This is a genomic window from Amycolatopsis sp. FDAARGOS 1241 (assembly GCF_016889705.1).
In the GTDB taxonomy this organism is placed as follows: domain Bacteria; phylum Actinomycetota; class Actinomycetes; order Mycobacteriales; family Pseudonocardiaceae; genus Amycolatopsis.
The window spans coordinates 7,069,063-7,297,890 of record NZ_CP069526.1; the positions used below are offsets into that span (position 1 = coordinate 7,069,063).

Genomic DNA, 228,828 nt, shown 5'->3' on the forward strand with positions numbered 1-228,828 from the left:
AGGTCGGCTTCGATCTCGATCACGCGGCCTTCGATGCCAAGCAGTGCCACGGACCAGGCTTTGGCGATCGGCATCAGAACACCTCCGCAAGGCGCCCAAAGCAGAAGGCACCCGACTGCGCGCGGACGTGGAAGCCGGGCGCCGCGGTGAGCCGCTTCGCGCCACGCCTCACCACACCTCCGCAATGCTCTGAAGCGTGCGATAGCAGCAGGCAGACGACCGCGCGCGGACTTCGAGGTCGAACGCTGCGGTCAACCACTTCGCGACGGACCTCAGAGCAACCCCGCGTGGTGCCGAAACGTGCGGCGGCAGCAGGCAGCCACCGCATGCGGGCGTCGACATCCGACACGAACCATTTCGGGCCGGGCATCAGAACCCCTCCGCAAGTCGCCCGAAGCACAAGGCACCCGAGTGGGCGCGGACGTGGAAGCCGGGCGCCGCGGTGAGCCGCTTCGTGAGAGCCATCAGAACGCTCCCGCGATGTGGTGGACCTCGGGGTGCGCGCCGGCCGGGGCGAGGACCGTGACGACGTCATAGCGGGTGCGGCACCAGCCGACGCGGTGGGCCTGCAGCCAGCGCTGCGCGGCGCGCCGGATGCGGTCGATCTTCTCGTCCGTGACGGATTCCTTGGGCGTGCCGAAGCCGGTGCCCGTGCGGGTTTTGACCTCACAGAAGACGACCTTGTCGCCGTCCGACAGGACGAGGTCGAGTTCACCCTCGCGGCACAGCCAGTTGCGGCTGAGCACCACGAGGCCGGCGCTCTGCAGGTGCCGGGCCGCCAGGTCCTCGCCCCAGCGGCCGACCGCGCGGCGCCACAGCGCGCCCGGGTTCGGGCCGTCGTTCATCGCTCCCCCTCGGCCGCACCGCCGCCGGCCCGTCGCCGGCTGTCACGGTGCGTGTGCGAACAACCTTCGCAGAGTGACGGAGGTCGTGACCAGGGGCGAAGTGGCGGGCTGTGGACAAGTGGGGTGCTGTGGATCGTTGACGCGGAGAGCGAAGGGAACGCAGCGGAAATGTCGGTGGTGGGTGCTACCGCGCCCGGCACCAACCCCGGATAGCCCGAACGCCACCCCGGCAGGACCGAGGTGGCGTTCGACGAGAACGGGAGAAGCGTCAGCCGCTGAAGGGACCGTCTTCCGGGAGGCGCAGGTCGGGCTTGTCGAGTTCCTCGACGTTGACGTCCTTGAACGTGATGACCCGCACGTGCTTCACGAACCGGGCCGGGCGGTACATGTCCCAGACCCAGGCGTCGGACATGCGCACTTCGAAGTACACCTCACCGCCGCCGTCCCGCACTTGCACGTCGACGGCGTTGGCGAGGTAGAACCGCCGCTCGGTCTCCACCACGTACGAGAACTGGCCGACGATGTCGCGGTACTCGCGGTACAGCGAGAGCTCCATCTCGGTCTCGTACTTCTCGAGATCCTCAGCGCTCATGAAATCCGCGCCCCTCCTCGCGATCGTCCGGCTGCTCCGGCGGCGGAGCGTTCATTCTTACCCACCGAGCGGGCCAGGGCACGGACCGGCACGCTCGGGTTCTCTTCGGAAACACCCTCGAGAACGTCCTCGACCGCACCTTCGGCCAAGGCGTTCTCCAGAGCAGCGTAGGTGAGCACGACCGGATGCGGTGGAGTGAGTCCGTGCGCGAGGGCCGCGGTGGCCACGTTCGTGTAAGACCACCGGTGCACCGCGCTCGGCCCGTGCTCGGCGAGGGCCGCCAGGTGGTCACTGGTGCTGTAGCCCTTGTGCACGTCGAAGCCGTAGTCCGGCAGCTCCTCGTGCAGGCCGGCCATGATCCGGTCACGCGTCACCTTCGCGAGCACCGACGCCGCGGCGATGCTGGCGACGCTGCGGTCACCCTTGATGACCGCGACGTTCGGCGCCGGGATGCCGGGCACTCGGAAGCCGTCGGTGAGCACGTACCCCGGGTGTTCGCGCAGCGCCGCGACCGCGCGCCGCATCCCCTCGAGGTTCATCACCCGGATGCCGAGCAAGTCGACTTGTTCGGACGGGATCACGATCACCGCGTAGTCGAGTGCGCGCTTCAGCACCAGGTCGTAGACGCGATCGCGGGCTTTGGCCGTGAGCATCTTCGAGTCCGTGAGCTCCGGCAGCCGCGCGCCGTCGCCGGGGCGCAGCACGCACGAAGCGACCACGAGCGGGCCCGCGCACGCACCGGCGCCGGCCTCGTCGACGCCCGCGACGGGCCCCAGGCCACGACGTTCGAGGGCACCCTGCAAGCCCCAGAAGAGCTCGCCGCGCACGACGGCGCGCGGCGGCCGCAGGGGTTCGGCCGGGATTCGGGGAACGGGAACGGTCACAGCTGCACTCAACCTTTTCGCAGAGCGTGCCGTCTGACGGAGCTTCTCAGGCGAGGCACCCTAACGTCTCCGGCCGGCCGCCTTGCGCAGCCGTGCCTTGAAACGCCGGCCGAGGAACAGCGTGGGCACGGCCGAGGCGAACCCGAGACCGAGGGGGATGCTCTCCTGCCACGCCGGGGCCCCGAGGGCCACCGGCTGGGCGTCGGCCTGCGGGTTGTGGTCCGACACGCCACCCCACCGGCTCGGCGGGAAGACGATGATGCGGGCCTTGCCGATCACATCGCTCACGGGCACGGCGCCGTTGGCACCGCCCTGGCCCTGGTAGCGGGAGTCGGCGGAGTTGTTGCGGTTGTCGCCCATCACCCACAGGGTGCCCTGCGGCACCTTGACCGGCGCGAACGAGTCCTGCACCGCGTGGTCGGGGTTTTCCCAGTGGATGTACGGCTCGTCGAGCGCCTTGCCGTCGACGATCACGCGGTTCTGCGGATCGCAGCACGACACGGTCTGGCCGCCGACGGCGATCACCCGCTTGACGAAGTCGCGCTCGTCCGGCGGCGCGAAGCCCACCAGGGAACCCAAGCCGCGCAGGCCGCGGACGACGATGTTGCTGGACTCCTGCGGGGCGATCTCGTTCTCGGTCCAGGCCGGCGGGCCCTTGAACACGACGACGTCGCCCGGCGAAGGGTCGGTGAAGTCGTACGTGACGCGGTCGACCAGAATCCGGTCGCCTGTGCAGCCGGGGCAGCCGTGAAGCGTGGCCTCCATCGACCCCGAGGGGATCATGAAGACCTTCGCCAGAAAGGCCTGGATCAGGATCGTGAGCACCAGGGCGATCGCGATCAGGATCGGCAGTTCCTTCCAGAACGACCGCTTCTTCTGAGGCTTGCCCCGCCGGTGGGAGCCCCGACGCTGCTCGGAACGAGTCTCTTCCGAGCCGTCGGGGTCATCCTCAGCGGCGTTCTGGGGCACGGGTTCGACCACGTCGCCAGGCTACCGGGAACCGCCCTGCCACTCAGGAGGCAGAGGTGGTCTCGCGGCTGTCGCGGCGCTCCTTGATCTTCGCCTTCTTGCCGCGCAGGTCGCGCAGGTAGTACAGCTTGGCGCGCCGCACGTCACCGCGCTTGAAGACCTCGATCTGGGCGACGTTCGGCGAGTGCACCGGGAAGGTGCGCTCGACGCCCACGCCGAACGAGACCTTGCGGACGGTGAAGGTCTCCCGCACGCCACCGCCCTGCCGGCGGATGACGACGCCCTGGAAGACCTGGTTGCGCTCGCGGTTGCCCTCGATGACGCGGACGTGGACCTTGAGCGTGTCGCCCGGGCGGAAATCCGGGATGTCGGAACGCAGTGACTGCGCGTCCAGCGCGTCCAGGGTGTTCATCGTGGTCCGTCCTCGTCGATTCGTATTGCTTGCGTACTTCTCCCCAGGGCGCACAGGCGCGCAGCAGTGCTGCTTGCGACCACACCAGGGGCTGATGGCGGGCTCGTGAACGAGGCGGTCCACTCACGCCAACCTGTCGATTATGGCAGAGGCGCACGTGCTCGCTTCGCACGGGGTCTAGCCGGGGTTCTCGCCGAGCCGGTCGAGGACCTCGTGATCTCGTCGGTCGAGACTACCTTCCGGCAACTTGGCCAGGAGATCCGGGCGGCGCCGGGCGGTGCGCTCCAGCGCCTGGTCGCGCCGCCAGCGGTCGACGAGCGCGTGGTTGCCGGAGCGCAGCACGTCCGGCACCGCCAGGTCGCGCCACACCTCCGGACGGGTGTAGCTGGGGCCTTCGAGCAGCCCATCGGAGAACGAGTCCTCGGCCGCCGAGCGCGCGTTGCCGAGCACCCCCGGCAGCAGCCGGACGACGGCCTCGACGATCACCAGCACCGCTGCTTCACCGCCGACGAGCACGTAGTCGCCGATCGACACCTCGTCGACGGGCATCCGCCGCGCGGCGTCGTCGACCACGCGCTGGTCGATGCCCTCGTAGCGGCCGCACGCGAAGACCAGGTGCTGTTCCTCGGCGTACGCGTGGGCCATGGCCTGCGTGAACGGGCGGCCGGCGGGCGTCGGGACCACGAGCCGGGTCTCCGGGCGGCACACCTCGTCGAGGGCCGGGCCCCAGATCTGGGGCTTCATGACCATGCCGGGACCACCGCCGTAGGGTGCGTCGTCGACGGCGCGGTGGACGTCGTGGGTCCAGTCGCGCAGGTCGTGGACACCGACCTCGATGAGGCCGCGGTCGATGGCCCGGCCCAGCAGCGCGGCGCGCAGCGGATCGAGGTACTCGGGGAAGATCGTGACGACGTCGATGCGCATCTAGGCGTCCAGCAGACCTTCGGGCGGGTCCAGCACGACGCGGCCGCCCGCCACGTCGACGGTGGGCACGATCGCCTTGACGAATGGAACGAGCACGTCGCGACCGTCGACGTCCAGTTCGAGCAGCTCGCCCGCCGGAGAGTGGACGACCTCGGCCACCTTGCCGACCACGGTGCCGTCGGCGAGCTCGGCGCGCAGGCCCGCCAGCTCGTGGTCGTAGAACTCGTCCGGGTCGGCCGTGGGCGGCAGCGAACCGGTGTCGATGAGCAGGAGCGCGCCGCGCAGGGTCTCGGCGACGTCGCGGGTCAGCACCTGCTCGAAACGCACCAGCAGCCGCCCGCTGTGTTCGCGGGCGGCTGCCACGGTGAGATCCCTCTTGCTGCCGTCGCGCAGCTTCGTCGTGACGACCGCACCGACGGCGAACCGCTCTTCCGGCGAGTCCGTGCGCACGTCCACGGCGAGTTCGCCGCGGATGCCGTGCGCCTTCGCGATGCGGCCGACTACGACGTCCATCCTGACCGTCCGGGTTTCCGGTGCGGGTCAGCGATCGGTGTCGACGACGTCCACGCGGACGCCGCGGCCACCGATGCCACCCATCACGGTGCGCAGGGCGGTCGCCGTGCGGCCGCCCCGGCCGATCACCTTGCCGAGGTCGTCGGGGTGCACGTGCACCTCGAGCGTGCGGCCACGGCGCGTGGTCAGCAGCTCGACCCGGACCTCGTCCGGGTTGTCGACGATCCCGCGCACCAGGTGCTCGAGGGAGTCAGCGAGAAAACTCACTCGGACTTCTCGCCCTCAGCGGCTTCGGCCTTGTCGGCCTCGGCCTTCTTCGGGGCGGACTTCTTCTTCGGCGTGGTCGCCTCGGCGACCGGCTCCTCGCCGGCCGCGGCCAGCGCCGCGTTGAACAGGTCCTGCTTGGACGGCTTCGGCTCGGCCACCTTCAGGGTGCCCTCGGCGCCGGGCAGGCCCTTGAACTTCTGCCAGTCGCCGGTGATCTCGAGCAGGCGCTGGACCGGCTCGGTCGGCTGGGCGCCGACGGACAGCCAGTGCTGGGCGCGCTCGGAGTCGACCTGGATCAGGCTCGGCTCTTCCTTCGGGTGGTACTTGCCGATCGTCTCGATGGCCTTGCCGTCCCGGCGGGTGCGCGCGTCGGCGACGATGATGCGGTAGTACGGCGCACGGATCTTGCCGAGGCGCTGCAGCTTGATCTTGACGGCCACGGGTGTGGGTACTCCTCGTTGCTCTCTGGTGCAGGTGGGCGCACGTCGGCCGCGTGGGGACACGGTCTCGGGCACCCGAAGGTCAGGAGCTCCCGAACGGTGAGAGGGTCCGGACGGAAGCGGGCAAGCGAACATTCTGCCAGACGGGCCCGAAGTCCCTGAACAGGGCCTCAGAAGGAAGCGATTCCGAGTGCACCGAGCAGGATCGCGGCCGACGGCAGGAAGTTGTTCATCGAGTGTGCCACGACGCTGCCGGCGAGCCGCCCCGTCGCGAAGCGGGCCAAGCCGATGGGCACGGCGATGACCAGCAGCAGCGTCGTGCGCAGGGGTTCGAGGTGGCTCGCGGCGAACACGGCCGTGGACAGCAGGAACGCCGCCACCCGGCCCCAGCGCTCGGTGCGCCACTGCAGCCGCTCCACGGCGCCCCAGAGCAGGCCGCGGTAGATGATCTCCTCGCAGATCGGCCCGACGAGCCAGAGGTAGACGAACGTCACGACCGCCGCCGGCACCGACATCTTCCGGTCGTCCACGAGCGCGCTGATCGTCGACGTCGCGTTGGCCGAGCCCACGACCTCGGTCCACACGTACGCGCTCAGTGACGTGAGGACCAGCCCGAGCAGCCCGAACTTCAAGCCCACCTTGACGTCGGCCCAGCGCCACTGCAGCCGCAGATCGAGCTTGGGACCGTTGCCTCGCACGACCGTGGCCAGCAGCGCCACCCCCGCGGCGATCATCGCGGGCAGCATCGTGCCGAGCAGCACCGTGCGGATCGGCAGCGGCTGCCCCGGCGGCGGATCGCCCAGCACGGCGCTCACGAACGCCGCGGACGCGATGAGGACGGCCTCCACGAGCAGGAAGGCGCCGAACCCCCAGCGGTGCGGCGGGAACTGCGGCGGGGCGCTCACCAAGTCCTCCGGACTGATCGGCGTGGCACCCGGGAGGTTCTCCCGGGGCTGCGAAGTGGTCACGCCGCCCCTCCGGTGATCGCTCGGCTCACCGACCGAGCCTAACCGTCGAGAGGACTTCGCACAGTACTCGATCGATCACCGATGATGCTGCGCTGTTGATGACCAATCCGCCCCGGTCACGGCGGACACGCCCCGCCAAACACCGCACGTGTCCGCCTACTTGGGTCGGATCGGTAATGGTTCAGGCGAAGACGACACCGCCCAGGACGATGTGCTCCGGATGGCGCAGCACAGCCAGGTCCTCCCGCGGATCGGCCGCGTAGACGATCAAGTCGGCCGGTGCGCCGTTCTCGATGCCGGGGTGGCCGAGCCACTCGCGGGCCGCCCACGACGCGCTCGCGAGCGCCTGCTCGCGCGACATTCCGGCGCGGTGGAGCGCTTCGACCTCGTCCGCGATGAGGCCGTGGGCGACCATGCCGCCGGCGTCCGTGCCCGCGAAGACCCGCACGCCCGCTTCGACGGCCGCGGACACCATGTCACCGACACCGGCGTGCAACGCCCGCATGTGCGCCGCGTACGTCGGGTACTTGCCGGCTTTGTCGGCGATGCCCGGGAAGTTCTCGATGTTGATCAGCGTGGGCACGAGCGCCACCTCGCGCCGGGCGAGCTGGGCGAGCTGGTCCGGGTCGAGCGCGGTGCCGTGTTCGAGACAGTCGATGCCGGCGTCGATGAGCCCCGGCAGCGCGGCCTCGCCGAAGACGTGGGCGGTGACGCGGGCGCCGAGGTCGTGCGCCACGCGAATGGCCTCGGTGAGCACGTCCTGCGGCCACAGCGGGGCGAGGTCGCCGGCGCCGCGGTCGATCCAGTCGCCGACGAGCTTCACCCAGCCGTCGCCGTCGCGGGCCTGCTCGGCGACGGCCTCGGGCAGCAGCTCGGGGTCGTCCAGCTCGATGGCCAGGCCCGGGACGTACCGCTTGGGCAGGGCGAGGTGCCGGCCGCAGCGGATGATCGTCGGCAGGTCGGCGCGCTCCTGCAGCGGCCGGACGTCGATCGGCAGGCCGCAGTCACGGATCAGCAGCGTGCCCGCGGCGCGGTCGGTCTCGGCCTGCTCGATCGCCACGTCGACCGGCACGGGGCCCTCGGGCGCGATGCCGGGGTGGCAATGGGCGTCGACGAGGCCGGGCACGAGGAACCCGCCCGTGGAGAGCGTTTCGGCGCCCGGCACCGGCTCGACCGAGATGCGGCCGTCGACGAGCCACAGATCGCGCGGCTCACCGTCCGGCAGCACTGTGCCGGAGACGTGCAGCGCGCTCAATTGCTGCCCGGGTTCTTCGGGAGCTTGAACTTCGACGGGTCGAAGCCCGGCACGTCGTTCATCCCGCCGAGCTGCGAGAGGTCGGGCATCCCGCCTCCGCCCGGCATGCCACCCGGTGGCAGCATCGGCATGCCGCCGGGGAAGCCGCCGCGCACCTTGGGCTGCGTGGGGCCGCGTCCCTTGCCCTTCTTCCCCTTCTTGCCCTTGCGCGTCTTGCTCCCGCCCGCGCCGCCGAAGCCGAAGCGCCCGGCCATCTGCGACATCATCTTGCGCGCTTCGAAGAAGCGGTTGACCAGGTCGTTGACCTCGCGGACGGTGACACCCGAGCCGTTCGCGATACGCAGCCGGCGTGAGCCGTTGATCAGCTTCGGGTCGGCGCGCTCGGCCGGCGTCATGCCGCGGATGATCGCCTGCAGCCGGTCGAGGTGCTTGTCGTCGACCTGCGCGAGCTGGTCCTTCATCTGGCCCGCACCGGGCAGCATGCCGAGCAGGTTGCCGATCGGGCCCATCTTGCGGACGGCGAGCATCTGTTCGAGGAAGTCTTCCAGCGTCAGCTGGCCGCTGGTCAGCTTCTGCGCGGCCTTCTCGGCCTGCTCCTGGTCGAAGTGCTGCTCAGCCTGCTCGATGAGCGTGAGCACGTCGCCCATCCCGAGGATGCGCGAGGCCATCCGGTCGGGGTGGAAGGTGTCGAAGTCCTCGAGCTTCTCGCCGTTGGACGCGAAGAGGATCGGCTGGCCGGTGACCTCGCGGACCGACAGGGCCGCACCACCGCGGGCGTCGCCGTCGAGCTTGGTGAGCACGACGCCGGTAAAGCCGACGCCGTCGCGGAACGCTTCGGCCGTGGTCACGGCGTCCTGACCGATCATCGCGTCGACGACGAACAGGACCTCGTCGGGCTGCACGGCGTCGCGGATGTCCGCGGCTTGCTTCATCAGCTCTTCGTCGACACCGAGACGACCCGCGGTGTCGACCACGACCACGTCGTGCTGCGCGTGCTTGGCCTCGTCGATGGCGCGGCGGGCGACATCGACCGGGTCGCCGACGCCGTTTCCGGGCTCCGGCGCGAACGTGACCACCCCGGCGCGCTCGCCGACGACCTGCAGCTGCGTGACCGCGTTCGGGCGCTGGAGGTCACACGCGACCAGCATCGGCGCGTGGCCCTGCTTCTTCAGCCACATCGCGAGCTTGCCGGCGAGCGTCGTCTTACCGGCACCCTGCAGACCGGCGAGCATGATCACCGTCGGCGGGTTCTTGGCGAGGTTCAGCCGGCGCGTCTCGCCGCCGAGGATCGCGACGAGCTCCTCGTTGACGATCTTGATGACCTGCTGCGCGGGGTTCAGGGCCTGCGAGACCTCGGCGCCCTTCGCCCGTTCCTTGATCCGGGCGATGAACTCCTTGACCACCGGCAGCGCGACGTCGGCCTCCAGCAACGCGATGCGGATCTCGCGCGCGGTGGCGTCGATGTCGGCGTCGGACAGCCTGCCCTTGCGCGACAGCGTCTGCAGGGCGGCGGTGAGCCGATCGGAGAGGGTGTCGAACACGGGTGTGCACGCTCCAGCTGGGTCGTCGTTCGAGTACCGGGCACCGCTCGGCGACCCCGGCAACCTCCCAGGGTAGCGGTCCGTGCCGGTCCGCCTCGCGGGTGCGCGAACCTTCGACACTAGGTTAGTACGCACATGCGTAATAACTTGATCACGACAATCCTGTGCAAGCAAGAAAAACTCTCGACGACGGACCCGAAATCGGTAAACATCTGCGTATGACTTCAGCGACGAGACCTCGTCCGACGCTGGCCGAGCCGACGGCCGACACCGACGAGAAAGTGCCGTTCAGGCGCATCGCGGCCCTGTTCCGGCCCCACCGCGGGGCGATGGCGGCGCTGTGCGCGCTGCTCGTGCTGCAGGCCGCGCTCGGCGTCACCTCGCCCTTCCTGCTGCGGGCGATCCTCGACGACGCGCTCCCCCACCGCGACGCGCTGCTGGTGAGCGTGCTGGCGATGGGAATGATCGGCGCGGCGCTGGGCTCGGGCGCGCTGGGCGTGGCGACGACCGGGCTGTCGAACACGATCGGGCAGCGCGTGATGAACGAGCTGCGCGTGTCGGTCTACGGCCACCTGCAGCGCATGTCGCTCGGCTTCTTCACCCGCACCAAGACCGGCGAGATCCTTTCGCGGGTCTTCAACGACATCGGCGGCGTCGACAACGTGGTCACGACCACCGCCGCATCGATCGTGCAGAACGGCACCACGGCGCTGGCGATCACCGTCGCGATCCTGATCATGGACTGGCAGCTGGCGCTGCTCACGCTCGTGGTGGTGCCGCTGTTCCTGCTGTTCACGCTGCGGCTGGGCGGCAAGCAGCGCAAGCTCGCCCGCGGCCGGACCCGCCGGATGGCGCGGCTGACGACGATCGTCGAGGAGTCCCTGTCGGTCACGGGCGTGCTGCTGAGCAAGACCATGGGCAACGAGCGCGCGATGCGGGAGCGCTTCGCCGAGGAGTCGCGTGAGGTCGCCGCGCTCGAGCGCAGCACGGCGCTGGCCGGCCGCTGGCAGCGGGCCTCGCGGACGATGAGCCTGACGATCATCCCCGCGCTCGTGTACTGGGTGGCCGGGCTCGAGCTGGCGGGCGGCGCGGCGCCGGTCTCGCTGGGCACGGTCGTGGCGTTCACCAGCATGCTCAACCGCCTGCTCGCGCCGGCGACGGCCATGCAGACCGTGAGCCAGAGCGTGGCGTCGGCGAAGGCGCTGTTCGGGCGGATCTTCGAGGTTCTCGACCTGCCGGTGGAAATCGGCGACCGGCCCGGTGCCCGCGAGCTGGCCGTGCGCGAGGGTGCGGTCGCGATGCGGGGCGTCTCGTTCCGCTACGACGACGACGGGCCGTGGACCCTGCACGACATCGACCTCGACGTGCCACCGGGGACGACGACCGCGCTGGTGGGGTCGACGGGCTCGGGCAAGACGACGCTCGCGTACCTCGTGGCCCGCCTGTACGAGGTGACCGACGGGCGCGTCTGCATCGACGAGACCGACGTCCGCGACGTCACGCTCGCGTCGCTGGCCGCCGGGGTCGGGCTGGTTTCGCAGGAGACGTACCTGTTCCACGCGACGGTGCGGGAGAACCTGCGGTTCGCGAAGCCGGACGCTACGGACGCGGAGATCGAGGAAGCCGCGAAGGCCGCGCACATCCACGACACGCTGGCGAAGCTGCCCGAGGGCTACGACACCGTCGTGGGCCAGCGCGGCTACCGGTTCTCGGGCGGCGAGAAGCAGCGGATGGCGATCGCGCGGATCCTGCTGCGCAACCCGCCCGTGCTGATCCTCGACGAAGCCACGAGCGCGCTCGACACCCGCACCGAACGTTCCGTGCAGGCGGAGCTCGACCGGCTCGCCGCGGGCCGCACGACGCTCACCATCGCGCACCGGTTGTCCACTGTGGAGAACGCGGACCAGATCGTGGTGCTCGACGAGGGCCGGATCGTCGAGCGGGGCACGCACGCGGAACTGCTGGCCCTCGACGGCCGGTACGCGCGGCTGGTGCGCGGGGAAACCGCCTAATGTGGCGGTATGCAGACCGAAGCCGACACCCGCCGCGCCGACGAGCTGGCCGAGCTGGCCCGCCACGTCCGGGAAGGTGTCGGCCGGCTCAACTGGCGCTTGCGCTCGGAGGCGGACTCTCCGTCGCCGGGGCCGACAGTGCTGGCCGTGCTGTCGCGTCTCTACCGCGCCGGGACGCACACGCCGGGCGAGCTGGCCGAGACCGAGCGGATCCACCCGCAGTCGCTGACGCGCGTGCTGTCTTCGCTGACTTCGCGCGGGCTGATCACGCGCACGGCGGACCCGTCGGACGGGCGGCGGTCGCTGATCGACATCACGCACGCCGGGCGGATCGTGCTGCGGGACTACTCGATCTCGCGCGAACAGTGGCTCGCGGCGGCGGTGGAGCGCGCGTTGAGCCCGACCGAGCAACAGCTGCTGCGCCTGGCGGCGGATCTGCTGCTGCGGATCGCGGATTCCTGACGGGGCGGGAAACCGGCGCCCTCCCCGACGCCGGCCCACCCCAGGAGTTCTCCCGCCCGCCCAGGGGTTCCGGGACGCGGCCGCTCCCCACAGCCGGCCCCGGAACCTTGGCGGAAGGACTCACCTCCCCGGGAGCCTTCCGCCGCGTGCACGCCAGGCGGGTGCCCCGTCGCCCGCTCGCCAGACCCCCGGTACCGGGCGGCCGGTTTCCGCCTTGCGTTGGGGAGAAGTCTGCCGGGTGACGGGCGGGGCGGGGCAGTGTGAAGACCCCCAACCGGGGCTGCGTAGAACTACTCAAGCCGCGGTGGTTCGCCGGCTGCCGGTGATCACCAGGGTGCTCCGGTGGAGGCGGTTTCGGCAACTCCCCGGGATTTCTGTGGCAGTGCCGCTACAAACGCGTGTCGGGTCCGGCGGATTCACTCACGCACTGGAACGACGGCTGCGCCTCGGCCAGCGCTTCGGCTGAACAGCCCACCGCGCACGCCGCCGCTTGGAGCACTTCGGTGACCACCTCGACGTCCACCGACGGAGCGGCCGCGAGGGCCCCGTTGCGGACGTCCACGCGGTGCGCGAGGCCCGCCAGCGCGTGCGCCAACGCGTGCTGTCCCGCGACGAGCTGCGTGACGACTTCGCTGAGTTCGCCGAGCGTGGCGGCTTGTCCGTCGCCGCGCAGGGCTCCCGCCAGCTCCTCAGCGCATGCCCTCAGGTGCGACGCGACCACGGTCGGCGGCAGGGAAACCCTCGGCAGGTTCTGCTCGTGATCCAGCATCGCTCCGCCCGTCCTTCCGCACCCCACAGCCGCCGGACCAGCGCCATATTGCCACCGGGGCACGCCACCGCTAGTCCGACACCCCGATCGTGTGATGCGACAAATCGGTAACCGGGCAGGTCAGGCCGGTACGGCGGTCTGGGGTGATCGAACGGGGTGGTTGGGGCCGGGGACAGTTCACGACGTCGTGGTCACCCTCCCGAACCAGCCGGCGAGGCTGGTGAAGTCGGCCGGCGCCAAGCCCACGCGGGGGTCGACGCGGTGGAGCAGGGCGGGGCCGGGGTGGTGGGCGGCCACCCACGCGCGGTCGGCAGAGGAGATTTCGTCGTCGAGCCAGGCGAACGGGCGGCCGGCGGCCCACATCACCAGGGGCCGGGTTTTCCAGTGCCCTTCGTCGGGATCAGGCGCGTCGGGCCAGTCGACGACGGGCAGCGGCGGCAAGCCGAGGCGGGGACACAGGACGGCGTTGGCATCGGCTCCCCACGTGGTCGCCCACACGAGGTCGCACGGGAGGGCGGCAGGACGAGTGCCGTGCGCGGGGTCCAGGCGAGCCAGGAGCGGGTGGCCGGCCGGGCCGGGATCGGGCGGGAACCGCGGGTGGTCCGAGCCGCCGAACGGGATAAGGGGACCGTCGACGTCGAGGAAGAGGAACGGGCGGGCCACGGTGGAACCGTAGCCCGCCCGTGAGGTCACGAGGCGGCGGTGAGCACGGCCTCCTCCACCTTCGCCCGCCAGGCCGCGTCGACACGGCCCGTGCGGGGGGAGACGGCGAAGGAGTCCACCACGGCGCCGCCCAGGGTGGTCGCTTTGGCCCAGTGGACGGAGGCTTCCGAGCGGCTCAGGGCGCGCGCCACGCGGAAGAGCAGGCCGATGCGGTCGGCGGCGCGCAGTTCGAGCACAACGGTGTTCGAGCCGCTCGTTTCGTCGTCGAACCACAGGACCTTGGGCGCGACGGTGAACGCGGACGCGCTCGCGTAGTCGCGTTCCTTGGCGGCCAGGCGCTGGGTCAGGGGCAACGTCCCGGCCACGGCGCGGGAGAACTGTTCGCGCAGCAGCGTCGGCTCGGGCAGGGAGCCGAACTTCGGGGAGGCGGTGAACACGCCGACACGGTCGCGCAGGACAGCGGCGTGGACTTCCAGCGAGTTGAGCGCCAGGACACCCGCGGCGGGCGCCAGCAGTTCCACGCGCGCCGGGGCGGCCAGCACGACCGTGACGACCTTGCCGTGGGCGGTGATGCGGACCTCGCCGATGCCGGAGCGGACGGCGTCGGACAGGAGTTCGCGCTGGGTGGCGTCCAGAGGTTCCGGCGCGGTGAAACCCTTGCCGTGCAAGGCTTCTTCGCACGAGCTCACCAGGTCGGCCAGCAGCCGGGCCTTCCAGTCCGTCCAGACGCCCGGGCCGGTGGCCAGCGAATCGGCCCGGGTCAGCGCGTGCAGCAGGTCGATCAGCACGACGTCGCCATCGAGCGTTTTGACCACGCGGGACACCGTGGCCGGGTCGGCGATGTCGCGGCGGGTCGCGGTGTGGGGCAGGAGCAGGTGGTGGCGGACCATCGCCGAGACGGTGGCGACGTCGGCCCGCGGCAGGCCGACGCGCGCGGCGACCTGGGCGGCGATGTCGGCGCCCAGCTCGGAGTGGTCGGCGTCGCGGCCCTTGCCGATGTCGTGCAGGAGCGCCCCGAGGAGCAGGAGGTCCGGGCGGGCGACCGTGGTCGTCAGCCTGGCCGCCTCGACGCACGCCTGCACGAGGTGCCGGTCGACGGTCCACTGGTGCACGGGCGAACGGGGCGGCAGGTCTCGCACCGCGCCCCACTCCGGGAACAGCCGCGCCCACAACCCCGTGCGGTCCAGCGCCTCGACGGCGTCGACGAGCCCCTCCCCCGCGCCGAGCAGCTCGACCAGCGCGTTGCGAGCGTCGTCCGGCCACGGGGCGCGCAGTTCGGGCGCGGAGTCAGCCAGCGTGCGCAAGGTGCCGTGCGCGATCGGTTTCCCGGTGCGCGCCGAGGCAGCCGCGACGCGCAGCAGCAGCGCTGGGTCCTTGGCCGGCACGGCGTCGCGCGCCAGCGACACCTCGTCGCCGTGGAGCACAACACCCTCGGCGAGCGGCGTGCGCGAGGGGCGCCGGCCGAAGCGGGAGCGCGGCGGCTCCACAGTGGACCGGAGAGCGACGTCCACGGCGTACGCGATCGTCCGGCCGGCGCCGGAAAGCTTGCGGGCCAGCGCGAACCGATCGGCAAGGCCCAGCTCCGTTGCCACCGCTTCGGCTTCGGGCGCGCTCAGCACATCGCGTTCCCGGCGCAGTTCACGCCGCAACTCCGTGCGCACGTCGAGCAGCAACGCCTTGGCCGCCACCAGCTCCTCAACCGGCCGGGCCGTGAGCTGGGCCAGCGCCAGCGCCTCCAGCACGGCGAAATCACGCAACCCGCCGCGCCCGTGTTTCAAGTCGGGCTCGGCCGACTGCGCGATCTCCCCGCTGCGCCGCCAGCGCGTGCGCACGGCGTCGGCCAGCTCGCCCAGCCGCTTGCGAGCCGTGCGCCGCCACTGCTCGCGGGCGGCGGCCGCCAGGCGCTCGGTCAGCTCGGCGTCGCCCGCGAGGTGGCGTGCGTCGAGCAACCCGAGTTGCGTACGCAGGTCTTCCGTGGCCACCTTGAGCGCTTCCCCCGGCGTCCGCACGGAGTGGTCGAGCCCGAGTTTGGCGTCCCACAGCGGGTACCACAACGCGTCGGCGATCTCGCCGACGCTCGGGTTGCCGTTGTGCACCAGCACCAGGTCGAGGTCCGAGAACGGCACCAGCTCGCGCCGCCCGAGGCCGCCGACGGCGACCAGCGCGACACCGGGATCGGCGGTGTCCACGCCGGCCGCCGAAGCGCCCTTCGCGAGCCAGAACTCGAAGAGATCGACCAGTGCCGCCCGCAGCGCGGACGGTCCGTGCCGGCCCTCGAGCAGGCGCTCGAGGGCCCGGACCAGTTCACCCCCGTCGGTCATCACCTAGAGCGCATCCGCTCCGCGCTCGCCGGTGCGCACCCGGATCACGGTCTCGACCGGCGTCACCCACACCTTGCCGTCACCGATCTTGCCGGTGTGCGCGGCTGAGGTGATGGCGTCGAGGACCTTCTCGACGTTCGCGTCGTCGGTCACGACCTCGAGCTTCAGCTTGGCCACGAAATCCACGGAGTACTCGGCACCGCGGTAGACCTCGGTGTGGCCCTTCTGGCGGCCGTAGCCCTGGACCTCGCTGACGGTCATGCCGAGCACACCCAGCTGCTCCAGCCCGGAACGGATGTCGTCGAGCGTGAACGGCTTGACGATCGCGGTGATGAGCTTCATGCCTTGGTCTCCTCGAGCTTCGTGGGGGCGGTGGCGGACTTGACCGGGATGGTGGTGGGCTGGCCGAGACCGCCGCCCATGCCGGTGAAGTCGTATGCGCTCTCCGCGTGCTGGGCCTCGTCGATCCCGCTGACCTCTTGCTCGGTGCTGACGCGGAAACCGCCCAGCTTCTTGATCACGAACCCGATGATGAAGGACAGGATGAACGAGTACCCGAGCACCGCGCCAGCCGCGGCCGCCTGGCGGCCCAGCTGGGTGAAACCGCCGCCGTAGAAGAGACCGTCGGCGCCCAGGGAGTTGACGCTCGTGGTGGCGAAGAACCCGATGAGCAGCGTACCGACGAGGCCGCCGACCAGGTGCACACCCACGACGTCGAGCGAGTCGTCGAACCCGAAGCGGTACTTGAGCGACACGGCCAGCGCGCACAGGATCCCGGCGATGACGCCGATCGCGATCGATCCGAGCGGGTTCACGAAACCACAGGCCGGCGTGATCGCGACCAGACCCGCGACGGCACCCGAGGCGGCACCCAGCGTGGTCGGCTTGCCGAACTTGAGCTGCTCCACCAGCAGCCAGCCGAGCACGGCGGCCGCGGTGGCGACGGTCGTGTTGGTGAACGCGACGGCCGCGAGGTCATTGGCGGCCAGCGCCGAACCGGCGTTGAAGCCGTACCAGCCGAACCACAGCAGCGAAGCGCCCAGCAGCACGAACGGCACGTTGTGCGGGCGGCCCGTGTCCTTCGGCCAGCCCTTGCGCTTGCCCAGTACGACCGCGAGCGCGAGACCCGCCGCGCCGGCGTTGATGTGGACCGCGGTGCCACCGGCGAAGTCGAGCGCCTTCAGGTTATTGGCGATCCAGCCGCCGACGGAGTTCTCACCGAGGAAACCGTTGAACGAGAACACCCAGTGGGCCACCGGGAAGTACACGATGGACACCCAGATCACCACGAACAGCGTCCAGCCCCAGAACTTCGCGCGGTCCGCGATCGCACCCGAGATCAGTGCCGGGGTGATGATCGCGAACATCAGCTGGAACATGCAGAACGCCAGCAACGGCAAGGCGTCCGGGCCCGGCCACGGCACCGCCGGCGCCGAATCCGTGGCGGCCGCGGCGAACCCGACGAGCTTGCCGACCGCGTCGGTGAGCCCCGCCAGGTCGAAGTTGCCGACCAGGCCGCCGAACGCGTCGTTGCCGAAGGACATGGAGAAGCCGAAGGCGACCCACAGCACCCCCACCACGGCCAGCGCGATGAAGTTCATCATCAGCATGTTCAGAACGCTCTTCGCGCGGACCATGCCGCCGTAGAAGAACGCCAGTCCCGGTGTCATGAGCATGACCAGCGCGGCGCCGGCCAGCACCCACGCGGTGTCTCCTGCGTTCAGCACAATCGTCCTCCCGTGCCATGGGTATCTGACTCGGAAGTCTTGGTTCCCGGTGTTTCACGGGACGGCCCCGCACGTTTCACGGGCGTGAACTGTCGGGGCGGGCTTGTTACGGGGAAGTTTCCCGCCACGCGGGGTGGAGTGTCCGGTTGCGTTACGTCGTGGTCGAATAGCCCCATGACCTCGGCCGGAACCGGAAATGACCCACTGCCACGGCGGGTCGTCGACGCGCTGCGGTGTTCGGTGTGCGGTAGCCCGGTCGAGTTGTCGGGACGCACGCTGCGTTGCGCAAACCGCCACTCGTTCGACTTGGCGCGCCAGGGTTACGTCAACCTTCTGCACGCACGCGTCTCAGCCGGCACGGCGGACACGGCGCCGATGGTGGCGGCGCGGTCGGCGTTCCTCGAATCGGGTGCTTACCAGCCCTTGGCGGACGAGGTGGCGCGGGCGGCTTCCGGCGCGACCGGTCTGGTGATCGACGCCGGGGCGGGCCCCGGGTATTACCTGGCGCGGGTACTGGACGTCTGCCCGTCCGCCGCCGGCCTGGCGCTCGACGTGTCCGCTGTGGCGCTGCGCCGGGCCGCCCGCGCGCACGCTCGGCTCGGCGCGGTCGTGTGGAACCTGTGGGAGCCGTGGCCGGTGGCGGACGGCGTGGCTTCGGTGGTGCTGGACGTGTTCTCGCCGCGCAACGCCGCCGAGTTCCACCGGGTCCTGGCGCCGGGCGGAGCGCTCGTGGTCGCGGCGCCGCTACCCGGGCACCTGGCCGAACTGGGCGATCTCGTGCTGTCCGTGGCCGACCGCAAGGAAGAACGCCTGGAGACGACGCTCGGCGGCCGGTTCGCGCGCCTCTCGCGGACGGACGTCGTCCACACGGCCCCCTTCACGGCCCGGCAGGTGCACGATGTCGTCGCCATGGGCCCGGCCGGTTTCCACCTCGACCGCGAGGACCGCCGGTCGCGGCTCGAAACGGCGGAGGGTCGCGATGTCACGCTCGCCGTCGGGGTCAGTGTGTGGCAGAAGCTCGGATGACGATCACTCGCCGACGCTGTTCCACCAGGCGCACCGGAACGTCGCCTTCGCGTCGACCGGACCTGTCTCGCCGGGGGCCAGTGCTGGACGCGGGCACCGTCGGCGTACTTCGGCCAGGTGGGCAGGCCAGGGCCGTTCGGGTCGCCGGTGCGGGCGAAGCGGGTCCAAGCCGATCACCGTGCGGGAAAGTTCCCGCTGTGCCCTTCGCCTCCCAGCAGGAGGCCAGTTCGAGGCCGTGCGCCGTGCCGAGCGGGAAACCCGGCGGGACGAGGCAACCCGGGATCGGGCGCGCGCCTCGGCGGCGACGAGGTACGTGAACACCGGCCGCCCGGCCGAGGCGAGGGCCCGCGCGTCCGCGGCGGTCGCGCAGCCCCTGCCCTCGTCGGTCGTCGCGGCGGCCCGGGCGAGACCCGGCCCGAAGGGGCCGGTGCCCTGCAAGGGATACGCGGCGGCGATCCGCTGAGCCGCAGCACCGTAGGTGTCCGCGAGCAGGTGCCGGTACGTCGGCTCGTCGTACTTCGCGCCCGTGGCCAGGGCGGCGGCGACGTACAGGCACAGCTCGTCGCGGTTGGTGCCGAACAGCACGGGCACCGCGGCGATCCGGCCTTCTCGCATGGCGGTTTCCGGTGCCGCGGGCAGCACCGGCGTGCCGCACGGCGTGGCCGTGAAGACCTCGGTGTAATCGCCGTCCAGCCAAGCCTTCGCGGGCACGCGGCGCAGGCACGCGAGGACATCGGCGCCGGCGGTGCACCCGAACTTCGCGGCGGCGGCCGTCCCCGCGGCCCGCGCCTGCGCGAGCGGGGTGAAGAGGATGTGCCGGCCCAGCCCCGGGGCCATGGTGTTCTTCGGGAAGTGCGCCGAGCACGAACTGCTCTCCATGATCGCTCGCTGGACCACCCCGACACCGCCGGGCGAAGACAACAGCGCGCACGTCGCGAAGGAGCCCGACGATTCGCTGGTCCGGGGTGCCGAAGTCGGCCGGTGTGCCGAGCTGCGGTAGCGCGGAGTTGCCGAACGCGCCGATGAGGTAGTTCACGGTCACGACGTCGACGTCGCCCGGCTCGACCATCCGCGTGGGGTCGTAGTCGGCTCCGGCTCCGGTGCCGTCGCCACCGTGCAGCCACACCATCACCAGCCGCGCCGCCCCGGCCTTCGCCGATGTCGTGACGTTGAGGTACAAGCCGTCCTCGTTCCTGCTCGGCTGCCCGCCCGGCGAGCCGGCAGCCTGCGGACAGCGATTGCCCGGACTGTCCGCGGCCCGCACGTCCGGCCGCGGCGGCCGGGGCGCGGTCCAGCGCAGCTCCCCCACCGGCGGCCGCGCTTCGGCACGCCCGGGAAGCGGCGCACCGCCCCGTCCTCGGTCCCCGAACGGCCCCGGCGGACTCGTGCACCTCCAGCGCGCTGCTCGCGTCGTCTCCGGAGGACACCGAACACCCTGTGCTGACCAGCCCCACCGCGGCCCAGGCAGCCGGCGTCTTCCGCATGTCCCGGCTCCCGTGAAGATCACCACGAACGGTAGGCGCCCCCTCGCCGTCCGGCATCACCACCAGGGACGATCCCGTGGTCCTCCGAGGGCCCGATGACCACCTCCCCGGGAGGAATGGCCCGCGACCGCGGCCGTGAGTAGCGTGGCGGGCGATGAACGAACGCACCTGGGGCTTCCGCACTCGTGCCCTGCACGCCGGCGGCACGCCCGATCCCGCGACCGGCGCCCGGGCGGTGCCGATCTACCAGACGACCAGCTTCGTGTTCGAGGACGCCGCCGATGCGGCCAACCTGTTCGCCCTGCAGAAGTACGGCAACATCTACAGCCGGATCGGGAACCCGACCGTGGCGGCGTTCGAAGAGCGCATCGCGAGCCTCGAGGGCGCCATCGGCGGCGTGGCGACGGCGAGCGGCCAGTCGGCGGAGTTCCTCACGTTCTCGGCGCTGGCCGAGGCCGGCGAGCACATCGTGTCCGCGAGCGGCCTGTACGGCGGCACGGTCACGCAGCTAACCGGCACGTTGAAGCGCTTCGGCGTCGAGACGACGTTCGTGAACGGCGGCGTCGAGGACTACGCCAAGGCCGTCACCGACCAGACACGGCTGATCTACACCGAGGTGATCGGCAACCCGTCGGGCGCGATCGCCGACCTCGCCGGGCTCGCGGACCTCGCGCACTCACACGACATCCCGCTCGTGGTCGACGCGACGCTCGCCACGCCCTACCTGTGCCGGCCCATCGAGCACGGCGCGGACATCGTCCTGCACTCTGCCACGAAGTTCCTCGGCGGGCACGGCACGACGCTCGGCGGCGTCGTCGTGGAGTCGGGCCGGTTCGACTGGGGCAACGGCAAGTTCCCGCGCATGACCGAGACCGTCGAGAGCTACGGCGGCCTCAGGTACTGGGAGAACTTCGGCGAGTACGCGTTCTGCACGCGCCTGCGCGCCGAGCAGCTGCGCGACATCGGCGCGGTGCTCTCGCCGCATTCGGCCTTCCTGCTGCTGCAGGGTGTCGAGACGCTGCCGCAGCGGATGGACGCGCACGTGGCCAACGCGAAGGCGGTCGCGGAGTACCTGAACGCCGACCCGCGCGTCGCGTGGGTGTCCTATGCCGGGCTGCCGGACCACAGCGACCACGAGCTGGCGCGTAAGTACCTGCCCGCCGGGCCGGGCGCGGTGTTCTCGTTCGGGGTCAAGGGCGGCCGGGCCGCGGGCGAGAAGTTCGTGGAGTCGGTGGAGCTGCTGTCGCACCTGGCGAACGTCGGCGACGCGCGCACGCTCGTGATCCACCCGGCGTCGACCACCCACGCGCAGCTGTCCGACGACCAGCTCGCGGCCGCCGGCGTCGGCCCGGACCTGATCCGGCTGTCGGTGGGACTCGAAGACGTCGAGGACCTGCTGTGGGACCTCGACCAGGCGCTGGACAAGGCGGTGGCTTCGGAGTGACGGCAGCGGTGAGTTATGACGTTTCGGCGGTCGAGCGGCGCCGGATCCTGGGCCGCACGCGGTCGGTTACGGTGGTCGGCGCGTCGGCCAATCCGGCGCGGCCGAGCTTCTTCGTCGCGACCTACCTGCTGTCGTCCACGCGGTACGCGGTCAACTTCGTCAACCCGCGCCTCGACACGCTGCTGGGCAAGCCCGTGTACCCGTCGCTGGCCGACGTGCCCGGCGAGATCGACCTGGTGAGCGTGTTCCGCAAGCACGACGACCTGCCCGGCGTGGCGGAGGAGGTCATCGCCGCGGGAGCCCGGACGCTGTGGCTGCAGCTGGGCCTGTGGCACGAGCACGTCGCCGACCGCGGGCGCGAGGCCGGCCTCGACGTCGTGATGAACCGCTGCGTGAAGATCGAGCACGCCCGCTTCGCCGGTGGCCTGCACCTCGCCGGCTTCAACACGGGCGTGATCAGCTCGCGTCGCCAGAGCGCTCCTTAACGGACCACGAACGGCACTGCGATCACGACGGCGAGCAGGAGTGCGAAAGCGCCGAGCGCCACGGGGTTGCCGAAGTTCAGCGTCCAGCCGATGCCGAACCGCTTGGGCACGAACACCGCGCGGTCGGCTCGGTTGACGTAGAGCAGGCCGCCCTTCCAGAAGCGGTCGTCGTCGCGCTCGACGGCGTCGCGGCGGGGTTCGTCCTCGGTGCCCGGCGTGGCGAGGCGGTTGCCGCCCTGGCCGGCGCGCACGGCGAACACGAGGAGCCCGGCCGCGCCCAGCACCACCGGCCCGACGATGGCCACGAGGGACACCGCCGACGCGCCCGACCACACCTGCAGCGACGCCACCAGCATCGAGACGTTCACGCACGCCGCGAACATCAGCAGCACCCGCGTCATGCTGCTCGCGAACCGCCGGTGCTGCTCGGCGCTGCTGCGGGGCCGCGCGGGGTTGAGATCGGGCCGGAACCGCGGGGTCACGGCGGCAATGCCGAGGAACAGCGCCGTGATGCCGGCCTGCACGAACACCAAGGTGAACGCGCTGCCGACCGACTTGGCGGCCGTGCGGTCGGGCACGCCGGCGGCGTCGTAGTGCAGCGCCAGCGTCGCGGGAAGGTCCGGGTAGCGGACGACGCCGAGGACAACCGTGGCGACGAGCACCGTGAGCGCGGGCAACGCCCACAGCCAGGGAAACGGCGGCCCGACGGCTCTCGACGTGTCCGCGCTGACCGTCTGGCGCAGCCCCCGGTACCAGTCCTCGCGCTGCTTGGCCGAGCGGATCACGGCGCGGGCGCGCACGTACCCCGGCGCGACGACCCCCAGCAGCGCCACGACGACGAGCGCCGGCACCAGCACCTGCTGCACCAGCACGGACACCACGAGCCCGGCCAGCACCACCGCGGCCCCCGCCGCACCCACCCACCAGCGGTAGATCCGCCGTTGCTCGACGATGAGCGGGTCGTGCACGCGGGCCTCCGGCACCCGCACCCCGAACGGCACGGTCGGCTTCACCACCGAAGGCATCACCCAAGCCGCGGCGAGCAGCAGCGCGGGCGCGAGCACGTCCCGGAGGACAACCGCGACGATCACGCCCGCACCTCCTCGAACGCCCGCACCGTCTCTTCGCAGTGCGCCAGTACTTCGCGTTCGTCGAGGCCGTGCGCGACCGCCTCCGCGAGCAGCGTCTTCAGCCGGCCCCGCCAGCCGGCCGCGAAATCCGCGGTCGAGACCCGTTGCACCACGGCGCCGCTTTTTCGCGTGATCAGCAGCAGCCCCTCGCGCCGCAGCTGGTCGTAGGCCTTGTTCACGGTGTGGAAGTTGATGCCGAGGTCCACGGCCAGCTGCCGGGTCGAGGGCAGCGGGTCGCCGTCGGCCAGGTCGCCGGCCGCGATGCCCTCCACGACGCGGTCGCGGATCTGCTGGTAGATCGGCACTTCGCTGGTGAGGTCGACGTCGAGGATCATCGGTGCTCCAGGAACTGCTGGAGGGCGGTGCCGACGCTGGGATCGAGCACCTGGTCGTTGACCGGCGTGCCAGGTGCGTGCTGGAAGTGGTCCACGGGCAGGGGTTTCGGGCTGGTCCGCAGCGTCGCGGCCAACGGCGGTGTGGTGCGGCACGGGACCTGCGTGTCCGCGGTGCCACAGGTCAGCAGCACACGGGTGCCCGGCCGGGCGGCCGACGGCGGGTACACCGCGTCGTCGCTGCGCACGAACTTCAGGTTGACGGGGCTGAAGATGGCCTGCTGCAGGAACGTCGCGAGCTGGGGGCTCATGCCGGTGTAGTCGAGCGGGCGGCACGCGCGGAAGTCGGTGATCACGCGCGCCAGCGCCGTCTGGTCGGCCGGGGTGATCTGAGCGTCGAGCTGGAGCCGGAGCAGGTCGAGCAGCCGGAGGTCCTGGGGCGCGAGCAGCACGAGGCTCGCCACGTGAACGCGGCGCGAGACCAGCAGCGCCTGCAACCCGCCTTCGCTGTGCCCGACGATCGAGACGGCGCGCGGGTCGACCTCTGGCTGGGCCCGGAGCGTGGTGAACGCGGCCGTCGCCTGACGCGTGAACGTCGCCAGGTCCAGCGTCGCCGGATCGATGCCACCCAGCCCGGTGCGGCCGGTGCCGTACTTGTCGAACCGCAACGTCGCGACGCCGTCCCGGTCGAGTGCGCCGGCCAGCAGCCGCAGCGTCGCCGGTGTGACGGCCGGCGGCTCGTTGCCATCGCGATCCGTCGGCCCGCTGCCGGGGATGAGGAGCGCGGCCGGGAGCCGCCGGCCCGCGCGGTGGGCGGGGACGTGCAGCGTGCCGTACGCCGTGACGCCGTCCGAGACGAACTGCACGTCCCGGTCGGTGGGCGGCACCGTCGCCGGCGCGGCGGCGACCCCGCCGGCGGCCAGCACGGCAGCGGTGAGGAACGCGGTCAAGCTCATGGGCCTGTTCTACAACTAATAGAGCAGCTGTGCAACCGGCTGCCCGACAAGCCGCGCAGGACCACGCAGCCGGCTGCTCGCGCCCCGCCCAGCGGCCCGCCGGCGGCGCCGCCGAACGTGCCCACGCGCGGACCGAAGCGCGGCTTCCCGTGGCCGGTCACCGCCGTGCCGGACGAAAGGTTCCGCGTCCGACGGACCACGGTCCGCGAGGCCTTCCGAGCCACGGCCGGTCCTGCGTCGAGCGCTGATCAGCGGCGTGAGAGGCTGGCCGCATGGCCAAGCCGACCCCGCTGCAAGTCCGGAACGCCCTCGCCGCCGTGCTCATGCTGGCGGGGTTCGTGTGGAACCTCGTGATCGGCGGGCCGTGGTGGCTGGGGGCGATCTTCGCGGTCGGCACCCTGCTGTCGTGCGCCTCGATCTACCTCAACCGGCCGGGCGCCAACTCCTAGTACTCCAGCCGCACTTCGTGATCTTGCTCTGATAGGTTCTCGGTCTTGTGTGGGTGGATGAAGACGTCTCGGCGTGGGCGGCGGGCCTGGAGGGGTTGTTCGGGCGGGTGGCAGGCCGGTTCTTCCGGCCCGAGCCTCGCCGACGTGCCCGCGCTTACGTGCGAGGCTTGTTAGCGCCGTTGGCGGACAAGAACGGCTGGACCCTGGCCGAGATCGCGGGAGACACAACCCCGGATGGCATGCAGCGGCTGCTCAACGCCGCCGCCTGGGATGCCGACGGTGTCCGCGACGACGTGCGGGCCTATGCCGTGGAACACCTCGGCGACCCGGACGGTGTCCTGGTCGTGGACGAGACCGGATTCCTCAAGAAGGGCACCAAATCCGCCGGGGTGCAGCGGCAGTACTCCGGGACCGCGGGCCGGATCGAGAACTGCCAACTCGGCGTGTTCCTCGCCTACACCACAACGAAAGGACGCACTCTCGTCGATCGCGAGCTATATCTGCCGAAATCCTGGATCGCCGACCGCGAGCGTTGTCGCGACGCGGCGGTGCCGGACGAGGTCGAGTTCGCGACGAAGACCACGCTGGCCAAAGCGATGCTCGCCCGCGCGTTCGCGGCCGGTGTCCCCGCACGATGGGTGACCGCTGACGAGGCGTACGGCCAGGACAACAAGTTCCGATCCTGGCTGGAACAGCGAAACATCGGCTACGTGGTCGCCGTCCCCCGCAGTCAGCCCTTGCCCGCCGGCGGCTTCGCCACCGCACGAGCGGATCACCTCGTCGCCCAGGCACCACCCGAGATCTGGAAACGCCGCTCGGCGGGTGACGGTGCCAAAGGACCACGACTCTACGACTGGGCCACCGCCACGATCCCCACGATCGGCGAGCACACCCCCGACGGGTGGACTCGACGCCTGCTCGTCCGTCGCCAGATCACCCGCACCGGAGTGGAACCCGAACTCGCCTACTACCTGTGCTGCGCCCCCGCGACCACGCCGGACGAGGAGCTGATCCGGGTCGCGGGGGCCCGCTGGGCCATCGAGGAATGCTTCCAGACCGCCAAGAACGAAGTCGGCCTTGACCACTACCAAGTCCGGCGTTACGACGCCTGGTATCGCCACATCACCCTGGCCATGCTTGCGCACACCTACCTCGCGGTCACGGCAGCGGTGTCCCCAAAAGTCCTGGCCGCGGCCTCATCCCGCTCACCCTCGGCGAAGTCCGCCGTCTGCTGGCACATCTGATCCACACCGCACCACACTGGCGTCCGATCCTGACCTGGTCACACTGGCGACGACGTCACCAACACCGCGCGAAGACCAGCCACCACCAGCGAAGACAGCACAAATATCACGAAGTGCGGCTAGAGTACTAGGCACTCCTACGCGGTCGTCTCCGCGAACCGCGTGGTCACGGCCTCGCGGCCGCGTTTCGTCAGCTCGCCGTAGAGGCGCAGCCGGGCCATCCCGCCGTCGGGGTAGATGTCGAGCCGGGCTTCGGTGATCTGCGGGCCCTCCTCCACCGCGAAGCGGTGCCGGGTGTCCGGCTGCAAACGGGTGCGCGGCAGCAGCGGCTGCCAGTCACCGTCGTCGAGGCGGCCGGACAGCGCCGCCCAGCCGGGCGAGTTGCCCTTGAGGTTGCTCGTGTCGAGCTCGGCGAAGCGGACGATCCCGGCGCCGGCCAGGCGCACGGTCACCCAATCGTTGCCGTCGTCGCGGCGGCGCGCGGTTTCCCAGCCCTCGGCCTGGTGCGCGGCGAGACCGGGCGAGAACAGGTTGTTCGGCGACGAGTAGAACATGTTGCTGCAGCCCGTGACGACGCTTCCGTTGACCAGTGCGGCCAGGTCGAGCGAACGCGGGTCGAGCAACCCGGGATCCGGGACGGGCGAGCCGTGCACGCGCAGGCGGGCCACCCCGCCGTCGGGGTGCTGGGTGAGCCGCACGTGGGTGAACCGGTGCGGGGACGAGACCGCGAAGAAGTTCTCGGCGTCGCCGACCGCCGGCTCGTGGTCCACGAGCACCTCCCAGTCCATTTCGGACAGTTCGGTCGCGCTCGGGTAGCCGGGCGCCGACACGGCTTCCACGGAGACGAACGGTGGGTAGTTGCCCTTGAAGAACGCCGTGTCCACCACGACCCCCGACACCACGCCGGCGGCGCCGAGGCGCACCACGGCCTGGTCGTCACCTGGCTCACGGTGCCGGCGCGTCTCCCACCCGTCGTAGACCTGCCCCTTCGGCCCGAACGTCTCCGCGCGGTGCGCCGGCCGCCACGGGTTGACGAGGTTCTCCTTCTCGGCGAACAGCTCGTCGGTCGCCCACATCACGGTTCCGCCGAACACGCGGGAGGCGAGGTCCGGCTGGGCTGTCCACTCGGGACGGGCGTGCGACACGTGCTCCTCCATCTCTAGCAGGTCCCCCTCGTCAACAGCTCTCCGCGCGGTTGGGCACCAGTCACCGGTTCTCCGCGCAACCACGTGCCGCGCACGACTCCGGCGAGCGGACGCTGGTCGTAGGCGCTCACCGGGTTGCGGTGCTTCAGCGTTGCGACGTCGACCACGAAGGCCTCGTCGGGGGCGAACACGGCGAAGTCCGCGTCGCAGCCCACCGCGAGCCGGCCCTTCCGGGCCATCCCGACCTGCGCGGCCGGCCGTTCGGCCATCCACCGCACGACGTCGGCGAGTGTGAAGCCGCGCCGGCGCGCCTGCGTCCACACGGCGGGCAGGCCCAGCTGGAGGCTCGCGATGCCGCCCCACGCGAGGCCGAAGTCGCCGGTGTCGAAGCGCTTGAGCTCCGGCGTGCACGGCGAGTGGTCGCTCACGATCGTGTCGATCACGCCGTCGGCGAGGCCCTGCCACAGCAGTTCGCGGTTCGCGGCCTCGCGGATGGGCGGGCAGCACTTGAACTGCGTGGCGCCGTCGGGGATCTCCTCCGCGACGAAGCTCAGGTAGTGCGGGCACGTTTCCACCGACAGCGCCACGCCTTCGCGGCGCGCGCTCGCGATGAGCGGCAGTGCGTCCGAAGAGGACAGGTGCAGCACGTGCGCGCGAACCCCGGTGCGCCGGGCGGATTCGATGACGTGCGTGATGGCGAGGTTCTCGGCGCCGCGCGGTCGGGAGCCGAGGAAGTCGGCGTACTTCTCGCCGTGCGGGCCGGGTGCGGCGGCGATGGCCTCGGAGTCCTCGGCGTGCACGATCAGCTGCGCGTCGAACGTCGCCAGCTCGCGCATCGCGGTCTCGAGCCCTTCCGCGTCGAGCGGCGGGAATTCGTCGACGCCCGAGTGCAGCAGGAAGCACTTGAACCCGAACACCCCGGCTTCGTGCAGCGGCCGCAGTTCGGCGAGGTTGCCCGGGATCGCGCCACCCCAGAAGCCGACGTCCACATGGGTGCGTCCCGTCGCCGCCTTGCGTTTCACCTCGAGCGCGGCGACGTCGACCGTCGGCGGCAGGCTGTTGAGCGGCATGTCCACAATGGTCGTGACGCCACCGGCCGCGGCCGCGCGCGTGGCGGTCTCGAAACCCTCCCACTCGGCGCGGCCGGGGTCGTTCACGTGCACGTGGGTGTCCACGAGTCCCGGCAGCAGCACCTCGTCGGCGGCGAGCTCGACGACGCGGCCGGCCGGCAGGTCGACGAGCCCCGGTTCCACGGCGACGATCCGGCCGCCGTCGACAGCTACCGTCGCCGGGCCGACGCCGGCCGCCGTCACCGCCCGGGCGGCGCGCACCACGAGATCCATCTGCGGGCACAATCCTCTCCCCACGGAGCCAGCGCAGCACTGGCCGCAGGTTGTTTCACAGTACGGAAAGTTCGTTTCGAAAACCGAGATTAACCACGCGGCTCTCACCTCGTCAACGGCTCACCCTCCACGTTACGGTCACCGGGTGGAGCTAGAAGCCGAGTTCACGAGCGAACCGTTCCAGGGCGAAGGCGCCCCGCCGGAGCACGCCGTCCGTGCGCGCGACGCGGCTCGCAAAGCCGGGCTCGACACCGATTTCGGCCCGCTCGGCACGCTCGCCCGCGGTTCGGCCGACGACCTCGTGGCCGCGCTCCCCGCCATCGCGCGAGCGGCGCTCGAAGGCGGCGCCACGCGCGTCACGCTCCAGCTCCGGCGCACCGACGAACCCGCGCCGACCCCGCCCGTCGAGCTGAACAGCGCGCTGGCGCGGCTCATCGCCGACGTCGAACGCGAGCTGGGCGCGAAACTCGGCGACCTCGACCGCCCCGGCAAGCAGCGGGCGGTGCGGCTCTTGCGCGAACGCGGGGCGTTCAGCCTGCGGAAATCGGTGTCCGCGGTGGCCGAAGCACTGGGGGTCACGCGCTTCACGGTCTACAACTACCTCAACCGGGAAACCGACTGACCAGGTCTTTCAACAAAATGTTGACGGCCGGGCGAGGGCACCGTACCGTCGGCAGGCACCAGCTCCCCCGCCGCGAGGAGATCCCGTGCCACTCGCACTCGCCGAGTTCAACTCCGCCGACGCCGCGGAGGTCCGGCCCGCGCTGACGGCCTGCCTGGCCGTACCGCGCTGGGTCGACGCGCTGCTCGCCGGCCGCCCCTACGCCGACGTCGACGCCCTCGTCGCCGCGTCGGACGCGGCCACTCCCCTGCGGCGCGACGAGGTGCTCGCCGCCATCGCCGCCCACCCGCGGATCGGGGAAAAGCCGAAGGGCACGGACGTCGACGCGAGCTGGTCGAAGTCCGAACAGTCCGGTGTGGACAACGCGGCCGAGTTCGCCACGGCCAACGCCGAGTACGAGCGGCGGTTCGGCCACGTGTTCCTCGTGTGCGCCGGTGGCCGCAAGGGCGCGGAGCTGCTGGCGAACCTGCGGTCGCGGCTGGCCAACGACCCGGACACCGAACTCGACGTGGCGGGCGCGGAGCTGGCGAAGATCGCCGGGCTGCGCCTGCGGAAAGCGGTGAGCCCATGAGCGAACCATCGATCACCACCGCGGCCGCGGCTCGGCACGCGGCGCCGAGCGCCGGCGAGGTGCGCGCATGAGCTTGGTGACCACCCACGTCCTCGACACCGCCGCCGGCAAACCGGCCGCCGGGATCGCCGTGCGGTTCGAACGCGCGGACGGCACGCCGGTGGCCGAGGGCGTCACCGACGACGACGGCCGAGTGCGGGACCTCGGCCCCGACACGCTCGATCCCGGCGTCTACCGGCTGGTCTTCGACACCGGCGCCTACCTCGGACCGGAAGCGTTCTTCCCCGACGTCACCATCGCGTTCCGCATCACCGACGGCGCCTCGCACCACCACGTGCCGGTGCTGCTGAGCCCGTTCGCCTACTCGACCTACCGGGGGAGCTGACCGTGGGAATCTCGCTGGGCCCGAACCAGTACGGCAAGGCGGAGGTCCGCCTGGTCACCGTCCGCCGCGACGGGCCGGTGCACCACCTGCGCGACCTCACCGTGTCGACCGCGCTGCGCGGCGACCTCGAGGCCACGCACCTGACCGGCGACAACCACGCCGTGCTGGCCACCGACACGCAGAAGAACACCGTGTACGCGTTCGCCAAACAGCAGGACGTCGGTGAGATCGAGGACTTCGCGCTGCGGCTGGGCCGCCACTTCGTGGCCACGCAGGAGAAGATCCACACCGCGCGCGTCACGCTCGCCGAGCACGCGTGGGACCGCATCGCCGTGGCCGGCTCGCCGCACGACCACGCGTTCAGCCGCTCCGGCGACGAAACCCGCACCACGACTGTGACGGTGCGAGAAGATCTCGTCCGCGTGGTGTCCGGTGTGGACGGTCTCGTGGTGCTGAAGTCCGGCGGCTCGGAGTTCCACGGCTTCCCGCGCGAGGAGTACACGACCCTCGCCGAGACCGACGACCGGATCCTCGCCACCGCCGTCACGGCGCGCTGGCGCTACCAGGGCACCGGCATCGACTGGGCCAAGAGCCACCGGGAGATCAAGCGGACGATGCTCGAAACGTTCGCGACGAAACACAGCCTTTCGCTGCAGCAGACCCTGTACGCGATGGGTGAGGCCGTGCTGCTCGCACGGCCGGAGGTCGCCGAGGTCCGGCTTTCCCTGCCGAACAAACACCACTTCCTCGTGGACCTCAGCCCGTTCGGCCTCGAAAACCACAACGAGGTGTTCTACGCGGCGGACCGCCCCTACGGCCTCATCGAAGGCACCGTGGTCCGCGACGACGCCGAAGAGCCCGGCCCGGCCTGGACCGACGCCGTGCTGTGACTCTGCCGTTGCCCATCCGGCCACCGCCACGGCGGAAACCGTTGCTACCCGTCGTGAAGTCCAGTTGGTGTCCACCTTCTTTTGGCCGGATTGGCGAGCCCCTCATCCCCTATCGGGAGCCGCGCACGTCAGGCACGAGTGCCACCGAAGATCCTCGGCACCCCGTCGGTGCGCGGCCGCCCTGGCCGCAGCTGGTGCTCGGCGGCATCCAGCACGTGGCCGCGATGTACGCCGGGGTGGTCGCCCCACCGCTCGTGACCGGCGCCGCCGTCGGCCTCTCGCCCCGGCAGCTGAGCCTGCTGATCAGCGCTTCGCTGTTCACCGCGGGGCTCGCCACGCTCCTGCAGACCCTGGGCGTGTGGCGCTTCGGCGCCCGGCTGCCCCTGGTCAACGGCGTCACCTTCGCGGCCGTGGCCCCGATCCTGTCCATCGCCCAGCAGCACGTCGGCAACGCGCTGGGTGTCATGTACGGCGCGACGCTCGCCGGCGGGGTGTTCGTGGTGCTGTTCGCGCCGTTCTTCTCGAAGCTCACGCGCTTCTTCCCGCCCGTGGTGACGGGCACGGTGATCACGCTGATCGGGGTGTCCCTGCTGCCGGTGGCCGTGCAGTGGGTGTCTTCGCAGAGGCCGGCGGCGCGCCCGTCGGGCCTGCTGCTGGCGGGCGTCACGCTCGTCGCGGTGCTCGTGTTCACGCGGTTCCTCTCCGGGTTCTGGAGCCGGATCGCGCTGCTGCTGGGCCTCGTCACCGGCACGCTGCTCGCGTGGCCGCTGGGCGAAGTCGACACGTCGACACTGAAGCAGGCGCCGGTGTTCGGCATTGTCACGCCGTTCCACTTCGGGGCGACGGTGTTCGACGTCGCGGCGATCGTGTCGATGCTCATCGTGATGCTCGTGGTGATGTCCGAGAGCACGGCGGACCTGCTGGCGCTGGGCGAGATCGCCGGGCGCCCGACCACGAGCCGGACGCCGGCCGACGGCCTGCGCGCCGACGGGCTCGCGACCGCGGTCAGCACGATCTTCGGCGGGTTCGCGTGCACGGCGTTCGCGCAGAACATCGGGCTCGTGTCGCTCACGCGGATGGTCAGCCGGTACGTCGTCGCGGCCGGCGGTGTGGTGCTGGTGGTGCTCGGCGCGTTTCCGGTGACGGGCGGCATCGTCGCACTCGTGCCGCAGCCCGTGCTCGGCGGCGCCGGGTTGGTGCTGTTCGGCAGCGTCGCGGTGAGCGGCGTGCGGACACTGGCGACAGCGTCGTTCGACCACCCGGGCAACGTCGCGATCGTCGCCGCGCCGCTCGGCGTCGGGCTGATCCCGATCGCGGTGCCGGGTTTCTACTCGGATTTCCCGGCGGCGCTGCAGGTGGTGCTGAACTCGGGCATCAGCGCGGGCTGCGTCACGGCCGTGGTGCTGAACCTGGTGTTCGGCGAGCGATTGATAGAACGCTCTACCGTGACGGAGCTAGGCTCGGTGCCGTGACTGGCACGAAGGACCGCATCCTGGCCGCGGGCGCGGAGCTCTTCCGCCGCGGTGGTTACACCGGTACGGGCGTGAAGCAGATCGTCGAGAAGGCCGGCGCGCCCTTCGGCTCCCTGTACCACTTCTTCCCCGGCGGCAAGGAGCAGCTCGGTGAAGAGGTCATCCGCAGCTCGGGGATGGAGTACAGCCAGCTGTTCGACCTCTTCATCGCGCCCGCACCCGACGTCGTCAGCGGGATCGAGGCGTTCTTCGCCGCCGGCGTGACCACCCTGCTGGACACGGACTACGTCGAGGGCTGCCCGATCGCCACGGTGGCCCTCGAGGTGGCGACGACGAACGAGCCGCTGCGCAAGGCGACTTCGGACGTGTTCACCGCTTGGATCGACGCGGGGACGGAGAAGTTCGGCGCGTTCGACCTGCCACCGGAGCAGGCACGGGTGCTGACGATCGCGCTCATCACGAGCCTGGAGGGTGCGTTCGTGCTGGCGCGGTCGATGCGCTCGCCGGAGCCGATGGCCGTGGCGGGCGCCGCGGTGGTCGACGTCGCCCGCCGGATCCTGACCGACCTCGGGCAGGACGGGAAGAAGCGCTAGCGGTACTCCGGCGTCCAGCGGGCTTTCGGGACCGTCTCGGACAGGTCGTCGTTCGCCGAAGCCAGCCCCTCTTTCACGGCTTGTTCAGCACCAGCCGTGGCGATCCGCGTGGCGACCTCCGGCACGTCCTCCCAAGCCGGCAGGAGCGGTTCGGCCGGATCGGCCAGCGCGGGTGACGCATCGCCGAGCGTCTTGGCGGCGACGCGCATCATCGCGTCGGTCACGCGCGTGGCGCGCGCGGCGGTGACGGCCAGGCCGATCGCCGGGAAGATGTAGACGTTGTTGCACTGCGCGACGCGCCGCAGCCTCCCGTCGCGTTCGATGGGCGCGAACGGCGAGCCGGTGGCGAGGAGGGCCCGGCCGTCGGTCCACTCGTCCAGCTCGTGCGCCTCCGCGCGGCTGGTGGGATTGGACAGCGGGAAGATGATCGGCCGCTCGGTCTTCGCCGCGAGCTCCCGCACGATGTCCTCGGTGAACGCGCCGGCCGCCGTCGAAAGGCCCAGGAGCACACCGACGTCGACGTGGTGGACGACGTCGCCCAGCTGGGTGCCGCTCCAGCCCTGGGCACGAGCCGCCGGCTGCGCGAAGCGGCGCTGGCTCTCGGACAGGTCGGTGCGGTCGCCGGTGAGCAAGCCGTGGATGTCGACGACCCAGATGCGTTCGGCGGCTTCGGAGTCGGACAGGCCCTGCTCGACCATCTCCTGGCGGATCATCTCCAGCACGCCGATGCCCGCCGAGCCGGCACCGAGCATCACCACGTTCGTCTGCGAGCCCGGCCACCCGGCCACCTTCGCCGCCCCGTGCAACACCCCGAAGGCGACGGCGGCGGTCCCCGACCGCGAGCACCTGCGTGAGGTCCTGCGGAACCGGCCGAGGCGCGACGTGGACATCATCGTGGTCACCGACGGCCAGCGGATCCTCGGACTGGGTGACCAGGGCATCGGCGGCATGGGCGTCCCGATCGGGAAGCTGTCGCTGTACACGCTGATCGGCGGGATCGACCCGGCGCGCACGCTGCCGATCGTGCTGGACGTGGGCACCGACAACGTCGAGCGGCTGGAGGATCCGCTGTACTTGGGGTGGCGGCACCGGCGCATCGGCGACGACGAGTACTACGCGTTCGTCGACGACTTCGTCGCGGCTGTGCACGCGGAGCTGCCCGACGTGCTCCTGCAGTGGGAGGACTTCGCCGCCGCGCACGCCGAGCCGATCCTCACGCGCTACCGCGACCGCCTGCTGACCTTCAACGACGACATCCAGGGCATGAACTTCTGGCACGCCTCGCCGACCGTGGGCGTGCAGGCGATGGGGAGCAGTTCCTCGATGTGCTCGCTCAGCAGCCGGTGGAAGAGCGTTTCGTTGCGGTCTTGGAGCCCGCGGAGGAACACGTGTTTCTCCAAGTCTTCGCGGTGGCGCGACATCTCCCCGTAGGTGTGCGCGACCTGCTCACGTCCCCGTCAGGTGTTCCGGCCGGACCGGCACCCGGGTGAGGGCCAGGCCCGTGGCGGCGCGGATCGCGGCGACGATGGCGGGGGTGGACGAGATGGCCGGGGGTTCGCCGACGCCGCGGAGGCCGTAGGGGGCGTGGGGGTCGGGGCGTTCGAGGACGTCGATGGACATCGGCGGCATGTCGAGGACCGTCGGGATGAGGTAGTCGGTGAACGAGGGGTTGCGGACCTTTCCGCCCAGCACCTGGATCTCCTCCATCACGGCGAGGCCGAGGCCCTGCGCGGACCCGCCCTGGATCTGGCCGAGGACGGCCTGCGGGTTCAGGGCGCGGCCGACGTCCTGGACGCAGTCGAGCGCCACGACCTTCACCAAGCCGAGCTCGACGTCGACGTCGACCACGGCGCGGTGGGCGGCGAGGCCGTACTGCACGTGGGCGCTGCCCTGGCCCGAGTCGTCGAGGGGATGTGTGGGGCGGTGGCGCCATTCGACCGTTTCGTCGAACGTCGCCGAAGCCAGGACCGACACCAAGTCCGCCACCACGACGCCGTCGGCCGCCACGAGTTTGCCGCCCACCACGCGGCTCGAGGGCGGCAGGCCGGCGTGCGAGACGAGTCGCGCGCGGACGGCGGCGCACGCGGCTTGTACCGCGCCACCGGTCACGTAGCTCTGGCGTGAGGCCGAGGTGGAACCGCCGTTGCCGATGGAGGTGTCCATGGGCAGCACGGTCACCCGCTCCACGCCCAGTTCGGTACGCACGATCTGCTGCATGATCGTCACGAGCCCCTGTCCGACCTCGCACGCCGCGGTGTGCACGGTGGCCGCGGGCTCGCCGCCGACGAGCTGCAGGCGCACGCGGGCCGTCGAGTAGTCGTCGAAGCCTTCGGAGAAGCAGATGTTCTTGATCCCCACGGCGTAGCCGACGCCGCGCACCACGCCTTCACCGTGGGTGGTGTTGGACACGCCGCCCGGCAGGTGCCGCAGGTCGAACTCGCGGGACGCGGGCAGCGGCTTGGCGCGCAAGCGCTCCAGCAGCTCCGCGACGGGGGCCGGCGAGTCCACGACCTGCCCGGTCGGCATCACCGCGCCCTCGCTCATCGCGTTGCGGATCCGGAGCTCGACCGGGTCGAGCCCGCACGCCGCGGCCAGTTTGTCCATCTGCGATTCGTACGCGAACGCCGCCTGCACCGCACCGAAACCGCGCATCGCGCCGCACGGCGGGTTGTTCGTGTAGGCACCCCAGCAATCGATCGCCACGTTGTCCACTGTGTACGGACCGACGCCGAGCGTCGCCGCGTTGGCCACCACCGCGCCGGTCGACGACGCGTACGCGCCACCGTCGAGGAAGAGCCGCGCTCGGACGTACACGAGGCGGCCATCGGAAGTCGCGCCGTGCTCGTAGTACATCTTCGCCGGGTGGCGGTGCACGTGGCCGTGGAAGGACTCTTCGCGGTTGTAGACCATCTTCACCGGCTTGCCGGTGTGCAGCGCGAGCAGGCACGCGTGCACCTGCATCGAGAGGTCCTCCCGCCCGCCGAACGCGCCGCCGACGCCCCCGAGCGTCAGCCGCACCTTCTCGACCGGCAGGCCCAGCGCCGCGACGATCTGCTGCTGGTCCACGTGCAGCCACTGCGTCGCGACGTACAGGTCCACGCCGCCCTCGGTGTCGGGCACCGCGAGCCCCGATTCGGGGCCGAGGAAGGCCTGGTCCTGCATGCCGACCTCGTAGACCCCGGTCACCACGACGTCGGCCGGCACCTCCGCGGCGCCACGCCGGATCCGCACGTGCCGCACCACGTTGCCCTCCGGGTGCAGCGCCGGGCCCTCGCCTCGCACCGCTGCCTCGGAGCTGGTGACCGGCTCCAGCTCCTCGTAGGTGACCTTGATGCGCTTCATCGCGCGCCGCGCCGTCTCCGGGTGGTCCGCGGCGACTAACGCGACCGGCTCGCCCTGGTAGCGCACGAGGTCGCCGGCGAGCACCGGCTGGTCGGCGTGCTCCAGCCCGTAGCGGTTGACGCCGGGTACGTCCTCGTGGGTCAGCACCGCATAGACCCCTTGCACCGCAAGGGCTTCGGCGATGTCGATGCCCGTGATCCGCGCGTACGGGTGTGGGCTGCGCAGCGTCGCGCCCCACAGCATGTCCTCGTGCCACAGGTCCGACGCGTACGCGAACTCGCCGCGGACCTTCACCGTGCCGTCCGGGCGCGGGGCGTCGCTACCGACGCCGTTCGCGGTGCCGGTGACTTGCGACGTGGTGGTGGTCATCGGTCCTCCCGCAGCCGGGCGCTCGCGGCGGCCAGGTCACGGGCGATGACGGACTCGTCCTCTTCGCGCAGCACGCCGTTCTCGACGACCGTGCGGCCGCCGACGAGCAGCCGGGCCAACGGCGGCGGTGCGCTCAGCACCAGCGCGGCGATCGGGTCGGCGATACCCGCGTGCGCGAGGCCCGTGAGGTCCCACACGGCGAGGTCACCGAGCTTGCCGGCCTCCAGCGAGCCGAGTTCGCCGGCGCGGCCGAGGCACAACGCACCGCCCATCGTGGCGAGCCACAGGGCTTCCCGGGTGGTCAGCGAGGTCGGCCCGCCGCGCTGGCGCGCCTGCAGCAACGCCTGGTGCAGCTCCTCACCCAGCCCGCCGGACTCGCTCGACGCGGCCCCGTCGACGCCCAGGCCCACGGGCGCGCCGGCGTCGAGCAGGTCGCGCACCGGTGCGATGCCCGTGCCGAGGCGGCCGTTGGACGTCGGGCAGTGCGCCGAGCCCGTGCGGGTGGCGCCGAAGCGGCGGATCGCCTCGGGCGCGAGGTGGATCGTGTGCGCGAGCCAGACGTCGTCGGCGAGCCAGCCGAGCTTGTCCGCGTACTCGGCCGGCGTGCAGCCGACCTCGGCGAGGCACTGGCGTTCCTCGTCGAGTGTCTCGGCCAGGTGCGTGTGCAGGCGGACGCCCTTGCGCCGGGCCAGCTCGGCCGCACCGGTCATCAGCCGTTCCGAGACGGAGAACGGCGAGCACGGGCCCACGGCGATCTGCAGGTGCGCGTCGGGCGCCGAGTCGTGGAACCGGTCGATGGCGGCCTCGGTGCCCAGGAGGGCCTCTTCGGTGGTCTCGACGAGGTGATCCGGCGGCAGCCCGCCGTCGGACTCGCCGCGGTCCATCGAGCCGCGCACGAGGTGCAGCCGCACCCCGATCCGCCGGCGCGCGGCGACGAGGGCCTCCACCTGGTCGCCGCCGTCGCGGGGGAAGACGTAGTGGTGGTCGGCCGCGGTCGTGCAGCCGGTGAGCGCGAGCCGCGCCAGCCCGGCGGTGCCGGCGGCGTGCGTGAGCTCCGCGTCGAGCCGGCCCCACACGGGGTAGAGGGCGACGAGCCACTGGAACAGTGTGTGGTCGGCGGACATCCCGCGCGTGGCCCACTGGTAGAGGTGGTGGTGGGTGTTGACGAGCCCAGGTGTGACGAGGCAGCCCGACGCGTCGACGTGCTCCTCGGCGTCGCCGGTGAACTCGCCCTCACCGACGTCGGTGATGCGGCCGTTGTCCACGAGCACGTAGCCGGAGGCATACTCGGGCCCGGTCACGGTGGCGATGGCGCCGCGCTCGACGACCGTCCTCACGCGACACCGCCCTTCGCCACGGCGGCCGCGCGGACGGCGTCGAGGATCTTCTCGTACCCCGTGCAGCGGCACAGGTTCCCGGCGAGCGCCTCGCGGATCTCTTCGTCGCTGGGCTGCGCCACTCGGTTGAGCAGGTCGTGCGCCGCGACGACGAGCCCCGGCGTGCAGAAGCCGCACTGCACGGCGCCGTTGTCCACGAAGGACTGCTGCACCGGGTCGAGGGTGCTCCCCTCGGCGAGGCCTTCGACGGTGCGCACCTCGCGGCCCTCGACCTGTCCGGCCGCGACGAGGCACGAACACACCGGCACGTCCTCGAGGTAAACGGTGCAGGAGCCGCATTCCCCCTGTTCGCAGGCGTTCTTCGAGCCCGGCAGCCCGAGTCGTTCCCGCAGCACGTAGAGCAGGCTCTCACCCTCCCAGACGTCGTCGGCCTGGCGCGGTTCGCCGTTGACGGTCACGTTCACGCGCACGTGCGCTCACTCCCCCGGTGTTCGTCCCAGGCCCAGGTCAGCGTGCGCCGGGCGAGCACGGCCAGGGCGTGTCTGCGGTAGTCCGCGCTGCCGCGGACGTCGTCGATCGGTGCCGCGGCCGCCGCGACGAGCTCACCGAAGCGCTGCTTCAGCGAGTCGGCCAGCGGCGCGGGTTCGGCCCACGGCAGCTCGGCGGTGAGGAACTCCTCGGCTTCACGGGCCCGGCGTGGCGTCGGCGCGGCCGAGCCGATGGCGGCGCCCGCCGCCCTCCGGTGCGAGTGCAGCGTCAGGGCGACGGAGCAGACTGCGATCACCATCGCGTTGCGCGTGCCGACCTTCGCGAACTGCTGCGGCCCGGCGTTCGCCGGCAGGTGGACGGCGGTGATCAGCTCGTCGGGCTCCAGCGCGTGGCGCTTCACGCCGAGGTAGAACTCCTCCGCCGGCACCAGCCGGATCCCCCGGACGGACGCGATTTCCACGCACGCGCCGAGCGACAGCAGCACCGGGTGCGTGTCGCCGGCGGGTGACGCGGCGCCGAGGTTGCCGCCGACCGTTCCGCGGTTGCGGATTTGCGGCGAGCCGACGGTGCGCGACGCCATCGCCAGCCCCGGCAGGGTTTCACCCAGCTCGGTGATCACCCGGGAATAAGACACGGTGGCGCCCAGCCGGACGGTGCCGTCCGAAGTGGACCAGCGCGCCAGCTCGGGGACCCCGGTGAGGTCGAGCAGCGCGGCCGGGCGCCGGTGGTCGAAGTTGAGCTCCACCATCACATCGGTGCCACCGGCGATCGGGACCGCGCCGGGGCGTTCGGCCTTCACGGCCAGTGCCTCGGCGAGGCTCGCGGGTCGCAGGAAATCCACGCTCGGGCTCCTCTTCTCGGGCGGATGCCCCAGTACACGCCGACTGCGCCCCCGCGGGCAACGGTCCCTCGCCATGAAAGCCACGCCAGCGGAAGACCACCCGTTTGTGCTTTCCTACAAGCCTGATGACGACCGTGAAAACTCTGCTGGGCCTGCCCGGCCTACGCCCGCACCCGAGCACGCGCGAGGAGCTGCTCGAGCGTCCGGTCACGCGGATCTACGTGACCGAGCTGCCCGATCCGGGCCGCTACCTGACGGCGGGCGAGCTCGTGCTGTCCGGGCTGCTGTGGTGGCGCGCGCCGGGCGACGCGGAGCCGTTCGTGGCGGCACTGGCCACGGGCGGGGCGGCCGCGCTCGCCGCTTCGGGCGCCGACGCCGGCGGGATCCCCGAGGACCTGGTCGACGCCTGCGCCCGGCACGGGGTCGCGTTGCTGGAGGTGCCGCCCGACCTGTCGTTCGCCGTGGTCACGGAGCGGGTGGTCCTCGCTCTGGCCGCGGCGGCGGACGGGGCGCGCAAACGCTTGCTGACGGCCGCTGCGGAGGACGCCCCGCTGGCCGACCTCCTGGCGCGCGCGGTCGACGAACTCGGCGCCGCGTGCTGGGTGGTCTCGGGAGTGCCGCGCGTCGTGGCCGGGACAGCTCCGCTGCCGGTGGCGGCCGCGGAGCCCGTGCGGCAGTTCGCCGCCGCGCGGTCCCGGCCGACCGCGGCGGGGGGGCTGACGGTGCTGCCGGTCGAGGGCCGCCACTCGGTGCCGTGGCTGCTCGCCGTGGACGGTCCGCTCAGCGCCGCGCAGACGGAGCTGGCCGAAGAGCTGGCCGGGCTGGTGGGCCTGGCGCGCGCCCGGGCCCGGCCGGTGCCGGCGCCGCTCGGCGGAGCCGTCCGCGCGGTCGCTCTGCGCACTCCCGACACCGACGAGGCCGAGGACGTGCTGACCGAATTCCTCGCCACCACGGGCAAACCGGTCACGCCGACGGCGAACCGGGACCCGTCGGTGGCGCTGGCCCTGGTCGCCGACGACGGTTCGTGGCCGGATGGGTGGGCGGACCAGGCCGTGGCAGCGTTGTCCACAGTGGAGCCGTTGCTGCGGGCGACGCGGATCCTCGCCGGGGTCAGCGATGCCGTGCCCGCGGCGGAATCGCGGGGAGCGTTCGAAGTGGCCCGGCACGCGTTGTCGCTCGCCGCGGACCGGGACGGCGGTGTGGTGGTCGTGCCGGCCGCCGAGGTCGGCGTGCACCAATTGCTGCTCGCCGGGACGTCCACCGACCTGCGGGCCGCGTTGCGCGGCCGGCTGCTCGGTCCGCTGCTCGACTACGACGCCGAGCAGCACTCGGATCTCGTGCACACCGTCCGCGTGTTCCTGGAGTGCTCCGGCTCGCCCACGCGCGCGGCGAAAGCGTTGCACATCCACGTGAACACGCTGCGCTACCGCATCGGGCGGGCCGCCGAGCTGCTGGGAGTGGACCTGGCGGACTTCGAGGCGCAGGTGGACGTGTACCTGGCGCTGGTCTCCGATCCGTGACGCGCCGGGCGGGCCGCCCGGCGCGTCACACAGCTCAGAGCGCCTTCGCGGCCCGGTCGGCGACCAGCTTGAGGAACCGGCCCGGATCGGTCAGCTCGCCGCCCTCGGCCAGCAGGGCCATGCCGTGCAGCAGCTCCGCGGTTTCGGCGAGCGAGGTGTCCGCCGGATTCTCGGCGAACGCCTTGCGCAGGCCCTCGACGAGCGGGTGCTGCGGGTTGAGCTCCAGCACGCGCTTGATCTGCGGCAGCTCCTGGCCCATGGCCCGGTACATCTTCTCGAGCGTCGGCGTCATGTCACCCGAGTCGCCGACGATGCACGAGGGCGAGGTCGTCAGGCGCGAGGAGAGGCGGACCTCCTTGACGGTGTCCTCCAGCGTCGCGGACATCCACGTGAGCAGGTCGGCGTACTCGGACTTCTGCTCGTCGGTGGTCTCGTCGCCGAGGTCGACCTCGCCCTTGGCCACGGACTGGAAGGTCTTGCCGTCGAACCCGCTCACCGCGTCGACCCACATCTCGTCGACCGGATCGGTGAGGATCAGAACCTCGTAACCCTTGGCGCGGAACGCTTCCAGGTGCGGCGAGTGCTCGATCGTCGTGCGCGATTCGCCGGTGAGGTAGTAGATGTGCTCCTGGCCGTCCTTCATGCGGCCGACGTAGTCGCGCAGGGACGTCGGCTTCTCGGCGTGGTTCGTGGACGCGAACGACGAGATCTCGAGGATCTGCTCGCGGTTCTCCGGGTCGTCGAGCAGGCCCTCCTTGACGGCGCGGCCGAACTCGCGCCAGAACGTGGCGTACTTGTCGGCGTCCATCGCTTTGATCGTGGCCAGGACCTTCTTCTCCAGGCGGCGCCGGATGGCCCGGATCTGGCGGTCCTGCTGCAGGATCTCCCGCGACACGTTGAGCGAGAGGTCCTGCGCGTCGACGACGCCCTTGATGAACCGCAGGTAGTTCGGCATCAGCGCTTCGCAGTCGTCCATGATGAAGACGCGCTTGACGTACAGCTGCACGCCACGCTTCGCATCGCGCATGAACAGGTCCATCGGCGCGTGCGACGGGATGAACAGGAGCGCCTGGTACTCGAACGTGCCCTCCGCCTGCATGCGGACGGTTTCGAGCGCGTCGTTCCAGTCGTGGCTGAGGTGCTTGTAGAACTCCTGGTACTCCTCGTCGGAGACCTCAGAGGTGGGGCGGGCCCACAGCGCTTTCTGCGAGTTGACGGTCTCCTGCTCGCCGTCGGCGCCGGCCATGCGGACGGGCCAGGTGATGAAGTCGGAGTACTTCTTGACGATCTCGCGGACCTTCCACTCCGACGCGTAGTCGAAGAGGTTGTCCTCGTCGTCGGCCGGCTTGAGGTGCAGCGTGACGGCCGTGCCCTGCGGCGCGTCGGCGACCGGCTCGATCGTGTAGGTGCCCTCGCCCTCGGACTCCCAGCGCACGCCCTCTTCGGTACCGGCCTTGCGGGTGATCAACGTGACCTTGTCGGCGACCATGAAGCTCGAGTAGAAGCCCACGCCGAACTGCCCGATGAGGTCCTGGCCCTCCTGGGATTCCTTCATCTTGCGCAGGAACTCGGCGGTCCCGGACTTCGCGATGGTGCCGATGAGGTTCACCACGTCGTCCCGGCTCATCCCGATGCCGTTGTCGGTGACCGTGATCGTGCGCGCGTCCTTGTCGATCGCGATCTCGACGTGGAGGTCGGAGGTATCGGCCTCCAGATCCTTGTCCCGGTAGGTCTCCAGGCGCAGTTTGTCGAGCGCGTCGGAGGCGTTGGAGACCAGCTCGCGCAGGAAGATGTCCTTGTTCGAGTAGATCGAGTGGATCATCAGCTGCAGCAGCTGGCGCGCCTCGGACTGGAACTCCAGCGTTTCGACCGGTGCCGTTTCTTGAGCCATGGTGTCGCGTTTCCTTCCCACCCCACACCAGAAAAGACGGCGGCGAGTTTACCTGGGTCGGATTGGGAGGGTGTGGGGCGTGGTCGGGGGTGGTCGGGCTGGGGTGGGGGTGTGGTGGGGATGCGGGTCCCGGGGCGTGTTGCGAGGCGTTGTGGGGTGATGCGGGCCCTCGCGGGGCGTGTTGCGGTGCGTATGCACCCCGAAGCGCGAGTGTGACTACGGCCGCTGACCCCGTGTCAAGACGGGAAAGCGTGCCTTGACACGGGGTCGGCGGCCGTGTGGAAGCTTCGGATCGAGGTGCCGGGCAGGGGCTGGGCGCAGGACGCGTTGGGTTGTCGGCCGGCGGTGGCGTAGGTGGGGTGCGTCGCCGCTCGAGGTGCTGGGCAGGGACTGGGTGCACCGTCGGTGCGTAGATCTGTTGCGCTGCGCGGGTGGGAGTCCGTCGCCTATCGAGGTGGCGGGCAGGGCCGGGCACATTCTCCGTGGGTGGTTGGCGGCGGCTTCGTATGCGTGGTGCGTCGCCTTCGGTGGGTGGTGGGTCAGGCCGTGCGGCGGGCGTAGCGCTCCAGCGTCGCTGCGGCGAAGGGGAGTTCGGAGGTTTCCAGGGCGCCGCAGTGGTAGCCGCCGAGGAGGTAGCGGGCGAGGGCCTCGGCGGTGGCCGGTTCGTCGAGGACGCCGGAGGACGTCTGGGACCCATAGTCGCGCAGGCGGGCGGCGGCCGTGGGGAAGCCTTCGCGGTAGAAGGCGTACGTGGCGGCGAAGCGGGTGGGCAGCTGGTGCGGGTGCAGGTCCCAGCCTTGGTAGAAGCCGTTCTCCAGCGAGCGCCGCACGAGGCGCAGGTGTTCGGCCCAGGCGCCGGGCAGGTCGTCGCCCACGGGGAGGCGGTTGGTGGAGCCGTCGGAGAGGCGGACGCCCGTGCCGGCGGCTGCGGCCTGCATGAGGTGCTTGGCGAAGTCGGCGGCGGGGTGGTCCATGCTCTGGTACGGGGCGCTGATGCCGAGGCCCGCGCTGTAGTCGTACGTGCCGTAGTGCAAGCCCGAACAACGGCCCTGCGCGGCCTGGATGATGCGGGCGACCGCGATGGTGCCGTCGGCGGCCAGGATGGACTGCGCCGTTTCGATCTGGACCTCGAAGCGCAGCACGCCCTCGGCGAGTCCGTAGGCGACCTCGAGCTGGGCCAGCACATCGGCCGCCACCGAGACCTGGTCGACGGCGGTCACCTTCGGCAGGGTCACCACGAAACCCTCCGGCAGCGGGCCGTTCTCCAGCAGACCCGAGAGGAACAGGTCCAGCGTCCGGATTCCCCGACGGCGCGTGGCGGCTTCGAAGCTCTTGAACCGGATCCCCACGAACGGGGTCCCGCCTGTGGTCGCCAGCACGCGCCCGGCGTCGAGCGCCGCCGCGTCCTCCTCCGCGTCGCCCGGATCGCCGTAGCCGTCTTCGAAGTCGATGCGCAGGTCTTCGATGGGCTCGGTCAGCAGTTTCGCGTGCACGCGCTCGGCGACATCCGGGGAAAGACCGAGCAGGTCGCCGCGTTCGACGAACACACGCATGGCCTGCTTGCCCCAGTCGGCGACGAGGCGCGTGCGGTACTGGGACGCCGGCACGTACACGGTGTGCACGGGCCGGCGGCCCGGCGGCTCACCGGGGTAGGTCGCCGCGACGCGCGCGTCGGTCTCGGCGAGGCGCGCGTCGGCGGCGGTGTAGACGTCCTCGGTGAGCCGGCCGTCTCCCATTACTTGATGTGCTCGTAGGCCGGGAGCGTGAGGAAGTCCGGGAAGTCGTCGGCCAGCGCGACCTGCTCGAACAGCTCGGCGGCCAGCGCCAGCTGCTCCTCGGAGACCTCGGCGGACAGCTCGGTGCGGACGTCGGCCAGCACGCCGCGCACGAGTTCCGCGGTCACGGTCTCACCGTTGTCCAGCACCGTGCCGTTCTTGACCCACTGCCACACCTGCGACCGGGAGATCTCGGCCGTGGCCGCGTCCTCCATGAGGTTGTGGATCGCCGCCGCGCCGTTGCCGCCCAGCCACGACGCGAGGTAGCGCACGCCGACGTCGACCGCGGCGCGCAGACCGGCCGCGGTGGCGCTGCCGGGGGTCGCCGCGACGTCGAGCAGCTGGTCGGCGGTCACGCTGACCTCGTCCCGGGTGCGCTCGAGCTGGTTCGGCTTGTCGCCGAGGACCTTGTCGAACTCCTCCTTGCACAGCTCGACCATGCCGGGGTGCGCCACCCAGGAGCCGTCGAAGCCGTCGCCGGCCTCGCGCGCCTTGTCGGCGTGCACCTTCTCGAAGGCGCCCTCGTTGACCTTCGGGTCCTTGCTCGGGATGAACGCCGCCATGCCGCCGATCGCGAACGCCCCGCGCTTGTGACACGTACGCACGAGCAGCTCGGTGTACGCGCGCATGAACGGCGCCGTCATCGTCACCGAGTTGCGGTCCGGCAGCACGAACTTCTCGCCGGCGTCGCGGAAGTACTTGATCACGCTGAACAGGTAGTCCCAGCGGCCCGCGTTGAGCCCCGACGCGTGCTCGCGCAGCTCGTAGAGGATCTCCTCCATCTCGAACGCGGCCGGGATCGTCTCGATCAGCACGGTCGCGCGGACGGTGCCGTGCTCGATGCCCAGCTCCTTCTCGGCGTGGGTGAACACGTCGTTCCACAGCCGCGCCTCGAGGTGGCTCTCCATCTTGGGCAGGTAGAAGTACGGGCCCGTGTCGCCGGCCAGCAGCGCGCGGACGTTGTGGAAGAAGTACAGGCCGAAATCGACCAGCGCGCCGACGCCCTTGCGCCCGCCGAACGTGAGGTTGCGCTCGTCGAGGTGCCAGCCGCGCGGGCGGACCACGATGGTGGCGTGCTCGACGTCGTCCCTCAGCGCGTAGCTCTTGCCACCGCTCTCCAGCGTGATGTCGCCGCGCACGGCGTCGCGCAGGTTGACCTGGCCGCCGACGACGTTGGCCCAGTGGGGCGTGTTGGCGTCCTCGAAATCGGCGAGCCAAACCTTGGCGCCGGAGTTGAGGGCATTGATGGTCATCTTGCGGTCGGTGGGGCCGGTGATCTCCACGCGGCGGTCACGCAGGGCGGGAGGCGCCACGGCGACCTGCCACTCTCCCTCGCGGATCTCCTTGGTCTCCGGCAGGAAGTCGAGCCGGCCGGTCGTGCGGGCCTCTTCGCGGCGCTTGCCGCGGGCCACGAGCAGCTCGTCCCGGCGCGCCGCGAAGGCGTCGTGGAGGCCCGCCAGGAAGGCGAGGGCTTCCGGCGTCAGGATCTCGTCGCCGCGGTCTACCGAGCCGCCGAGCACCTGGACTTCAGACATGCGAAACACCCCGAGTCGTTCTTTGGATAACGTCCCTACGGTTTTTACCTGACGGACTATAGTTTCTGCATGGCGGAAGCTCAAACGCCTGCGTCAAGAGGACCCGTGAGGAGGACCACCGGTGGCGGCTGAGAAGAGCGGACGGGACGGCGGCGTCCAGTCCTTGCAGCGAGCGTTCGAGCTGCTGGAGCACCTCGCGGACACCGGCGGGGAGGCCAGCCTGTCGGAGCTCGCGGCCTTGTCCGGCCTCCCGATGCCGACGATTCACCGGCTGATCCGCACGCTCGTGGACCTGGGGTACGTGCGGCAGAACACCAACCGCCGCTACGCGCTCGGCGCGCGGCTGATCCGGCTCGGCGAGAACGCGAGCATGCAGTTCGGCGCGTGGGCGCGCCCGCTGCTCGTCGAGCTCGTCGAGGAGGTCGGTGAGACGGCCAACCTCGCCGTGCTGGAGCGCGACGAAGTCGTGTACGTGGCACAGGTGCCCTCGAAGCATTCGATGCGCATGTTCACCGAGGTCGGCCGGCGGTTGCTGCCCCACGGCACCGGCGTCGGCAAGGCGATGCTCGCGCAGCTGCCGCCCGACGAGGTCGCCGGGCTGCTCGGGCGCACCGGCATGCCCGCCTACACCGAGCACACCTTCACCGACCCGGCTGCGCTCGCGAGTGAGCTCGTGCGCATCTCGGAGCAGGGGTACGCGCTGGACGAGGCCGAGCAGGAGCTGGGCGTGCGTTGCATCGCCGTCGCGGTGCCCGGCATGCCGGTGCCCGCGGCGGTGTCGGTGTCCGGCCCGTCGGGGCGGCTGACCGCGGACGCGGTGGCGACCATCGCGCCCGTCGTGCAGAAGATCGCCGACCGGCTTTCGCACCAGCTGCCCGTCACGTGAGCTCGGCTTCCAGCAGGTCCATCAGCAGGCCGTCGTGGAACGTGCCGTCGGGGCCGCGCTCGTACTGGCGCAGCACGCCGACGGGCCGGAAACCGAGCTTGGTGTACACGTGCACGGCACGTTCGTTGGCGGCGGCCGGGTCGATGGTGAGCCGGTGGTGGCCCCGGGCGAACAGGTGCCGCGCGAGCATGCGGATCGCCTCCGGGCCGATGCCCCGTCCGTGGTGCGCCGGGTCGATCGCGATGTCGATGCCGGCGTGCCGGTACTGCGAGTCGAGTTCCTCGCAGCTCTGGATGAGCCCGACGGTCTCCCCGGCGATTTCGACGGCGTAGGCGGAAAACCCGGGCTCCGCGTCGAACAGCGACTCGGCTTCGTGGTCCGGCTCGCCCCACCAGCGGGCGACTTCGGGCGTGGACAGGATTTCGTGCACGCGCTGTGCGTCGGCCCTCGTGAGGGGGCGCAGCGTCACGCGCGGGCCTGGGATGGTCATGGCTGGGTCCTCTCGTCGTGTCCGGTCGGGTTTCGACGAGAGCCGGGGTGGAGCGCGCGAACGTCAAGCCATGGCAGGAGTGTGCGCTCGCGCGGGCCCGGGTGTCACCTCATTTGCCGCTGACGTGGTCGTCGACCTGCACGGAGTAGCGGACGTCGCTGCCGTTGCCGGTGTTGATGGTCGCCGTGAGGCCCGCCTTCGTGCTGCCGGCGGTCAGCTCGCAGCGCATCGACTGACCGACATTGGCGTCGATGGGCCCAGGGCGGGTCACCGTGTCGGGCCGCTGCCCCACCGACTTCTGCAACGCGTCGCCGATCCCCTTTTCCAGATCGGCCTTCGCCACGCGCCGGTCCACCTCGACGTGCGCGGAACGCCCCGACAGCACCTGGGCGATCCTGAATTCGACGAGCGCTACGACGTGCGCACTGGCGACGACCGCTCCGCGCGAGCGGTGCTCGTGCCGCCGGTCACCCACTTCCTGAAAACCGATCCGCGCCCGTTCCGCGGGTTCACGGTGATCGGCGCCAATCTGGACTTCTTCGACGGCGTCACCGATCACCGGGGCCCCGGCAAACTCGTCGCCGCGCTGGATCTGCAGTGCGATCTGCTCGAACTGATCTCGCGGTCGGCGTGGAGCTGAGACCCGCAGGTCGCCCCGCCAGATCGCATCGTTGACGCGACTCGCGAACCGCACGGCCGGGCTCACCTGCAGTGCCGGGCCCAAGCCCGGGGTCCGCACCCACACCGCCAGCTGTTCGCCACTGGGCCCGGAGTGCCGCACTCGAACACCGCCGCGAGGAACGGGTGGCCCCGCTGCACACCACTCACGACCTCGTGCGCCTGCACCGCTTCGGGCGGCAGGTCGAACGGATCGGTCGGCGAGAACAGCTCGTCCGCGATCGACCGCCGGATGCGCAGGTCGCCTTCGTTGTAGAAGCCGCAGTGTAGAAGCCGCAGCAGGAGTCGTTGCGCTCCTCGTACCGCCAGCCACGCCGCTGCGCCCCCTGCTGCAGGCGCGCCACCACCCCGGGCTTCGGCGCGCTCGACGCCGCGCCTGTTCCACACCAGGAACCAGATCACCGCGGCCGCGATCAGCACCGTGCCGCCGATGACGATCACGAGGACCAGGGCGACGCTCAGCGGGTCGGCTCGTCGTCGAACACGGTGAAGTCGTCGAAGTCCCGCACGCGATCCAGCAACTCGGTATCACCCCAGCCGTTTCCGGTTTCAGCCACAACCGTGGCAGAGATCAACCGGCGTCATCGGCGAATTGCCCGGTGATCACCCTTCCGAGTCAGCCGAGCAGGGCGTCGACGAAGGCTCCCGGTTCGAAGGGGGCCAGGTCGTCCGGGCCTTCGCCCAGGCCGACGAGCTTGACGGGCACCCCGAGTTCCTTCTGGACCTGGAAGACGATGCCGCCCTTGGCGGTGCCGTCGAGTTTGGTCAGGGCGATGCCGGTGACGTCGATGACTTCGGCGAAGACGCGGGCCTGGGCGAGGCCGTTCTGGCCCGTGGTGGCGTCCAGGACCAGCAGCACCTCGTCGACCTTGGCCTGCTTTTCGACGACCCGCTTGACCTTGCCGAGCTCGTCCATGAGGCCCGTCTTGGTGTGCAGGCGGCCGGCGGTGTCCACGAGCACCGCGTCGGCGCCTTCGTCGATGCCGCGCTTGACCGCGTCGAACGCGACGGCCGCGGGGTCGGCGCCCTCCTTGCCGCGGACGACGGAGGCGCCGACGCGTTCGGCCCAGGTCTGAAGCTGGTCGGCGGCCGCGGCGCGGAAGGTGTCGGCCGCGCCCAGCACGACAGTGGAGCCCTGGGAGACGAGCACCCGCGCGAGCTTGCCGGTGGTCGTGGTCTTGCCGGTGCCGTTGACGCCCGCGACGAGGACCACCGCGGGCTGCTTCTGGCCGTCCACCGAGTGCGGCAGGGCGCGCACGGCGCGCATCCCGTCCGTGGACAACGCGGCGGTCAGCACCTCGCGCAGCACGTCACGCGCATCCGCGGACGTGCGGACGGCGCGGCGCGACAGCTCGTCACGCAGGCGGTCGACGATCTGGGTCGTGGTGGCGGCGCCGAGGTCGGCCACGAGCAGCGTGTCTTCGACGTCCTGCCAGGAATCCTCGTCGAGGTCGCCGGCGCCGAGCAGGCCGAGCAGGCTCTGGCCGAACATCGACCGGGACTTGGACAGCCGGCCACGCAGCCGCTCGAGCCGGCCGCTCGCGGGCTCGATCTCCTCGACGGGCACAACCGGTTCGATCGGCTCCACCGTGCCCTCGACCGGCGCCGCCGCGGGGCCCTCGGACTCCACGACCTCGGGCTCGGGCAGCTTGACGTCGCGCATCGTCCGCTGGTCGGAGTCGCGCGGCACCGCGGCGTCGTCACCGACCGCGGGCTGGCCGTCGACCTCCGGGCGGTCCTCGACGGGGTGCTCCACCACTTCGCCGACCGCAGGCGCCTCCTCGGGAGCCGCCTCGGCGGAGCCCCCGGGCGCGAAGGTGATGCCGCCGGCCGCGGTGTACCCGCCGCCCTTCGGCTTCTCCTCGACCTTCCGGGTCTCCTGCAGGCTGATCCGGCGCCGACGTGCGATGAGCAGCCCGGACACCAGCACGGCGACCAGGACGACGACGGCGACGACAACGATCCAGAACCAGGTGCTCGACACGCCTCCATCCTGTCATCCGCTCCGCGGCTCCCCCGGACGCCCCACCACGCTGCGGCCTTCAGGGCAACGTCTCACGAGCCGAGTTCCGATTCGGCCAAGACTTCACCGCGTGGCTTGCGTCACCGCTTCACCACCGCTAAACCACTCCGGATGACCACCCACGCCTTCCGCGTTCTCGGCCTGCTGTCCGGGACTTCGGTCGACGGCATCGATGTCGCCGTCGCCGAATTGCACGCCGATGACGGCACCGTGGTGCTCACCCCGCTGGGCGAACTCGACGTGCCCTTCGCCGGCGACGTGCGCGCCGCCGTCCTCGATGCGCTGCCGCCGAACGCGAGCAGCGCCGAGCAGCTGACGGTCATCGACACCCGCGTCGGCCAAGCCTTTGCCGAAGCTGCGGCGCAGGGCATCGACGCGTACGGGCCCGTCGACGTCATCGCGTCGCTCGGCCAGACCGTCTTCCACTGGGTCGATGACGGTGTCGTGCGCGGCACACTGCAGCTCGGCCAGCCCGCGTGGATCGCCGAACGCACCGGCACCCCCGTCGTCGCCGACCTCCGCATCCGCGACGTCACCGCGGGCGGCCAGGGCGCACCGCTCGCCAGCACGCTCGACGCGCTGTGGCTGCGCGGCCTCGCCGAGGAGACCGGCAAGCCTGTCGCCGCGCTGAACCTGGGCGGTATCGCGAACATCACCGTCGTCGGCGAAGGTGAGCTCCTCGCCTACGACACCGGTCCCGCCAACGCCCTGCTCGACCTCGCCGCCGCCCGGGCGACGGGTGGCGAACAGCACGCCGACGTCGACGGGCAGCTCGCCCTCGCGGGCACCGTCCGCCGGGATCTGCTCGACCGCCTGCTCGCCGACCCGTACTTCGCCGCCGCACCACCGAAGTCCACGGGCAAGGAGCATTTCCACCGGGCGTACCTCGACGACGCGCTCGCCGGCCTGCCGCCGCTGTCCCCCGAAGACCTCCTGGCCACCCTGACCGAACTGACCGCCACTACAGTCGCGGCGGAATGCCGTCGCCACGGCGTTGCCACCGTCGTGGGTTCGGGCGGCGGCATGCGCAACCCCGCCGTCGTGGCGGCACTGCGCGAGGACCTGCCCGGCGTGGCGCTGCGCACGAGTGACGACCTCGGCCTGCCCAGCGCGGGCAAGGAGGCCTACCTCACGGCGTTGCTCGGCTGGCTGAGCTGGTGCGGCGTCCCGGCTACCCTGCCGTCCGCGACGGGTGCGCGCGGTCCACGGCTGCTCGGTGCCCTGACGCCGGGCGCCGGCCCCCTGAACCTTCCGGCCCCGCTGGGGGGCACAGTGACCCGCTTGCGGGTCACGGAAGTAGGTGCGAACAAGTAGGAGATCCCATGAACCCAGTCGATCTGGTGATCGTCATCGTGTACCTGGTGGCGATGCCGGTCATCGGTGTGCTGGTCGGCCGCAGACAGAAGTCCGCGAACGACTACTTCGTCGGCGAACGCAGCATGCCGTGGTGGGCCGTCACGCTCTCGGTCGTGGCGACCGAGACCTCCACGCTCACCGTGATCTCGACGCCGGGGCTGGTCTTCGGCAGCGCGTTCCTGTTCCTCGAAGTGGCGTTCGGGTACATCATCGGGCGCATCATCGCGGCGTTCGTGCTGCTGCCCCGCTACTTCCGCGGCAACTACGTGAGCGCGTACGAGTTCCTCGGCCGCCGCTTCGGGCGCGGGCTGCAGGGCACGGCGTCGGTGACGTTCGTGGTCACGCGCCTGCTCGCCGAGGGCCTGCGCCTGTTCGCGGGCGCGATCCCGATCAAGGTGATCCTCGACCACTACGGCATCCACACCGCCTACTGGCACATCGTCGTGCTGCTCACCGCGCTCACGGTGATCTACGCGTTCGTCGGGGGCATCAAGTCCGTGATCTGGGTCGACGTGGTGCAGTGGTCGCTCTACGTCCTCGGCGCGATCGGCGCGGTCATCTTCCTGTCGACGAAGCTGCCCGACGGCTGGACGTCGATCGCCGCGAGCCAGGGCCGCTTCAAGCTCACCGACTTCGCGTCGAACATCATCACCAGCCCGTACGCGTTCATCGGCGCCGTGGTCGGCGGCGCGTTCCTGTCGATGGCCTCGCACGGCGCGGACCAGCTGATCGTCGGGCGGCTGCTGTCCACGAAGAGCCTGCGCGACGGCCAGCGCGCGCTCATCGGCTCGTCGATCGTGGTGTTCGTGCAGTTCGCGCTGTTCCTGGTGGTCGGCGCGATGCTGTGGGTGTTCACCGGCGGCAAGACGGGCGCGACCGCCACCGCCGTCGCGGCCGGGAAGATGTCGCCGGACGACGTGTTCTCCAACTTCATCGTCAACGACCTGCCCGTCGGCCTCGCGGGCCTGCTCATCGCCGGCATCCTCGCGTCCACGATGGGCGCGCTGGCTTCGGCGCTCAACGCACTGTCCACGTCGACCATCGCGGACCTCTACCAGCGCTTCACGCACCGGTCCGTCGCGGACTCGAAGCTGCTGCGCCACGGTCGCATGTGGACGCTGATCTGGGCGGTCGTGTTCGCGATCTTCGCTTCGCTGTTCACCAACTCGAAGGATCCCGTGATCCAGCAGGGTCTCGGGATCGTCGGCTACACCTACGGCGCGCTGCTCGGATCGTTCTTCCTCGGGCTGGTCGTGAAGAAGGCCCGCCAGTCCGACGCGATCGTTGCGTTCGCGTGCTCGGTGGTGGGTATGGCGTTCCTGATCCTGTTCGTCAAGTTCGACAAGGCGACCACGGCGGTGCACATCCAGTTCGGCGCCGCGACGAAGACGCTCGTGCCGCTCGCCACGTACTGGTACACCTTCGTCGGCGTGGTGATCTCGCTGGTCGTCGGTGGTCTGCTGGCGCTGCGCCACAGCACGGCGGACCCGCACGCCGCCGAGGTCGAGCTGCCGAAGGAACCGAAGGAAGCGGTCTCCGCCTGAGGGGCCGAACAATTTCCCCGATCGGGTGAACCGCTTCGGGGCGGGCGTTCGTGCACCAGACGAGCGCCCGCCCCGAGGTGGCGGGCCCGGGACCAGGTGGGGACGATGAAGCGGATTTCTCTGGCGCTGGCGGCGGGTTCGATGATCCTGCTGGGGGGTGCCACGGCGTGCTCCTCGGCCGCCGCGGGTTCGGCCACACCGGACACGGCGGCGAAGCCGGCGGTCGGCGCCCCGGCTGGAGCCCAGTCGGGAACACAGCAGGGCACGCAGGACGGCGCACCCGAGGTCATCGCCGCGGCGGCGCAGGTCCAGGTGCCGCCGGGCGCCAAGCGCGTGGCCACCTTCCACGGCGAGGGCGTGCAGATCTACGGCTGCACCAACGGCGCGTGGACGCTCATCCAGCCCGCCGCCATCATGTCCGAGGGCGACAAGGCCGTGGCCCTGCACAGCAAGGGGCCCGTGTGGACGTCCACTGTGGACGGAAGCACCGTCGCCGCCACGGCGGTGCCGGGCAAGGCCGTGCAGCACCCCGACGCGATCCCGGAGCTGCTGCTCAAGGCCGACCAGACCACCGGCAAGGGTGTCTTCGGCGACGTCACCTACGTGCAGCGGCTGGCCACCAAGGGCGGCCTCGCGCCCAAGGGCTCGTGCACCGCGGGCCAGCAGACCGCCACGCCGTACTCGGCCGAGTACGCGTTCTGGGCCGGCGGTAACTGAGTCACAGCACCGGACGAGGGGCTCCCCGGGAATCCGGGAAGCCCCTCTTCGCAGGTCTTGGCTCAGCTCGCCGGCACCGGCTCCTCTTCGGTGGCCCGCAGGCGCTGCGAGATCACCTTGGTGATGCCGTCGCCCTGCATGCTCACGCCGTAGAGCGCGTCGGCGATCTCCATGGTCGGCTTCTGGTGGGTGATGATGATCAGCTGCGAGGAGTCGCGCAGCTGCTCCAGCAGCCCGATCAGCCGGCGCATGTTGGTGTCGTCCAGCGCCGCCTCCACCTCGTCCATCACGTAGAAGGGTGAGGGACGAGCGCGGAAGATGGCGACCAGCATGCCCACCGCCACCAGCGACTTCTCGCCACCGGAGAGCAGCGAGAGCCGCTTGACCTTCTTGCCCGGCGGACGGGCTTCGACGTCGACGCCGGTGGCGAGCAGGTCGTCGGGCTCGGTGAGGACCATCCGGCCCTCACCGCCCGGGAAGAGCACGCCGAACACGGTCTCGAACTCGCGGGCCACGTCGGCGTAGGCCGAGGCGAACACCTCGAGGATCTTCTCGTCGACCTGCCTGATCACGGCCTCGAGGTCCTTGCGCGTGTCCTTGAGGTCTTCGAGCTGGGTCGAGAGGAACTTGTAGCGCTCCTCCAGCGCCGCGAACTCCTCCAGCGCCAGCGGGTTCACCTTGCCCAGCAGCGACAGGTCCTTCTCGGCGCGCCGGGCGCGGCGAGCCTGCGTGTCGCGGTCGTACGGCATCGGCGGCGGCGCCGTGACGTCCTCGCCGCGCTCCTTCGCCGCTTCGTACTCGGCCATCTCGCCGGCGCTCGGCGGCACCGGCACGGCCGGGCCGTATTCGCGGACGAGGTCCTCGAGGCCGATGCCGAAGTCCTCGGCGATCTTGCCCTCGAGGGTCTCCAGCCGCAGCCGCTGCTCGGCGCGCAGGACTTCGTCGCGGTGCACGGCGTCGGTGAGCTTCTCGAGCTCTCCGGACAGCTCGCGCACCTTGCCGCGCACCGCGGTGAGCGCGGTTTCGCGGGTCTGGCGCTGGGCCTGGGCCTCGTCGCGCTCGGCGGCCGCGCGCTGCACCGAGTGCTCGATGCGCTCCAGCGCGAACTCACCGGCGTTCACGACGGCGTTGGCGATCTGGGCACCACGCTCCCGCGCCGCCCGGGCCTTGGCCGCGCGTTCGCGGGCCTCCTGCTCCGCGCGCGCCGCCCGCCGCAGCGAATCGGCGCGCCCGGCGATGCTGCGCGCCCGCTCCTCGGCGGTGCGCTGCGCGAGCCGCGCATCGACCTCTTCCTGGCGGACGCCGGTCAGCAGCTCCACGGCCTCGTCGCGCTCGGCCGTGTCGGGGTCGTCCTCCACCGGCTGCTCGGCGACGGCCGCGAGCCGCTCCTCCATCTCGGCCAGCTGCGCGAGCGCCTGCTCACGGCTCTGCTCGACCTTCGCGCGCTGCGCGGTGAGCCGGTCGACCTCGGCCTGCGCGGAGCGCGCGGCCTGCTGCAGCCGGTTCAGCCGCTCCGACGAACGCGCTTTGCGGACCTTCGCCTCGCCGAGCGCGTCCTTGGCCTGGCCGACCTCCTCGCGGCGCGCCTGCTGTTCGGCGCGGGCGCCTTCCAGCTCGGCGGAGAAGCGCTCCAAGGCCCGCTCGGCCGTCCGCAGCCGTTCGGCCGCCTCTTCGACCGCGGCTTGGACCTCGATCACGCTCTCGCGCGCCGCGGACCCGCCGGCGACCCAGCGGGCGCCGAACACGTCACCCTCGGCCGTCACCGCACGCACGTCCGGGTGGCTCGCCACGAGTTCGCGCGCCACGCCGAGGTCCGGCACCAGCGCGAGCCTGTCGAGCGCGTGCTCCACGGCCGGACGCAGCTGTTCCGGCGCGGTCACGACCTCACGCGCCCAGCGGGCGCCGTAGGGCAGCGCCGGCCACGAACTGGTGTCCACAGTGGAACCATAACCACCGAGCACGAGCCCGGCGCGGCCGGAATCGGTGTCCTTCAAGTACTTCAGCGCACTCAGCGCCTGCTCACCGCCGGCCACCGCCACGGCGTCGGCCACCGGGCCGAGCGCGGCGGCCAGCGCCACCTCGTGCCCGGGCTCCACGGTGAGCAGCGCGGCGACCGAGCCCAGCAGCCCCGGCAGCTCGTGCGACGCACCGAGCAGCGCGCCGGCGCCGTCCTTGCGCTTGAGGCCCATGGACAGCGCCTCGACCCGCGCCCGCTCCGACGCGATCTCCCGCTCGGCGGCGCGCTCGGCCTTGACGAGCTCCTCGACGCGCGCCTTGGCCGCGGTGTTGGCCTCGACCGCGCGGTCGTGGCGCTGCAACAGCTCCGCGTCGTCGGACTCCTCGACGCCGCCCTCGGCCTTGGCCTCTTCGAGCTCCTCCAGCGCGATCTCCGCGCGCTCGGCCGATTCCTGCAGCGACACGGAGATGCGGTCGATCTCCTCGGCGGTGGCGCCGGTCTTGCTGCGCAGCGCCTCGACCTGGCCGGTCAGCTTCGCCATGCCTTCGCGGCGGTCGGCGATGGCCCGCACCGCGGCCCAGTGCGCGCGTTCGGCGGCCTGCACCCGCTGCTCGAGTTCCTCGCGCCGAAGCACGGTCTCGGCCAGCAGTTCGCGGGCCGCCATGACGGCTTCGTTGAGCTCCTCCTCGCGGTCGGCGACCTGGTCGGCCTCGGCCAGCAGCTCCTCCGGGTCACGACCGCCCGTCGGGGCCGACACGTCGGCGGACAGGTGCCGCTGGCGCTCCACTGCCAGCCGCACGGTGCCGCGCAAGCGCTCGGCCAGCGCCGAGAGCTTGTACCAGGTCTCCTGCGCGGTCTGCAGCTTCGGCGCGTCCTCGGCCAGCGACGCCTCGAGCTCGGTCTCCTCCGCCGCCACGACCTCCAGCGCCTGCTCCACCTCGGCGCGGCGCTGGCGGGCGGTACGCTCGTCGGCCTCCTCCTTGGCGATGGCCTCGCGCTGGGTGACCAGGTCGTCGGCCAGCAGGCGCAGGCGTGCGTCGCGCAGCTCGGACTGCACCGACTGCGCCTTGCGCGCGATCTCGGCCTGCTTACCCAGCGGCTTGAGCTGGCGGCGCAGCTCGGTGGTGAGGTCGCCGAGCCGGTCGAGGTTGCCCTGCATGTTGTTGAGCTTGCGCAAGGTCTGTTCCTTGCGCTTGCGGTGCTTGAGGACGCCCGCCGCCTCCTCGATGAAGGCGCGGCGCTCCTCGGGTTTCGACTCGAGGATCGCCGAGAGCTGCCCCTGCCCGACGATGACGTGCATCTCGCGGCCGATGCCGGAGTCCGACAGCAGTTCCTGCACGTCCATCAAGCGGCAGCGGTCGCCGTTGATCTCGTACTCGCTGGCCCCGTCGCGGAACATCCGGCGCGTGATGGAGACCTCGGTGTACTCGATGGGCAGCGCGCCGTCGGAGTTGTCGATGGTGAGCGTGACCTCGGCGCGGCCCAGCGCGGCGCGCCCCGCGGTGCCGGCGAAGATGACGTCCTCCATCTTGCCGCCGCGCAGGTCCTTAGCGCCCTGCGTGCCCATGACCCAGCGCAGGGCGTCGAGCACGTTGGACTTGCCCGAGCCGTTCGGGCCGACCACGCACGTGATCCCGGGTTCGAACCGCAGCGTGGTGGCCGAGGCGAAGGACTTGAAACCCTTCAGCGTCAAGCTTTTCAGGTGCACTTGGTGCTGACCCCTCCGGCCGCGGGTACTGGCTCTTCAATCGGCCCAGGCTACCTGGGCACCGGCCGTGACCGTGGGAGGCCGCCACCACCCGGCGCGCCTAGCACAGACCCGTCGGCACCGGCAACCCCTCGTGTCCCAGTCGTCACAGGAGCCACTCCGGTGGACCAACACCGGCCCGGCATCGACCCCGCGCCGCTCAGCGCTCCAGGAAGCCCGTCAAGCCGCCCTTCGCCGAGCTCCAGCGCTCGACGACGTGATCCACGCTTCCGGGTGATTCTCCCGACCGCAGAGCGGCCAACAACCGCTCACAGTGGTCTCGGCCACCCTCCGCTACCACCTCGACACGCCCGTCGGGCAAGTTGCGCGCGAAGCCGACCAGTCCGAGCTCCAGCGCGCGGCTCCGGGTCCACCAGCGGAAACCGACCCCCTGCACGCGCCCGTGCACCCACGCCGCCAACCGGATGTGTGTTTCTTCCTCACTCACGCGACCATCCTGCCCCACGCCACTCGCTGCGGACAGTGACGGCGCAGGTCCCGTACCTGCGCGAATGGGTCACTGGCGGTGATAACCTCCCCGCCGAGGTCCGCGTCCGGCGCCTCGATCCCCGCGCAACACCCGGGGAGCCGGACCGAACCGCGACACGACTTCCGGGAACCGACAGCCCGCTGCGTCTCCCGGTACCCGCGAAACCGCGTCCACGACCAGCGCCGATCGTTCACCACTCGATCGAGTCGAATTGCATGTGAGGAGCCTGCATGTCCCGTCCCGACGGGCCGGATCCGAGCGCACGCGTCTCCGTCGCTCCACCCAAGGCCGCGAGCGGCATCATGAACCGGGCCGGCTACGCCATCCTCGGCGTGAGCGGCCTGGTCGTGGCCACGGCGTTCGCCGCGATCGCCGAACTGGCGGGCCCGAGCACGGCCGCCGACTCCACCTCCGTCCCCGGCAGCGGCCAGGGCACCCTGCCGGGCAGCTCGCAGGTCGTGCCGGGCAACGCCGTGCCGGGCGCCCCGATGACCCTCTCCGGCCAGCCGACGCCCGGTGACCCGACCTCGGTGCCCGCCACCCCCACGACCGTGGTCTCCACGGGCGCGGACGGGGTGCCGACGACGTCCGTGGTCGTGCCGCCGCCGAACAACCCCGTCGGTCAGCCGGGTCAGCCGGGCAACCCGCCGCCTGGCGGTGGCGGTCCGGTGAACCCCACAACGCCGCGAAGCGACACGTCGACAACGAAGGCACCGCCGCCGGACTCCTCGACAGAGGTTCCGCCGCCGGACTCCTCGTCTTCGGCACCACCGGATTCGCCCCCTCCGCCGGACCCCACCAGCGGTGGTGGCGGTTCGAGCAGCAGCGGTGAGCCGCCGAGCACGACGCCGGGTCCGTCCTCTTCGGACGTTCGCACGACCGACCCCACCGGTCCCACGACCTGACAACAGAAACGAGGGCCGCCCCGCGGGGCGGCCCTCGTCGCGTCTAGACCTCGAAGCGGTACCCCATACCGGGTTCGGTCAGCAGGTGCCGCGGACGTGACGGCTCGGGTTCCAGCTTCCGCCGCAGCTGCGCGAGGTACACGCGCAGGTAGTGCGACTCCGTCTCGTACGACGGGCCCCACACCTCGTGCAGCAGCTGCTTCTGCGCGACCAGCCGTCCGCGGTTGCGCACCAGCAGCTCCAGCACACCCCACTCGGTCTTGGTCAGGTGCACCTCTTTGCCGTCGCGGCGGACCTTCTTCGCGGCCAGGTCGATCGTGAAGGAACCGGTGTCCACCACCGCTTCCGCGCCGTCGGAGCCGGCGACGGCCGAGCGCCGCACCGCGGCCCGCAGCCGGGCCAGCAGCTCGTCCATGCCGAAGGGCTTGGTCACGTAGTCGTCGGCGCCCGCGTCGAGAGCCTGGACCTTGTCGGCCGAATCGCCGCGCGCGGACAGCACGATGATGGGCACCGTCGTCCAGCCGCGCAGGCCGGCGATGACCTCCGTGCCGTCGAGGTCGGGGAGGCCGAGGTCGAGCACGACCACGTCGGGCTTGGTTTCGGCGACGGCCTTCAGCGCGGCGGTGCCGTCGTGCGCCGTGATCACCTTGTACCCGCGGGCGTTCAGGTTGATCCGCAGCGCGCGCACGATCTGCGGCTCGTCGTCGACCACCAGCACGGTGGCCGCCTTGTCGGGACTCACGTTCCCACTCCCTCCTCGATGGCCCCGTCGATGGCCTCGTCGATCTTGAGGAGGTCCTTGTCCGGGTGCTGCCCGGTGTAGGCAGGCAGCGAGATCACGACGGTGAGGCCGCCACCCGGCGTGTCCTCGGCCCGGATGGTGCCCCCCATCGCTTCGATGAAGCCCTTCGCGACCGACAGCCCCAGCCCGACGCCGGGCGTGGAGTCGCGGTCGCCACCGAGCCGCTGGAACGGCGCGAACGCCGAGTCGGCGGTGCCCTTCTTCAGGCCCCGCCCGTGGTCCACGATACGCAGTTCCACGTGCTCGGAGTGCGCGCTCGCCCGCGCCGACACCTGGCCGCCGCCGTGGCGCAGCGCGTTGTCGAGCACGTTGGCGATCACGCGTTCCAGCAGGCCCGGGTCGGCCTGCACCGACGGCAGGCGCGCGTCCACAGCCACCTTGACGTCGTGCGAGTTGTCCACGTTGGACAGCGCGTGGGCAACCACCTCGTCGTAGCCCACGGGCCGCAGGTGCGGCGTCACCGCGCCGGTGGCCAGGCGCGAGGAGTCGAGCAGGTTGTCGATGAGCCCCGCGAGCCGGTCGGCCGAGAGCTCGATGGCCTCCAGCAGCTCCGCGGTGTCCTCCTCGGACAACGACAAGTCGGGCGCGCGCAGGCTGCCGATCGCGGCCTTGATGGACGTGAGCGGCGTCCGCAGGTCGTGGCCGACGGCCGAGAGCAGCGTGGTCCGCAGCTCCGTCGCCTCGGCCTTGCGCTCGGCGGCGGCCGCGGCGGCCGCCATCCGCTGCTGGCGCAGGGCGAGCAGCGCCTGTCCGGCCACGGCTTCGAGCACGCGCCGGTCTGCCGCCGGCAGCGTGCGCCCGCGCAGGGTGAGGTGGACGTCGGCGGTCACCGCGATGTCCACATCGGCCTCGTCCGGGTCGGCGCACGGGAACTGGCCGGCGAGCGCGACCTTCTGCCACTCGCCGTTCTTCTTCTCCAGCAAGGTGACCGACGTCAGGCCGAAGTTCTCCCGCACCTTCTCCAGCAGCCGCTCGATCGGTTTCGGGTTCGTCAGCACCGTGCGCGCGTACGACGCCAGCAGCGCCGCTTCGGTCCGGGCCCGCGCGGCCTGGGTGGCCCGCCGCGCCGCCGCGGCAACCACCAGGGCCACCAGCACGGCGACCACGATCATCGCGACGAGCGTGACCACGTTCTGCGGGCTGTGCACGTTGAGCGTGTACAGCGGCGGGGTGAAGAAGAAGTTGAGCAGGCCGGCTCCGAACACGGCCGCGATCACCGCCGGGCCGAGCCCGCCCACGAGCGCGACGATCACCGTCGCGAGCACGTAGAGGATCACGTCGGTGGAGAACTCGACGGTGTCGCGCAGCAGCACGCCGAGCCCCGTCGCGAGGATCGGCAGCAGCAGGCTCAGCACCCAGCCGACCACCAGCCGCGACGGCGCCAGCGGGCTCGCGCCCAGCCGCGCGCGCAGCCGCCCGCCGGCGTAGGAGTGCGTGACCATGTGCACGTCGATCGACCCGGACTGCTGGACCACGGCCGCGCCGATGCCTTCGTCGAACAGCCGCGCGACGCGCGAGCGCCGCGACGTGCCGATCACGAGCTGCGTCGCGTTCACCCCGCGGGCGAAGTCCAGCAGCGCTGTCGGCACGTCGTCGCCGACGACCGCGTGGAACGTCGCGCCGACCTCTTCGGCGAGCGTGCGGCTGCGTGCCATCGCGGTCGGGCTCAGGCCGGACAGGCCGTCGCCGCGCAGGATGTGCACGACCTGCAGCTCCGCGCCCGCGCGCGTCGCGATGCGGCTCGCGCGCCGGATCAGCGTCTCGCTCTCCGGCCCGCCGGTGATGGCGGCGACGACGCGTTCGCGCGCCTCCCACGTGTCGGTGATCTTCTGCTCCGCGCGGTAGCGCTGCAGCGCCACGTCGACCTGGTCGGCAACCCACAGCAGGGCCAGCTCGCGCAGCGCGGTGAGGTTGCCGGGCCGGAAGTAGTTGCCGAGCGCGGCGTCGATGCGCTCGGCCGGGTAGACGTTGCCGTGCGCGAGCCGGCGCCGCAGCGCCTCCGGCGTGATGTCGACGAGCTCCAGCTGCTCGGCCCGCCGCACCACCTCGTCCGGCACGGTTTCCTGCTGCGTGACGCCCGTGATGCGCTCGACGACGTCGTTGAGGCTCTGCAGGTGCTGCACGTTGACCGTGGACAGCACGTCGATGCCGGCGTCGAGCAGCTCGTCGACGTCCTGCCAGCGCTTGTCGTGGCGCGCGCCGGGCACATTGGTGTGCGCCAGCTCGTCGACCACGACCACCTCGGGCGCGCGCTTCAGGACGGCTTCGAGATCCATCTCGGCGAACTCGTGCCCGCGGTGGGTGACCGTGCGCCGTGGCACGATCTCGAGGCCGTCGAGCAGATCGGCGGTCTTCTGCCTGCCGTGGGTCTCCACGAGGCCCACCACCACGTCGGTCCCGCGCTCCAGCCGGCGACGGGCCTCGCCCAGCATCGCGAAGGTCTTGCCGACCCCCGGAGCCGCGCCGAGGTAGATCCGCAGTTCACCTCGACGCGGCTTCGGGGTCGTGCTCGGTGTGCTCACGCTGTCAGTGTGCTCCCTGTGCTCCTGGAGCGGCCGAATGCACGGCCAAGTTGAGCAGCAGCACGTTTACCCCGGGGACGCCGATCCCGGCGCCCGTGGTGTTCGCCTCGACCAGCTGGCGCACCTTGTCCTCGGACAGCCCCGTGTTGCGCGCGACCCGGGCGATCTGCAGGTCGGCGTACGCGACGCTGATCGAGGGGTCGAGCCCCGAGCCGGAAGCGGTCACGGCGTCGGCCGGCACCTGGTCCGGCGCCACGCCCTCCCGCTTGGCGATGAGGTCCTTGCGCTCGGTGATGGTCTTCACGAGGTCCTCGTTGAACGGGCCCTTGTTCGACGCACCCGAGGTCGACGGGTCGCCGGGGCCGAGCGAGTCCTTCGACCCGGCCGAGGGCCGGTTGTGGAACCACGGGTCGTGCGCTGGATCGGCCGGCACCGGGTCGATGCCGATCAGGGATGAGCCGACGGCCTGCCCGTTCTGCGTGACGACCGAGCCCTCGGCGTTGGACTGCAGGCCGGGGATCCGGGCGATCGTCCAGACGGCCAGCGGGTACCCGATGCCGAGGATGATCGTCAGGGCGATCAGGACGCGCAGGCCCGCCCAGGTCTGCTTCACGAGTGTGTTCATCAGATTCACCCGATTCCAGGGATGTGCCGCACGATCAGGTCGATGATCCAGATCCCGAGGAACGGGCTCACGATGCCGCCGAGGCCGTAGATGAGCAGGTTCCGGCGCAGCAGCGCGGAAGCCGACGAGGGCTTGTAGCGCACGCCGCGCAGGGCGAGCGGGATCAGGAACACGATGATCAGCGCGTTGAAGATGACGGCCGAGAGGATGGCCGACTGCGGGGTCGCCAGGTGCATGATGTTCAGCGCGCCCAGCTGGGCGAAGATGCTCGTGAACATCGCGGGCAGGATGGCGAAGTACTTCGCGAGGTCGTTGGCGACGCTGAACGTGGTGAGCGCACCGCGCGTGATGAGCAGCTGCTTGCCGATCTCCACGATCTCGATGAGCTTCGTCGGGTCCGAGTCGAGGTCGACCATGTTGCCGGCCTCCTTGGCGGCCGACGTGCCCGTGTTCATCGCGACACCGACGTCCGACTGCGCCAGCGCGGGGGCGTCGTTCGTGCCGTCGCCCGTCATCGCGACCAGCCGCCCGCCCTCCTGCTCCTTCTTGATGAGCGCCATCTTGTCCTCGGGCTTGGCCTCGGCGAGGTAGTCGTCGACGCCCGCGTCCTCGGCGATGGCCTTGGCGGTGAGCGGGTTGTCACCCGTGATCATCACCGTCTTGATGCCCATCGAACGCAGTTCCTTGAAGCGCTCCTTCATGCCCGGCTTCACGACGTCGGAGAGCCGGATGACACCGCGCACGAACGCACGCCCGCCCGCCGATTCCGCGACCACCAGCGGCGTGCCACCCTGCTGGCTGATCTCGTCGACGATCCGCTCGGTCTCGTCGGGCATGTCGCCGCCGCGGGCACGGACCCATTCGCGCACGGCCGAGGTGGCGCCCTTGCGGACCTCGCGCTCGCCGAGGTCCACACCGCTCATCCGGGTCTGCGCCGTGAAGGGCACGAACTCGGCGAGCTTCTCGTTGTCAGCGGCCTTGTCGGGCAACCCGTGGTCGGCGGTGATGAGCTCGATGATGCTGCGGCCTTCGGGCGTGCCGTCGGCGAGGCTGGAGAGCCGCGCCGCGCGGGCCAGGTCATCCACTGTGGACCCGCCGACGGGGATCAGCTCGGTCGCCTTGCGGTTGCCGAAGGTGATCGTGCCCGTCTTGTCGAGCAGCAGCGTCGAGACGTCGCCCGCAGCTTCCACCGCGCGCCCGGACGTGGCAAGTACGTTGCGCTGCACCAGCCGGTCCATGCCCGCGATGCCGATGGCGCTCAGCAACGCGCCGATCGTGGTCGGGATGAGGCAGACCAGCAGGGCGGTCAGCACGATCACCGACTGCTCCGTGCCCGAGTACCCGGCCATCGGCTGCAGGGCCACCACGGCGAGCAAGAAGATGATCGTGAGCGTCGCGAGCAGGATCGTCAGCGCGATCTCGTTCGGCGTCTTCTGCCGCGAAGCGCCTTCCACCAACGCGATCATCCGGTCCACGAAGGACTCACCGGGTTTGGTGGTGATCTTCACGACGATCCGGTCCGACAGCACCGTGGTGCCCCCGGTCACGGCCGAGCGGTCGCCGCCCGACTCGCGGATGACCGGCGCCGACTCACCGGTGATGGCCGATTCGTCGACCGTCGCGATGCCTTCGACGACGTCGCCGTCGCCCGGGATGACCTGGCCGGCCTCGACGACCACCAGGTCACCGACGCGCAGGTCGACGCCGGGCACGCTCTCCTCTGAGCCGTCCTCGGTCAGGCGCCGCGCGACCGTTTCCTTCTTGGACCTGCGCAGCGATTCGGCCTGCGCCTTGCCGCGCCCTTCGGCGACGGCTTCGGCCAGGTTCGCGAACAGCACCGTGAGCCACAGCCAGATCGCGACGAGGATCGAGAACATGCTCGGGTCGACGATCGCGAACACCGTGGTGAGGGCCGAACCGACCCACACCACGAACATCACGGGGTTCTTCAGCTGGTGCTTGGGTTTGAGCTTGTTCAGCGCCTCGGGCATCGAGGTCCACAGCTGGCGGGCGTTGAACGCGCCCGCGCCGACGCGGCCCGCGTTCTCCGCGCGGTGCTGCTGGTCCTCCAGTGGACTGCGTGGGGTTTCGGTGACTGTCATGCCAACGCCTCCGCGATGGGCCCGAGCGCGAGCGCCGGGACGAAAGTGAGGGCCGCGACGAGGACGATGGTGCCGGTGAGCATCGTGCCGAAGAGCGGTCCGGTGGTGGGCAGGGTGCCCGCGGTTTCGGGGACCTTCCTCTGCGAAGCGAGTGAGCCGGCCAGGCAGAGCACGGCGAGGATGGGGATGAACCGGCCGAGCAACATCGCCACACCGAGCGAGGATTGGAACCAGTTGCTCGTCACGGTCAGGCCGCCGAACGCGCTGCCGTTGTTGTTGCCGGTCGAGGCGTAGGCGTAGAGGACCTCTGACAGGCCGTGCGCTGCCGGGTTGCCCAGTGCGCTCTGGGTGTCGGGCATCGCCAGCGCGATCCCGGCGCCGATGAGCACGACGGTCGGCATCGCGAGCATCGAGATCGCCGCGGTTGTGACCTCGCGCTTGCCGAGCTTCTTCCCCAGGTACTCCGGCGTGCGCCCGACCATGAGGCCGGCGAGGAACATCGCGATGATGGCCATCACGAGGATGCCGTAGAGGCCGGTGCCCACGCCGCCGGGCGAGATCTCGCCGAACAGCATGTTGAGCAGCGGCCCACCGCCACCGAGTCCGGACAGGCTGTCGTGGGCACCGTTGACCGCGCCCGTGGACGTGCCCGTGGTGGTGTCCGCGAAGATCGAGGTCAGGCTCAGGCCGAACCGCTGTTCCTTGCCCTCCATGTCCGCACCTGCCGCCAGTGCGGCCGGGCTGTTGGTGAGTGCTTCGGAGCTCCAGATGAGCGCCAGCATCGCCCCCCACAGAGCACCCATCACCGACAGCAGGACGTAGCCCTGCTTCTTGTTGCCGACCAGCTGGCCGAACGTGCGGGTGAGGCTCACCGGGATCATGAGGATCAGGAAGATCTCGATGAGGTTGGTCCACGCGTTCGGGTTCTCGAACGGGTGCGCGGAGTTCGCGTTGAGGATGCCGCCACCGTTGGTCCCGAGTTCCTTGATCGCCTCCTGGCTCGCCGCCGGGGCCAGCGCGACGGTGCTCTGGCTGCCGTCCGGGTTCGTCACCGCGACACCCGAGTGCAGGCTCTGCACCACGCCGAGCCCCACGAGCACGATCGCGAAGACGAACGCGATCGGCAGCAGGATGCGGATCGAGCCGCGGATCAGGTCGACCCAGAAGTTGCCGAGCCGGTCGGTCTTCGAGCGGATGAACCCGCGCGTCACCGCGATCGCGACGGCCAGGCCCACGCCCGCCGACACGAAGTTCTGCACGGTGAGGCCGGCCATCTGCACGAAGTGGCCCATGGTCGTCTCGGGGACGTAGGACTGCCAGTTCGTGTTGGTCACGAAGCTCACGGCCGTGTTGAACGCGACGGACGGCGACACCGCGCCGCGGCCGAAGTTCCACGGCAGCACCGACTGCAGGCGCTGCAGCAGGTACAGCAGGATGACGGACATGAACGAGAACCCGAGCACGCCGGACGCGTACGTCTTCCAGTGCTGCTCGGCGTCCGGGTTGACGCGGACGATCTTGTAGAGGCCCTTCTCGATCCTCCAGTGCTTCTCGCTCGAGAAGACCCGGGCCATGTAGTCGCCGAGCGGTTTGCAGACCACCGCCAGGGCGAGCAGGAGCAGGCCGACCTGCACGAGGCCGGCGCCGACGTCACTCATCAGAACTTCTCCGGCCTCACCAGTGCGATGAACAGGTAGATGATCAGGCCCAGCGCCAGCAGACCGCCGACGACGTTGGCCACGGTGCCCGCGCCGCTCACAGCTTCTCCATCCCGCGGAGGGTCAGAGCGAGGACCACGAACACGCCCAGGATCAGCAAGGCGTACAACAAGTCGGCCACAAGGCACCTCTCAAGACGGGTCACCCGGGGCGGGTGACCGCTGGACGACCGCAACTGTGCGGTTGTCGCGCAGCGTGATCGAGGTCGTCTGACGTCTCCTTGACGCGCCCCCCCTAGGCCATTTACACGGTTTTGACGCGGGGTGACACCCGCCACCGCCGTTCGCCTGGTACCCCGCGACGTTCGGTTGATCTTCGATGATCACTGGAAGTAGTTGGTTAGTGACTCACAACACAATACGTAGTGGATCTATGACGGAGCGTGCAATTCGGGCAGACATCGTGTGCCCGCTGTGTTACACCGGTGTTGCCGATAGTTGTATTACCTAAGCAAAAATGATGGAGGCGGACGGATGTGCGGAATCGCCGGCTGGGTGTCCTACGAAACTGACCTGTCGCAACGGCAGGAGATCGTCGACGCGATGACGGAGACGATGGCCTGTCGCGGCCCGGACGACCGGGGCACCTGGGTGCGCCGGAACGTCGCGCTGGGACACCGCAGGCTCGCGATCATCGACCTGCCGGGCGGCCGGCAGCCGATGAGCGTCCACACGCCCAACGGCGACGTGGCCATGGTCTACAGCGGTGAGGCCTACAACTTCACCGAACTTCGTGAAGAACTCACGAAACTCGGGCACACGTGGGAGACCGACAGCGACACCGAGGTCGTGCTCCACGGGTACCTGCAGTGGGGCACCGAGGTGGTCGACCACCTCAACGGCATGTACGCCTTCGCGATCTGGGACGAGCGCGACCAGAAGCTCGTGATGATCCGCGACCGCATGGGGATCAAGCCGTTCTACTACTACCCGACGCGCGACGGCGTGCTGTTCGGCTCGGAGCCCAAGGCGATCCTGGCCAACCCGTCGGTGCCCCGGATCGTCGACACCGACGGCCTGCGCGAGCTGATGGGCTTCACCAAGCGGCCCGGGTGGTCGCTGTGGAAGGGCATGAGCGAGGTCGAGCCGGGCACCGTCGTCACGGTGTCGAAGGACGGGATCAGCACCCGCACGTACTGGCAGCTCGACGCGAAGCAGCACACCGACGACCAGGAGACCACCGTCGCCCGCGTGCGGGAGCTGATGACGGACATCGTCAACCGGCAACTGGTCGCCGACGTGCCGCGCTGCGTGCTGCTCTCGGGCGGGCTCGACTCGAGCGCCGTCACCGGGCTCGCGGCCACGCGGCTGGCCGAGCAGGGTGAGCAGCTGCGCACGTTCTCGGTCGACTTCCTGGGCCAGGAGGAGAATTTCAAGCCCGACGAGATGCGCGACACCCCGGACTCGCCCTACATCCGTGACGTCGCGAAGCTCGTCGGCTCGGCGCACCAGGACGTGGTGCTCAACCCGGCCGAGCTCACGGACCCGGCCGTGCGCCGCGCCGTGCTGCGGGCGCGCGACATCCCGGCCGGTCTCGGCGACATGGACACCTCGCTGTACCTGCTGTTCAAGGCGATCCGCGGCGAGTCCACCGTGGCGCTCTCGGGCGAATCGGCCGACGAGGTGTTCGGCGGCTACCGCTGGTTCCACGACCAGTCGGTGCACGCCGACACGTTCCCGTGGCTGGCCTTCCGCAACAGCCTGATGTCGCAGCGGGAAGCGCTGCTGCGCCCCGAGATCGGCGCGAAGCTGAACCTCGAGGAGTACGTGGCCGACCAGTACCGCACGGCGATCGCGAAGGTCGAGCACCTCGACGGCGAGTCGGAGCAGGAAGCACGCATGCGCACGATCTCGCACCTGCACCTGAGCCGGTTCGTGCGAATGCTGCTCGACCGCAAGGACCGCGCGTCGATGGCCGTGGGCCTGGAGGTGCGCGTCCCGTTTTGCGACCACCGGCTCGTGGAATACGTCTACAACGCACCGTGGTCGCTGAAGACCTTCGACGGCCGTGAGAAGAGCCTCCTGCGCCACGCCACGAAACACGTGCTGCCGGACTCGGTGCGCGACCGCGTGAAGAGCCCGTATCCGTCCACTCAGGACCCCGGCTACCCGGCCGCGCTCCAGCGGCAGGCCAAGGAGATCCTGACCGAGCGCGACAACCCGGTGTTCCAGCTCGTGGACCGCGAGTGGCTCACCAAGGCATCCGAAGTGGACCCGGCGACCATCGAACCGACGCTGCGCACGGGTTTGGACCGCGCGTTGGACCTGTACCACTGGTTCGACCTGTACTCGCCCGAACTGCAGCTGGACTGAGTTCCCGGCTCGCCCTGACCACCGTGGCTCACCTCCCCGCGTCCGGCAGGCGGGCCACGGTGGCGGGAGCTCAGAGTTCGAGGCTGGCGTCCACGTCCTCCCCGCGCACGTCGAGGTCGGCGCCCGCGCCGCTGAGCAGGCGGCGGCCCGCGGTGTCGGCCACCGTCGTGGAGGCGATGAACCGGGCCGCGCCGCCGTCGCGGGCGGCTTCGAGCGGGACTTCGGTGACGCGCTTGCCGATGCCGCGCCCGCGTACCGAGCGGCACAGCCACACGCCGGCCTCCACTGCGACCGACGATGTGCTGTGCACTGGCCGCAGGCGCGCCGCACCGGCCGCGCGGCCGCCGACCTCGACGACCCACGTGGTTTCGATGGCAGTGTCCGGGTCGAGCGAACGCCGCCGGTGGAGGGCGAGGAACGCCTCGCGGCGCGCGCGCGTCCACCCCGGCGGGCCGTCCACCGGAGGCATCACCTCGCGCGGGTCGGCGTCGGCGACCGCGGCCTCGAGCAACCGGTGCAGGGCCGGCTCGTCGAGGGGGGTCAGCACGATCTCGGATTCGTGAGCTCCGGTCACGCCCGAAGCTTGACACGAGGATCTTGGGTGCGCGACCCGGTAATACGGCTTACCACCACGCTGCCGGCGGCGTGCAGCAACCGGACGTACGGGGACCACCGGGCGGGCTCGGCGATTGCGCCGGTCAGGGCCAGTTCGGCGCGGTCGAGGAGTTGCTCGAGCACCGCGTCGTGCAACGGCCGCCAGAACAGCGGCCACGTGACGCGGGCCGCGCCGTGCAGGTGGGCGGCGAGCACGTGCTCCAGCACGCAGCCGGTCGCGGTCCCGCGGACGAGGAACTCGTGGAAGCCCTCGATCCCTTGCGGCGCCGTGAATCGGCAACGGAGTGACCGTCCAGCGTGGAACCTCTCCACGACGTAGCGCACCAGCCCGTGCCCGCCCTCGGCGCCTGGCGCGAGAGGGCCGGCGAACTCCATGGGCGGCCAGTCTTCGGCGGGCCAGAGCCGTTCCGTGAGGTCGTCGAGCAGCCGCCCCGCTTCGGCGACCGGGACGGGGAACTCGCGAGCGTGCACGTTGAGCACGGACATCGGTTTGCTCCTTCCGGTGACTGGTTCTGGAGACTTTCCTCCAGAACGTATTAGAGCATAGTCTCCACAACATGGGCAGGCCCCCGACTTACACGACCGCGCAGTTTCTCGGCGCCGCTGCTGAACTCTTCGCCGAGGGCGGCGCGCGCGCCGTGACGATGGCCGCCGCCGCGAAGGCCGCGGGCGCCCCGAACGGCTCCATCTACCACCGCTTCGCCGACCGCCCGGCTCTCCTGGCCGCTCTGTGGACGACGAACCTGCGCGACTTCCAGGACGACTTCATCGCACTGCTGGGCCCGGCCCCGACGGTCGACGACGCGGTCGCCGCCGCCGCGAGCGTCGTGCACTGGTGCCGCCGCCATCCGGCCGGCGCCCGCGTGCTCGACGCGGGCAAGCAGGCGTTCTCGCCCACCGAGTGGACGCCGGAAGCCACCGCCGTGCTCGCGCGCGCGGAGAACGAACTGAAGGCCGCCCTCAAACGCGCCACCCTGACCCTGTCGGATCCCCCGGGCCGCACGGTGGACGACGTGGTGCTGGCACTGGTGGAGGTGCCGCGCGCCGTGGTCCACCGCTACCTCTCCAGCGGCCGCACTCCCCCGCCGAAGGCCGCCGACCTGGTGACCCGCTCGGTTCGCAAGCTGCTCCACCCCTGACGGCAAGCGCGAACAGCGCGCTCGCCTGCGCGCCGGCCACCGGCCGGCTCGGCTCCGGCGCGCCGGCCCTCTCCGATTCTGTGCGACATAGGAGTTTCATCCGTCCACTCCTGCGCCGTTGCACCCTGTCTGCCCGGTTTGCCCGGGCGAGTTGGCCCGAATTATGGGAATAGGCTCACGATGTGGGTCGAGCTGTGGGGCAAAACGTCGTTATGTCATCGATCGCAAGGCGATCGGGTACGGAGAGGCGGACCGGCCGCCGTCGCGGGTCGGGGTGTCGATCGGCGACTCGATCGCCGGGCTGTACGCGGCATTTGGTGTGCTGGTCGCGTTGCGCGAGAACTCCGTGCGGGAAAAGGGGAACCGCGGCCCACTGCGGGACCGGGTGGTCGACGTCGCCCTGCACGAAGCGGCGTTCTCCATGATGGAGTCGCTCGTGCCCGACCACCTCGCGCACGGCGTGGAGCGGGAACGGGTCGGCGGCCGGATGGAAGGCATCGCGCCCAGCAACGCCTATCCCTGCGCCGACGGCACCAGCGTGGTGATCGCGGGCAACGGCGACTCGATCTTCGGCCGCTACATGCGCGCCATCGACCGGCCCGACCTCGCCGACGACCCGGGGCTCGCGACCAACGCCGGCCGGTGGGCGCGCCGCGACGAGCTCGATCGCGCCATCACGGAGTGGACGACCGAGCGCACCCGCGAGGAAGTGCTGAAGGTGCTCGACGCGGCCGCCGTCCCGGCGGGTCCCATCTACACCGCCGCCGACATCTGCGCGGACGAGCAGTACCGCGCCCGCGCCATGATCCAGACGCTGCCGGTGGACGTCGGCGACGACGAACCCGCCGACGTCGGGTTCCCCGGGATCGTGCCGGTGCTGGGCGCGCGGTCCCTGCCGGTGCGCTCGCTCGGGCCGGACCTCGGCGCGCACACCCGCGAGGTGCTGCGCGACGTGCTCGGCCGGCGCGACGACGAGATCGAAGCGGTCGCGGGAGGACGCGCGTGACGTTCCGGGACGTGACCCTGCGAGACGGCTTGCAGCTGACGGGCAAACCGATCCCGACCGGCCACAAGATCGCCCTCGTGCGCGAACTGCTCGCCCTCGGCGTCCCCGCGGTCGAGGTGGGCTCGATGGCCCGCCCCGATCTCGTGCCGTCGCTGGCCGACACCTCCGACGTGCTGGCCGCGCTGACACCCGCGGAGCTCGCGCGCTGCTGGGTGTGGGTCGCCACGCCCCGGCACGTCGAGAAGGCAGCCGCAGCCGGGGCCGTGAACTTCCAGTACTGCCTGTCCGCGTCGGACGCGCACAACCGCGCCAACCTCGGCCGGTCCACAGAGGACAGTCTGGCGGCCGTGCCCGCCGCGGTGGAGAACGCGGGCGGCGGGCGGGTGCAGCTGTGCATCGCCACGTCGTTCACGTGCCCGTTCCGCGGCGAGGTGCACCCGGCGCGCGTGCTCGCGATCGCCGACGACCCGCGGACCGCGGCCGCGGTGGACGTCGTGGTTTGCGACACGCTCGGGCAGGCCGTGCCCGCGCAGGTCACGAGCCTGGTCGGCGCCGTCGCACGGCGGGGCCGGCGCGTGGTCTACCACGGACACGACACCTGGGGGCTCGGCGTCGCGAACTCGCTCGCGGCGCTGGCTGCCGGTGCCGACGGGGTCGACGGCGCGCTCGGCGGCCTCGGCGGCTGCCCGTTCGCGCCCGGCGCCGGCGGCAACGCCGCGACCGGGGACCTGCTGTTCGTCCTCCGCCCCGCGTGGCTCACTCCGGGCGGGTTCGCCCGGCTGGTGCGCCTCGCCGGGGACCTGCTCGACGAGCTGGGCGAACCCAACCGGTCGCGAGCCGGCCAGGGCGCCCGCACCAGCGCCATGGCCTTCCCGTGGGCGCTCTGACCGGGTCAGTCCGGCATTCGGCCGCCGAGCGCGCGGGTGATGCGCTCGGCGTGCTCGACGACCAGGTCCACCCACTCGACGCACTTCTCGTACGGCATCCGCAGGGTCGGGCCCTGCACGACGACCGCTCCGACGAGATCGGCGGCGGAGTCGAACGCGGGAGCCGCGACACCCGAGGCGCTGTCGACCCGCTCCCCCACCGTGATCGCGTAGTGGTCCGCGGCGGTCTGCTTGATGAGCTTGCGCAGCTCGTCGCGGTCGGTGATCGTGCCGGCGGTCAGCTGCGGCAGCAGGACCCGACCCGGAGCGCCGACCGAGACAGGCGCGATCCGGCCGACCGACATCTCCCGCCGCAGCCCGTGGCGGGTCTCGGCGACCGCGATGCACACCCGGTGCTCGCCCTCGGCGCGGAAGAAGCACGCGGTCTCGCCGGTGACATCGCGCAGATCCTTCAGCACGGGGTTCACCACCGCGAGGACATCCACCTCCCGCGCGGCGGCCGCCGCCCAGTACGCCATCTTCACACCGATCCGGAACCGGTCACCGGCCCGGTCGAGGAACCCGTGCGCGACGAGGTTCGTCGCCAGCCGCTGCACCGTCGAGGACGGGATCCCGGTGGCCCGCTGGATCTCCCGCAACGTCAGCGCCGGCTCCCGGAGGGTGAACACGTTGAGGATCTCGGTGATCTTCCCGAGCAGGAGCAGCGGTGTGTGCCCGCCCGCGCCACCGGCGAGGCCGGCGTCGTTCCCGTCACGACCAAGCATGGTTCGAACATACGACACGGGTGAAAGGCCGTCCCGGCGATCGCCCGGGCTCAGAAACCGGCCGGCACGTGCGGTGCGTAGTGCTCCTCGAGGCGCTCCAGCTCCTTGTCGCTCAGCTCCAGGTCCACGGCGGCGACGGCGTCCGCGACGTGACCCGGTTTGGTGGCGCCGAAGATCGGGGCCGTGACCGCCGGCTTGTGCAGCATCCACGCCAGCGCGACCTGCGCCCGCGAGACCCCGCGCTCGGTGGCGATCTCGGCGACCGTGGCCGACACACGGCGGTCGGACTCCTCGGCCTGCTTGTACAGCGTCTGGCCGAAGCGGTCGGTTTCACTGCGCTTGGTCGCTTCGTCCCAGTCGCGCGTCAGCTTGCCGCGCGCGAGCGGGCTCCACGGCAGCACGCCGACTCCCTGGTCGAGGCAGAACGGGTGCATCTCCCGCTCCTCCTCGCGCTGAATCAGGTTGTACTGGTCCTGCATGGACACGAACCGCGTCCACCCGCCGAGGTCGGCGACGTACTGCGCCTGCGCGAACTGCCACGCCCACATCGAAGACGCGCCGAGGTAGCGGACCTTGCCGGCGCGCACGACGTCGTGCAGCGCCTCCATCGTCTCCTCGATCGGCGTGTTCACGTCGTAGCGGTGGATCTGGTACAGGTCCACGTAGTCCGTGCCGAGGCGGCGCAGGCTCGCGTCGAGCTGCGTCATGATCGCGCCCCGCGACAGGCCGGAGCCGTTGGGGCCCGGGCCCATCCGGTTGTAGACCTTGGTGGCGATCACGGTCTCTTCGCGCCGCGTGAACTCCTTCAGCAGCTTGCCGGTGATCTCTTCGCTCGACCCGTCGGAGTAGGCGTTGGCCGTGTCGAACGTGGTGATCCCGGCTTCCACCGCCTCCCGGAAGAACGGACGTGAGTCGTCGAGCCCGAGCGACCACTCGTGCCGGCCGCGGTCCGGGTCGCCGTAGCTCATGCACCCGAGGATCACGCGGGAAACCTGCAGGCCGCTCGAGCCCAACCGGAGGTACTCCATCGAAGGCCGCTCCTGTTCTCGTCGCCGGAAAACCCTCCCGCCGACGAGCGTAGTGGCGATCCCGGCCTCCGGCTCCCGGCCGGCGCGGGGCGCGGGCAACCTCACACGCTGGGGCGCCGGACCTCCGCCACTGCCACCGGACGACGCTCGCGGCGGGACAGTTCGCACGCTTCGGCCAGGTAGAACGCCTCGAGTGCGTCGTGAGCGGTCGCCGGGCTGGGGGTGCGGCGCGCCGCCACGTCGAGGAACGTCTCGAGCTCGGCGGTGTAAGCAGGGCGGAAGCGGGCCATGAAGCCGGGGTAGGCGGGACCGGGCAGCGGGGCCACGCCGGGTTCGACGGAGCGGACGGGGGTGCGGTCGTCGAGACCGACGGTGGCGTTGCCGAGTGAGCCGAAGACTTCGAGGCGCACGTCGTAGCCCGCACCGTTGTAGCGGGTCAAGTTCACGATGGCGAGGACGCCGTCGTCGAGGGTCAGGGCAGCGGCGGCGGTGTCGGCGTCGCCGGCGTCGGCGAAGAACCGCGCGCCGCGGTTGGCGCCCAGTGCGTAGACCTCGGTGACCTCGCGGCCGGTGACCCAGCGGATCACGTCGAAGTCGTGCACACCGCAGTCGCGGAAGATGCCGCCGGAGTGCGGGACGTACTCGGCGGGCGGCGGTTCGGCGTCGAAGGTCATGGCGCGGAGGGTGTGCAGCCAGCCCAGCTCACCGCTCGCGACGGCGGCGCGCGCGGCCCGGTACCCGGCGTCGAAGCGGCGCTGGAAGCCGATCTGCACCGGCACGTCGGACCCCTCGATGCGGGCGAGCACGGCGAGCGTGCCGTCGATGTCCGCGGCGACGGGTTTCTCGCAGAACACCGGGAGGCCCGCGTCCACCGCCTTGACGATGAGCTCCGGGTGCGCGTCGGTGGCGGCAGTGACGACGAGCGCGTCGAGGTCTGCCGCGAACAGCGCGTCGATCCCGCCGGCGGCCTCGACGCCGAGCTTCGCGGCCGCCGCCTCCGCCCGCGCGCGGTCGACATCGGCGACGACCACCGACGAAACCTCGGCGAACCCCTTGAGCGTCTCGGCGTGCGCGGTGCCGATCCGGCCGGTGCCGGCCAGTCCCAGCCTCATGAGCGTGCCTTTCCTCGCAGCTGTGCGGGCGCGGTGGTCGACCGCACCACAAGCGAAGGGTGCAGCAGGTGCCGCACGGGTGCCACGCGTTCGCCGCGCACGCGTTCCAGCAGCGCGTCGAGGGCCAGCCGACCGAGCTCCGTGCGCGGCTGGTCCACTGTGGTCAGTGAGATGTGCCGCAGCGAGGCCAAGGACGTGTTGTCGTAGCCGACCACCGAGACGTCGTCCGGCACCCGCAGGCCGTGCTCTTCCAGCGCGGAGATCGCCCCCACCGCGTTGAAGTCGTTGCCCGCCACCAAAGCCGTGGGCAGCTCACCCCGGTCGTACGCGCTCAGCAGCTCCAGCACCGCCTTCGCGCCCGCGGTGTCGGTGTGCTCGCTGGGCACCACGACGGGTTCGAGCCCGTGGGCGCGCATCGCCTGGCGGAACCCGCGCCGGCGCGCGGCGGCGCCGGCCGCTCCCCCGCCGTCGAGGTGCGCGATCCGGCGGTGGCCGAGGCCCACGAGGTGGCCGACAGCCAGCGCGGACCCCGTCTGACCGTCGTCGTTCACCGTGTCCACTCCGGACGCTCGCGAGGTGCGGGACACGAGCACCACCGGGCACTGCCGCGCGGCCGCTTCGATCGCCGACGCGGGCACCACGGGCGAGAGCAGGATCAGCCCCGCCGGGCGGAAGGAAAGCAGGCTGCGCAACGCGGCACTCTCGCGCGAAGGCACGCGGCCACCGGTGTTGAGGATCAGGTCGAAACCGGCGGCCTGCGCCGCCGCGTCGAGGCCTTCCACGACGTCGGCGAAGAACGCGTTGCGCAAATCGCTGACCATCACGCCCAGCACGGTCGACGTGCGGCTGGCCAACGATCGCGCCATCACGTGCGGGGAATAGCCCAGCTCGTCGGCTGCCTTCAGCACCGCCTCGCGCCGCTGCGCCGAGACCTTCGGCGAACCGCGCATCACCAGCGACACCAGCGCGCGCGAGACCCCCGCCCGCGCGGCGACGTCCTCCATGGTGGGTTTCACGAACCGCCCGCCTTCCGGCCTTGACTCGCTGTCGGCCGACGCTACAAGCTTTAGAGCGCTCTAATCAAGCGCGCACTCCGACGCTCACCGAACGGGCCAACGCCGTTGCCCAGCACCGACCGGAGAGGCTTCCATGACCGCGAAGATCCGCATCGCCGCCGCACCGATCTCCTGGGGGGTGTGCGAAGTGCCGGGCTGGGGCCGGGTCCTCGACGCGCCGACCGTGCTCGGGGAGATGGCGGAAGTGGGTGTCACCGCGACCGAACTCGGCCCGCCCGGGTACCTGCCCCGCGACCCGGCCGAGCTCAGCCAGCTGCTGAGTGGCTACGGCCTCGAGCTCGTCGGCGGGTTCCTCGCCGTGGTGCTCCACGAGAACCCCGAAGCCGCCGTCGCCGAAGCCGAGGTCTCCGCGGCGCTGTTCGCCGCGTGCGGCGCCGAGGTGCTGGTGCTGGCCGCCGCGACCGGGCTCGACGGCTACGACGACCGCCCCGCATTGACCGCGGACGAGTGGGCCACGCTCGTCGCGACCGCCGGCCGGGTCCGCGACGTCGCCACGCGGCGCGGCCTCAAGACCGTGCTGCACCCGCACGTCGGCACCCACGTCGAGACCCGGCCGGAGGTCGAGCGCTTCCTCGCCGATTCGGATCTCGACCTGTGCCTCGACACCGGTCACCTGCTGATCGGCGGTACCGATCCCGTCGAGCTGGCTCGGCGGCACCCCGGCCGCATCGGGCACCTGCACCTGAAGGACGTGCGTGGTGAGCTGGCCGGCGCCGTCCGACGCGGCGAGCTGTCCTACACCGCCGCCGTCGGGAAAGGTCTGTACGTCCCGCTCGGCGAGGGTGACGTGGACACCGAAACCATGGTTCGCTTCGTGCACGAAGCGGGGTACACGGGGTGGTACGTCCTGGAGCAGGACACCGCGCTCGGCGAGCGCAGCCCCCTGGACCTCCCGAAGCGGGACGTGGCGGCCAGCCTCGCCTGCCTCGAGGGAATCGTCGGCCGGCTGCCCGGCTGACCGGTAACGAGGGAAGAAGCGAGGAGAGACACCGATGTCCCATCGCTTGAGGCGCGGCGGGCCCAGGCCGCGCACGAGGGCCGGCCGGCTCGCAGCGGGCCTGCTGGCCGTCGCCGGCCTGCTGGTGCTTTCGGCGTGCACCGGGCCCGCGGCCGAGCCGAAGGCCACCGCGCCCGCCGCGGCGCCCGTGAGCTCCGGGCCGCTCAAGGTCGCGGTGATCACGCACGGCACCGCCGGCGACGCGTTCTGGAACGTGGTCAAGAACGGGGCCGAGCAGGCGGGCAAGGACCTGGGCGTGCAGGTCGAGTACGCCTCCGACGGCGACCCGGGCGCGCAGGCCAAGCTGATCGACAACGCCGTCGCCCGGCAAATCGGGGGCCTGGTCGTCTCGATGGCGAACCCCGAGGCGCTCAAACCATCGATCGAGGCCGCGGTGCGCGCGGGCATTCCGGTGATCACCATCAACTCGGGCGAGGACAAGAGCGCCGAGTACGGCGCGCTCACCCACGTCGGCCAGAACGAGACCATCGCCGGGCAGGAGGCCGGGAAGAAGTTCAAGGACCTCGGCAAGAAGAAGCTGCTCTGCGTGATCCACGAGGCCGGCAACGTCGGGCAGGCGCAGCGCTGCGACGGCGCGAAGAGCGGCTTCGCGGGCGACGTGCAGACGCTGCAAGTGGACATCTCCAACCCCACCGACGTCGAGTCGCGCGTCCGCGGCGCCGTGCAGACCGACCCGTCGATCGACGCCGTGCTGGCGCTCAACTCCCAGGTCGCGGCTCGGGCAGTGAGCGCGATCAAGTCGGTGGGCTCGAAGGCACAGGTCGGCACGTTCGACCTCAACGCCGACGTGGTGGCCGCGATCAAGTCGGGTGACGTGCTCTTCGCCGTGGACCAGCAGCAGTACGAGCAGGGCTACCTGCCGGTGCTGTTCCTCAAGCTCTACCGGGACAACGCGAACGTCGTCGGCGGCGGGAAGCCGGTGCTCACCGGACCCGACCTGGTCGACAAATCCACTGTGGACAAGGTCGGCCAGTACGTGCAAAGGGGCACCCGATGACGACCCTCGACGAGCGGCTTGTGAAGCCGCGGCTGCTGGACCGGCTCGTGGTCCGCCCGGAGATCGGCGCGCTGCTCGGCGCCGCCGTGGTGTTCCTGTTCTTCAGCCTCGTCACCGAGAAGTTCTTCAGCGCCGGCGGCGCCGCCACCTGGCTCGACGACGCGGCGACCCTCGGCATCGTGTCCGTCGCCGTGTCGCTGCTCATGATCGGCGGCGAGTTCGACCTCTCGGCCGGGGTGATGACGGCGTCGGCCTCGCTGGTCACGGCCATCCTCGCGACGCAGGCGGGCTGGAACGTCTGGCTCGCGCTGCTCGTGTCGCTGGTGTTCGCACTGGTCGTGGGGGCATTCAACGGCTGGCTCGTGATGAAGACGGGCCTGCCGAGCTTCATCGTCACGCTCGGCACCTTCCTCGCGTTGCAGGGCCTCAACCTGGGCGTGACGCGGCTGGTCACCGGCACCGTGCAGGTGTCGGGCATGCGCTCGACCGACGGCTACGCCTCGGCCGGGTTCGTGTTCGCGTCCACCTTCGACCTCGGGGGCACGCCGTTCCAGATCTCCATCGTGTGGTGGCTCGGCGTGGTCGCCGTGGCGGCGTGGCTGCTGTCGCGCACGAAGTTCGGCAACTGGATCTTCGCCGTCGGTGGCTCGGCGGCCAGCTCACGCGCGGTCGGCGTGCCGGTGGTGCGCACGAAGATCCTGCTGTTCATGGGCACGGCGCTCGCCGCGTGGCTCGTGGGCACGATCAACATCCTGCGGTTCGCGAGCGCGCAGGCGAACCAGGGCATCGGGCTGGAGTTCCAGTACATCATCGCCGCGGTGATCGGCGGTTGCCTGCTCACGGGCGGCTTCGGCTCCGCGGTGGGCGCGGCGATCGGCGCGCTGATCTTCGGCATGGCGCGCCAGGGCATCGTGTTCGCCGGGTGGGACAGCGACTGGTTCATGCTGTTCCTCGGGATCATGCTGCTGGCCGCGGTCCTCGTCAACAACGCCTTCCGGCGCCGCGCGGAAAGGGTCCGGCGATGAACGCTCCGCTGATCGAAGTCCGGGACGTCGGCAAGAGGTACGGCAGCGTCGTCGCCCTGCGCGAGGTGTCCACTGTGGTCAACGCCGGCGAGGTCACGTGCGTGCTCGGTGACAACGGCGCCGGCAAGTCCACGCTCATCAAGATCCTCGCCGGCGTGCACCAGCACGACCACGGTGACTTCCTCGTCGAGGGCGAGCCCGTGCGGTTCACCTCGCCGCGCGAGGCGCTCGACCGCGGCATCGCGACCGTGTACCAGGACCTCGCCGTGGTGCCGCTGATGAGCGTGTGGCGCAACTTCTTCCTCGGCTCCGAGCCGACGGTCGGGTTCGGCCCGTTCCGCATGCTCGACCGCCGCAAGGGCCGCGAGACGACCAAGAAGGCCCTCGCGAACATGGGCATCGACCTGCGTGACGTCGAACAGCCCGTGGGCACCCTCTCCGGTGGTGAACGGCAGTGCGTGGCCATCGCGCGGGCCGTCCACTTCGGCGCGAAGGTCCTGATCCTCGACGAACCCACCGCGGCGCTGGGCGTGAAGCAGGCCGGCGTGGTGCTCAAGTACGTGGCGCAGGCCCGTGACCGTGGCCTCGGCGTCGTGCTGATCACGCACAACCCGCACCACGCGTACCCGGTGGCGGACCGGTTCCTGCTGCTCAAGCGGGGTGCCGCGCTGGGCTCGTACGAGAAGCCGGAGATCGGTATCGCGGAGCTCACGCGCCAGATGGCGGGCGGGGCCGAGCTCGAAGCACTGGAACACGAACTGCGGGCGGTGGAATCGTGAGCACGCTGCACCGTCCACACGGGACGCTCACCGACGAGTCCGATCCGGTCCTCCTCACCCCGGAGGCGGCCGGCTGGACGTACACGGGCCTGCGGGTGCTCAAGATCGGCCGGCGCCTGCCGCGCACGATCGAGACCGGCGAGTTCGAGGCGTTCGTGCTCCCGCTGTCCGGCTCGCTCACCGTGCGCGTCGACGACGAGGAGTTCGACCTCGAGGGGCGGGAGTCGGTGTTCACGCGCGTCACGGACTTCGCCTACGTGCCGCGCGACGCCGAGGTCGAGCTGACGTCGGCGACCGGCGCGCTGGTCGCACTGCCGATGGCCCGCTGCACGCGCCGCCTCGAACCGGCGTACGGCCCGGCCGAAGACGTGCCGGTCGAGGTGCGCGGCGCGGGCCGGGCAACGCGGCAGGTCACGAACTTCGGCGTGCCCGGCGTGTGGGACCACGCGGACAAGCTCAGCGCGTGCGAGCTGCTCACCCCCGACGGCAACTGGTCCTCGTACCCGCCGCACAAGCACGACGAGGCGAGCGAGTGCGAGGTCGTGAACGAGGAGATCTACTACTTCCGCATCGCGGGCCGCGACGCCGTCACCCCCTCGCGCGAGGGCTTCGGCCTGCATCGCACCTACACGGTCGATGGGGAGGTGGACGAGGACGCGGCCGTGCGCGACGGCGACGTCTTCCTCATCCCGCGCGGGTACCACGGCCCGTGCGTCGCAGCGCCCGGCTACCCGATGTACTACCTCAACGTGCTGGCCGGGCCCGCCGAGGAGCGCTCCATGGCGTTCTGCGACGACCCCGCGCACGGCTGGGTCCGCGACACGTGGGCGTCCCAATCGCCTGACCCGAGGTGCCCGGTCACGGACTGGGAGGGACGGACTTCATGACCGCTTCCGGGGGCCGCCGCGGCACGCAGCGGTTGACGACCGCACAAGCGCTGGTGCGCTGGCTGCTCGCGCAGCGCTCCGAAACGCTCGACGGCCATGAGGTGCCGCTGTTCCCCGGCGTGTTCGCGATCTTCGGGCACGGCAACGTCCTCGGCCTCGGCACGGCGCTCGAAGAACACCGGGATGAGCTGCCCGTCTGGCGCGGGCACACCGAGCAGGGCATGGGGCTGGCGGCCGCCGGGTACGCGAAGGCGACGCAGCGGCGGCAGATCGGCGTGGTGACCTCGTCGATCGGGCCGGGCGCGCTGAACCTCGTGACCGCCGCCGGCGTCGCGCACGCCAACCGGCTGCCCGTGCTGCTGCTGCCGGGTGACACGTTCGTCAACCGCGCGCCGGATCCGGTGCTGCAGCAGGTGGAGCCATTCCACGACGCCACGGCGACGGTGAACGACGCCTTCCGCGCCGTGAGCCGCTATTTCGACCGGATCACGCGCCCGGAGCAGCTGCTCGCGACGCTGCCGCAAGTCGCGCGGGTGCTCACCGATCCGGCCGACTGCGGACCGGTGACGCTGGCGCTGCCGCAGGACGTGCAGGCGGAGGTGTTCGACTTCCCCGAGACCCTGTTCGAGCCGGTGACGCACCGCGTGCCGCGGCCGCGGCCGGATCGCCGGGCGGTGACGGAAGCGGCGGGCGTGCTGCGTGCTTCACGGAAACCGTTGCTCGTGCTGGGTGGCGGCGTGCGGTATTCGGGTGCGGGCCGGCGGGCGCTGGCCTTCGCGGAGAAGCACGGGATTCCCGTCACGGAAACGACGGCGGGCCGCACGCTCGTGCCTCATGAGCACCCGCTGCACGCCGGGCCGCTGGGCATCACCGGGTCGGCTTCGGCGAACTCGCTGGCCGCCGCGGCGGACGTGGTGCTGGCCGTCGGCACGCGGCTGCAGGACTTCACCACGGCGTCGTGGACGGTGTTCTCGCGGGAGCTGCGGCTGGTCACGCTCAACGCCGCGGGGTTCGACGCGGTGAAGCACGGTGCGCTGGCCGTCGTCGGCGACGCACTGGCCGGGCTGGACGACCTGGCCGCGCAGCTGGAGAGCTGGCGCGTCGATCCACAGTGGACAGCTCGGGCGGCCGAGGAGCGCGCCCGGTGGGACGCGCACGTCGATGCACTGCGGGGCGCGGCGACGGAGATCCCCAGTTACGCCCAGGTCGTCGGTGTGGTGAACGACCTGTCGCGGCCGCACGACTACGTGATGACCGCGTCGGGCGGGCTGCCGGGCGAGCTCATCGGCGGCTGGCGCGGCTCCGGCGAAGTGAGCATGGACGTGGAGTACTGCTTCTCGTGCATGGGCTACGAGCTCTCCGGCGCGTGGGGCGCGGCGATGGCCCACCCCGGCCTGGTGACCACGCTGCTCGGCGACGGCTCGTACCTGATGCTCAACTCCGACCTGTTCTCCGCGGCGTTCGCGGGGCACCCCTTCGTCGCGGTGGTGTGCGACAACGACGGGTACGCCGTGATCGCTCGCCTGCAGCAGAGCCAGGGCGGCAAGCCGTTCAACAACTTCTACGCCGATTCCCGCACCCAGCACGCTTCACCGCCACGGGTGGACTTCGCGCGGCATGCGGAAGCCCTGGGCTGCACGGTGTTCTCGGCGACGTCCGTTGCCGGGCTCCGGGATGCGTATGCCACGGCCCGCGCGGCGGCCGTCGAGGAGAACCGGCCGGCGGTGGTCGTGGTCCGCACGCTGCCCGCGGCCTGGACGGAAGCGGGCGCGTGGTGGGAGGTCGGCGTGCCGGAGCACCTCGCGGGCCGGCTGGAGTTCGACACGGGCAAGCAGGAGCAGGTGCGGTACCTGGGCCGTTAGCTCAGGGCCGCTTCGAGCCAGGGCCGCAGGACCGGCAGCACGGCGTTCGCCGGCATGGCCGTCAAGTGGTCGAGGCCGTCGAGCAACGCGACCGTCCAGCCGCCGGCTTCGAGGGCTTCCCGGTTGCGCACGAGCGGGCCGGCGATGTCGACGGTGACGCCACCCCAGCGTTCGCCGTACTCGATGCGGTCCTCGGTGCCGGCGAAGCACAACCGCGGGCCCTTGACCTGCGCCGTGTGGTCGTCGAATCCGCGCAGGGCTTCGTACAGCGTGACGAACTGCCGGGTCTGCGCCGTGGACAGGGTGAAGCCGGCGGAGTCCCAGTCGCCCGGGGTGGCGGCGCCACCTTCGCTGCGGGGCATCTCGTGAGTGGCGCGGGTGACCGCGAGCATCTCGGCGTATGGGCCGTCGAGCGGCGGGTAGCCGCCCATCGCCAGCGCGGTGAGGCGGTCGGTGCGCAGCGCCAGCTGCAGCCCGGCGAGGGCGAGCCAGGAGTAGCCGTAGTACGCGAACTCCTCGGCGCCGGCAGCGGTCGCGATGGCGAGCAGGTCTTCCGTGACGGCGTCCGGCGTGAGGGTGTCCGCGCGCGGGTGGGCGAGCGTGTGGCCTTCGTAGTCGAACGCGATCACCCGGAAGCCGGTGAGCCCGGCGATGAGCGAACGGCCCAGCTCCGGGTCCGCGTCCCATTGGTGCATCGACTCCGCCTGCTCGCCTTCGGCCGGGCGCGGGTTCACCGGCAGCAGCACTGCCGGTCCGTCGCCGTGGACCTCGATGCCGATCGAGGTGCCGCCGGGCAGCACAACCATTCGTACCCCATCTCTTTACGGCGTAAGGTGATGGCGGCGACGATACTTTACGCCTTACGGAGTTGTCGAGTCACCGGCCGAGGAGCCGGCGGATCTCCTGCACGGCCGCGCGGCCGGCGCGGTTGGCGCCGACGGTGCTGGCCGACGGCCCGTAGCCCACGAGGTGCAGGCGCGGTTCGCCGACGACCCGCGTGCCGTCCATGCGGATGCCGCCGCCAGGCCCCCGCAGGTGCAGCGGCGCGAGGTGGTCGATGGACGCGCGGAAGCCCGTTGCCCACAGGATCAGGTCCGCGGGCTCGAAGGTGCCGTCCGCCCACACCACACCGTCGGGCACGAGGTGGTCGAACATCGGCCTGCGGTCGAGGTAACCGGCGGCTTGCGCGGCGCGGACCTCCGGCGTCACGGCGAGGTCGGTGACGCTCACGACGCTCTGGGGCGGCAGGCCCTGGCGCACGCGCTCGTCGACCTTCGCGACGGCCTGCCGGCCCCAGTCCTCGCTGAACTCCCGGTCGCGCCACACCGGCGGGCGGCGCGTGACCCACGTCGCCGACTTCGCAACGGGCCCGATTTCCATGAGCAACTGCACGGCCGACGTACCGCCGCCGACCACCACCACGCGGCGGCCGCAGAACTGCTCGGCGCCGGTGTAGTCGGCAGTGTGCAGCTGACGGCCGCGGAAGGTCTCCTGCCCGGGGTAGTGCGGCCAGAACGGCCGGTCCCAGGTACCCGTCGCGTTCACGACGGCTCGCGCGGCCCACGTCTCCGCGGGTGTTTCGACGAGCAGGCGTTCGCCTTCATCGCGTACCGCCGTCACGTCGACCGGCCGGTGCACGGGCAGGTCGAACGTCTTCTCGAAGCGCCCGAAGTACTCGGAGACGACCTCGCTCGCAGGGCGGCTGATGTCGGGCGTGCCGAACGCCATCCCGGGCAGGTCGTGGATGCCGTGGACCTTGCCGACGACCAGCGACGGCCAGCGGTACTGCCACGCGCCGCCCGGCCGTTTGCCATGGTCGAGCACGACGAAGCCGGTCTCGTTGGCGAACCCCGAGCGGTGCAGGTGGTACGCCGCCGACAGGCCCGCCTGCCCGGCCCCGATCACCACCACGTCGGTCTCGTGATCCGCAGTCATACAACGTTCAACGAAATCGGTGATCGCGTATTTCGAGCGGTGACTCACACGGCGACGCGGTTGCGCCCGGCGTCCTTGGCCCGGTAGAGCGCGGCGTCCGCCGACCGCAGCACCTTCTCGAGGGTGTCGCCGGAGTCCGGGTAGCCCGCGACCCCGACCGAGACGGAGAGCCCGGCGATCTCGCTCGTGCCGCCGACGACCAGGCGCAGCTCCCCCACCGCGACGCGCACGCGTTCGGCGATCGCGAGCACGTGCGGCCCGGCGGTGTCGGGTAGCAGGACGACGAACTCCTCGCCGCCGAAGCGCCCGACGGTGTCGGTCTGGCGCACGGCGTCCTCGATCGCCACGGCGACGGCGGCGAGGACCTCGTCACCCGTGAGGTGGCCGTAGGTGTCGTTGATGCGCTTGAAGTGGTCGAGGTCGATCATCAGCACGGCGAACTCGCCGCCGCGGCGGGCGCGGGTGAACTCGCGCGAAGCGAGCACGTGCCAGCCGGCGGTGTTGAGCAGGCCCGTTTTTTCGTCCGTGACGGCGGCGACCTGCAGCTGTTGCTTGAGGAGCAGGTAGCGGTGCAGCAGCAGCAGCGGCGCGACGACGAAGACCACCAGCACGGGCTGCGCGACGAGCGCGAGCGCGGCCAGGCCGCCGAGACAAAGCGTCGCCAACTCGAAAGCGTTGTCCTCCCACGTCCCGATGAGGTCCGCAGACTGCCGGCTGCCGGTGTACAGGTAGATCCCCGCCGCGACGAGCGCCATGTTCACGGCCTCGAACACGGCCGCGGCGATGCCCAGGGCGAGGACACCGTGCCCGGTGTCGAGCGTGGCGTCGTTGAGGTGGTCGACGGTGAGGATCGCCGACGCGGCGAAGCAGCTGAGCATCGCCCAGGCGGTGCTGGCGGCGAACCGGTGGGCGGGTCTCGTGCGGACGTTGCGCCACACCCTTGTCCACAGATGCAGGTACAGCACCAGCGCGAGCACCGCCACCCACGCCGGCGGCAGCAGGAACGCGCCAGCGAGGTACCAGACGGATGTGACGTTGATGTGCGTCTGGCCGCTCATCCACCGGCGCAACCGCTCGCTGCGGCGCGACATCTCCGCCTGGCCGACCCCGAGGATCACCAGCGCGGCGAACCAGCCGAACTGGACCGCACCACCGAAGTCGGTGACCATCGCGGTGCCGGTGGCGACCGCAGCGGCCACTTCCGTGACCAGCGCGTACCCGATCCACCGCGGGCGGGCCACCGACCACATCGCCCACCGCGCCGGCCAGCCGCGCCACGCCGCGAGCGCACCGCGGGCCCCTGGGGGGCCAGCACCCTGCATCGTGGACGCCCCCACCCGAGATGTCAGCCGACGAGGTGGCCCAGAGTAGCCGCTCGCCCCGCCGCGGTGCCCGGACCGGGGGATTTTCCCACACAGTCTCTGCCCGGCGGTCATGCCGGGAGTAGAGCGGCGGGGCAGTTTTGTCAGGTGGTGGGTTGTTGGGATTGACCCGCTCGATCGGTCGCTGCGGGCAAACGTCCTGGGCCTTGCAGCCGATCGCTGCGGGCATGTCAAAGCACTCCCGATCCGCTGAACGGAAGCCCGCCGATCACTCAACCCTTCAGGACCAGAAAATCGAGCCACTCGCCCGCGGGTGTATGGGTTGTCCACAGGGTGGCCGAGTTGTGGATGAATACTGGCCGGCAGGCCTTGAGCACCGGGGTTGTCGGGGTGGGCCGATAGAACCGACATGGGCACGCCCCCTAAGGGATGTCTCGTAACCCGGTGTGGGACTGGCGTGGTCGTTAGTTGATCATGGTGGTGTGGTGCAGGTGATCACAGCGTCGCAGCCGGAGTGGGTTTCCCCGTTCACGGGGTCGGAGCCGGCGCCGTTCCGGAAGCTGGTGCGGTTGGTCGCGAAGCGGGGTGGGGCCGAGATCGCGGATGGTCGGCAGGGGCGCTACCGCTGATCGACCGGGTGCTGCTGGTCGCGACCTACGGGGTGTCGCATTCCGCGGCGCACCGGGGGAAGCGACACGATCGGCCCGCTGCCGGCACTCGCCCCGGTCCGCAAACGCCGGATCGACGCGGTGGCGATCGTGGACGGCACCCTGGCCCCGACCCGGGATCACCGGCCGGCCGCCCCGTCGAAGAACTACCGCTACTCCACCAACGTGCACGTCGCCATCGACGCCGACACCCCGCTGGTGATCGCCACCGGCGACCCGCAGCCGGGCCGCCGCAACCACTGCACCGTCTACCACGACTCCGCCATCGCCAAGCAACTCGCCGATCGCCCAGTCATGGCCGATGGCGGCACCACGGCAACCCGGAAGTCGTCATGCCCGACCGCAAACCCCATGACGGCGGCTTGCCCGAGTGGAAGGAAAACCTCAACACCACCCACCGCAAGATCCGTGCCCGCGTCGAGCACGTCCCGGCCAAGATGAAGCGCGTCAAGATTCTCCGCGACTACAGCCGCGCTGCGAACACACTCGCCGACACGATGTCCGCACTCGCGCACCTGCACAACATCATCCTCGCCGGCTGACCACAACAACCAACTCCACCAACCACAACACCAGTAACGAGACAGCCCTTGGGGAGGGCTGGGGCTTGTCTTCCGGCCGGGGGGATGCTTGCAGCAGCTCAGACCGGTCTCGCGCGCGGCGAGGCAAGACCGCCGACGGGCGCCCGGTAGGGGGTAGCCCGTCGGCGGCTGGGAAAGCCCTTCGGCGCGGGGCGCGTCAGCGTTTGCGGACCGCGCGGATGATCATGAGGATCACGAAGAGCACCGCGGCGCCGGCGGCGACGGGGATCAGGCGTTTGGCCACCGACTGCCCGGCGTAGTCCAACAGGTCGATCGCTTCGGTTTCGCCCGTGGAGCCGCCCGCGGGGACGCTGCGGAGCTGCGGCTTGGGGGCGGTTTCGGCGGCGGTGGCGGCCGACTGTTCTGCCAGATCGCCGGTAGCGGCGGCTTCTTCCGACGCCGGGGCGGCGGCCGCGGCGGCAGCCGGGGCAGGTGCGGCGGCGGCGGGCGGAGCCTCCGGGGCGGTCTTCAGGGAGTTCGCCAGGTTGTCGGCGAAGGTGTCCAGGATTTTCCCGCCCACCTCCGAGATCAGGCCGCGCCCGAACTGCGCCGGGCGGCCCGTGATGGCGATGTCGCTGGCGACGTCGCCGTGAGTGCCGCCGTCGTCGGTCGAGCGGAGGGTCACGGTGACCGTGGCGGCCGCGGTGCCGCCGCCGCGGGAGTCCTTGCCGGAGGCCTTGATGACGACCTTGCGGGCAGCTTCGTCCTTTTCGAGGAATTCGCCGGAGCCCTTGTACAGCAGGGAAATCGGGCCGAGCTTGACCTTCACCGTACCCGTGAAGGAGTCACCCTCCACCTTCGTGAGCGTGGCCCCCGGCATGCACGGGGCGACGCGCTCCGGGTCGATGACGGCCTGCCAGACCTCCTCCAGCGGTGCCGGAACGGTGAATTCGTGGTCGAGCCGCACGGGCCGACCTCCTCTCCTGCGTCGAGCGGGCAAAACCGTTGAGGCCCACCTTACGGCTGTGGCAGCCGCAAGGTGGGCCTCGACCCGGATCAGGCTCCGACGGCCGCCGCGAGAGCGCGGCCCGTCAGCACCCGCGCGAGGTGCTGGCGGTACTCGACGTCGGAGTTGCCGTCGGCGGCCGGGCTGGTGCCGTCGGCGGCGTGGGCGGCGGCCGCGCGGATCACGTCCGCGTTGGCCGAAGCGCCCACCAGCGCCTGCTCCACAGCGGTGGCCCGCACCGGTGTGGAACCCATGTTCGTCAGCGCGACGCGGGCCTCCTCGATCACGCCGCCCTCAGTGCGGACGGTGACTCCCACCGCGACCATCGACCACGCCTGCGCGACCCGGTTGAACTTCTCGTAGTGCGCGCTCCACCCCGTGTGCTTGGGCAGCCGCACCTCCACGAGCAGTTCGTCCGGCGCCAGCACCGTCGTGAAGAAGTCCTGGAAGAACTCCGCCGCCGGCACCGTGCGCCGTCCGTCCGGGCCCGCGATCACCAGAGTGCCGTCCAGCGCCAGCACCGTCGCCGGCAGGTCACCCGCCGGGTCGGCGTGCGCCAGCGAGCCGCCGAACGTGCCGACGTGGCGCACCTGCGGGTCGGCCACCGTGTCGGTCGCCTCCTTGATCAGGGCGGCGTGCTCGGCGACCAGCGCGTCGCGCTGCACGTCGTAGTGCGTGGTCATCGCGCCGATCACGAGGGTGTCGCCCTCCTCGCGCACGCCGCGCATCTCCGCGACCTTGCGCAGGTCCACGATCGTCGTCGGCGCGGCCAGGCGCATCCGCAGCACCGGCAGCAGGCTCTGCCCGCCCGCCAGCACCTTCGCGTCCTCGCCCGCCGCCGCGAGCGCCTGCACAGCTTCGTCCACACTGGACGGAGCCACGTACTCGAACGGGGCCGGGATCACTGGGCACCTCCGGAGGGTTCGATCGAACCGAGGCCGCCACCGGCCTCCGAGCCGGCTCCCCCGGCTGCCGTGGTTCCGTGCTGGATGGCGTGCCACACCCGCATCGGCGTCAACGGCATCTCGATGTCGTTCACGCCGAAGTGGCGCACGGCGTCGATCACCGCGTTGACCACCGCCGGCGTCGAGGCGATCGTGCCCGCCTCGCCGACGCCCTTGGCGCCCAGCGGGTTCGTCGTCGACGGCGTCTCGGTGCGCGCCGTGGTGAACGACGGCAGGTCGGCCGCCGAGGGCAGCAGGTAGTCGGCGAACGTGCCCGTGGTGAGCGTGCCGCTCTCGTCGTGCACGGCCTCCTCGAACAGCGCCTGCGCGATGCCCTGCGCGAGCCCGCCGTGCACCTGGCCATCGACGATCAGCGGGTTGATCACCACACCGACGTCGTCCACGGACACGTACGAGCGCAGCTTGATCCGGCCCGTCTCCGTGTCCACCTCGGCGGCGCACAGGTGCGTGCCGTGCGGATAGGAGAAGTTCTCCGGGTCGAAGGTCGCGTCGGAGTCGAGCGAGGGCTCGACGCCGTCGGGCAGGTCGTGGGCCGCGAACACCGTGAACGCGATGTCCTGCATCGTCGTCGACTGGTCGGTGCCCTTGACCGTGAACTTCCCGTTCGCGAACTCGAGGTCGTCTTCCGAGCACTCGAGCATGTGCGCCGCGATCGGCTTCGCCTTGGCGATCACCTTCTCGGCGGCCTTGACGACGGCGATGCCACCGACCACCAGCGACCGCGACCCGTAGGTGTCCATGCCCTTGTGCGACGACTGGGTGTCGCCGTGCAGCACTTCGATGTCCTCGAACGGGACGCCCAGCTGGTCGGCCACGATCTGGCTCCACGCCGTCTCGTGCCCCTGGCCGTGGGCCGACGCACCGGTGGTCACCTCGACCTTGCCGGTCGGCAGCACGCGCAGCTGCGCGTACTCCCAGCCGCCCGCCGCGTAGTCCAGCGAGCCGAGCACCCGCGACGGCGCCAGGCCGCACATCTCCGTGAACGTGGAGATGCCGATGCCGAGCTGCACCGGGTCGCCCGAATCGCGCCGCTGCTGCTGCTCGCGCCGCAGGCCGTCGTAGTCGAACAGTTCCTTGGCCTTCGCGGTCGCGGCCTCGTAGTTGCCCGAGTCGTAGGTCAGCCCGGCCACCGTGGTGAACGGGAACTCCTCGTGCTTGATCCAGTTCTTCTCGCGCAGCTCCAGCGGGTCCATGCCGAGCTCGTGGGCGAGCTCGTCCATCATCCGCTCGACGGCGAAGGTCGCCTCCGGCCGCCCGGCGCCGCGGTAGGCGTCGGTGAGCGTGGTCGTGGTGAACACGTTGGTGCAGGCAAAGTGGTATGCCGGGAACTTGTAGATCGCGTTGAACATGAACGCGCCCAGGATCGGCACACCGGAGCCGACCAGCCCGATGTACGCACCCATGTTGGCGATCAGCTCGACCTTCAGCCCGGTGACGGTGCCGTCGGCGTTGGCCGAGATCGTGATGTCCTGGATCTGGTCGCGGCCGTGGTGCGCGGTGAGGATCGACTCGGAACGCGACTCGTTCCACTTCACCGGTTTCCCGAGCTTCTGCGCCACGAGGACGGTCATCATCTCCTCGGGCAGCACGCCGATCTTGCCGCCGAACCCGCCACCGACGTCGGGTGCGATCACACGCACCTTGTGCTCGGGCAGGCCCAGCGTCAGCGACGTCATCACGCGCAGGATGTGCGGGACCTGCGTGGCCGACCACATCGTCAGCTGCGTGCCCGTCGGGTCGACCACGCACGCGCGCGGCTCCATGAACGCCGGGATCAGCCGCTGCTGGCGGAACCGGCGCTTGACGACGATCTCCGACGAAGAGATGGCCTGCTCGATGTCGCCACCCGTGCCGGCTTCGCCCGAGTCGAACTTCCAGAACGCGCTCTTGTTGGTGCCCAGGTCCTCGTGCACGAGCGGCGCGCCCTCGGCGAGCGCGGTCTCCATGTCGAGCACCACGGGCAGGTCTTCGTACTCGATCTCGATGGCCTCGAGCGCGTCGTGGGCTTCGCCCGCGCTGCGCGCCGCGACCACGGCGATGCCCTCACCGGCGAAGTTCACCTGGCCGTCGGCCAGCACGGGCCGGCGCGGCGCCTTCATGTCCGGCGTGATCGGCCACGCGCACGGCATGCCGATCGACCCGTCCGGGTCCAGGTCCTTGGCGGTGAAGACGGCGACGACACCGGGCGACTCCTTGGCCGCCGTGGTGTCGAGCGAAGTGATCTTCGCGTGCGCCATCGGGCTGCGCAGCACGGCGAGGTGCAGCATGCCCGGGAGCACGATGTTGTCGGTCCAGCGGGTGCGGCCGGTGATGAGCCGCTCGTCCTCCTTGCGGCGACGGGACTTCCCGACTTCGGGTTCGATCGTGGCGGTCATCACTCACCACCCACGCCGACGTGCTTGATCTGCTCGGCCGCGGGTCCGGCGCCCGGGCTCATGTGCTGCGCTGCGTCGCGCACGGCGCGCACGATGTTCTGGTAACCGGTGCAGCGGCACAGGTTCCCCTCGAGTCCTTCACGGACCGCGTGTTCGTCCGGGTCGGGATTGTCGGCCAGCAGGTCGATGGCTTGCATGATCATGCCGGGCGTGCAGAACCCGCACTGCAGAGCGTGGTTGTCGTGGAACGCCTGCTGCACGGGGTGGAGCTGCCCGTCGCGCGCGAGCCCCTCGACCGTGGTGACCTCGCTGCCGTCGGCCTGGACGGCGAGCACGGAGCAGGATTTCACGCTGTGCCCGTCGAGGTGGACGGTGCAGGCGCCGCAGTTGCTGGTGTCGCACCCGACAACAGTGCCTGTTTTGCCGACCCGTTCCCGTAGGTAGTGGACGAGCAGCGTACGGGGCTCCACTTCATCGGTGTACTTCGTGCCGTCGACAGTGACGGTGATGCGCATGAAAGGCCTCCAAGAGCAAATGCCCGCCTGACCCTGGTGGGGGCGGCGGGCCGGTTCGGGAACGGCCAAGGCGCGATCGTGATCGGCCTCACAGGCGAGCCTGCTACTCCTTTCGCGCGCGGACAAGTCCCGATGTCGCACGTCTAGGCCGTGCTCCCGCACCTGCACGAATATCCGCAAAGGATTTCCGCAGATGCGGACCTCCGTCCGGGTGATTTTTCAGCTCGGTGCGGATATCGGCCAGGTCTCAGGTGGACGGTCGAGCATGGTCGTCTTCCGGCTGGACGTGGGGATTCCCGGCACTTCGTCCACTTCGACGCTGATCGACGACGGGTTCCGCGGGCATGCAGCCGCAGATTCAGGTCCACCGTGGCCAATTCCCTGCACTTGCGGCACGAAGTTCGCTTCTTCCCCGCATTCGCGGGTTCACGACAACGGTCCCGCACTCCGTCCGGAGCGCGGGACCTTTTCACCACGGACTCAGCTGTGGATGCGCCCCGACAACGCGGCGAGCCGGCGGCCCGTGCCGCTCCAGCGCAGCGCGATGATCTCGGCCGCGATGGACACCGCGGTCTCCTCGGGCGTGCGCGCACCCAGGTCGAGGCCGATGGGGGACGACAGACGCTCCAGCTCCGGTTCCGTGACCCCGGCCTCGCGCAGGCGCGCGAACCGGTCGTCGTGCGTCTTGCGGGAGCCCATGGCGCCCACGTAGCCGACGTCGAGCCGCAGCGCGACCTCCAGCAGCGGCACGTCGAACTTCGGGTCGTGCGTGAGCACGGCGATCGCGGTGCGGCTGTCGATCCGGCCGGCCTCGGCCTCCGCAGTGAGGTAGCGGTGCGGCCAGTCGACGACGACCTCGTGCGCGTCGGGGAACCGGCTGCTGGTGGCGAACACGGGCCGCGCGTCGCACACGGTGACCTGGTAGCCGAGGTAGGAACCCATGCGCGCCATGGCGGCGGCGAAGTCGATGGCGCCGAACACGAGCAGCCGCGGCGGCGGCTCGAAAGAGTTCACGAACACGGCCATGCCCTCGCCGCGGCGCTGGCCGTCCGGGCCGTAGTGCAGCGTGCCGGTGCGCCCGGACGCGAGCAGGCCGCGCGCGTCGTCGGCCACGGCGTCGTCCATCCGCGACGAGCCGAGCGAACCCTCGGCGCGGTCGGCCCACACCACCATGCGCTCACCGACCAGGCCGGGTGTCTCGTGCTCGATGATGGTCACGATGGCGACCGGTTCACCGCTGCGCACGCTCTCCACGACCTTGCCCAGCTCCGGCATCGACTCGCGGTCCAGGTGCTCCACGTAGATGTCGATGATCCCGCCGCAGGTCAGGCCCACCGCGAACGCGTCGTCGTCGGTCACGCCGTAGCGCTGCAACACGGGCTTGCGCTCGGCGACCACTTCCTGCGCCAGCTCGTAGACGGCGCCCTCGACGCACCCGCCGGAGACGCTCCCGGCAACGGTTCCGTCCGGGGCCACGACCATCGACGCGCCCGGCGACCGCGGTGCCGACGAGAACGTGGCCACCACGGTGCCGAGGCCGACAGTCTCACCTGCTTGCCAACGGCGGTACACGTCGTCCAGTACGTCACGCATCGGTCATCTCCCCGAGCAGTTGTTCCAACGTCGCCAGGCTGTGCCCTGCCAGCAGCCGGTCGATATGGGGCAGGGCGGCCACGATGCCGGACTGCACCGGCGCGTAGCCCTCCCGCCCCGCGTGCGGATTCACCCAGAATACGGTGTGCGCGAGCCGGCGTAACCGGCCGAGCTGTTCGGACAGCAGGCTCACGTCCCCGCGTTCCCAGCCGTCGGAGAACACCACGACCACCGAGCGCCGCGCGATCCCGCGCCGGCCCCAGCGGTCGAGGAAGACCCTCAGGGTCTCACCGAGCCGCGTCCCACCGGCGAAATCGGGCACGGCGTTGCCGGCTGCGAGCATCGCCAGTTCCGGATCGCGCTGCCGCAGCTGGCGCGACACGCGGGTCATGCGCGTGCCCAGCGTGAAGGTCTCGACGCTCGCCGGAGCGGACCTCGTGAGGACGTGGGCGAACCGCAGGAGCGCGTCGGCATACGGGCTCATCGAGCCGGAGACGTCGATGAGCAGCACCACGCGCCGCGGCCTGGTCCCACGGCGGCTGTGGACCAAGCGCACGGGCTCACCGCCGTCGGCGAGCATGGCGCGCAAGGTGCGCGAAGGGTCCAGCAGGCCTCGGTGGGCCGGCCTGCGCCGCGCCGCGCGTCGGGCCGGTGGCACGGGTTTCAGCGTGGCCAGGAGTTCGCGCAAGTGCTCGCGTTCGGCCTTGGTGAGCTCGGCGAGGTCGCGGTGGCGCAGCACTTCGTGGTCACTGGCAGCGACCTTGAGGCTGTCGGGGTTGTCCTCGCTCTCCGAACTGCCCTCCGCATTCGCGGCGAGCGGCGCGATGCGCGCGCGTTTCTGCGCCGGCGCGCCCGACTTGCCCCGGGGTGTGTCGTCGGCGTCGAACCAGCGCGCGAAGGCTTCCTCGTAGCGCGGCAGGTCGTCGGGATCGGAGCACAGCGTGAGCCGGCCGGCCCAGTAGAGCTGCGTGGACTCCGAGATGTCGACCTCCGAAACCGCCGCCAGGTACGCCTGCACGCGCCGCGCGTCACACGCGACCCCCGCTTCCCGCAGGGCCGCCGCGAACCCGGCGAACCCCGCCAGCGGATCGGCGACTTCGGTGTTCATACCCCCATTGTGCAACGAATCCGGCCCGGCCCGCCTCGCGATCACCGAGCGCGCACGCCGCCCCTCCCCTGAAGCGGCGTGCGCACTCGACGGCTCCACGCAGCGGCCGATCCCAGGTAGCGGGAGGGTGGGCGCGCGGAGGCTCTCGGAAAAGACCGGTGGAGTGGGCGAGTTGCGCTGGTTGTGAAGGACCGGCGCTCAGGCGGTGCGTGACCGGGTCAGCGCACGGGGAAGACCGCGCTCGTGTGGGCGGAGTCGGTCATCCGCACGGTCTTCCTCCTCTCGGCCGCTGTCGCGCAGTGCTGTCGTGGTGATGCGCAAAGCATGGCTCGCCGGGCGTGATCCGGTCAACGCAATTACCTGGCTGTCCACAGTGGATGTCCGGGAGAGGCTCGGAGTCTCCCGGCGGCGAAGGAGCGGCGAGAGCGCCTTGTGGTTGCGGCGGTGGAACCGCACCGCTACGCCCGCGCCAGGTGGCCGCGCGACGGGTGGCTTGCGGCCGTCACGAGGTGCCTCCGCACCTCGCCCGGCCGGCACCGAAGCGGCGGCCCGCAGGAGAAGTCGAGCCACCGGCGCGGAATCGTGGCTGCCGCGGTCTGCCTGCCAGGGTCAGGAGAAGAGCGTGTCCAGCTTCGCGCGGACGCGGTCGAGGTCCTCGCTGTACTTCAGGACCGCGCCGAGGGTGCGGGCGGCGGTCGCGGCGTCCAGTTCGTCGCGGTTGAGGGCGAGCAGGGCGCGGGCCCAGTCGAGGGATTCGGCGACGCCCGGCGGTTTGAGCAGGTCCATCTCGCGGAGGCGGTGGACGGCGTCGGCGACCTGGCGGGCGAGCGTTTCGCCGATGCCGGGGATGCGGCGGCGCAGGATGGTGATCTCGCGGGCCAGGTCGGGGTGCTCGAGCCAGTGGTAGAGGCAGCGGCGCTTGAGGGCGTCGTGCACTTCGCGCGTGCGGTTGGAGGTCAGCACGACCAGCGGCGGCTGCTCGGCGCGCACCTCCCCGTACTCGGGGATCGTGACGGTGTACTCGTCGAGCAGCTGGAGAAGGAAGGCTTCGAACTCGTCGTCGGCGCGGTCGATCTCGTCGACGAGCAGCACGCAGGGCGCGGCGGTCAGCGCCTGCAGCAGCGGGCGGGCGAGCAGGAACCGCTCGGTGTAGAGCGATCGCTCGGCCGTGTCGGCGTCGAGCCGACCGCCCTCGGCGGCTTCCAGGGCGCGCAGGTGCAGCAGCTGCCGGGGGAAGTCCCACTCGTACAGGGCCTGCGCGGCGTCGATGCCCTCGTGGCACTGCAGGCGCACGAGCGGCAGGTCGAGCGCGGCCGACAGCGCGAGTGCCAGCGACGTCTTGCCGGTACCCGGCTCGCCTTCGCAGAACAGGGGACGGTGCAGCCGCAGGGCGAGGAAACCCGCCGTCGCCAAGCCCTCGTCAGCGAGGTACCCGGTGGCGTCGAGCGCGGCGGTGAGCTCTTCGGGCGAGGCGAGGGACTCGGTCACGCCCCTGATCGTAGGGCCCGCCGAGGGTTTTTCGCCCGTCATCCCGGCGTTCCCGGGGTCCGGCCCAGGTCAGCGGGCCGGTCGACGTCCCGGCCGCTGCCCAGGTCGCCGCACTCCACGAGTTCGACGCCTTCGCGGCCGCGCAACCACTCACGCGCCCCGCGGTCGCCCTGAGCCGACTCGGCGATCTCGGTCCACCACCGCCGTCCGAACACCACCGGGTGCCCCGGCACGCCGTCGTAGGCCGCCCGCCGCACCGCCGTCGGGGTCGCGTCTGCCGCCACGCGCGCGAGGGCCTCGGCCGGCACCCACGGCAGGTCGACGAGGTGCACCAGCACCGCGACGGTCTCCTCCGGCGCCGACCGGTCCAGCGCCGTCAGGCCGGCCCGCAGCGACGCGCCCATGCCGCCTTCCCAGCCCTCGGCGTAGACCGCCTGGCCGGGGTCGGGCAGCAACGCCCGCACGTCGTCGGCCGCCGCTCCCACGACCACGTGCACCGGTCCGCAGCCGGCGTCGGTGAGCGTGCGCAACGCCCGCCGCACGAGGGGTTCGCCGTCCAGCTCGACCAGTGCCTTGGGCCCGCCGAAGCGCCGCCCCGCTCCGGCGGCCAGCAACAGCCCCGCGACCCCGTCAGCCACGAGCGACCTTCGGCGTCGACACCGCGAGATCGGCCGCGATGGCTTTCGCGGTTTCGAGCAGCGGGGGCACGAGATCGGTGCGAACCAGGTCGATCGGCGTGCGGCTGGCGTGGGTGGAGATGTTGACGGCGGCCACCGCGCGGCCGAGGCGGTCGCGGATCGGCGCCGCCACGGAGCGGAGGCCCTCTTCCAGTTCCTGGTCGACCATGGCCCAGCCCTGCTCGGCGACCTTGGCGAGCTCCGCCTGCAGCGAAGCGCGATCGGTGAGCGTGTGGGTCGTGAGCCGGTCGAAGTCCGCGACCATCAGGTACGCCTCGAACTCCACCGGGGACATGTCGGCGAGCAGCACGTGGCCCATCGACGTGGCGTAAGCCGGAAAGCGCGTGCCCACGTTGATGCTCACGGTCATGATCCGCGAGACCGCTACGCGCGCGACGTACACGATGTCCGGCGGCTCCAGCACCGACACCGAGCTGGATTCGCGCACCTGCGCGGAAAGCCGCTCGAGGTGCGGCTGCGCGATCTCCGAGAGCGACATGCTCGACAGGTACGCGTACCCGAGGTCGAGCACGCGCGCCGTCAGCGAGAAGTACTTGCCGTCGGTGCGCACGTAGCCGAGGTCCACGAGGGTGAGCAGGAACCGGCGAGCCGCGGCGCGGGTCAGCCCGGTGATCCGCGCGACGTCGCTGAGCGTCGGGTGCGGTGCCTCAGCGCTGAACGCCTTGATCACCGCGAGCCCACGCTCCAGCGACTGCACGTGGTGCGCGCCGCGTTCGACCGGATCGTCGGAGTCCATGACGCGAACCCTATCCGGCGTCGGGGACCTGCGCCGTCGGCTCGCCGAGTTCGGCCAGCGTGCGCTGGGCGATCGCCATCGCCGTGTTGGCCGCGGGTACGCCGGCGTACACGCCCGTGTGCATCAGCACCTCACGGATCTCCGCGGCGGTGAGGCCGTTGCGGATCGCCGCGCGGACATGCATCGCGAGCTCGTCGTGGCAGTGCAGCGCGGTGAGCGCGGCCAGTGTGATGCAGCTGCGGGTCTTGCGGTCCAGACCGTCGCGCGTCCAGATCGAACCCCAGGCCGCTTCGGTGATGTACTCCTGGAACGGCTTGCTGAACTCGGTGGTCCGCGCCGTCGCGCGGTCCACGTGCTCGTCGCCGAGGACTTCACGGCGCACCTTCATGCCCGCTTCGTACCGTTCGCCGGTCACTGCGCTCCTTCCGTGATGTGCCGCAGGATCAGCCGGGTGAATTCCTCCGGCTGCTCGTAACTGCCCAGGTGCGCCGCCGAAGCGACGACTTCGAGCCGCGCGCCGGGCACGCCTTCGGCGATGAGCGTGCCGTGGGGGTCCGGCGGCGTCGCGGGATCGTCCGCACCGGCGATGACGAGCGTCGGCAAGCTGATCTTCGGCAGGTCGGCGAGCAGGGCCATCCGCTCGATCACGCCGCAGCACGCGGCGTAGCCCTCGTCCGGGCAGTCCTCCATCATCCGCCGCAGGAACGCGACCTGATCGGGGTGTGCCTGCGCGTACGCCGGTGTGACCCAGCGCCCGACGCCCGCCTCGGCGATCACCGCCGTGCCCTCGGCGCGCACCAGGCGCGCCCGGTCCGCCCACATCTCCGGCGGGCCGAGCTTCGCCGACGTGCAGCACAACGTGAGGCTCCGCAGCCGTTCGGGCGCGTGGATCCCGAGCCACATGCCGGTCATCCCGCCGAGCGAGAGCCCGACGAGGTGCGCCTGCTCGACACCCAGGTCGTCGAGCAGCGCCACGACGTCAGCACCGAGGTCGCTCAACTCGTACGGCCCGTCCGGCACCGGCGACGCGCCGTGGCCGCGCGTGTCGTACCGCACGACCCGGTAGCCGCGCTCGACGAGCGGCGCCACCTGTGGCTCCCACATACGGTGATCACTGCCGATCGAATTGGAGAACACCACCACCGGGCCATCGCCGGGACCTTCGACGACCCGGTGCACCCGCACACTCACTGCGCTACACCCTCCGAAATGGACACTGCGGAGACCGGTCTGGCCGGACCGCTGTCAGAGCTGGAAGAAAACCGTCTCGCCGTCGCCCTGCAGCCGCACGTCGAAGCGGTAGCCGTCGTCGGTCTTCTTCGCCACCAGCGTGTCCCGGCGCTCGGCCGGTACGCTCGCCAGCACCGCGTCGCCCGAGTTGTCCTGGTCCTCGAAGTAGATCCGCGTGACCACGCGATTGAGCAGACCGCGCGCGAACACCGACACGTCGATGTGGCGCGCCTGCTCACCCTGCTCACCGGGCAGCACACCCGGCAGCAACGTGAGGATGCGGTATTCGCCGTTCTCGTCCGTCGGGCAGCGGCCGAACGCGCGGAAGCCCGACTCACTGCGGCCCCGCGGGTCGTCCGGGTGGTCGAACCCGCCCTGCGGGTCGGCCTGCCAGGTCTCGATCATCGCGTCCGGCACCACGGCGCCGGCGCCGTCGGTCACCGTGCCGCGGATCCAGAACGCGCCTTCGGTGCCCTCCGGCACCACGAACGGCCCGTCTTCCCACGGCAGCCCGATCGACAGGTACGGCCCGACGGTCTGCGACGGCGTCGTGAGCAACTCGCCCATCAGTCCTCGTCCTCCTCGTCCTCGAACACCGACTGCTCACGACCCCGCACGACGATGTCGAAGTCGAACGCCATCGCCCACTCCGGCACCGTGCGCTCCAGGTTGAAGCGGGAGATCATGCGCTCGCGAGCCTTCTCGTCGGGGATCGAGTTGAAGATCGGGTCCTGCGAGAAGAGCGGGTCGTCCGGGAAGTACATCTGCGTGACCAGCCGCTGCGTGAACGCCGAGCCGAACACGGAGAAGTGGATGTGCGCGGGGCGCCAGGCGTTGTCGTGGTTCTTCCACGGGTACGCGCCGGGCTTGATGGTGGTGAACTCGTAGCGCCCGTCGTCGTCGGTCAGCGCGCGGCCGAGCCCGTCGAAGTTCGGGTCGAGCGGCGACGGCCAGCGGTCGCCGGTGTGGCGGTAGCGGCCACCGGCGTTGGCCTGCCAGATCTCGACGAGCGAGTTGCGGATCGGGCGCCCGTCACCGTCGAGGAGCCGGCCGCTGACGATGATGCGCTGGCCCTGGGGCTCGCCGTCGTGCTGGCGCGTGAGGTCGTTGTCGAGTTCGCCGAGGCGGCCCGGACCGAGCAGCGGACCCGTAACCTCGGTCAGCATCTGCGGGAGCAGGACCAGCGGCTGCGAGGGGTGGCGCAGCTTTGTGGACCGGTAACCCTGGTAGTCCAATGGAGCGTTCGTCCCCTCCGGCTCCCGCGGATAGCGGGGCAGGCGGAGATCGGTGGGTGAGGCCACAGTTCCTCCGTGTTCGATCAGCGTTGTTCGATCACTGGCGTTCGATGACGACGGCGAGCCCCTGGCCCACCCCGATGCAGATCGCGGCGACGCCGTAGCGCCCGCCCGTCTGCTGCAGCCGGTAGGCGAGCGTGCCGAGGATCCGGCCCCCGGACGCGCCGAGCGGGTGCCCGATCGCGATGGCCCCGCCGTGGACGTTCACGAGCGCGGGGTCGAGCTCCTTCCAGTCCTTCAGGCACGCCAGCGACTGCGCGGCGAACGCCTCGTTGAGCTCCACGGCCGCCACGTCGTCCCAGCCGATGCCCGCGCGCTCCAGCGCGATCTCCGCCGCGCGCACCGGGCCGATGCCGAAGACGTTCGGGTCGACACCCGCGGCCCCGCGCCCGGCGATGCGGGCCAGCGGCGCCTTGCCGAGCCGCTTGCCCGCGGCCTCGTCGCCGAGCAACAGCGCCGATGCGCCGTCGTTGATCGGCGAGGAGTTGCCCGCCGTGACGGTGCCGCCGTCGCGCTTGAACGCCGGCTTCAGCTTGGCCAGCTTCTCCATCGTGGAGTCCGGCCGGATGCCCTCGTCGCGGGCGAGCTCGACACCCTCGACCGGCACGACGTGGTTGTCGTAGAAGCCCTCGTCCCACGCGCGAGCGGCGTTGACGTGGCTGCGCACCGCGAATTCGTCCTGCTCCTCGCGGCTGATGCCGTAGCGCTGCGCGAGGTACTCGGTGGAGTCGCCGTTGGAGATCACGTACTCCTCCGGCATGGCCGGGTTGACCATGCGCCAGCCCAGCGCGGAGTTGTACAGCGTCTGGTTGGCGGCCGGGAACGCCTTGTCCGGTTTGGCCATGACGAGCGGCGCGCGGCTCATGGACTCCACGCCGCCGACGGCGATGAGCGACGCGTCGCCCACCTGGATCGTGCGGCTCGCCTGCATCACGGCATCGAGCCCGGACCCGCACAGGCGGTTGAGCGTGCCGCCCGGGACCGACGTCGGCCAGCCGGCCAGCAGCGTGGCCATGCGCGCCACGTTGCGGTTATCCTCGCCGGCACCGTTGGCGTCGCCGAAGAGTACCTCGTCCACAGTGGACGGATCGAGGTCGTTGCGCGCGGCGAGCGAGCGCAGCACAGTCGCCGCGAGATCGTCGGGCCGCACCTTCGACAGCGCGCCGCCGTGGCGGCCGAACGCGGTGCGGATCGCGTCGAACAGGAATACGTCGCTCATTCGCCGGCCTTCTTCAGTTCGCGGAGCAGGGACAGTTCCTTCTCGGTCGGCGCCGGGGTCGTCTTGAGGTCCGCCGCCGCCTTCAGTTTCCACCCGGTGGCCGCGACGACCTGCTCCAGCTCCACGCCGGGGTGCAGCTCGGTCAGCGTTAGCTCGGAGGTCTCCGGGTCGGGCCGCATGATGCCGAGGTCGGTGATGACCAGCGTCGGGCCCGCGCCGCGCAGGCCGAGCTTCTCGCGGTCGCCCTTGCCCGTGCCGTGGCCGAACGAGGTGATGAAGTCGACCTTGTCCACGAACGCGCGCGGGCTCTGCCGCAGCACGATGAACACCTCCTTGCAGGAGGCGGCGATCTCCGGCGCGCCGCCCGCACCGGGGAGGCGGACCTTCGGATCGTGGTAGTCGGTGCCGATGACCGTGGTGTTGATGTTGCCGAACTTGTCGAGCTGCGCGGCGCCGAGGAAACCGACGTCGATGCGGCCGGGCTGCAGCCAGTAGTTGAAGACCTCGGGCACGCTCACCACCGCGTCGGCGGTGTCGGCCAGCTCGCCGTCGCCGATCGACAGCGGCAGGCGGGTGGGCTTGGCGCCCAGGCAGCCCGATTCGTAGATCAGGGTGAGGTTCGGCGCGTGCGTGCGCCGCGCCAGGTTCGCCGCGGTGCTCGGCAGGCCGATGCCCACGAAGCACGACGTGCCCTCGTGCAGGGCGCGCGCCGCGGCGATGCTCATCATCTCGTCGGCGGTGTACTCGCTCATGCCTTCACCCCGGTCAGCTCGTTCAGCCACTTGGTGAACTCCTCGCGGTCACGTCCGATCGGGTCCCATGCCTGGTAGGCCGAGTTGTCGCGCTCGTAGTACCCCGCCGCGTACGACGGCTTCGCGCCACCCGGCGCCTCGGCCACGGCGGTGACGGCCCACGTGGGCAGCACGACCGCGCCCGGCCGCGGCTCCAGCTCGTCGACGACCTCCTCGACGGTGACCAGCGACCGCTTCGCCGCCAGCACCGCCTCCTTCTGCACGCCCGCGATGCCCCACAGCTGCACGTTGCCCGCGCGGTCGGCGCGCTGGGCGTGGATGATCGTGACGTCGGGGTTCAGCGCCGGCACGGCCGTGAGCCGCTCACCGGTGAACGGGCACGTGATCGGCTTGATCGTGTCCGTCTGCGCCGGCAGGTCGGTGCCCGTGTACCCGCGCAGCACCGCAAACGGCAAGCCGGAGGCACCGGCCACGTACCGGTTGGCCATGCCCGCGTGGCTGTGCTCCTCGATCTCCAGCGGCACCGGCCAGCCGTGCTGCACGGCGTCGCGGAACCGGTGCAGCGACCCCACACCGGGGTTGCCACCCCACGAGAAGATCAGCTTGCTCGCGCAGCCGGCGCCGATCAGCTGGTCGTACACGATGTCGGGGGTCATCCGCACCAGCGTGAGGTTCTTGCGCCCCTGCCGGATGATCTCGTGCCCGGCCTCCACCGGGATCAGGTGTGTGAACCCCTCGAGCGCGACGGTGTCCCCGTCGTGGACCAGCTCGGCGATCGCCTCGCCGAGCGACAGCACCCTAGCCATCGCGAGCCTTTCCGTGTGGACCCCGTGGTCCCGGTCTTCTGACAAGTACTGGGAAGCACTGAACATGCGCTGAACGCGGATCGCAAGCGTCACAAGTGTTCGGATCGCGCACACAAGTTCTTGATAAGAACATAGCACGACCGGGGCCCGCGAGGCGAGAGCCGGGACCACCCGGAAGAACGAAAAGCCCCCTCCCCGGGACGGGCGGTGTCAAGGGGTTGTTGCAACACGGATTGATTACCTGGCTGGTGCCAGGAGTTTGGCGAGACGCTCGGCTGGGGTTTCCCAGTCGAGCGTTTTGCGTGGTCGGCCGTTGAGTCTGGCGGCGATCTCGGCGAGATGCTCGGCGCTGTGGACCGACAGGTCGGTCCCTTTGGGGAAGTACTGGCGTAGCAGTCTAGGGACCACTCCAGCAGGCCGTTGGTGTTCTCGTTCGAGCCGCGCTGCCAGGGCGAGTGTGGGTCACAGAAGTAGACGGGCAGGTCAGTGGCCAGGGAGAACTGGTGGTGCAGGCCCATTCCCGAGCCCTGGTCCCAGGTCAGTGACCGCTTCAGTTCCGCCGGCAACGTGGCCATGGTCGCGGCCAGGGCGTCACGGACGGTCTCGGCGGTGCGGTCACAGGGCAGATGAACGAGCAGGACGTAGCGGGTGGAGCGGTCGACCAGGGTGCCGATCTGGGACTGCTGGTCCTTGCCGATGATCAGGTCGCCTTCCCAGTGCCCGGGCACGGCCCGGTCCTCGGCCTCGGCCGGGCGGTCGCTGATCATCACCATGGGCGCGGCGAACCGAGGCTGGCGCTGGTCAGGACGCTTGTGTGGAATGCGGTAGGCCGGCCCGTCCGCAGCGCCCGGGTGAGCTCCCGCCGAAGCTCGCCACGGCCCTGGACACAGAGGGCCTGGTAGATCGTCTCGTGGGACACCTGCATCTCCGGCCGGTCGGGAAACTCCCGCCGCAGGCTATGACTGATCTGCTCCGGGCTCCACTCCAGCCCCAGCCACTGCTGCACGAGCGCACGCAAGTGCGGACACGCCGCGATCTGCCCGCCCTTCGGGCGTGCCCGGCGGGCATCGGCACGAGCCTGGGCAGCGTGTGGCAGGTAGTCGCCGCTGACCGGATGGGCATTCCGCTTGATCTCCCGGCTCACTGTCGAGACTGCACGGCCCAGCTCCGCAGCGATCGCCCGCATCGAGACCTCCGCCCGCCGCCGATCGGCGACCACGATCCGCTCGTCCTCCCCAAGGAAATAAGCCGAGGGCTCGTCCACCAGCGCCCTCACCCGCGCCGGTGGACGAGCCCTCTTCACACGACCTTCCGGCCGCCCGTTACGCCACTCACGCCCCGTCCGCAGGTTCACCCCCACGACACGGCACGCCTGGCCGTTACTCATCCCCTGCTTCACCAGAGCAAGGTAGTGATCCCGCTCCCGGGCCAACCTCCTCCGGCCCTGCGGCCCCCGATCCCGCCGGATCTCGAAGTCCACCGCAACCCCTCACCTCGGGTGTTGCAACGACCTCTTGAACCTAAGACGACCGGGAAGGGGGCTTCGAACGGACGCGGACCTACTCCTTCAGGCCGCTCGCCGCGATGCCGCGGACGATGAACCGTTGCGCCACCAGGAACATCGCCACCAGCGGAGCGATGGTCACGAGCGCGCCGGCGAACAGCGCCGGCAGGTTGATCGTCTGCGCGGTGAGGAACGTCGAGAGCGCGATCTGGGCCGTCCACGACGACGGGTCCTGCCCGATGACCAGCGGCCACAGGAAGGAGTTCCAGCTCTCGATGAACATCAGCGCCCCGAGCGAAGCGATCATCGCGCCGGAGTTGGGCAGCACGAGCCGGCGGTACACGCCCAGGTAACCGAGCCCGTCGAGCCGGCCCGCCTCCTCGATCTCCGCCGGGAACCGCAGATAGAAGTTGCGGAACAGGATCACGGTGAACGCGCTGAACAGGTTCGGCGCGATGATGCCCCACTCCGTGTTCACCCCGCCCATCGCGCCGACCACCACGAAGGTCGGCACGAACGTCACCGACTGCGGGATCATCAGCGTCACCAGCACGTAGGTGAACACCGCGCGCCGCCCCGGCACGTCGATCCGCGCGAGCGCGTACCCCGCCATCGAGCCGAACATCGTGCCCACCGGTGCCGTGATCACGGCGATCACCAGCGAGTTGAGCAGCGCGTGGCCCATCGGCACCGACGGGTCGGCGAACAGGTCGCCGAAGTTCACCCACGACAGCGGGTCCGGCAGCCAGGACCACTCGGGCGAAGCGACCTGCGCCCGCGTCATCAGGGCGTTGCGCACCATGATGTAGAACGGCAGCAGGAAGATCAGCACGAGCACGCCGGCGAGCAGGTACTTCGGGACCCGGCCCCAGCCGCCCGAGCGGTCGCGCACCTTCGCCGGCACCGCCGGCGCGTTCCCGGTCAGCACAGCCATGTCAGTCCTTCTTCCCGAAGCCGACGAACTTCCCCTGCAGCAACGTGATCGCCACGATGATCACGGTGAGCAGGAACGCGCCGGCGGAGCCGACGCCGTAGTTCTGGTCGCCCAGCGCCGAGTCGTAGAGGTACACCAGCGGCGGTTTCACCGGCGCCGTCGCCGTGCCCGTGAGCCCGGTGCCGAACAGGTTGTAGAACTCGTCGAACGCCTGGAACGCCGCGATGAGGATGAGCAGCAGCACCGCTACCGACGTGTTCCGCAGCTGCGGCAACGTGATGTAGCGGAACGCCTGCCACTTCGACGTGCCGTCGAGCTCACCCGCTTCGTAGAGCGACGGCGAGATCGCCTGCAGGCCGGCGAGGAACAGGATCATGTACAGCCCGACCTGCAACCACAGCCGCAGCGTGACCACCGCGACCCAGTAGACCGGCGGGCTCGTCTGCGACAGCCACGGCACGGGATCGGTGCCGAACAGCCCGCCGAGCGCGTTCGCCACCCCGGAGGGCAAGCCGTTGAACAACGCCATCTTCCACACGAGCGCCGCGACCACGTACGACACCGCGCCCGGGATGAGGAACACGGTGCGGAAGAACGCCTTGCCGCGCCGGATGCTGTTGACCAGCACGGCCAGCCCGAGCGACGCGGCGAACGTGACCGGCACGATGAACACCGTGAACAGCGCGATGATCAGCAGCGAGTCGCGGAACGCGGAGTCGGACAGCAGGAACGTGTAGTTGTCGAAGCCGATCCACTTGCCCAGCGAGATCGTGCCGCGCGCGTCGTTGAACGAGAGCAGGAAGCTCCACGCGATCGCGACGTACTTGAACACGCCGAGCCCGATCACCACCGGCGCGGTGAGCACCGTGAACGCGCCGATCGCGCGCCAGTCCACCCGCCGGCGGCGGCGCTTCGCGGGCGCCGCCGCACGGGAGGTCTTCGGCGACACCGCCGCCGGCGACGAGACAGCCATGTCAGGCGAGCTGCTTGTCGACTTCGGACTGGGCCTTCTTCGCCGCGTCGCCGAGCTCGGCGGCGGGATCGGCCTGGCCGTTGGCGATCTTCGTGGCCGCCTGCAGGAACAGCGTCGCCGACGCCTTGTTCCACAGGCCCGAGTACGACAGCCCGTTCTGCTGCGAGATCGTGACGGCGTCCTTGGCCGCACCGCTGGAGAACTCGGTCGTCTGCGCCGCGACCTCCTTGCGCGCCGGGATGTGGAAGCCGTACTTGACGCACCAGTCCTTCTGGAGGTCCGCCTGCTGGATCCACAGCCAGTTGATGAACTTCTTGGCCGCGTCGAGGTTCTTGCTCTTGGCGTTGGCCAGCTGGTACCAGCCGCCGACGCGCGCGACCTGCCGGCCCGCGTCGCCGAACTTCGGCCACGGCACGACGCCGAAGTCGTCGCCCACGGCCTTGTTGATGTCCGGCAGTGACCACAGGCCGCCCCACTGCATCGCGGTGGCGCTGTCGGCGAACGCGCCCGGGTCGGACCAGTCGGTGGGATAGCCCTGCAGCAGGCCGCCGGTTTCGTGCAGCTGCTTGAGCCCGGCGATCGCGGCGATCGCCTCCGGCGTGGCGAACGAGATCTTCTTCCCGCTCGGGTCGAAGAAGTCGGCGCCCGACGACCAGAGCAGCAGCGTTGCCGCTTCGCCCACCCCATCGGTGCCGACGTAGAGGCCCTTCTGCTTGCCCGTGGTGAGTTTCCGGGTCGCGTCGAGGAGTTCGGCGAACGTCGTCGGCGGCTTCACGCCGGCGGCTTGGAGCACGCTCTTGCGGTAGTACAGCATCATGACGTCGTCGATCGTCTTGACGCCGTAGATCTTGCCGTCGACGGTCGCGGTGTCCAGCGCAGCCTTGGAGAAGTCGCCCTTGACCGGGTCGACGATGTCGTCGAGCGGCGCCAGCAAGCCGTTCTTGACGTTCTGGTACCTGAAGTCGCCGATCTCGAACAGGTCCGGCGCGTCGGCGGTGAGCAGGGCCGAGTTGAGCTTCGTCTCGTAGTCACCGGCGATCCAGCTGACCTTGATCGCGATGTCCGGGTTGGCCTTGGTGAATTCCTGCGCGTAGCGCTGCACGGCCTGCTGCGTGCCCGACTCGCCATACGCGTGGTACCACTGGTTCAGCGTGACCTTGGCCCCGCCCGCGGCGCCGGAGTTCTTGTTCAGCGGGTCGGAGGTGCAGCCCGCCAGGGCGGCTCCCCCGGCGAACAGCACGGAGCCGACGAGGAAGCTCCTGCGCGACAACGATGGGGACAGGGCCATGTGACTTCTCCTCACAAGCGGTCGGACACGAAAAGACTCTGAACGGCGACAGCGGCGGCGCCCCGTGCCCACTCCTCGAACGGCAGCGGGCGGATCACCAGGCCGCACCGGGCGGCACTGCCGAAGGCCTGCTCCGCGAACGTGCGGCGGATCTGCTCCTCGAAGAGGTCGTAGGTGGCCACGCCCTCACCCGAGACGACGATGCGTTCCGGGCCGAAGAGGTTGACCAGTGCGCCGAGACCGAGCCCGATGGCATGGCCCGCGTTCGCGAAGACGGCCCGCAGTGGCTCGTCCCCGGCCCGCGCCCGCGCGACGGCCTCGGCCAGCGTGAGCGCCGGATCCCCGGCGGCCCGGCGCGCGCTCGCGACGATCGCCTCGGTCGACGCGATCGCCTCCACGCAGCCCGTGCCGCCGCAGTGGCAGGCCGGGCCGTCGGTGCCCATGCCGGCGACCGGGACGTGCCCGATCTCGCCGGCCACCCCGTGCGCGCCGCCGACGAGCCGGCCGTCGAGCACGAGCGCGCTCCCTATCCCGGTGCCGACGGTGACCAGCGCGAACGACGCCGCACCAACGCCTTCGCCGAACCACTGCTCGGCGACGGTCAGCGCCTTCACGTCGTTCTCGAGCGTGGTCGCGAGCCCGGTGCTGTCCTCGAGCAGCTCGGCCAGCGGCACGTCGCGCCACCCGAGGAACGGCGAGTAGCGCACGAGACCGGAGTCGCGGTCGACGTCGCCGGACACGGCGACGCCCAGGCAGTAGGCGCGGTCGCGGAAGCTCGTCGCACCGTCGGGCGCCGAGCCGGCCAGCAGCTCGGCGACGAGGTCGGTGAGCGCGCGCACGACGTGGTCGACGTCGTGGCTGGTCAGCGCGTGGTGCTTCGCGACGCGGATCTGCGCCTGCAGGTCGGTGACCACGCCGATGAGGTCGTCGCCGGTGATCTTGACGCCGATGAAGTACTCGCGGTCGGGCCGGATGGCGAGCGGGTTCGCGGGGCGGCCCGCGCCCGGCGCCGTGCGTTCTGCGGAGGCGAGCTCTTCGAGGTAACCGGCTTCGATGAACGGGCGCGCGGCCTTGGTGACGGCCGCGGACGACAGGCCTGTGCGGCGGGCGACGTCCACGCGGCTGACCGGACCCTGGGTCAGCACCGTGGTGAACACGGTGGCCGCGGCGGGACTCGTGATCGGCGCCCTTGCCGGTGCACTGCGTGACATGCGCGGAACCGTACGACGGATAAATTAACTTCGTCAAGAATTTATTTTTCCGCTGGTCATCCCTACGCTCTGGAGACATGTCCGTGGAATTCGACGTCGATCACCGGTTGTGGCTGCTTCGTACCCGAGAGTCGGCGTACGCCTTCCGCCTCGACGAGGCCGACCGGGTGCGGCACGTGCACTGGGGCCCGCCGCTCACGCTCGAACAGGCCACCCAGATCACGCCGCTCCCCAACCCGGTCGGCTCGAGCTTCGACGAACCGTTCGACGACCGGCCGGAACTCGCGACGGAAGGGGGCGCGTTCTTCGGCGTCGCGGGGCTGTCCGTGCGGTTCGCCGACGGCACGCAGGCCGTCGAGTGGGCGTACGCGGGGCACGACACGCAGGACGGGCTCTGTGTTCGGCTGCGCGACCGGCACTACCCGCTCGAAGCCGAGCTGCACTACCGCGTCCGCGGCGAAGCCGTCGAACGCCACACGGTCCTGCGCAACACCGGGACCGAGCCGATCTGCTTGCTGCGCACGGATTCCGCGGCCTGGACGCTGCCCCGTCGCGGCGATTACCGGATCAGCCACACGGCGGGCGCGTGGAGCGCGGAAGCCGGGCTGCTGCGGGAAAACCTGCCCACCGGCGAGACGACGCTGACGAGCCGGCGCGGGGTTTCCAGTCACCAGGCCAATCCGTGGCTGATGCTCGACGACGGCACGGCCACCGAGACGCGCGGCGAAGTCTGGAGCACCGCTCTGGCGTGGAGCGGCAGCTGGCGCATCACGGTCGAGCGCTCGCACACCGGGCGCGTCACCTGGACCGGCGGGTTCGGCCACGAAGGCGTGCAGTGGCGGCTCGAACCCGGCGAGACCTGGGAGACGCCGGTGTTCGCCGGGCTCTACACGGCCGACGGATTCGGTGGTGCGAGCCGGAAGTGGCACGCCTACGTGCGCGATTTCGTGCAGCCGCACCCGGAAGAGCTGCGGCCCGTCGTCTACAACTCGTGGGAGGCCACCGGCTGGGACGTCGACGAACCGGGTCAGCTGCGGCTCGCCGCGATCGCCGCCGAAGCGGGCGCGGAGCTGTTCGTGGTGGACGACGGCTGGTTCGGCGCGCGCACCGGCGACACGGCGGGTCTCGGCGATTGGACCGTGAACCGCGACCGCTTCCCCGCCGGACTCGGCCCGCTCGTGGCCGAAGTGCACCGGCTTGGGATGGGTTTCGGGCTGTGGGTCGAGCCGGAGATGGTGAACCCCGACAGCGAGCTCTACCGCCAGCACCCGGATTGGGTGCTGGCGATGGCGCACCGCGGCCGGACCACGTTGCGCAACCAGCTCGTGCTCGACTTCGGGCGTCCCGAGGTCGCGGACTGGGCGTACAAGTGGCTGCACCGGCTCGTCGCCGACCACGGCATCGACTACCTCAAGTGGGATATGAACCGCGCGTTCACCGAGGCCGGCCGGCCCGGCGACGGCGATCCGGGCCGCGTGTGGGTCGAGCACGTGCGCGCGGTCCACGGCGTGCTCGACCGGCTGCGCGCCGACCACCCGGCGCTGCGGATCCAGGCGTGCGCGGGCGGCGGCGGGCGCACGGACCTGGGGATCCTCGCGCGCACCGACGAGATCTGGACGTCGGACAACACCGACGCCTTCGACCGCGTGAAGATCCAGCACGGGTTTTCGCAGGTGCTGCCCGCCGGGGTGATGGCCGCGTGGGTCACCGACAGTCCGAACCCCCTGACCGGCCGCGAAGCGCCGCTGGAGTTCCGGTTCCACGTCGCGATGGCGGGCGTGCTCGGGCTCGGTGGGGCGCTCACGAAGTGGACCGCGGACGAACTGCGCCGCGCCGCGGAGCTCGTGGCTCTGTACAAGGAGATCCGGCCCGTCGTGCAGCACGGCACGGCCTACCGACTGGCCGATCCGGCCGTTTCCCCGTTGACAGCGGTGCAATACGTGCTCGGTGACGACGTGGTGGTGCTCTTCGCCCGCCGGCCGCACGACCACGGCCGGCCGATCGTCACCCCCGTGCTGCAGGGGCTCGATCCGGCCGCGATTTACCACGAGGTGGGAACCGGCGCGGTGCACCACGGTGCGGTGCTGCTCGCTCACGGGCTGCCGATCACGCTGACCGGGGACGGCGCCGCCAGCGCGCTCGTGCGGCTGCGGCGGGAACCTCGCTAACCGGGCCCGTTCCCCACTAGGCTTTCGCGCATGTCCGATCACCCTCTCATCGCTGTGACGCGCTGGATTCCCGACGACGCGGTGAAGGTGCTCGCCGACGCCGGCGAAGTGCGCGTGTCCGAACTCGACCGCCCGCTCACGCCCGAGGAGCTGCGGTCGTTCGTGGCGGGGGCGACGGCCATCGTGGCGATGCTGCACGACCGGATCGACGCGTCGGTGGCCGAAGCCGCCGGGCCGCAGCTGGCCGTGGTGGCGAACGTGGCCGTGGGCTACGACAACGTCGACGTGCCGGCGCTGGCTGCCCGTGGGGTCACGGTCACCAACACGCCGGGCGTGCTGACGGACGCGACGGCGGACCTCGCGTTCGGCTTGCTGCTGGCCGTCACGCGCCGGCTCGGCGAAGGCGAGCGGTTGCTGCGGGCACGCGAACCGTGGTCATTCCACCTCGGGTTCCTGCTCGGGTCCGGCTTGCAGGGCAAGACGCTCGGTGTCGTCGGGCTCGGCCAGATCGGCCGGGCCATGGCCGAGCGCGCGGCCGCGTTCGGGCTGCGGATCGTCTACTCGGGACGGTCGGCGAAGCCGGACTTCGCCGGCGAGTTCGTGTCCTTCGAGGACCTGCTGCGCCGATCGGACTTCGTGTCGCTGCACTGCCCGCTGACGCCGGAGACGCGCCACTTGATCGGCGCCGAAGCGCTGCGGGCGATGAAACCCACCGCGTACCTCGTGAACACCACACGCGGGCCGGTCGTCGACGAGGCCGCGCTGGCCGACGCACTCGAAGCCGGCGAGATCGCGGGCGCCGCGCTGGACGTGTTCGAGCACGAGCCCCGGGTCGAACCACGGCTGCTGGCGCGCGACGACGTGGTCGTCACACCGCACCTCGGCTCGGCGACCGTCGAGACGCGCACCGCGATGGCCGTGCTGGCCGCTCGAAACGTGACCTCGGTACTCGCCGGGGACGCTCCGCTGACGGAGGTAGCACCGTGACCCGTGTCGTCATCGCCCCTGACAAGTTCAAGGGCAGCCTCACCGCGGTCGACGCCGCCGAGGCGATCGCCCTCGGCGTGCGCGACGCACTACCCGACGCCGACATCTCCGCCTGTCCGGTCGCCGACGGCGGCGAGGGCACGCTCGAGGTACTCGAGAACGCGGGCGGCGAGCTGATCTGCGTGCGCGTACGCGGCCCGCTGGACGAACAGGTCGACGCGCGGTACGTGGTGCTCGACGGCACGGCCTACATCGAGTCGGCGCGCGCATGCGGCATCGAGTTCGTGACGCCGACGCCGGAGACCGCGCTGGCCGCCCACACGTGGGGCGTCGGCGAGCTCCTGGCCGACGCGCTCGCGCGCGGGGCTTCGCGGCTTGTGCTGACCGTCGGCGGCACCGCGAGCACCGACGGCGGCGCCGGGATGCTGGCCGCGCTCGGCGCGGGGGTCTTCGACGCGTTCGACGCCCCCATCGGACTGGGCGGCGGCACCCTGGCCCGCGTCGCGAAGGTCGAGCTGGAGCCGGCGCACGAACGGCTGGGCGCGGTCCCGGTCACGGTCGCGACGGACGTGACCAACCCGCTCGTCGGCCCCCAGGGCGCGGCGGCGGTGTTCGGACCGCAGAAGGGCGCCCGCCCCGAGGAGGTGACCGAACTCGACACCGCACTCGGCCGCTGGGCTCAGGTTCTGGTGAACGCCGGCGCGCCGGACGTCTCGGCGGTCCCCGGTGCGGGTGCCGGCGGCGGCGTCGCGGGCGGTGCCATCGCGGGCCTCGGCGCGACGGTCGCGTCGGGCTTCGACCTCATCGCCGGTCTCACCGGCGTCGACGGTGCACTGCACGGTGCCGACCTGGTCATCACCGGCGAGGGCTCACTCGACTCCCAGAGCCTGTCCGGCAAGGCGCCGGCCGGCATCGCCGCCAGGGCGAGCCGCGCGGGCGTGCCCCTGATGGTCCTGGCCGGGCGGATCCAGCTCGACACCGCCGAGCTGGCCGGTCTGGGCGTCGTGGGCGCCAGCGCGCTCATCGACCACGCACCGTCGCTGGACCACGCGCGCACCCACGCGGCCGAGCTCCTGCGCGCCCGCGCGGGCGACCTCGTCCGGACCTGGGCCGGCAGTCGCACCGCGGCCCAGTAACCACCGCACCGAACGCTCACGCGAACAGCGCGGCCGGCGAGGACCGCGTCCCCGCCGGCCGTCGTTTCAGCACACCCGAACCTGCCCCGCCCGGGATGTCCGGAGCGGGGCGCGAAGGGAGAAGGCGTCCGGCAGAACTACGGTGGCCCGCCGGCGCCCTCGGGCGACCGCGCGGTCAGTCGGTCTTCTGCGGCAGCACCGCGAAGGCGACGTCGCCGGTTTCGTCTTGCTGGACGTCGAGGACCTTGTCGTCGAGCAGGGCAGCAGCCTGGGGCTCGAGGAAGACCTTCGCGCCACCGTCGGTGCCCACGACGCGGTCGCCGTCCTGCGGGGCCGGAGCGACGGACAGCGCGAGCTGCGCGCCCTCCTCCTCCATGCTCTGCAGCGCGAACCGCAGCCCGCTGTCCTCGGCGCCCTGTTGAGCCGTCAGCGCGGAGATCGCCTCGGCAGCGGCTTCGGTCACGGTCAGCATCGTTCGGCCTTCCCTTCGTCGCGGTCGGTTGCGATGGTTTTTCACGCTAGGGGCGGTGGGTCGACAGCGCAGCGTGAGCGAGACAGCTGGAGGAAAGCCGTGGGACCGGTCACAAACACGTTTGAGATCCGGGCGATCTGCCCATAGGCGGGAGCCGGTGGGGAATAGACCAATGAGCGGCAGCGATGTACCTGTCGGCGGGATCACAGATCTTCACCTGGTTCAACAGGTTCACAAGTTTGTGAAGCAGAGGTAGCGTCAGGATCATGACCACCACCCGGTGGACGCCCCGGCAGCCGCTCTTCGACCGTGATCCGCGACAGCCCGCGCACCACGACCACGAACTCGGCGGACACGCCGCGTGGTACCTCGTCGCAGGCGCAGTCACGACCGGCGTGCAGGCCGTGCTCTTCCTCGTCCTCCGCTCGGAACTCGGCTCGCAGTGGGCGAACCTGGTGGCCATCGCGATCACGACCGTCGGCAACACGGAGTTCCACCGACGCGTCACCTTCGCCGGCCGGGCGAGCAAGGCCGGCCAGCGCCACCTCCAGGACCTCGTGACGTTCGCCTTCTACGCCGGCTACGGCTCGCTCGTCCTCGCCGGTCTCGGCGCCGTGGTCAGCCACCCGACCGCGTGGGAGGAGACGGTGAGCCTGCTGGCCGCCAGCTTCGTCGGCGGGCTCGTCCGGTTCGTCGTGCTGCGCTGGTGGGTCTTCGCGCACCGCAAGGGCGCCGTCCACGACTAACCTCCGATTCGTGTCGGACGAGAAAATCGGGCCGCATGAGGGCGGTAGTGAGCCCGACTACCGGTTCACCCTGGCCAACGAGCGCACCTTCCTCGCGTGGCTGCGCACCGCGCTGGGCCTGCTCGCGGGTGGCGTCGCCGTCCACCAGCTCGTGCCACAGCCCGTCGCGGCGAGCTCCGTGCTCGCCGGGCTCTGTGTGCTGCTCGCGGCGATCCTCGCGGCCGCGGCATACCCGCGCTGGCGCCGCGTGCAGGTCGCCATGCGCGCCGGTGAGCCGCTGCCGCGCAGCGCGATGATCGTCGTCCTGACCGGGGGCGTGTTCGCGCTCATGGCGGCCGCCGTGGTGCTCGTGGTCCTGTCGTGAACGGCGCGCAGGCCGAGCGCACGGGCCTGGCGTGGCGCCGCACGGCACTCTCCGCGACCGCGTGCGCGGTGTTGCTCCTGGGCGCCGCGGTGCGCAACGAGGGCTCGTGGGACCTGGTTCCGGCGGGGCTCGCGGCGATCACCGCACTGGCTCTCGCGGCGGTCGGCCGGCACCGGGAACGATCACTCCGAACCGACCCCGAACCGGCCGCCCTGAAACCTGTTCTACCCGCGGTGGTGGCCACCCTCTGTTGCGCAACAGCCGTGTCACTCTTCGTGACGTACTGAGTGGACAGTCCGCACATTCTGCGAGCCGGGATTCGTACTGTGCGTTGGCCGGTCTCGTTTTCATCAAGACCATTGCTGCGTACGGGGTATTCGTAGTTGAAATCTGGACTGTCAGCCCGCGACCTGCTTAAGGTTACGGAGCGTCGCATCGGGAGCGGCGACTACTCGATCAATCGGAGTAGCTGCGACCGCAAGATCACAGATTGTTGACCCCAAGACCAGCGACGGTCGCAGGGTCGCCGGGGAGACGACCATGACAGCACCGTCGAAGCCAGCTCGCTCCGAAATCGCCGCGGATGAAGGCGACGTCCCGGGTTACGTGGCACCCGAGACCCTGCCGCGGCCGAGCGGACGGCTGACCAAAGAAGACCTCGACCCGCTCGTGCTGGCCGCCGGGCGGGGCGACCAGCGCGCGATCACCGAGTTGCTGCACGTGCTGCGTCCCGTGGTCGCCCGCTACTGCCGGGCCCGCATGGGCGGGCGCGACCTGTCCTACCTGTCGGCCGACGACGTGGCCCAGGACGTGAGCATGGCCGTGCTGAAGGCCCTGCCGGACTACCAGGACCGCGGCGGCTCGTTCCTCTACCTCGTGCACGCCATCGCGGCCAACAAGGTCGCCGACGCTTACCGCGCCGTGGCCCGGGACCGGTCGGAGCCGGTGCCCGAGCTGCCCGAGCGGTCGCTGGTGGGCAACGAGCCCGAGTCGTATGCGCTGCGGCTCGACCTCGGCTCCCGGCTGCAGGAGATGCTCACGCGCCTCGCGCCGCTGCAGCAGGAAATCCTGACCCTGCGGATCATCGTGGGCCTCTCGGCGAACGAGACCGCCGAGACGCTGGGCATTTCCGCGGGCAACGTCCGCGTGACGCAGCACCGCGCGCTGACGAAGCTGCGCGCAATGATCCAGGGCCAGGAGTTCTAGACAGGCTTTCTAGACAATCAGTCCATACACACGCTTCGCCGTGTGTTCGAAGACGTCGAGCCGCTCCGGGTCCGTCAACGGGCCGGTGAGGGACACCGCCGCGTCCAGCACGACTTCGTAGGCCGCCGCCAGCTCGCACACGGGCCAGTCGGTGCCGAACAGCACGCGGTCCGCGCCGAACGACGTGAAGACGTGGTCGGCGTAGCGGCGCAGGTGCCCGATCTGCCACTGTTCCCAGTCGGCCTCCGTGACGAGCCCGGAGAGCTTGCACGCCACGTTGTCGCGCGCGGCGAGCGACGCGATCCCGTCGGCCCACGGCTGCCACTCCCCCGCCGCGATGGGCGGCTTCGCCGCGTGGTCCAGCACCAGGCGCAGCTCGGGCAGCTGCTCGGCCACCTTGCGCGCCGAAGCGACCTGCGCCGGCGCCACCAGCAGGTCGTACACCAATCCCGCGGCGCCGACCGCCGCCAGCCCGCGCAGCACGTCCGGGTGCAGCAGCCACTCCGGGTCCGCCTCGTCCTCGACCTGGTGGCGGATGCCGACGAGCGGGCCCAGCTCCGCGAGCCGTGCCAGCCGGTCCGCGACGTCGGGCGCAGTGAGGTCGACCCAGCCCACCACCCCGGCGATCACGTCCTCCCTCGCCGCGGTGACGAGGAACTCTTCCGTTTCGTCCTGGTCCGGAACGGTCTGGACGAGCACCGTCGCGTGGACGCCCGACGCGTGCGTCACCGTGCGCAGATCGTCCACTGTGTACGGACGACGGATGCGGGCCATCGCGTCGCCCGCGAGCCACGGGTAGTCCCGGTGGGCCGGATCCCACAGGTGGTGGTGCGCGTCGATCACTGCGGTCCTCCAGCTGTCACGAGCCGGCCGACGACTGCGTCCGCACGCAGCAGGCCGGCGTCGACGAGATCGGTCCACAGTACGGCGGGCACGGCGGCCGCCGCGCGCCGCACGTTCAGCGCCACCTGACCCGCGTCGTGCGCGCCGACGACCACGGACACCACAGCCGGGTGCGCCGCCGGCAGCGCGAGCGCGGCCTCGGGCAGGTCGACGCCGTGGCGCCCGCACACCTCCGCGATCCGGCGCGCCCTCTCCACCAGCTCCGCCGGAGCGGCCGCGTAGTCGTAGGTCCCGCCAGGTTCGGCGGTGGCCAGGATGCCCGCGTTGAAAACCCCGCCCGCGACCACCCCGACGCCGCGGTCGAGGCACAGCGGCAGCAGGTCGTCGAGCGCCGGCTGGTTGAGCAGCGTGTAGCGCCCGGCCATGAGCACGTGGTCGAGGTCGAACCGGCGGACGAACTCGGTGAGCATCGGCGTCTGGTTCATCCCGGCGCCGATCGCGCCGACCACACCCTGCTCGCGCAGCTCGAGCAGCGCCGGGAAGGCACCCGTCACGGCTTCCTCGAAGTGGTCGTCCGGATCGTGCACGTACGCGATGTCGACGCGGTCGAGACCGAGCCGCGTGAGGCTGTCCTCGAGCGAGCGCAGCACGCCGTCGCGGCTGAAGTCCCAGCGGCGCCGGTGGGTCGCCGGCACGTCGAAGCCCTGGTCGTCGCGCTCGCCCGGCGCGGCCGCGCGCGGTTCCAGCACTCGCCCGACCTTGGTGGAGAGCACGTACTCCGCGCGCGGATACGCCGCGAGCGCCTTGCCGAGGCGCCGCTCCGAGAGCCCGAGGCCGTAGTGCGGCGCGGTGTCGAAGTAGCGGATGCCCTCGGCCCAGGCGCACCGCACGGTCGCTTCCGCGGTGTCGTCGTCGATGGCGTGGTACAGGTTGCCCAGCTGCGCGCCGCCGAGCCCCAGCGGGGAAAGTTCCACGGTCACTCCTTCCCCGGCAGTTCCCACACAAGCCCGAGGGCCGTGGAGGTGCTGTTGCGGTCGTCGTCGGTGTCGAGCAGCTGGTTGATGCGCGCTTGCCAGGCGAGGTCGGCCGGATCGCCGGCGAGCGCGGCCTTCATGGCTTCGAAGTCGTCGACCTCGACGAAGTGGAACAGGTCGAGGCCGCTGCGCCAGATTCGCCAGGTGCGCACGCCGGCTCGGCGCAACGCGGCATCGAGCTCGTCCGGGATCACGGCGTGCACGGACTCGTAGGTCGCTTCCTGACCCGGTTTGAGGCGAGTACGCAGAGCGACACTGTGCGGTGGGGAGTCGTGGGTCATGTCTCCTCCTGGCGAGTTCCGTGGCACGCTGTCCTCAGCACACCAAACATCCGAGGTCTCTTGAGGGAGGGCGGTCTCGATGCCCGTCACCGATGTCGCGATCGACAAGATCAAGGACATGATCATCTCGGGGGAGCTCGCGCCGGGCGACCGGCTGCCCAAGGAAGCCGAGCTCGCCCAGCGGCTCGGCCTTTCGCGCAGCTCCCTGCGCGAGGCCGTGAAGGCGTTGTGCCTGATCCGGGTGCTCGACGTGCGCCAGGGCGACGGCACGTACGTGACGAGCCTCGAGCCGAACCTGCTGCTCGACGCCATGACGTTCGTGGTCGACTTCCACCGCGACGACACCGTGCTCGACTTCCTGGCGGTGCGCCGGATCCTCGAGCCCGCCGCCACGGCGCTGGCCGCGCTGCACATGAACGACGACGACATCGCCGAGCTCGGCACGCTGCTCGACGAGCTGGCCGACGCGCCGACGGTGGAGGCCCTCGTGGCCAACGACCTGCAGTTCCACCGCAAGATCGCCGACGGCTCGGGCAACCCCGTGCTGTGCTCGCTGCTCGACAGCCTGTCCGGACCCACCGCGCGGGCGCGGATCTGGCGCGGTCTCACCCAGGAGGGCGCGGTCGCGCGCACACGCGAACAGCACACCGCCATCTACGAGGCCATCGCCGCCCGTGAGCCGGAGCTGGCGCGGTCGTGGGCGACGGTGCACGTCGCGGGGGTGGAGCAGTGGCTGCGCAGCACGCTGACGCCGGCCGAGGGCGACGGAGACGGGGCCGGCCACACCGACAACCCGGACACCCCCGAGCCCGCCGCAGCGGCGTCCTGAACTCGGCGGGGCGCCCCCGCCACCAGACCCCGGGGGCACCTTCACCGCACGGCGAGAAGGTCGGATGATCACGGCCCGCGTGCCGATCAGGTCTGGGGCTTTCCGCCGGCGTAGCGGCTGATGATGAGGGCGATCAGGATGATGCCGCCGTAGATCGCCTTCAGCCATTCCGCGGGCACCTGTGCGATGCGCAGCAGGCTGTCCACCGATTGCAGCAGCAGCACGCCGGTCAGGGCGCCGACGAGCGTGCCCTTGCCGCCGTCGAGCGAGACGCCGCCGATCACCGCCGCGGCGAAGACCTGAAGGATCAGGCCGTCACCCTGGTCGGCGCCGAGCGCGCCGACGTACCCGGTGTAGGCCAGACCACCGATCGCGGCGAGCACACCGGCCACGATGAACACGGCCCACGAGATGCGGTCCACCCGGATGCCCGCGGCGCGCGCCGCCTCGCGGTTGCCACCGATCGCGTAGAGCGACCGGCCGACCCGGTGGTAGCGCAGGCCGAGGCCGAACAGCAGGAACAGCACCGCGGCCAGCCACACCGACATCGGCAGCCCGGCGAACGTCGTGGTCGCCAGCGCCGTGAAGGCGTCGAGCCGGTCGAACAGCGTCTTGCCGTTGGTGGAGCCGATCTGCGTGCCGCGCAGCACCGTGAGCATGGCCAGCGTGACGATGAATGCGTTGAGCTTCAGCTTCACAATCAGGAAGCCGTTCACGAGCCCGATCACCGCGCCCACGACGGGGATCGCGAGCAGGCCCAGCGCCGCCGGCCACTCCGTGCCGAAACCCGACGACGCCGCCGGGATCACGAGCATCACGCCGATCGCGGGGGCGATGCCCATCGTCGACTCGAGCGACAGGTCGAACTTGCCGGTGAGCAGGACCAGCGATTCGCCCAGCACCACGAGCGACAGCGCGGCGGCGGCCGAGAGGATGCTGATCACGTTGTCGAACGTGAGGAACGAATCGCTGATCAGCCCGCCGATCACGAACACGACCACGAGAGCGGGCAACAGCGCCAGCTCGCGCAGCCACAGTGAGTTCCGCCGCTTCGCGCGCGCCGCGGGCAGCGCCGTCTGCGGGTCGGTCATCAGCTCAGTCATGGAGCCCGACTCCTTCGATGTCGGCCACGAGGTCTCCGTCGGACCAGCCGGCCTGGTGTTCGGCGACGACGGCACCGGCGCGCAGCACCAGCACCCGGTCGGCCAGGCGCAGGTCGTCCAGCTCGTCGCTCACGATCAGCACCGCCTTGCCTTCGGCCCGCACCCGGTCGACGACCGCGAGCAGGGCCTCCTTCGACTTCACGTCCACGCCGGCCGTGGGGTTGATCAGCACGACCAGTCGCGGGTCGCTCTCCAGCGCGCGGGCGAGCACCACCTTCTGCTGGTTGCCGCCGGAGAGGTCGGACACCAGCTGTTGCGGCCCGGCCGCGACGATGTCGTACGACCTCAGCGCACGGGCTCCGCGCTCGTGCCGCGCCTTGGGCGGCGCGAACCCGCCGGGACCCATGCGGTCGAGCACGGACAGCGTGGTGTTGTCCATGATCGAGTGCTCCAGCACGAGGCCCTGTTGGTGGCGGTCGCGCGGCACGCAGCCGACGCCGGCGTGCAGCGCGGCCGCGATGTCGCCGGGCGGCAGCTGTTCCCCGGCCACGAGCACCCGCCCAGCCGACGGCGTCCGCAGTCCGTACACAGTCTCAGCGACCTGGTGCTTGCCACTCGCGTTGCTGCCGGCCATGCCGACGATCTCACCGCGGTGCACCCGCAGCGACACGTCGTGGAAGCCGTCGCCGGACAGCTCCTCGACGGTCAGCACCTCGCCCGCGTCCACCGCGAGCGGGTCGCGGGTGGCCGCGTCGCGCACGGCCAGCCCGCCCTGTTCGCCGGTCATGGCGTCGACCAGCTGCGAGCGGGGGACGTCGGCGACCGGCGCGGTGAGCACGTGCTTCGCGTCGCGCAGGACTGTGACGGCCTGGCACACCTCGTACACCTCGTGGAGGTGGTGCGAGATGAACAGGAACGTCACGCCGCCCCGCTGCATCTGACGCATGCGTTCGAAGAGCCGCTCGATGGCTTGGCTGTCGAGCTGCGCCGTCGGCTCGTCGAGCACGATGAACCGCGCGCCGTAGCTCAGCGCGCGGGCGATCTCCACGAACTGGCGGTCTTCCACCGAAAGCTCGCCCGCGGGTGTGTCGACGTCCACGTGCACGTCCCACGAGTCGAGCAGCTCGCGGGCCTGGCGCCGCAGCCTGCGCCAGCCGATGGCGAACCCCTGGCCCGACTGGCGGTTGAGGAACAGGTTTTCGGCCACCGACAGCTGCGGCACCACCATGGCGTGCTGGTACACGCACGCCACGCGGGCCTTCCACTCGTCCTGCTTGGCCAGCGGCGGCGCGGGCTCACCACCGAACTCGACGCTTCCGGTGTCCGTTTTGGACAGTCCGGTCAGGATGGACACGAGCGTGGACTTGCCCGCCCCGTTGCGGCCGACGAGCGCGTGCGACTCGCCGGCCCGCACGGTGAGGCTCACGTCGTGCAGGGCCACGGTGGGCCCGTAGCGCTTGCCGACACCGTGGGCACTCACCACGGGTGCGACCTGCTCCGGGGCGGGCGCGCTCACAGGTTGTTCCCCCACAGGGCCTTGTCGTCCACGTTGTCCTTGGTGACGACCGGGGCCGGGAGCTGGTCCTCGAGGATGCCGGGGCTGATCTGGACGATCTGCGAACCGTGGTCGGTCGGGCCGGGCTTGAACGTCTCCCCCGCCATCGCCTTCTTGAGCCAGTACATGCCGTACTTGGCGTAGGCGTCGGCCGGCTGCGACACTGTCGCGTCGAGCTCACCGCTGCGGATCGCGGCCAGCTCCTGCGGGATGCCGTCGTTGCTCACGAGCACGACGTGGCGCGGGTCGCCGGCCGGGAAGAAGAGGTTCTTGCGCTTGAGCGCCTGCTCGGTCGGCGCGAGGTACACCCCGCCGGCCTGCATGTAGACGCCCTTGATGTCGGGGTTCGCGGTGAGCAGGGAATCGAGGCCCGAGGACGCCTTGTCGGCTTTCCACTCCGCCGCGATCTCCAGCACCTTGATGTCCGGGTACTTCTGCTTCATGCAGTCGCGGAACGCCGCCGACCGGTCGCGGCCGTTGACCGAGGCGAGGTCACCCATCACCTGCACGACCTTGCCGCTCTTCACGCGCTTGCCGATCTCCTCGCACGCCTTGGTGCCGTAGGCCTTGTTGTCGGCGCGCACGACCATGGCGACCTTGCCGCTCTCGGGCGCCACGTCGACCGCGACCACCGGCACGCCCTTGTTCTCGGCCTGCTTGAGCCCCGCCACCACCGCGGCGGAGTCGATCGGTGTCACGACCAGGCCCTTCACGCCCTGGTTGAGCAGCGTGCCGATGTCGGTGATCAGCTTCGCCGGATCGTTGTCGGCGTTCACCGTCGGCAGCGCGTCGAGGCCCGCCTGCTTGGCCATCTGCGGCACGTAGTTGTTGTAGGCCTGCCAGAACGGCGAGGTCAGCAGCGGCAGCGTGGCCCCCACCTTGCCGCCGGTGTCCCCGCCGCTCGCGGCGGCCGGTTTGTCCTTCGTGGACCCGCATGCAGTCAGGACCAAACCACACGCGGCCGCCGCGGCAGCCAGCCGGATCACCTTCGTACGCACCGCATCCTCCTCGATGAGAGCGTTGTTACCGCACTAGTTCTGCACTGGTCCCCGCGGGCGCAGGCCGTACATGCCGCCGTCCACCGCGAGCGCGGTGCCGGTGGTCGACGCGGACAGCGGGCTGGCGAGGTAGGTGATGGCGCCCGCGACCTCGTCGGCGGTCACGAGCCGGCCCATCGGCTGGCGCGCGGCCAGCGCCGCGCGCTCGGCGGCCGGGTCGAGGGCCGCGTCGAGCAGCCGGCCGACCCACGGCGTGTCCGCGGTGCCGGGGCACACGCAGTTCACCCGGATCCGGTCCGGCAGGTGGTCGGTGGCCATCGCGAGCGTCAGCGACAGCACGGCGCCCTTCGTCGCGGAGTACAGCGCGCGCTGCGGCAGGCCCGCCCACGCGGCGATGGAGCACGTGTTCACCACGACCGCCGACGGCGACGCCTTGAGGTGCGGCAATGCCGCACGCGTGGTGCGGACCATGCCGACGACGTTCACGTCGTAGACGCGGTGCCACTCGTCGTCGCTGTTGGCGGTGACATCGCCGGCCGCGCCGATGCCGGCGTTGTTCACCAGGACGTCGATCCGCCCGAAGCGCTCGGCGACGGCGTCGATCGCGGCGGTGACCTCGGCGTCGGCCGTGACGTCGCAGCGGAACCCGGCCAGGGGATCGGGCACGTCGTCGGTCTTGAGGTCCAGTACGGCCACCTGCGCGCCGCGCTCGGCGAGCAGCCGCGCCGTCGCCAGGCCGATGCCCGATGCGCCGCCGGTGACCACGGCCACCAGGCCGCCGAACTCGCTCACTGCGCGTACTCCGTCCACTCTGGACCGTCCGGGTAGCGGAAGCGGCGCAGGGTCGCGTCGTGCATCCGCGCGGAGAACCCGGGTGCGGTCGGGGCCAGGTAACGGCCGTCGCGCACGACAGCCGGGTCGGTGAAGTGCTCGTGCAGGTGGTCGACCCACTCGATGGTGCGGTCGGTGTCGCTGCCGGACACCGCCACGAAGTCGAACATCGACAGGTGCCGCACCAGCTCGCACAGGCCGACGCCGCCGGCGTGCGGGCATACCGGCACGCCGAACTTGGCCGCCAGCAACAGGATCGCGAGGTTCTCGTTGACGCCACCGACGCGCGCGGCGTCGAGCTGCAGCACGTCGATCGCGCCGGCCTGCAGCAGCTGCTTGAACACCACGCGGTTCTGCACGTGCTCGCCGGTCGCGACCTTGATCGGCGCGAGTGCCTTCGCGATCGCGGCGTGGCCCAGCACGTCGTCCGGCGACGTCGGTTCCTCGATCCAGTACGGGTCGAACGGCGCGAGCTCGGTCATCCACGAAACGGCCGTGGCCACGTCCCAGCGCTGGTTCGCGTCGACGGCGATCCGGATGTCCGCGCCGACGGTCTCGCGCGCCAGCTTCATGCGGCGCACGTCGTCTTCGAGACTGCCGCCGACCTTCAGCTTGATCATCTCGAAGCCGCCGGCCACGGCTTGTTCGGCCAGGCGCACCAGCTTCGCGTCGGAGTACCCGAGCCAGCCGGGCGAAGTGCTGTACGCGCGGTAGCCCTCGGCTTCGAGCTTCGCCGTGCGCTCCGCACGGCCGGGTTCGGCGGCACGCAGGATGTCGAGTGCCTCCTGTTCGGTCAACGCGTCGGAGAGGTAGCGGAAGTCGACGAGCGACACCAGCTCTTCCGGCGTCATGCGCGAGACGAACTTCCACAACGGCAGATCCGCCCGGCGTGCGGCGAGGTCCCACGCGGCGTTCACGACCGCGCCGATCGCCATGTGCGCCACGCCCTTCTCCGGGCCCAGCCAGCGGAACTGCGAGTCGCCGACGAGTTCGCGCGAGAGGTCACCGAGCGCCTGCGCGTCCTCGGGCACTTCGCGGCCGACGACGTGCGGGGCGAGGGCGCGGATGGCGGCGGCCTGCACGTCGTTGCCGCGGCCGATGGTGAAGGCCAGGCCGTAGCCGTCCGGACCGCCGTCGGTGTGCAGCTCGACGTAGGCGGCTGAGTAGTCGGGGTCGGGGTTCATGGCGTCCGAGCCGTCGAGCTCCCGCGAGGTCGGGAACCGGACGTCGAGCACCTCCATGCCGATGATCTTCGCCATGTCAGGCCTGCCTCATCGTCTGGCGCTGGCGGCCGAGGCCGTCGATCTCGAGCTCGACGACGTCGCCTTCGCGCAGGTAGGGCTTCGGCTCCGGCTGCCCCAGCGCGACGCCCTCGGGCGTGCCGGTGTTGATGAGGTCACCGGGACGCAGGACCATGAACTGGCTCAGGTAGTGGATGATCTCGGCGACGCTGAAGACCATGTCCCTGGTCGAGGAGTCCTGCACCTTCTTTCCGTTGACCCACGTGCGGAGCCCGAGCTCCTGCGGGTCGGGCACCTCGTCGGCGGTCACGAGCGCCGGGCCGAGCGGGTTGAACGTCTCGCAGTTCTTGCCCTTGTCCCACTGGCCGCCGCGGTGCAGCTGGAACTCGCGCTCGGAGACGTCGTTGGACACGACGTAGCCGGCGACGTACTGGAGGGCTTCCTCGACACTGTCGAGGTAACGCACCTCCTTGCCGATCACGACGCCGAGCTCGACCTCCCAGTCGGTGCTGCTGCTGCGGCGCGGGATGAGCACGTCGTCGTCCGGGCCGACGATCACGTCGGGGGCCTTCATGAACAGCACGGGCTCTTCGGGCACGGCGGCACCGGTCTCCTCGGCGTGGCGCCGGTAGTTCATGCCGATGCAGAGGATTTTGCCGGGCGCGGCCAGCGGCGGGCCGACGCGCAGGTTCGCCGCCGCGGCGTCCGCAACGGGTAGCTCGCCGGCTTCGAGCGCGGCGGCGGCGCGAGCGATCCCGCCGGATGCGAGGAAAGCACCGTCGACGTCGGAGGTGAGGCCCGAGAGGTCGTACAGAGTGCCGTCTCCGGCACGAACGAACGGTCGCTCTTCTCCCGCGGCTCCGAGACGCACAAGCTGCACGGACGTTCCCCTCTCACCACAACCACACCAAGACATCCGATGTATAGCGCATCAGCTGCGTACGATCCAGAGGCCGGCGGGATTTGTTCTCAAACTTGATCAGACCTCACTGGCGAGGGCCGGCGGGGCGAGCCACGAACACCGCCTCGATCTTGCTCCTGAAACCGGCCAGGCGCACGCCGGTTTTCATCCGATCTTTCGATGCCCGGGCGGCCGCCGCGTGGCGCACCCGTGAACGACACGCGTTTTCCTTGCCACACCTCGGGTTCGGTACCGATTCCGCCGAACCCGTTGAAACGCTGCCGGGTCCTGACTTGAATGGCCTGGACCCATCGACCGGCGAACGAGGTGCGGATGCCCAAGCGGATCGTGATCTGCTGCGACGGCACGTGGGACACGGCGGACCTGGCCGACGGCACCACACCGGCGCCGAGCAACGTCACGCGGCTCGCGCTGGGTGTCGCGCCGGCCGACGAAGCCGGGACCCAGCAGCGGGTCTTCTACCAATCGGGCGTCGGCACCGTGCGGCGAAAGTTCACGGGCGGCGCGTTCGGCATCGGGCTCTCGCGCAACGTCCAGGACACCTACCGCTTCCTCGTGCACACCTACGAACCCGGCGACGAGATCTTCTTCGTCGGCTTCAGCCGCGGCGCCTATACAGTGCGAAGCGTCGCCGGGTTCATCCGCAACTGCGGGCTGCTGCGCCGCGAGCACGCGCACCGCGTGAAGCAGGCGTACGGCCTCTACCGCGACCGCAGTGACAAGTGGCACCCGCGCACGACCGAAGCGACGCTGTTCCGCCGGACGTACTCGCACGAGCCGCGGATCCGGTTCATCGGCGTGTGGGACACCGTGGGCGCGCTGGGCGTGCCGCTCACGGGTTTCTGGCCGATCGACGTGTTCAACCGCCGCTTCCAGTTCCACGACACCGCTTTGAGCTCGATCGTCGACGTGGCGTTCCAGGCGCTGTCGATCGACGAACGCCGCAAGCCGTTCCTGCCATCGATCTGGGCGCCCGCCGCGGAGGGCAGCACGCAGCAGGTCGAGCAGGTCTGGTTCGCCGGGTGCCACGCCGACGTCGGCGGGGGCGGCAGAACTCAGCACAGCCTCGCGGACATCCCGCTGCGCTGGCTGGCCGACCACGCGCAGGCCAACGGCCTCGCCCTGCGCGACGACTTCACCTGCGCAGGCGACCCGCTCGGCCCGATGTTCCCGTCCCGCACGGGTTTCTTCCGCCTGCTGCCGTCGGCGACACGCGGGATCGGGACCACGGACCCGAAACACGAGTACGTCGCGTCCAGCGCCGTCACCCGGCACAAGCGGGCGGCCGACTACGCGCCGCCGAACCTCGTCGGGTACCTGGCGCTGGACGGACCCGTGATCCCCGTCGAAACCTGAGTCAGGACAGGGGAAAGCTCAGCCCAGGTCGGCGAGCGAGCCCGACTTCAGGTCCTCGTCGCCCACCTTCACGCGGCCGTCGACGAGGCGTTGCAAGGCATCGCCGTCGTCCCACTGGTTGACGTTCATGGCCGCGTGGACCTCACCTTCTTCGCCGACCCAGAAAGCCGTGAAGTCCCGCGCCGCCAGGTCGCCGCGGACCACGAGCCGGTCGCGGTCGAGGTCCGCGAGCCCGCGGTACTCCATGCCCAGGTCGTACTGGTCGGAGAAGAAGTACGGGCTGTCGAGGTAGGGCTCGTGCTCACCGAGGAGGTTGCCGGCGACGTGGACACCTTGCGTGCGCGCGGTGGCCCAGTGCTCGACGCGCACGCGGTGGCCGTAGCGCGGGTGGAAGTGTGATGCGATGTCGCCGACTGCGTAGACGTCCGGGGCGGCCGTGCGCAGACCCGCGTCGACCGTGATGCCACCGTCGTCGGCCAGTTCCAGGCCCGCCGCGTGGGCCAGTTCGACGCGCGGCGCGGCACCGATGGCCACCAGGACCACGTCGGCGAGCAACTCTTCACCGCTGTGCAGCCGGACGCCGCGCACGCCGCCCGCGTCCCCGGTGACTTCGGCGACGCGTTCGCCGAGGCGCCAGTGCACGCCGTGCTCCTCGTGCAGCGAGTGGAAGACACCGGCGACCTCGTCGCCGAGGACCTTCACCAGCGGCAGGCGACCGGGCGCCACCACGGTCACCTCCGCGTCGTGCGACCGCGCCGCCGCGGCGGCTTCGGTGCCGATCCAGCCACCGCCGATGATCACGACGCGGCGCGCGTCGGTGAAGGCGGTACGCAGGCTCAACGCGTCGTCGAGCGTCCGCAGCGTGTAGAGGCCGGGAAAGTTCCCGCCGGGCGTGGAAAGCGGGCGCGGGCGCGAACCCGTGGCGAGCACGAGGCGGTCGAACTTGTGCTCGCCGCCGGCGTCGTCGAGCACGAGCCGCGCGCCGAGTTCCAGGCGCGTCGCGGTGAGGCCGGACGACAGCCGGATGTCGTGGTCGGCGTAGTAGCTCTCCTCGTGGACCCAGTCGGGTTCGTCGGCGGTGCCCAGCAGCACGCCCTTCGACAGCGGCGGCAGCTCGTACGGCCGGTGCGGGTCGGCCCCCATCAGCAGCACGTCGCCGCCGAAACCCTTCTCCCGCACCGCCGCGGCGGCCGACGCCCCCGCGAGACCCGCCCCGACGATGACGATTTTCCGAGGCTCCGACATCCCGACCTCCCTTGTCCCCACGATGGCGACCCCACGACTGGTGATTTCGCGATTGCGACCCCGATGAGCGGGTCTCCGCGATCTGCCGCGTGGACGCTACTCCCGTTGCGCGAACGGCACATCCTGTCCCCCCGACTGTGCTACAGCGTTGAAAACCCGGTCGTAGGCAATTCGGGTGAACCCGCGTAAGAGCCGCGTGAGGTCGCGGTCCCACCCGCGCACGATGCACGAGGACGACCGCGAATCGGAGGGCGAGTGCCGTGACGGATCGGGACGAGTGGTCGATCGGCTGCCGGGATCTGGCCGGCAGGCGCAGGGACGTGACAGTGTTCGTGAGCAGCGACGACAAGATCGTGCTCGTGGCACCGCCGGGGGAAGCGGCCGTGTTGGGACCGCTCGATGTCGGGCGCCTGCGGGCCGCGTTGCGCGACGCCATCGTGGCCGTGGCGCAGCACCCCGAGTGACAACCATCGTTGCTACTCGCGAGTAAGTAGAGCTGTATCAATTGCCTCGGCGTTGTCTGCCTCGGCTCCGCCGAGGCGGGCGAGATCGCCTTTTGGCGATCTCGCGCCATGGTCGCTTGCGGAACTTGGCCGGTCGACTCTGTCGTCGCCGCGATGGGGCACCTCGTGCACCGGGGCCGGCTACGGACACCATCGTGTGGCGAACGTCACGGGCACCCGGAACGCGCTGGACTTCGCGGCCGATGCCGGGCTGCTGCACCACGTGTCATCGATCGCCGTGACGGGTGGCTACGCCGGGCGCTTCACGGAGGCCGACTTCGACCCGGCCCAGACCTTCGGCTCCCCTTACCACGCAACGAAGTTCGAGAGCGAGGAGCTCGTCCGCACGCCGTTGCGCGTGTACCGGCCCTCAGCTGCCGTCGGCGATCGCGCACCGGCGAGATGGACAAGATCGCCGGCCCGTACTGCCGGCGATCTCGCCCCTCGCCGCCCTGTCCCGCCGGCCGCCGCTCGCGGCATCCGGCCTCAATGCCACGAACGTCGCGCCCGTCGACCACGTCATGGCCGCGACGGAGCACCTGATCCACCACGAGGACCACGCCGCCGAGCCTGATGCCGGAATCCGCGCCGGACGCCCGCAACCAGCCTTGCCTGCCCACGCCCACCGCCCTCGCCGCAATCGCCACGCCTCCTCTGCCGCCGCGCCTGACCCCGGCAACCGAGTCCCAACGCAACCACCACGCGAGATCGCGCCGGTGTCGGGATCGAGCGGTGCGATCGGCCCCCGGCCGATCCGACCGCTCGATCCCAACACCGGCTCAAAGGCGATCTCGCCGCCTCGGCGAAGCCGAGGCAAAAGATACAGCGGCAGAAATTACAGTTACGATCGCTGTCCAGACCGGGTGCGGGGAAGGGGAAGAGGACAGCGTGGACGTCGCCGGTGCGGCGCTGCCCACGGCCGCCGAGGGGGTTCGGTGGCGGCAGGTGGCGCTGCGGTGGAGCGCGCACGCCGCGTGGGTGCTCGTGCTCGCGGTGGCGACCGAGCTGCGCGTGGGCCGGTTCGGCTTCCACCCCACCGACCAGGGTTTCATCCTCGCGCAGGCCTGGCGCGTGCTGCAGGGCGAAGTGCCGCACGCCGACATCATCTCCGCGCGCCCGCTCGGTTCGGCGATCTTGCACGTGGTCGACTTCGGCTTGCCCGGGCCACTGTTCTTCGCGTCGAGCTGTCTTGCGATGGTGCAGATCGCGCTGACGACGATCGCGTTCGCCGCGCTGGTGACGCGCCGGCCGGTGCTGTCGTGGGGACCGGGCCGCACGGCGCTCGTCGCCGCGGCGGCTTTGCTGAACCTCAACGGGTTTCCGCTCATGGCTTGGCACACCGTCGACGGGATCACGCTCACCGCGTGCGGCGCGTGGGCGCTGGATTCGGGCCTGCGCAAGGGAAATCCGTACGCGCGGCTCGGCGGGCTGGCTCTGCTGGGCGCCGCCGCGTTCATGAAGCAGAGCTTCGCGCTCGCCGCGGTGATCGGGCTGGTCTGGACGCTGTGCTACCCGAACCGTTCCCGGCGCCTCGCGGGTGACGTGGCCGCTCTCGGCGCGTTCGGGATCGCTTACGTGGCTTGGGTGAGCGCGGGTGGCGGGCTCGCGGAGATGGTGAGCCAGGTCACCGGCGGTGTGCCCGCGTACGGCGAGCGGCTGCTGGAGCTGTGGCTGGCGGACCCGGAGTCGCTGCTGCGGCCACCGGTGCGGGGGCTGACGTTCTTCGCCGTGGTCTCCGTGGTGCTGCTGGGCGTGCGGCTGGCCGGCGACCGGCTCGGCGTGGCCGCGCGGTGGATGTCGTGGCTGCTCGCGCTCGGTGGGGTGGCCGCGGTGGCGGGGACCGTGGCGGACGGGAGGCTCACCGGTTCGTCGCGCTGGGCCGACGTGCTGTGGTGGATCCTCGCCGTGGCGGTGGTGGTGCACGCGGCCGTGTGGCGGCGTGTGTCCTGGCCCGCGCTGCTGGTGCTCGCGACGGGGTTCATGGCGAGCCTGTCGTGGGGCAACGACACCCCGACGCTGCTCACCGGTTCCCTGGCGCTCACGGCGGTGCTGCTGCTCGCCTCGGTGGTGCCGGACCTCACGCCGGTGGTGTGCCGCACGTGGCTCACCACGACGGCGGGATTGGTGACCGTCGCGGTGTGCGGCTGGGTTGTCGTCGCGCACCATGACGACGCCGCGTACCTCGACCTGTCGCACGATGAGCTGACGGCCGACCTCGGCTCCGTTGCGCCGGCGTTGACCGGTATCCGGACGAACCCGAGCACGTTCGCCTACGTCGCCCAGATCCGCGACTGCCTCCAGCGCTACCCTGCCGCGCGCACCGCCGTGCTGCCCGACAACCCGTTCGCGTACCCCGCGTTCGGGTTGCGCAACCCGTTCCCGCTGGAGTGGCCGCTGCCGCTGGAGATCGTCGGTGACGCGCCGCAGCGGATGCTCGCGACGGCCGGCGAACTCAACCGCGAGGGCGGCTACCTCGTGCTGTTCGAGACCGTGCCGAACACCACGCTCGCCGCCGGCGGGCCGGTCCCCGCGCGGGTGCCGGTGACCACGCCGAATGTCGACTACCTGGGCCTGGAGAACGCGTTGCGCGCGAAGCTGACCGGGCAGCCGGTGACGTGCGGGAGCTTCGTCGGCGAGTGGGCTCGCTGAGGTTCAGTCCAGCAGCGTGTCGTCGGGCGAACCGGCCGCCAGTGTGGCGAGCACGTCGAGCGCGGCGACGAGGGTTTCCTTCGGTGGCGCGGAAACCGCGAGCCGCACGGCGTTGGGCGCGTGACCCGGCAGCACCGCGAACGACGCGGCGGGCGAGAGCGCGATGCCGCGGCGCGCGGCCGCGGCGACGAACGTCTCGGCGCGCCACTGCTCCGGCAGCTGCCACCAACGGTGGTACGCGGCGGGGTCGCCGGCGACGGTGAACCCGGTGAGGCGCTCGTCGACGATCGCGGCGCGTTCGGCCGCGTCGGCGCGCTTCGCGGCTTCCACTTCCGCCAGCGCGCCGCCGGTGATCCAGCGCGTGGCGGCCTCCATCGCGAACCGCGTGGCACCCCAGCCGCCCGAGCGGATCGCGCCCGCGAGCCGCGGCGTCCAGGCGGCGGGCGGTGCCACGAACCCGGCGGTGAGGCCGGGTGCGACGCGTTTCGAGAGGCTGTCGACGAACACGGTGCGCTCGGGCACGAGGGCGGCGAGCGGTTCGACCTCCGGCCGGAGGAACGTGTAGATGCCGTCTTCGATCACGGGCAGGCCGAGCCGCCGGACGGCGCCGGCCAGTTCGGCTCGGCGTGCGGGCGGCATCGTCGGCCCGAGCGGGTTGTGCAGCGTCGGCTGGACGTACAGCGCGCGGACGGGCGCCGCCGAGTGGGCGGCTTCGAGCGCGGCGGGCACGAGCCCGTTTTCGTCGGTTTCGATCGGCACCAGCTCGGCGCCGAGCCGCGTCGCCAGGGCCTTCACGACGGGGTAGGTCAGGGCTTCGACGGCGAGCCGCTCCCCCAGCGGCACGAAGGCCGAGATCGCCGCGGCGATGCCCTGCCGGCCGTTGCCGGTCACGAGGAGCGTTGCGGGGTCCGGCGTCCACGCACCGCGGCTCAGGAGCGTCGCGGCGGCTTCGCGCACGGCTTTCGTACCGGCGGCGCCGACGGGGTGCAGCGCGTCGGTGAACACGTCGGCGCGCAGCAACGGCTCGAGCGCGTACGCGAGCTTCGCCGACTGGCTCGGCAGCACGGCGAAGTTGAGTTCGAGGTCCACACGGGCGTCGCCGGGTTCGGCGAGCGCGGGTTCAGGGGCGGGGCGCGCGGCCCGCACGAACGTGCCCCGGCCGACCTCGCCGACCGCGAGGCCGCGGCGGATCAGCTCGCCGTACACGCGGGCGGCGGTGGAGCCGGCGATGCCGCGGTCGCGAGCGAAGCGGCGTTGCGGCGGGAACCGATCGCCGGGCCGCAGCCGCCCCGCTTCGATGTCGGCGGCGAGCTCGTCCGCGACGACCCGGTAGTCGTCCATCGCCACCTTCGTTCCCGCCGGAAGAACGCCTGTACCCCTTGTCCGCATGATGGCACCGGCTGGTCACGTTCGGCGAATGCGGCCCACGGAACTCCCCGAACGAGGGTCACTAGGTTAGCCTAACCTGTATGGAACAGACGATCGCGGAAGCGCCGACCCGGACCGAGCCCCGGCTGCACGCCGAGGAACTGACCCTGGCGTACGACGGGCGAACCGTCGCCGAAGACCTCGGCGTGGTCATCCCGGACAAGTCGTTCACGCTCATCGTCGGCCCCAACGCGCGCGGCAAGACCCCGCTGCTGCGCGCGCTCGCGCGGATGCTCAAGCCGCGCAAGGGCTCCGTGTACCTCGACGGCGCGGTGATCTCCAGCTACGGCGCCAAGGAGGTCGCGCGGCGCCGCGGGCTGCTGCCGCAGAGTTCCGTGGCGCTCGACGGCATCACCGTCGCCGATCTCGTCGCGCGGGGCCGCTACCCGCACCAGCGCCTGCTGCACCAGTGGTGCCGCGAGGACGCGGCGGTGGTCGCCGAGTCGATGCGGGCCACCGGCGTGGCGGATCTCGCCGAGCGGCTCGTGGACGAGCTGTCCGGTGGCCAGCGCCAGCGCGTCTGGCTGGCGATGGCCCTGGCGCAGCAGACGGACCTGCTGCTCGACGAACCCACGACGTACCTGGACATCGCGCACCAGATGGACATCCTCGACCTGTGCGCGCAGCTGCACGCCGAGCAAGGCCGCACGCTCGTCGCGGTCCTGCACGACCTCAACCACGCCGCCCGCTACGCCACCCACATGATCGCCATGCGCGCCGGCCGCGTGCTCGCGACCGGCGCACCCGGCGAGGTCGTGACGGCGGAGAACGTGGAGAAGATCTTCGAGCTGCCCTGCCGGGTGATGCCGTGCCCGGAGACGGGGACGCCGCTGGTGATCCCGAAGGCGGACCGCCGGGCTGCGTAGATTCGGCAGTGGAGGTGCCATGAACCGCGAACTCTGGACCGCAGTCGACGACTACCTCGGCGACGCACTGCTGCCCGCCGACCCGGTGCTCGACGCCGCCCTCGCCGACTCCGCGGCGGCCGGCCTGCCGCCGATCGCCGTCTCGCCCACGCAGGGCCGTTTGCTCAACCTGCTGGCCCGCACGGCGGGCGCCCGCTCGATCCTCGAACTCGGCACCCTCGCCGGCTACAGCACGATCTGGCTCGCCCGCGCCCTGCCCACCGGCGGCCGGATCGTGACGTGCGAGTACGACCCGAAGCACGCCGCCGTGGCCCGCAAGAACCTCGACCGTGCCGGCTTCGGCCCGGACGTCGCCGAAATCCTCGTCGGCGCCGCCCTCGACACCCTACCGGGCCTGCGCGACCCGTTCGACTTCATCTTCATCGACGCCGACAAGGCCAACCTCGCCGCCTACGTGGAGCACTCCCTGCGCCTCTCCCACCCCGGCACCACGATCGTCGTCGACAACGTCGTCCGCGACGGCGAAGTCATCAACGCGGACAACAGCGACCCAGCCGTCCAAGGCGTCCGCACCATGCTCACCGCGATACACACCGACGCCCGCCTCGACGCCACCGCCATCCAAACCGTCGGCGACAAAGGCTACGACGGCTTCCTCCTCGCCCGCGTCCACTGACAGCGCCACCCCGCCCACTGCGACGCAAAGCCACCGACACAACCGCCGCCAAACCAAGCAAAGAGTCCCGCACCCAACCCCAACATCCCGAACCGCGACGCACTTCACCTACGCCACCGCCGCCTACCTACGCAAAAAGTGATGCGCCCAGCCCCTGCCCAGCACCTCGATCCGACGCCAAAACACGGCCGCCGACCCCGTGTCAAGGCACGCTTTCCCGTCTTGACACGGGGTCAGCGGCCGTAGTCACACTCGCGCTTCGGGGTGCACACGCACCGCAACACGCCCCGCGAGGGCCCGCATCACCCCACAACGCCTCGCAACCCGCCCCGCGCAGGCCCGCATCCCAACCACAACACCCCGCAACCCGCCCCGCGAAGGACAACATCAGCACCGAAGACCAGCCGCACCGACCCAGACCCTTCCCCCTCCACCGGAATCCCCCGAGAAGCCTCCACCATGAACTCCCTCCCAACATCCGCCGGCACCGAAGCCCCCACCACCTTCTTCCCCTCCGCATCGAACAGCCGCCGCTCATCATCCGACCCGGCCCACACGGCCGTAGCCAGCTGAGGCGTATACCCCACCGCCCGAGCATCCTGATCATCAGCGGAATTCCCGTGCTGGAACTCCCCCGTCCGCAATGCCGCGGGCCTCCCATCCGGCAAGAACGTCTGCAGCACATTGGTCACCCCCGCAGCCACCTTCGCACTCGCCCCCTCGTCCTCGGAAACGCCGGCTGCGGATCGGAATCGTGCTCCCACACGACATTCCCCTCCCGATCCAGCACCTTGTCCACCAGATGCGGCGCCACCTTCACCTCGTGGTCGGCGAAGGTCGCATACGCACCCACGACGTCCAACGGCCGCGACGGATATCGCCCCACCGCGATCCCGGACCCGATCAGGTAGCCGTCCTTCTCCCGCAACGTCGGCGTCCCGTCGACGTCGGCCGGAATCCCCGCGTCCCGCGCCGCCGCACTCACCGCGTCGGGCCCGAGCCGCTTCGCCAGCCCGAGGTACGGCGTGTCCGCGCCGACGTCATGGCCGTCCGCAGCGTGCACCTCGACGGGCATCGAGCCGGGTACGAGAAGTCCTCGCCCAGGAAGTCGATCTGCGCCGGCGCCGGCACCGGCTGGTCCGGCGACACCCCGGCCTGGATCCCACCCGCGAGCGTCAACGGGTAGAACGCCGACCCGAGCGTGGCCGGTCCCGGCGTAATCGCGCACGCCGTTCTCGCCGCCGTCGTACGCGCGCACCGCGCCCGGCGCCGGGTTCACGGACACGAGCGCGCCGCGGAACTCCTTCGGCTCGCTCTTGAGCCGGCCGACCAGCGCCGAGCGCGCGGCGGACTGGGCGGCCCGGTCCAAAGTGGTCAATACGACGAGGTTTCCCTGCTGCAGCCGGGAAAGCGGGAACCCGTCCTGTTCGAGCTCGCTGAGCACCTGCTGCTTCACGTGGTACTCGCCGTACGTCACGCTCGCGCGCGTTCGGACGGCGGCAGGATCTCCTTGCCGGGATAGGACATCGCGGCAGCGTCGGCGCCCTTCACGTAGCCGCGTTCCACGAGCTTGTCGTGCACGTACCGCCAGCGCTTGGCCGCGTGCGCGTCGCCCGACACGGCCGGGTCGTGCACCGACGGCGACTGGATCATGCCGGCCAGGAACGCGGCTTCGCTCCAGGTCATGCTGTTGTCGAGCGGGCGGCCGAAGAACGCGTTCATCACGGCGGCCGGGCCGAACGTGCCGCGGCCGAACGAGATGATGTTCACGTAGCTGGTGTAGATCTGCTCCTTGCTCTGCTGCTGCGTGATCTTCGTGGCCAGCACGAGTTCCTGGAGCTTGCGGGTGATCGTGGCGTCGTCGTCGCTGGTCGACTTCTTGATGTACTGCTGCGTGATCCCCGAACCACCGCCGACACCGGTGAGCAGCGCGCGGCCGATACCGGTGGGATCGAAGCCCGCGTTGTCCCAGAGCGTCGGGCCTTCGGTGCCGATGATCGCATCGCGCAGCTTCGCGGGCACCTTGTCGTAGGGCACGAACGAGCGATCACCGTCGGCGCGCAGCACCTTCAGGAGCTCACTGCCGTCGGAGTAGTTCAGCACCACGGTATTGTCGAGGGAGGCGAGCACGTCCTGCGGGCTGCGGACATCGAGCAGCAGGTAGGCGATCCAGAACGCGATCAGCGGCAGCCCGACGAAGACGCCGACGCGGGTGGCGTCGAGCGGCTCGGGCGTGGCACTGGCTGGGACTCCATCCGGGTCGGCGTCCGTATCGGGTTGCACGAATGGTCGACGACCGGACGGGTGGAAAGGTTGGAGGTCGGGTCAGAAATTCACGGAGCGCAGTTCAGGCCAGGAACGCACGGAGCAGCGACGCGGTGCCTTCGATGTGCTCGGCCATCGCCTGGCGCGCCGCGGCGGGGTCGCCCGCCAGGATGGCGTCGACGATGGCCGCGTGCTGGGCGTTGGAGTGCTCCAGGTTGGGCTCGAGCAGGGGGATGCGGTCGAGCAGCTGGTTCACGCGCGTACGGGCGTCGGCCATGGCCGTGGTGAGCGAACCCGACGCCGTGACTTCGGCGATCGCGAGGTGCAGGCGCGAGTCCTTGCGACGGTAGTCGGTGAGGCCGGCGGCCGCGGCCTCGGCGAGCGTGCTCGTGAGGTGGCGGCGGTCGGCGGGGCTGAGCGTGCGCGCGGCGGCGGCCTCGGCCGCGCCCGTCTCCAGCACGTAGCGCAGGCAGAGCGCGTCTTCGAACGCGGCGGCGTCGACATCGCCGGTGGCGCGTTCGCCCGGCTCGGGGAGTCGCTCGTTCACGAACGTGCCGCCGTAGCGGCCACGGCGCGACTCGACGTACCCGGCGTCTGCCAGCGCGCGGATGGCCTCCCGCAACGTCACGCGGCTGACCCCGAGGCGCTCGGCCAGCTCCCGCTCGGACGGCAGCCGCTCCCCCGCACCGACGACCCCGAGGCGGATGGCCTGCAGCAGCCGTTCGACGGTCTCCTCGAAGGCGTTGCCGGCGCGCACCGGCCGGAACAGCGCCTGGTTCGCGCTCACCACCGAGGTTTCCACGGGACCGAGTCTAGGCCTCTCCATTGCAGAGAACCCTTTGCAAAGAATCCTCTGCGGTCTACAGTGGTGGCATGAGGCCTCAGGGACGCACCGAACGGATCCTCGACGCACGGACCCTGCGCGCGCTCGCCCACCCGCTCCGGATGCGCCTGCTGGACCTCCTCGAACGCGACGGCCCCGCGACGGCCACTGGCTTGGGCAAGCGCGTCGGCGAGAGCTCCGGCACGACGTCCTGGCACCTGCGCCAACTGGCCGACGCCGGCCTCGTCGCGGAAGACCCCGGTCGGGGCTCAAAACGCGAGCGCTGGTGGAAAGCCGCGCAGGACTCGACAACCATGCGCGCCGGTGACTTCACGGGTGACCCGGAACTGGCCGGGCACCTGGCTTCGTTCCTGCACCAGCTCGTGGTGCAGCGCTACGAGGAGGAGGCGCGGTTCGTCGCCGAGCTCCCGCGGTGGCAGGACCGTTGGGAACAGAACGCCTCGATGGCCAGCAACCAGCTCTCCCTCACGCCCGAAGAGGCCCGGCGGATGTCCGACGACATCCTCGCCGTGGTCGACCGCTACCGTCGCCCCGCCCGCCCGGGCGACGACGCGGTGGTCACCCACTGGGCCGCGTTCCCGCGCACCGCCCACCCGGAACCCGCACCCGACTCCACCGAAGAACTGGGGACCCCATGACTCCGCACGACTTCACCGAACACTTCGTCCACGCCCGCCAAGCCGAGCTCCGCGCCGCCGCCTCCCGCCGCCGACGGCCCCGCAGCCTGCACACGCCCCGCCAACGCCTCGGCTGGCTCCTGGTCCACACCGGCCTCCGCCTGGTGACCGACCGGAAAGATCGCACGCCGATCACCCTGCCCGCCTGACACGGCAACGAAACCGCAACCCCGCAACGCGCCCCGACGGCACCACCCACCCCCTCGGCACCTCACCAATCACCGGCCGACAAGCCACCACATCGGACCCCCAGGCCCCTCGGCACCCCACCAACCGCCAGCCGGCAACGCACGAGGCGGGACCACCCAGCCCCCTCGGCACCTCACCAACCCGCCGGCCAACAACTCACCACGCGGGACAGCCAGCCCCCTCCTGAAACGCCGCCCGCAACCCACCACGAGGATCAACCCCCACACCGGCGAGCCCTCCGCCCCACCCAAAACCGCCGGCCAACTACGGATCACGGGGGACCGCCCAGCCCCCTCCCTGCGGCCCCGATCCGCAGCCGGCACACGTTTTGGGGCCGTTCGTCAAGGTACGCTTTCCCGCCTTGACGAACGGCCCCAAAACGTAGTCACACTCGGCTGTCGGGGTGCCGTCCCACACCCACCCGAAACCACACGGCCACCGCCGGCCGAACACCACCCACTCACCGCCGCCAAACCCCCCACAGCCAGGCGACACCCCACCAGCCACCGCCAGGCCAACCGGCCAACGACCACCGCGACCCGAACCCCACGATCACCGCCGGACCGAACGCCCACGATCACCGCAACGGCAACCGCAACACCCTCAACACTCGATCACATTCACCGCAAGCCCACCCCTCGCAGTCTCCTTGTACTTCACCGACATATCAGCGCCGGTCTCCCGCATCGTCTTGATCGCCTTGTCCAGCGTCACCACATGGCTACCGTCGCCACGCATCGCCATCCGCGCCGCGTGAATCGCCTTCGAAGCCCCGACCGCGTTCCGTTCGATACAGGGAATCTGCACCAACCCACCCACGGGATCACACGTCAGCCCGAGGTGGTGCTCAACTCCGATCTCGGCGGCGTTCTCCACCTGAGCCGGCGAGCCGCCCAGCACCTCCGTCAACCCGGCCGCCGCCATCGCCGAAGCGGAGCCGACTTCACCCTGGCAGCCGACTTCGGCGCCCGAGATCGACCCGGTCTGCTTGAGGATCGAGCCGATCGCGCCGGCCGTGAGCAGGAATGTGACGATGCCGGCGTCCGACGCACCGCGGATGAAGCGCTGGTAGTAGTGCAGCACGGCCGGGATGATCCCTGCGGCGCCGTTCGTCGGGGCCGTGACCACGCGACCGCCCGCGGCGTTCTCCTCGTTGACCGCCAGTGCATACAGGCTGACCCAGTCCATGGCGTACAACGGGTCGTCCGCGCCGTCCTCGGCGATCAGCTTGTCGTGCAACGCCTTCGCGCGCCGCGGGACCTTCAGGCCGCCCGGGAGCACCCCCTCGTGGTGGATGCCGGCCTCGACGCACGAAGCCATCACGGCCCAGATCTCCAGGAGACCCGCACGCACCTCGGACTCGGAGCGCCACGACAGTTCGTTCGCCAGCATGATCTCGCTGACCGACAGCTCCGTCGACGCGCAGTGCGCCAGCAGGTCCGCGCCCGTCCGGAACGGGTACGGCACCGGCGTCGCGTCCTCGACGAACACCGCGTCCGTCTCGTACGACTCGTCCCGCACGAACCCGCCGCCGACGGAGTAGTACGTCCGCGAACGCACCTCCGCCGCGCCCGCGAATGCCCGGAACACCATCCCGTTCGGGTGTGCCGGCAGCGATGTGCGCCGGTGCATCGTCAGGTCGGTGTCCTCGTCGAACGCGATCTCCCGCGCTCCGCCGAGCAGCAGGCGGCCCGACGTCCGGATCTCGGAAACCCGGGCGGGCACGGTGTCGGTGTCCACCGACTCCGGACGCTCACCCGAAAGCCCCAGCAGCACGGCCTTGTCGCTGCCGTGGCCGAAGCCGGTGGCGCCGAGCGAGCCGAACAGCTCCGCCTGCACTCGCGTCACGCGGTCCAGGACGCCGTCGTCGGCGAGACCGTCCACAAAGGTCCGCGCAGCCCGCATCGGGCCGACGGTGTGCGAGCTCGACGGCCCGATGCCGATGGAGAACAGGTCGAAGACGCTGATCGCCATTGATCCGCCCCTTCTCTCTAGTGTCTGGCCAGCAGGGAGCTGGCTTCCTGCGCGGCCGGGCCCTGGTCCGCGAGGTGGCGGAGGTTTTCCGGCAGTTCTTCGCCGCGGTGGGCCTTGGTCTGGGCGTACAGGCGGCCGGCGCGGTAGGACGAGCGCACGAGCGGTCCCGCCATCACACCGGGGAAGCCGAGCGCCTCGGCCGCCTTCGCATGCTCCACGAACTCCTCGGGCTTGACCCACCGGTCCACCGGATGATGCCGCGACGACGGCCGCAGGTACTGCGTGATCGTCAGAATCTCGCAGCCCGCGTTATACAGATCGCGCATCGCCGGCCCGACCTCCTCCGGGGTCTCGCCCATCCCGAGGATCAGATTCGACTTCGTCACCAGACCGGCCTCACGGGCCCGCGCAATCACCTCGAGCGACCGCGCATAGCGGAACCCGGGCCGGATGCGCTTGAAAATCCGCGGCACCGTCTCCACGTTGTGCGCCAACACCTCCGGCCGCGCACCGAACACCTCGGCCAACCGAACCGGATCCGCATTGAAATCCGGGATCAACAGCTCCACACCCGTCCCCGGGTTCAGCGCGTGAATCTGCCGCACCGTTTCCGCATACAGCCACGCGCCCCCGTCCTCGAGGTCATCACGCGCCACCCCCGTGACCGTCGAATAGCGCAACCCCATGGCCTGCACCGATTCCGCGACCTTCCGCGGCTCCACGCGATCCAGCGCAGCCGGCTTCCCCGTGTCGATCTGACAAAAATCACACCGCCGCGTGCACTGATCACCACCGATCAGGAACGTCGCCTCCCGATCCTCCCAACACTCATAGATGTTGGGACAGCCCGCCTCCTCACACACGGTGTGCAGACCCTCGCGCCGCACCAGACCCTTGAGCTCCGTGAACTCCGGCCCCATCCGCACCCGCGTCCTGATCCACGACGGCTTCTTCTCGATGGGCGTCTCACTGTTGCGGACCTCCAGCCGCAGCAGCTTCCGGCCCTCTGGCGTCACGCTCATCGCGACAGGTCCGCGTACAGCGGGTGCTTCTTGGCCAGCAGCTCCACGCGCCCGCGCAGCGTCTGGCGCACGGACTCGTCGAAGTCCGGCTTGAGCGCTTCGGCGATCACGTGGGCGACCTCGGTGAAGTCCTCGGCGCGGAAGCCGCGCGTGGCCAGCGCCGGCGTGCCGATCCGCAGACCCGAGGTGACCATCGGCGGCCGCGGGTCGAACGGCACCGCGTTGCGGTTCACCGTGATGCCCACGGAGTGCAACCGGTCCTCCGCCTGCTGGCCGTCCGAAGCGGACCGCACCAGATCCACCAGCACCAGGTGCACGTCGGTGCCGCCGGTGAGGACGCGCACGCCCGCCTCGGCGCAGTCCGAACGCGACAGCCGGTCGGCCAGGATCCGCGAACCCTCGAGGGTGCGCTCCTGCCGCTCGCGGAACTCGTCGCTCGCGGCGATCTTCAGCGCCACGGCCTTGGCCGCGACCACGTGCTCCAGCGGCCCGCCCTGCTGACCGGGGAACACCGCCGAGTTGATCTTCTTCGCCAGCTCCTCGCGGCACAGGATCAGGCCGCCGCGCGGGCCGCCGAGGGTCTTGTGCGTGGTGGTGGTGACGATGTCGGCGTGCGGCACCGGCGACGGGTGCAGCCCCGCGGCCACCAGGCCGGCGAAGTGTGCCATGTCGACCATCAGCCGAGCGTCGACGAGGTCGGCGATCCGGCGGAACTCGCCGAAGTCGAGCTGGCGCGGGTAGGCCGACCAGCCGGCGATGATCAGCTTCGGCTTGTGCTCCACGGCCAGGCGCTCGATCTCGGCGAGATCGACGATCCCGGTCTCCTTGTCGACGTGGTAGGCCACCACGTTGTAGAGCTTGCCGGAAAAGTTGATCTTCATCCCGTGCGTGAGGTGGCCGCCGTGGGCGAGGTCGAGGCCCAGGATCGTGTCGCCCGGCTTCAGCACGGCGAACATCGCCGCCGCGTTGGCCTGCGCGCCCGAGTGGGGCTGCACGTTGGCGTGCTCGGCGCCGAACAGCGCCTTCGCGCGGTCGATCGCCAGCTGCTCGACGACGTCGACGTGTTCGCAGCCGCCGTAGTAGCGCCGGCCGGGGTATCCCTCGGCGTACTTGTTCGTCAGCACCGAGCCCTGCGCTTCGAGCACACCCACGGGCGCGAAGTTCTCGGACGCGATCATCTCCAGCGTCGACTGCTGGCGGTCGAGCTCAGCGGCCACGGCCGCGGCGACCTCCGGGTCCACATCGGACAGGTGGGCGTCGAAAGTCGTCATCAGTTCTCCTGGGTGAGCGCGGCGTACGCGGAGGCGTCGAGCAGCTCCGGGACGTCGCCCGTGAGCCGCACCTTCAGGAGCCATCCTTCGGTGTACGGGTCGGAGTTGATGACCTCGGGGGTCTCCGATGTGGCCTCGTTCACCTCCACGACCTCGCCGCTCACCGGCGAGTACAGCTCGCTCACCGACTTCGTCGACTCGACCTCGCCGAACACCTCACCCGCGGTGACCGTGCCGCCGACGGCCGGCAGCTGCACGAACACGATGTCACCGAGCGATTCGGCGGCGAAAGCGGTGATGCCCACGGTCGCCACGCCGTCGGTGACCGACAGCCACTCGTGTTCCTTGGTGTAGGACAGGTTCTGGGGAATGCTCACTTGCCGGAATCCTTTCAGTGCGGCGCAGCCGCTCCGTTGCGGGTGGTGGGGCGGCGGCCGGGCTCTCAGGCCCGGGAGTAGAAGGGCAGGTCGACGACCTCGACGGGCTCGATCCTGCCCCGGATGTCGACGGAAAGCTTCGTACCGGGCTCGGCGTACGCCCGATCGACGTACGCCATGGCGATCGGGTAACCCAGCGTCGGCGAGAGGGCACCGCTCGTCACCTCGCCCAGGGTGGTCTCGCCGGACAGCACGCGGTAGCCGTGCCGCGGGGCCCGCCGCCCGGCGCCGCGCAAGCCGACCCGCACGCGCGGGACGTCGGCCTCCGCCAGCTCCTGAAGCGCGGCCCGGCCGACGAAATCACCGGGCTTGTCGAACTTCACCACGCGGCCCAGCCCCGCGGCGAACGGGTTCAGCTCACGCGTGAGCTCGTTGCCGTACAACGGCATCCCGGCTTCGAGCCGCAGCGTGTCGCGGCACGCGAGACCACACGGGACGAGCCCGTGCGGCTCACCGGCCTCGGTCAGGATCCGCCACAACGCGGGCGCCTCGGCCGTGGGCACGAACAGCTCGAAACCATCCTCGCCCGTGTAGCCGGTGCGGGCCAGGAGCACGTCGTGCCCCTTCACCGCGGCGGGCACGCTCGCGTAGTACTTGAGCGCGCCCAGGTCAGCGTCGGTCACGGCGGCCAGCACGTCGACCGCGCGCGGGCCCTGCACGGCGATCAGGGCGGTGTCCGCGGACCGGTTCTCCACGACGGCGTCGAACCCCGCCACGCGCTCGGCCAGCGCGCCGGCGACGACCTCGGCGTTGCCCGCGTTGGCGACGACCAGGTACTCCTCGTCGGCCAGGCGGTAGACGACCAGGTCGTCGAGCACGCCGCCGTCGGTGTCGCAGATCATCGTGTACCGCGCGCGGCCCGGCTTCACTCCGGTGAGGTTGCCGACGAGCGCGAAGTCGAGCACGTCCGCGGCCTGCGCGCCGCGGACGTGGATCTCGGCCATGTGCGACAGGTCGAACAGCCCGGCCGCCTCGCGCACGGCCTTGTGCTCGGCCAGCTCACTGGCGTAGCGGACCGGCATCGACCAGCCCGCGAAGTCGGTGAACAGCGCACCCAGTCCCTTGTGGACGGCGTGCAGGGAAGTCTCCTTGGACACGAGTTCTCAGCCTTCGTACGCGTTGAGGGGCGGGCAGGAGCAGACGAGGTTGCGGTCGCCGCGCGCCCCGTCGATCCGCCGCACCGGCGGCCAGTACTTGTTCTTGCGCGACACGCCCGCCGGGTACACCGCGAGCTCGCGGTCGTAGTCGGCGGTCCACTCGCCGACCAGCGACTCCGCCGTGTGCGGGGCACCGCGCAGCGGGCTCGTCTCCGCGGTCCAGCGGCCCGCCGCGACCTCGTCGATCTCGTGGCGGATGGCGATCATCGCCGCGCAAAAGCGGTCGATCTCGCCGAGGTCCTCGCTCTCGGTGGGCTCCACCATGAGCGTGCCCGCGACTGGGAACGACATCGTCGGTGCGTGGAAGCCGTAGTCGATGAGCCGCTTCGCGACGTCGTCGACCGTCACGCCGGTGTCCTTGGTGATGCCGCGCAGGTCGAGGATGCACTCGTGCGCGACCAGGCCGTCCTGCCCGGTGTAGAGCACCGGGTAGTGCGGCGAGAGCCGGGCTGCGACGTAGTTCGCGGCGAGCACCGCGACCTTCGTGGCCGCAGTGAGGCCGGGCCCGCCCATCATGCGCACGTACGCCCACGAGATCGGCAGGATCGAGGCCGAACCGTACGGCGCGCCGCTGATCGGGCCGACGCCGGTGGCGGGGCCGGCCTGCTCCAGCAGCGGGTGGTTCGGCAGGTACGGCGCGAGGTGCGCGCGCACCGCGACCGGGCCGACGCCGGGGCCGCCACCGCCGTGCGGGATGCAGAACGTCTTGTGCAGGTTCAGGTGCGACACGTCGCCGCCGAACTCGCCCGGCTTCGCCAGGCCGAGCAGCGCGTTGAGGTTCGCGCCGTCGACGTACACCTGGCCGCCGCCATCGTGCACGATCTTCGCGAGGCGCTCGATGCCGTGTTCGTACACGCCGTGCGTGGACGGGTAGGTGACCATGATCGCCGCGAGCGTGTTGCGGTGGGTGTCGACTTTGGCCTGCAGGTCTTCGAGGTCGACGTTGCCCTCGTCGGTGCACTTCACCACGACCACGCGCATGCCCGCGAGCACGGCGGACGCGGCGTTGGTGCCGTGGGCCGACGAGGGGATCAGGCACACGTCGCGCTCGGGCTGACCGTTCGCGTGGTGGTACCCGCGGATCGCGAGCAGGCCCGCCAGCTCACCCTGGCTGCCCGCGTTGGGCTGCAGCGACACCTCGTCGTAGCCGGTGACCTCGGCGAGCCAGCCCGAAAGCTGCTCGACGAGCCGGTGGTAACCCTCGGCGTCCTCGGCCGGCGCGAACGGGTGCAGGCCCGCGAACTCGCGCCAGCTGATCGGTTCCATCTCCGTGGTGGCGTTGAGCTTCATCGTGCACGAGCCGAGCGGGATCATGCCGCGGTCGAGCGCGTAGTCCTGGTCGGCGAGCTTGCGCAGGTAGCGCAGCATGGCCGTTTCGGAGCGGTGCGTGCTGAACACCTCGTGGGCCATGAACCCGCTCTCGCGGACAACCCCGGCAGGCAGCGCGGTGGCCGCGGACCAGTCGGTGTCCACTCCGAACACGCGCAGCACCTTCGCGAGGATGTCGGCGCGGGTGACTTCGTCACAGGCCACGCGCACGTGGTCGGCGTCGACGTGACCCAGGTTGATGCCCGCGTCGCGCGCGGCCGCGTGGATCTCGGCGGCGCGGCCTGGGACGTGCGCCACGACCGTGTCGAAGAAGGACTCGTGCACGACCTCCACGCCACCGGCGCGCAGGGCCGCGGCGAAGCCCGCCGCCAGTTCGTGCACGCGGGTCGCGATCGCCTTGAGCCCGTCCGGGCCGTGGTAGACGGCGTACATCGCGGCCAGCACGGCCGGCAGCACCTGCGCGGTGCAGATGTTCGACGTCGCCTTCTCACGGCGGATGTGCTGCTCCCGCGTCTGCAGCGCCAGGCGGTACGCCAGGTTCCCGTCGGCGTCTACGGAGACGCCCACGAGCCGGCCGGGGAGCGAACGCTCGAGACCGGCGCGCACCGCCAGGTAGCCGGCGTGCGGGCCGCCGTAGCCCAGCGGCACGCCGAAGCGCTGCGTCGAACCCGCGGCGACGTCGGCGCCGAACTCGCCCGGCGACGTGATCATCGTGAGCGCCAGCAGGTCCGCGGCCACGGTGTAGAGCGCGCCCGCGGTCTTCGCGGCCTCGGAGATCGCGTGGTAGAAACCGCGCCCGCGCAGCACGCCCGAGGCGCCCGGGTACTGCACGACGACGCCGAAGAACTCCTCCGGCAGGCCGGTGAGCAGGTCGCGCACCTGCACCTCGATGCCCAGGGCCGCGGCGCGCGTGCGCACGACCGCGATGGTCTGCGGCAGGCACTCGGCGTCGAGGACGAGCACGTTCGACTTCGACTTGGACGAGCGGCGCATCAGCGTCATGGCCTCGGCGACGGCGGTCGACTCGTCGAGCAGCGACGCGTTGGCGGTGGCCAGGCCGGTGAGGTCGGCGACCATCGTCTGGAAGTTCAGCAGCGCCTCGAGTCGACCCTGAGAGATCTCCGGCTGGTACGGCGTGTAAGCGGTGTACCACGCGGGGTTCTCGAGCACGTTGCGGCGGATCACGCCCGGCGTGACGGTGTCGGAGTAGCCGAGCCCGATCATCTGCGTCATCGGCCGGTTGAGCGCGGCGAGCGCACGCAGCTCGGCGGTGGCGGCCTCCTCAGACGCGGCCGCGGGCAGGTCCAGGTCACGGGTGGCGCGGATCGCGGACGGGACGGCCGCCTCCACGAGGGCGTCCAGGCTTCCGTAACCGCATTCGGCGAGCATCTTCGCCCGTTCGGCCACGGCGGGGCCGATGTGGCGGGCTTCGAACGGTGTGGAGGTGATGGGAGCTCCTCGGGCCGGGCACCGGGCGCAGCGGTGCGCAGGGAACTCCCCCTCTGTCATGGGCACCTGAGAGTTTCACCGCGCAACGCGGCTTTCACCTTGGGTGAGGCGCGGGTGCGCCTGCTTTCCAGAGTGGCCTCGCACGAAGCGGTAGTGGGTACCTGAGAGATTCCGGGGAGTTTGCTCCTTCGGTGCCCCACTGGTCACATGGGGCTCTCCCGCTCCTGCTCGAACGGCCCGGTATGCAGTTGGGTGTGCGGCCACGGTACCTGCCGCTTCACTCGGCAGTCTACCTCGGACGGTTCACGCCACACCCGCCGAGCCGCTGGTGACAACGCGCTGCTGGCGGGCCTGCTCAGGCAGCGGGACGGGCACTCCCGTGATCTTCGCGGGCCCGGCAAGCAGGGCGCACCCGTCGGCGCAGCGGGTGAGCAGCGCGGCGACGTCGCGGATCTCCTCGTCGCCGCTCGCGAGGCACGCCTGCGCGCACAGCGAAAGCAACCTCGCGGCCTCGGCGCACATCGCTTTCACCGACATCCGCACCACCGCCGTGTCGGCAGCCGGACCCGAACAGCTGTCCAGCGTGTCGGCGCACAAGCGCGACATCGACACGGCGGCCGGCATCACCGGCCCCATCCGCACGAGTTCAGGATCCGTCCGGCGCGCGAACACTCGCCCGCACCGGACCCGGCACAGCTCGCACAGGTCGGCGATCTCCTGCAGCATGGGAGACCTTCGGCGGATCGGCATGACACCCTCCCGGATCGGGCGGCCGGACCGGCCGCCGACCGTTCCGGTCTACCCACGCCCGAACCGCGTGCGGGAGTTCGCCACCGGAACAGGCGGAAGATCAACCCGTCGCGGTGACGTCCTCGTCCTGCTGCAGCCCGGCTACAGAGGAGTGACGTAGGCGCCCGAGATGCCACCGTCCACGAGGAACTGCGACGCCGTGATGAAGCTGGCATCGTCGCTGGCCAGGAACGCGACCGCGGCCGCGATCTCCTCCGGTTCGGCGAAGCGGCCGAGCGGCACGTGGACGAGCCGCCGCGCCGCGCGTTCCGGATCCTTCGCGAAGAGCTCCTTGAGCAGCGGCGTGTTGACCGGTCCCGGGCACAGCGCGTTGACGCGGATGTTCTCCCGCGCGAACTGCACCCCCAGCTCGCGGCTCATCGCGAGCACACCGCCCTTCGACGCGGTGTAGGAGATCTGCGACGTCGCCGCGCCCATGACCGCGACGAACGACGCGGTGTTGATGATCGAGCCGCGGCCCTGGCGCCGCATGTGTGGCAGCGCGGCCTTGCAGCACAGGTACACCGAGGTCAGGTTCACGCGCTGGACGCGGTCCCACGCCTCGAAGTCAGTGGTGAGGATCGAATCGTCCTCGGGCGGCGAGATGCCGGCGTTGTTGAACGCGACGTCGACCGAACCGTAGGTGTCCACGGCCGTCCGGAACAGCGCCTCCACCTGCTCCGGGTCGGTCACGTCGGCCGGCACGAACAAGCCGCCGACCTCGTCGGCCGCTGCCTTCCCGGCGTCGGGCGAGACGTCGCCGATCACGATCTTCGCGCCCTCGCTCGCCAGCCGGCGCGCCGACGCGAGGCCGATGCCGCTGGCCCCGCCCGTGATCACCGCGACGCGGCCCTCGAAACGCTGCACCATGGGTCTCATTCCTCCGTGCTCAGGAATACGTTCTTGGTCTCGGTGAAGGCCGCCGGCGCGTCGGGGCCGAGCTCACGGCCGAGGCCGGACTGCTTGAACCCGCCGAACGGCGTCCAATAGCGCACCGAGGAGTGCGAGTTGATCGAGAGGTTGCCGGCCTCGACACCGCGCGCGACGCGGAACGCCCGCCCGGCGTCGCGGGTCCAGATCGACCCGGAGAGGCCGTAGTCGGTGTGGTTGGCCATGCGGATCGCGTCGGCCTCGTCGGTGAACGGGACGACGGCCACGACCGGGCCGAAGATCTCGTCGGTGGCCAGGGGATCGGCCAGGCTCGCCGGCGTCACGACGGTGGGCGCGAACCAGTAGCCGGGCCCGTCGGGCGCGCTGCCGCGGAACGCGACGGGGGTGTCCTTCGTGACGTACGACGAGACCTTCGCGTGGTGCGCCGCGGAGATGAGCGGACCCATTTCGGTGGTTTCGGCGCCGGGATCGCCGACCACCACGCCCTTCACGGCGGGTTCCAGCAGCTCCATGAACCGCTCGTGCACGCTCTGCTGCACGAGGATCAGCGAACGGGCACAGCAGTCCTGGCCGGCGTTGTCGAACACGCCGTAGGGCGCGGTCGCGGCGGCCTTCTCCAGGTCGGCATCGGCGAACACGATGTTGGCGTTCTTGCCGCCGAGCTCCAGCGTCACGCGCTTCACCTGTGCCGCGCAGCCGGCCATGATCCGTTTGCCGACCTCGGTCGAGCCGGTGAACACGATCTTGCGCACCAACGGGTGGTCCACGAACCGCTGCCCGACGACCCCGCCCTTGCCGGGCAGGACCTGGAACACGTCCTCGGGGATCCCCGCTTCCCGCGCCAGCTCGGCGAGCCGCAGCGCCGTGAGCGGCGTCAGCTCGGCGGGCTTGAGGACCACGGTGTTGCCGGCCGCCAGCGCCGGCGCGAACCCCCAGCCGGCGATCGGCATCGGGAAGTTCCACGGCACGATCACGCCCACCACGCCCAGCGGCTCGTGGAACGTCACGTTCAGCCCGCCCGGCACGGGGATCTGCCGGCCGATGAGGCGTTCCGGCGTCGCGGAGTAGTAGTCCAGGACGTCGCGGACGTTGCCTGCTTCCCAGCGCGCGTTGCCGATGGTGTGGCCGGAGTTGGTGACCTCGAGCCGGGCGAGGTGCTCGAGGTCCGCCTCGACAGTGTCGGCGAAGCGGCGCAGCAGCCGCGCGCGGTCGCCGGGCGCCACCGCGCGCCACGCTCCGAACGCCGCGTGCGCGCGCGCGATCGCCGCGTGCGCGCGCGCGATCGCCGCGTCGGTCTCTTCGGCACTCGTGAGCTCGACCGTCCGCACCAGCTGCTCGGTGGCGGGGTTGAGCACGTCGAAGACCGCCGGCGTACTCCCTCCCGCGGCGGCGTCGAAATCAGTGGTCATGCCTCCCTCTCAGCGTTTTCGCCGGCTGCGCGGACCAGTGCCGCGAACAGCCGCACGTCGTCGGTGTCCTGTTCGGGGTGCCACTGCACGCCGAGCACGAACTCGGCGCCGGGCAGCTCCGCGGCCTCGACAGTGCCGTCGGGCGCGTGCCCGGAAGCGATGAGGCCGGCGCCGAGGCGCTCGATCGCCTGGTGGTGGTAGCACTGGCCCTTCGTCTCGGGCCCGAGCAGCGCCGCCGCGCGCGTGCCGCCGACGAGCTTGATACTGCTGGTGCCGAACGTCGCGGGCGCCGGCTGGTGCGCCGTGTCGCCGAGCGCATCGGGCAGGTGCTGAGTGAGCGTGCCGCCGAGGGCCACGCTGATCACCTGCAGCCCGCGGCACACGCCGAGCACCGGTTTGTCGGCCGCGCGGGCCGCTTCGAACAGACCGAACTCGAAGGCGTCGCGGTCCGGGCGCATGTACGTGGCGGCGTGCGGCTCGGCGCCGTACCGGTGCGGCTCGACATCGGCGCCACCGGTGAGCACGAGCCCGTCGACGCGGTCGACGAGGCTCGCGTACGCGTCGGTGACCGGCGGCAGCAGCACCGGGATCCCGCCGGCGGCGACCACGCAGTCGGCGTACACGCGCTGCAGCAGCGTCGCCTGCGTGTCCCAGGCCAGGAACTTCGCCTGCTCGACGTAGGTGCTCAGCCCGATGACGGGCCGGCTGCCGGATGACTCAGAGGCGTTCGAAGCCACGGATCAGCTCCCAGTCGGTCACGGCCTTCTCGAACGCGTCCCGCTCCACGCGGGCCGCGTTCAGGTAGTGGTCGACCACCTCGTCGCCGAACGCCGCGCGCGCGATGCGGCTCCCCGAGAGCACGTCGGCGGCTTCACCCAAAGTGGTGGGCACGGTCGGTTTGTCGGAGCCGTACGCGTTGCCCGTGAACTCCGGCTCCAGCGGCAGCTCGTTCTCGACGCCGTGCAGGCCGGCGGCGATCAGCGCGGCGACGGCGAGGTACGGGTTCACGTCGCCGCCCGGCACGCGGTTCTCCACGCGCAGCGAGTCGTCGTGGCCGACCACGCGCAGCGCGCAGGTGCGGTTGTCCGTGCCCCACGCGACGGCGGTGGGCGCGAAGCTGCCGCGCACGAACCGCTTGTAGGAGTTGATGTTCGGGGCGAAGAAGTAGGTCAGCTCGCGCAGCGCGGCCAGCTGCCCGGCGAGGAAGTGCTGCATCAGCTTCGAGAAGCCGTGGTCTCCGTCGCCGGGGAACACGGTCTTGCCGTCCGTCGTGCGCAGGCTGAGGTGGATGTGGCAGGAGTTGCCTTCGCGTTCGTTGTACTTCGCCATGAACGTGAGGCTCTTGCCCTCCTGCGCCGCGATCTCCTTGGCGCCGTTCTTGTAGACGCTGTGGTTGTCGCACGTGGTGAGCGCCTCGGCGTAGCGGAAGGCGATCTCCTGCTGGCCGGGGTTGCACTCACCCTTGGCCGACTCGGGGTAGAGGCCGGCGCCCGCCATCTCGTTGCGGATGCGGCGCAGCAGCGGCTCGATGCGGGCGGTGCCGAGCATCGAGTAGTCGACGTTGTACTGGTTCGCGGGCTTGAGGTCCTGGTAACGCTTGTCCCACGCGGCTTCGTAGCTGTCGTCGAACACGATGAACTCGAGTTCGGTGCCGACGAACGCCTCGAGGTCGCGTTCGGCGAGCCGCTCGAGCTGGCGGCGCAGGATCTGCCGCGGCGACACCGTGACGGGGCCGCCGCCGTCCACGCGCTCGACGTCGGCGAGCACCAGCGCCGTGCCTTCGTGCCACGGCAGCCGGCGCAGGGTCCTGAGGTCGGGGCGCAACACGAAGTCGCCGTAGCCGGCCTCCCACGAGGAGATCGCGTAGCCGTCCACGGTGTTCATGTCGACGTCGACGGCGAGCAGGTAGTTGCATGCCTCGGTGGCGTGCCCGGCCACCTGTTCGAGGAAGTACTCGGCCGAGCAGCGTTTGCCCTGCAACCGGCCCTGCATGTCGGTGATCGCGACGAGCACCGTGTCGATCGAACCCGCCGCGACCTGCTCCCGGAGCGCATCGAGCGTCAGCAACCCTCGCCTGCCTGCCATCGCACCGCCCAAAGGTTTGGATGGGATCCTTTGAGGGTTCTTCCTACCTGCACCGGGCTCGCGCGGTCAATCTGGCCAAAGGTAGTTTTTTGGTCCTTTGCGTTAACGTCGCGTATGTCCGGGTTGCCCGGCTGAGAAGAATCTGTGAATCGTGGGGTTGCGGGACCAAACCGGCCACGGGGAACGTTGAACGGGCAAGAGAGGTGAGAGGGATGACAGAAGCATTCACGCAGACCAGGTTCAGCCAGCAGCAGGCGCGGCCGCAGTTCCCGACCCCGCCCACGGGCTGGCCGATCGGCTCCTACGATTCCTACGAGAAGGCCCAGGCCGCGGTCGACCACCTCGCGAGCACCGACTTCCCCATCGCCGACGTCACCATCGTCGGCGTCCAGCCGATGCTCGTGGAGCGCATCGCGGGCCGCATGAGCTGGGGCAAGATGCTCTCCAGCGCCGCCATGTCGGGCGCTGTGTTCGGCCTGTTCCTCGGCTTGGTGCTCAGCCTGCTCAACCCCGGCGCCGGCCTGCTGTCGATCGTGATCGGCCTCGTCGCCGGTGTCGCCTTCAACCTGCTGTTCGGCGCCCTGGGCTACGCGGCCAATCGCAACAAGCGCGGTTTCGTCTCGCAGAGCCAGCTCGTCGCCCAGCGCTACGACGTGCTCTCGCAGCCCCGCAACGCGGAAAAGGGCCGCGCCCTCCTCGCCGACCTGGCCGCACGCTCGGCGTTCGGCCACTGACCGAGCACCCGTCGACGTAGTTCCCGAAGCTCGGGCGCCCGGATCTCCGATCCGGGCGCCCGAGTTCTTTTGTGGCCACCCGGTCCGTCGGGGACCACTCAGGACGCGGGTCGCGCGCCTCGCCGGCGGGCTCCCGCCTGCCGCCTCTTACTCCCCATTCCGGCTCGCCGGGCCTCGGGCGCCCCGGGCACGCCGCTCCACCGCGGCACCCAGGGGTACTCCGCACCGGCGCCCACCGTGCGGTTCGCCAGATCATCCAGAGTTGCACGGCTACGGCCAGATCCGCCGGCGAGGACGGCGATCCTCGAAATCGCACAGATCGCCTGCTTGGCCGCGCCGAGGAACCACGAGAAGCAGACCTTGATACGGACCGCTCCGGTTGCCTGGCACCACCGTTGGGGGTGCAGGTGGAACCGTGGGTGGCGGATCAGCCGGCGCCGACGAGCTCGGTGATCTCTCCGCCTCCTGGCATGAGCTAGTGCCACCTCGCGGCGATGAGCCGTTGTCCCCGGAATCTTCTCGGGCGCCGGCGACATCGCGCCGCCAGTGAACCATCCTGCGCGGAGAAGACGGGGAAGCAGCCTCGACCTCTGCTCCCCCGCCCCCGCGCGGCTCTACCTCGTGGGCGGAGCGGGACTCGACGTCGAGGTCGGCTTCGCGGCGGAGCTGGCGGGCGCAGCGGACGAGGGCGGGGTAGCCGACGACGTCGGCGTCGGGATGGCCGCTGCGAAGGGGACGCCGGTTTCTTCGTGGCAGTAGGGGCGGTAGCCGTTGTAGCCGTCGCGGTTGCCGCGGTCGTCCTGCGTGCCCTGGACGAGCCGCGGGCGCGGGAAGCGGTTGTCCTCGCCGAGCTTGGACTGCGCACCGGTGCCGGCTTCGCAGCCGTAGCGCGTGACGGTGAGCGGGCGGCCCTGGTCGTCGTACAGGTAGACGTCGGCGAGCGGCTTGCCCGACGCGTCGAACGCGTACACGTTCTGCAGTTCCTCGTCGCCGTAGCGCAGCTGCTGGTTGCCGTAGGTGTCGATCGTCGGCGAGGAGTACGACGTGGTGTCCGGGTAGTACGACCGGTGCGCGATCAGGTCGATCGCCGCGCCGAAGCCGCCGAACGCGCCGCCGATCACGAACGCCGACACCGGCACCGCGAGCCACAGCAGCCGCCGGTCGGTGCGCGCCTTCGGGCCGGCCCAGACCACCGCGGCCGCCGCCGCGATGAGGAACGGCAGCAGCAGTGCCGCGTACGTGTGCCGCACCATCAGCAGCAAGCCGAACGCGAGCAGCACCACCGCGCACACGATCCACCACGCCGGCTTGAGTGAACGCAGGTACGCCATCGCCTTGTCGTCCTCGCGCTCGGCGCGCCACGACCGCACCGACTCGCGTGCCCGCACCACCTCGGGCAGCTCCAGCACGGCGGAAACGCCGCGGCGGAACAGGAACACGAGGCTCAGCGCCAACACCGGCACCAGGATCAGCAGTCCCAGCAACGCATCCGGGTCGAGCTGCACCGCCGCCGTGAACGCGAACAGCGCGAGCCCCAGCGCGCAGAACACCAAGCCCCACAAGGCGAACCGCGCGCCGAACAACCCCGGTGTCTTCCCCGGCGCCAGCACGACCGTCGCCGCCTCCCCCGACGAAGGCGGCGACGGGTAACCCCCGGACGCCCGCAGCTCGGCCGCGTAGCTCTCCGGCGTGCCGAGCCGTTCGATCAGCGCCTCGACCCGCGCGTCGGCCCCCAGCTCGGACTCCATTTCGGCCAGGTGCGGCCGGACGTCCTCCAGGATCTCCTCGATCTCGCCCGCGGGCAGATCGGCGAGCGCGGTGCGGACCCTCGCCAGGTACACCCGCACGGCGGTGGGCTTCTCCGTACTCATGCTGCCTCTCCCAGTAAGACGTTCATCGTCGACGCGAAGCTGTGCCACGTCTTCCCCGACTCGGCGAGCCGCGCCCGCCCCGGCTCGTTCAGGCTGTAGTACTTGCGGTGCGGTCCCTCTTCGCTGGGCACCACGTACGACGTCAGAAGGCCGGCTTTGAACAGCCGCCGCAACGTGCCGTACACGGAGGCGTCCCCCACTTCCTCCAGGCCCGCGACGCGAAGTCTTCGGAGCACGTCGTAGCCATACCCGTCCTCTTCACGCAGCACGGCCAGCACCGCCAGGTCCAGCACTCCCTTGAGCAGCTGACTGATCTCCACGGCACCCTCCAGTCTTGCGCTCGAAACAGTACCACGCATTGCGCAGTAGTGTGCACGGCGGACGGCCATTCGGTGCATCCGTGTTACTCGAACAGGACGAAGATCAGGCGAGGAACGACGGGGTACAGCCGTCCGCTCGGCTGCCTGATCGCCGACACCGCCGCCAAGCCGGTGCCGCGCGATCGTGAAGCGCCGGCCGTCGACACCGCGCGTCCATCGCGGCGAAAGCCTGATCCGTCAGGCGAACACGTCCGGCTCGCCCCGGGTTGCGCGGCGCACGGCGGCGACCACGGCCGAGTGCCGCCACGCCCGCGTGACTTCGACGAGCCACTCGGCTTCCGCGCGAACGTCCGCGGGAACCGCCCCGCCGGACGGCGCGTCGGCGTCGTCGGGCTGGTAGCGGTGGCCCGCTTCCCGCGCGACGAGTGCCGCGGCGAGGGTGGCGGCGTCGACGGTTGCGGCGACCGACCGGGCGGGGACGCCGGCGAGCCGCGCGCGGTCCACGACGCGCTCGGGCAGGTCCGGGTCGAAGTACGGCCGCAGGGCGAGGTGCCCGTCGCGGATTTCGATGACACGGCGGTAGAGCGCGAATTCCGCGCCGCCCGCGAGGCCGCGCGCCGGGTCGAGCGCGATGCCCGGCACCGCCTCGTGCAGGACCGTCCACAGTGGCTCGATCCGGCGGTAGGCCCGGTATGCCCGCAGCCATCGCAAGGGCGCGGCCAGCGACGGTCCCCACACCGACAACGTCGAGCCCGCCACCGCGAGCACGACGCACGCGGCGCCGAGCGCCGCGGCCGGCAGGTCCTCCGCCGCCTCGACCCCGCCGGTGGACAGGAGCGACGCGACGTCGTCGAGGTCCCACAGCGTCCACGCGACCGCGGCCACGACACCCGCGAAGATCAGCCACAGCCCGGCGCGCAGCGAACCCGAGCGGGCGCGCGCGGCGAACCGCGCGAAGAACACCGCGACCAGCACGAGACTCAGCACGCCGTAGGTGATGAACACCAGCTCGTACGCCACGAAGAACGACCGCCCCGCCGCCGGCACCACCGTGTCCTCCCCGGACCGGCGCGGACCGGCGAGCACGAACAGCACGACCTCGGTGGTGATCACGCACCACGACAGCACCGCGTGCCGGCCCAGCCGCGCGGCCGCGCCGAAGCGCATCGAGCGCGTGAACGCGACCGTGAAGCCGATCGCGCCGAACTTGGCGAGGTCACCGGCCAGCGGCGAGTAGTCCGCGTACCAGCGCTCATCACCGGCGAGCGCGTCCAGGGCCGGCATGCCCTCGGCGATGCCGAACGCGATGCAGATGCCGAACCCGGCGAGGTACCAGAGCGTCCGCGCCGGCTGGTGGCGTCCGGCCTCCAGCAGCTTCACCCCGAAGCCGGCGAACCCCAGCACGCAGGCCAAGTACGCCAGCGTCTCGATCACGGGGCCCGGCGGCGCGAGCGGCCGCCGAACATGCCGTCCATGCGAGCCATGCCGCGGTCGGGCTCGGCGGGCCGCGGCGCCTGCGCCCGCGCCACGCGCTGCGCGATCAGCGACGCGACGAGCTCGGCTTCCTGCTCCTCCACCGCGCTGTACGTGGTGCGCCCGAGCACCCGGCGGACGAGCTCCGGCGAGAGGTTCGGCATGAGCACCCGGCTCACGGCGGCGTCGATGGCCGCGCCGTCGGCACCGGCGTCGGAGCCGACGTGCCCGCACAGCAGGTGCCCCACCTCGTGCAGCAGGATGTGGCGCCGGTGCAGGGCCGTGGTGTTCGTGGGGTACAGGATGTAGTCGGCTCGCGCGGTGCTCATCAGCAGGCCGCACGGCCCGCCGGACGGCGCGTTCACCGGCATCAGCTCGATGGGCCGGCCGCGATCGGCGGCGATGCCCGCCACGAACTCCCCGGCGTCGAACGGCTCGGGCACGACTGGTGTCCCGGCCAGCCGGCGGCACCGCCGCCAGAGCTCGCGCCGCCGGTCCGCCACGGGTCAGTCCTCCTTCTTCGTGCCGCTCTTGGCCGCCTCCCTCCGCGCGATCGCGTCGATCATGTCGCTGATCGTGTCGAGCCCGTCGGGCGAGAGCGTGACCGCCCGCAGCGCCACGTCGCGGACGCCCGCGTCGCGCAGCGCACCCAGCAGGGCCAGCTCTTCGGCGATCTTCGCGCTCTGCCCGTCGTCGAAGAAGTATGCCGGAGGAACGCCGAAAAACTGCGCGAGCGCTTCGAGATGACGCTTCGTGGGATTGTCGCGACGGCCAGTGCGCAGCTGCCAGAGGTACGTCGTGGAGAAACTCTCGCCCGTGGCCTCACGGCACGCGCGGGCGACCTCCTCGTGGCTGTACTGCTCGCGGTCGGGCCGCCGCACCACGTGGAACAACTGGTCGATCTTGTCGGCGAGCGACGACTTGCCCGGCTCCGTCATGCGACTCCTCTTCCGCCGCGTTCATCCTAGTTGATCGCCTCTGGAGAAGCATCAACGCGAGCTGCGGGGCCGGGGCTGGCACTTCGGGCACGAGTAGGACGAGCGGTTCATGAACGGTTCCCGCCGGATCGCGGTCCCGCACCGGCGGCAGGGTAGTCCCTCCTGGCCGTACGCGTCGAGGGATCGGGAAAAGTACCCGGATTGGCCGTTCACGTTGACGTACAACGCGTCGAACGACGTGCCGCCCACCGCGAGCGCGGCGGTCATGACGTCGCCGGCCGCGGCCAGCAGCGCCCGGCCCTGCGCGGCGGTGAGCTTCTCGGTGAGCCGCGTGCCGTGCAACTTGGTGCGCCACAAGGCTTCGTCGGCGTAGATGTTGCCGACGCCGGACACGAGGGTCTGGTCGAGCAGCGCGCGCTTCACCTCGGTCCGGCGCGACCGCAGCGCCTTCACGGCGGCGTCGGGGTCGAACCTCGCGTCCATCGGATCGCGGGCGATGTGCGCGATGGTGCCGGGCAACAGATCGCCTTCGACGTCGAGCAGGTCGTCGAGTGAGAGGCCGCCGAACGTACGCTGGTCGACGAACCGCAACTCTGGCCCGTCGTCGTCGAAGCGCACGCGAACACGCAAGTGCTTCTCGTCCGGCGCACCTTCGGGCTGCACCAGCATCTGGCCGCTCATGCCGAGGTGCGCGAGCACGGCCTCACCGTGCGAGAGCTCGAGCCACAGGTACTTGCCGCGCCGGCGCGCCCCGGCGATCTCGACGCCGGCGAGCCGGCCGGTGAAGTCCTCGGCGCCGAGGGCGTGCCTGCGGATCGCGCGCGGGTGCAGGACCTCGACCTTGCTGACGGTGCGACCGGCGACGTGCGCCTCGAGACCGGCGCGGACGACCTCGACCTCGGGAAGTTCGGGCATGCCGTCCATTCTGCCCGCGCGGTACGACAGTCTCGGACCGCGGCGGGCGTCAGCCTTCGGACTTGGCTTCGCCCGATCCGCCGGAGCCGTCTCCCAGCTCTTCGGACAGGGCGCGCCACGCCGTCTCGGCGGCCTTCTGCTCGGCTTCCTTCTTCGTGGTGCCGGAGCCGCGGCCCAGATCCCGTCCCGCGACGAGCACCGTGGCGGTGAACTCCTTGCGATGGTCCGGACCGGTGTCCTCCACGCGGTACTCGGGCACGCCGAGGCCCGCGGAGGCGGTGAGCTCCTGCAGGCTGGTCTTCCAGTCGAGGCCCGCACCCCGCAGGGGCGCCTCGGCCAGCAGGCCGTCGAAGAGGTGGTGCACGAGCTTGCGCGCGACCTCGATGCCGTGGGCGAGGTAGGTCGCACCGATCACGGCCTCGAGACCATCGGCGAGGATGCTCGCCTTGTCCCGGCCGCCGGTGAGCTCTTCGCCCTTGCCCAGCAGCAGGTGCGCCCCGAGCCCGCCTTCGCCGAGCCCGCGGGCGACGCCGGCCAGCGCGTGCATGTTCACGACGCTGGCGCGCAGCTTCGCGAGCTGGCCCTCCGGCAGATCGGGGTGCGTGGTGTACAGGTGGTCCGTGACGACCAGGCCGAGCACTGCGTCGCCGAGGAACTCCAGCCTCTCGTTGGGCGGGAGCCCACCGTTCTCGTACGCGTACGAGCGGTGGGTCAGCGAAAGCCGAAGGAGCTCGGGGTCGAACTCGACCCCGAGCGCCTCGAGCAGTTCTGTGGGATCGGCCGCGGGTCCCCCGGCGGACTTACCCCCCATGGTCGGCTGCCCGATCAGGCGGGCTCGACGACCTGGCGGCCGTTGTGCTGGCCGCACGTCGGGCACGCAACGTGCTGGAGCTTCGGCTGGCGGCAGGCGCGGTTGGAGCAGGGCACCAGCTGAACCGGAGCCGCCTTCCACTGGCTGCGGCGGGCGCGCGTGTTGGATCGCGACATCTTCCGCTTCGGGACGGCCACGAGTAGATCTCCTTCAAACTGTCTGCTCGCGGTCGCGAGCCGAACTGACTTCTCCCGGATCGAGCTGGACGCTCGTCAGGCTTGCTCTCCGGAGCCGTGCGCAGGCTTTTCGCCCGCGTTCTCGTCGAATCGCTCGACCAGCGCGGCCCACCGAGGGTCTATCTTCTCATGCCCGTGTCCGGGCTCGAGATCGGCCCACTTGACACCGCATTCGGTGCACAGTCCGGCGCAGTCCTCCTGGCACAGCGGCACCAGCGGGAGGGCCAGTACCACGGCGTCGCGGACGACCGGCTCGAGGTCGATGCGATCGTCGACGAGTCGCGGGATCTCGTCCTCGTCCGTGGTCTCCTCGGTGGCGGAGCCGGGGTAGGCGAACAGCTCGGTGAGCTCGACCTCGACGTGCTCGGTCAGCGGGTCGAGGCAGCGCGAGCACGTGCCGGTGGCCGTGGCGCTCGCGGTGCCGCTGACCAGCACGCCTTCGACCACGGATTCGAGGAGCAGGTCGAGCTCGATCGTGGAGCCGGCCTCGATGGAGATGACGTCGGGCACACCGAGCGCGGCTTCGAGCGGCACGCTGCGGCGCACCTCGCGGCTCAGGCCGGCGTGCCGGCCGAGCTCGCGCGTGTCGACGACCCACGGGCTCTTGTCGTCGAGCTGCGCGGGGCGGGTGTTCGGGGCGGGGTTCTCGGACATCGCTCACCAGGGTACGCAGGGTGCGCCACCTCTTTCGAGCTGGTGCCGAGCGTCACGCCGCCTGCTGGTCCCCCACCGGGCCCCGACCACCGCCGTGGCCGGGAACCCCCAGGTCAGACCTGGTAGTCGTACAGCGTCGAGCGCCCGCCACCGCTGCCGCCGAGGTTCATCGGGGACCGGAGGTGGTTGCGGCCGGAGTCGACGGTGCGCAGGGTCGTCGCCAGCAGCTCCGAGAACTCGGCCAGCTTGCCGTCCACGTACGCGTCGCATTCGGCGCGCTGGCGGTCGGCCTCGGTGTGGGCCTCGTCGACGATGCGCGCGGACTCGGCGTGCGCGGCCTGGACGACCTCGGTCTGCGAGACGAGCCGGGCCTGCTCGGCGCGGGCGTCCTCGATGGCGCGGTCGTAGGCGTCGCGGCCGGCCTGGATCATGCGCTCGGACTCGGCGCGCGAACGCTCGGTGAGGTTCTGGTACTCGGCCTGCCCGGCGGCGACCATGCGCTCGGCTTCGTCGTGGGCGTCGCCCATCATCTGCTCGGCGCGGGCCCGCGCGTCAGCGAGGATCCGCTCGGCCTCCGACGTCGCGTCGGACACCGTGCGCTCGGCCTCCTCGTTGGCGGCGGCGACGGCCTCGCCGGCTTCCTTGCGGGCAGCGTGCAGCAGGTCGTCGCGCTTGTCGAGCACGTCCTGGGCGTCGTCGACCTCGCCGGGCAGCGCGTCGCGGACGTCGTCGAGCAACTCGAGGACGTCGCCGCGCGGGACGACGCAACTGGACGTCATCGGCACCCCGCGGGCCTCTTCGACGATCGTGACGAGCTCGTCGAGCGCCTCGAAAACCCGGTACACGGCCACTCCCTCAAGCATTGATCCCCGTTCCCTACCGATCAGTCTGCCCGCTCCGCAGCCTGAACCGGTGAACGCGCGCCGGACTGGGCGTGTCCTCTCGAGAACGCCTCATGACGCAGCGTGCCGCCCCACCCGGACGGGGTGGAGCGGCACGGAAACGGCCGGCGGGGTCAGGCGTTCAGGTCGATCGCCTTGAAGGTGACGTAGCGATCCGGCGTGTAGGCCAGCTCGCCGCCCTTGCCCTTGATCACGCGGTCGTCGGTGCCCACCGGGAACAGCTGGTAGTAGCCCGTGGAGCAGGCCGGGAGCACGCCCTCGCGGTTCTCGTAGGTCTGGCCCGTCGCGCCGTTTCGCACCTGGTTCACGACCGACTTCGCGGCGGAGGACAGAGTCGAGTAGCCGATCTTGGCCAGGCCGGAGAGGTTGCCGCAGGAGCTGGTGCCGGCACCGCCGCCGTTGACGTCGATGACCTTGAACGTGGCGTAGTGGTCGCCGGTGTAGAAGTACTCGCCGCCCTGACCGGTGATGATCCGGCGGGTGCCGCGGTTGCTCGCACCGGGCGTGGGCACCGTGTACTCGTGGTAGTAGCCGGAGGAGCAGGACGGCAGGATGCCTTCCCGGTTGTCGAAGACGACGCCGTCGTTCTGCGGGTACGGGAAGGGCCCGCCCTTCTGGATGAGGTTGTAGGTCGTGGTGGCTTCGGCGGGCAACGCGGACAGCGTCGTGTGCGAGAAGCCGGATAGGTTGCCGCAGGAGTTCTGCAGCACAGAAGCCCCAGTGGCCGGGACAGCGGGTGCCGCGACCGCGGCGGTGCCGAACCCGAGGAAACCGACCAGCAGGGCGAACAGGACCGCAGTCAAGCGCGAACGGTGGTTGGCCATTTTCGGACCGTAACCCGATGGGGTGGTCGTCAGGCTGCCGTCAAGTGAACAGCTTTCAGCTTGCACCGAAGTCCCGACGATGGTCGCCACCCGATCGGGGGAAAACGTCCCGTGAACGCGCGAAACCCCGGAGTCAGGCCTGCTTCGGGAACACCTTGCTGAGCCGTTCGAACACGACCGGCGGCACGAGGCGCTCCACGTCGCCGCCCAGCGCCGCGACCTCCTTCACGAGCGAGCTGGAGACGAAGCCGTAGGCCGGGTTGTTGGCCATCAGCAGCGTTTCAAGCCCCGTGAGCTCGCGGTTCATCTGCGCCATCTGCAGCTCGTAGTCGAAGTCGCTCACCGACCGCAGTCCCTTGGCGACCGCCGCGATGTCGTTGTCCCGGCAGTAGTCCACGAGCAGGCCCTGCCACGAGTCGACGCGCACGTTCGGCAGCTTCGCGGTGATCTCGCGCAGCATCTCCAGCCGTTCCTCGACGCTGAACAGGCCCTTCTTGTTCTTGTTCACCCCCACTGCGACCACGACTTCGTCGAAGAGGAGGGACGCCCGCTCGATGATGTCGAGGTGCCCGTTGGTGGCCGGATCGTAGGAACCGGGACAGACCGCACGCCGCATGCGCGGACGCTACCAAGCCGCGACAGCTCGCGCGCGCTTCGTGATGACTGCGTCACACCTGTGCTCGACGGGTGTACTCGGCCCAGTGCAGCGCGGTGTCGCCGTACTTCTTGTCCCGGGTCGGGGTGAAGGCGGCCGGCCAGTCCGGCGCACCGTCACGAGCGGCCCGTTCGATCACCACGAGGGCACCGTCGGTGAGCCAGCCGCCCTCGTCGAGCGCGGCCAGCACCTTGCCGAGTGCGGCGGCGTCGACGGCGTACGGCGGATCGGCCAGCACGAGGTCGAACTCGGCGGCCGCGGGCGCGGCCACCACGGCCTCGACAGGCGCGGCGCGCACGGTGCCACCCAGGCCCAGCGCTCCGACGTTGCCGCGCAGCACATCTGCGGCCCTGCGGTCGGCTTCGACGAACCACGCGTCGGCGGCGCCGCGGGAGAGGGCTTCGAGGCCGAGCGCGCCGGAGCCGGCGTAGAGGTCGAGCACGCGCACGCCCTCGAGCTCCCCCGCCACGTCGAGGGCGTTGAACAGGGCTTCGCGCACCCGCTCCGACGTGGGCCGGGTGCCCTTCGGCGGCACTTTCAGCCGACGGCCGCCCGCCTTCCCCGCCACGATCCTCGTCATCCCGTCATCTTCGCGGACGTCCACGATGTGGTGTTGGACAGGACTTGCTGAATCCGCCGCGCGCGGGCGCGTAGAGTCGTTCTTCGCCCTCCAGAGGCGGTCGAGCTGTTTAGGGAGAGTTTGGTGTCGGAACCCCGGGTGCGACGAGCGGAGATCGCCGTCGAACAGGCCCACGTGGATCGGGTCTACACCCGGCTCGCCGAGCTGCGCCAACAGGCCGAGGCGATGCGCACGAAGGGCTACGAGATCGGTCAGGGCGCGCAGCGCGAGGCCATCTTCGAGCAGGCGTCGATGCTGTTCGAGCGCGACATGATGGTCTACCACGCGAACCAGACCCTGCAGACGCTCGACGCCGAGTACGAGGGCCTGGTCTTCGGCCGGCTCGACCACCTCGACCGCGAGCACATCTACGTCGGGCGCCTCGGCATCCGCGACAACGAGTTCGACAACCTCGTCACCGACTGGCGCGCCCCGGCGGCCGCGGCGTTCTACCAGGCCACGGCGGAAGAGCCGATGGACGTGGTGCGCCGTCGCGTGATCCGCTGCTCCGGCCAGACCGTGCTCGACGTCGACGACGACGTGCTGATCCCCGACGCCGTGCCGGAGGACATGCAGGTCGTCGGCGAGGGTGCGCTCATGGCCGCGCTGGGCCGCTCGCGCGGCGAGAAGATGCGCGACATCGTCGCCACGATCCAGAAAGAGCAGGACGAGGTCATCCGCGCGCCGTGGCGCGGGGTCACCGAGATCACCGGCGGGCCGGGCACCGGGAAGACGGCCGTCGCCCTGCACCGCGCGGCGTACCTGCTCTACCGCCACCGCCGTCAGCTCGGCGGTGCGGGCGTGCTCGTGATCGGCCCGTCGGGTGTGTTCACCTCGTACATCTCGCGCGTGCTGCCGTCGATGGGCGAGACGAACGTGGAGCTGCGCGCGCTGGGCGAGGTGCTCGACGGGCTCGCGGCGACCCGCCAGGACAACTCCGAGCTGGCCGCGATCAAGGGTTCGCTGCGGATGCGCAAGGTGCTGCTGCGCGCGCTGCGTGACACGCCGCCCGAGGCGCCGCAGGAGTTGCGGATGGTCTACCGCGGCGAAGTGCTGAAGCTCTCGGCGCGTGAACTGGAGAAGGTGCGCCGCAAGGCCCACACGCAGGGTGCGCCGCCGAACCGGGCGCGCGTACGCACCGCCGAGCTGCTGCTGGCGGCGCTGGCCGACAAGGCCGAGGAGTACGCGAAGGCGGACGGCAAGGAGATCGATCGCGCGGAGCTGATCAACGACCTCGGCGAGCGCATCGACTTCCACCGCTTCCTGGTGGTGTGGTGGCCGATCCTTTACCCCGCGCAGATCCTCAAGTGGCTCGGCGACGAGAAGCGCCTCGCCGCCGCGTCGAAGGGCGTGCTCAACCGCCACGAGATCACCGTGCTCGCCGCCGACTTCGCCGACCGCTCGCGCGGCTGGACCGTCGCCGACGTCGCCCTGCTGGACGAGCTGCGCGTGCTCGTGGGCCCGGAGCCCAAGCGGCGCCGGCGCCAGCAGGTGATCGAGGCCGCCCCGGAGCGCGGCAGCACGGGCGCCGCCCCGCACCGGCCCGAGCACTACGACGAGTACTCCCACGTGGTCGTCGACGAATCGCAGGACCTCTCCCCCATGCAGTGGCGCATGGTCGGCCGCCGCGGCAAGTACGCGAGCTGGACCGTCGTCGGCGACCCGGTGCAGAGCTCGTGGCCGGACCCCGAGGAGGCCGCCGCCGCGCGCGACCAGGCCTTCGGCGTGAAGACGGCCAAACGCCGCTACACGCTGCGTACCAACTACCGCAACTCGGCGGAGATCTTCGACCTCGCCGCGAAGGTCGTGGCCGGTCACGCCGAGCCCGGCGAGCTGCCAAAGGCGGTCCGGACCACCGGCATCGAGCCCGAGGTGCGGCCCGTCGAAGCGGCTGCGCTGGAAGGTGCGACGCAGGCCGCGGTGAAGGAGCTGCTCGGCGCCGTGGAGGGCACCGTGGGCGTGATCACGGCCATGGACCGCGTCCCGGAGATCGCGGGCTGGTTCGCCGACCAGACCGACGAACGCCTCAAGATCGTCGGCAGCCTCGACTCCAAGGGCCTCGAGTACGACGCCGTCGTGCTGGTCGAGCCCATGGACCTCGTCACGGAGTCCTCCACCGGCAGGCGGGTCCTGTACGTCGCCCTGACCCGGGCGACGCAGCAGCTGATCGTGCTCGCATCCGACCCGGACTGGCTGCCGCAGAGCTGACGCCGCTGACACCGCTGACACCCCCGACATCTCTGACGCGCCGGGAAGGGAACAGCGGGCCTGTGCGTTACTGCTGATCGTGAGTTCCCTGTCTGACGTGCCGCTGTCCGTGCTCGACCTCGCGCCCATCTCGGAGGGCCAGGGGGTCGGCGACGCCCTGCGCAACACCATCGACCTGGCCCGCCACGCGGAGCGGCTGGGGTACCGCCGCTACTGGCTCGCCGAGCACCACAACATGCCGGGCATCGCCAGCTCGGCGACGGTCGTGCTGATCGGTTCGGTGGCCGGCGCCACGGAGTCCATTCGCGTCGGCTCCGGCGGGATCATGCTGCCCAACCACGCGCCGCTCGTGGTGGCCGAGCAGTTCGGCACCCTGGAGGCGCTGCACCCCGGCCGCATCGACCTCGGCATCGGGCGCGCGCCCGGCACCGACCAGCGCACGGCGCTCGCGCTGCGCGGACCCGGCGGACTCACCGCCGAGAACTTCCCGGAGCAGCTGATGGAGCTGCTCGAGTACTTCGAGCGCGATCCCGCGCGCGGCGTCAACGCCGTGACCGCCGAGGGCAACAAACCGCCGCTGTGGCTGCTGGGGTCCTCCGGTTTCAGCGCGCAGCTCGCCGGACGGCTCGGGGTGCCGTTCTCGTTCGCGCACCACTTCGCGTCGGAGAACACGTTGCCGGCCGTGCAGCTGTACCGCGAGAACTTCCGCCCGTCGGAGGTCCTGCAGGAGCCGTACGTGATGCTCGGCGTCGCCGTCGTGGCGGCCGAGACCGACGAGCGCGCGCAGTTCCTCGCCGGGCCGAGCGGGCTGTCGTTCCTCAGCCTCCGCCGCGGCCGCCCGGTCGCCTTGCCGACGCCAGAGGAAGCCGCCGAGTACCCGTACACGGAGGCGGACCGCGCATTCCTCGCCGACCGCTTCGGTTCGAGCGTGATCGGCTCGCCGGAGACCGTCCGCAAGGGACTCGAGCAGCTGCTCGCCGACAGCGGCGCGGACGAGCTGATGATCACCACCCAGGTCCACGGGCACGAGGACCGCGTGCGCTCCTACGAACTCGTGGCGAGCCTCAAGGATTGACGTCGAGCGGAAGAGAGATCCCGGTCCACGTGGCCGGGATTTTTCTTTCCACTGTCGCGTTGCTCAGCGCTGCGTTGTCCACTGAGGACTCCGGCGTGGCGACGGCAGCACCTCAGTCGGCGGGAATGGCCCGGGCCAGGGGCCGGCTGTCGAGCGGCGCGGGGCGGTCGCGCGCAGGACCAGCGCCATTTCGAAGCGAGCGGCGGGATCGCGCAGCCGGTGGCCGAAGGTGGCCTGGAGCTGGCGCATGCGGTAGCGGACGGTCTGCGGGTGGATCTGCAGGAGTTCGGCGATTTCGACGACGTTGCCCTGGCTGTCGAGCCACGCGCGCAGCGTCTCGAGGAGCCGTTCCTGCTGTTTGTCCGTCATCCCGGCCAGCGGCGCGAAGAGGCGGGCACGCAGCACGTCGACCAGCGCGGCGTCGGAGTTCACCAGCAAGTCGCCGAGGTGGTCCTCGGCGCGGTGCACGCGGCGGTGCGCGATGCGTCCGCGATCAGCGAGCCTCAGGGCGGCGCGAGCCCACCGCAGCGAGTCGGCGAGGCAGCCGAGCGGCACACACGGCCCGACCGACAGCCGGTGGTCCGGCAACGCAGCCTGCAGCGTCGCGAGGCGCGCGCTGTCGACGGCTCCGGGCACCACGATGCGCGGCTGCGCGCCCTCCAGTTCGAAGAGCAGGTCGGAGTCGAGCGTGACGTGCCGGCGAAGGCGCGTGATGGTCATCGGCTGCAGAGCGATCGGCGACGCCACCTCGGGTACCGCCCAGCCGGTGAGCTGCGCGAGATCGCAGATCGTCTTCGCGGGTGCGGCCGGATGTTGCAGCAGCAGGTCGAGCAGCCGGTGCCGCCACATCTCGAGCGCGCCTGCCGTCCGGGCCTTGGCTTCGAGGTACCCATCGAGCGCGACGGACGCCAGTTCGTCCATGAACGCCAGCATCGCGTCGGCGAGCTGCGACACGACCGCCGACGACAACCCGCTCCGCCGCCCGACGTCCATGATCCGCCGCCACGACACCCGCGCGCCGACGCGGTACGCCGACTGCAGCGTGTCCAAGCTGCGCCCCTCGCGCATCTCGTTCTGCCCCAGCCGGTGGTGCACCTCGTGCGACTGCTCTTTCGACACCGCCGGGTCCGCGATCTGCTCGACGAACAGCTTGATGGCGTACTCCACTCCCGCCCGGATCGGTTTCCCGCACTGTCCGTCCAGCAGCCGCGCATACACCGGAATCGTCACCCTGATCTCGTCGACGATTTCCGTCGCCAGGCTGGCGAGCTCGGGGCGCAGGATTTCGGCCAGCCTCCGCGGCATCTCCGCCGACGGCACAGCGCGCTCGAGTCCCCGCTCCACCGTCATCGCAGCTCCTTTGCCCCGCTCCGGTTCCCGGCCATCGGCACCCCATCGGCAGCCCCCTCGGCAGCCGATGGGGTGACACAGGACACATCGAAAAACTCACGCCGAATGTGTCACCTTTCGCCGGACAAACAGATTTCTTGTCACCGGCGTGACAAGTTCGCGCGGTCCCACTGACAAAGTCCGAGAACGTACCGCCGACCGCGCCGGAAAAGGCGTACGAACGGACGAACACGCCACCCCCTTCCGATCGCCCCAGGCCCACCGCGCCAGCGCACGGACTCCACCGCCGTGCAGCGGGTCCACCCGCGACACAACCACCCTGCAGAGATCGCGATCCCTCGCAGTTCCCACCCGGGGCCGGCTCCTCCGCCTGCCAACCAGCGCGTTGCGCATCGATCTGCGCGGCACTCATCCGTCTTGTACCATGTGCTTGATACAATATGGGAGTGCTTGCGATGGACCTCGGCTCAGCGCTCGGTGCCGCTCTGGTTTGCGGCTTGTTCGGCCTGGCGATCCTGATCGTCTTGTGGCCGGGACAACGGCAGGGCGCGCACCTGCTCGCCAAGTGGGGCCTGCCGCGCGCGACGCCCGAGCAGGTGGGCGTCGCGGTGCGCTACCTGCGGCGCCGGCGGTTCTGGTATCCGTGGCTGTTCGTCGGGCTCCCCCTGATTCCGGGCGCGTCGCGTCTGGCGGACTCGTCCGGCCTCGGCACGATCGTGGCCGTGCTGCTCCTGGGCGGGCTCATCGCCGAGGTGCTGGCCCAGCGTCCGACCCCGGGCTCGCGGCGCGAAGCCGTGCTCGCACCCCGCGGCGTCCTCGACTTCGCTCCCCTGTGGGCGATCATCGCCACCGGGCTGCCCGCGGTCGCCGCCGCGGTGCACCTGGCGGTGCTCGGCGAGTGGGTGCGGTTCGCCGTGACGCTCGCGTCCGCCGCCGTCGCGTGCGGCGTGGTGCTGCTCGCCGTGCGGCGCCCGGCCACCGGTGATCCCGACGTCGACCTCGCCCTACGCTGCCGCAGCGCCCACGTCGCCCTCGGGCTCGCCACGGCGACGTGCGCCGTCACCGCCCGGCCCGGCGCCACGTTGCCGTCGTTCCTGGCGTTCGTGGGGACGCTCGCCGCGTTCCTCGCCATCGCCTCGCCGCCGCGGAAGCTGCCGGCGACGGCGGCGGCGAAGTAGATGCCACTGCGAGTGGTCGTCGACACCGACAACGGAGTCGCCCCGTGGCGCCAGGTCCACGACCAGATCGTCCACGCGATCAGCACCGGTGCCGTGCCCGTCGACGCTCGGCTCCCGCCCATCCGCCAGCTCGCCCGCGACCTCGGGCTGGCCGCGGGCACAGTCGCCCGCGTCTACCGCGAACTCGAAGCCGCCGGCTGGGTCACCACCGCTCGCGCCCGCGGAACCGTCGTCACCGGCGCCGCCGAGCCGCCCGACCGCGCGGCCCTGCTCCGCACCGCGGCCGACGACTACGCCCGGCGCGTCCGGGAGCTGAACGTCGACGTGGCTGAAGCCGTCGAGGCCGTGCGTGCGGCACTCGCCGAGAGCCGGCCCTGAGCCGCGCTCACCCGGTGCGCCACAAGGCCTGGCAGGGGTTCAGCCTCGCATGAGCACCCTCCCCACCGCGGTGATCACGGGCTCCAGCGCCTCGAGCTGGGTGCCCACGCACTCCGTGATCCCCGCGCCGACGACGTCTACTTCGGACAATCCGGCGATCGCCTCGACGAGCTCGAAGATCTTCAGCCCACCGGGTTCGGGGAAGTTCACGCCGCCGAACTCCCCCGGATCCAGCACATCGAGATCGACGTGCAGGTACACCGACTCCGCACCGGCCCGCCGCAGCGCACCGGCGACGTCCTCTGTCTGCACCGCCAGCCCGCGCCGAACGGCTTGCTCCTCCGCGACATCGAAGACCCGGGTGCCGAACAGCGCCACCCGCCCCGGCTCGATCGCGGGGCTCGCCGCGAACTCCTCGTCCCCTTCGCCCAGCAACGACCGCAGCACCATCCCGTGGAACGCGCCCGAGGGAGACGACTCGGCCGTGTTCAGATCCGGATGCGCGTCGAACCACGCGACACCCAGCCCGGCGCCGTGGCGGTACCGCGCCACACCGACCGGCACCAGCTCCACGCCGCAGTCGCCGCCGATCGTCAGGACCGGACCGCCGGGTGCTTCGAGCGCGGCGAGCTGCGCCGCTCGGTTGGCACCCGTCAGCACCGCGCGGTTGGCGACGCCCGCACTCACCTCACTGGTGGCCGGTTCCTGGTGGATGTGGTGCACCGGCCGGCCCAGGACGTGCCCGGCCAGCTCGGACAGCGCGAGGCAGCCCTCCATCAGCCCCCGGGCCTGGGGACCGACCGCGCCCTGCCACTGCGGCACCGCGTTGATCAGCATGCGCCCGACGGTAGCGCGGCCACCCCCGCCGAGACGAGCCCGAAGCGGCGCGAACGGCCCACTCGCGCCGAAATGGCGCGAGTGGGCCGTTCGCTACACCGAAAACTGGCGCACTGCCGCGCTACTCGAGCACGATGAGGAGGTCCCCGCCCTCGACCTGCTGAACGGAGGTGATCGCCAACCGCCCGACCTTGCCCGCCGCCGAAGCGGTGATCGACGCTTCCATCTTCATGGCCTCGATCGTCGCCACGGTCGCGCCGGCCTCGACCTGGTCGCCTTCCGCCACCTGCAGCGTCACCACACCGGCGAACGGCGCCGCGATCTGCTTCGGGTTGCCCTTCTCGGCCTTTTCGGTCACGGGGACGTCCGAAGCGATCGAGCGGTCGCGGATCTGGATCGGCCGGAGCTGGCCGTTGAGCGTCGACATCACAGTGCGCACGCCGCGCTCGTCGGCCTCGCCGATCGCTTCCAGTTCGATGAGCAGCCGGACACCGGGCTCCAGGTCGACCGCGTACTCCTCACCCGGGCGCAAACCGTAGAAGAAGTCCTTGCTCGACAGCACACTCGTGTCACCGTAGGCCTCGCGACGGGCTTCGAACTCCTTCGTCGGCCCTGGGAACAGCAGCCGGTTCAGGGTGCCGCGCCGGTTGTCGGTGAGTTCCTTGCGGTCCTCTTCGGACAGTTCCACCACGGGCTTGGCCGCCGACCGGCCTTCGAGAGCCTTGGTGCGGAACGGTTCCGGCCAGCCACCCGGCGGGTCGCCGAGCTCGCCGCGGAGGAAGCCGATCACGGAGTCCGGGATGTCGAACTTGTTGGGCTCCGCCTCGAAGTCCGCGGGGGAGACGCCCGCGCCGACGAGGTGCAGCGCGAGGTCACCGACCACCTTGGACGAAGGCGTGACCTTCACGAGGTGGCCGAGGATCTTGTCGGCCGCGGCGTACATGGCCTCGATGTCCTCGAAGCGGTCGCCGAGCCCCAGCGCGATGGCCTGCGTGCGCAGGTTGGAGAGCTGGCCGCCCGGGATCTCGTGGTGGTACACGCGGCCGGTGGGCGAGGCGAGGCCGGCTTCGAAGGGAGCGTAGATCTTGCGCACGCTCTCCCAGTAGGGCTCGAGGTCGCCGATCGCCTGCAGGTCCAGGCCCGTGGTGCGGTCCGAGTGGTCGGTCGCCGCGACGATCGACCCGAGCGACGGCTGCGACGTGGTGCCGGCCATGGACGACACCGCGCCGTCGACGGCGTCCGCACCCGCCTGGATGGCGGCGAGGTAGGTGGCCAGCTGGCCGCCCGCGGTGTCGTGCGTGTGGATGTGCACCGGGAGGTCGAACTCCTTGCGCAGCGCCGTCACGAGCTTCGCGGCGGCCGGTGCGCGGAGCAGGCCCGCCATGTCCTTGATCGCGAGGATGTGCGCACCCGCTCCGACGATCTGCTCGGCGAGCTTCAGGTAGTAGTCGAGCGTGTAGAGCTTTTCCCCGGGATCGGAGAGATCGGAGGTGTAGCAAAGAGCGACTTCGGCGACGGCAGTGCCGGTTTCGCGGACCGCGTCGATGGCCGGGCGCATCTGCTCGACGTCGTTGAGCGCGTCGAAGATGCGGAAGATGTCGATGCCGGTGGCGGCCGCTTCTTCGACGAAGGCGTGCGTGACCTCGGTGGGGTACGGCGTGTAGCCCACGGTGTTGCGGCCGCGCAGCAGCATCTGCAGGCAGATGTTCGGCACGGCCTTGCGCAGCTGCTCGAGGCGCTCCCACGGGTCCTCGGCCAGAAAGCGCAGCGCGACGTCGTAGGTGGCGCCACCCCAGCACTCGAGGGAAAGCAGCTGCGGCACGGTCGCGGCGACGACCGGGGCGACGGCCAGGAGGTCCTTCGTGCGCACGCGCGTGGCGAGCAAGGACTGGTGGGCATCGCGGAACGTGGTGTCGGTGACGCCGAGCAGCGGCGACTCCCGCAGCCAGCGGGCGAAGCCGGCCGGGCCCAGCTCGGTGAGCTTCTGCTTGGAGCCGTCCGGCGGCACGAGGTCGGCGGGCAGCTTCGGCAGCTTCGTCGTGGCGTCGGGCGTGCGCGGGCGTTCACCGTGCGGGCGGTTCACCGTCTGGTCGGCCAGGTAGGTGAGCAGGCGCGTGCCGCGGTCCGCCGAACTACGAGCGGTGAGCAGGTGCGGGCGCTCCTCGATGAACGACGTCGTGACGCGGCCTTCGCGGAAGTCCGGGTCGTCGAGCACCGCCTGGAGGAACGGGATGTTCGTGGCGACACCGCGGATGCGGAACTCCGCGACGGCACGACGGGCCCGGCCCACGGCGGTCTTGAAGTCGCGGCCGCGGCAGGTGAGCTTCACGAGCAGCGAGTCGAAGTGGGCGCTGATCTCCGTGCCGGAGAACGCGGTGCCGCCGTCGAGGCGGATGCCCGAGCCGCCGGGCGAGCGGTAGGCACTGATCATGCCGGTGTCGGGGCGGAAGCCGTTGGCGGGGTCTTCCGTCGTGATGCGGCACTGCAGCGCGGCGCCGCGCAGGTAGATCTTGTCCTGCGCGAGCCCGAGGTCGGCGAGCGTCTCACCGGAGGCGATGCGCATCTGCGACTGCACGAGGTCGACGTCGGTGACCTCCTCGGTCACCGTGTGCTCGACCTGGATCCGCGGGTTCATCTCGATGAACACGTGGTTGCCGTCGCGATCGAGGAGGAACTCGACGGTGCCGGCGTTGCGGTAGCCGATCTGGCGCGCGAACTTCACGGCGTCGGCGCAGATGCGGTCGCGCAGCTGCGGGTCGAGGTTCGGCGCGGGGGCCAGCTCCACCACCTTCTGGTGGCGGCGCTGAACGGAGCAGTCGCGCTCGAAGAGGTGGATGACGTTGCCCTCGCTGTCGGCGAGGATCTGCACCTCGATGTGCCGCGGCTCGACCACGGCCTTCTCGATGAACACCGTCGGGTCACCGAACGCGGATTCGGCCTCGCGTGCGGCGGCCTCGATGGACTCGCGCAGGTGGGCCGGGTCCTCGACACGCCGCATGCCGCGGCCACCACCGCCGGCGACGGCCTTGACGAACACCGGGAACCCGAGCTCCTCGGCCGCGGCGACCAGCGCGTCGATGTCGCTGGAGGGCTCCGACGAGCCGAGCACCGGCACGCCGGCGTCGCGCGCGGCCTTGACGGCGCGTGCCTTGTTGCCGGTGAGCTCCAGGATCTCGGCGCTCGGTCCGACGAACGTGATCCCGGCCTCCTCGCACGCGCGCGCGAGATCGGGGTTCTCGGACAGGAAGCCGTAACCCGGGTAGACCGCGTCGGCGTCCGCCTTCTTGGCGGCCTTGACGATCTCCTCGACGGAGAGGTACGCGCGCACCGGGTGACCGGGTTCGCCGATCTCGTAGGCTTCGTCGGCCTTCAGCCGGTGGAGCGAGTTGCGGTCTTCGTGCGGGAACACGGCAACCGTGCCCGCCCCCAGTTCGTAGCCTGCGCGGAACGCTCGGATCGCGATCTCACCGCGGTTGGCCACCAGCACCTTGCGGAACATGCCCGGTCCTTCCCGTTTCGGATCGGTAGTGAAGGCACGTTACCCGGTTTATCTCGCTCTCCGGGAGACAGATTCCACGTGATGGACATCATTCGCGCCGACCTGCGTGCATGATGCGGGCAACTCGGGCTTCCCGCAACAGTCAGAAGGCCTGAGCGGGCAGGGTGCAAAGCAATCGGTTGGCTGTGCCCGAAGGCACGTTTTTCAGCGCGTTTGGTGTCGCTGCCTGCACCAACGCCTTGTCGACGTCCGCGGGCGCGGCATCCGGGTGCCGCGAGCGGTAGACGGCGGCGGCGCCCGCCGCCACGGCCGCGGCCATCGAGGTGCCCGATAGCGTGCCGGCGTTCGACGAGCCCGCGAGCGGCGCCGGGATGTCGACGCCCGGCGCGTAGAGGTCGACCGGCGTCCCGAAATCCGAGAAAGTCGCGATCTGGTCTTGCACGTCGCTCGCCGCCACGGTCAGCGCGGCGGGGACCCGCGCGGGCGAAACCTGGCTGTCGTCTTCGCCGCCTTCGCCCGCTGGGACGACGACGGGCATCACCGCGGCGAGCGCGGCCACCGCGTCGTCGAGCTGCTGGTTGGCGACGCCCCCGATGCCGAGGTACGCGACGGCCGGCTGGCGCGCGTTCTGTGCGACCCAGTCGAGGCCCGCGAGGATGTTGTCGGTGCTGCCGCCGCCGTCCTTGTCGAGCACGCGGACCGGGAAGATCTGCGCGCCCTTGGCAACGCCGTAGCTGCGACCGGCGACGATGCCGGCGACGCGCGTGCCGTGCCCGTTGGTGTCGGACGTGTCGGCGCCGCCGGTGAGGAAGTCCTTGCCCGGCTGCACGCGACCCTGGAAGTCGGGGTGCTTCGCGTCGACGCCGCTGTCGATCACGTACACGGTGACGTCCGAGGCATCGCTTTCGTAGCGGTACTTCTGGTCGAGGCCGCTCCGCTGGTCGATCCGGTCGAGCGCCCAGCTCGGCGGATTGTCCTGCGTGCCGCCGCCGGCCGCGAGTGCGGGCGAATTCGCCGTCGCCACCAGGAGGATGGTCACTGTCACCGGAAGAAGCCCACGGATCCGCATTCCTGCGTGGTATCCCGGCCGGGTGCCCTCGGCAACTCGACGTCACCCGATGGGCTGGTCCCTGTTTCGGCGGGAAACCTTCTTGCCCCCACCCGGCCTCTTCAAGACAGTGATCAAGAACCGGACCAGGAGGAATGATGAGTGAGAAACCGTACGTCGCCGTAATCCTCTACGAGGCGACCAGTGATTCACCCGCGTACGACCCGCTGTATCGCGAAGACTTCGTCCTCGTGCACGCGGCGAGCGAAGGCGAAGCGCGCGAAGCCGTCCGCCGGCGGGCGGAAGCCGAGTCGGGCAGCCACCGCAACGAGTGCGGTGAGCTGATCACGTGGCGGTGCAAACACGTGGTCGACGTCGCGCAGGCCCTCGACGAGGACCTCGCGCGCGACGCCGACCTGTACGCCCGCCACTTCCGCGACTACGGCTCCTACCGGCGGTTCGAGCCGTTGCTGTCGGGGTGAGCTCAGTCCGCCGGGACGTGGTCGCTGACCGACATCGTCGGCAGGTACACGAGCGCGTCGAAGGCCTGCACGACGTCGACGGACGTGAACAGGTGCGCGTGCCGCATACTCGTCGGCCCGGCCACACCCTTCGCGCGGTTGGCGCGCAGGTCGACCAGGCACGGCCCGGAGTCGGCGAGCGAGGCTTCGACGCTGCCGTCCGCGACCGGCGGCAGTTCGTCCGCGTGGACGCGGAACCCGAGGCGCGCGGCCTCGTCCGGTGTGAGACCCGTGGTGGTGCCGGTGCCGGCCGTGACGCCGAGGGTGAAGTAGTCGTCGCCGAACTCGGCGGCCAGGTGCGTGCCGGCCGAGGGGAAGACCATGCCCGGCGCGGGCACGAACGGCACGCGCTGCAGGTGTCCGTTGTGGACCATCACGACGATCTTCGCGCCCTCGCCGTGCAGCCGGCGAAGCAGCTTCACGGTCGACGCCAGGTACGTGTCGCGCGAGGAGCTCTGCATCGACGGCGCGACGCCCGCCATCATCGCCGCCAGCTCACGCTGGTAGGCATCAAGGCGGAGCGCACCGAGCGCGTGGTGTTCGGCGATGGCGTGAGCGCTCGGGTCGCCACGCTGCTCGTACACGGGCGCCAGGGCACGCAAGTGTGCGAGGAGGGTGCTGAACGCGGCGGTTGCCGCGTCGCGCGCGGGCGCGGCCATCGTCGCGTAGCGGCCGGGCGCGATGGCGCTGCTGACCGACGCGTACGGCTCCGAAGCGGCGAGCCCGGCGTCGACCAGAGGAACGACCTCGGGGTCCACGTCTTCGAGGTAGCGTCGCACGGCTTGTAGCGCTGGGACGGGTGAGCCGCCGGAGCTGGGGACGTCGAGGCCGGCACAGCGAACGCCGCCGTGGTCGCGCAGCCAGGTGAGCATCTCGTGCACCTCGGGTGAGTCGCCGAGGGAGAAGGTGAAGCCGTCGCGGCCGATGTCGGCGACGTCGCCGGGTGCGCCGCGGAGCCAGCTGTCGACGAGCTCTCCTTCGGCGAACCCCGATTCGAAGCCGAGCACGGTGAAACCACGCTCATCGACGAGGTGGCGCAGCAGCCGGTTGCGCAGCAGGCCGAACTCGCGGATGTGGTGGTTGTTCTCCCCGATCGCGACGATGCGCGCGTCGCCGATCAGGTCCGCGATCGGCGTGACGTCGTCGGGCGAGAAGGGCGTTCGGAAGTCGAGGTCTGGCATACTGGGCACACTAACGCAACAGGAGTAGCACTTGCTAAGTGAATCGGCCGGAACCCGCCGACCGGGTGGGCGAACCGAACGCACGCGCATCGCCGTGCTGCAGGCGACGCTGGACCTGCTCGCCGAGCGCGGCTTCACGAACCTGACGGTCGAGGCGGTCGCCGACCGCTCGGGTGTCCACAAGACCACGATCTACCGCCGCTGGGCCTCGACGGACGGCCTCGTCGCCGCAGCCCTGCGCATGGGCACGGAGCAGCCCTGGACGCCGCGCGACACCGGCTCACTGGCGGGCGATCTGAAGGAGGTGCTGCTGGAACTGATCCGCTACTTCACCGAACCCGGCCTGCGAGAACTCCCGACGGCGTCGGTGCTGGCCGCCTTCCACTCGGATTCCGCGGCGGAGGCGCTGCACGCGTTCTATCAAGACCGGCACGCCCGTTCGTCGGTACTCGTGACCCGTGCCGTGGCGCGCGGCGAAGTACCGGCCGGCACGGACTCCGACGAGGTGATCCGCGTGGCGAGCGGCCCCGTCTTCTACCGCCTGTTCATCTCGCGCGAACCCCTCACCCCCACGGACGCCCGCACGGCGGCCGACGCCGCGGCGGCGGCGGCGAAGGCGGGGGTGTTCGTCCGGAAATGAGGGAGTGACGACGAACTCAGGGGCTGCCGCGGCCTCGCGCCCCAAGGGCCAGAAGCCTGCCGCCGCCGCGAGCCGGTACTGAAGTACTTCCGACACCACAGCGCCATCAGCGACCCACGCCAGCGCCACCCATGCAGCAGGACCCGACCGAGCCCCGGCGCCTCAGCGGAGGGCGAGCCGGTACCGGACCTCTTCCAGCGTCACCGCGCCGTCGGCCACGGTTTCGACTTTGGTGCGGCCGTCGAGGATCCAGCCGGCGTGTTCGTAGAAGGTGCGGGCACGCGTGTTGGTCGCGAGGACCCACAGGATCGCGGTCGAGAACTCGGCGGTCAGTGCGGCGACCGCGGCCGCGTGGAGGAGGCGGCCGACACCGCGGCTCCAGTGCGAGGGGAGCAGGTAAAGGGAGGCGAGTTCACCCGTCTCGGTCGTGGCGTCCTCGTCGCGGCTGGAGTTGGCCGCGGCGAAGCCGGCGAGGGAACCGTCAGGCGTCACTGCGACCAGGATCGTCTGGTGCACGGGCGGATCCGCGAGGTTCCGTGCCCAGAAGCGCTCGCGGGCGCCGGCCGAAAGACCCGACAGGAACTCGGCGGGCAACAGTCCGTCGTACGCGGCTTGCCAGGAAGCGACGTGGACGTGGGCGATCGCCGGAGCATCGGAGACGACCGCGGGCCGGACGGAGGCGGGGGCGGCAGCCGTCAACTCTTCTCCAAGTACTCCGCGCGTTCCATGTCCACGACGTCGGACACCATCTGGGCGAGGCCAGGGTAGGACGCCAGCGACGGGTCGCGCACCACGATTTCCTGGGCCTGCGCACGAGCCTCGGTGATCACGTCCTCATCGCGCAGCAGGGACAGCAGCTTGAGCCCCGAGCGCTTGCCGGACTGCGCGGCGCCGAGGATGTCGCCCTCGCGGCGGAGTTCGAGGTCCAAACGGGACAGTTCGAAGCCGTCGGTGGTGGACTCGACGGCCGCGAGGCGTTCGCGGGTCGAGGTGCCGTCGAGGGTTTCGGTCACCAGCAGGCACAACCCCGGCACGCTGCCGCGGCCGACGCGGCCGCGCAGCTGGTGCAGCTGGCTCACGCCGAACCGGTCGGCGTCGAGGATGACCATCGCGGTGGCGTTGGGGACGTTCACGCCGACCTCGACGACGGTCGTCGCCACCAGGACTTGGATCTGGCCGGCGCCGAAGGCACGCATCACCGCGTCCTTCTCGTCGGGCGGCATGCGGCCGTGCAGCGCGGCGACCCGCAGCCCCTTCAACGCCCCGCCCGCCAGGTCCGGCGCCACATCCAGCACCGCCAGCGGCGGACGTTTGTCGCTCTTGTCCGACGGGGGTTCGTCGCCGATGCGCGGGCACACGACGTACGCCTGGTGCCCCTTGGCGACCTCCTCGTTCACCCGCTCCCAGACGCGGTCGAACCACGCGGGTTTTTCCGCCACCGGCACCACGGTCGTCTTGATCGGCGACCGGCCCACCGGCATCTCGCGCAGTGCGGACGTCTCCAGGTCGCCGTACACGGTCATCGCGACCGTGCGGGGGATCGGCGTCGCCGTCATCACCAGCACGTGCGGCGAAGTGTCGTCCGCCCCACGCGAGCGCAACGCGTCCCGCTGCTCCACGCCGAACCGGTGCTGCTCGTCCACGACCGCGAGCCCGAGGTCGGCGAACTGCACGTGGTCCTGGATCAGGGCGTGCGTGCCGACGACGATCCCGGCCTCGCCGCTCGCCGCTTCCAGCAGGGCCTTCTTGCGCTCCTTCGCACCCAGCGAGCCGGTGAGCAGTGTCACGCGCGTGGCGTTCTCCGCCGCCCCCAGCTCCCCCGCCATCCCGAGCTCGCCGAGCATCTCGCGCAGCGAACGCGCGTGCTGCGCGGCCAGTACCTCGGTCGGGGCGAGCATCGCCGTCTGCCGGCCGGAGTCGACGACCTGCAGCATCGCCCGCAGCGCGACGACGGTCTTACCCGAACCCACCTCGCCCTGCAGCAGGCGGTTCATCGGGTGCTCACTGGACAGATCCGCGGCGATCTCGTCGCCGATCGCGCGCTGGCCGCCCGTGAGGTCGAACGGCAGGCGCTTGTCGAACGCGTCGAGCAGGCCGCCGTCGGTGTGCGGGCTGGCCTTCGCCGGCCGCGACACCGCGGAATGGCGCCGCTGCGCGAAGATCAGCTGCACGGCCATGGCCTCGTCCCACTTGAGGCGGTGGCGCGAGGTCTCCAGGTGCGCCCAGTCCTCGGGCCGGTGGATGCCGCGCAGCGCGCGCTCCAAGCCCGGCAGGCCGTGGCGCTTCAGCAGCTCCTCCGGCATCGGATCGGCCGGCACTTCAAGCACGTCCAGCACCTGCCGCACGCACTTCGCGATCGACCACGTCGGCATGCCCTGCGCCGCCGGGTACACCGGGATGATCTCGGCCAGGAAGCTGTCGACGGCCTCGGCTTCGCGCTCGGCGTCGAGCAGCTCGTACTCGGGGTTGGCCAGCTGCAGCGTGTCGCGGAATGCCGTCACCTTGCCCGCGAACAGGCCCGTCTTGCCGGGCACGAGTTCCTTCTCGCGCCACGCCTGGTTGAAGAACGCGCAGGCCAGCCGCCGTTTCCCGTCGGTGATGACCATGTCGAGGATCGTGCCGTTGCGCGATTTCATGCGGCGCTTGCTGATCTTCTCGATCCGCGCCAGCACGGTCGCGTGCTCGCCCAGCTCCAGGCCGGCGATGTCGGTGAGCTCACCGCGCTCGGCGTACCGGCGCGGGTAGTGGCGCAGCAGGTCGGAGACGGTCTCGATGCCGAGGGAACCTGACAGCGCCTTCGCCGTCTTCGCCCCCAGCAGCAGCGGCAGCTTGTCGCGCAGCCCGGCCATGTCTATTCGACTCCCATCAGCAGCACGGCTCCCGCCTGGCCACTGGCATAACTCGTCAACTCCACTTCGGGGTGCTCGTGCCGCAGCTGGTCGGCCAGTTCGCCAGTCACGCCCGGCGGCGCAGCCTCCCCGCTCAGCACGGTGACCAGCTCACCACCGAGCGCCAGCATGCGGTTGAGCACGCTCATCGCGGCCGCGACGAGGCTCGTTTCCGAGGCCGGTGCCGGCTCGATCAGCACCACCTCGTCGTCGACCAGGCCGATCACGTCACCGGACTGGGCCCGGCCCACCCAGGTTAGCGACTCCTCGGTCGAGATCCGCAGCTCGCCACGCCTGGTGGCCGCGGCGGCTTCGGCCATGGCCACGACGTCGTCGTTCACACGGCGGCCCTCGTCGTGCACGGCGAGCGCGGCCAGCACCTGCACCGGCGACGCGCACGGGATCACCACGACGTCCCGGTCGCCGGCCATCGGGTGCCCGGCCGCGGTGTCGGCGGCGGCCGTGAGGTCCAAGCCGCCCGGCAGCACCGTCACGTGCCGGCCCGCAGCCTCGTTGAACAGCCCGATCATGTCCTCGACGCCGGGCGTCTCGTCGTCCGGCACGGCCAGCACGGCGACGCCCTCGGCCCGCAGCAGCTCGGCGAGCGCCCCGCCGTGGACGACGGCCACCACCGACCGGTCCAGCCCGCCTCCCGGCTCGATCGGCGTCGGCGTGATCAGCGGCTCGACGCGGATCCGCCGCGGCCGCCCCAGCTCCAGCCCTGCTTCGATCGCCGCGCCGATGTCGGCGCAATGGACGTGCACGGCGTGGCTGCCCGAACCGTCGCCGGCCACCGTGACGCTGTCGCCGAAGCCGCTCAGCTCCTTGCGCAACGCCGGCAGCCGCGCTTCGTCGACACCGTCCAGCAAGTACATGACCTCCCACGCGTACGGCGCGGGGTCAGCGGCCGACAGCTCGATCGCGAACGACAGCTCGTGGTCGCGCTCCGGTGCGGTGTCCGTGACGACGCCGGCCAGCGCGTCGAGCACCGCGACGAGCCCTCGTCCCCCGGCGTCGACGACCCCCGCCTTGGCCAGCGCGGGCAGCTGCTTGGGCGTCTCCTCCAGCGCGGACGCGGCGGCCGCGGCGGCCGTGGCGGCGACTTCACCCAGCGATCGCGTGTCGCCCTGAACGGCGGCGGCCACGACGTGCAGGACGGTCAGCATCGTCCCCGCGACGGGCCGGCTCACCGCTCCGGTGGCGACGCGGTCGGCATGTCCGAGAGCTCCCGCGAGCCCCGCGCCGTCGAGTTCGGCGCCGTCGGCCGCCCAGTCGGCGATGCCCCGCACGACCTGGGAGATGATCACGCCCGAATTTCCCCGCGCGGCGGCCACGGCACCCCGGGCCAGCACGGCCAGCGCGTCCGCCGCGTCGCTCGGTTGCGCGGCCGCCAGGGAATCGCGCGCGCCGGTCATCGTGTGCAGCAGGTTCGAGCCCGTGTCGGAGTCGGCGACGGGGTAGACGTTGATGCCGTTGATCGCCGGCCGGAGCACCGCCAAGCTGTGCACGCACGCCGCCGACCAGGCCGACACCGCCGCCACGTCCAGCACCCGCACCCCGTAACCTCCTCGCCGGTTCCCGCGAGCGTATCGACCCCACGACGAACCACCCGGAGCCACTCGTTACTATGGTCGAGTTGCCCAGCGAGTCTGGGCGCCATTCTTTGTCCCAGATCCAGAGGAGTTCGACGTGGCTGCCGTGTGCGACGTCTGTGGCAAGGGACCCGGCTTCGGCAAGTCGGTCTCGCACTCCCACCGGCGTACCAACCGCCGGTGGAACCCGAACATCCAGACTGTGCACGCCAAGGTCGGCGTGTCCCAGCGCAAGCGCCTCAACGTGTGCACCTCGTGCATCAAGGCTGGCAAGGTCGTGCGCGGCTGACGCAGTTGAGGTTGCCGGGTGCTCCGTGAGGGCACCCGAAACCGCCGAATGGCGAGTGCTCACCGAGCACTCGCCATTTTGTCACTTCAGGAAGTCCGTCAGCACGGAACGCAGCGACTCGGGTGCGTTGAGCACACCGTGGTCTTGTCCGGGGATCACTTCGTACCGGGCGTGCGGCACGGTCTCGGCGACAGCCCGGGCCGAAGCACCCATCCAGGCCTCCCCCGCCCCACCCGACAGCACGAGCACGGGCACGGTGATGGCGGCCAGCCGAGCTGCGGGCAGCCGGCCGCCGGGGCCGGTGACGGTGATGTCGTAGGGCAGCGTGTGCGCGTAGCCCACGAACCAGTCCCACACGGGCTGTCCCTTCATGGCGGCCACCCCCTCGGCCGGCACGGAAACACCCTCGGTCAGGAACAACTCCACGGCGCCTTCACGGTTGCCGTCGGCAAGCAGGGCGCTGAGGCGCTCGGCGAGGTCGTCGGCGGGTCGCGGGCGACCGCTGACGATGAACGGTGGCTCGTACGCGGCCACCTTGTTCACCGGCAGGCCGCGGGCCGCCGCTTCCAGCACCAGGATGGCGCCCGACGAGTGACCGAACAGCGCGGCCGAACCGCCGATGGCCTCGATCACGGCCATGAGGTCGTCCAGCTCGCGCTCGACGCTGTAGACCGGCGCGTCCCCGCTCTCACCGCGGCCCCGCCGGTCGACGGCGATGGCCTGGAAGCCCGCGTCGGCCAGCACGACGGCGAGCGCCGCCACGGTCGTCCGGTCGTTCACGGCGCCGCCGACGAGCAGCACGGGTGCGCCCGCGCCGTAGATGTCGAACGCGATGGGCGTGCCGTCGGCGGAAGTGACGGTGGTGGTCATGGGTTTCCTCCCAGGGTCGGGTTCATCCTCACCCGGGAGTCGGAGCCGGACCACCCTGACCGGACACCGCGACGGCGGAAGCTCAGGGCAGTTTCCAGTCCACCGGCGCCGCGCCCTGGTCGGCCAGTAGCTGGTTGGCCCGGCTGAACGGACGCGAGCCGAAGAAGCCGTTGTGCGCGGAAAGCGGGCTCGGGTGCGCCGATTCGATGCACGGGATGGCACCGAGCATCGGGCGCAGGTTGCGGGCGTTGCGGCCCCACAGGATCGCCACCATCGGCTCGTCGCGCGCGGCGAGCGCCTTGATCGCCTGCTCCGTCACCTGCTCCCAGCCCTTGCCCTGGTGGGAGTTCGGCTTGCTGGGCTGCACCGTGAGCGCGCGGTTGAGCAGCAGGATGCCCTGGTCGGCCCACGGGGTGAGGTCGCCATTGGCGGGCAACGGGTAGCCGAGGTCCTCGGCGTACTCCTTGTAGATGTTGACCAGGCTCTTCGGCAGCGGCCGCACGTCCGGCGCGACCGAGAAGCTCAGGCCGACCGCGTGCCCCGGCGTCGGGTACGGGTCCTGGCCGACGATCAGCACCCGCACGTCGTGGAACGGCTGCTTGAACGCGCGCAGCACGTGCTCGCCGGCCGGGAGGTACTTGCGGCCCGCCGCGATCTCCGCGCGGAGGAACTCCCCCATCGCGGCGACCTGCGGCGCCACGGGCTCGAGGGCCTGCGCCCAGCCTGCTTCGACGATCTCGTGCAGCGGTCGTGCGGTCACGGCCCGCGAGCCTAGCGCGGCGTGGGCGACGTCACCGGGGCGGGTCGAGGCGCCGCAGCTGTTCGCGGAACCGTGCGCCGCGGCGCACGTAGGAGTCGACCACCATCGCGATCTGCTCGGCGGAGAACGACTTGTTCGGCCGCACCTTCGCCGGCACGCCCAGCGCGATCTCGCCGGGACCCACATGCGAGTTGTACGAAAGCACCGCGCCCGCGCCGACCATCCCGCCGTCCTCGATCACGGTTCCGTTGAGCACCACCGAACCCGAGGCGATGAGGCAGCCGGTGCCGATCGTCGCGCCCTCGACGTGCACGGCGTGACCGATGGCCGAAGACGGCCCGAGGACCGTCGGGTGCTTGGAGGTGCAGTGCAGCACGCAGCCGTCCTGGACGTTGGACCGTTCGCCGATCTCGATGTACCCGTGGTCGCCGCGCAGCACCGTCTGCGGCCACACCGACGCGCGCGGGCCGATCCGCACGTCGCCGATCACGGTCGCGTCGGGGTGGACGTAGGCGTCCGGGTGGATCGAGGGGACGAGGTCGCCGAGCGCGTAGATCGCCAAAACCGTCTCCCGTTCGTCACACGAGGTTCTTGCCGAAGTACCGGCTCTCGGGCTCGTCCTTGTACATGCCGAAACCCGGGATCGCGGTGTAGCCCGACGAACCGTAGAGGGCGATCGCCTCGGGCTGTTCGGTGCCCGTCTCCAGAACCGCTCGCCGGCGCCCTGCCGCGCGGGCCGTGCGCTCCAGCTCCGCGAGCATCGCGCGCGCGAAACCGTTGCCCCGCGCGGATTCCACGACGTACATCCGCTTCAGCTCGACGTCGCCGGGCCGGAACGCGGGCGCCGGACCGTCGTGCGCACGCCACGCCCCGGACGCGACGGGCGCGCCGTCGAGGTAGCCGACGAGGAACAGCCCGCGCGGCGGCGCGAACTGCGCGGCTTCCATGGGGGTCGAGTCCTCGCTGCCGTAGCGGCGCACGTATTCGAGCTGGACCTCGGCCATCAGCTTGGTCGCGTCGGGGTGGTCGTAGGCGACCGGTCTGATCTCCACGGGCCACAGCCTAGTGCTGCCGCCAGTGCTCCCAGCCGCCTTCGTGGCCGTACTCCTTGCCGTCCACGGTCACGCCCGAGCCGGGCATCGTCACGGCTCCGATCCTGCGCCAGCCCTCGGGCAGTTCGCCGAACGGCGGGAACGTCGCCGCGAGCGCGTGGTCCTCGCCGCCCGTGAGGACCCAGCGCAGCGGATCGGCGCCGAGCGCGGTGCCGACTTCCTGCAGCCGCTTGGAGATCTCTAGGTCGGCGGTGTGCACGTCGAGCCCGACGTCCGACGCCGCGGCGATGTGGCCGAGGTCGGCGAGCAGACCGTCGGAGACGTCGACCATCGCCGTCGCGCCGGCGAGCGCGGCCTGCGGGCCCGCGGGGTACGGCGGTTCGGGCGCGCGCTGCGCGTTCACGACTCCAACCGGCGAGCGGAACCCGCGCCGCAGCACGGCCAGCCCCGCCGCGGCCCAGCCGAGCCGGCCGCACACCGCGAGCACGTCGCCGGGCCGGGCGCCGGAGCGCGTCACCGGTTCCCGGTCTTCCAGGTCCCCCAGCGCGGTGACACTGATCACGATCTGATCGGCGCTCACCATGTCGCCGCCGGAGACGCCGATCCCGGCGCGCGCCGCCTCCGCCCACATGCCGTTCATGATCTCGGTCACGACCTCGGTGCGCGTATCCGGCGGGCACGCGAACCCCACGAGGACCGTGGTCGGTTTCGCGCCCATGGCCGCGACGTCCGACAGGTTCACGGCCACGGCCTTGCGCCCCACCTGTTCGGGGCTCGACCAGTCGAGGCGGAAGTGCACGCCCTGGACCAGCACGTCCGTGGTCGCGACCACGCGGCCGTCGGGTGCGGCCACCACGGCCGCGTCGTCGCCTGGACCGAGCAGGGTCGACGCCGGCTGGCGACGCCCGTGGGTGACCGCGTGGATCAGCGCGAACTCGCCCGTCCCGGCCACCGAGCCGTCGTCCGGTGACACCGGTCACCTCCTGTTTCTCTCCGTGTGCGAAGCCTCGGCCACCGACAGTCGGATCCCCTAGGTTTTTCCCGGGGCTGGCGATACCTTGCCTACACCGTTCCTACCTCGACTCCATCGCTACCGACGAAAGGGCACGCCGTGGTCCACGCATACATCCTCATCCAGACCGAGGTCGGCAAGGCGGCCGCGGTGGCGGCGGAGATCGCCGGTGTGCCGGGCGTGACCAGCTCGGAGGACGTGACCGGCCCCTACGACGTGATCGTGCGCGCCACCGCCGAGACCGTCGACCAGCTGGGGCAGCTCGTGGTCGCGAAGGTGCAGAACGTGGAGGGGATCACGCGGACGCTGACCTGCCCGGTGGTCCACCTCTGACGCGTGGTGCACTTGCAGGGTGGCAGATACCGAGACCGGCGCGCCGCCCCGGGTGGTGCTCGTGGTCGCGGCCGTGCTCGTGGTCGCGCTGGCGGCGGTGGTCGCCGTCTTCGCGCTGACGAAGAACCAGGCCCCGCCGGACGAGAGCGTTGCGAACGGACCGCTCCCGCTCGTGGCCGTGCCCGCTCCGCAGGCGGGCACCCCGGCTTGCACGGCGGTCGTCGGCGCGATGCCGGCGACGCTGACGTCGAACGGCAGGCAGCTCGCCCGCCGCACGCTCGCGCAGCCCGCACCGCAGGCCACCGTCGCCTGGGGTGACGGCGACGCGATCGTGCTGCGCTGCGGCCTCGACCGGCCGCCGGAGCTCACGCAGACCGCCGAACTGCGCCTGATCAACGGCGTGCAGTGGCTGCAGGTCACGGAAGACGAGGCGGCCACGTGGTACGTGGTCGATCGCGATGTCTACCTCGCGCTGACCGTGCCGGACTCGGCCGGGACCGGTCCACTGCAGACCGTTTCGGACACCGTCGCCGCGAAGCTCCCGGACAAGCCTTTGAAGTTCTGACGGTCCGGGCGGCGATCGCCTCCAGGCAGTCGCCCGTGGTGCGCGGGCCGAGCACGGCGACGTCGACGCTCAGCACCACCATCGCGGCCGCCCCGACGGCGAACGTCGTGGCGGTCCCGTCGGCTGCAGCATCGGCAGCGGAATGAACGGCATCGCGGCCGTGGCGAGTGCGCAAGCCGAACCGGCGGCCGTCCCGCGCAGCGAAGTCGGGAACAGCTCGCCCTCGTAGGTGTGGAAAGCGTTGGAGAACACGTTGCTCGCGGCGGTGTAGCAGACGCCCAGCGCCGCGATCGCCGCGAGCCGAAGGCCTGCAGCGGTTGGAAGACGTGGAGCAGTGCGGTGCGGCCGAGCCACGGTTTGCGCGGCGACGCTTTGAATCGCATGGGTTGCGGCAAGGTTCCGATTTCGGCGAGCTGCCGCGGCACGGCGGCTTCGAGTTGCCTGCATCCGTGCTCACGCCGAACTCGTGCGTGAGCACGGTGCTGATCGTGGCGGTGAGGAACAGGGGTCGCAGAACGTCGTCAGTCCCACGACGGCGACGAGATACCGGTGCCGGCGATTCCGCGCGGGCTGCCCCTGCCCGGGTGTCACCCGATGACCACACGGGCGGCCGGGGCGGCGTTCACCTCCCCGAAACGCCGGAAACACCAAGTTGTTCTCGAGGACATCATCGCGAAATGACCCGGCTGTGAAATTCCCGGCAAGGTAGGTCCGGAATGTCGGGAGGATTTTTCGCACGGCCGGAACGGTGGATCGAAAACCGGCCGGAACAGTGGTGCGCTGCCGCCCGGCCGAGCCCGGCTCGGGGCGGCAGCACACGGTTGTCGTTGTGCCCGTTGACCATTCGACCGGTGGTGCGTGCCGAGTGGAGTCGCTTGCACCGCCGGACGAGCACGCGGGACCGCGACTTCGCCAGATTACCACTCTGGCCGGAGCAGGTGGTTCCGCGAATTCCATTGCCGAAAGGAATCGTCAGTGCCACCCATCACCGTGATCTTCGTCGTCTCCGGGCTCGCCGCCTGGCTGAACGGATTGGCGTTTCTCGGAATCGGCGCGAAACCCGCCGAAGACGGCCCGAACCCGCTGACCGCGGTCGGCTGGGTGACGGCGCTCGCCGGCGTCGTCGACCTCGTGCAGGCCGCCGTGATCATCGCGACCGCACCACCGGCGACGGGCGTTCCGCTCGCCGGGATCGTCACGTTCTACGGGACGTTCTTCACCGCCCTGGGCGTGGTGCTCGTCAAGGGGCTCGACCTGCGGCCGATCGGCAACCTGGCCGTGGTGGTGGCCGTCGTGCCGCTGCTGTGGTGGAAGTTCTTCGGCGGCAGCTGGCTGCTGCAGTCGATCCTCGTCGTGTGGCTGGTCGCGTTCCTCGCGGTGGCGGCCACGACCTACGGCAAGCTCCCCGGCAAGGTGCTGGGTGGGATCCTCACCGTCACCTCGCTGTACACGTTCCTGACGCCGGCCGCGCTGCTGGCGCTGGGCAAGTCGATCCCCTGAGCCGAGCGAGCGGGACCGTCCAGTTCGGGCGGTCCCGCCGTTCGCTCAGCGCAGGCCGGTGCCGCGCGCGAGGGCCGTGTCGATGAGGGTGGTCAGCAGCGTCTTGTAGTCGACGCCGGTGACCTCCCACATCTTCGGGTACGCGGACTTCGTGGTGAAGCCGGGCATGGTGTTGACCTCGTTGATCACGAGATCGCCGCTTTCGGTGACGAAGAAGTCGACGCGGGCCAAGCCCTGGCAGTCGAGCGCGCGGAACGCCTCGACGGCCATCGCGCGCACGCGCTCGGTGACCACGTCGTCGAGCTTGGCGGGGATGTCCAGTTCGGCGTCTTCGCCCAGGTACTTGGTCTCGAAGTCGTACCACGCGTCGTCGCCCTTGGCGAGCACACGGATCTCCGCCGGCAGCGACGCCTCGACGCGGCCGTCGGGGAACTCCAGCACCCCGCACTCGACCTCCCGGCCGACGACAGCGGCCTCCACGAGCACCTTCGGGTCCGTCCGGCGCGCCAGCTCGATGGCGGCGTCCACATCGGACCACTTCGTGACTCGCGAGATGCCGACGGACGAACCCGCGCGCGAGGGCTTCACGAAAACGGGCAGGCCGAGGCGTTCCCGGTCCTCTTGGGACACTGTGGACTGTCCACGGCGGAGCGCCGAGTAGGTGCCCACCGGCAGCCCCTCCGCGGCGAGCAGCTTCTTCGCGTACTCCTTGTCCATGGCGGCCGCACTGGCGAGCACCCCGGGGCCGACGTAAGGGAGATCGGCCATCTCCAGGAGGCCCTGGATGGTGCCGTCCTCGCCGAACGCGCCGTGCAGCACGGGGAAGACCACGTCGACGGCGCTGAGCACCTCGGTCGCCTCGCCGGGGTCGACGATGCGCAGCTCGCGGCTGGTCGGGTCGCCCGCCAGCACGAGCGCGCGGCCGGACTCCACGGTCGGCAGCTCGCGGCCCTGGATGCTCAGCTCCTTCGGGTCGCCGGTGCCGAGCACCCAGCCGCCCCGGGGCGTGATGCCCACCGGGAGCACCTCGTAGCGCTCCGGATCCAGGTTCGCGATCACACTGCCGGCCGACAGGCACGAGATGGTGTGCTCGCTGCTGCGCCCGCCGAACACGACCGCCACGCGGATCTTCTCAGCACTCATGGTGGCTCACCGTACCGGGTGACCACGGCGAATGGTGCGGGCCCGGTGCGTGGCCCGTTCACCTGTGCACGAAGTGACCACTCGGAACGGTCGCTGTGACGGTGGTGGTGTTGGGTGGAGGGGCCGTTCGCGCTTTTACGTGGGTGCGATGAGACCGTTCGCGGCCGCTGACGCGCGTGCGAACGGGCTGGCCACGCAGGTCGGGGAGCGGTTCGCGGCGCGAAGGGACTGCTCGCGCCCCTCACGGGGGAGCGAATGGACTGTTCGCGCCCGGATGCGGACACCGCGGGACCAGTCGAGCCCGCGATGGCGGCGTCGTGGTGAATCGAGCGCCGGACCGCGGTGAGCCGTTCGTGGCGCGAAAGGTCCAACCGCGCCGTCGCCGCCGGCGCGGCGGGACCGTTCGCGGCCCACGCCCGCGTTAAGGGGTCACTCGCGCCGACCGCCGTGAGGATTTACAGCGCGAAGGGACCGCTCGCACTCCTCCCCTTGCGCGACCGGACCGTTCGCCAGGCGAAGGGGCAGGTCGAACCACTCACGGCGGCCGATTCATGGCGCGAGTGGACCCTTCGCGCCGTCGGGTCGGCGCGAGTGGACCCTTCGCGCCCGCCGGTAAGCGCGACGGGACCGTTCGCGCGTCGGTCGGCGCGAGTGGACCCTTCGCGCCCGCCGGTAACAGCGATGGGACCCTTCGCGCCCGCCGGTAAGCGCGATGGGACCGTTCGCCCGTCGGGTCGGCGCGACTGGACCCTTCGCGCCCGCCGGAAAGCGCGATGGGACCCTTCGCGCTTTCCGGCGGTAATCGCGACGGGACCGTTCGCGCCCGTCGGTCGGTGAGGTGGGACCGTTCGCAACGCGAGAGAGGCGCGAGGGGGCAGTCGCGCAGAGCGAAAAGCCGGGAGAGCCGAACGCCGCAGGCGGCCGTCAACGAGTCAGTCAGCGGGTCAGCGAGTCAGCGGAGCAAGCTCACCAGAGCGGGCAAGGCACTCACCAACGCTTCCCGCGAACAGCCGGCATACCCCAGCGCCACCCCGTGCACCGTGGGTGTGCCGGCGAAGTGCCGGGCCAGTCCGTCGAGCCGGATGCCGTGGCGTTCGGCGGCGGCGATGCGGTCGGCCTCGTCCGCGGCGGAGGCGAAGGGCACCACGAGGTGCGCGCCGGCGTCGTCGCCGAGTACCGGTACCGAGGCGGCCGACAGGGCGGCCGACAGGAGCGAGCGGCGTTCGGCCAGTTCGCGGCGCAGTTTCCGCAGGTGGCGGCCCAGATCACCGTGCCGGGCGAGTTCCACGAGGACCCGCTGCCCGGCCGGTGAAGGCCGAGTGCCGGTGAGGTCCCGGTAGGCCAGCACGACCTCCGCGACTGAAGCCGGAGCCACGAGCCACCCGGCGCCCAGGGTCGGGGTGAGGATCTTGCTCGTGGTCCCGAGGTGGACGACGACGTCAGGCGCGAGGGCGGCCAGCAGGGGCAGCGGGGCGACGTCGAAGCGGAGCTCGCCGTCGTAGTCGTCCTCGATGACCAGCATGCCGTCGGCGCGGGCCCGTTCCACGAGTTCCACGCGGCGAGCCGCGCTCATGCGGCTGCCCATCGGGTACTGGTGCGCCGGCGAGCAGTAGACGGCCCGGGCTCCGGGCGGAATGGCGTCCGGGCGCAAACCCTCCTCGTCCACGGGGACGCCCACGACCGTGAGCCCCGCGGACCGGAACGCCTGCACGGCCCGCTGGTACCCCGGCTCCTCGAACGCCACGACCGCGCCCCGCCGCAACACTGCCGCGGCGAGCTCCACGACGGCGGCCGTCGTGCCGCCCGTCGCGAGCACGGAGCCGGCGGCCAGACCGCGGTGGCGCAGCAGGTGCTCGGACACCGCCGCGCGGTACTCGGGCAGCCCGGCGCGGTGTGCGCGGACCAACGGGTCCGGGTCCGCCGCCGCCCGCCACGCGCGGCGCCACGCCGCGCGGTCCAGACCCGCGGCCCACGGCGTACCCGGCGTCAGATCCAGGAACGGCGCCGCCTCGGTCTCCGCGACCAGCGAGCCGGCGGGCGACACCGATGCGGCCGCGCGAGTCGGCGGCGTCGTCACGTACGTTCCCGAGCCGTGGCGGCCGGCGATCCAGCCCTCGGCGTGCAACTGCTCGTACGCCGCCGACGTCACCGTCCGCGACACGCCGAGCCGCTCGGCGAGGGCACGTGTCGACGGCAGCCGGTCACCACCACGCAGGTGGCCGCCCGCCGCGGCCTCGCGCAGGGCGTCGGCGAGCTGGACGGCCAGCGGTGTGCTCGCCTCGCGGTCGAGGCGCACCGGCAGCGCGGTGTCGGTGTAGGACACGAAAACTCCCGAACGAGGAGAAGTGGACTTTCCAAGTGTACGAGAAGTGGCCGTTTCAGGATGCCACTAATCCAAGCGAAACTGCGCACATGACCAGCCTCTCGCCGACCGCCCGCACCACCCTCGGCCGCAAGAAGAACCGCGCGGCCACCGACCGCGCGACGCTGCACGCCGTGCTCGACGAGGCCCTGATCTGCCACCTCGGCCTCATCCGCGACGGCACGCCGCTCGTACTCCCCACCGGCTACGGGCGCGACGGCGACACGCTCTACCTGCATGGTTCCACGGGTGCCGCCAGTCTGCGCACCGCGGCGCAGGAACTCGACGTCTGCGTCACCGTCACGCTGCTCGACGGCATCGTCTACGCCCGCTCGCTGAACAACCACTCCATGAACTACCGCAGCGCCGTCGTGCTCGGCCGCGCCCGGCTCGTCACCGGCCGGGATGAGAAGCTCCACGGCCTGCGGGTGCTCACCGAACACCTCTCCCCCGGCTCGTGGGACCACGCGCGCGGCGTGAACGCCAAGGAATTCGCCTCCGTCACCGTCCTCGCGCTCGACCTGACCGAGGCCTCGGTGAAGCTGCGGGCCGAAGGTCCGGACGACGAGCCCGAAGATGTCGCCGCGAACGACGCCTGGGCCGGGGTCCTCCCGGTCCGGACGGTGTTCGGCGAGCCCGAACCGTCGGCCGACCTGCCGGCCGAGTGGTCCGTGCCGGAGCACGTGGCTCAGCGCGCCGACGGCTACCGCACGGTGAACACGGTCCGGCCCGGCTGACTCTCGACGTCGACCGTGCCGCCGTGCTCCACCACCAGCGACTGGACCACGGACAACCCCAGCCCCGTGCCGCCGGCCGGCCGCGTGCGCGAATTGTCCGTGCGGAAGCACCGGTCGAAGATCCGCCGTGGTCCTCCGGCGCGATTTCGGGGCCGGTGTCGCGCACCCGGACCAAGGCTTGCCCGCCGGAGCCGTCGACGGACAGCCCGACCTGCGTCCCCGAAGGCGTGCATTCGCGAGCAGGCTGTCGAAGATCTGCCGCAGCCGCACGGGATCCGCATCGACGACCACCGGACTTTCCGGCAGCTCCACCGAGAGCGGGTGTTCCGCGCGGCCCACGCGGAACGCGTCGGCGGCGGCCTCGGCGATCGGGACGACGTCGACGCGTTCCGGGCGCACCGGCGGTTCCGCGTCGTGCGCGTCGAGGCGGGCGAGCAGCAGCACGTCGTCGACGAGCACGCTCATCCATGCCGTCCCCTCGCGGATCTTCGCCGGCGGAAGAGGCCGACGTACTCGCGGATCGGCGTCAGCGGCGTCCGCAGCTCGTGCGACGCGTCGGCGACGAAGCGGCGCAGGCGTTCGTTGGCCGCGGTCCGCGCGGCGAGCGACGACTCGATGTGCGTGATCATCACGGTGAACGCGGTCCGCAGCTCATCGACCTCGGCACCGCCGCCCTCGCCCGTGGCCGCACCGGGAGGTCCGCCGTGACCGTGAGGTCGTGGGAGGCGATGTCGCACGCCATCCCGGCCAGGGCGGACAACGGCTGCAGCCCGCGGCGCAGCACGAGCCGCCCCGCGACGACGAGCACGGCCAGGGAGATGAGGAACGCGATCACCTCCAGCGGCACGAGCTGCCGCACCAAGCCGTCCAGATCGGCCCGCGGCGCCGCGCTCAGCAGCACCGCCCCCGTGCCGCCGGAGTCCGTCGCGACCGAGCACGCGTGCACGCGGTACGGGCCGTCGCCATGGAGGTACACGGTGCGGAACACGTCGCCGCGCGTCGCGTCGGCCGCGACGTCCGCCAAGGGTTTCACGTCGGACAGCAGGTCGGGCTGCGGCGTCGCGACGCCGCCGTCGACCTCGAACACCGCCGAGTACCACGAGCAGACCACTTCCGGGTTCCCGTGCGAGTTGCGCAGGCCCGGCACCTGCGCGACCTGGCTCGTCTTGAGTTGCTCGTCGAGCCGGCGGTCGAGGTAACCGTGCATCAACTCGACCGCCACGGCCCCGACGATCGCGAACACCACCAGGGCCAGCCGCCGAGCCCGAACGCCAGGCGCGTGCCGAGCCACGACGCGCGCCAAGCCGCCTACCAGCGCCGGCCCAGCGCCGCAGCCGGTTCACCGTCCCGCCCGGCGGATCACGGACCCGACGCCGCGGACGTGTGGATCAGCGGTTCGGCCCGTCGTCGGGTTTCCGGCGCAGGAGTGAGATCATCAGCTCGACCACACTGGACCGCCCGCCGAAGTCGGACTCCCACACGTGGTCGAGGATCTGCGCCTTCGTGAGCACCGCCGGCGAACGGCGCACGAGCGAGCGCAGCAGCTCGTACTCCGTCGGTGTCAGCTCGGCCACGCGATCGCCGCGGCGGACCTCCAGCGTGTCCTCATCGAGCGTCAGATCCGCGACGCGCAGCGCGGCGGCTCGCGGTGCCTGCAGCCGCGGCCCGGCGCTTCGGCGCAGCACGGCCCGCAACCGGGCCATGCGTTCCTCGACGGAGAACGGCTTCACGAGTCGCGTCCTTCGCGGTGAGGAAGACCACAAGCACGAGGGTGCCGTCTTCGCGCAGGCGATCGAGCACGGTGAAGCCGTCGAGGTCGGGCAGCCGCACCGGGTTCGGCCTTTCCGCCGCACCATCCTCCGTGATCGCCGTGCGGACGCGCGAGCCTGGTATCGACCTTCCCCGGCGACCCGGGCACGGTGTTGCCCGGTGCCGCGCCGCAAGCCGTTCTACACAGCACCGGCGGCCGACAGCGAGTCGACAGGTTCCACTCAGATCCCCCACAGGTTTCGGGCCGACGCTGGTTTTCGTGACCCCCAGCCGAAGGGAACCCCAGTGAGCGTTCTGACCACGGCCGCCTCCCCGCCTCGCCCGGCGGTGGCGCCACGGGCCGCCGCGAAGGCGTGGATCTTCGCGTTCCTCGTGGCCAACGTCGTGCTGGCCACCGTGTTCTTCGCGCTCGGCGGGCTGTCGGACGACCCGCTGATCAGCGCCGGGCGGCTCGCCGGCCTCTACGCCGCGCAGGCCGTGGCCGGGCAGCTGCTGCTGGTGGCACGCCTGCCGTGGCTCGAGCGCCGCCTCGGGATGGACCGGCTGACGTCGTGGCACCGCTGGACGGGCTTCACCCTCCTCTGGCTGCTGGTCGCGCACGTGGTGCTCGTGGTCGTCGGCTATCCCGGCATCGAGCGGACGAACCCGGCGAACGAGCTCGTGCACCTCGCCGACACGTTCGAGGGGATCCTGCGCGCGATCGTCGCGTTCGTGCTGATCCTCGTGGTCGGCGCCGCGTCCACTCGCTTCGCGCGCCGGCGCATGGCCTACGAGACGTGGCACTTCGTGCACCTCTACACCTACGCCGCGGTGGTCCTGGCGTTCACGCACCAGATCGCCGTGGGGCAATCGTTCGCGAGCCATCCGGCAGCCCGCGTGTACTGCTGGACACTGTGGCTGGGCACCGGCCTGGCGGTGTTGTGCGGACGCGTGCTCCCTGCCGCTGCTTCGCAACCTGCGGCACCGCTTGCGGGTGGTGGCCGTCGTGCCGGAGTCGCCGGACACTGTGTCGGTGTACATGACCGGCCGAGACCTCGACCAGCTGCCGGCCCGAGCGGGCCGGTCCTTCCTGTGGCGCTTCCTCACGCGCGACCGCTGGTGGCAGGCCAACCCGTTGTCGCTGTCAGCCGCGCCCGAGGGCCGCACGCTGCGGCTCACGGCCAAGGCCGTCGGCAGCTCCAGCGCGAGCCTGCGGTCGCTGCCCGTCGGCACGCGCGTGTTCGCCGAAGGCCCGTACGGCGCCTTCACCACGATCCACCAGCAACGGCCCGACGCGCTGCTGATCGCCGGTGACGTGGGCATCACGCCGATCCGCGCGCTGCTCGAAGACGTCGCCGGCCACGTCGAGCTGCTCTACCGCGTGCGCACGCCGGCCGACGCCGTGCTGCTGCCCGAACTGCACGCGCTGGCCAGGGCGCGCGCCGCCGTCGTGCACGTCCTCAGTGGACCGTCGGACTTGCGCGGGCCGCACGGCCCGATCCTCGGCCCCGCGGCGCTGCACGCGCTGGTGCCCGACATCGGCGAGCGCGACGCGTTCGTCTGCGGCCCGCCCGGGATGACGTCGGCGGTGCTGCGCAGCCTGCGGGAGCTGCGCGTGCCGGCGGGTCAGGTCCACGCCGAGCGGTTCAGCCTGGCCGCGTGAGGGGTTCACGATGAAGAAGACGATCTTCGTGGTCGCGCTGTCGATCGCCGGGTTCATCGCCGTGTGGCGGTTCGACCCGGCACCCGCGTCGACCGCCACGACACCACCGGCGAGCGCGGCACCATCCACTTCGGCCGGTTCCGGCGCGGTCACCACGCAGGGCACGGCCGAATCGACCGAGTTCGGCACCGTGCAGGTGCAGGTGGCCTTCGACGGCAGCCGGATCACCGACGTCACGCTCGTGCAACAGCCCGACAGCGGCCGCGGCGTCGACGCGATCCCGCTGCTGCGCGAGGAAGCCCTGCAGGCGCAGAGCGCGGACATCGGCACGGTCTCGGGCGCGACGCAGACCAGCGAGTCGTACATCAAGTCGCTGCAGGCGGCGCTCGACGCGCGGAGGTCGTGATGACCACACTCGTGGAGCACGTGATGGGCCTGCCGGTGTCGCTCGACCTGCGCGGCGAAGGCGATTTCGCGGCCGCGGTGGCCGATGCGTTCGCCTGGCTGCACGACGTGGACGCCCGGTTCAGCCCGTTCCGCGCCGACAGCGAGGTGTGCCGCCTCGACCGCGGCGAGCTCGCCGCCCGCGAGCTCAGCGCCGACCTCGACGAAGTCCTCACCCTGTGCGCGTACTACGAAGACCTCTCCGGCGGCGCGTTCTCCGCACGGTTGCCCGGACGTGGTCTGGACCCCTCCGGCGTCGTCAAGGGCTGGGCCGTGCAGCGCGCGGCCGAGCGGCTCCACGCGGCGGGCGCGCGCCGGTTCTGCCTCAACGCGGGTGGCGACGTCGTGACGGAGGGCGAGCCGGAGCCGGGACGGCCGTGGCGCGTCGGCGTCCGCCACCCCGAACGGACGGACGCCGTGTGCGCCGTGCTCGCCTCACGTGACGGCGCCGTCGCCACTTCCGCCGCGTACGAACGCGGCGCGCACGTACTCGACGGCCGCACCGGACTCCCGGCGACCGGCCTGCTGAGCGTGACGATCGTCGCCGAAAACCTCACGCACGCCGACGCGCTGGCCACCGCCGCCTTCGCGCTCGGCACCGACGGCATCGATTGGGCCGCCGGGCAACCCGGCTGCGACGTGCTGATCGTCGACGCGCAACGGCGCGTGCACCGCTCCCCCGGACTCGCGCTCGCCTGAAACCGCCTCGCGCGGGACCCGGTGATTCGGGCAGACTGCGGGCACATCGAGCACCCCGGGGGAATGCATGCCGTCCGTCGTCGAGAACACCACCTTCGACTGCCGCGACGCCTACGCGCTGGCGCAGTTCTGGAGCGGTGTGCTCGGCCGCCCGATCGCCGACGGGGATTCCCCGGGCGACCCGGAGGTCGGCATCGAGCTCGGCCACGGCGGCACCCTGCTGTTCATCGAGGTCCCCGAGAGCAAGACGGTGAAAAACCGCGTGCACCTGTGCCTGAGGCCGGACGTCGCGCGCGACACCGAGGTCGGCCGCCTGCTCGCCGCCGGCGCAACCATGTTCGACGACCGGCGCCGGCCCGACGGCACCGGCTGGGCCGTGCTGCTCGACCCCGAGGGCAACGAGTTCTGCGTGTTGCGCAGCAAAGCCGAGAAGGCGGCGACGGCGTGACCGACTCGTTCGCCGTCAACCGCGCCAATTGGGACGAACGCGCGGTGGTGCACGCGAAGTCGGAGTACTACGGCTTCGAGAAGTTCCGCACGGATCCGGTGTACCTCTCCGACGTCGTGCGGTTCGACCTGCCGCGGCTCGGGGACGTCACGGGTCTGCGCGGCGTGCACCTGCAGTGCCACCTCGGGACCGACACGCTGTCGCTGTCACGGCTGGGCGCGAAGATGTCCGGCCTCGACCTCTCGCCCCGGTCGCTGGCCGAGGCGCGCAACCTCGCGCAAAGCGTCGGCGCGGACATCGATTACCACGAGGCCAACACCTGCGACGCGGTCGATGTCTTCGGGGAGAACAGGTTCGACCTCGTGTACACCGGGGTGGGCGCGCTGTGCTGGCTGCCGAAGATCGACCGGTGGGCCGGGATCGTCGCGCGGCTGCTGAAGCCGGGCGGCCGGCTGTTCGTGCGCGAGGGCCACCCGATGCTGTGGACGCTCGACGACGAAGCCGAACGCGGCTGGCCGAAGTACGCGTATTTCGAGCACGAAGAACCGCTCGTGTTCGCGGAGGAAACCACCTACGTCGAGACCGACGGCCCGATCGTCAACAGCACGACGCATTCGTGGAACCACTCGCTCGGCGAAATCATCACCGCGCTGCTCGGCCACGGTCTCACGCTGACCGCGTTCACCGAGCACGACACCGTGCCCTGGAACGCTCTGCCGAACGAGATGGAACCGGCCGGTGGCGGCGAATGGCGGCTTCGCGACAACCCGGAGCGGATCGCGGCGAGCTACACCCTGCAGGCGGTGAAGCCCTCCTAGAGTGCGGGCATGACTCGTGCTCTCGTCGCCGTCGCCGCGCTGGGCGGCACCATCTCCATGGCCCCGGACCGCTCGATCGAAGACGGGGTGGTGCCGCGGCTGACCGCCGAGGACCTGCTCGGTGATCTCGGTGCGCACCTGCCGATGGACGTCACCGCGGCCACGCTCGCCGGGATCTCCAGCGCGTCGATGGACTACGCCACGCTGCTGCGCACCCGCGCCTGGGGCCTGGAGCAGGTCGCGGCCGGCGCGGCGGGACTCGTGGTGGTGCAGGGCACGGACACGCTGGAGGAAACCGCGTGGTTCTTCGAGCTGACGTGGCCCCACGACGTGCCGGTGGTCGTCACCGGCGCGATGCGCAACCCGAGCCTGCCGTCCGCCGACGGACCGGCGAACCTGCTCGCCGCACTCACCGTCGCCGCTTCACCGCGCAGCCGCGGGCGCGGCGCGCTGGTGGCCTTCAACGACGACGTGCACACGGCCCGCTGGGTACGCAAGGCGCACGCGAGCCACGTCGAAGCGTTCTCGTCGAACCCGGCGGGACCGCTCGGGCTCGTCGCCGAGGGATCCGTCCACTACTTCCACCCCGCCGGTTCGCGCGCGGCCGCGGTGCCGGTCGACAACGCGGACTTCGCCGGTCTAGTCCCGTTGCTGGAGGCGGGGATCGCGGACTCGGGTGAGCTGCTGTCGCTGGTGCTCGACGCCGGCGCTCGCGGCGTGGTCGTCGCGGCCGGCGGCGTCGGCCACGTCTCCACGGGCACGGCCGACGTGATCGCCACCGCGGATGTCCCGATCGTCGTCGCGACCCGCACCGGCGCCGGCACGACGTTCCGCGGTACCTACGGCTTCCACGGCTCCGAGTCGAGCCTGATCAAGGTGGGCGCCACGATGGCGGGCTGGCTCGACCCGCGCAAGTCCCGCGTGCTGCTGCAGGTCCTGCTCGCCACGGGCGCCTCGCGCGAGGCGATCGAGGCCGAGTTCCGGCTGCGCGGCGACCTGGACTGAGCTCAGTCCCGGACCGGCCCGCCCAGCGGCTCGAGGTGGAAGGGCCGCACGGCCCGCGGTCCGTCGCGGTAGACGTGCAGGCTGATGGCCGGGTCCGGGCCGGCGTTGCGCACCTCGTGCACGTAACCGGGACCGAACACGCGCGATTGGCCCGCCGCCAGCGCGTGCACCTCGGTGACCGCACGGCCGTCGGGCGAGCGGCGCGCGACGGTCTCCGCCAGCCGGCCGGACACGACGGTGAACGCGCCGCTCGCGAACTCGTGGTCGTGCAGGTCGGTGTGCTGGCCGGGGAGCCAGGACAGCAGCCAGATCTCCTGGCCCCCGGCGGCGTCGACGAGCGCGGAGAAGCGCTCGTCGGGGTCGTAGCGCAGCAGGCCGGCCCAGCGTTCGCGGTCGGCGGCCACCTCGAGGGCGACGCGCACCGGGTGACGCAAGGCGGGGTTCTCGGGACGCAGCAGGGTGTTGTCCGGGACGGCGAACATGAAGGGTTTCCTCGCAGGCAAAGGGTGTCGAGCTGGGCCGGGGCTGGGTTCACCGACAACAGCGACACGACACCGACGACGCCACGACGGGGCCGAGGTCGCAGGACCCCCGCCGCACAGTCATCAGGCACGTCAGCACGCCGACAGCGAACCAGCACCGGCCAAGCGGGTCAACCGGTTCCCACCCTCTGGGAGCAAGATCAGCTCCACTCGTGCTTCTGCGAGCGGCCCAGCAGTTCCGCACCGGCCTGCCGGGGATCGACCCCCTCGTGGCACACGCGGTGCATCGCGTCGGTGATCGGCATGTCGACACCGAGACCGCGCGCGAGCTCCCGGATCGACGAGCACGACGTCACGCCCTCGGCGACCTGCCCGCCCGCCGCGGCTTGCGCCTGTTCCAGCGTGTCGCCGCGGCCGAGCCGTTCGCCGAAGGTGCGGTTGCGCGAGAGCGGAGACGAGCACGTCGCCACGAGGTCGCCGAGGCCGGCCAGGCCCGCGAACGTCAGCGGATCGGCGCCGAGCTTCGCGCCCAGGCGCGCCATCTCCGCGAGCCCGCGCGTCATCAAGGTCGCCGCCGTGTTGGCGCCGAAGCCCATGCCGGCGGCCATGCCGCAGCTCAGCGCGATCACGTTCTTGCACGCGCCGCCCAGCTCGCAGCCGACGACGTCGGTGTTGGTGTAGGGGCGGAAGTACTGGTTCGAGCACGCCCGCTGGATCGCCATGGCGCGCTCGTGGTCGGTGCACGCCACCACCGCGGCGGCCGGTTGCGCGGCGGCGATCTCGCGCGCGAGGTTCGGACCGGACACCACGACGATCTCACCCGGGTCGACCTTCGCCAGCTCGGCGATGACCTCGCTCATGCGCTTGAGCGTGCCCAGCTCCACGCCCTTGGCGACGCTCACCAGGATCGCGTCGCGCGGCAACAGCGGCTGCCACGCGGTGAGGTTCGCGCGCAGGCTCTGGCTCGGCACCCCGAGGACCACCGCCTCGGCACCGTCGAGCGCCGCCGCCGGGTCGGCCGTCGCCGTGATGCGGCCGGGCAGCCGGGTGCCGGGCAGGTACGACTCGTTGGTGTGGCGCGTGGAGATCTCGTCGGCGACCGACTCGCGACGCGCCCACATCGTCACGTCGCGCCCCGCGTCGCCGAGCACCTTCGCGAACGCCGTGCCCCACGAGCCGGCGCCGAGCACGGTCACCCGCTGGACGTCGGTGGTGAAAGAGGCCATCAGGCGCCGTCCTCCGGCTTCTTCGCGGGCGGTTCCTCGTGCCGGATCTCGGCGAGCAGCCGGGTCACCTCGTCCATCATCAGCTTGGTGACCTGGCGCAGCGTCGAGGCGCTGCGGGTGTTCGCCCCGGCATAGGCCGAGAGGTCCAGCGGGTCGCCGACGAGGTGCGTCACGGTCTTGCGCGGGAACGGCGTGAGCTTCTTCGTGTAGCCGTTGTAGATCTGGTTGGTGCCCCAGCGCGCGATCGGGATCACCGGCACGTCGTTCTGCAGCGCGAGCCGCGCGACCCCGGTGAAGGACTCCTTGGGCCAGCCGGCCGGGTCTTTCGTGATCGTGCCCTCGGGGTAGATCACGATGAGCTTGCCTTCGGCCAGCGCCTCGTGCGCGGCCTTGAGGCTGTCGCCCGCCGCGCTCGACCCGCGCGCCACCGGGATCTGGCCGGAGCCGTCGACGACCTTCCCGAACACGGGGACGTGGCGCAGGCTCTCCTTGAGGAAGAACCGCGGCACGCGCTTCTGGCGGTGCACGAACACGGCGTCGACCACGGGGTCCAGGTGCGAGATGTGGTTCATCACCAGCACCGCGGGCCCCTGCCTGGGGATCTTCTCCGCCCCGACGTACACCCGCTTCCCGATCGCGGTCAGCGGGTAGAACACAACCGCGGCCAGCCCCACCCAGAAGCCGCCCTTCTCACGCCGTGCCAAGTCTCCTCCTCGAACGGTCTGCTCTCCGGCAGATCCTGCCGCCCCGGGGTTCACGCAGTCCAGGGAGGGTGCGCTCACCACGAGCCTCGCCGGGATCGGGTAAAGATGGACGGGTGGACGTGGACCTGGTCGTGCCGTTGAAACACCCGCGTGAGGGCAAGTCGCGCCTGCGGGGCGCGCTCGCCGGGGTGGCGCACGCCGAGCTGGTGCTGGCCCTGGCGTACGACACGCTCGCGGCCGTGACGTCGGTGGCCGCCGTGCGGCGCGTGCTGGTGGTGGCCGCCGACCCGGCCGCGGTGTCCGAACTGGCCGGTCTGGGCGTGGAGCTGGTGAAGGAGTCCCGCGACGGCGGCCTGAACGAAGCGCTGCGTCACGGTGAGGCTCTGCTGCGCGACGGCGACCCGGCTGGTGTCGTCGGTGCGCTGCAGGCCGACCTGCCGGCTCTGCGCGCGGGCGACTTCGCGGCCGCGCTGGCCGAAGCGGCGGGGGCGCGCGCGTTCGTCGCGGACCGCCAGGGCACGGGCACGACACTGCTGCTGTCGGCGCCCGGAGCGCCACTCGACCCGCGGTTCGGCGCCGGTTCCGCCCAGCGGCACACGGCTTCCGGCGCCGTCGCGCTGGCCGCCGGCCTGGGTTCCCTGCGCAGCGACGTGGACACATCGGACGATCTTCGGTACGCGGCCGCGCTCGGCTTCGGCAAACGCACGGCCGCGCTGCTGCCCGCCGAGACCGTCCCGATGGGTTGAGGTGTTCATTTGACCTTCATCGCGGTCTGCGCAAACGGCGCCTCCGTAGTGAACAATGGGCGTCGTGAGCACAGACGACGCCAGCACACCCGCCCGGAACGGACAGCCCGCCCGGCGGCGCAGGGCCAGCGTGGCGAAAGCTGACGCGCCTGCGACCCCGGCGCGCCGCACCAGCGCCGCGCGGAAGACGACCTCCGGCAAGACCGCCGACGCGGTGAAGACGGCTGCCCGCGCGACCGCCGCGAAGGCCGGCGCGAACGCGGCGGGCAAGCCGAAGACCGCGAAGGCCCCCGCCGCGAAGAGCGAGGCGAACGCGCCCGCGGCGAAAACCCCGCGCGCCCGCAAGACCACCTCGGCCGCGGCCGTCACCACCGCGCGCCCGGCCCGCTCGCGCCGCACGGGGACCTCCGAGGGCGCCGTACCCTCGGCGCCGCCCGCTGTCACCTCGGCGTCGCCGCCCACCGCCGTCGAAACGCTGCCCGACGACAGGTACTTCAACCGGGAGCTGTCCTGGCTCGACTTCAACGCACGGGTGTTGGCTCTCGCCGAGGACGAGTCGCAGCCGCTGCTCGAACGGGCGAAGTTCCTCGCCATCTTCGCGTCCAATTTGGACGAGTTCTACATGGTCCGCGTGGCCGGCCTGAAGCGCCGCGAAGACACGGGCCTGTCCGTGCGCAGCGCCGACGGCCTCACGCCGCGCGAGCAGCTGGACTACATCGCCAAGCGCAACCAGGACCTGGTGGAGCGCCACACGAGCGCGTTCGAAGACCACCTGCGTCCGCAGCTGGCCAAGCAGGACATCCGGCTCGTCGGCTGGGCCGACCTCTCGGGCGCCGAACAGCTGCGGCTGTCGAGCTATTTCTCCGAGCAGATCTTCCCGGTGCTCACGCCGCTGGCCGTCGACCCGGCGCACCCGTTCCCGTACATCTCGGGCCTGTCGCTCAACCTGGCGGTGACGGTGCGCGACCCGCAGGGCGGCACCGAGCGCTTCGCCCGGGTGAAGGTGCCGAGCAACGTGCCGAGGCTCATGCGCGTGGAGTCGGAACGCACCAACCGCACGGCGACGTTCCTGCCGCTGGAGGAACTCATCGCCGCGCACCTCGGCGAGCTGTTCACCGGCATGGAGGTCACGGAGCACCACGTGTTCCGCGTCACCCGCAACGCCGACTTCGAGGTGGAAGAGGACCGTGACGAGGACCTCCTGCAGGCCCTGGAGCGCGAGCTCGCGCAGCGGCGCTTCGGCCCGCCGGTGCGGCTCGAGGTCGCGGAGGACATGAGCGAGCACATGCTCGAGCTGCTGCTGCGCGAACTCGAGGTGGACCCGGCCGACGTCGTCGAGGTGCCGGGCCTGCTCGACCTGACCTGTCTGCACCAGCTGTCCGGTGTGGACCGCAAGGAACTCAAGGACAGGCCGTTCGTGCCGGCGACGCACCCGGCGTTCGGCGAGCGCGAGACGCCTAAGAGCGTGTTCGCGACGCTGCGCGAGGGCGACGTGCTGGTGCACCACCCGTACGACTCGTTCTCCACGAGCGTGCAGCGCTTCATCGAGCAGGCCGCGGCCGACTCGAAGGTGCTGGCGATCAAGCAGACGCTGTACCGCACGTCGGGCGACTCGCCGATCGTCGACGCGCTGATCGACGCCGCCGAGGCGGGCAAGCAGGTCGTGGCACTCGTCGAGATCAAGGCGCGCTTCGACGAACAGGCCAACATCACGTGGGCGCGCACGCTGGAACGCGCGGGCGTGCACGTGGTCTACGGCCTCGTCGGGCTGAAGACGCACTGCAAGGTGTCGATGGTGGTGCGCCAGGAGGGTTCGACCATCCGCCGCTACTGCCACATCGGCACCGGCAACTACAACCCGAAGACCGCGCGCCTGTACGAGGACCTCGGCCTGCTCACGGCCGACCCGAGCATCGGCGCCGACGTCACCGACCTGTTCAACGTGCTCACCGGCTACTCGCGGCAGGACACCTACCGCACGATCCTCACGTCGCCCCACGGCATCCGCCGCGGCATCGTCCGCTCGATCGGCGAGGAGATCGAGCTGGCGCGCGCCGGGCAGGCGGCCGGGATCCGGATCAAGTGCAACTCGCTCGTCGACGAGCAGGTGGTCGACGCGCTGTACCACGCTTCGCAGGCCGGGGTGCCCGTCGACGTGGTCGTGCGCGGCATCTGCGCGCTGAAGCCAGGTGTCGAGGGGCTGTCGGAGAACATCCGCGTGCGCTCGATCCTGGGCCGCTTCCTCGAGCACTCGCGGATCTTCCACTTCCGCGCGGGCGGCACCCACTGGATCGGCAGCGCCGACATGATGCACCGCAACCTCGACCGCCGCATCGAGGCGCTCGTGCGCGTGAAGGACCCGAAGCTCACGAACCAGCTCGACGCCGTGTTCGACTCGGCACTCGACCCGGCCACGCGCTGCTGGGTCCTCACCGCGACCGGTGAGTGGCAGCCGTTCCCGGCGGCCGGTTCGCAGGTCCGTGATCACCAGGTTGAGCTGGCGAAGCTGCACGGGGCCGCCGGATGAGCGTGGACGTCCGCGCAGCCGGTGCAGTGCTGTGGCGCCACGCCGGCGACGGGATCGAAGTCGCCCTCGTGCACCGGCCCCGCTACGACGACTGGTCGCTGCCGAAGGGAAAACTCGACGCCGGTGAGACCCTCGCCGCCGCGGCGGTGCGGGAAGTGCGAGAGGAAACCGGCTACCACACCGTGCTGGGCCGGCACGTCGCGCAGACCGCGTACGACGTGCCCGCCCGAAACGGCGCGAAGATGCTGAGCAAGACCGTCGACTACTTCAGCGGCGAAGCCGTGTCGGGTTCGTTCGAGGCCAACCACGAGGTCGACGAGCTGCGCTGGCTCGACCCCGTGGCGGCCGAGCGCTTGCTGACGAACTCCGCCGATGTCGGCGTGCTGCGGGGGTTCTGCTCCCTGCCGGCAACGCTCACGACCGTGCTGCTCGTCCGCCACGCCAAGGCGGGCAAGCGCGACGACTGGACCGGCGACGACGACCTGCGCCCGCTGTCGGACGCCGGTCTGCGCCAGGCCGAGGCACTGCGCACCCTGCTGCCGCTCTTCGGTCCGGACGACGTCTTCTCGGCCCCGCGGCTGCGGTGCGTGCAGACGGTCCGGGGTGTCGCGGAGGACCTCGGTGTCGAGATCCACCACGAGGAGCTGCTGTCCGAAGAGGGCTACTGGCCCGATCCGGTCCACGGGATCAACCGCCTGCTGGCCATCGCCGGTGCCGGTGGCACGCCGCTGATCTGCAGCCAGGGCGGCGTGATCCCGGACGTGGTGAGCGCTCTGGCCGACCGCGACGGCTTGGCGCTGCCCGCCGCCCGCGGCGGTGTGGTGCCGAGCAAGAAGGGCTCCCTGTGGGTCCTGTCGTTCCGCGCCGGTGACACCGGTCCCCAGCTCGTGGGCGCGGACTACTACCCCAGCCCGCTCCCCGCGCCGGCCCCGTCGCGGCACTGACCGGTTTCTGCGCGGAAGGCCTCCTCGTCGTTGTCGGCGGGGAGGCCTTCCGCCTTTCCGGCGGGCGCGCCGGCCGCGGGGAAGATCGGTGAATGCGGCACTGTTCGAATGCGCTCGAAAAGTGTCGTGCGGCTATTCCTCCGCGTTGGGCGGGCGAGATTCTATAGAGATCGGGATTGGCTTCGAGGCGCCAACCGGTACAGAAGTCCGCCCGAACGGCGTATCGAGCAGCCCTGCTCCGACCGAATATTTCACCCCTGGCTCGGAAGTGATCACACGAGCCGGCAGAAGGACCCGGGATCGCCTCGAAGACGCGCGGGGTGGCTGTGCTTCAAGTACTCCCGGCGCGGGTCCGACCAAGCGCCGGCAGGGCTTGGCGGTCCGGTGAACCTGCGGCTCGAGGCCGGCGCCGGATGTGTTGGGGCACGGTCGATCCGCCGACGCGGCCACGCCCCTGGTGACAGATGCGGCTGCGGGGCTGTCGCGATCATCTGCCGGACGTGCTCAGTCCCCTGCGCCGATTCCTGGAGCGGCGGGGACTTCCCGGAGACGCGGCAGGGCCCCCTTCCTGGTGTGGGAGGGGGCCCTGCCGCGTGTGGTGCGTGTGCCCACGGTGTGTGGGGGTGTTACTTCTTTTTTGCGGCGCTGGTGCGCTTGGCCGCGGGCTTGGCGGTGGTTTTCTTCGCCGCGGTGGTCTTGGCGGCGGGTTTCGCGGCCGTCTTGGTGGTGCTCGTCTTGGCCGCGGGCTTGGCGGCGGTCTTGGTGGTGCTTGCCTTGGCGCGGGTGGTGGCGGGCTTGGCGGCGGTCTTGGTCGCGGCCGGTTTGGCGGCCGTGGCCCGGGTGCGGGTGGTGGTGGAGCGGGTGGCGGCCGGGCGCGATGCCGTGGCCCGCGACGCGGTGGTGCGGGTGGTGGTCGACGCGGTGGCCCGGGTGCCGGTGGCCCGGGTCGCGGTCGTGGTGGCGCGCTTGACCGCGGTCGCCTTCGGCAGCTTCTTCGTGCCGGAGATGACGTCCTTGAACGTGGTCCCGGCCCGGAACGCGGGCACGTTCGTCTTCTTCACCCGCACCGTCTCACCGGTGCGCGGGTTGCGCGCGGTGCGGGCGGCACGGGCACGCTTCTCGAACACACCGAACCCGGTGATGTTCACCTTCTCGCCCTTGTTGACCGTCCGGATGATGATGTCGACGAGACCGTCGACGGCCTCCGAAGCAACCTTTTTGTCGCCCAGACGCTCCGACAGCGCCTCGATCAGCTGGGCCTTGTTGGCCATTCCAGTCCTCCAAGAAGAACTCTTCGTCCACGGCCACATCGGCCGACTAGCGCACACGGTATTACCAATGCAGCACAAATTCCAAACGGCGCGCGGAATTTTCCCTTGCGTCGGGAGTGGTTCCGCCTCTCGAGAGACCCGTCCGGGGCCTCGCGAGGTGCCGTTTGGTGTCGGTGAAGGGGTTCTTCGCGACCCCGGCGCAGGGGCGCGGATTCCCTTTCCGAGCAGGGAATCCGCGTCCCTGACCTGGGACTAGGAGGCCGTGCTCGCGGTGGTCACGGGCTTCCAGGAGGGCCGGGCCGACTCGAACGCGTCGATGTCTTCGGCGTGGCGAAGGGTGAGAGCGATGTCATCGAGCCCTTCGAGCAGCCGCCAGCGGACGTAATCGTCGATCTGGAAGGGCGCGGTGAAGTCCTTGGCTCGCACGGTCTTGGTCTCGAGGTCGACCGTGACCTCCGTGCCGGGGTCGTTCTCGAGCAGCTTCCAGAGCAGTTCGACGTCGGATTGTTCGCACTGGGCGGCAACCAGGCCGCCCTTGCCCGAGTTGCCCCGGAAGATGTCGGCGAAGCGGGAAGAGATCACGGCGCGGAAGCCGTAGTCCATCAGTGCCCACACGGCGTGCTCGCGCGACGAGCCGGTGCCGAAGTCCGGTCCGGCGACCAGGACGCTGCCGGACTTGAAGGGCTCCGAGTTGAGGATGAAGTCCTCCTGGGTGCGCCAGCCGGCGAACAGGCCGTCTTCGAAGCCGGTGCGCGTCACGCGCTTGAGGTACACGGCCGGGATGATCTGGTCTGTGTCCACGTTGGACCGGCGCAGCGGCACTCCGATGCCCGTGTGCTGGGTGAACGGTTGCATGGTGGGAGCTCCTGTCTCGGTGGTTCGGGGGTCTCAGACGCCCGCGGGCACCAGGTCGGCCGGGGACGAGAGCGTGCCCCGGATCGCGGTGGCGGCGGCCACGAGCGGCGACACGAGGTGGGTGCGCCCACCCTTGCCCTGCCGGCCCTCGAAGTTGCGGTTGGAGGTCGACGCGCTGCGCTCACCGGGCGCGAGCTGGTCGGGGTTCATGCCGAGGCACATCGAGCAGCCCGCCTGCCGCCACTCGGCGCCGGCCTCGGTGAAGACCTTGTCGAGGCCCTCCTCCTCGGCCGCCTTGCGCACGCGCATCGAACCGGGGACCACGAGCATGCGAACGGACTCGGCGACCTTGCGCCCGCGCAGCACGTCGGCGGCCGCGCGCAGGTCCTCGATGCGTCCGTTGGTGCACGAACCGAGGAAGACGGTGTCGACCGAGATCTCACGCAGCGGCGTGCCCGGCGTCAGGTCCATATAGGACAACGCCTTCTCGGCAGCGATGCGCTCGTTCTCGTCGCCGATGGCGGCCGGGTCGGGCACCGCGGCACCCAGCGGCAGGCCCTGGCCCGGGTTGGTGCCCCAGGTCACAAACGGGGTGAGCTCGTCGGCGTCGAGGTGCACCTCGGCGTCGAACTCCGCGCCCTCGTCGGTGCGCAGCTCGCGCCACGCGGCCACGGCGGCGTCCCAATCGGCGCCCTGCGGCGCGTGCGGGCGGCCCTTCAGGTACGCGAAGGTCGTCTCGTCCGGCGCGATCATGCCGGCGCGCGCGCCCGCTTCGATCGACATGTTGCAGACGGTCATGCGGGCTTCCATCGACAGCGCCTCGATGGCCTTGCCGCGGTACTCGAGCACGTAGCCCTGCCCACCGCCCGTGCCGATCTTGGCGATGACGGCGAGGATGATGTCCTTCGCCGTGACGCCCGGCTTGAGCTCCCCGTCGACGGTGATCGCCATCGTCTTGAACGGGCGCAGCGGCAGCGTCTGGGTGGCGAGCACGTGCTCGACCTCCGACGTGCCGATGCCGAACGCCATGGCGCCGAACGCGCCGTGGGTGGAGGTGTGGCTGTCGCCGCACACGACGGTCGTGCCGGGCTGCGTGAGACCCAGCTGCGGGCCGATGACGTGCACGATGCCCTGCTCGGCGTCCCCCATGGGGTGCAGCCGGACACCGAACTCCTCGCAGTTGCGGCGAAGGGTCTCGACCTGCGTGCGCGAGACCGGGTCCGCGATCGGGAGGTCGATGTCCACCGTCGGGACGTTGTGGTCCTCCGTCGCGATGGTGAGGTCGGGGCGGCGCACGGGCCGCCCGGCCAGGCGGAGACCGTCGAACGCCTGCGGGCTGGTGACTTCGTGCACCAGGTGGAGGTCGATGTAGAGCAGGTCCGGTTCGGCGCCTTCGCCTCGGCGCACGAGGTGGCTGTCCCACACCTTCTCCGCCAGCGTGCGGGCCTTGCCGGTCGGGCTGGTCATCTCCGGCTCCTTCCAAGGGTTGGCCGGGAGCAAGGAACTCGGGCGAGCACCGAAGGCGGGGCGAGCCACGTCACGTGCGCAGCTCGAGTTCGTTTTTCCCAGATTCTGGACTTCCCGAAGTTTGGGAAGTTAGTATCGCGTCGTGGGACAGCATAGCGGTATCGGAGTACTGGACAAAGCCGTGGCGGTGCTGCAGGCCGTCGCGGAAGACCCCTGTGGGCTGGCGGAACTCTGCTCACGCACGGGACTACCGAGGGCGACGGCGCACCGCCTCGCCGTGGGGCTCGAGGTGCACCGCCTCCTGCGGCGCGGGCCGGACGGCCGCTGGCGCCCGGGCACGGCGCTCGCCGAGCTGGCGGGCGGTTCGACCGATCCCCTGCTCGACGCCGCGGGCTCCGTGCTGCCGAAACTGCGCGACATCACGGGCGAGAGCGTGCAGCTCTACCGCCGCGACGGCGTGCAGCGCGTGTGCGTCTCGACGGCCGAGCCGCCGAGCGGCCTGCGTGACACGGTCCCGGTCGGCTCGCGCCTGCCGATGACGGCGGGCTCGGGCGCCAAGGTGCTTGCCGCGTGGTCGGATCCGCACACGCAGCGCACCATCCTCGCCGAGGCCGTGTACGGGGAACGCACCCTGCTCGAGGTGCGCCGCCGCGGCTGGGCGCAGAGCGTCGCCGAACGGGAACCGGGCGTGGCGAGCGTTTCCGCGCCCGTACGGGATTCGTCGGGTGCCGTCGTGGCCGCCGTGTCGGTCTCGGGGCCCATCGAACGCATCGGGCGCAAACCCGGCGCGCGCTGGGCCGCCGACCTCCTGGCCGCGGCGGACGCGCTCCAAGAACGGCTCTGACGCCGGCTGCTTCCCACGGCCGCCTCCCCCCACCCCGGGGAGGCGGCCTTTTCATGTGCGGCAGCTGAGAACGGCGCCGCGTTCTTAAGCCGCGTCCGACCCACCTCGATGGCACCCTGTTCCCCGAACCTCCCAGGTGGACGGAGCCCGATGCCGAACCTCACCGACCTCATCCACGCCGCCCGGCGGGCCACCACACCCGCCGCCCTCCTCCGGCTGCAGCAGGACATCGCCGTTTCGGACGTCCTGACGTGGCTGCCGGGCGCCGGCGCCGCGGAACACGTCCTCCACGCCGAACCGACCCTGACGCTCCTGCGGGTCGAGATCCCGCCCCGCACGGAGTACCCACCACACGACCACCTGATCCCCGCCTGCATCGCCGTCCTCGACGGCCGCGAGACCAACACCTTCTACCGCCTGTCCGGCGGCGCCCTCTCCCCCGCCGGCGAGACGGACACGACCGCCGGCTCCGTCCAGCCCATGGACGAACACGTGATCCACTCGGTCGCCAACCACACCACCACGCCCTCCACGGCCCTCCACCTCTACCTCGGCGACCTGTTCCACCTGTCCCGCACCATCTGGCACCCCACCACCCACGCCGCGGCGCCCTACAGCGACGACCTGTACTTCTCCCTGGCCCGCACGACCGCGCCCGCCTGAGGGTCCTGAGTGGACGCGGTCCCGCTGCTCCCGGCTTCCAGCACCGGGAGACGGATCTCACTCGCCGGCTGGTGATCGCTCGACTGTCCGCAGTCGGTTGCACACTCTGCAGTACCCGCGCGCCGACTTACTCGGCTGCGGTTGTCGCGGCACGCCGTTGTTCCCTTCGCCGGCCTCGCGCCGCTGATACTCGCCGGCATGTCGGTCTTCCGGCGGTCCCGCGTCCGGGGGCCCGTTTCTCTCCCGGCACCTCCCACCGGGCCGGGAGTCGTTCTCGCCGGCCTGCACCCCCAAGCGCGACGGCCCCACGCGGTGAGTCCCGCCCTCCGCACCAGCCGCATCCGTCGCCGCGAACGGACTACCCACGCCTCTGCGCCACAACCAGACGTTCGGCAGGGCACGGCTCCGCCGCTCCGCACCAACCGCGCGGGCCGCACCGCGGTGACACGCCGGCCGAAGGCGGCGGCACCCATCGGTTGCATCGGCCGCAACCCTCACGGTGACCACACCACCCGGCCATCCCGCCACCGCCCGTCCACGCACCACATACAAGCCGCCCGTTCGACTCCGCGACACCACTGCCGCCGGGCAGCATCGGCCGCACCACTGCGATGCACCGCAACAGCCGAACCCGACGCCAACCGGCGGCCGTCTCGGCTACAACCGTCACCACCACACCACTTGGCGAGTGCCCCAACGACCGTTCGCAGACCACAACCACACGATCCGCTGGACTCCGCGACGCCACTCCCAGCCCGCACCCACCGCCCACACCACCGCGATGCACCGCAACAGCCGAACCCGACGCCCACCGCCGGCCCTCTCGGCTACAACCGCCACCACGACCACACGACCGGCCGGCCACCTCCGCCCTCCACGCACCCGGTAATGGATCCGCGGAGCGCCGCAGCGCCACCCCTGACCCGGTGCGCCTGCCGCGGCCGGGGTGCGCCAGACCAACAGGAGCCGACGCCTCCACCGGTTGGTCCTGTCGCAGCCGTCACCGCGATCAAACGACCGAGCACTCCGGCCAGCCGCCTTCAGATGCACGCCTCAACCAAACGATCGGCCGGGCGCCGCCCCTGACCAGCTGTGCTCGACGTACCCCTGTGATTTATCGGAACGGCGAGACGGAACGCCTTCCCGCCGCTCGTCGGCTGTGTCGGCGGCCACTGTCCTCTCGCGTCCGGCCGGCGCATCGAATTCTGCTTCCGCTCGTCTTCGCTCCGGCCCCGTCGCAGCCTGCAGGGCACATCGCGGTGTCGGCTGCTCTCTCGCCCATCTGCCGCGCTGCCTGATCAAGGCGCAGGGCGAAATGCCGTCACGCTCGAACTCGGTCCTGATCGACAGACGGGGCACCGAGAAGCCAGTGCCGCCCGGCTCGCTAGTTGATCAAGGCATCAGCTGGGCGCTCGCATGAGCTCATCCTCGATCTCCCAGCGCAGCACAACAGAGTCGCGACCTGTCGAGCCTTGTCCCACCGCACCACGATCCCCCCGCCTCAGCACCGACAGACCCGCCACACCGAGCAGCTACCCGCCACTGCCGCTGTCGGCATCAAAGACGCCGGCCGCAACGCCCTCCCACCCGGAATCCCCGGAGGTACACGCGCGGCACAGCAGAATCAGCCTCCTCCGCAGCCTCGCCTCGCCGAACCTGCCGTCGGCGGTACCCGCGCCTCTTCTCAGCTCAGCCGCGATGCCAACCCCCATCCCAGACATCCACGCGCAGCACAACAGAGCCATCGTCAGCACCCCACCTCATCGGTGCGGAGCCAGCGACCTCCGGCACCACCGCGAAGTCAGCCCCGTGCTCCGCTGTCGTCGCCGACGGCGGAGTGTCGTCAAGACATCAGCCGAAGCGCTGCCTGCGTGGGCTCAAGTCCGAGTGCGCGCGTGGCGCAACAGAGTCAGCCATCTCCCCGCCACCCCTTTCGTCGCCGGCGCCCGCACGTCATCGAGCCACGCCTCCCTCCCCGCCTGGCCTCAGCCGGAGACCCACAGACCGCACCCCGACAAGTTCGTCGCTTCACGAATCTGCAGTGGGCCGCTTCAGACCTCGTCGGCAGCCGTGTGTCGTCGGCGCATCGGCCGCAACGTACTCCCCCTGAGCCTCGACGTCGCGGTACAGCGCGGTACAACAGAGCCAGCCAGGCGCGACCCGCCGCGTCTGCCATCGTCAGCGTCCGCATCGCAACACAGCTCCGCCGCGACACTCTTCCCCGATGCACACGTCCCGGACCGCCACGACGCCAGATGCTTCCGCGGTCTCGATACGGCCACGCCTGCCACCGTGTTTGATCAGGGCGCGGCGCCACTCGTTCTCAACGAATCCACGCGCGTAGCAACCAGGCAGTCCGTCACTTCCCTACCCCACTGGCCGTTCCTGGCGTCTTCGCACCGGCGTGCCCTCAAGGCACCAGTGCCCGGCGCGACACGAGGTGGCCGCCACCTCCGCGGCGCCGACTGGGCCGCAAGGCACCCGCGCCCCGTCACGAGACCGACCGCATCACCGTCTCGCGTGAGCTCCGCTTCCACTAGCCCGCCGGCATGCCTCTACTACCGAGGACCAAAGCGGCTGCCTATTGCCCTCGCCTCTACCGATCGCCTGTCTTACGTACGTACGGTGCCCAAGGCTTCGGGGCGGCAGCCGACGGCGCCACGCCCGTTACACGTCGGCCTCGCGACACCCACAGACCATTCGCACGTATCGCGTCGGAACGCCGCCAGGCCGTGCGCGGCCAGGCTCCGACCGTTACAGCTTCTCGTTCGAGTCCGCGTATCACTCCGCACTTCGCGGCCAGTCCAAAGGATGCCTGCCACAGCGCCATCTCTGTCCTCCGCCGGTGCAGCCACTGCTCGTTTGAGCTCCCGGCGTTCCGCTCCTGATCAGCAGAACCTCACTCACCGGAAACCTATGACAAGAGCGAGACCCCTCGGCACGACCACGTCTTCGTCCGGCCGCGGCGGCCCAATCGGCCCTTGTCGACGGAGCTCCACCGCGCCGCAGCCGGGCCGACTGCCCGAGCCGAGGCCCGGCACACCCGGCCAGTCCCGCCAGACCTCGGCCGAGTCGGGAGCTCATCAGCGGAGCAGCTGCCGCCGAACTCACGGCTCCCCCACGACACGAGGGCCTACGCCCCTCGGCTTCCCTGCAGTGCCAGGCCTGCCACCCATCCGCCGGGCCCGTTCCCGCGCAGCGCGTCGTGCCATGATCTTCGTGCGCAGGACGTGTTCGTCCGCCGCACAGCTCCCTCAGGCGAAGCCGATACCTATCCGCTGCAACGGCTTGGCGCTCCCGCCACGGGCGGCCGAACCGTCGTTCACCTCGCGGACCCCGTTCGGCCCCTGAACAGTCGTCCTTGTGGCGCACAGAACCCGCGCCGCGGTTCGGATCCGTGCCGCTGCTGCCCCGACGTTTTCTCGACTGGTTCAAGGTTGCGCCACCCGGTCGGACGCGCCGGGAGCCGTTGCCGTCACTCAGGTTCTGCTTTGTCGGGTTTGCCACTGGCATCCAGCCGGCCCGTGCCACCCGGTGCAGAGTTCCCTTCCATCCAGCGGATGCCGGCAGCGCCGCGAGACGCGCCGACCGGCCGGCCCCACCCCCTCCCAAGACCTCTCCGCGGTCGCCGCAAGCGGTCCGAGGCCGTTTTCGGCAGCCCTCCAGACCCCCGGATGGATCAGTCCGCAAAGGACACTCCGGAGCCCCCGCCAAGATCGCCTGACACCACTGGAGAAGCACGAATGCCGACCCGAGCTCGCACCAAAGCCCCTGGTAGAGAGGCACTCCGCGCGAACAATCGAACATCAGAGCGAAGAAAGCGACCGCTATTCCGGCCGTTCCCGAGTCCTCCGAAAGGGCAGACCGCAGACACGCCAACGGAAAAACCAAGGGTCCCGTTTGGACTTCTCCGCGTTATGGGTAATACTATTGAAGAGTTCGGCCGATGTGGCCGTGGACGAAGAGTTCTTCTTGGAGGACTGGAATGGCCAACAAGGCCCAGCTGATCGAGGCGCTGTCGGAGCGTCTGGGCGACAAAAAGGTTGCTTCGGAGGCCGTCGACGGTCTCGTCGACATCATCATCCGGACGGTCAACAAGGGCGAGAAGGTGAACATCACCGGGTTCGGTGTGTTCGAGAAGCGTGCCCGTGCCGCCCGCACCGCGCGCAACCCGCGCACCGGTGAGACGGTGCGGGTGAAGAAGACGAACGTGCCCGCGTTCCGGGCCGGGACCACGTTCAAGGACGTCATCTCCGGCACGAAGAAGCTGCCGAAGGCGACCGCGGTCAAGCGCGCCACCACGACCGCGACCCGGGCCACCGGCACCCGGGCCACCGCGTCGACCACCACCCGCACCACCGCGTCGCGGGCCACGGCATCGCGCCCGGCCGCCACCCGCTCCACCACCACCCGCACCCGGGCCACGGCCGCCAAACCGGCCGCGACCAAGACCGCCGCCAAGCCCGCCACCACCCGCGCCAAGGCAAGCACCACCAAGACCGCCGCCAAGCCCGCGGCCAAGACGAGCACCACCAAGACGGCCGCGAAACCCGCCGCCAAGACCACCGCGGCGAAGAAAACCACCGCCAAGCCCGCGGCCAAGCGCACCAGCGCCGCAAAAAAGAAGTAACACCCCCACACACCGTGGGCACACGCACCACACGCGGCAGGGCCCCCTCCCACACCAGGAAGGGGGCCCTGCCGCATTTGTATCCCCCACACGCCTTCGGCGGCTGCGCGCTCGGGCAGCCAGCTTGGTCCGCGCTCCACCAGCGAATCCGCCGCCTGGGTCGCAACGTTCCTCGCACTCCAGCCGGACCAGCCCGCGGGCCCGCCAGCCAGCGCCAATCCCTTCCGACGCCGCCAACCAATCTGGCCGCGGCCGGGTCCCCGTCCGAAACACCTGCTCCCGACGCCTAAGACTCCGGCGACTGGTGCCGATCAACGAGCCGAGACTGCTCCTCGCCGAGGCGTCCAGAATCCACCAACGCCTCTCCGCCACCTTTCTCCAAGCAACGGATAACCGACCAGGTCAACACTGACTCGATCACCTCGAATATCCGCGGCACCGCACACTCACGCTGCAGGCACACGCAGGAAGAGGACGGCGAGCCCCTAGAGCACCGCCGCGACATTCGACGCCCGAGAAGTTGCCAGTCGCCCTGCTGCCCACCACATCCGGCCCCGAGCCACTCCGGTGTACTCGCCTCGACGGGAGCTCCACCCGGGCGCTGACTTCCCCCGCCTCCCGCGCCCCACGTGGCCGCGCACGTTCCGGAACGTCAGGCCGCACGCGCACAGCGAGCCGCGCCGACCGGTACGTGCTTCGCACCCAGCACCGCGGCGCCCACCCCGCATGCCCGGCCAGTGTTCGCAGCCCGGACCGTCAACCGCGGCCAAGCCTCAACGCCGCGCATCGCCGAGCCGTCGTGCCAGCCCACACCCAGACAGCCGGGCAACGCTAGCTACGCCCATACAGCGGCGCCAGATCCGGCGCCCCAGACCAAGCCGCCTACACACCCCGAACGATGCTCCCGCGACTTGGCGACGCGCGCGCCTGTCGCGCCAGCTTGAGCTCTGCTCTCACGACACCCCGCCACCCGACTGCCCCGACTGCGACTCACGCGCGAGACCGCGCATTGCAGAGCCGTCTCGTCAGCACACCACGCAGCCGGGCAACCTCGGCCACGCCCCTTACAGCGGCGCCGGCTACGGGCTCAGGCCTTGCCTTTCACGCACACCAAACGACACGCCCCGCCTCCTACGATTTGATCCGACGCACGCCTGTCGCGCCAACTCAAGCTCTGCTCCCACGACACCCCGCCACCCGGCCGCGACTCACGAGCGAGGCCCCAACGCCGCGCATTGCCCAGTCGCCTCGCCAGCACACCAGACAGCCGGGCAACCTTGGCCACGCCCTGACAGCGGCGCCGGCTACGCAGTCTCAGACCTCGCGCCTTACGCACACCAAACGACACGCCCCGCCTCCCATGATCCCACGCGCACTTGTCGTGCCAGCCCGATCTCTGCTGTCGCCGCCGCCAGCCAGCCGCACCGACCGCCGACTCGCACACGGGCCGCAGCGCCGCGCATTGGCCAGCCGTCTTGCCAGCGCACCAGACAGCTGAGCAACGTTGGCTGTGCCTTGGCAACCGCGCCGGATCCGGAGCCTCAGACCTTGCCCCTCACGCGACGCGGCCCGCCGCCTGCGACTTGATCCCGCGCAAACCTGTCAGCACCAGTCCGAGCTCTGCTGCCGCGTTACCCCGCCAGCCGGTCGCACCGACCGCCGACTCGCATACCGCAGCGCCGCGCCTTGCCCAGCCGCCTCGCCAACTCACCCAGACAGCCGGGCAACCTTGGCCACGCCCTTACAGCGGCGCCGGCTACGGAGCCTCAGGCCATGCCGCTTGCACACCGCGAATGATGCTTCTGCGACTTGGCCACGCGCGGGCCTGCCGCGGCAGTCTGAGCTCTGCTGCCACAACACCCCGGCAGTCGGCTGCCCGACCGCAACTCACGAGCGAGACCGCAGGGTCGGCTGCACATGACCATCGCCGTCATCGCACCCAGGCCACAACCCCGCACGTACTACGGCTTGACCGCGCACTGTTCGCGGCCGAAACAGATTGCCCAGCTCGCCGCCACCGCACCTCAGAGCCGAGCCACGCCTGTTCCTCTGGCCACACGCCCGGCCGCCAAGCCGGCCGAGCTTCGCTGCCAGGCGGCCCCCGTGGATCGCACCGATTACGCCTTCCGCTCGACGTTCCAGCGCCGCCAGCACACGACGTCGCCAGCTCACCCCGGCTCCCAAACCGCGCCGGCTGGCACCCGCCCGCACCCCGAACCGTGCGCCCGTAGACAGAGCTCTGAGCTCGCACCCAGACGACCTGCCGTGCGAATCCGTAACGCTGGCTGCGCCCGCACGGCCATCGCCGGCAGCATCCGAACCCAAGTCGCGCCCACTGCGACTTGATCGCACCCGAACCGAGACCGCTGCACACGTCCAAGCTCGCTGCTCCGGGGGGTAGGTCTGTCTTGCACTCGAACCCGCAGAACCGGAGGCCCACGCCCATAGCTGCCCCACCACGCGGCATGCCCTGTGCACAACAACTTGATCGTCGAACCGGCGAGAGCCGGAGACACATGCTGTGCTCGCTGCCCGCCCCAGACTCCGAGGCAGCGCCACCTGCGCACTGCCAGTGCCGGCAGCGCACCCCCGCTCGCCTCGCTCTACGCGACTTCGTCGCCCGCAGCCCCGAGAGCCGGAGACACACGCCCAAGCCCGACCGCCTCACGCGTAAGTCGGGCCGGTCGTGCTCGGCGCGCGACACCCGCAGCGCCACCTGCACCAGCAGGTGCTGGCAGGCACCGGCGGTCGCAAGTCGCCCGCCCGGCTGTGGTTTCGTCGCACCCGCTGTTCCGAAAGCCGGATGCACACTCCCGAGTCGGCTGCCCACCGCAGTAGTAAGGCGGACCGATCGCGCTCGGCACACCACCTGCACGAAGCAGGTACTGACAGCGACTCCCGCTCGTAAGCCGCCCCGCTGTGACTTCGTCACTCCCGCGCGGGAACCGGAGGCACATTGCCGAGTCGGCTGCCCACCTCACAAGTAAGCCGGACCGACCGCGCCCGGCGCCGCGACACTCGCAGCGCCGGCTACGCACTGCCAGCGCCGGCAGCGCACCCTAGCTCGCATACCTCGCTCTACGACGACTTCATCACCCCGCAGCCCCGGAAGCCGCAGTCACTCTCCCGGACTCACTGCCCGCCTCACAACGAAGCCGGGCTGATCGCGCCTGGCGTGCGAAACCGCGGGGCCACCTCCACCAAGCAGGTACCAGCAGTGCAGACCCGCTCGCATACCTCGCTCTACGACGACTTCGTCGCCCCGCAGCCCCGGAAGCCGGAGTCACTCTCCCGGACTCACTGCCCGCCTCACAACGAAGTCGGACTGATCGCGCCTGGCGTGCGAAAGGGCGGGGGCAAACTGCACCACGCAGGTGCCGGCAGTGCGGCCCCGCTTGCTCGCATGCCTCGCTCGACGGCGCCTTCGTCGTCCGATCGCGCCGGGAGCAGGAGACACTCTCCCGGACTCACTGCCCGCCTCACAACGGAGCCGGGCTCACCGCGCCTGGCGTGCGAAACCGCGGGGCCACCTCCACCAAGCAGGTACCGGCAGTGCAGACCCGCTCGCATACCTCGCTCTACGACGACTTCGGCCCTCAGCCCGGAAGCCGCAGTCACTCGCCCGCACTCACTGCCCGCCTCACAACGGAGCCGGGCTGACCGCGCCTGGCGTGCGAAACCGCGGGGCCACCTGAACGAAGTAGGTATGGCAATAGCCCTCGGTCGCGAGTCGGGCTGCTGTGGCTTCGTCGCAATCGGAGCTTCGAGGGCTGGAGACACACGTCTGAGGTCGCTGTCCGCCTCGAAAGAAGGTCCGACCGACCGTGCCTTGGGTTCGGAGTTCACAGCGGCGGAGTGTGCGGCCGTCGCGACCAGCTCACTTGGAACTACGTGGTCCGCGCTGCGAGTTGATTGCGGCATCAGACGCGCCCAGGTTCTGCTCCCCAGGCGGACAGGTGAGGGCGACAGGGGCGCACTCGAACGCCGCGCCGGAGGTGCACGGCCGTCGCTGCAGGCAAACACCAGACCACCTGCCGCCGCACAAGTTCAGTTCGAGCGAAGTCGCGAGGCAGGGGGCACCGGCCCGGGCTTGCTTCCCGCGTGCCGACGAAGGCGAGCCGCGCGACTGTGCGTTCGGCGCATCGCGTGTCGGCGTCGGCGCGGGGACTGTGGCTGGGGCAGGTCGGCGGTGAGCTGCACGAGCCGGAGGAGTGGAGTCAGGCCGTGCTGCCTCGGCCCACGAAGCAGCTCCGGTCGCCGAGGAAGCCGTTGTCGCGGGTGGAGGCGTGGAGGCCGCGGTGAGCGCGGACGGCGCACGAGTCAGTCAGCCACCTCGGCGGCGGCTGCTGCACGGTAGGCGCGCGCCGTGCGGGCAGGCCCCGCGCGCTGGGCCTTGGTTCTGATGCACGACGGCCCCGCCCTCGATGTCGACGCGGCCTCCGTTCAGTGTTCCGCCGCGGCAAGCCGACGACCGGCGAGTGGCTGCCGCATCCACGAGCTTCGCTGGAGCGACTCCAGGCTGAGCCGGCGATCCGATCGCGTCGAGGGGGAGCGGAACTTCACCGGCTGAACGATCGGCGCGTACGCCGATCTTCGTTCCGGTGAATGGCCGTGCGTCGGAGAGGAAAACGAAGTGGCAATCACGCCTTTGACTCGTTTGTATTCGAACTGATCCGACCGGAAGCGTTATTGATTCCGCGCACGAGTACCGGAAACGAACAATGCCGTTCTCCGGCCGGCCGTGAGCGACGTCGCGAAGAGGAGCTCGGTGCGGCCACCTCAGGAGCGAAGGCCCGGCGACAATCCGGAGCCGTCCCAGGCCTGTCAACCGAGCCCCCACGTAACCCGGAGCGCGACGCCCGAGCAAGGCCCGCAGCGGCTACTCCAGCCGCCCGAGGATCCGCACGTCAGACGCACCCGAATGTCCCGTGTAGACACGCAGGAGCAGCCGGCCGGCAAACCCCCGAAACGCCAAAAACCCAGGTCCACAACTTCTGGAACCTGGGTGGCGACTCGATGTACCCCCGATGGGATTCGAACCCACGCTACCGGCGTGAGAGGCCGGCGTCCTAGGCCGCTAGACGACGGGGGCTTAGGATCTTCCCCGTTTCCGGGGAGCTATTCAATTTTCTTGCTGGAGAGAACTTACCAGAGGCGATTTCTCGCTCTGCAGGGGGGTCACTCTCCGCAGCTGGGGTACCAGGACTCGAACCTAGACTAACTGGACCAGAACCAGTCGTGCTGCCAATTACACCATACCCCAGTGAGGTGCTTTCCCGGTTTGGGTCGGTTCAGCACCGCACGAGGAGAAATACTAGAGCACGCCGTCCCGCACCCTGGCAGCGGGGGTCCCCGCGGCGCGCTGCGCGGGGACGCCGACGGTCGCATACTCGGAAACCAGCAGCTCAGGCAGCTCGTCGAGGCTGGTGACCGTGTGTACACCGATCGGCGGGCGTTCGCCGGTGCGGGCGGTGCCGTCGCGGTCGAGCCAGACGGCACCCAGGCCGGCGGCGTGGGCACCGATGGCGTCGGTGTCGAGCTTGTCGCCCACGTGCACCGTCTGCGCCGGGTCGCAGCCCAGACCGAGGCACACCGAGTGGAACATCACGGGGTCGGGCTTCGCGACGCCGACCTCGCCCGCGATGGCGACGTGGTCGAAGAACGGCGCCAGCCCCAGGTCCGCAATCTTGCGCCGCTGGTGCGCGCCTGAGGCGTTCGTCACGGCCGCCAGCAGCAGTCCGGCGGCGCGCAGCCACTCGAGGCAGGGCAGCACGTCGTCGAACAGCTGCCACGACGTGGCCAGGATCTCGCGGCGGCGCGCCTCGAAGGCGGTCACCTGGGCGGAGTCGGCCGAGATGCCGAGCTCAGCGAGGAAGCACTCGGTGCGGCGGTGGTGCATCACGCCGTACTCGAGTTTCCCCGCGACGACCAGCGCCACGTGCTCCTCGGTGATCAAGTCCCACAACGGCCAGAGGTCGCTCCGGCCGGTCAGCGCGTGGAGGCTGCGACGGATCGCAGCGGTGCAGTCGATGAGGGTGTCATCGATGTCGAGGCACACCAGACGCAGCTCCGGAGGTGCCCAGGGTTCGGGCACGACAGGTGCTCCAGGGGCGGTTCGCGAGGGGGTCGGGGGTGCCACGGCGAAATCCACCCAGTGAGGCTAGGGCACTCGCCGCGTTCGCAACGCGGCCAAAAAGGTGATAACAGCTCCGCTGATCCGGTGCACGGCATCTACTCCCGGTGCCTGGAAAGTGCTCATCCGGTTACGACGCCGGAATCCGGGCCGACCGGGCGAGTGAACCATTTCGCACGCCGCCAATGAAACGGTTCAACTGATCACTCTGCCCCGCAACGATGTGCGAACGGGCAGCGTTCTCTGCGCCGGAGTCCCGTGTGGACAGACGTGCCGGCCCGCTTGACGCCACGGACTCCGGGGTGCATGCTGGTGTTATTCAACGCTCGATGAAAAGGGAGCTGAGTCAGATGGCCGAACGCACGCGGTGTGTGATCGTCGGCGGTGGACCTGCGGGCATGGTCGCCGGGCTGATCCTCGCGCGGGCCGGCGTCGAGGTGACGGTGCTCGAGAAGCACCCCGATTTCCTCCGCGACTTCCGTGGCGACACCGTGCACCCGTCCACGCTCACGCTCCTCGACGAGCTCGGCCTCGGCGACAAGTTCGACGCCATCCCGCACAGCGAGCTCACCGACGTCGGCTTCCCGACCGAAGACGGCGGTCTCCTGAAGATCGCCGACATGAAGCTGTTGAACGTTCCACACCCGTACGTCGCGATGGTGCCGCAGTGGGACTTCCTCGACTTGCTGGCCGAATCAGCGCAGAAGGAGCCGACCTTCACGCTCCGCCTCGAGACGGAGATGACCGGCCTGCTCCGCTCGGGCAACCACGTCACGGGCGTGCACTACCGCGCCGCCGACGGCACCGAAGGCGACCTCGAAGCCGACCTCGTCATCGCTGGCGACGGACGCTGGTCCCTCGCGCGCCGTGCCGCCGGGCTCGAGCCGCGGGAGTTCGACTGCCCGTTCGACGTCTGGTGGTTCCGCCTTTCCCGCCACGACGGCGAAGCGGGCGCGATGCTCACGCCGCGCATGCGCCACCGGCGCTTCGCCGTGCCCCTCCCCCGCACGGGCTACTTCCAAATCGCCTACCTCGCCCCCAAGGGCGACGATCTTCGTGCCGCCGGCATCGAGGAATTCCGCCGCAGCGTCGTCGACATCTGTCCCGAATTCGCCGACCGCGTCGACGAACTGCAAACCATGGACGACGTGAAGTTCCTCGACGTCCGCCTCAACCGGCTCCATCGCTGGCACGTCGACGGCCTCCTGTGCATCGGTGACGCGGCCCACGCCATGTCGCCCGTCGGCGGGGTCGGCATCAACCTCGCCGTGCAGGACGCCGTCGCCGCCGCGACGATCCTGGCCGACCCGCTGCTGCGCGGCCGCCCCACACCCGACGACCTCGCCAAGGTCCGTAGCCGCCGCCTCCTCCCGACGATCGCCGTGCAGAAACTGCAGCAGCTCTTGCACCGCACCGTCATGCGCCCGGTCATGAGTGGTCGCCGCGAAGGCCCGCCGGAGCAGATGATCGCTTTGTTCACGAGGTTTCCGAAGCTCGCGTACGTGCCCGGCCGCCTGCTGGGCGTGGGTTTCCGGCCCGAGCACGCCCCGGGCTTCGCGCGCAGAGCGATGGAACCCGCCACGAAGAAGTAGCTTTCATCGCTTGGCCTCGACGCGTTTGCGCAGCCGCGAGACGAGGCCACGGCCGATCGGGCGACCCAGCGGCGACACGGCTTTCGCGAAGGGACCCCTGAGCGCACCGAGGAACGCGAACCGGGTGCCGCCGTTCGCCGCGGGCGCCGCGGCCATTCCGCCGACCACCCGGCGGCTCTGCATGACGCACCAGCCCGGTTCGAGCACCACCTCGAACCGCTCGTGCAGCCCGAAGTGCCCCACGATGTCGACCTCGAAGCGCGGACCGTCGGCCGAAACCGAGCGCAGGGAACGGATGTTGCGGGCGATCTGCGGCAGCTCGTGCTCGAGGTCCGCCGCGACGTCCCACACCGAGGCGAACGGCGCCTCGACCTCCGCCTCTTCGACGAAAGCACCGGGCAGCGCCGCCGCGAGGACGCGCAGGCGGGCGACCGCGTCGAGGTCCGCCGTGGGCCAGATCATCGCGACCACTCCTTTCGAAAACTCTGCCGCGCGCGGGAAAGCCGCGATTTCACCGTGCCCGCCGGTACTTTCAGCAGTTCCCCGACGGTCCGCTCGTCCAGACCTTCCAGATCGCGCAGCACCAGAATCGCGCGGTGCTCCGGGCTGAGCCGATCGAGGACGTCGCGGACGTCGACGGCGAGCGCGGGATCACCAGGTTCCGGCAGGTCGAGCGGCAACCCGGGCACGGCACGTTTCGAGCGGCGTGCCACGCGCACCGCCTCGCGGACGGCGATGGCGCGCACCCAGCCGTACAGCGCCGCGGGTTCGGTCAGCTGCCGCAGGTTCCGGAACACCGCGATCAGTGCTTCCTGGGTCGCGTCCGGGCCGTCGTCGAGCGCGATCGGGCCGCACAACCGGCCGACGTACGGCGTGAGCACGCCGAGCAGCTCCTGCATGGCGAGCGCGTCGCCACGCTGGGCGGCGCGCACCAGCTCGTCGGGTTCGGACAATGCGGCTCCTCGGTCGGGGTGGTCTTTCGCTCTGAAAGAGGAGCGTCGACGGCGAAAGGTTCCACGGAATTTTCAGGTTTTTCGAGGGAACGTCCGGCGCTGTCCGCCCCTCTTCAAGAGCAAAAGAGAGAAAGGAGGGCACCATGACCCGCCCACTGCCCGAAGTCCCCGGCGTGACCCACCGCTTCGCCGAAGCCGGCGACGTCCGCCTCCACGTCGCCGTAGCCGGTGACGGCTCCCCGGTCGTACTGCTGCACAGCTTTCCGCAGCACTGGTACACCTGGCGCAACGTGATTCCGGGCCTCGCAGCCGACCGCCGCGTGTTCGCGCCCGACTTCCGTGGCGCGGGCTGGTCGGACGCACCCCGGACGGGCTACGACACCACCACTCGGGTCGACGACCTGCTGCACCTGCTCGACGCACTCGGCTTGGAGCGCGTCGACGTGGTCTCCCACGGCTGGGGCGCGTGGGCTGCGTTCTTCCTGTCCCTCCGCGCGCCCGACCGCGTCGCCACACACCTCGCCCTGAACATGACGCACCCGTGGCCGGCGCGGCGGGCGCTGCGCACGCAAGCCTGGCGGTTCTGGTACACCGCGTTGTGGGAGATTCCCTTGCTGGGTCCCGCGATGCTGCGCCACTGGCCGGCGCTGACGCGGTTCCTCCTGCGCCGCTGGGGAACCACGTCGGCGGACGCGCTCGAGGAGTTCGTCGCCGACAGCCGGCTGCCCGCCCACGCCCGCGCGGGTCAAGCCCTCAACTGGCGCTTCGTCACGCACGACATCCCGCGGCTGCGGTGTCACCCCGGCCCGCTCACCGTGCCCACGGAGATACTGCTCGGCCGCCACGACATCGTCATCCCGCCGGCGCTTCCGGCCGGAGCCACTCCCCCGGCAGCCGATCTCCGCGTCCGCATCCTCGACGGCTGCGGGCACCTCATTCCCGAGCAACGGCCCGATGTGGTGGTCGCGGCTGCTTTAAGCCTGCGAAGTCGCCGAGACTCCGTGACGTCGGTCACCCGGCCCAGTGACGACCGAGGCCCGCCGGCGTTCCTCGGCGAGGGGACCGGCGGGCCTCGGGACCAGTGCGGGATCAGACGTCCTGGACCGGGTTGGTCAGGGTGCCGATGCCTTCGATGGTGATCGACACGGACTGGCCGTCGACGATCGGGCCGACGCCCTCGGGCGTGCCGGTGAGGATGATGTCGCCGGGCAGGAGCGTCATGACACCGGAGACGAACTCGACGAGTTCCGGCACCTTGTGCACGAGGTCGGACGTGCGGCCGTCCTGCTTGATCTCGCCGTCGACCTCGCTGCGCAGCGCGAGGTCGGCCGGGTCGACCGCCGTCTCGATCCACGGGCCGAGCGGGCAGAACGTGTCGAAGCCCTTCGCGCGGCCCCACTGGCCGTCGGACTTCTGGAGGTCGCGGGCGCTCACGTCGTTGGCCACGGTGTAGCCGAGGATCGCGCTCGTGGCGCGGTCGGCCGACACGTTCCGCACCGGCTGGCCGATGACGATCGCGAGCTCGCCTTCGAAGTCGATGCGGCCGACGCCGCGCGGGCGGCGGATCGGCACGTTGGGCCCGATGACCGTTGTGGACGGCTTGATGAACAGCATCGGCGCCGCCGGCACCTCATTGCCGAACTCGGCCGCGTGCTTCGCGTAGTTCCGGCCGACAGCGATGACCTTCGACGGCAGGATCGGCGCGAGCAGGCGGACGTCGGCGAGCGGCCACCGCTTGCCGGTGAAGTTCGGCCGGCCGAACGGGTGCTCGGCGATCTCGAGCACCTGGGCGTCGTCGCCCTCGCCCTCGATCGAAGCGAACGCGACACCACTGGGATGAGCAATACGAGCTAGACGCACGGAGGTCAGTCTACGTACGCCACGTCGTCGGCGCTCGCCCCTGGCAGCGCGAACGGTCCCGACGCGCTGCCGCGGAGCGAACGGGCCGTTGGCTCCGGCCTCGACCTGCGGATCGTCGGCCGGCAGCGGCACGAGTGGCTCGTTCGCCCGGCTTTTCGGCTGTTGTCCTCGACTTCGACAAGGCGGTGGGCGGACCTTTCGAGACAGCACCCGTTCCGCTGCCGCACCCGTTCACCACACCGCCGAGCCCACCGCGCGCCCGAGACGAACCCAGGAAAGGAGGGAGCCGATGAAGAGCCGCTTACCGTGCGCTGCCTGACGTGCTGCGGCGCGAGACTCCGTCGCGCGACCGAGAAACCACCGCGTGGTCGAGCGAGGAGGCTCGGCAGTCAGCCGCGACTCACCGGAAGATCCGGCATGCGGTGGGGAGCTCAGCCGCGAATCGAGAGGCGCTCGGTAAGGCAGGGAACACCGTGTCGTCAGCCGCAGGCGGTGAGGCTCTTGTGGACGAGGGCATCGCACATGGCCATCCAGCTGGCTTCCACGATATTGCCGTGGACGCCGACCGTGGCCCACTCGCGTTCGCCGTCGCTGGATTCGAGGAGGACGCGAGTGACGGCGTGGGTGCCGGGGTTGGAGGGCAGGATGCGTACCTTGTAGTCCGACAGCTCCACGGAGTCCAACCAGGACAGGTGGGGGCTGAGCGCGTCGCGCAGAGCGGCGTCAAGGGCGTGCACCGGGCCGTTGCCTTCGGCGGTGGCGATGACGCGGTGGCCGCTCACGTGGACCTTGACCGTCGCTTCGGAGACGACTTCGCCGTCTTGGCGGTGGTCGAGGACGACGCGGTAGGACTCGAGGCGGAAGGGCGGCGTCACGGGCTCCTCGCCCGACACATCTTCGACTTCTCGGCGCAGCAACAGTTCCAGGGAAGCGTCGGCGGCTTCGAACGACCAGCCTTCGGCTTCGAGGTCCTTCACCTTCTGCACTGCGTTCGTCAGGGCTTCGGGCCGGCCGGCAAGGTCGACCCCGAGTTCACGTCCCTTGAGCTCGAGGCTGGCCCTGCCGGCCATCTCGGTGACCAGTACCCGCATGCCGTTGCCGACGGAAGACGGATCGATGTGGTTGTACAACAACGGATCCACCTTGATCGCGCTCGCGTGCAGGCCCGCCTTGTGGGCGAAGGCCGATGACCCGACGTAGGCCTGGTGGGTGTCGGGCGCGAGGTTCGCGATTTCGGCAAGGGCATGGGAGACGCGGGTGAGCTCGGCGGTCCCTCCGCTCGGGAGGACCTCCATTCCGAGCTTGGTCACGAGATTTCCCGTCACGGCGAACAGGTCGGCGTTGCCGGCCCGCTCCCCGTAACCGTTCGCGGTGCACTGGACGTGCGTCGCGCCGGCCTGCACCGCGGCGATGGAGTTTGCGACGGCGCAGGAAGTGTCGTCCTGGCAGTGGATTCCCAAGCGGAACCCGGTCTTGTCCCCGACCTCGCGAACAGTTTCCGCGAGGCCGAGCGGCAGCTGACCGCCGTTGGTGTCGCACAGCACGAGGACGTCGGCGCCTGCACGGGCGGCGGCGTCGAGTACTCGCAACGACGTTTCGGGCGAAAACGCATACCCGTCGAAGAAGTGTTCGGCGTCGAGGAAGACGCGGCGGCCCTCGCCGGTCAGGAACGCGACGGTGTCGCGGACCATGGCGCAGGCCTCGTCGACGTCGACGCGCAGCGCGCGTTCGATGTGGCGCAGGTCGCTCTTCGCCACGAGGGTGACGACCGGAGCCTCGGAGTCGACGAGCGCGCGGACCTGCGGATCCTCCGACGCGCGGGTGCCCGCCTTCCGCGTGGACCCGAACGCCACGAGCGCAGCGTGATTGAGCTGCAACTCGCCCTTCGCGGCGCGGGCGAAGAACTCGGTGTCCTTCGGGAGCGCACCGGGCCAGCCGCCTTCGATGAAGCCCACGCCGAGCTCGTCGAGCAGCCGCGCGACGGCGAGCTTGTCGGTGACGGAGTACGTGATGCCTTCGCGCTGGGCGCCGTCGCGCAGGGTCGTGTCGTAGAGGTGGAAGGCGTCACCGAGCGGGGTGTCGGCGGGCTCCGTGCGGGTCACGGTGTCTCCTTGTGGCGGGGCAAAGCTGTTTCTGGCAACAAAAAAACCTCCCGCATGGGTGCGAGAGGTTGCGCGCCGGAAGCTCTTGTGGAGCGTCTATCCGGCGCGCTCGGCGATAATGATCGACAGGGCGGTCATGGTTTGCATGATGCCACAGCTGCCCGCGGGTTCCAAGCCCCGGGCGGCGCGTCTCACTTCCTGGAAGGTGATCCGCGAGGTGGACGGGCAAACCGCGCCCAGTGCCCGGCCGACACGATGCGCCATCGTTGCCGCCGGACGGCGATCACCGGGTGGACTGCCGCACGACGCCAACCATCCTGGGTCCAGGCCACCGCGCCGAAGCGGCGACCGACGCCGAATC

209 protein-coding genes, 2 tRNA genes, 8 pseudogenes and 1 riboswitch (1 of these 220 only partly in view) are annotated in these 228,828 nt (G+C 70.9%); of the genes and pseudogenes, 74 read left to right on the forward strand and 145 right to left on the reverse strand.

Translation table 11 applies throughout. The features are described from left to right. The 13 genes from I6J71_RS34440 to ffh form a co-directional block, all read right to left on the reverse strand. Positions 1–74: the 5' portion of a YifB family Mg chelatase-like AAA ATPase gene (locus tag I6J71_RS34440; RefSeq protein ID WP_204090666.1), read on the reverse strand. The gene continues 1,438 nt to the left of window position 1, outside the view; 74 of the gene's 1,512 nt are visible here — the first part of the coding sequence; its start codon is at positions 72–74; its stop codon lies beyond the left edge, outside the window. Between the two features lie 390 nt (positions 75–464). Then, a complete protein-coding gene (locus tag I6J71_RS34445; protein WP_204090667.1) occupies positions 465–845 on the reverse strand; it encodes a YraN family protein in 381 nt (126 codons plus the stop codon). Positions 846–1,113: 268 nt separating this feature from the next. Then, positions 1,114–1,437: a DUF2469 domain-containing protein gene (locus I6J71_RS34450; protein WP_003096226.1), complete on the reverse strand. Its 324-nt coding sequence runs from the start codon at positions 1,435–1,437 to the stop codon at positions 1,114–1,116. Further along, positions 1,434–2,321 carry a ribonuclease HII gene (locus tag I6J71_RS34455; RefSeq protein WP_239154081.1) on the reverse strand — a complete coding sequence of 296 codons (888 nt, stop codon included), beginning with the start codon at positions 2,319–2,321 and terminating at the stop codon, positions 1,434–1,436. Before I6J71_RS34455 ends, I6J71_RS34450 begins: the two co-directional genes overlap by 4 nt. Positions 2,322–2,381: 60 nt before the next feature. Continuing rightward, positions 2,382–3,302: a signal peptidase I gene (gene lepB, locus I6J71_RS34460; RefSeq protein WP_204090668.1), complete on the reverse strand. Its 921-nt coding sequence runs from the start codon at positions 3,300–3,302 to the stop codon at positions 2,382–2,384. A 31-nt stretch (positions 3,303–3,333) separates the two neighbouring features. After that, the gene (gene rplS / locus I6J71_RS34465) at positions 3,334–3,702 is read right to left on the reverse strand and encodes a 50S ribosomal protein L19 (protein WP_204090669.1); all 369 of its coding nucleotides are present in this window, start codon (positions 3,700–3,702) and stop codon (positions 3,334–3,336) included. A 177-nt stretch (positions 3,703–3,879) separates the two neighbouring features. Next, entirely contained in the window at positions 3,880–4,626 is a 747-nt protein-coding gene (trmD, locus tag I6J71_RS34470; RefSeq protein WP_204090670.1) for a tRNA (guanosine(37)-N1)-methyltransferase TrmD, read from the reverse strand. Then, positions 4,627–5,139, reverse strand: a complete 513-nt coding sequence (rimM, locus tag I6J71_RS34475) for a ribosome maturation factor RimM (RefSeq protein WP_204090671.1) — start codon at positions 5,137–5,139, stop codon at positions 4,627–4,629. It abuts the gene before it with no gap. A 27-nt stretch (positions 5,140–5,166) separates the two neighbouring features. After that, entirely contained in the window at positions 5,167–5,406 is a 240-nt protein-coding gene (locus I6J71_RS34480; RefSeq protein WP_003103110.1) for an RNA-binding protein, read from the reverse strand. Continuing rightward, entirely contained in the window at positions 5,403–5,846 is a 444-nt protein-coding gene (rpsP, locus tag I6J71_RS34485; protein WP_204090672.1) for a 30S ribosomal protein S16, read from the reverse strand. The genes I6J71_RS34480 and rpsP overlap by 4 nt, the downstream gene beginning before the upstream one ends. A gap of 170 nt (positions 5,847–6,016) precedes the next feature. Continuing rightward, positions 6,017–6,814, reverse strand: a complete 798-nt coding sequence (locus I6J71_RS34490) for a CPBP family intramembrane glutamic endopeptidase (RefSeq protein ID WP_204090673.1) — start codon at positions 6,812–6,814, stop codon at positions 6,017–6,019. 181 nt (positions 6,815–6,995) lie between these two features. Next, positions 6,996–8,069 carry an amidohydrolase family protein gene (locus I6J71_RS34495; RefSeq protein WP_204090674.1) on the reverse strand — a complete coding sequence of 358 codons (1,074 nt, stop codon included), beginning with the start codon at positions 8,067–8,069 and terminating at the stop codon, positions 6,996–6,998. Further along, positions 8,066–9,610: a signal recognition particle protein gene (gene ffh / locus I6J71_RS34500; protein ID WP_204090675.1), complete on the reverse strand. Its 1,545-nt coding sequence runs from the start codon at positions 9,608–9,610 to the stop codon at positions 8,066–8,068. The genes I6J71_RS34495 and ffh overlap by 4 nt, the downstream gene beginning before the upstream one ends. Before the next feature lie 218 nt (positions 9,611–9,828). Here ffh and I6J71_RS34505 point away from each other — a divergent pair, with 218 nt between their 5' ends. Both I6J71_RS34505 and I6J71_RS34510 read left to right on the forward strand, forming a co-directional pair. Beyond that, positions 9,829–11,622, forward strand: coding sequence for an ABC transporter ATP-binding protein (locus tag I6J71_RS34505; protein ID WP_204090676.1), 1,794 nt, complete (start codon positions 9,829–9,831; stop codon positions 11,620–11,622). A gap of 9 nt (positions 11,623–11,631) precedes the next feature. Next, positions 11,632–12,084, forward strand: coding sequence for a MarR family winged helix-turn-helix transcriptional regulator (locus tag I6J71_RS34510; RefSeq protein ID WP_204090677.1), 453 nt, complete (start codon positions 11,632–11,634; stop codon positions 12,082–12,084). Positions 12,085–12,472: 388 nt separating this feature from the next. Here I6J71_RS34510 and I6J71_RS34515 read toward each other — a convergent pair whose 3' ends face one another. From I6J71_RS34515 to I6J71_RS34535, 5 genes are all read right to left on the reverse strand, one after another. Next, entirely contained in the window at positions 12,473–12,853 is a 381-nt protein-coding gene (locus I6J71_RS34515; protein WP_204090678.1) for a hypothetical protein, read from the reverse strand. A 177-nt stretch (positions 12,854–13,030) separates the two neighbouring features. Next, positions 13,031–13,516: an HAD domain-containing protein gene (locus I6J71_RS34520; RefSeq protein ID WP_239154082.1), complete on the reverse strand. Its 486-nt coding sequence runs from the start codon at positions 13,514–13,516 to the stop codon at positions 13,031–13,033. 26 nt (positions 13,517–13,542) lie between these two features. After that, positions 13,543–15,837 carry a [protein-PII] uridylyltransferase gene (locus I6J71_RS34525; RefSeq protein WP_204090680.1) on the reverse strand — a complete coding sequence of 765 codons (2,295 nt, stop codon included), beginning with the start codon at positions 15,835–15,837 and terminating at the stop codon, positions 13,543–13,545. A 3-nt stretch (positions 15,838–15,840) separates the two neighbouring features. Next, positions 15,841–16,179, reverse strand: coding sequence for a P-II family nitrogen regulator (locus I6J71_RS34530; protein WP_204090681.1), 339 nt, complete (start codon positions 16,177–16,179; stop codon positions 15,841–15,843). Continuing rightward, positions 16,176–17,564, reverse strand: a complete 1,389-nt coding sequence (locus tag I6J71_RS34535; protein ID WP_204090682.1) for an ammonium transporter — start codon at positions 17,562–17,564, stop codon at positions 16,176–16,178. The genes I6J71_RS34530 and I6J71_RS34535 overlap by 4 nt, the downstream gene beginning before the upstream one ends. 174 nt (positions 17,565–17,738) lie before the next feature. On the opposite strand from I6J71_RS34535, the gene I6J71_RS34540 reads away from it, so the two are divergent. After that, positions 17,739–18,590: a putative RNA methyltransferase gene (locus tag I6J71_RS34540; RefSeq protein WP_204090683.1), complete on the forward strand. Its 852-nt coding sequence runs from the start codon at positions 17,739–17,741 to the stop codon at positions 18,588–18,590. 3 nt (positions 18,591–18,593) lie between these two features. Here the strand turns inward: I6J71_RS34540 and I6J71_RS34545 are convergent, their stop codons facing one another. Beyond that, the gene (locus I6J71_RS34545) at positions 18,594–19,487 is read right to left on the reverse strand and encodes a carboxylesterase family protein (protein ID WP_255570153.1); all 894 of its coding nucleotides are present in this window, start codon (positions 19,485–19,487) and stop codon (positions 18,594–18,596) included. On the opposite strand from I6J71_RS34545, the gene I6J71_RS50005 reads away from it, so the two are divergent. Next, the gene (locus I6J71_RS50005; protein ID WP_255570920.1) at positions 19,468–19,590 is read left to right on the forward strand and encodes a hypothetical protein; all 123 of its coding nucleotides are present in this window, start codon (positions 19,468–19,470) and stop codon (positions 19,588–19,590) included. The two genes, I6J71_RS34545 and I6J71_RS50005, sit on opposite strands and share 20 nt — an antisense overlap. A 15-nt stretch (positions 19,591–19,605) precedes the next feature. On the opposite strand, the pseudogene I6J71_RS51320 reads toward I6J71_RS50005, so the two are convergent. Beyond that, positions 19,606–20,100, reverse strand: a pseudogene (locus tag I6J71_RS51320) (carboxylesterase family protein); the annotation flags it as partial. 128 nt (positions 20,101–20,228) lie between these two features. Here I6J71_RS51320 and I6J71_RS34555 point away from each other — a divergent pair. Beyond that, the gene (locus tag I6J71_RS34555) at positions 20,229–21,518 is read left to right on the forward strand and encodes an O-acetylhomoserine aminocarboxypropyltransferase/cysteine synthase family protein (RefSeq protein WP_204090685.1); all 1,290 of its coding nucleotides are present in this window, start codon (positions 20,229–20,231) and stop codon (positions 21,516–21,518) included. Between the two features lie 8 nt (positions 21,519–21,526). Next, positions 21,527–22,003 (forward strand): CoA-binding protein, encoded by a 477-nt coding sequence (locus I6J71_RS34560; RefSeq protein WP_204097379.1) that lies wholly within the window; start codon positions 21,527–21,529, stop codon positions 22,001–22,003. On the opposite strand, the gene I6J71_RS34565 is transcribed toward I6J71_RS34560, so the two are convergent. The 3 genes from I6J71_RS34565 to I6J71_RS34575 are packed head-to-tail and all read right to left on the reverse strand — an operon-like array spanning position 22,000 to position 24,421. Continuing rightward, positions 22,000–23,094 (reverse strand): DUF1648 domain-containing protein, encoded by a 1,095-nt coding sequence (locus I6J71_RS34565; RefSeq protein ID WP_204090686.1) that lies wholly within the window; start codon positions 23,092–23,094, stop codon positions 22,000–22,002. The two genes, I6J71_RS34560 and I6J71_RS34565, sit on opposite strands and share 4 nt — an antisense overlap. Beyond that, entirely contained in the window at positions 23,091–23,468 is a 378-nt protein-coding gene (locus tag I6J71_RS34570) for a GntR family transcriptional regulator (RefSeq protein ID WP_204090687.1), read from the reverse strand. The genes I6J71_RS34565 and I6J71_RS34570 overlap by 4 nt, the downstream gene beginning before the upstream one ends. After that, a complete protein-coding gene (locus I6J71_RS34575; RefSeq protein WP_204090688.1) occupies positions 23,465–24,421 on the reverse strand; it encodes a S9 family peptidase in 957 nt (318 codons plus the stop codon). The genes I6J71_RS34570 and I6J71_RS34575 overlap by 4 nt, the downstream gene beginning before the upstream one ends. A 272-nt stretch (positions 24,422–24,693) precedes the next feature. On the opposite strand from I6J71_RS34575, the gene I6J71_RS34580 reads away from it, so the two are divergent. Together I6J71_RS34580 and I6J71_RS34585 are read left to right on the forward strand one after the other, a co-directional pair. Next, on the forward strand, positions 24,694–24,870 hold the full coding sequence (locus I6J71_RS34580) for a hypothetical protein (protein ID WP_204090689.1): 177 nt from the start codon (positions 24,694–24,696) through the stop codon (positions 24,868–24,870). A gap of 53 nt (positions 24,871–24,923) precedes the next feature. Then, positions 24,924–26,245, forward strand: a pseudogene (locus I6J71_RS34585) (IS701 family transposase). Between the two features lie 6 nt (positions 26,246–26,251). On the opposite strand, the gene alc reads toward I6J71_RS34585, so the two are convergent. Then, positions 26,252–27,271 (reverse strand): allantoicase, encoded by a 1,020-nt coding sequence (alc, locus tag I6J71_RS34590; protein WP_204090691.1) that lies wholly within the window; start codon positions 27,269–27,271, stop codon positions 26,252–26,254. 2 nt (positions 27,272–27,273) lie between these two features. Further along, positions 27,274–28,602, reverse strand: a complete 1,329-nt coding sequence (gene allB / locus I6J71_RS34595; protein ID WP_204090692.1) for an allantoinase AllB — start codon at positions 28,600–28,602, stop codon at positions 27,274–27,276. 145 nt (positions 28,603–28,747) lie between these two features. Between allB and I6J71_RS34600 the strand changes: the two genes are divergently transcribed. The 6 genes from I6J71_RS34600 (at position 28,748) to I6J71_RS34625 (ending at position 33,135) form a co-directional block, all read left to right on the forward strand. Beyond that, entirely contained in the window at positions 28,748–29,224 is a 477-nt protein-coding gene (locus I6J71_RS34600) for a helix-turn-helix domain-containing protein (RefSeq protein WP_204090693.1), read from the forward strand. Between the two features lie 85 nt (positions 29,225–29,309). After that, positions 29,310–29,795 (forward strand): 2-oxo-4-hydroxy-4-carboxy-5-ureidoimidazoline decarboxylase, encoded by a 486-nt coding sequence (gene uraD, locus I6J71_RS34605; RefSeq protein ID WP_204090694.1) that lies wholly within the window; start codon positions 29,310–29,312, stop codon positions 29,793–29,795. A 67-nt stretch (positions 29,796–29,862) separates the two neighbouring features. Continuing rightward, complete coding sequence (uraH, locus tag I6J71_RS34610; RefSeq protein WP_204090695.1) at positions 29,863–30,180, forward strand: hydroxyisourate hydrolase; 318 nt, start codon at positions 29,863–29,865, stop codon at positions 30,178–30,180. A gap of 2 nt (positions 30,181–30,182) precedes the next feature. Next, the gene (gene pucL / locus I6J71_RS34615; RefSeq protein WP_204090696.1) at positions 30,183–31,070 is read left to right on the forward strand and encodes a factor-independent urate hydroxylase; all 888 of its coding nucleotides are present in this window, start codon (positions 30,183–30,185) and stop codon (positions 31,068–31,070) included. Between the two features lie 194 nt (positions 31,071–31,264). Then, on the forward strand, positions 31,265–32,542 hold the full coding sequence (locus I6J71_RS34620) for a nucleobase:cation symporter-2 family protein (RefSeq protein WP_239154083.1): 1,278 nt from the start codon (positions 31,265–31,267) through the stop codon (positions 32,540–32,542). Then, positions 32,539–33,135, forward strand: a complete 597-nt coding sequence (locus I6J71_RS34625; protein WP_239154084.1) for a TetR/AcrR family transcriptional regulator — start codon at positions 32,539–32,541, stop codon at positions 33,133–33,135. Before I6J71_RS34620 ends, I6J71_RS34625 begins: the two co-directional genes overlap by 4 nt. On the opposite strand, the gene I6J71_RS34630 is transcribed toward I6J71_RS34625, so the two are convergent. Then, positions 33,132–33,944 (reverse strand): malic enzyme-like NAD(P)-binding protein, encoded by an 813-nt coding sequence (locus I6J71_RS34630; RefSeq protein WP_239154085.1) that lies wholly within the window; start codon positions 33,942–33,944, stop codon positions 33,132–33,134. The two genes, I6J71_RS34625 and I6J71_RS34630, sit on opposite strands and share 4 nt — an antisense overlap. On the opposite strand from I6J71_RS34630, the pseudogene I6J71_RS34635 reads away from it, so the two are divergent. Continuing rightward, positions 33,862–34,302 (forward strand): annotated as a pseudogene (locus I6J71_RS34635) (hypothetical protein); the annotation flags it as partial. The gene I6J71_RS34630 and the pseudogene I6J71_RS34635 sit on opposite strands and share 83 nt — an antisense overlap. Positions 34,303–34,355: 53 nt before the next feature. On the opposite strand, the gene I6J71_RS34640 reads toward I6J71_RS34635, so the two are convergent. Genes I6J71_RS34640 through I6J71_RS34660 form a run of 5 tightly spaced genes read right to left on the reverse strand, consistent with a single transcriptional unit; the run spans position 34,356 to position 39,513 of the window. Further along, the gene (locus I6J71_RS34640) at positions 34,356–34,556 is read right to left on the reverse strand and encodes a hypothetical protein (protein WP_204090697.1); all 201 of its coding nucleotides are present in this window, start codon (positions 34,554–34,556) and stop codon (positions 34,356–34,358) included. Between the two features lie 25 nt (positions 34,557–34,581). Further along, positions 34,582–36,846 (reverse strand): xanthine dehydrogenase subunit D, encoded by a 2,265-nt coding sequence (pucD, locus tag I6J71_RS34645; protein ID WP_204090698.1) that lies wholly within the window; start codon positions 36,844–36,846, stop codon positions 34,582–34,584. After that, complete coding sequence (locus I6J71_RS34650) at positions 36,843–38,183, reverse strand: 8-oxoguanine deaminase (protein WP_204090699.1); 1,341 nt, start codon at positions 38,181–38,183, stop codon at positions 36,843–36,845. The genes pucD and I6J71_RS34650 overlap by 4 nt, the downstream gene beginning before the upstream one ends. Then, entirely contained in the window at positions 38,180–38,653 is a 474-nt protein-coding gene (locus I6J71_RS34655; RefSeq protein ID WP_204090700.1) for a (2Fe-2S)-binding protein, read from the reverse strand. The genes I6J71_RS34650 and I6J71_RS34655 overlap by 4 nt, the downstream gene beginning before the upstream one ends. After that, a complete protein-coding gene (locus tag I6J71_RS34660) occupies positions 38,644–39,513 on the reverse strand; it encodes a xanthine dehydrogenase family protein subunit M (protein WP_204090701.1) in 870 nt (289 codons plus the stop codon). Before I6J71_RS34660 ends, I6J71_RS34655 begins: the two co-directional genes overlap by 10 nt. 125 nt (positions 39,514–39,638) lie before the next feature. Here I6J71_RS34660 and I6J71_RS34665 point away from each other — a divergent pair, with 125 nt between their 5' ends. Next, on the forward strand, positions 39,639–41,033 hold the full coding sequence (locus I6J71_RS34665; RefSeq protein ID WP_204090702.1) for a PucR family transcriptional regulator: 1,395 nt from the start codon (positions 39,639–39,641) through the stop codon (positions 41,031–41,033). 34 nt (positions 41,034–41,067) lie between these two features. Here I6J71_RS34665 and htpG read toward each other — a convergent pair whose 3' ends face one another. The 3 genes from htpG to aceB all read right to left on the reverse strand — a co-directional run bounded on the left by htpG (position 41,068) and on the right by aceB (position 46,234). Then, positions 41,068–42,924, reverse strand: a complete 1,857-nt coding sequence (gene htpG / locus I6J71_RS34670) for a molecular chaperone HtpG (protein WP_204090703.1) — start codon at positions 42,922–42,924, stop codon at positions 41,068–41,070. Between the two features lie 539 nt (positions 42,925–43,463). Continuing rightward, positions 43,464–44,660 carry an aldolase/citrate lyase family protein gene (locus tag I6J71_RS34675; protein WP_204090704.1) on the reverse strand — a complete coding sequence of 399 codons (1,197 nt, stop codon included), beginning with the start codon at positions 44,658–44,660 and terminating at the stop codon, positions 43,464–43,466. Continuing rightward, positions 44,660–46,234, reverse strand: a complete 1,575-nt coding sequence (aceB, locus tag I6J71_RS34680) for a malate synthase A (protein WP_204090705.1) — start codon at positions 46,232–46,234, stop codon at positions 44,660–44,662. The genes I6J71_RS34675 and aceB overlap by 1 nt, the downstream gene beginning before the upstream one ends. Before the next feature lie 121 nt (positions 46,235–46,355). Between aceB and I6J71_RS34685 the strand changes: the two genes are divergently transcribed. After that, entirely contained in the window at positions 46,356–47,120 is a 765-nt protein-coding gene (locus I6J71_RS34685; protein ID WP_204090706.1) for an IclR family transcriptional regulator, read from the forward strand. Here the strand turns inward: I6J71_RS34685 and I6J71_RS34690 are convergent. The 4 genes from I6J71_RS34690 to ftsY form a co-directional block, all read right to left on the reverse strand. Then, positions 47,113–47,610, reverse strand: a complete 498-nt coding sequence (locus tag I6J71_RS34690) for a GNAT family N-acetyltransferase (RefSeq protein ID WP_204090707.1) — start codon at positions 47,608–47,610, stop codon at positions 47,113–47,115. The two genes, I6J71_RS34685 and I6J71_RS34690, sit on opposite strands and share 8 nt — an antisense overlap. A 109-nt stretch (positions 47,611–47,719) precedes the next feature. Beyond that, positions 47,720–48,304 (reverse strand): DUF4333 domain-containing protein, encoded by a 585-nt coding sequence (locus tag I6J71_RS34695; RefSeq protein WP_204090708.1) that lies wholly within the window; start codon positions 48,302–48,304, stop codon positions 47,720–47,722. 8 nt (positions 48,305–48,312) lie between these two features. Continuing rightward, complete coding sequence (locus I6J71_RS34700) at positions 48,313–48,729, reverse strand: hypothetical protein (RefSeq protein ID WP_204090709.1); 417 nt, start codon at positions 48,727–48,729, stop codon at positions 48,313–48,315. Between the two features lie 175 nt (positions 48,730–48,904). Beyond that, the gene (gene ftsY, locus I6J71_RS34705) at positions 48,905–50,272 is read right to left on the reverse strand and encodes a signal recognition particle-docking protein FtsY (protein WP_204090710.1); all 1,368 of its coding nucleotides are present in this window, start codon (positions 50,270–50,272) and stop codon (positions 48,905–48,907) included. A gap of 150 nt (positions 50,273–50,422) precedes the next feature. Between ftsY and I6J71_RS34710 the strand changes: the two genes are divergently transcribed. The 3 genes from I6J71_RS34710 to I6J71_RS34720 all read left to right on the forward strand — a co-directional run bounded on the left by I6J71_RS34710 (position 50,423) and on the right by I6J71_RS34720 (position 53,928). Further along, positions 50,423–51,625 (forward strand): anhydro-N-acetylmuramic acid kinase, encoded by a 1,203-nt coding sequence (locus tag I6J71_RS34710; RefSeq protein ID WP_204090711.1) that lies wholly within the window; start codon positions 50,423–50,425, stop codon positions 51,623–51,625. Positions 51,626–51,633: 8 nt separating this feature from the next. Continuing rightward, positions 51,634–53,211 (forward strand): sodium:solute symporter, encoded by a 1,578-nt coding sequence (locus I6J71_RS34715; protein WP_204090712.1) that lies wholly within the window; start codon positions 51,634–51,636, stop codon positions 53,209–53,211. A 105-nt stretch (positions 53,212–53,316) separates the two neighbouring features. Next, the gene (locus I6J71_RS34720; protein WP_204090713.1) at positions 53,317–53,928 is read left to right on the forward strand and encodes a DUF3455 domain-containing protein; all 612 of its coding nucleotides are present in this window, start codon (positions 53,317–53,319) and stop codon (positions 53,926–53,928) included. A 62-nt stretch (positions 53,929–53,990) separates the two neighbouring features. Here the strand turns inward: I6J71_RS34720 and smc are convergent, their stop codons facing one another. Then, positions 53,991–57,593: a chromosome segregation protein SMC gene (smc, locus tag I6J71_RS34725; RefSeq protein WP_204090714.1), complete on the reverse strand. Its 3,603-nt coding sequence runs from the start codon at positions 57,591–57,593 to the stop codon at positions 53,991–53,993. A 199-nt stretch (positions 57,594–57,792) separates the two neighbouring features. Beyond that, positions 57,793–58,080 carry an acylphosphatase gene (locus I6J71_RS34730; RefSeq protein ID WP_204090715.1) on the reverse strand — a complete coding sequence of 96 codons (288 nt, stop codon included), beginning with the start codon at positions 58,078–58,080 and terminating at the stop codon, positions 57,793–57,795. Between the two features lie 272 nt (positions 58,081–58,352). Between I6J71_RS34730 and I6J71_RS34735 the strand changes: the two genes are divergently transcribed. Next, on the forward strand, positions 58,353–59,027 hold the full coding sequence (locus tag I6J71_RS34735; RefSeq protein WP_204090716.1) for a hypothetical protein: 675 nt from the start codon (positions 58,353–58,355) through the stop codon (positions 59,025–59,027). Positions 59,028–59,070: 43 nt separating this feature from the next. On the opposite strand, the gene I6J71_RS34740 is transcribed toward I6J71_RS34735, so the two are convergent. From I6J71_RS34740 to kdpF, 6 genes are read right to left on the reverse strand one after another with little or no spacing between them, the layout of a single operon-like run. Then, positions 59,071–59,769, reverse strand: a complete 699-nt coding sequence (locus I6J71_RS34740) for a response regulator (RefSeq protein WP_204090717.1) — start codon at positions 59,767–59,769, stop codon at positions 59,071–59,073. After that, the gene (locus I6J71_RS34745) at positions 59,766–62,351 is read right to left on the reverse strand and encodes a sensor histidine kinase KdpD (protein ID WP_204090718.1); all 2,586 of its coding nucleotides are present in this window, start codon (positions 62,349–62,351) and stop codon (positions 59,766–59,768) included. The genes I6J71_RS34740 and I6J71_RS34745 overlap by 4 nt, the downstream gene beginning before the upstream one ends. A 4-nt stretch (positions 62,352–62,355) precedes the next feature. Beyond that, complete coding sequence (locus tag I6J71_RS34750; RefSeq protein WP_204090719.1) at positions 62,356–62,976, reverse strand: potassium-transporting ATPase subunit C; 621 nt, start codon at positions 62,974–62,976, stop codon at positions 62,356–62,358. A gap of 5 nt (positions 62,977–62,981) precedes the next feature. After that, a complete protein-coding gene (gene kdpB, locus I6J71_RS34755) occupies positions 62,982–65,078 on the reverse strand; it encodes a potassium-transporting ATPase subunit KdpB (protein ID WP_204090720.1) in 2,097 nt (698 codons plus the stop codon). Further along, positions 65,075–66,736, reverse strand: a complete 1,662-nt coding sequence (gene kdpA / locus I6J71_RS34760) for a potassium-transporting ATPase subunit KdpA (protein ID WP_204090721.1) — start codon at positions 66,734–66,736, stop codon at positions 65,075–65,077. The genes kdpB and kdpA overlap by 4 nt, the downstream gene beginning before the upstream one ends. Continuing rightward, positions 66,736–66,837, reverse strand: coding sequence for a K(+)-transporting ATPase subunit F (kdpF, locus tag I6J71_RS34765; protein ID WP_204090722.1), 102 nt, complete (start codon positions 66,835–66,837; stop codon positions 66,736–66,738). The genes kdpA and kdpF overlap by 1 nt, the downstream gene beginning before the upstream one ends. Positions 66,838–67,269: 432 nt before the next feature. Here kdpF and asnB point away from each other — a divergent pair, with 432 nt between their 5' ends. Then, complete coding sequence (gene asnB, locus I6J71_RS34770; RefSeq protein WP_204090723.1) at positions 67,270–69,108, forward strand: asparagine synthase (glutamine-hydrolyzing); 1,839 nt, start codon at positions 67,270–67,272, stop codon at positions 69,106–69,108. Between the two features lie 70 nt (positions 69,109–69,178). On the opposite strand, the gene I6J71_RS34775 is transcribed toward asnB, so the two are convergent. After that, entirely contained in the window at positions 69,179–69,682 is a 504-nt protein-coding gene (locus tag I6J71_RS34775) for a GNAT family N-acetyltransferase (RefSeq protein ID WP_239154086.1), read from the reverse strand. Then, positions 69,679–70,209, reverse strand: a complete 531-nt coding sequence (locus I6J71_RS34780; RefSeq protein ID WP_204090725.1) for an SRPBCC family protein — start codon at positions 70,207–70,209, stop codon at positions 69,679–69,681. Before I6J71_RS34780 ends, I6J71_RS34775 begins: the two co-directional genes overlap by 4 nt. Before the next feature lie 71 nt (positions 70,210–70,280). Between I6J71_RS34780 and I6J71_RS34785 the strand changes: the two genes are divergently transcribed. The 3 genes from I6J71_RS34785 to I6J71_RS34795 all read left to right on the forward strand — a co-directional run bounded on the left by I6J71_RS34785 (position 70,281) and on the right by I6J71_RS34795 (position 72,755). Then, positions 70,281–70,862: a TetR/AcrR family transcriptional regulator gene (locus tag I6J71_RS34785; RefSeq protein ID WP_204090726.1), complete on the forward strand. Its 582-nt coding sequence runs from the start codon at positions 70,281–70,283 to the stop codon at positions 70,860–70,862. Positions 70,863–71,025: 163 nt separating this feature from the next. Further along, the gene (locus I6J71_RS34790; protein ID WP_204090727.1) at positions 71,026–71,868 is read left to right on the forward strand and encodes a CaiB/BaiF CoA-transferase family protein; all 843 of its coding nucleotides are present in this window, start codon (positions 71,026–71,028) and stop codon (positions 71,866–71,868) included. An 11-nt stretch (positions 71,869–71,879) separates the two neighbouring features. After that, complete coding sequence (locus tag I6J71_RS34795; protein WP_239154088.1) at positions 71,880–72,755, forward strand: hydroxymethylglutaryl-CoA lyase; 876 nt, start codon at positions 71,880–71,882, stop codon at positions 72,753–72,755. Between the two features lie 5 nt (positions 72,756–72,760). Here the strand turns inward: I6J71_RS34795 and I6J71_RS34800 are convergent, their stop codons facing one another. From I6J71_RS34800 to I6J71_RS34815, 4 genes are all read right to left on the reverse strand, one after another. Beyond that, positions 72,761–73,519 (reverse strand): IclR family transcriptional regulator, encoded by a 759-nt coding sequence (locus tag I6J71_RS34800; protein ID WP_204090729.1) that lies wholly within the window; start codon positions 73,517–73,519, stop codon positions 72,761–72,763. A 50-nt stretch (positions 73,520–73,569) separates the two neighbouring features. Beyond that, a complete protein-coding gene (locus tag I6J71_RS34805; protein WP_204090730.1) occupies positions 73,570–74,547 on the reverse strand; it encodes an aldo/keto reductase in 978 nt (325 codons plus the stop codon). A gap of 101 nt (positions 74,548–74,648) precedes the next feature. Next, positions 74,649–75,659 (reverse strand): Gfo/Idh/MocA family oxidoreductase, encoded by a 1,011-nt coding sequence (locus I6J71_RS34810; protein ID WP_204090731.1) that lies wholly within the window; start codon positions 75,657–75,659, stop codon positions 74,649–74,651. Then, on the reverse strand, positions 75,656–76,663 hold the full coding sequence (locus tag I6J71_RS34815; RefSeq protein WP_204097383.1) for a LacI family DNA-binding transcriptional regulator: 1,008 nt from the start codon (positions 76,661–76,663) through the stop codon (positions 75,656–75,658). The genes I6J71_RS34810 and I6J71_RS34815 overlap by 4 nt, the downstream gene beginning before the upstream one ends. Before the next feature lie 145 nt (positions 76,664–76,808). Here I6J71_RS34815 and I6J71_RS34820 point away from each other — a divergent pair, with 145 nt between their 5' ends. From I6J71_RS34820 to iolD, 6 genes are read left to right on the forward strand one after another with little or no spacing between them, the layout of a single operon-like run. After that, the gene (locus I6J71_RS34820; RefSeq protein WP_204090732.1) at positions 76,809–77,693 is read left to right on the forward strand and encodes a sugar phosphate isomerase/epimerase; all 885 of its coding nucleotides are present in this window, start codon (positions 76,809–76,811) and stop codon (positions 77,691–77,693) included. 34 nt (positions 77,694–77,727) lie between these two features. Next, positions 77,728–78,750 (forward strand): substrate-binding domain-containing protein, encoded by a 1,023-nt coding sequence (locus tag I6J71_RS34825; protein WP_204090733.1) that lies wholly within the window; start codon positions 77,728–77,730, stop codon positions 78,748–78,750. Then, complete coding sequence (locus I6J71_RS34830; protein WP_204090734.1) at positions 78,747–79,775, forward strand: ABC transporter permease; 1,029 nt, start codon at positions 78,747–78,749, stop codon at positions 79,773–79,775. Before I6J71_RS34825 ends, I6J71_RS34830 begins: the two co-directional genes overlap by 4 nt. Next, positions 79,772–80,554, forward strand: coding sequence for an ATP-binding cassette domain-containing protein (locus I6J71_RS34835; RefSeq protein ID WP_204090735.1), 783 nt, complete (start codon positions 79,772–79,774; stop codon positions 80,552–80,554). The genes I6J71_RS34830 and I6J71_RS34835 overlap by 4 nt, the downstream gene beginning before the upstream one ends. Beyond that, positions 80,551–81,441, forward strand: coding sequence for a 5-deoxy-glucuronate isomerase (gene iolB / locus I6J71_RS34840; protein ID WP_204090736.1), 891 nt, complete (start codon positions 80,551–80,553; stop codon positions 81,439–81,441). Before I6J71_RS34835 ends, iolB begins: the two co-directional genes overlap by 4 nt. Further along, entirely contained in the window at positions 81,438–83,303 is a 1,866-nt protein-coding gene (gene iolD / locus I6J71_RS34845) for a 3D-(3,5/4)-trihydroxycyclohexane-1,2-dione acylhydrolase (decyclizing) (protein WP_204090737.1), read from the forward strand. Before iolB ends, iolD begins: the two co-directional genes overlap by 4 nt. Here the strand turns inward: iolD and I6J71_RS34850 are convergent. The 3 genes from I6J71_RS34850 to I6J71_RS34860 all read right to left on the reverse strand — a co-directional run bounded on the left by I6J71_RS34850 (position 83,300) and on the right by I6J71_RS34860 (position 86,488). Beyond that, positions 83,300–84,109 carry an alpha/beta fold hydrolase gene (locus tag I6J71_RS34850; RefSeq protein ID WP_204090738.1) on the reverse strand — a complete coding sequence of 270 codons (810 nt, stop codon included), beginning with the start codon at positions 84,107–84,109 and terminating at the stop codon, positions 83,300–83,302. The two genes, iolD and I6J71_RS34850, sit on opposite strands and share 4 nt — an antisense overlap. Positions 84,110–84,179: 70 nt before the next feature. Beyond that, positions 84,180–85,238, reverse strand: a complete 1,059-nt coding sequence (locus tag I6J71_RS34855; protein WP_204090739.1) for an NAD(P)-binding domain-containing protein — start codon at positions 85,236–85,238, stop codon at positions 84,180–84,182. A gap of 44 nt (positions 85,239–85,282) precedes the next feature. Then, a complete protein-coding gene (locus I6J71_RS34860) occupies positions 85,283–86,488 on the reverse strand; it encodes a diguanylate cyclase (RefSeq protein WP_204097384.1) in 1,206 nt (401 codons plus the stop codon). Between the two features lie 557 nt (positions 86,489–87,045). Between I6J71_RS34860 and I6J71_RS34865 the strand changes: the two are divergent. Further along, positions 87,046–87,770: pseudogene (locus I6J71_RS34865) on the forward strand (transposase). 196 nt (positions 87,771–87,966) lie between these two features. Here the strand turns inward: I6J71_RS34865 and I6J71_RS34870 are convergent. The 21 genes and pseudogenes from I6J71_RS34870 to I6J71_RS34970 form a co-directional block, all read right to left on the reverse strand. After that, positions 87,967–88,716, reverse strand: coding sequence for an SRPBCC family protein (locus I6J71_RS34870; protein ID WP_204090740.1), 750 nt, complete (start codon positions 88,714–88,716; stop codon positions 87,967–87,969). 89 nt (positions 88,717–88,805) lie between these two features. Beyond that, complete coding sequence (locus tag I6J71_RS34875; protein WP_204090741.1) at positions 88,806–89,660, reverse strand: xanthine dehydrogenase family protein subunit M; 855 nt, start codon at positions 89,658–89,660, stop codon at positions 88,806–88,808. Beyond that, the gene (locus tag I6J71_RS34880) at positions 89,657–92,095 is read right to left on the reverse strand and encodes a xanthine dehydrogenase family protein molybdopterin-binding subunit (RefSeq protein WP_204090742.1); all 2,439 of its coding nucleotides are present in this window, start codon (positions 92,093–92,095) and stop codon (positions 89,657–89,659) included. Before I6J71_RS34880 ends, I6J71_RS34875 begins: the two co-directional genes overlap by 4 nt. Next, complete coding sequence (locus I6J71_RS34885) at positions 92,095–92,610, reverse strand: (2Fe-2S)-binding protein (RefSeq protein WP_204090743.1); 516 nt, start codon at positions 92,608–92,610, stop codon at positions 92,095–92,097. Before I6J71_RS34885 ends, I6J71_RS34880 begins: the two co-directional genes overlap by 1 nt. 480 nt (positions 92,611–93,090) lie before the next feature. After that, positions 93,091–94,203 (reverse strand): XdhC/CoxI family protein, encoded by a 1,113-nt coding sequence (locus I6J71_RS34890; protein ID WP_204090744.1) that lies wholly within the window; start codon positions 94,201–94,203, stop codon positions 93,091–93,093. Further along, positions 94,196–95,311 (reverse strand): VWA domain-containing protein, encoded by a 1,116-nt coding sequence (locus tag I6J71_RS34895; RefSeq protein ID WP_204090745.1) that lies wholly within the window; start codon positions 95,309–95,311, stop codon positions 94,196–94,198. Before I6J71_RS34895 ends, I6J71_RS34890 begins: the two co-directional genes overlap by 8 nt. Before the next feature lie 609 nt (positions 95,312–95,920). Then, positions 95,921–96,841, reverse strand: a complete 921-nt coding sequence (locus I6J71_RS34900) for a MoxR family ATPase (RefSeq protein ID WP_204090746.1) — start codon at positions 96,839–96,841, stop codon at positions 95,921–95,923. Further along, on the reverse strand, positions 96,838–97,437 hold the full coding sequence (locus I6J71_RS34905; RefSeq protein WP_204090747.1) for an NTP transferase domain-containing protein: 600 nt from the start codon (positions 97,435–97,437) through the stop codon (positions 96,838–96,840). Before I6J71_RS34905 ends, I6J71_RS34900 begins: the two co-directional genes overlap by 4 nt. Next, complete coding sequence (locus I6J71_RS34910) at positions 97,430–98,233, reverse strand: IclR family transcriptional regulator C-terminal domain-containing protein (protein WP_204090748.1); 804 nt, start codon at positions 98,231–98,233, stop codon at positions 97,430–97,432. The genes I6J71_RS34905 and I6J71_RS34910 overlap by 8 nt, the downstream gene beginning before the upstream one ends. A gap of 10 nt (positions 98,234–98,243) precedes the next feature. Beyond that, entirely contained in the window at positions 98,244–98,621 is a 378-nt protein-coding gene (gene pcaC, locus I6J71_RS34915; RefSeq protein ID WP_370542242.1) for a 4-carboxymuconolactone decarboxylase, read from the reverse strand. A gap of 23 nt (positions 98,622–98,644) precedes the next feature. Then, positions 98,645–99,418, reverse strand: coding sequence for a 3-oxoadipate enol-lactonase (pcaD, locus tag I6J71_RS34920; RefSeq protein WP_204097385.1), 774 nt, complete (start codon positions 99,416–99,418; stop codon positions 98,645–98,647). 60 nt (positions 99,419–99,478) lie between these two features. Continuing rightward, the gene (gene pcaG, locus I6J71_RS34925) at positions 99,479–100,030 is read right to left on the reverse strand and encodes a protocatechuate 3,4-dioxygenase subunit alpha (protein ID WP_204090750.1); all 552 of its coding nucleotides are present in this window, start codon (positions 100,028–100,030) and stop codon (positions 99,479–99,481) included. Continuing rightward, positions 100,030–100,764 carry a protocatechuate 3,4-dioxygenase subunit beta gene (gene pcaH, locus I6J71_RS34930; protein ID WP_204090751.1) on the reverse strand — a complete coding sequence of 245 codons (735 nt, stop codon included), beginning with the start codon at positions 100,762–100,764 and terminating at the stop codon, positions 100,030–100,032. The genes pcaG and pcaH overlap by 1 nt, the downstream gene beginning before the upstream one ends. A 31-nt stretch (positions 100,765–100,795) precedes the next feature. Beyond that, positions 100,796–101,977, reverse strand: coding sequence for a thiolase family protein (locus tag I6J71_RS34935; RefSeq protein ID WP_204090752.1), 1,182 nt, complete (start codon positions 101,975–101,977; stop codon positions 100,796–100,798). Continuing rightward, entirely contained in the window at positions 101,974–102,729 is a 756-nt protein-coding gene (locus tag I6J71_RS34940; RefSeq protein WP_204090753.1) for a CoA-transferase subunit beta, read from the reverse strand. Before I6J71_RS34940 ends, I6J71_RS34935 begins: the two co-directional genes overlap by 4 nt. Beyond that, positions 102,726–103,535 (reverse strand): CoA transferase subunit A, encoded by an 810-nt coding sequence (locus tag I6J71_RS34945; protein WP_204090754.1) that lies wholly within the window; start codon positions 103,533–103,535, stop codon positions 102,726–102,728. Before I6J71_RS34945 ends, I6J71_RS34940 begins: the two co-directional genes overlap by 4 nt. 237 nt (positions 103,536–103,772) lie before the next feature. Beyond that, a pseudogene (locus I6J71_RS34950) lies at positions 103,773–104,922 on the reverse strand (IS30 family transposase). 172 nt (positions 104,923–105,094) lie between these two features. Then, positions 105,095–105,973, reverse strand: coding sequence for a carbohydrate ABC transporter permease (locus I6J71_RS34955; protein ID WP_239154089.1), 879 nt, complete (start codon positions 105,971–105,973; stop codon positions 105,095–105,097). A gap of 1 nt (position 105,974) precedes the next feature. Beyond that, entirely contained in the window at positions 105,975–106,946 is a 972-nt protein-coding gene (locus tag I6J71_RS34960; protein ID WP_204090755.1) for a carbohydrate ABC transporter permease, read from the reverse strand. 1 nt (position 106,947) lies between these two features. Beyond that, a complete protein-coding gene (locus I6J71_RS34965; protein WP_239154090.1) occupies positions 106,948–108,234 on the reverse strand; it encodes an ABC transporter substrate-binding protein in 1,287 nt (428 codons plus the stop codon). A gap of 11 nt (positions 108,235–108,245) precedes the next feature. Next, positions 108,246–109,445 (reverse strand): ROK family protein, encoded by a 1,200-nt coding sequence (locus tag I6J71_RS34970; RefSeq protein WP_239154091.1) that lies wholly within the window; start codon positions 109,443–109,445, stop codon positions 108,246–108,248. 77 nt (positions 109,446–109,522) lie between these two features. Here I6J71_RS34970 and I6J71_RS34975 point away from each other — a divergent pair, with 77 nt between their 5' ends. The 3 genes from I6J71_RS34975 to I6J71_RS34985 are packed head-to-tail and all read left to right on the forward strand — an operon-like array spanning position 109,523 to position 113,736. After that, positions 109,523–111,613: an alpha-galactosidase gene (locus I6J71_RS34975; protein ID WP_204090756.1), complete on the forward strand. Its 2,091-nt coding sequence runs from the start codon at positions 109,523–109,525 to the stop codon at positions 111,611–111,613. A gap of 30 nt (positions 111,614–111,643) precedes the next feature. Further along, entirely contained in the window at positions 111,644–112,600 is a 957-nt protein-coding gene (locus tag I6J71_RS34980) for a D-glycerate dehydrogenase (RefSeq protein WP_204090757.1), read from the forward strand. Beyond that, positions 112,597–113,736 carry a glycerate kinase gene (locus I6J71_RS34985; RefSeq protein WP_204090758.1) on the forward strand — a complete coding sequence of 380 codons (1,140 nt, stop codon included), beginning with the start codon at positions 112,597–112,599 and terminating at the stop codon, positions 113,734–113,736. The genes I6J71_RS34980 and I6J71_RS34985 overlap by 4 nt, the downstream gene beginning before the upstream one ends. 175 nt (positions 113,737–113,911) lie before the next feature. On the opposite strand, the gene I6J71_RS34990 is transcribed toward I6J71_RS34985, so the two are convergent. Further along, complete coding sequence (locus tag I6J71_RS34990; protein ID WP_204090759.1) at positions 113,912–114,208, reverse strand: iron-sulfur cluster assembly accessory protein; 297 nt, start codon at positions 114,206–114,208, stop codon at positions 113,912–113,914. 266 nt (positions 114,209–114,474) lie between these two features. Here I6J71_RS34990 and I6J71_RS34995 point away from each other — a divergent pair, with 266 nt between their 5' ends. The 4 genes from I6J71_RS34995 (at position 114,475) to shbA (ending at position 116,524) form a co-directional block, all read left to right on the forward strand. After that, positions 114,475–114,954: a GtrA family protein gene (locus I6J71_RS34995; RefSeq protein WP_204090760.1), complete on the forward strand. Its 480-nt coding sequence runs from the start codon at positions 114,475–114,477 to the stop codon at positions 114,952–114,954. A 10-nt stretch (positions 114,955–114,964) separates the two neighbouring features. Continuing rightward, positions 114,965–115,318, forward strand: a complete 354-nt coding sequence (locus I6J71_RS35000; protein ID WP_204090761.1) for a YidH family protein — start codon at positions 114,965–114,967, stop codon at positions 115,316–115,318. After that, positions 115,315–115,605, forward strand: a complete 291-nt coding sequence (locus tag I6J71_RS35005) for a DUF202 domain-containing protein (protein WP_204090762.1) — start codon at positions 115,315–115,317, stop codon at positions 115,603–115,605. The genes I6J71_RS35000 and I6J71_RS35005 overlap by 4 nt, the downstream gene beginning before the upstream one ends. A gap of 253 nt (positions 115,606–115,858) precedes the next feature. Then, the gene (shbA, locus tag I6J71_RS35010) at positions 115,859–116,524 is read left to right on the forward strand and encodes an RNA polymerase sigma factor ShbA (RefSeq protein ID WP_204090763.1); all 666 of its coding nucleotides are present in this window, start codon (positions 115,859–115,861) and stop codon (positions 116,522–116,524) included. A 9-nt stretch (positions 116,525–116,533) separates the two neighbouring features. Here shbA and I6J71_RS35015 read toward each other — a convergent pair whose 3' ends face one another. The 3 genes from I6J71_RS35015 to I6J71_RS35025 are packed head-to-tail and all read right to left on the reverse strand — an operon-like array spanning position 116,534 to position 118,682. After that, the gene (locus tag I6J71_RS35015; RefSeq protein ID WP_204090764.1) at positions 116,534–117,367 is read right to left on the reverse strand and encodes an amidohydrolase; all 834 of its coding nucleotides are present in this window, start codon (positions 117,365–117,367) and stop codon (positions 116,534–116,536) included. Beyond that, entirely contained in the window at positions 117,364–118,347 is a 984-nt protein-coding gene (locus I6J71_RS35020; RefSeq protein ID WP_204090765.1) for an aldo/keto reductase, read from the reverse strand. Before I6J71_RS35020 ends, I6J71_RS35015 begins: the two co-directional genes overlap by 4 nt. Beyond that, on the reverse strand, positions 118,344–118,682 hold the full coding sequence (locus tag I6J71_RS35025; protein ID WP_204090766.1) for an L-rhamnose mutarotase: 339 nt from the start codon (positions 118,680–118,682) through the stop codon (positions 118,344–118,346). The genes I6J71_RS35020 and I6J71_RS35025 overlap by 4 nt, the downstream gene beginning before the upstream one ends. Before the next feature lie 79 nt (positions 118,683–118,761). Here I6J71_RS35025 and I6J71_RS35030 point away from each other — a divergent pair, with 79 nt between their 5' ends. Next, positions 118,762–119,511, forward strand: coding sequence for a FadR/GntR family transcriptional regulator (locus I6J71_RS35030; protein WP_204090767.1), 750 nt, complete (start codon positions 118,762–118,764; stop codon positions 119,509–119,511). An 86-nt stretch (positions 119,512–119,597) separates the two neighbouring features. On the opposite strand, the gene I6J71_RS35035 is transcribed toward I6J71_RS35030, so the two are convergent. Genes I6J71_RS35035 through I6J71_RS35060 form a run of 6 tightly spaced genes read right to left on the reverse strand, consistent with a single transcriptional unit; the run spans position 119,598 to position 126,119 of the window. Further along, on the reverse strand, positions 119,598–120,614 hold the full coding sequence (locus tag I6J71_RS35035; RefSeq protein WP_204090768.1) for an ABC transporter permease: 1,017 nt from the start codon (positions 120,612–120,614) through the stop codon (positions 119,598–119,600). Next, positions 120,607–122,130: a sugar ABC transporter ATP-binding protein gene (locus I6J71_RS35040; RefSeq protein WP_204090769.1), complete on the reverse strand. Its 1,524-nt coding sequence runs from the start codon at positions 122,128–122,130 to the stop codon at positions 120,607–120,609. Before I6J71_RS35040 ends, I6J71_RS35035 begins: the two co-directional genes overlap by 8 nt. Further along, complete coding sequence (locus I6J71_RS35045) at positions 122,127–123,167, reverse strand: sugar ABC transporter substrate-binding protein (RefSeq protein ID WP_370542012.1); 1,041 nt, start codon at positions 123,165–123,167, stop codon at positions 122,127–122,129. Before I6J71_RS35045 ends, I6J71_RS35040 begins: the two co-directional genes overlap by 4 nt. Before the next feature lie 33 nt (positions 123,168–123,200). Then, positions 123,201–123,959 (reverse strand): SDR family NAD(P)-dependent oxidoreductase, encoded by a 759-nt coding sequence (locus I6J71_RS35050; protein WP_204090770.1) that lies wholly within the window; start codon positions 123,957–123,959, stop codon positions 123,201–123,203. Next, positions 123,956–125,257: an enolase C-terminal domain-like protein gene (locus I6J71_RS35055; protein WP_204090771.1), complete on the reverse strand. Its 1,302-nt coding sequence runs from the start codon at positions 125,255–125,257 to the stop codon at positions 123,956–123,958. Before I6J71_RS35055 ends, I6J71_RS35050 begins: the two co-directional genes overlap by 4 nt. Position 125,258: 1 nt before the next feature. Beyond that, positions 125,259–126,119 carry a fumarylacetoacetate hydrolase family protein gene (locus I6J71_RS35060; protein WP_204090772.1) on the reverse strand — a complete coding sequence of 287 codons (861 nt, stop codon included), beginning with the start codon at positions 126,117–126,119 and terminating at the stop codon, positions 125,259–125,261. Positions 126,120–126,473: 354 nt separating this feature from the next. Between I6J71_RS35060 and I6J71_RS35065 the strand changes: the two genes are divergently transcribed. Continuing rightward, positions 126,474–127,517 (forward strand): DUF2235 domain-containing protein, encoded by a 1,044-nt coding sequence (locus tag I6J71_RS35065; RefSeq protein ID WP_204090773.1) that lies wholly within the window; start codon positions 126,474–126,476, stop codon positions 127,515–127,517. Between the two features lie 18 nt (positions 127,518–127,535). Here I6J71_RS35065 and I6J71_RS35070 read toward each other — a convergent pair whose 3' ends face one another. Beyond that, positions 127,536–128,762: an NAD(P)/FAD-dependent oxidoreductase gene (locus I6J71_RS35070; protein WP_204090774.1), complete on the reverse strand. Its 1,227-nt coding sequence runs from the start codon at positions 128,760–128,762 to the stop codon at positions 127,536–127,538. 260 nt (positions 128,763–129,022) lie between these two features. On the opposite strand from I6J71_RS35070, the gene I6J71_RS35075 reads away from it, so the two are divergent. The 3 genes from I6J71_RS35075 (at position 129,023) to I6J71_RS35085 (ending at position 131,914) form a co-directional block, all read left to right on the forward strand. Beyond that, positions 129,023–129,226: a hypothetical protein gene (locus I6J71_RS35075; RefSeq protein ID WP_204090775.1), complete on the forward strand. Its 204-nt coding sequence runs from the start codon at positions 129,023–129,025 to the stop codon at positions 129,224–129,226. After that, a complete protein-coding gene (locus I6J71_RS51325) occupies positions 129,162–129,839 on the forward strand; it encodes an SDR family oxidoreductase (protein ID WP_370542013.1) in 678 nt (225 codons plus the stop codon). Before I6J71_RS35075 ends, I6J71_RS51325 begins: the two co-directional genes overlap by 65 nt. Before the next feature lie 314 nt (positions 129,840–130,153). Continuing rightward, positions 130,154–131,914 (forward strand): hypothetical protein, encoded by a 1,761-nt coding sequence (locus tag I6J71_RS35085; protein WP_239154092.1) that lies wholly within the window; start codon positions 130,154–130,156, stop codon positions 131,912–131,914. Between the two features lie 3 nt (positions 131,915–131,917). On the opposite strand, the gene I6J71_RS35090 is transcribed toward I6J71_RS35085, so the two are convergent. After that, positions 131,918–133,255, reverse strand: coding sequence for a PLP-dependent aminotransferase family protein (locus tag I6J71_RS35090; RefSeq protein WP_204090776.1), 1,338 nt, complete (start codon positions 133,253–133,255; stop codon positions 131,918–131,920). A 128-nt stretch (positions 133,256–133,383) separates the two neighbouring features. Between I6J71_RS35090 and I6J71_RS35095 the strand changes: the two genes are divergently transcribed. Both I6J71_RS35095 and I6J71_RS35100 read left to right on the forward strand, forming a co-directional pair. Further along, a complete protein-coding gene (locus I6J71_RS35095) occupies positions 133,384–134,208 on the forward strand; it encodes an ABC transporter ATP-binding protein (RefSeq protein ID WP_204090777.1) in 825 nt (274 codons plus the stop codon). Positions 134,209–134,227: 19 nt separating this feature from the next. Continuing rightward, on the forward strand, positions 134,228–134,884 hold the full coding sequence (locus I6J71_RS35100) for an O-methyltransferase (protein WP_204090778.1): 657 nt from the start codon (positions 134,228–134,230) through the stop codon (positions 134,882–134,884). A gap of 688 nt (positions 134,885–135,572) precedes the next feature. Here I6J71_RS35100 and I6J71_RS51330 read toward each other — a convergent pair. The 3 genes from I6J71_RS51330 to I6J71_RS35110 form a co-directional block, all read right to left on the reverse strand. Continuing rightward, positions 135,573–136,361, reverse strand: a complete 789-nt coding sequence (locus tag I6J71_RS51330; RefSeq protein ID WP_370542014.1) for a hypothetical protein — start codon at positions 136,359–136,361, stop codon at positions 135,573–135,575. Beyond that, positions 136,358–137,167 (reverse strand): transglycosylase domain-containing protein, encoded by an 810-nt coding sequence (locus I6J71_RS51335; RefSeq protein WP_370542015.1) that lies wholly within the window; start codon positions 137,165–137,167, stop codon positions 136,358–136,360. The genes I6J71_RS51330 and I6J71_RS51335 overlap by 4 nt, the downstream gene beginning before the upstream one ends. Positions 137,168–137,231: 64 nt before the next feature. After that, positions 137,232–137,951, reverse strand: coding sequence for a FadR/GntR family transcriptional regulator (locus I6J71_RS35110; protein ID WP_239154093.1), 720 nt, complete (start codon positions 137,949–137,951; stop codon positions 137,232–137,234). Positions 137,952–138,022: 71 nt separating this feature from the next. Here I6J71_RS35110 and I6J71_RS35115 point away from each other — a divergent pair, with 71 nt between their 5' ends. Next, the gene (locus tag I6J71_RS35115; protein WP_204090780.1) at positions 138,023–138,631 is read left to right on the forward strand and encodes a helix-turn-helix domain-containing protein; all 609 of its coding nucleotides are present in this window, start codon (positions 138,023–138,025) and stop codon (positions 138,629–138,631) included. Beyond that, a complete protein-coding gene (locus I6J71_RS35120; RefSeq protein WP_204090781.1) occupies positions 138,628–138,819 on the forward strand; it encodes a hypothetical protein in 192 nt (63 codons plus the stop codon). The genes I6J71_RS35115 and I6J71_RS35120 overlap by 4 nt, the downstream gene beginning before the upstream one ends. Positions 138,820–139,462: 643 nt before the next feature. Here the strand turns inward: I6J71_RS35120 and I6J71_RS35125 are convergent. From I6J71_RS35125 to I6J71_RS35175, 11 genes are all read right to left on the reverse strand, one after another. Next, positions 139,463–140,833: an L-serine ammonia-lyase gene (locus I6J71_RS35125; RefSeq protein WP_204090782.1), complete on the reverse strand. Its 1,371-nt coding sequence runs from the start codon at positions 140,831–140,833 to the stop codon at positions 139,463–139,465. A 17-nt stretch (positions 140,834–140,850) separates the two neighbouring features. Beyond that, positions 140,851–141,855 carry a lipoyl synthase gene (gene lipA / locus I6J71_RS35130; protein WP_204090783.1) on the reverse strand — a complete coding sequence of 335 codons (1,005 nt, stop codon included), beginning with the start codon at positions 141,853–141,855 and terminating at the stop codon, positions 140,851–140,853. Then, complete coding sequence (gene glyA, locus I6J71_RS35135; protein WP_204090784.1) at positions 141,852–143,126, reverse strand: serine hydroxymethyltransferase; 1,275 nt, start codon at positions 143,124–143,126, stop codon at positions 141,852–141,854. The genes lipA and glyA overlap by 4 nt, the downstream gene beginning before the upstream one ends. Beyond that, positions 143,126–143,503, reverse strand: coding sequence for a glycine cleavage system protein GcvH (gene gcvH / locus I6J71_RS35140; protein ID WP_204090785.1), 378 nt, complete (start codon positions 143,501–143,503; stop codon positions 143,126–143,128). The genes glyA and gcvH overlap by 1 nt, the downstream gene beginning before the upstream one ends. Before the next feature lie 65 nt (positions 143,504–143,568). Next, positions 143,569–144,660: a glycine cleavage system aminomethyltransferase GcvT gene (gene gcvT, locus I6J71_RS35145; protein ID WP_204090786.1), complete on the reverse strand. Its 1,092-nt coding sequence runs from the start codon at positions 144,658–144,660 to the stop codon at positions 143,569–143,571. Between the two features lie 6 nt (positions 144,661–144,666). Continuing rightward, entirely contained in the window at positions 144,667–147,558 is a 2,892-nt protein-coding gene (gcvP, locus tag I6J71_RS35150; RefSeq protein WP_239154094.1) for an aminomethyl-transferring glycine dehydrogenase, read from the reverse strand. 78 nt (positions 147,559–147,636) lie between these two features. After that, positions 147,637–147,729, reverse strand: a riboswitch (glycine riboswitch). 72 nt (positions 147,730–147,801) lie between these two features. Further along, positions 147,802–148,224: a hypothetical protein gene (locus I6J71_RS35155; RefSeq protein ID WP_204090787.1), complete on the reverse strand. Its 423-nt coding sequence runs from the start codon at positions 148,222–148,224 to the stop codon at positions 147,802–147,804. 165 nt (positions 148,225–148,389) lie between these two features. Beyond that, complete coding sequence (locus I6J71_RS35160) at positions 148,390–149,157, reverse strand: 3-oxoacyl-ACP reductase (protein ID WP_204090788.1); 768 nt, start codon at positions 149,155–149,157, stop codon at positions 148,390–148,392. Positions 149,158–149,162: 5 nt separating this feature from the next. Continuing rightward, the gene (locus I6J71_RS35165; protein WP_204090789.1) at positions 149,163–150,587 is read right to left on the reverse strand and encodes an aldehyde dehydrogenase; all 1,425 of its coding nucleotides are present in this window, start codon (positions 150,585–150,587) and stop codon (positions 149,163–149,165) included. Then, on the reverse strand, positions 150,584–151,324 hold the full coding sequence (locus tag I6J71_RS35170) for a gamma-glutamyl-gamma-aminobutyrate hydrolase family protein (protein WP_204090790.1): 741 nt from the start codon (positions 151,322–151,324) through the stop codon (positions 150,584–150,586). Before I6J71_RS35170 ends, I6J71_RS35165 begins: the two co-directional genes overlap by 4 nt. Next, the gene (locus I6J71_RS35175) at positions 151,305–152,672 is read right to left on the reverse strand and encodes a glutamine synthetase family protein (protein ID WP_204090791.1); all 1,368 of its coding nucleotides are present in this window, start codon (positions 152,670–152,672) and stop codon (positions 151,305–151,307) included. The genes I6J71_RS35170 and I6J71_RS35175 overlap by 20 nt, the downstream gene beginning before the upstream one ends. Positions 152,673–152,884: 212 nt before the next feature. Between I6J71_RS35175 and I6J71_RS35180 the strand changes: the two genes are divergently transcribed. Beyond that, on the forward strand, positions 152,885–153,406 hold the full coding sequence (locus tag I6J71_RS35180; RefSeq protein WP_204090792.1) for a general stress protein: 522 nt from the start codon (positions 152,885–152,887) through the stop codon (positions 153,404–153,406). A 614-nt stretch (positions 153,407–154,020) separates the two neighbouring features. Here I6J71_RS35180 and I6J71_RS35185 read toward each other — a convergent pair. From I6J71_RS35185 to rsmD, 13 genes are all read right to left on the reverse strand, one after another. Then, positions 154,021–155,277, reverse strand: coding sequence for a hypothetical protein (locus I6J71_RS35185; RefSeq protein ID WP_204090793.1), 1,257 nt, complete (start codon positions 155,275–155,277; stop codon positions 154,021–154,023). Next, on the reverse strand, positions 155,274–155,597 hold the full coding sequence (locus tag I6J71_RS35190) for a PadR family transcriptional regulator (protein ID WP_204090794.1): 324 nt from the start codon (positions 155,595–155,597) through the stop codon (positions 155,274–155,276). The genes I6J71_RS35185 and I6J71_RS35190 overlap by 4 nt, the downstream gene beginning before the upstream one ends. Positions 155,598–155,834: 237 nt before the next feature. Further along, positions 155,835–157,031: an MAB_1171c family putative transporter gene (locus I6J71_RS35195; protein ID WP_204090795.1), complete on the reverse strand. Its 1,197-nt coding sequence runs from the start codon at positions 157,029–157,031 to the stop codon at positions 155,835–155,837. Beyond that, a complete protein-coding gene (locus tag I6J71_RS35200) occupies positions 157,028–157,573 on the reverse strand; it encodes a hypothetical protein (protein ID WP_204090796.1) in 546 nt (181 codons plus the stop codon). Before I6J71_RS35200 ends, I6J71_RS35195 begins: the two co-directional genes overlap by 4 nt. A gap of 3 nt (positions 157,574–157,576) precedes the next feature. Beyond that, the gene (locus tag I6J71_RS35205) at positions 157,577–158,008 is read right to left on the reverse strand and encodes a helix-turn-helix transcriptional regulator (protein WP_204090797.1); all 432 of its coding nucleotides are present in this window, start codon (positions 158,006–158,008) and stop codon (positions 157,577–157,579) included. A gap of 51 nt (positions 158,009–158,059) precedes the next feature. Continuing rightward, positions 158,060–158,923: a bifunctional DNA-formamidopyrimidine glycosylase/DNA-(apurinic or apyrimidinic site) lyase gene (gene mutM / locus I6J71_RS35210; protein ID WP_204090798.1), complete on the reverse strand. Its 864-nt coding sequence runs from the start codon at positions 158,921–158,923 to the stop codon at positions 158,060–158,062. A 49-nt stretch (positions 158,924–158,972) separates the two neighbouring features. Continuing rightward, positions 158,973–159,734, reverse strand: a complete 762-nt coding sequence (gene rnc / locus I6J71_RS35215) for a ribonuclease III (RefSeq protein ID WP_204090799.1) — start codon at positions 159,732–159,734, stop codon at positions 158,973–158,975. Positions 159,735–159,748: 14 nt separating this feature from the next. Beyond that, complete coding sequence (gene rpmF, locus I6J71_RS35220) at positions 159,749–159,931, reverse strand: 50S ribosomal protein L32 (RefSeq protein WP_204090800.1); 183 nt, start codon at positions 159,929–159,931, stop codon at positions 159,749–159,751. A 75-nt stretch (positions 159,932–160,006) separates the two neighbouring features. Further along, entirely contained in the window at positions 160,007–160,624 is a 618-nt protein-coding gene (locus tag I6J71_RS35225) for a DUF177 domain-containing protein (RefSeq protein ID WP_204090801.1), read from the reverse strand. A gap of 113 nt (positions 160,625–160,737) precedes the next feature. Further along, the gene (locus I6J71_RS35230) at positions 160,738–161,469 is read right to left on the reverse strand and encodes a DivIVA domain-containing protein (RefSeq protein ID WP_204090802.1); all 732 of its coding nucleotides are present in this window, start codon (positions 161,467–161,469) and stop codon (positions 160,738–160,740) included. A 170-nt stretch (positions 161,470–161,639) separates the two neighbouring features. Continuing rightward, positions 161,640–162,350, reverse strand: coding sequence for a ribonuclease domain-containing protein (locus I6J71_RS35235; RefSeq protein ID WP_204090803.1), 711 nt, complete (start codon positions 162,348–162,350; stop codon positions 161,640–161,642). Positions 162,351–162,483: 133 nt separating this feature from the next. After that, a complete protein-coding gene (gene coaD, locus I6J71_RS35240; protein WP_204090804.1) occupies positions 162,484–162,966 on the reverse strand; it encodes a pantetheine-phosphate adenylyltransferase in 483 nt (160 codons plus the stop codon). Positions 162,967–163,018: 52 nt separating this feature from the next. Continuing rightward, positions 163,019–163,585, reverse strand: a complete 567-nt coding sequence (rsmD, locus tag I6J71_RS35245; protein ID WP_204090805.1) for a 16S rRNA (guanine(966)-N(2))-methyltransferase RsmD — start codon at positions 163,583–163,585, stop codon at positions 163,019–163,021. A gap of 123 nt (positions 163,586–163,708) precedes the next feature. On the opposite strand from rsmD, the gene I6J71_RS35250 reads away from it, so the two are divergent. Both I6J71_RS35250 and I6J71_RS35255 read left to right on the forward strand, forming a co-directional pair. Next, positions 163,709–165,832 (forward strand): ATP-binding domain-containing protein, encoded by a 2,124-nt coding sequence (locus tag I6J71_RS35250; RefSeq protein WP_204090806.1) that lies wholly within the window; start codon positions 163,709–163,711, stop codon positions 165,830–165,832. A 79-nt stretch (positions 165,833–165,911) separates the two neighbouring features. Then, entirely contained in the window at positions 165,912–166,907 is a 996-nt protein-coding gene (locus I6J71_RS35255; protein WP_204090807.1) for an LLM class flavin-dependent oxidoreductase, read from the forward strand. Between the two features lie 63 nt (positions 166,908–166,970). Here the strand turns inward: I6J71_RS35255 and I6J71_RS35260 are convergent, their stop codons facing one another. Beyond that, complete coding sequence (locus I6J71_RS35260) at positions 166,971–168,257, reverse strand: CdaR family transcriptional regulator (RefSeq protein WP_204090808.1); 1,287 nt, start codon at positions 168,255–168,257, stop codon at positions 166,971–166,973. Positions 168,258–168,712: 455 nt separating this feature from the next. Here I6J71_RS35260 and I6J71_RS35265 point away from each other — a divergent pair, with 455 nt between their 5' ends. Then, the gene (locus I6J71_RS35265; protein WP_204097392.1) at positions 168,713–169,435 is read left to right on the forward strand and encodes a hypothetical protein; all 723 of its coding nucleotides are present in this window, start codon (positions 168,713–168,715) and stop codon (positions 169,433–169,435) included. Next, the gene (locus I6J71_RS35270; protein ID WP_204090809.1) at positions 169,436–169,813 is read left to right on the forward strand and encodes a GntR family transcriptional regulator; all 378 of its coding nucleotides are present in this window, start codon (positions 169,436–169,438) and stop codon (positions 169,811–169,813) included. It begins immediately after the preceding gene. 39 nt (positions 169,814–169,852) lie between these two features. Here I6J71_RS35270 and I6J71_RS35275 read toward each other — a convergent pair whose 3' ends face one another. From I6J71_RS35275 to I6J71_RS35285, 3 genes are all read right to left on the reverse strand, one after another. Then, positions 169,853–170,650 carry an arginase family protein gene (locus tag I6J71_RS35275; protein ID WP_204090810.1) on the reverse strand — a complete coding sequence of 266 codons (798 nt, stop codon included), beginning with the start codon at positions 170,648–170,650 and terminating at the stop codon, positions 169,853–169,855. Positions 170,651–170,771: 121 nt separating this feature from the next. Beyond that, positions 170,772–174,149 carry a pyruvate carboxylase gene (locus tag I6J71_RS35280; RefSeq protein ID WP_204090811.1) on the reverse strand — a complete coding sequence of 1,126 codons (3,378 nt, stop codon included), beginning with the start codon at positions 174,147–174,149 and terminating at the stop codon, positions 170,772–170,774. A gap of 142 nt (positions 174,150–174,291) precedes the next feature. After that, complete coding sequence (locus I6J71_RS35285; protein ID WP_204090812.1) at positions 174,292–175,218, reverse strand: S8 family peptidase; 927 nt, start codon at positions 175,216–175,218, stop codon at positions 174,292–174,294. 137 nt (positions 175,219–175,355) lie between these two features. On the opposite strand from I6J71_RS35285, the gene I6J71_RS35290 reads away from it, so the two are divergent. Next, on the forward strand, positions 175,356–175,679 hold the full coding sequence (locus I6J71_RS35290) for a DUF4288 domain-containing protein (RefSeq protein WP_204090813.1): 324 nt from the start codon (positions 175,356–175,358) through the stop codon (positions 175,677–175,679). A gap of 2 nt (positions 175,680–175,681) precedes the next feature. On the opposite strand, the gene I6J71_RS35295 is transcribed toward I6J71_RS35290, so the two are convergent. Further along, a complete protein-coding gene (locus I6J71_RS35295; protein ID WP_204090814.1) occupies positions 175,682–176,899 on the reverse strand; it encodes an erythromycin esterase family protein in 1,218 nt (405 codons plus the stop codon). 31 nt (positions 176,900–176,930) lie between these two features. On the opposite strand from I6J71_RS35295, the gene I6J71_RS35300 reads away from it, so the two are divergent. Further along, positions 176,931–177,539, forward strand: a complete 609-nt coding sequence (locus tag I6J71_RS35300) for a TetR/AcrR family transcriptional regulator (protein WP_204090815.1) — start codon at positions 176,931–176,933, stop codon at positions 177,537–177,539. Positions 177,540–177,701: 162 nt separating this feature from the next. On the opposite strand, the gene I6J71_RS35305 is transcribed toward I6J71_RS35300, so the two are convergent. The 3 genes from I6J71_RS35305 to I6J71_RS35315 are packed head-to-tail and all read right to left on the reverse strand — an operon-like array spanning position 177,702 to position 181,983. Next, positions 177,702–178,238, reverse strand: a complete 537-nt coding sequence (locus I6J71_RS35305) for a GNAT family N-acetyltransferase (protein WP_204090816.1) — start codon at positions 178,236–178,238, stop codon at positions 177,702–177,704. Beyond that, the gene (gene recG / locus I6J71_RS35310; RefSeq protein WP_204090817.1) at positions 178,235–180,388 is read right to left on the reverse strand and encodes an ATP-dependent DNA helicase RecG; all 2,154 of its coding nucleotides are present in this window, start codon (positions 180,386–180,388) and stop codon (positions 178,235–178,237) included. The genes I6J71_RS35305 and recG overlap by 4 nt, the downstream gene beginning before the upstream one ends. 2 nt (positions 180,389–180,390) lie before the next feature. Next, positions 180,391–181,983 (reverse strand): DAK2 domain-containing protein, encoded by a 1,593-nt coding sequence (locus I6J71_RS35315; protein WP_204090818.1) that lies wholly within the window; start codon positions 181,981–181,983, stop codon positions 180,391–180,393. Positions 181,984–182,116: 133 nt separating this feature from the next. On the opposite strand from I6J71_RS35315, the gene rpmB reads away from it, so the two are divergent. Continuing rightward, positions 182,117–182,308: a 50S ribosomal protein L28 gene (gene rpmB, locus I6J71_RS35320; RefSeq protein ID WP_003091970.1), complete on the forward strand. Its 192-nt coding sequence runs from the start codon at positions 182,117–182,119 to the stop codon at positions 182,306–182,308. A gap of 81 nt (positions 182,309–182,389) precedes the next feature. Here rpmB and I6J71_RS35325 read toward each other — a convergent pair whose 3' ends face one another. The 5 genes from I6J71_RS35325 to I6J71_RS35345 all read right to left on the reverse strand — a co-directional run bounded on the left by I6J71_RS35325 (position 182,390) and on the right by I6J71_RS35345 (position 185,963). After that, positions 182,390–183,178 carry an alpha/beta fold hydrolase gene (locus I6J71_RS35325; RefSeq protein ID WP_204090819.1) on the reverse strand — a complete coding sequence of 263 codons (789 nt, stop codon included), beginning with the start codon at positions 183,176–183,178 and terminating at the stop codon, positions 182,390–182,392. A gap of 82 nt (positions 183,179–183,260) precedes the next feature. Further along, positions 183,261–183,938: a uracil-DNA glycosylase gene (locus I6J71_RS35330; RefSeq protein ID WP_204090820.1), complete on the reverse strand. Its 678-nt coding sequence runs from the start codon at positions 183,936–183,938 to the stop codon at positions 183,261–183,263. Between the two features lie 31 nt (positions 183,939–183,969). Beyond that, the gene (locus I6J71_RS35335) at positions 183,970–184,500 is read right to left on the reverse strand and encodes a gamma carbonic anhydrase family protein (protein ID WP_204090821.1); all 531 of its coding nucleotides are present in this window, start codon (positions 184,498–184,500) and stop codon (positions 183,970–183,972) included. 16 nt (positions 184,501–184,516) lie between these two features. Next, on the reverse strand, positions 184,517–184,990 hold the full coding sequence (locus I6J71_RS35340; RefSeq protein ID WP_204090822.1) for a GNAT family N-acetyltransferase: 474 nt from the start codon (positions 184,988–184,990) through the stop codon (positions 184,517–184,519). Positions 184,991–185,000: 10 nt separating this feature from the next. Beyond that, complete coding sequence (locus I6J71_RS35345; protein WP_204090823.1) at positions 185,001–185,963, reverse strand: thiamine-phosphate kinase; 963 nt, start codon at positions 185,961–185,963, stop codon at positions 185,001–185,003. Between the two features lie 138 nt (positions 185,964–186,101). Between I6J71_RS35345 and I6J71_RS35350 the strand changes: the two genes are divergently transcribed. The 3 genes from I6J71_RS35350 (at position 186,102) to I6J71_RS35360 (ending at position 188,400) form a co-directional block, all read left to right on the forward strand. Further along, a complete protein-coding gene (locus I6J71_RS35350) occupies positions 186,102–186,335 on the forward strand; it encodes an Lrp/AsnC ligand binding domain-containing protein (RefSeq protein ID WP_204090824.1) in 234 nt (77 codons plus the stop codon). A 19-nt stretch (positions 186,336–186,354) separates the two neighbouring features. Beyond that, positions 186,355–186,900 (forward strand): DUF3515 domain-containing protein, encoded by a 546-nt coding sequence (locus tag I6J71_RS35355; protein WP_204090825.1) that lies wholly within the window; start codon positions 186,355–186,357, stop codon positions 186,898–186,900. Between the two features lie 975 nt (positions 186,901–187,875). After that, the gene (locus tag I6J71_RS35360; protein WP_204090826.1) at positions 187,876–188,400 is read left to right on the forward strand and encodes a hypothetical protein; all 525 of its coding nucleotides are present in this window, start codon (positions 187,876–187,878) and stop codon (positions 188,398–188,400) included. Between the two features lie 45 nt (positions 188,401–188,445). Here the strand turns inward: I6J71_RS35360 and I6J71_RS35365 are convergent, their stop codons facing one another. Together I6J71_RS35365 and I6J71_RS35370 are read right to left on the reverse strand one after the other, a co-directional pair. Further along, the gene (locus I6J71_RS35365; RefSeq protein ID WP_204090827.1) at positions 188,446–189,543 is read right to left on the reverse strand and encodes a D-alanine--D-alanine ligase family protein; all 1,098 of its coding nucleotides are present in this window, start codon (positions 189,541–189,543) and stop codon (positions 188,446–188,448) included. Positions 189,544–190,495: 952 nt separating this feature from the next. After that, positions 190,496–191,866, reverse strand: coding sequence for a PLP-dependent aminotransferase family protein (locus tag I6J71_RS35370; RefSeq protein WP_204090828.1), 1,371 nt, complete (start codon positions 191,864–191,866; stop codon positions 190,496–190,498). Between the two features lie 89 nt (positions 191,867–191,955). Here I6J71_RS35370 and I6J71_RS35375 point away from each other — a divergent pair, with 89 nt between their 5' ends. Then, positions 191,956–192,642 (forward strand): pyridoxamine 5'-phosphate oxidase family protein, encoded by a 687-nt coding sequence (locus tag I6J71_RS35375; protein ID WP_204090829.1) that lies wholly within the window; start codon positions 191,956–191,958, stop codon positions 192,640–192,642. On the opposite strand, the pseudogene I6J71_RS35380 reads toward I6J71_RS35375, so the two are convergent. Together I6J71_RS35380 and I6J71_RS35385 are read right to left on the reverse strand one after the other, a co-directional pair. Then, positions 192,609–193,917 (reverse strand): annotated as a pseudogene (locus I6J71_RS35380) (sensor histidine kinase). The gene I6J71_RS35375 and the pseudogene I6J71_RS35380 sit on opposite strands and share 34 nt — an antisense overlap. 64 nt (positions 193,918–193,981) lie before the next feature. Next, positions 193,982–194,535: pseudogene (locus I6J71_RS35385) on the reverse strand (response regulator transcription factor). A gap of 162 nt (positions 194,536–194,697) precedes the next feature. On the opposite strand from I6J71_RS35385, the pseudogene I6J71_RS35390 reads away from it, so the two are divergent. From I6J71_RS35390 to I6J71_RS35415, 6 genes and pseudogenes are all read left to right on the forward strand, one after another. Beyond that, a pseudogene (locus I6J71_RS35390) lies at positions 194,698–196,054 on the forward strand (ferric reductase-like transmembrane domain-containing protein). A gap of 10 nt (positions 196,055–196,064) precedes the next feature. Further along, positions 196,065–196,460, forward strand: a complete 396-nt coding sequence (locus tag I6J71_RS35395; RefSeq protein WP_204090830.1) for an FMN-binding protein — start codon at positions 196,065–196,067, stop codon at positions 196,458–196,460. After that, positions 196,460–197,197: an FAD:protein FMN transferase gene (locus tag I6J71_RS35400; protein ID WP_204090831.1), complete on the forward strand. Its 738-nt coding sequence runs from the start codon at positions 196,460–196,462 to the stop codon at positions 197,195–197,197. Before I6J71_RS35395 ends, I6J71_RS35400 begins: the two co-directional genes overlap by 1 nt. Before the next feature lie 67 nt (positions 197,198–197,264). Beyond that, positions 197,265–197,645 carry a VOC family protein gene (locus I6J71_RS35405; RefSeq protein ID WP_204090832.1) on the forward strand — a complete coding sequence of 127 codons (381 nt, stop codon included), beginning with the start codon at positions 197,265–197,267 and terminating at the stop codon, positions 197,643–197,645. Next, entirely contained in the window at positions 197,642–198,463 is an 822-nt protein-coding gene (locus I6J71_RS35410; protein WP_204090833.1) for a class I SAM-dependent methyltransferase, read from the forward strand. Before I6J71_RS35405 ends, I6J71_RS35410 begins: the two co-directional genes overlap by 4 nt. Before the next feature lie 9 nt (positions 198,464–198,472). Beyond that, positions 198,473–199,468 (forward strand): asparaginase, encoded by a 996-nt coding sequence (locus I6J71_RS35415; protein WP_204090834.1) that lies wholly within the window; start codon positions 198,473–198,475, stop codon positions 199,466–199,468. Between the two features lie 2 nt (positions 199,469–199,470). Here the strand turns inward: I6J71_RS35415 and I6J71_RS35420 are convergent, their stop codons facing one another. From I6J71_RS35420 to I6J71_RS35430, 3 genes are all read right to left on the reverse strand, one after another. Further along, positions 199,471–199,950, reverse strand: a complete 480-nt coding sequence (locus I6J71_RS35420; RefSeq protein WP_204090835.1) for a cysteine dioxygenase family protein — start codon at positions 199,948–199,950, stop codon at positions 199,471–199,473. Positions 199,951–200,150: 200 nt separating this feature from the next. Beyond that, a complete protein-coding gene (locus I6J71_RS35425; protein WP_204090836.1) occupies positions 200,151–201,176 on the reverse strand; it encodes an NAD(P)H-dependent glycerol-3-phosphate dehydrogenase in 1,026 nt (341 codons plus the stop codon). Continuing rightward, positions 201,176–201,880, reverse strand: coding sequence for a 1-acyl-sn-glycerol-3-phosphate acyltransferase (locus tag I6J71_RS35430; RefSeq protein ID WP_204090837.1), 705 nt, complete (start codon positions 201,878–201,880; stop codon positions 201,176–201,178). Before I6J71_RS35430 ends, I6J71_RS35425 begins: the two co-directional genes overlap by 1 nt. 113 nt (positions 201,881–201,993) lie before the next feature. On the opposite strand from I6J71_RS35430, the gene cofC reads away from it, so the two are divergent. Genes cofC through I6J71_RS35445 form a run of 3 tightly spaced genes read left to right on the forward strand, consistent with a single transcriptional unit; the run spans position 201,994 to position 206,097 of the window. Beyond that, positions 201,994–202,626, forward strand: coding sequence for a 2-phospho-L-lactate guanylyltransferase (gene cofC / locus I6J71_RS35435; RefSeq protein ID WP_204090838.1), 633 nt, complete (start codon positions 201,994–201,996; stop codon positions 202,624–202,626). Positions 202,627–202,681: 55 nt separating this feature from the next. Beyond that, complete coding sequence (locus tag I6J71_RS35440) at positions 202,682–205,153, forward strand: RNA degradosome polyphosphate kinase (protein ID WP_204090839.1); 2,472 nt, start codon at positions 202,682–202,684, stop codon at positions 205,151–205,153. Continuing rightward, positions 205,150–206,097 carry an NUDIX hydrolase gene (locus tag I6J71_RS35445; protein ID WP_204090840.1) on the forward strand — a complete coding sequence of 316 codons (948 nt, stop codon included), beginning with the start codon at positions 205,150–205,152 and terminating at the stop codon, positions 206,095–206,097. The genes I6J71_RS35440 and I6J71_RS35445 overlap by 4 nt, the downstream gene beginning before the upstream one ends. Before the next feature lie 626 nt (positions 206,098–206,723). Here the strand turns inward: I6J71_RS35445 and I6J71_RS35450 are convergent. The 3 genes from I6J71_RS35450 to leuC all read right to left on the reverse strand — a co-directional run bounded on the left by I6J71_RS35450 (position 206,724) and on the right by leuC (position 209,690). Then, the gene (locus I6J71_RS35450; protein WP_204090841.1) at positions 206,724–207,368 is read right to left on the reverse strand and encodes an HU family DNA-binding protein; all 645 of its coding nucleotides are present in this window, start codon (positions 207,366–207,368) and stop codon (positions 206,724–206,726) included. Positions 207,369–207,620: 252 nt separating this feature from the next. Further along, a complete protein-coding gene (gene leuD / locus I6J71_RS35455; RefSeq protein WP_204090842.1) occupies positions 207,621–208,223 on the reverse strand; it encodes a 3-isopropylmalate dehydratase small subunit in 603 nt (200 codons plus the stop codon). A gap of 33 nt (positions 208,224–208,256) precedes the next feature. Then, complete coding sequence (gene leuC, locus I6J71_RS35460) at positions 208,257–209,690, reverse strand: 3-isopropylmalate dehydratase large subunit (RefSeq protein WP_204090843.1); 1,434 nt, start codon at positions 209,688–209,690, stop codon at positions 208,257–208,259. A 142-nt stretch (positions 209,691–209,832) separates the two neighbouring features. Here leuC and I6J71_RS35465 point away from each other — a divergent pair, with 142 nt between their 5' ends. The 3 genes from I6J71_RS35465 (at position 209,833) to I6J71_RS35475 (ending at position 215,827) form a co-directional block, all read left to right on the forward strand. Further along, on the forward strand, positions 209,833–210,534 hold the full coding sequence (locus tag I6J71_RS35465; protein ID WP_204090844.1) for an IclR family transcriptional regulator: 702 nt from the start codon (positions 209,833–209,835) through the stop codon (positions 210,532–210,534). A gap of 150 nt (positions 210,535–210,684) precedes the next feature. Beyond that, complete coding sequence (locus I6J71_RS35470; RefSeq protein ID WP_204090845.1) at positions 210,685–211,197, forward strand: hypothetical protein; 513 nt, start codon at positions 210,685–210,687, stop codon at positions 211,195–211,197. 3,985 nt (positions 211,198–215,182) lie between these two features. Beyond that, the gene (locus I6J71_RS35475; protein ID WP_204090841.1) at positions 215,183–215,827 is read left to right on the forward strand and encodes an HU family DNA-binding protein; all 645 of its coding nucleotides are present in this window, start codon (positions 215,183–215,185) and stop codon (positions 215,825–215,827) included. A 5,019-nt stretch (positions 215,828–220,846) separates the two neighbouring features. Here the strand turns inward: I6J71_RS35475 and I6J71_RS35480 are convergent. The 3 genes from I6J71_RS35480 to I6J71_RS35490 all read right to left on the reverse strand — a co-directional run bounded on the left by I6J71_RS35480 (position 220,847) and on the right by I6J71_RS35490 (position 221,921). Then, a tRNA-Glu gene (locus I6J71_RS35480) sits at positions 220,847–220,919 on the reverse strand. Between the two features lie 99 nt (positions 220,920–221,018). Further along, a tRNA-Gln gene (locus tag I6J71_RS35485) sits at positions 221,019–221,090 on the reverse strand. A gap of 51 nt (positions 221,091–221,141) precedes the next feature. Then, positions 221,142–221,921: an HAD family hydrolase gene (locus tag I6J71_RS35490; protein WP_239154097.1), complete on the reverse strand. Its 780-nt coding sequence runs from the start codon at positions 221,919–221,921 to the stop codon at positions 221,142–221,144. Positions 221,922–222,310: 389 nt separating this feature from the next. Between I6J71_RS35490 and I6J71_RS35495 the strand changes: the two genes are divergently transcribed. Then, the gene (locus tag I6J71_RS35495) at positions 222,311–223,552 is read left to right on the forward strand and encodes an FAD-dependent oxidoreductase (protein WP_204090847.1); all 1,242 of its coding nucleotides are present in this window, start codon (positions 222,311–222,313) and stop codon (positions 223,550–223,552) included. Between the two features lie 3 nt (positions 223,553–223,555). Here I6J71_RS35495 and I6J71_RS35500 read toward each other — a convergent pair whose 3' ends face one another. Next, positions 223,556–224,014: a hypothetical protein gene (locus tag I6J71_RS35500; RefSeq protein WP_204090848.1), complete on the reverse strand. Its 459-nt coding sequence runs from the start codon at positions 224,012–224,014 to the stop codon at positions 223,556–223,558. Continuing rightward, positions 224,011–224,505, reverse strand: coding sequence for an RNA polymerase sigma factor (locus I6J71_RS35505; RefSeq protein WP_204090849.1), 495 nt, complete (start codon positions 224,503–224,505; stop codon positions 224,011–224,013). The genes I6J71_RS35500 and I6J71_RS35505 overlap by 4 nt, the downstream gene beginning before the upstream one ends. A 143-nt stretch (positions 224,506–224,648) precedes the next feature. Between I6J71_RS35505 and I6J71_RS35510 the strand changes: the two genes are divergently transcribed. Further along, positions 224,649–225,644, forward strand: coding sequence for an alpha/beta fold hydrolase (locus tag I6J71_RS35510; protein WP_204090850.1), 996 nt, complete (start codon positions 224,649–224,651; stop codon positions 225,642–225,644). Here the strand turns inward: I6J71_RS35510 and I6J71_RS35515 are convergent. Continuing rightward, positions 225,595–226,365 (reverse strand): fumarylacetoacetate hydrolase family protein, encoded by a 771-nt coding sequence (locus I6J71_RS35515; RefSeq protein WP_204090851.1) that lies wholly within the window; start codon positions 226,363–226,365, stop codon positions 225,595–225,597. The two genes, I6J71_RS35510 and I6J71_RS35515, sit on opposite strands and share 50 nt — an antisense overlap. A 479-nt stretch (positions 226,366–226,844) precedes the next feature. Beyond that, the gene (gene cimA, locus I6J71_RS35520; protein ID WP_204090852.1) at positions 226,845–228,467 is read right to left on the reverse strand and encodes a citramalate synthase; all 1,623 of its coding nucleotides are present in this window, start codon (positions 228,465–228,467) and stop codon (positions 226,845–226,847) included. Positions 228,468–228,828 lie beyond the last annotated feature (361 nt).

Excerpts from the sequence above, each read along its gene's own strand:
- I6J71_RS34445 (WP_204090667.1), bottom strand. The coding sequence starts at position 845 with ATGAACGACGGCCCGAACCCGGGCGCGCTGTGGCGCCGCGCGGTCGGC.
- I6J71_RS34450 (WP_003096226.1), bottom strand. The coding sequence starts at position 1,437 with ATGAGCGCTGAGGATCTCGAGAAGTACGAGACCGAGATGGAGCTCTCG.
- rplS (WP_204090669.1), bottom strand. The coding sequence starts at position 3,702 with ATGAACACCCTGGACGCGCTGGACGCGCAGTCACTGCGTTCCGACATC.
- trmD (WP_204090670.1), bottom strand. The coding sequence starts at position 4,626 with ATGCGCATCGACGTCGTCACGATCTTCCCCGAGTACCTCGATCCGCTG.
- rimM (WP_204090671.1), bottom strand. The coding sequence starts at position 5,139 with ATGGACGTCGTAGTCGGCCGCATCGCGAAGGCGCACGGCATCCGCGGC.
- I6J71_RS34505 (WP_204090676.1), top strand. The coding sequence starts at position 9,829 with ATGACTTCAGCGACGAGACCTCGTCCGACGCTGGCCGAGCCGACGGCC.
- I6J71_RS34510 (WP_204090677.1), top strand. The coding sequence starts at position 11,632 with ATGCAGACCGAAGCCGACACCCGCCGCGCCGACGAGCTGGCCGAGCTG.
- I6J71_RS34515 (WP_204090678.1), bottom strand. The coding sequence starts at position 12,853 with ATGCTGGATCACGAGCAGAACCTGCCGAGGGTTTCCCTGCCGCCGACC.
- I6J71_RS34525 (WP_204090680.1), bottom strand. The coding sequence starts at position 15,837 with ATGACCGACGGGGGTGAACTGGTCCGGGCCCTCGAGCGCCTGCTCGAG.
- I6J71_RS34530 (WP_204090681.1), bottom strand. The coding sequence starts at position 16,179 with ATGAAGCTCATCACCGCGATCGTCAAGCCGTTCACGCTCGACGACATC.
- I6J71_RS34540 (WP_204090683.1), top strand. The coding sequence starts at position 17,739 with ATGACCTCGGCCGGAACCGGAAATGACCCACTGCCACGGCGGGTCGTC.
- I6J71_RS50005 (WP_255570920.1), top strand. The coding sequence starts at position 19,468 with ATGATCGCTCGCTGGACCACCCCGACACCGCCGGGCGAAGACAACAGC.
- I6J71_RS34555 (WP_204090685.1), top strand. The coding sequence starts at position 20,229 with ATGAACGAACGCACCTGGGGCTTCCGCACTCGTGCCCTGCACGCCGGC.
- I6J71_RS34570 (WP_204090687.1), bottom strand. The coding sequence starts at position 23,468 with ATGATCCTCGACGTCGACCTCACCAGCGAAGTGCCGATCTACCAGCAG.
- I6J71_RS34575 (WP_204090688.1), bottom strand. The coding sequence starts at position 24,421 with ATGAGCTTGACCGCGTTCCTCACCGCTGCCGTGCTGGCCGCCGGCGGG.
- I6J71_RS34580 (WP_204090689.1), top strand. The coding sequence starts at position 24,694 with ATGGCCAAGCCGACCCCGCTGCAAGTCCGGAACGCCCTCGCCGCCGTG.
- alc (WP_204090691.1), bottom strand. The coding sequence starts at position 27,271 with ATGGAGGAGCACGTGTCGCACGCCCGTCCCGAGTGGACAGCCCAGCCG.
- allB (WP_204090692.1), bottom strand. The coding sequence starts at position 28,602 with ATGGATCTCGTGGTGCGCGCCGCCCGGGCGGTGACGGCGGCCGGCGTC.
- uraH (WP_204090695.1), top strand. The coding sequence starts at position 29,863 with ATGAGCTTGGTGACCACCCACGTCCTCGACACCGCCGCCGGCAAACCG.
- I6J71_RS34640 (WP_204090697.1), bottom strand. The coding sequence starts at position 34,556 with ATGTCGCGCCACCGCGAAGACTTGGAGAAACACGTGTTCCTCCGCGGG.
- pucD (WP_204090698.1), bottom strand. The coding sequence starts at position 36,846 with ATGACCACCACCACGTCGCAAGTCACCGGCACCGCGAACGGCGTCGGT.
- I6J71_RS34665 (WP_204090702.1), top strand. The coding sequence starts at position 39,639 with ATGACGACCGTGAAAACTCTGCTGGGCCTGCCCGGCCTACGCCCGCAC.
- htpG (WP_204090703.1), bottom strand. The coding sequence starts at position 42,924 with ATGGCTCAAGAAACGGCACCGGTCGAAACGCTGGAGTTCCAGTCCGAG.
- I6J71_RS34675 (WP_204090704.1), bottom strand. The coding sequence starts at position 44,660 with ATGGGAGACGGCCGGCTCACCGAGGACGTCTACACCGCCGCCGACGCG.
- aceB (WP_204090705.1), bottom strand. The coding sequence starts at position 46,234 with ATGTCTGAAGTCCAGGTGCTCGGCGGCTCGGTAGACCGCGGCGACGAG.
- I6J71_RS34690 (WP_204090707.1), bottom strand. The coding sequence starts at position 47,610 with ATGACCATCCCAGGCCCGCGCGTGACGCTGCGCCCCCTCACGAGGGCC.
- I6J71_RS34710 (WP_204090711.1), top strand. The coding sequence starts at position 50,423 with ATGACCACCCACGCCTTCCGCGTTCTCGGCCTGCTGTCCGGGACTTCG.
- I6J71_RS34715 (WP_204090712.1), top strand. The coding sequence starts at position 51,634 with ATGAACCCAGTCGATCTGGTGATCGTCATCGTGTACCTGGTGGCGATG.
- I6J71_RS34720 (WP_204090713.1), top strand. The coding sequence starts at position 53,317 with ATGAAGCGGATTTCTCTGGCGCTGGCGGCGGGTTCGATGATCCTGCTG.
- I6J71_RS34735 (WP_204090716.1), top strand. The coding sequence starts at position 58,353 with ATGTCCCGTCCCGACGGGCCGGATCCGAGCGCACGCGTCTCCGTCGCT.
- I6J71_RS34750 (WP_204090719.1), bottom strand. The coding sequence starts at position 62,976 with ATGAACACACTCGTGAAGCAGACCTGGGCGGGCCTGCGCGTCCTGATC.
- kdpB (WP_204090720.1), bottom strand. The coding sequence starts at position 65,078 with ATGACAGTCACCGAAACCCCACGCAGTCCACTGGAGGACCAGCAGCAC.
- kdpA (WP_204090721.1), bottom strand. The coding sequence starts at position 66,736 with ATGAGTGACGTCGGCGCCGGCCTCGTGCAGGTCGGCCTGCTCCTGCTC.
- asnB (WP_204090723.1), top strand. The coding sequence starts at position 67,270 with ATGTGCGGAATCGCCGGCTGGGTGTCCTACGAAACTGACCTGTCGCAA.
- I6J71_RS34780 (WP_204090725.1), bottom strand. The coding sequence starts at position 70,209 with ATGTCCGTGCTCAACGTGCACGCTCGCGAGTTCCCCGTCCCGGTCGCC.
- I6J71_RS34785 (WP_204090726.1), top strand. The coding sequence starts at position 70,281 with ATGGGCAGGCCCCCGACTTACACGACCGCGCAGTTTCTCGGCGCCGCT.
- I6J71_RS34790 (WP_204090727.1), top strand. The coding sequence starts at position 71,026 with ATGGGAATAGGCTCACGATGTGGGTCGAGCTGTGGGGCAAAACGTCGT.
- I6J71_RS34800 (WP_204090729.1), bottom strand. The coding sequence starts at position 73,519 with ATGCTTGGTCGTGACGGGAACGACGCCGGCCTCGCCGGTGGCGCGGGC.
- I6J71_RS34805 (WP_204090730.1), bottom strand. The coding sequence starts at position 74,547 with ATGGAGTACCTCCGGTTGGGCTCGAGCGGCCTGCAGGTTTCCCGCGTG.
- I6J71_RS34810 (WP_204090731.1), bottom strand. The coding sequence starts at position 75,659 with ATGAGGCTGGGACTGGCCGGCACCGGCCGGATCGGCACCGCGCACGCC.
- I6J71_RS34815 (WP_204097383.1), bottom strand. The coding sequence starts at position 76,663 with ATGGAGGACGTCGCCGCGCGGGCGGGGGTCTCGCGCGCGCTGGTGTCG.
- I6J71_RS34820 (WP_204090732.1), top strand. The coding sequence starts at position 76,809 with ATGACCGCGAAGATCCGCATCGCCGCCGCACCGATCTCCTGGGGGGTG.
- I6J71_RS34825 (WP_204090733.1), top strand. The coding sequence starts at position 77,728 with ATGTCCCATCGCTTGAGGCGCGGCGGGCCCAGGCCGCGCACGAGGGCC.
- I6J71_RS34830 (WP_204090734.1), top strand. The coding sequence starts at position 78,747 with ATGACGACCCTCGACGAGCGGCTTGTGAAGCCGCGGCTGCTGGACCGG.
- I6J71_RS34835 (WP_204090735.1), top strand. The coding sequence starts at position 79,772 with ATGAACGCTCCGCTGATCGAAGTCCGGGACGTCGGCAAGAGGTACGGC.
- iolD (WP_204090737.1), top strand. The coding sequence starts at position 81,438 with ATGACCGCTTCCGGGGGCCGCCGCGGCACGCAGCGGTTGACGACCGCA.
- I6J71_RS34850 (WP_204090738.1), bottom strand. The coding sequence starts at position 84,109 with ATGGTTGTGCTGCCCGGCGGCACCTCGATCGGCATCGAGGTCCACGGC.
- I6J71_RS34855 (WP_204090739.1), bottom strand. The coding sequence starts at position 85,238 with ATGACTGCGGATCACGAGACCGACGTGGTGGTGATCGGGGCCGGGCAG.
- I6J71_RS34860 (WP_204097384.1), bottom strand. The coding sequence starts at position 86,488 with ATGTGGTCGGTGGCCCGCCCGCGGTGGATCGGGTACGCGCTGGTCACG.
- I6J71_RS34880 (WP_204090742.1), bottom strand. The coding sequence starts at position 92,095 with ATGACCGCCACGATCGAACCCGAAGTCGGGAAGTCCCGTCGCCGCAAG.
- I6J71_RS34885 (WP_204090743.1), bottom strand. The coding sequence starts at position 92,610 with ATGCGCATCACCGTCACTGTCGACGGCACGAAGTACACCGATGAAGTG.
- I6J71_RS34890 (WP_204090744.1), bottom strand. The coding sequence starts at position 94,203 with ATGCGTGACGTACTGGACGACGTGTACCGCCGTTGGCAAGCAGGTGAG.
- I6J71_RS34895 (WP_204090745.1), bottom strand. The coding sequence starts at position 95,311 with ATGAACACCGAAGTCGCCGATCCGCTGGCGGGGTTCGCCGGGTTCGCG.
- I6J71_RS34900 (WP_204090746.1), bottom strand. The coding sequence starts at position 96,841 with ATGACGGGCGAAAAACCCTCGGCGGGCCCTACGATCAGGGGCGTGACC.
- I6J71_RS34910 (WP_204090748.1), bottom strand. The coding sequence starts at position 98,233 with ATGGACTCCGACGATCCGGTCGAACGCGGCGCGCACCACGTGCAGTCG.
- pcaC (WP_370542242.1), bottom strand. The coding sequence starts at position 98,621 with ATGAAGGTGCGCCGTGAAGTCCTCGGCGACGAGCACGTGGACCGCGCG.
- pcaG (WP_204090750.1), bottom strand. The coding sequence starts at position 100,030 with ATGGGCGAGTTGCTCACGACGCCGTCGCAGACCGTCGGGCCGTACCTG.
- I6J71_RS34935 (WP_204090752.1), bottom strand. The coding sequence starts at position 101,977 with ATGAGCGACGTATTCCTGTTCGACGCGATCCGCACCGCGTTCGGCCGC.
- I6J71_RS34940 (WP_204090753.1), bottom strand. The coding sequence starts at position 102,729 with ATGAGCGAGTACACCGCCGACGAGATGATGAGCATCGCCGCGGCGCGC.
- I6J71_RS34945 (WP_204090754.1), bottom strand. The coding sequence starts at position 103,535 with ATGGCTAGGGTGCTGTCGCTCGGCGAGGCGATCGCCGAGCTGGTCCAC.
- I6J71_RS34955 (WP_239154089.1), bottom strand. The coding sequence starts at position 105,973 with ATGGCTGTGCTGACCGGGAACGCGCCGGCGGTGCCGGCGAAGGTGCGC.
- I6J71_RS34960 (WP_204090755.1), bottom strand. The coding sequence starts at position 106,946 with ATGGCTGTCTCGTCGCCGGCGGCGGTGTCGCCGAAGACCTCCCGTGCG.
- I6J71_RS34965 (WP_239154090.1), bottom strand. The coding sequence starts at position 108,234 with ATGGCCCTGTCCCCATCGTTGTCGCGCAGGAGCTTCCTCGTCGGCTCC.
- I6J71_RS34970 (WP_239154091.1), bottom strand. The coding sequence starts at position 109,445 with ATGTCACGCAGTGCACCGGCAAGGGCGCCGATCACGAGTCCCGCCGCG.
- I6J71_RS34975 (WP_204090756.1), top strand. The coding sequence starts at position 109,523 with ATGTCCGTGGAATTCGACGTCGATCACCGGTTGTGGCTGCTTCGTACC.
- I6J71_RS34980 (WP_204090757.1), top strand. The coding sequence starts at position 111,644 with ATGTCCGATCACCCTCTCATCGCTGTGACGCGCTGGATTCCCGACGAC.
- I6J71_RS34990 (WP_204090759.1), bottom strand. The coding sequence starts at position 114,208 with ATGCTGACCGTGACCGAAGCCGCTGCCGAGGCGATCTCCGCGCTGACG.
- I6J71_RS34995 (WP_204090760.1), top strand. The coding sequence starts at position 114,475 with ATGACCACCACCCGGTGGACGCCCCGGCAGCCGCTCTTCGACCGTGAT.
- shbA (WP_204090763.1), top strand. The coding sequence starts at position 115,859 with ATGACAGCACCGTCGAAGCCAGCTCGCTCCGAAATCGCCGCGGATGAA.
- I6J71_RS35025 (WP_204090766.1), bottom strand. The coding sequence starts at position 118,682 with ATGACCCACGACTCCCCACCGCACAGTGTCGCTCTGCGTACTCGCCTC.
- I6J71_RS35030 (WP_204090767.1), top strand. The coding sequence starts at position 118,762 with ATGCCCGTCACCGATGTCGCGATCGACAAGATCAAGGACATGATCATC.
- I6J71_RS35035 (WP_204090768.1), bottom strand. The coding sequence starts at position 120,614 with ATGACTGAGCTGATGACCGACCCGCAGACGGCGCTGCCCGCGGCGCGC.
- I6J71_RS35055 (WP_204090771.1), bottom strand. The coding sequence starts at position 125,257 with ATGGCGAAGATCATCGGCATGGAGGTGCTCGACGTCCGGTTCCCGACC.
- I6J71_RS35065 (WP_204090773.1), top strand. The coding sequence starts at position 126,474 with ATGCCCAAGCGGATCGTGATCTGCTGCGACGGCACGTGGGACACGGCG.
- I6J71_RS35070 (WP_204090774.1), bottom strand. The coding sequence starts at position 128,762 with ATGTCGGAGCCTCGGAAAATCGTCATCGTCGGGGCGGGTCTCGCGGGG.
- I6J71_RS51325 (WP_370542013.1), top strand. The coding sequence starts at position 129,162 with ATGTCGGGCGCCTGCGGGCCGCGTTGCGCGACGCCATCGTGGCCGTGG.
- I6J71_RS35090 (WP_204090776.1), bottom strand. The coding sequence starts at position 133,255 with ATGGACGACTACCGGGTCGTCGCGGACGAGCTCGCCGCCGACATCGAA.
- I6J71_RS35095 (WP_204090777.1), top strand. The coding sequence starts at position 133,384 with ATGGAACAGACGATCGCGGAAGCGCCGACCCGGACCGAGCCCCGGCTG.
- I6J71_RS35100 (WP_204090778.1), top strand. The coding sequence starts at position 134,228 with ATGAACCGCGAACTCTGGACCGCAGTCGACGACTACCTCGGCGACGCA.
- I6J71_RS35115 (WP_204090780.1), top strand. The coding sequence starts at position 138,023 with ATGAGGCCTCAGGGACGCACCGAACGGATCCTCGACGCACGGACCCTG.
- I6J71_RS35120 (WP_204090781.1), top strand. The coding sequence starts at position 138,628 with ATGACTCCGCACGACTTCACCGAACACTTCGTCCACGCCCGCCAAGCC.
- I6J71_RS35125 (WP_204090782.1), bottom strand. The coding sequence starts at position 140,833 with ATGGCGATCAGCGTCTTCGACCTGTTCTCCATCGGCATCGGGCCGTCG.
- lipA (WP_204090783.1), bottom strand. The coding sequence starts at position 141,855 with ATGAGCGTGACGCCAGAGGGCCGGAAGCTGCTGCGGCTGGAGGTCCGC.
- glyA (WP_204090784.1), bottom strand. The coding sequence starts at position 143,126 with ATGACGACTTTCGACGCCCACCTGTCCGATGTGGACCCGGAGGTCGCC.
- gcvP (WP_239154094.1), bottom strand. The coding sequence starts at position 147,558 with ATGACAGAGGGGGAGTTCCCTGCGCACCGCTGCGCCCGGTGCCCGGCC.
- I6J71_RS35155 (WP_204090787.1), bottom strand. The coding sequence starts at position 148,224 with ATGCTGCAGGAGATCGCCGACCTGTGCGAGCTGTGCCGGGTCCGGTGC.
- I6J71_RS35160 (WP_204090788.1), bottom strand. The coding sequence starts at position 149,157 with ATGGTGCAGCGTTTCGAGGGCCGCGTCGCGGTGATCACGGGCGGGGCC.
- I6J71_RS35165 (WP_204090789.1), bottom strand. The coding sequence starts at position 150,587 with ATGACCACTGATTTCGACGCCGCCGCGGGAGGGAGTACGCCGGCGGTC.
- I6J71_RS35175 (WP_204090791.1), bottom strand. The coding sequence starts at position 152,672 with ATGGCAGGCAGGCGAGGGTTGCTGACGCTCGATGCGCTCCGGGAGCAG.
- I6J71_RS35180 (WP_204090792.1), top strand. The coding sequence starts at position 152,885 with ATGACAGAAGCATTCACGCAGACCAGGTTCAGCCAGCAGCAGGCGCGG.
- I6J71_RS35185 (WP_204090793.1), bottom strand. The coding sequence starts at position 155,277 with ATGAGTACGGAGAAGCCCACCGCCGTGCGGGTGTACCTGGCGAGGGTC.
- I6J71_RS35205 (WP_204090797.1), bottom strand. The coding sequence starts at position 158,008 with ATGACGGAGCCGGGCAAGTCGTCGCTCGCCGACAAGATCGACCAGTTG.
- mutM (WP_204090798.1), bottom strand. The coding sequence starts at position 158,923 with ATGCCCGAACTTCCCGAGGTCGAGGTCGTCCGCGCCGGTCTCGAGGCG.
- rnc (WP_204090799.1), bottom strand. The coding sequence starts at position 159,734 with ATGGGGGGTAAGTCCGCCGGGGGACCCGCGGCCGATCCCACAGAACTG.
- I6J71_RS35225 (WP_204090801.1), bottom strand. The coding sequence starts at position 160,624 with ATGTCCGAGAACCCCGCCCCGAACACCCGCCCCGCGCAGCTCGACGAC.
- I6J71_RS35235 (WP_204090803.1), bottom strand. The coding sequence starts at position 162,350 with ATGGCCAACCACCGTTCGCGCTTGACTGCGGTCCTGTTCGCCCTGCTG.
- coaD (WP_204090804.1), bottom strand. The coding sequence starts at position 162,966 with ATGCGGCGTGCGGTCTGTCCCGGTTCCTACGATCCGGCCACCAACGGG.
- rsmD (WP_204090805.1), bottom strand. The coding sequence starts at position 163,585 with ATGACGAGGATCGTGGCGGGGAAGGCGGGCGGCCGTCGGCTGAAAGTG.
- I6J71_RS35260 (WP_204090808.1), bottom strand. The coding sequence starts at position 168,257 with ATGACGGTGGAGCGGGGACTCGAGCGCGCTGTGCCGTCGGCGGAGATG.
- I6J71_RS35265 (WP_204097392.1), top strand. The coding sequence starts at position 168,713 with ATGGACCTCGGCTCAGCGCTCGGTGCCGCTCTGGTTTGCGGCTTGTTC.
- I6J71_RS35270 (WP_204090809.1), top strand. The coding sequence starts at position 169,436 with ATGCCACTGCGAGTGGTCGTCGACACCGACAACGGAGTCGCCCCGTGG.
- I6J71_RS35275 (WP_204090810.1), bottom strand. The coding sequence starts at position 170,650 with ATGCTGATCAACGCGGTGCCGCAGTGGCAGGGCGCGGTCGGTCCCCAG.
- I6J71_RS35280 (WP_204090811.1), bottom strand. The coding sequence starts at position 174,149 with ATGTTCCGCAAGGTGCTGGTGGCCAACCGCGGTGAGATCGCGATCCGA.
- I6J71_RS35285 (WP_204090812.1), bottom strand. The coding sequence starts at position 175,218 with ATGCGGATCCGTGGGCTTCTTCCGGTGACAGTGACCATCCTCCTGGTG.
- I6J71_RS35290 (WP_204090813.1), top strand. The coding sequence starts at position 175,356 with ATGAGTGAGAAACCGTACGTCGCCGTAATCCTCTACGAGGCGACCAGT.
- I6J71_RS35295 (WP_204090814.1), bottom strand. The coding sequence starts at position 176,899 with ATGCCAGACCTCGACTTCCGAACGCCCTTCTCGCCCGACGACGTCACG.
- recG (WP_204090817.1), bottom strand. The coding sequence starts at position 180,388 with ATGGCCGGGCTGCGCGACAAGCTGCCGCTGCTGCTGGGGGCGAAGACG.
- I6J71_RS35325 (WP_204090819.1), bottom strand. The coding sequence starts at position 183,178 with ATGACCACCACCGTCACTTCCGCCGACGGCACGCCCATCGCGTTCGAC.
- I6J71_RS35365 (WP_204090827.1), bottom strand. The coding sequence starts at position 189,543 with ATGAGTGCTGAGAAGATCCGCGTGGCGGTCGTGTTCGGCGGGCGCAGC.
- I6J71_RS35375 (WP_204090829.1), top strand. The coding sequence starts at position 191,956 with ATGACCAGCCTCTCGCCGACCGCCCGCACCACCCTCGGCCGCAAGAAG.
- I6J71_RS35395 (WP_204090830.1), top strand. The coding sequence starts at position 196,065 with ATGAAGAAGACGATCTTCGTGGTCGCGCTGTCGATCGCCGGGTTCATC.
- I6J71_RS35400 (WP_204090831.1), top strand. The coding sequence starts at position 196,460 with ATGACCACACTCGTGGAGCACGTGATGGGCCTGCCGGTGTCGCTCGAC.
- I6J71_RS35405 (WP_204090832.1), top strand. The coding sequence starts at position 197,265 with ATGCCGTCCGTCGTCGAGAACACCACCTTCGACTGCCGCGACGCCTAC.
- I6J71_RS35415 (WP_204090834.1), top strand. The coding sequence starts at position 198,473 with ATGACTCGTGCTCTCGTCGCCGTCGCCGCGCTGGGCGGCACCATCTCC.
- I6J71_RS35420 (WP_204090835.1), bottom strand. The coding sequence starts at position 199,950 with ATGTTCGCCGTCCCGGACAACACCCTGCTGCGTCCCGAGAACCCCGCC.
- I6J71_RS35425 (WP_204090836.1), bottom strand. The coding sequence starts at position 201,176 with ATGGCCTCTTTCACCACCGACGTCCAGCGGGTGACCGTGCTCGGCGCC.
- I6J71_RS35440 (WP_204090839.1), top strand. The coding sequence starts at position 202,682 with ATGGGCGTCGTGAGCACAGACGACGCCAGCACACCCGCCCGGAACGGA.
- I6J71_RS35445 (WP_204090840.1), top strand. The coding sequence starts at position 205,150 with ATGAGCGTGGACGTCCGCGCAGCCGGTGCAGTGCTGTGGCGCCACGCC.
- I6J71_RS35450 (WP_204090841.1), bottom strand. The coding sequence starts at position 207,368 with ATGGCCAACAAGGCCCAGCTGATCGAGGCGCTGTCGGAGCGTCTGGGC.
- leuD (WP_204090842.1), bottom strand. The coding sequence starts at position 208,223 with ATGCAACCGTTCACCCAGCACACGGGCATCGGAGTGCCGCTGCGCCGG.
- leuC (WP_204090843.1), bottom strand. The coding sequence starts at position 209,690 with ATGACCAGCCCGACCGGCAAGGCCCGCACGCTGGCGGAGAAGGTGTGG.
- I6J71_RS35470 (WP_204090845.1), top strand. The coding sequence starts at position 210,685 with ATGCCGAACCTCACCGACCTCATCCACGCCGCCCGGCGGGCCACCACA.
- I6J71_RS35475 (WP_204090841.1), top strand. The coding sequence starts at position 215,183 with ATGGCCAACAAGGCCCAGCTGATCGAGGCGCTGTCGGAGCGTCTGGGC.
- I6J71_RS35495 (WP_204090847.1), top strand. The coding sequence starts at position 222,311 with ATGGCCGAACGCACGCGGTGTGTGATCGTCGGCGGTGGACCTGCGGGC.
- I6J71_RS35500 (WP_204090848.1), bottom strand. The coding sequence starts at position 224,014 with ATGATCTGGCCCACGGCGGACCTCGACGCGGTCGCCCGCCTGCGCGTC.
- I6J71_RS35510 (WP_204090850.1), top strand. The coding sequence starts at position 224,649 with ATGACCCGCCCACTGCCCGAAGTCCCCGGCGTGACCCACCGCTTCGCC.